The 230,092-nt window shown below is 71.6% G+C and carries 203 protein-coding genes and 1 pseudogene (2 of these 204 running past the window's edge); 91 read left to right on the top strand and 113 right to left on the bottom strand.

The genetic code is table 11. The features are described 5' to 3' along the window. On the top strand, positions 1-1,162 hold the 3' portion of the coding sequence (locus OG598_RS09055) for a ThuA domain-containing protein (protein WP_328653987.1). It extends 2,303 nt beyond the left edge of the window; the window shows 1,162 of its 3,465 coding nt (coding positions 2,304-3,465); the start codon falls outside the window, past its left edge; the stop codon is at positions 1,160-1,162. Between the two features lie 214 nt (positions 1,163-1,376). On the opposite strand, the gene OG598_RS09050 is transcribed toward OG598_RS09055, so the two are convergent. Further along, complete coding sequence (locus tag OG598_RS09050; RefSeq protein WP_328653986.1) at positions 1,377-1,844, bottom strand: nuclear transport factor 2 family protein; 468 nt, start codon at positions 1,842-1,844, stop codon at positions 1,377-1,379. Positions 1,845-2,039: 195 nt separating this feature from the next. On the opposite strand from OG598_RS09050, the gene OG598_RS09045 reads away from it, so the two are divergent. From OG598_RS09045 to OG598_RS09035, 3 genes are all read left to right on the top strand, one after another. Next, entirely contained in the window at positions 2,040-2,684 is a 645-nt protein-coding gene (locus OG598_RS09045) for an alpha/beta fold hydrolase (protein ID WP_328653985.1), read from the top strand. Positions 2,685-2,766: 82 nt separating this feature from the next. After that, the gene (pyrE, locus tag OG598_RS09040; RefSeq protein WP_328653984.1) at positions 2,767-3,291 is read left to right on the top strand and encodes an orotate phosphoribosyltransferase; all 525 of its coding nucleotides are present in this window, start codon (positions 2,767-2,769) and stop codon (positions 3,289-3,291) included. Between the two features lie 315 nt (positions 3,292-3,606). Next, entirely contained in the window at positions 3,607-4,380 is a 774-nt protein-coding gene (locus tag OG598_RS09035; RefSeq protein ID WP_328653983.1) for an SDR family NAD(P)-dependent oxidoreductase, read from the top strand. 75 nt (positions 4,381-4,455) lie between these two features. On the opposite strand, the gene OG598_RS09030 is transcribed toward OG598_RS09035, so the two are convergent. Together OG598_RS09030 and OG598_RS09025 are read right to left on the bottom strand one after the other, a co-directional pair. Next, complete coding sequence (locus OG598_RS09030; protein ID WP_328653982.1) at positions 4,456-7,527, bottom strand: S8 family serine peptidase; 3,072 nt, start codon at positions 7,525-7,527, stop codon at positions 4,456-4,458. A 242-nt stretch (positions 7,528-7,769) separates the two neighbouring features. Further along, on the bottom strand, positions 7,770-8,297 hold the full coding sequence (locus OG598_RS09025; protein ID WP_328653981.1) for a hypothetical protein: 528 nt from the start codon (positions 8,295-8,297) through the stop codon (positions 7,770-7,772). Between the two features lie 111 nt (positions 8,298-8,408). Here OG598_RS09025 and OG598_RS09020 point away from each other — a divergent pair, with 111 nt between their 5' ends. Next, positions 8,409-9,968: an acetolactate synthase large subunit gene (locus OG598_RS09020; protein ID WP_328653980.1), complete on the top strand. Its 1,560-nt coding sequence runs from the start codon at positions 8,409-8,411 to the stop codon at positions 9,966-9,968. Here the strand turns inward: OG598_RS09020 and OG598_RS09015 are convergent. The 9 genes from OG598_RS09015 to OG598_RS08975 form a co-directional block, all read right to left on the bottom strand. Then, the gene (locus OG598_RS09015) at positions 9,965-11,128 is read right to left on the bottom strand and encodes a hypothetical protein (protein ID WP_328653979.1); all 1,164 of its coding nucleotides are present in this window, start codon (positions 11,126-11,128) and stop codon (positions 9,965-9,967) included. The two genes, OG598_RS09020 and OG598_RS09015, sit on opposite strands and share 4 nt — an antisense overlap. After that, positions 11,121-11,924 carry a sugar phosphate isomerase/epimerase family protein gene (locus OG598_RS09010; protein ID WP_328653978.1) on the bottom strand — a complete coding sequence of 268 codons (804 nt, stop codon included), beginning with the start codon at positions 11,922-11,924 and terminating at the stop codon, positions 11,121-11,123. The genes OG598_RS09015 and OG598_RS09010 overlap by 8 nt, the downstream gene beginning before the upstream one ends. Continuing rightward, positions 11,921-13,072 (bottom strand): dihydrodipicolinate synthase family protein, encoded by a 1,152-nt coding sequence (locus OG598_RS09005; protein WP_328653977.1) that lies wholly within the window; start codon positions 13,070-13,072, stop codon positions 11,921-11,923. The genes OG598_RS09010 and OG598_RS09005 overlap by 4 nt, the downstream gene beginning before the upstream one ends. Further along, on the bottom strand, positions 13,069-14,220 hold the full coding sequence (locus OG598_RS09000; RefSeq protein WP_328653976.1) for a Gfo/Idh/MocA family protein: 1,152 nt from the start codon (positions 14,218-14,220) through the stop codon (positions 13,069-13,071). The genes OG598_RS09005 and OG598_RS09000 overlap by 4 nt, the downstream gene beginning before the upstream one ends. A 38-nt stretch (positions 14,221-14,258) precedes the next feature. After that, entirely contained in the window at positions 14,259-15,014 is a 756-nt protein-coding gene (locus tag OG598_RS08995; RefSeq protein ID WP_328655298.1) for an ABC transporter ATP-binding protein, read from the bottom strand. A 43-nt stretch (positions 15,015-15,057) separates the two neighbouring features. Continuing rightward, positions 15,058-16,062, bottom strand: coding sequence for an ABC transporter substrate-binding protein (locus OG598_RS08990; RefSeq protein ID WP_112672984.1), 1,005 nt, complete (start codon positions 16,060-16,062; stop codon positions 15,058-15,060). Positions 16,063-16,085: 23 nt separating this feature from the next. Continuing rightward, complete coding sequence (locus OG598_RS08985; protein ID WP_328653975.1) at positions 16,086-17,048, bottom strand: ABC transporter permease; 963 nt, start codon at positions 17,046-17,048, stop codon at positions 16,086-16,088. 166 nt (positions 17,049-17,214) lie between these two features. Further along, entirely contained in the window at positions 17,215-17,931 is a 717-nt protein-coding gene (locus OG598_RS08980) for a cupin domain-containing protein (protein WP_328653974.1), read from the bottom strand. After that, positions 17,924-18,268 carry a cupin domain-containing protein gene (locus tag OG598_RS08975; protein WP_091398731.1) on the bottom strand — a complete coding sequence of 115 codons (345 nt, stop codon included), beginning with the start codon at positions 18,266-18,268 and terminating at the stop codon, positions 17,924-17,926. Before OG598_RS08975 ends, OG598_RS08980 begins: the two co-directional genes overlap by 8 nt. Before the next feature lie 93 nt (positions 18,269-18,361). On the opposite strand from OG598_RS08975, the gene OG598_RS08970 reads away from it, so the two are divergent. Beyond that, positions 18,362-19,435 carry a LacI family DNA-binding transcriptional regulator gene (locus OG598_RS08970; RefSeq protein ID WP_328653973.1) on the top strand — a complete coding sequence of 358 codons (1,074 nt, stop codon included), beginning with the start codon at positions 18,362-18,364 and terminating at the stop codon, positions 19,433-19,435. After that, a complete protein-coding gene (locus OG598_RS08965; RefSeq protein ID WP_328653972.1) occupies positions 19,432-20,451 on the top strand; it encodes a phosphotransferase family protein in 1,020 nt (339 codons plus the stop codon). The genes OG598_RS08970 and OG598_RS08965 overlap by 4 nt, the downstream gene beginning before the upstream one ends. Positions 20,452-20,502: 51 nt before the next feature. Here OG598_RS08965 and OG598_RS08960 read toward each other — a convergent pair whose 3' ends face one another. Continuing rightward, positions 20,503-21,165, bottom strand: coding sequence for a fasciclin domain-containing protein (locus tag OG598_RS08960; RefSeq protein ID WP_328653971.1), 663 nt, complete (start codon positions 21,163-21,165; stop codon positions 20,503-20,505). 134 nt (positions 21,166-21,299) lie between these two features. On the opposite strand from OG598_RS08960, the gene OG598_RS08955 reads away from it, so the two are divergent. After that, a complete protein-coding gene (locus tag OG598_RS08955; RefSeq protein WP_328653970.1) occupies positions 21,300-21,785 on the top strand; it encodes a GNAT family N-acetyltransferase in 486 nt (161 codons plus the stop codon). Positions 21,786-22,050: 265 nt separating this feature from the next. Here OG598_RS08955 and OG598_RS08950 read toward each other — a convergent pair whose 3' ends face one another. Continuing rightward, a complete protein-coding gene (locus OG598_RS08950) occupies positions 22,051-23,331 on the bottom strand; it encodes an MFS transporter (protein WP_328653969.1) in 1,281 nt (426 codons plus the stop codon). A 125-nt stretch (positions 23,332-23,456) separates the two neighbouring features. On the opposite strand from OG598_RS08950, the gene OG598_RS08945 reads away from it, so the two are divergent. Beyond that, entirely contained in the window at positions 23,457-24,659 is a 1,203-nt protein-coding gene (locus OG598_RS08945) for an NAD(P)/FAD-dependent oxidoreductase (protein WP_328653968.1), read from the top strand. After that, positions 24,656-25,573 (top strand): RNA polymerase sigma-70 factor, encoded by a 918-nt coding sequence (locus OG598_RS08940; RefSeq protein WP_328653967.1) that lies wholly within the window; start codon positions 24,656-24,658, stop codon positions 25,571-25,573. The genes OG598_RS08945 and OG598_RS08940 overlap by 4 nt, the downstream gene beginning before the upstream one ends. 15 nt (positions 25,574-25,588) lie before the next feature. Here OG598_RS08940 and OG598_RS08935 read toward each other — a convergent pair whose 3' ends face one another. Next, on the bottom strand, positions 25,589-26,494 hold the full coding sequence (locus OG598_RS08935) for a LysR family transcriptional regulator (RefSeq protein WP_328653966.1): 906 nt from the start codon (positions 26,492-26,494) through the stop codon (positions 25,589-25,591). Positions 26,495-26,645: 151 nt separating this feature from the next. Between OG598_RS08935 and OG598_RS08930 the strand changes: the two genes are divergently transcribed. Next, the gene (locus OG598_RS08930) at positions 26,646-27,584 is read left to right on the top strand and encodes an SDR family NAD(P)-dependent oxidoreductase (protein ID WP_328653965.1); all 939 of its coding nucleotides are present in this window, start codon (positions 26,646-26,648) and stop codon (positions 27,582-27,584) included. A 74-nt stretch (positions 27,585-27,658) separates the two neighbouring features. Here the strand turns inward: OG598_RS08930 and OG598_RS08925 are convergent, their stop codons facing one another. Continuing rightward, a complete protein-coding gene (locus OG598_RS08925) occupies positions 27,659-28,219 on the bottom strand; it encodes an NADPH-dependent FMN reductase (protein WP_328653964.1) in 561 nt (186 codons plus the stop codon). 137 nt (positions 28,220-28,356) lie between these two features. Here OG598_RS08925 and OG598_RS08920 point away from each other — a divergent pair, with 137 nt between their 5' ends. Beyond that, positions 28,357-28,830, top strand: a complete 474-nt coding sequence (locus tag OG598_RS08920; protein ID WP_328653963.1) for a MarR family winged helix-turn-helix transcriptional regulator — start codon at positions 28,357-28,359, stop codon at positions 28,828-28,830. 38 nt (positions 28,831-28,868) lie between these two features. Here the strand turns inward: OG598_RS08920 and OG598_RS08915 are convergent, their stop codons facing one another. From OG598_RS08915 to OG598_RS08885, 7 genes are all read right to left on the bottom strand, one after another. Continuing rightward, positions 28,869-29,369, bottom strand: coding sequence for an anthrone oxygenase family protein (locus OG598_RS08915; RefSeq protein ID WP_328653962.1), 501 nt, complete (start codon positions 29,367-29,369; stop codon positions 28,869-28,871). Between the two features lie 48 nt (positions 29,370-29,417). Then, complete coding sequence (locus OG598_RS08910) at positions 29,418-31,265, bottom strand: IucA/IucC family protein (protein ID WP_328653961.1); 1,848 nt, start codon at positions 31,263-31,265, stop codon at positions 29,418-29,420. Then, positions 31,262-31,870 (bottom strand): GNAT family N-acetyltransferase, encoded by a 609-nt coding sequence (locus tag OG598_RS08905; RefSeq protein ID WP_328653960.1) that lies wholly within the window; start codon positions 31,868-31,870, stop codon positions 31,262-31,264. Before OG598_RS08905 ends, OG598_RS08910 begins: the two co-directional genes overlap by 4 nt. Further along, positions 31,867-33,144 (bottom strand): lysine N(6)-hydroxylase/L-ornithine N(5)-oxygenase family protein, encoded by a 1,278-nt coding sequence (locus OG598_RS08900; RefSeq protein ID WP_328655297.1) that lies wholly within the window; start codon positions 33,142-33,144, stop codon positions 31,867-31,869. The genes OG598_RS08905 and OG598_RS08900 overlap by 4 nt, the downstream gene beginning before the upstream one ends. Positions 33,145-33,206: 62 nt before the next feature. After that, positions 33,207-34,745, bottom strand: a complete 1,539-nt coding sequence (locus tag OG598_RS08895) for a pyridoxal phosphate-dependent decarboxylase family protein (protein ID WP_328653959.1) — start codon at positions 34,743-34,745, stop codon at positions 33,207-33,209. Between the two features lie 98 nt (positions 34,746-34,843). Further along, complete coding sequence (locus tag OG598_RS08890; RefSeq protein WP_328653958.1) at positions 34,844-35,701, bottom strand: siderophore-interacting protein; 858 nt, start codon at positions 35,699-35,701, stop codon at positions 34,844-34,846. Positions 35,702-35,705: 4 nt separating this feature from the next. Beyond that, complete coding sequence (locus OG598_RS08885) at positions 35,706-36,737, bottom strand: ABC transporter substrate-binding protein (protein ID WP_328653957.1); 1,032 nt, start codon at positions 36,735-36,737, stop codon at positions 35,706-35,708. Between the two features lie 73 nt (positions 36,738-36,810). Here OG598_RS08885 and OG598_RS08880 point away from each other — a divergent pair, with 73 nt between their 5' ends. The 4 genes from OG598_RS08880 to OG598_RS08865 all read left to right on the top strand — a co-directional run bounded on the left by OG598_RS08880 (position 36,811) and on the right by OG598_RS08865 (position 41,945). After that, a complete protein-coding gene (locus OG598_RS08880; protein WP_442931463.1) occupies positions 36,811-37,923 on the top strand; it encodes a FecCD family ABC transporter permease in 1,113 nt (370 codons plus the stop codon). A gap of 76 nt (positions 37,924-37,999) precedes the next feature. Further along, positions 38,000-39,025, top strand: coding sequence for a FecCD family ABC transporter permease (locus tag OG598_RS08875; RefSeq protein WP_328653956.1), 1,026 nt, complete (start codon positions 38,000-38,002; stop codon positions 39,023-39,025). A 29-nt stretch (positions 39,026-39,054) separates the two neighbouring features. Continuing rightward, positions 39,055-39,879, top strand: coding sequence for an ABC transporter ATP-binding protein (locus OG598_RS08870; protein ID WP_328653955.1), 825 nt, complete (start codon positions 39,055-39,057; stop codon positions 39,877-39,879). After that, a complete protein-coding gene (locus OG598_RS08865) occupies positions 39,876-41,945 on the top strand; it encodes a penicillin acylase family protein (RefSeq protein WP_328653954.1) in 2,070 nt (689 codons plus the stop codon). The genes OG598_RS08870 and OG598_RS08865 overlap by 4 nt, the downstream gene beginning before the upstream one ends. Positions 41,946-42,006: 61 nt before the next feature. Here the strand turns inward: OG598_RS08865 and OG598_RS08860 are convergent, their stop codons facing one another. From OG598_RS08860 to OG598_RS08845, 4 genes are all read right to left on the bottom strand, one after another. Next, positions 42,007-45,720 (bottom strand): S8 family serine peptidase, encoded by a 3,714-nt coding sequence (locus OG598_RS08860; RefSeq protein WP_328653953.1) that lies wholly within the window; start codon positions 45,718-45,720, stop codon positions 42,007-42,009. A 371-nt stretch (positions 45,721-46,091) separates the two neighbouring features. Beyond that, positions 46,092-46,700 carry a bifunctional 4-hydroxy-2-oxoglutarate aldolase/2-dehydro-3-deoxy-phosphogluconate aldolase gene (locus OG598_RS08855; RefSeq protein ID WP_196923371.1) on the bottom strand — a complete coding sequence of 203 codons (609 nt, stop codon included), beginning with the start codon at positions 46,698-46,700 and terminating at the stop codon, positions 46,092-46,094. Positions 46,701-46,767: 67 nt separating this feature from the next. Continuing rightward, positions 46,768-47,793, bottom strand: a complete 1,026-nt coding sequence (locus tag OG598_RS08850; RefSeq protein ID WP_328653952.1) for a sugar kinase — start codon at positions 47,791-47,793, stop codon at positions 46,768-46,770. Positions 47,794-47,887: 94 nt separating this feature from the next. Next, the gene (locus OG598_RS08845; protein WP_328653951.1) at positions 47,888-48,751 is read right to left on the bottom strand and encodes a S1 family peptidase; all 864 of its coding nucleotides are present in this window, start codon (positions 48,749-48,751) and stop codon (positions 47,888-47,890) included. Between the two features lie 173 nt (positions 48,752-48,924). Here OG598_RS08845 and OG598_RS08840 point away from each other — a divergent pair, with 173 nt between their 5' ends. Together OG598_RS08840 and OG598_RS08835 are read left to right on the top strand one after the other, a co-directional pair. Next, on the top strand, positions 48,925-50,106 hold the full coding sequence (locus tag OG598_RS08840; RefSeq protein ID WP_328653950.1) for a low temperature requirement protein A: 1,182 nt from the start codon (positions 48,925-48,927) through the stop codon (positions 50,104-50,106). Between the two features lie 120 nt (positions 50,107-50,226). After that, the gene (locus OG598_RS08835; RefSeq protein ID WP_328653949.1) at positions 50,227-51,405 is read left to right on the top strand and encodes a low temperature requirement protein A; all 1,179 of its coding nucleotides are present in this window, start codon (positions 50,227-50,229) and stop codon (positions 51,403-51,405) included. A 10-nt stretch (positions 51,406-51,415) separates the two neighbouring features. Here OG598_RS08835 and OG598_RS08830 read toward each other — a convergent pair whose 3' ends face one another. From OG598_RS08830 to OG598_RS08815, 4 genes are all read right to left on the bottom strand, one after another. After that, positions 51,416-51,988, bottom strand: a complete 573-nt coding sequence (locus OG598_RS08830; RefSeq protein ID WP_328653948.1) for a nucleosidase — start codon at positions 51,986-51,988, stop codon at positions 51,416-51,418. A gap of 37 nt (positions 51,989-52,025) precedes the next feature. Then, complete coding sequence (locus tag OG598_RS08825) at positions 52,026-54,716, bottom strand: Hsp70 family protein (protein WP_328653947.1); 2,691 nt, start codon at positions 54,714-54,716, stop codon at positions 52,026-52,028. Between the two features lie 101 nt (positions 54,717-54,817). Beyond that, positions 54,818-55,276 carry a GNAT family N-acetyltransferase gene (locus tag OG598_RS08820; protein ID WP_328653946.1) on the bottom strand — a complete coding sequence of 153 codons (459 nt, stop codon included), beginning with the start codon at positions 55,274-55,276 and terminating at the stop codon, positions 54,818-54,820. A gap of 10 nt (positions 55,277-55,286) precedes the next feature. Further along, positions 55,287-56,099: a TetR/AcrR family transcriptional regulator gene (locus OG598_RS08815; RefSeq protein ID WP_328653945.1), complete on the bottom strand. Its 813-nt coding sequence runs from the start codon at positions 56,097-56,099 to the stop codon at positions 55,287-55,289. Positions 56,100-56,179: 80 nt separating this feature from the next. Between OG598_RS08815 and OG598_RS08810 the strand changes: the two genes are divergently transcribed. Then, the gene (locus tag OG598_RS08810; RefSeq protein ID WP_328653944.1) at positions 56,180-57,706 is read left to right on the top strand and encodes an FAD-binding oxidoreductase; all 1,527 of its coding nucleotides are present in this window, start codon (positions 56,180-56,182) and stop codon (positions 57,704-57,706) included. Positions 57,707-57,734: 28 nt separating this feature from the next. Here OG598_RS08810 and OG598_RS08805 read toward each other — a convergent pair whose 3' ends face one another. The 8 genes from OG598_RS08805 to OG598_RS08770 all read right to left on the bottom strand — a co-directional run bounded on the left by OG598_RS08805 (position 57,735) and on the right by OG598_RS08770 (position 64,216). Further along, positions 57,735-58,286, bottom strand: a complete 552-nt coding sequence (locus OG598_RS08805) for a DinB family protein (RefSeq protein WP_328653943.1) — start codon at positions 58,284-58,286, stop codon at positions 57,735-57,737. Positions 58,287-58,469: 183 nt separating this feature from the next. Next, positions 58,470-59,213, bottom strand: a complete 744-nt coding sequence (locus OG598_RS08800) for a RibD family protein (protein WP_328653942.1) — start codon at positions 59,211-59,213, stop codon at positions 58,470-58,472. Then, complete coding sequence (locus OG598_RS08795; RefSeq protein ID WP_328653941.1) at positions 59,210-59,911, bottom strand: GTP cyclohydrolase II; 702 nt, start codon at positions 59,909-59,911, stop codon at positions 59,210-59,212. The genes OG598_RS08800 and OG598_RS08795 overlap by 4 nt, the downstream gene beginning before the upstream one ends. A gap of 58 nt (positions 59,912-59,969) precedes the next feature. Next, positions 59,970-60,908 (bottom strand): lysylphosphatidylglycerol synthase transmembrane domain-containing protein, encoded by a 939-nt coding sequence (locus OG598_RS08790; RefSeq protein WP_328653940.1) that lies wholly within the window; start codon positions 60,906-60,908, stop codon positions 59,970-59,972. Positions 60,909-60,973: 65 nt separating this feature from the next. After that, positions 60,974-61,792: a class I SAM-dependent methyltransferase gene (locus tag OG598_RS08785; RefSeq protein ID WP_328653939.1), complete on the bottom strand. Its 819-nt coding sequence runs from the start codon at positions 61,790-61,792 to the stop codon at positions 60,974-60,976. After that, positions 61,789-62,835, bottom strand: a complete 1,047-nt coding sequence (locus OG598_RS08780; protein WP_328653938.1) for a glycosyltransferase family 4 protein — start codon at positions 62,833-62,835, stop codon at positions 61,789-61,791. Before OG598_RS08780 ends, OG598_RS08785 begins: the two co-directional genes overlap by 4 nt. Then, positions 62,832-63,230: a 6-pyruvoyl trahydropterin synthase family protein gene (locus OG598_RS08775; protein WP_112590267.1), complete on the bottom strand. Its 399-nt coding sequence runs from the start codon at positions 63,228-63,230 to the stop codon at positions 62,832-62,834. The genes OG598_RS08780 and OG598_RS08775 overlap by 4 nt, the downstream gene beginning before the upstream one ends. Positions 63,231-63,232: 2 nt before the next feature. After that, positions 63,233-64,216 carry a zinc-dependent alcohol dehydrogenase gene (locus OG598_RS08770; RefSeq protein ID WP_238682389.1) on the bottom strand — a complete coding sequence of 328 codons (984 nt, stop codon included), beginning with the start codon at positions 64,214-64,216 and terminating at the stop codon, positions 63,233-63,235. A 201-nt stretch (positions 64,217-64,417) separates the two neighbouring features. Here OG598_RS08770 and OG598_RS08765 point away from each other — a divergent pair. The 3 genes and pseudogenes from OG598_RS08765 to OG598_RS08755 all read left to right on the top strand — a co-directional run. Then, positions 64,418-65,788 (top strand): annotated as a pseudogene (locus OG598_RS08765) (choice-of-anchor A family protein); the annotation flags it as partial. A gap of 93 nt (positions 65,789-65,881) precedes the next feature. Then, positions 65,882-68,203, top strand: a complete 2,322-nt coding sequence (locus OG598_RS08760) for a DUF7507 domain-containing protein (RefSeq protein ID WP_442931497.1) — start codon at positions 65,882-65,884, stop codon at positions 68,201-68,203. Positions 68,204-68,749: 546 nt separating this feature from the next. Next, positions 68,750-70,573 carry a hypothetical protein gene (locus OG598_RS08755; protein WP_328653937.1) on the top strand — a complete coding sequence of 608 codons (1,824 nt, stop codon included), beginning with the start codon at positions 68,750-68,752 and terminating at the stop codon, positions 70,571-70,573. Between the two features lie 238 nt (positions 70,574-70,811). Here OG598_RS08755 and OG598_RS08750 read toward each other — a convergent pair whose 3' ends face one another. Beyond that, complete coding sequence (locus tag OG598_RS08750) at positions 70,812-71,408, bottom strand: helix-turn-helix domain-containing protein (RefSeq protein WP_328653936.1); 597 nt, start codon at positions 71,406-71,408, stop codon at positions 70,812-70,814. A 76-nt stretch (positions 71,409-71,484) separates the two neighbouring features. Between OG598_RS08750 and OG598_RS08745 the strand changes: the two genes are divergently transcribed. The 3 genes from OG598_RS08745 (at position 71,485) to OG598_RS08735 (ending at position 76,651) form a co-directional block, all read left to right on the top strand. After that, the gene (locus OG598_RS08745; protein WP_328653935.1) at positions 71,485-73,059 is read left to right on the top strand and encodes a bifunctional NAD(P)/FAD-dependent oxidoreductase/class I SAM-dependent methyltransferase; all 1,575 of its coding nucleotides are present in this window, start codon (positions 71,485-71,487) and stop codon (positions 73,057-73,059) included. 247 nt (positions 73,060-73,306) lie between these two features. Beyond that, positions 73,307-75,019, top strand: a complete 1,713-nt coding sequence (locus OG598_RS08740) for a hypothetical protein (protein WP_328653934.1) — start codon at positions 73,307-73,309, stop codon at positions 75,017-75,019. 237 nt (positions 75,020-75,256) lie between these two features. Then, complete coding sequence (locus OG598_RS08735) at positions 75,257-76,651, top strand: dihydrolipoyl dehydrogenase family protein (protein ID WP_328653933.1); 1,395 nt, start codon at positions 75,257-75,259, stop codon at positions 76,649-76,651. 27 nt (positions 76,652-76,678) lie between these two features. On the opposite strand, the gene OG598_RS08730 is transcribed toward OG598_RS08735, so the two are convergent. The 3 genes from OG598_RS08730 to OG598_RS08720 are packed head-to-tail and all read right to left on the bottom strand — an operon-like array spanning position 76,679 to position 79,305. After that, positions 76,679-77,446 (bottom strand): nucleotidyltransferase domain-containing protein, encoded by a 768-nt coding sequence (locus OG598_RS08730; RefSeq protein WP_328653932.1) that lies wholly within the window; start codon positions 77,444-77,446, stop codon positions 76,679-76,681. A 36-nt stretch (positions 77,447-77,482) separates the two neighbouring features. Next, positions 77,483-78,823: a hypothetical protein gene (locus OG598_RS08725; RefSeq protein ID WP_328653931.1), complete on the bottom strand. Its 1,341-nt coding sequence runs from the start codon at positions 78,821-78,823 to the stop codon at positions 77,483-77,485. Positions 78,824-78,828: 5 nt separating this feature from the next. Beyond that, entirely contained in the window at positions 78,829-79,305 is a 477-nt protein-coding gene (locus tag OG598_RS08720; RefSeq protein WP_328653930.1) for a hypothetical protein, read from the bottom strand. 103 nt (positions 79,306-79,408) lie between these two features. Here OG598_RS08720 and OG598_RS08715 point away from each other — a divergent pair, with 103 nt between their 5' ends. Together OG598_RS08715 and OG598_RS08710 are read left to right on the top strand one after the other, a co-directional pair. Continuing rightward, complete coding sequence (locus OG598_RS08715) at positions 79,409-80,275, top strand: copper resistance CopC family protein (RefSeq protein WP_328653929.1); 867 nt, start codon at positions 79,409-79,411, stop codon at positions 80,273-80,275. A gap of 248 nt (positions 80,276-80,523) precedes the next feature. After that, a complete protein-coding gene (locus OG598_RS08710) occupies positions 80,524-82,929 on the top strand; it encodes a ricin-type beta-trefoil lectin domain protein (RefSeq protein WP_328653928.1) in 2,406 nt (801 codons plus the stop codon). Positions 82,930-83,002: 73 nt separating this feature from the next. On the opposite strand, the gene OG598_RS08705 is transcribed toward OG598_RS08710, so the two are convergent. Both OG598_RS08705 and OG598_RS08700 read right to left on the bottom strand, forming a co-directional pair. Then, positions 83,003-83,962, bottom strand: a complete 960-nt coding sequence (locus tag OG598_RS08705; RefSeq protein ID WP_328655294.1) for a hypothetical protein — start codon at positions 83,960-83,962, stop codon at positions 83,003-83,005. A gap of 174 nt (positions 83,963-84,136) precedes the next feature. Next, positions 84,137-84,523 (bottom strand): DUF2267 domain-containing protein, encoded by a 387-nt coding sequence (locus OG598_RS08700; RefSeq protein ID WP_328653927.1) that lies wholly within the window; start codon positions 84,521-84,523, stop codon positions 84,137-84,139. Positions 84,524-84,704: 181 nt separating this feature from the next. Between OG598_RS08700 and OG598_RS08695 the strand changes: the two genes are divergently transcribed. The 3 genes from OG598_RS08695 (at position 84,705) to OG598_RS08685 (ending at position 86,169) form a co-directional block, all read left to right on the top strand. Beyond that, positions 84,705-85,037 carry a nuclear transport factor 2 family protein gene (locus OG598_RS08695; RefSeq protein ID WP_328653926.1) on the top strand — a complete coding sequence of 111 codons (333 nt, stop codon included), beginning with the start codon at positions 84,705-84,707 and terminating at the stop codon, positions 85,035-85,037. 229 nt (positions 85,038-85,266) lie between these two features. Further along, positions 85,267-85,686: an ATP-binding protein gene (locus tag OG598_RS08690; RefSeq protein WP_124858214.1), complete on the top strand. Its 420-nt coding sequence runs from the start codon at positions 85,267-85,269 to the stop codon at positions 85,684-85,686. Between the two features lie 105 nt (positions 85,687-85,791). After that, entirely contained in the window at positions 85,792-86,169 is a 378-nt protein-coding gene (locus tag OG598_RS08685; RefSeq protein ID WP_328653925.1) for a nuclear transport factor 2 family protein, read from the top strand. A 1-nt stretch (position 86,170) separates the two neighbouring features. Here the strand turns inward: OG598_RS08685 and OG598_RS08680 are convergent, their stop codons facing one another. The 6 genes from OG598_RS08680 to OG598_RS08655 all read right to left on the bottom strand — a co-directional run bounded on the left by OG598_RS08680 (position 86,171) and on the right by OG598_RS08655 (position 92,040). Beyond that, the gene (locus OG598_RS08680; protein ID WP_328653924.1) at positions 86,171-86,698 is read right to left on the bottom strand and encodes a hypothetical protein; all 528 of its coding nucleotides are present in this window, start codon (positions 86,696-86,698) and stop codon (positions 86,171-86,173) included. Between the two features lie 109 nt (positions 86,699-86,807). Then, positions 86,808-87,566, bottom strand: coding sequence for a nucleotidyltransferase domain-containing protein (locus OG598_RS08675; protein WP_328655293.1), 759 nt, complete (start codon positions 87,564-87,566; stop codon positions 86,808-86,810). Positions 87,567-87,586: 20 nt separating this feature from the next. After that, positions 87,587-88,285, bottom strand: a complete 699-nt coding sequence (locus OG598_RS08670) for a nucleotidyltransferase domain-containing protein (protein ID WP_328653923.1) — start codon at positions 88,283-88,285, stop codon at positions 87,587-87,589. 96 nt (positions 88,286-88,381) lie between these two features. Beyond that, positions 88,382-88,852 carry a molybdenum cofactor biosysynthesis protein gene (locus tag OG598_RS08665; RefSeq protein WP_112589888.1) on the bottom strand — a complete coding sequence of 157 codons (471 nt, stop codon included), beginning with the start codon at positions 88,850-88,852 and terminating at the stop codon, positions 88,382-88,384. 101 nt (positions 88,853-88,953) lie between these two features. Next, on the bottom strand, positions 88,954-91,056 hold the full coding sequence (locus OG598_RS08660; RefSeq protein ID WP_328653922.1) for a PQQ-dependent sugar dehydrogenase: 2,103 nt from the start codon (positions 91,054-91,056) through the stop codon (positions 88,954-88,956). 36 nt (positions 91,057-91,092) lie between these two features. Then, positions 91,093-92,040: a LamG-like jellyroll fold domain-containing protein gene (locus OG598_RS08655; RefSeq protein ID WP_328653921.1), complete on the bottom strand. Its 948-nt coding sequence runs from the start codon at positions 92,038-92,040 to the stop codon at positions 91,093-91,095. Between the two features lie 133 nt (positions 92,041-92,173). On the opposite strand from OG598_RS08655, the gene OG598_RS08650 reads away from it, so the two are divergent. Continuing rightward, on the top strand, positions 92,174-93,208 hold the full coding sequence (locus OG598_RS08650; RefSeq protein WP_328653920.1) for a LacI family DNA-binding transcriptional regulator: 1,035 nt from the start codon (positions 92,174-92,176) through the stop codon (positions 93,206-93,208). A gap of 15 nt (positions 93,209-93,223) precedes the next feature. Here the strand turns inward: OG598_RS08650 and urtE are convergent, their stop codons facing one another. From urtE to OG598_RS08620, 6 genes are all read right to left on the bottom strand, one after another. Then, positions 93,224-93,916, bottom strand: a complete 693-nt coding sequence (gene urtE / locus OG598_RS08645; protein WP_328653919.1) for an urea ABC transporter ATP-binding subunit UrtE — start codon at positions 93,914-93,916, stop codon at positions 93,224-93,226. Next, positions 93,916-94,692, bottom strand: coding sequence for an urea ABC transporter ATP-binding protein UrtD (urtD, locus tag OG598_RS08640; protein ID WP_328653918.1), 777 nt, complete (start codon positions 94,690-94,692; stop codon positions 93,916-93,918). The genes urtE and urtD overlap by 1 nt, the downstream gene beginning before the upstream one ends. Continuing rightward, the gene (gene urtC / locus OG598_RS08635; protein ID WP_328653917.1) at positions 94,689-95,876 is read right to left on the bottom strand and encodes an urea ABC transporter permease subunit UrtC; all 1,188 of its coding nucleotides are present in this window, start codon (positions 95,874-95,876) and stop codon (positions 94,689-94,691) included. The genes urtD and urtC overlap by 4 nt, the downstream gene beginning before the upstream one ends. After that, on the bottom strand, positions 95,873-96,760 hold the full coding sequence (urtB, locus tag OG598_RS08630; protein WP_112605839.1) for an urea ABC transporter permease subunit UrtB: 888 nt from the start codon (positions 96,758-96,760) through the stop codon (positions 95,873-95,875). The genes urtC and urtB overlap by 4 nt, the downstream gene beginning before the upstream one ends. A gap of 75 nt (positions 96,761-96,835) precedes the next feature. Next, the gene (urtA, locus tag OG598_RS08625) at positions 96,836-98,080 is read right to left on the bottom strand and encodes an urea ABC transporter substrate-binding protein (protein WP_328653916.1); all 1,245 of its coding nucleotides are present in this window, start codon (positions 98,078-98,080) and stop codon (positions 96,836-96,838) included. 420 nt (positions 98,081-98,500) lie between these two features. Beyond that, a complete protein-coding gene (locus tag OG598_RS08620) occupies positions 98,501-99,583 on the bottom strand; it encodes a substrate-binding domain-containing protein (protein ID WP_328653915.1) in 1,083 nt (360 codons plus the stop codon). A gap of 96 nt (positions 99,584-99,679) precedes the next feature. Here OG598_RS08620 and OG598_RS08615 point away from each other — a divergent pair, with 96 nt between their 5' ends. Beyond that, complete coding sequence (locus tag OG598_RS08615; RefSeq protein ID WP_328653914.1) at positions 99,680-100,213, top strand: MarR family winged helix-turn-helix transcriptional regulator; 534 nt, start codon at positions 99,680-99,682, stop codon at positions 100,211-100,213. A gap of 645 nt (positions 100,214-100,858) precedes the next feature. Here the strand turns inward: OG598_RS08615 and OG598_RS08610 are convergent. From OG598_RS08610 to OG598_RS08585, 6 genes are read right to left on the bottom strand one after another with little or no spacing between them, the layout of a single operon-like run. Next, a complete protein-coding gene (locus tag OG598_RS08610) occupies positions 100,859-101,575 on the bottom strand; it encodes an urease accessory protein UreD (protein ID WP_328653913.1) in 717 nt (238 codons plus the stop codon). Next, positions 101,575-102,375: an urease accessory protein UreG gene (ureG, locus tag OG598_RS08605; RefSeq protein WP_328653912.1), complete on the bottom strand. Its 801-nt coding sequence runs from the start codon at positions 102,373-102,375 to the stop codon at positions 101,575-101,577. Before ureG ends, OG598_RS08610 begins: the two co-directional genes overlap by 1 nt. Beyond that, positions 102,365-103,141: an urease accessory protein UreF gene (locus OG598_RS08600; protein ID WP_328653911.1), complete on the bottom strand. Its 777-nt coding sequence runs from the start codon at positions 103,139-103,141 to the stop codon at positions 102,365-102,367. The genes ureG and OG598_RS08600 overlap by 11 nt, the downstream gene beginning before the upstream one ends. Beyond that, positions 103,141-104,844, bottom strand: coding sequence for an urease subunit alpha (locus tag OG598_RS08595; protein ID WP_328653910.1), 1,704 nt, complete (start codon positions 104,842-104,844; stop codon positions 103,141-103,143). The genes OG598_RS08600 and OG598_RS08595 overlap by 1 nt, the downstream gene beginning before the upstream one ends. Beyond that, on the bottom strand, positions 104,841-105,188 hold the full coding sequence (locus OG598_RS08590; RefSeq protein WP_328653909.1) for an urease subunit beta: 348 nt from the start codon (positions 105,186-105,188) through the stop codon (positions 104,841-104,843). The genes OG598_RS08595 and OG598_RS08590 overlap by 4 nt, the downstream gene beginning before the upstream one ends. Continuing rightward, a complete protein-coding gene (locus OG598_RS08585) occupies positions 105,185-105,487 on the bottom strand; it encodes an urease subunit gamma (protein WP_328653908.1) in 303 nt (100 codons plus the stop codon). Before OG598_RS08585 ends, OG598_RS08590 begins: the two co-directional genes overlap by 4 nt. Positions 105,488-105,868: 381 nt before the next feature. On the opposite strand from OG598_RS08585, the gene OG598_RS08580 reads away from it, so the two are divergent. Genes OG598_RS08580 through OG598_RS08570 form a run of 3 tightly spaced genes read left to right on the top strand, consistent with a single transcriptional unit; the run spans position 105,869 to position 107,726 of the window. Further along, positions 105,869-106,675 (top strand): hypothetical protein, encoded by an 807-nt coding sequence (locus tag OG598_RS08580; RefSeq protein ID WP_328653907.1) that lies wholly within the window; start codon positions 105,869-105,871, stop codon positions 106,673-106,675. A gap of 55 nt (positions 106,676-106,730) precedes the next feature. After that, on the top strand, positions 106,731-107,135 hold the full coding sequence (locus tag OG598_RS08575) for a hypothetical protein (RefSeq protein WP_328653906.1): 405 nt from the start codon (positions 106,731-106,733) through the stop codon (positions 107,133-107,135). Between the two features lie 45 nt (positions 107,136-107,180). After that, the gene (locus OG598_RS08570; RefSeq protein ID WP_328653905.1) at positions 107,181-107,726 is read left to right on the top strand and encodes a GNAT family N-acetyltransferase; all 546 of its coding nucleotides are present in this window, start codon (positions 107,181-107,183) and stop codon (positions 107,724-107,726) included. A gap of 34 nt (positions 107,727-107,760) precedes the next feature. Here the strand turns inward: OG598_RS08570 and OG598_RS08565 are convergent, their stop codons facing one another. Further along, entirely contained in the window at positions 107,761-108,936 is a 1,176-nt protein-coding gene (locus OG598_RS08565) for an LLM class flavin-dependent oxidoreductase (protein ID WP_328653904.1), read from the bottom strand. A gap of 178 nt (positions 108,937-109,114) precedes the next feature. On the opposite strand from OG598_RS08565, the gene OG598_RS08560 reads away from it, so the two are divergent. The 6 genes from OG598_RS08560 to OG598_RS08535 are packed head-to-tail and all read left to right on the top strand — an operon-like array spanning position 109,115 to position 114,732. Beyond that, complete coding sequence (locus tag OG598_RS08560; RefSeq protein WP_328653903.1) at positions 109,115-110,092, top strand: aliphatic sulfonate ABC transporter substrate-binding protein; 978 nt, start codon at positions 109,115-109,117, stop codon at positions 110,090-110,092. Beyond that, positions 110,089-110,922: an ABC transporter permease gene (locus OG598_RS08555; protein ID WP_328653902.1), complete on the top strand. Its 834-nt coding sequence runs from the start codon at positions 110,089-110,091 to the stop codon at positions 110,920-110,922. The genes OG598_RS08560 and OG598_RS08555 overlap by 4 nt, the downstream gene beginning before the upstream one ends. Then, positions 110,895-111,626 (top strand): ABC transporter ATP-binding protein, encoded by a 732-nt coding sequence (locus tag OG598_RS08550; protein WP_328653901.1) that lies wholly within the window; start codon positions 110,895-110,897, stop codon positions 111,624-111,626. The genes OG598_RS08555 and OG598_RS08550 overlap by 28 nt, the downstream gene beginning before the upstream one ends. A gap of 14 nt (positions 111,627-111,640) precedes the next feature. Next, entirely contained in the window at positions 111,641-113,047 is a 1,407-nt protein-coding gene (locus OG598_RS08545; protein WP_328653900.1) for a selenium-binding family protein, read from the top strand. Then, positions 113,044-113,673 (top strand): hypothetical protein, encoded by a 630-nt coding sequence (locus OG598_RS08540; protein WP_328653899.1) that lies wholly within the window; start codon positions 113,044-113,046, stop codon positions 113,671-113,673. The genes OG598_RS08545 and OG598_RS08540 overlap by 4 nt, the downstream gene beginning before the upstream one ends. Positions 113,674-113,715: 42 nt before the next feature. Beyond that, positions 113,716-114,732: a methyltransferase gene (locus tag OG598_RS08535; protein ID WP_328653898.1), complete on the top strand. Its 1,017-nt coding sequence runs from the start codon at positions 113,716-113,718 to the stop codon at positions 114,730-114,732. 89 nt (positions 114,733-114,821) lie between these two features. Here the strand turns inward: OG598_RS08535 and OG598_RS08530 are convergent, their stop codons facing one another. Then, complete coding sequence (locus tag OG598_RS08530) at positions 114,822-115,673, bottom strand: alpha/beta fold hydrolase (RefSeq protein WP_328653897.1); 852 nt, start codon at positions 115,671-115,673, stop codon at positions 114,822-114,824. Between the two features lie 180 nt (positions 115,674-115,853). On the opposite strand from OG598_RS08530, the gene OG598_RS08525 reads away from it, so the two are divergent. From OG598_RS08525 to OG598_RS08515, 3 genes are read left to right on the top strand one after another with little or no spacing between them, the layout of a single operon-like run. Then, positions 115,854-116,174 carry a hypothetical protein gene (locus tag OG598_RS08525; protein WP_089158254.1) on the top strand — a complete coding sequence of 107 codons (321 nt, stop codon included), beginning with the start codon at positions 115,854-115,856 and terminating at the stop codon, positions 116,172-116,174. Further along, positions 116,168-116,455 (top strand): hypothetical protein, encoded by a 288-nt coding sequence (locus tag OG598_RS08520; RefSeq protein ID WP_328653896.1) that lies wholly within the window; start codon positions 116,168-116,170, stop codon positions 116,453-116,455. Before OG598_RS08525 ends, OG598_RS08520 begins: the two co-directional genes overlap by 7 nt. Positions 116,456-116,515: 60 nt before the next feature. After that, positions 116,516-117,382, top strand: coding sequence for a metallophosphoesterase family protein (locus OG598_RS08515; RefSeq protein WP_328653895.1), 867 nt, complete (start codon positions 116,516-116,518; stop codon positions 117,380-117,382). Between the two features lie 5 nt (positions 117,383-117,387). Here the strand turns inward: OG598_RS08515 and OG598_RS08510 are convergent, their stop codons facing one another. Beyond that, a complete protein-coding gene (locus OG598_RS08510; protein WP_328653894.1) occupies positions 117,388-118,584 on the bottom strand; it encodes an epoxide hydrolase family protein in 1,197 nt (398 codons plus the stop codon). Positions 118,585-118,730: 146 nt separating this feature from the next. Between OG598_RS08510 and OG598_RS08505 the strand changes: the two genes are divergently transcribed. Together OG598_RS08505 and OG598_RS08500 are read left to right on the top strand one after the other, a co-directional pair. After that, positions 118,731-119,180 (top strand): hypothetical protein, encoded by a 450-nt coding sequence (locus OG598_RS08505; RefSeq protein WP_328653893.1) that lies wholly within the window; start codon positions 118,731-118,733, stop codon positions 119,178-119,180. Between the two features lie 183 nt (positions 119,181-119,363). Next, on the top strand, positions 119,364-119,888 hold the full coding sequence (locus tag OG598_RS08500; protein WP_328653892.1) for an NUDIX hydrolase: 525 nt from the start codon (positions 119,364-119,366) through the stop codon (positions 119,886-119,888). Positions 119,889-120,075: 187 nt separating this feature from the next. Here the strand turns inward: OG598_RS08500 and OG598_RS08495 are convergent, their stop codons facing one another. The 6 genes from OG598_RS08495 to OG598_RS08470 all read right to left on the bottom strand — a co-directional run bounded on the left by OG598_RS08495 (position 120,076) and on the right by OG598_RS08470 (position 127,912). Continuing rightward, entirely contained in the window at positions 120,076-121,032 is a 957-nt protein-coding gene (locus OG598_RS08495; protein ID WP_328653891.1) for a tetratricopeptide repeat protein, read from the bottom strand. A 58-nt stretch (positions 121,033-121,090) separates the two neighbouring features. After that, positions 121,091-121,537 (bottom strand): hypothetical protein, encoded by a 447-nt coding sequence (locus tag OG598_RS08490; protein WP_328653890.1) that lies wholly within the window; start codon positions 121,535-121,537, stop codon positions 121,091-121,093. Next, positions 121,534-122,610 carry a tetratricopeptide repeat-containing protein gene (locus OG598_RS08485; protein ID WP_328653889.1) on the bottom strand — a complete coding sequence of 359 codons (1,077 nt, stop codon included), beginning with the start codon at positions 122,608-122,610 and terminating at the stop codon, positions 121,534-121,536. Before OG598_RS08485 ends, OG598_RS08490 begins: the two co-directional genes overlap by 4 nt. A gap of 10 nt (positions 122,611-122,620) precedes the next feature. After that, positions 122,621-124,159, bottom strand: a complete 1,539-nt coding sequence (fxsT, locus tag OG598_RS08480; protein ID WP_328653888.1) for an FxSxx-COOH system tetratricopeptide repeat protein — start codon at positions 124,157-124,159, stop codon at positions 122,621-122,623. Positions 124,160-124,347: 188 nt separating this feature from the next. Then, positions 124,348-126,735, bottom strand: coding sequence for a galactose-binding domain-containing protein (locus OG598_RS08475; protein ID WP_328653887.1), 2,388 nt, complete (start codon positions 126,733-126,735; stop codon positions 124,348-124,350). 124 nt (positions 126,736-126,859) lie between these two features. Continuing rightward, positions 126,860-127,912 (bottom strand): GDP-mannose 4,6-dehydratase, encoded by a 1,053-nt coding sequence (locus tag OG598_RS08470; RefSeq protein ID WP_328653886.1) that lies wholly within the window; start codon positions 127,910-127,912, stop codon positions 126,860-126,862. A gap of 292 nt (positions 127,913-128,204) precedes the next feature. Here OG598_RS08470 and OG598_RS08465 point away from each other — a divergent pair, with 292 nt between their 5' ends. The 11 genes from OG598_RS08465 to OG598_RS08415 all read left to right on the top strand — a co-directional run bounded on the left by OG598_RS08465 (position 128,205) and on the right by OG598_RS08415 (position 141,404). After that, positions 128,205-129,242: a sugar transferase gene (locus OG598_RS08465; protein ID WP_328653885.1), complete on the top strand. Its 1,038-nt coding sequence runs from the start codon at positions 128,205-128,207 to the stop codon at positions 129,240-129,242. Continuing rightward, positions 129,235-130,800 (top strand): lipopolysaccharide biosynthesis protein, encoded by a 1,566-nt coding sequence (locus OG598_RS08460; RefSeq protein WP_328653884.1) that lies wholly within the window; start codon positions 129,235-129,237, stop codon positions 130,798-130,800. Before OG598_RS08465 ends, OG598_RS08460 begins: the two co-directional genes overlap by 8 nt. Next, positions 130,797-131,645 carry a class I SAM-dependent methyltransferase gene (locus tag OG598_RS08455; RefSeq protein ID WP_328653883.1) on the top strand — a complete coding sequence of 283 codons (849 nt, stop codon included), beginning with the start codon at positions 130,797-130,799 and terminating at the stop codon, positions 131,643-131,645. Before OG598_RS08460 ends, OG598_RS08455 begins: the two co-directional genes overlap by 4 nt. Next, positions 131,645-132,496, top strand: a complete 852-nt coding sequence (locus OG598_RS08450) for a class I SAM-dependent methyltransferase (protein WP_328653882.1) — start codon at positions 131,645-131,647, stop codon at positions 132,494-132,496. The genes OG598_RS08455 and OG598_RS08450 overlap by 1 nt, the downstream gene beginning before the upstream one ends. Continuing rightward, positions 132,496-133,803 (top strand): glycosyltransferase family 2 protein, encoded by a 1,308-nt coding sequence (locus tag OG598_RS08445; RefSeq protein ID WP_328653881.1) that lies wholly within the window; start codon positions 132,496-132,498, stop codon positions 133,801-133,803. Before OG598_RS08450 ends, OG598_RS08445 begins: the two co-directional genes overlap by 1 nt. After that, positions 133,796-134,959 (top strand): glycosyltransferase, encoded by a 1,164-nt coding sequence (locus OG598_RS08440; RefSeq protein WP_328653880.1) that lies wholly within the window; start codon positions 133,796-133,798, stop codon positions 134,957-134,959. The genes OG598_RS08445 and OG598_RS08440 overlap by 8 nt, the downstream gene beginning before the upstream one ends. Continuing rightward, positions 134,956-136,272, top strand: coding sequence for an O-antigen ligase family protein (locus OG598_RS08435; RefSeq protein WP_328653879.1), 1,317 nt, complete (start codon positions 134,956-134,958; stop codon positions 136,270-136,272). The genes OG598_RS08440 and OG598_RS08435 overlap by 4 nt, the downstream gene beginning before the upstream one ends. Continuing rightward, positions 136,269-137,216 (top strand): glycosyltransferase family 2 protein, encoded by a 948-nt coding sequence (locus OG598_RS08430; RefSeq protein ID WP_328653878.1) that lies wholly within the window; start codon positions 136,269-136,271, stop codon positions 137,214-137,216. The genes OG598_RS08435 and OG598_RS08430 overlap by 4 nt, the downstream gene beginning before the upstream one ends. Continuing rightward, positions 137,216-138,415 carry a glycosyltransferase family 4 protein gene (locus OG598_RS08425; RefSeq protein ID WP_328653877.1) on the top strand — a complete coding sequence of 400 codons (1,200 nt, stop codon included), beginning with the start codon at positions 137,216-137,218 and terminating at the stop codon, positions 138,413-138,415. Before OG598_RS08430 ends, OG598_RS08425 begins: the two co-directional genes overlap by 1 nt. Continuing rightward, the gene (locus OG598_RS08420) at positions 138,415-140,454 is read left to right on the top strand and encodes a hypothetical protein (RefSeq protein ID WP_328653876.1); all 2,040 of its coding nucleotides are present in this window, start codon (positions 138,415-138,417) and stop codon (positions 140,452-140,454) included. The genes OG598_RS08425 and OG598_RS08420 overlap by 1 nt, the downstream gene beginning before the upstream one ends. Before the next feature lie 86 nt (positions 140,455-140,540). Further along, positions 140,541-141,404, top strand: a complete 864-nt coding sequence (locus tag OG598_RS08415; protein WP_328653875.1) for a TylF/MycF family methyltransferase — start codon at positions 140,541-140,543, stop codon at positions 141,402-141,404. 68 nt (positions 141,405-141,472) lie between these two features. On the opposite strand, the gene OG598_RS08410 is transcribed toward OG598_RS08415, so the two are convergent. Further along, a complete protein-coding gene (locus tag OG598_RS08410) occupies positions 141,473-142,519 on the bottom strand; it encodes an LCP family protein (RefSeq protein WP_328653874.1) in 1,047 nt (348 codons plus the stop codon). 188 nt (positions 142,520-142,707) lie between these two features. On the opposite strand from OG598_RS08410, the gene OG598_RS08405 reads away from it, so the two are divergent. The 6 genes from OG598_RS08405 (at position 142,708) to OG598_RS08380 (ending at position 148,592) form a co-directional block, all read left to right on the top strand. Next, positions 142,708-142,857, top strand: a complete 150-nt coding sequence (locus OG598_RS08405) for a peptidase (protein ID WP_088989215.1) — start codon at positions 142,708-142,710, stop codon at positions 142,855-142,857. Next, a complete protein-coding gene (locus OG598_RS08400) occupies positions 142,854-143,396 on the top strand; it encodes a hypothetical protein (RefSeq protein WP_328653873.1) in 543 nt (180 codons plus the stop codon). Before OG598_RS08405 ends, OG598_RS08400 begins: the two co-directional genes overlap by 4 nt. Next, a complete protein-coding gene (locus tag OG598_RS08395; protein WP_328653872.1) occupies positions 143,386-144,942 on the top strand; it encodes a glycosyltransferase in 1,557 nt (518 codons plus the stop codon). The genes OG598_RS08400 and OG598_RS08395 overlap by 11 nt, the downstream gene beginning before the upstream one ends. Before the next feature lie 6 nt (positions 144,943-144,948). Beyond that, positions 144,949-145,812 (top strand): choice-of-anchor P family protein, encoded by an 864-nt coding sequence (locus OG598_RS08390; RefSeq protein WP_328653871.1) that lies wholly within the window; start codon positions 144,949-144,951, stop codon positions 145,810-145,812. A gap of 6 nt (positions 145,813-145,818) precedes the next feature. Beyond that, complete coding sequence (wecB, locus tag OG598_RS08385) at positions 145,819-146,979, top strand: non-hydrolyzing UDP-N-acetylglucosamine 2-epimerase (RefSeq protein ID WP_328653870.1); 1,161 nt, start codon at positions 145,819-145,821, stop codon at positions 146,977-146,979. A 128-nt stretch (positions 146,980-147,107) separates the two neighbouring features. Beyond that, positions 147,108-148,592 (top strand): acyltransferase family protein, encoded by a 1,485-nt coding sequence (locus OG598_RS08380; protein ID WP_328653869.1) that lies wholly within the window; start codon positions 147,108-147,110, stop codon positions 148,590-148,592. Positions 148,593-148,657: 65 nt separating this feature from the next. Here the strand turns inward: OG598_RS08380 and OG598_RS08375 are convergent, their stop codons facing one another. The 3 genes from OG598_RS08375 to OG598_RS08365 all read right to left on the bottom strand — a co-directional run bounded on the left by OG598_RS08375 (position 148,658) and on the right by OG598_RS08365 (position 152,267). Then, positions 148,658-149,878 carry a YeiH family protein gene (locus OG598_RS08375; RefSeq protein ID WP_328653868.1) on the bottom strand — a complete coding sequence of 407 codons (1,221 nt, stop codon included), beginning with the start codon at positions 149,876-149,878 and terminating at the stop codon, positions 148,658-148,660. After that, positions 149,878-150,024, bottom strand: a complete 147-nt coding sequence (locus OG598_RS08370; protein ID WP_181548476.1) for a hypothetical protein — start codon at positions 150,022-150,024, stop codon at positions 149,878-149,880. Before OG598_RS08370 ends, OG598_RS08375 begins: the two co-directional genes overlap by 1 nt. A gap of 368 nt (positions 150,025-150,392) precedes the next feature. Then, entirely contained in the window at positions 150,393-152,267 is a 1,875-nt protein-coding gene (locus OG598_RS08365) for an adenylyl cyclase (RefSeq protein ID WP_328653867.1), read from the bottom strand. Between the two features lie 236 nt (positions 152,268-152,503). Between OG598_RS08365 and OG598_RS08360 the strand changes: the two genes are divergently transcribed. Continuing rightward, the gene (locus tag OG598_RS08360; RefSeq protein WP_328653866.1) at positions 152,504-153,451 is read left to right on the top strand and encodes a hypothetical protein; all 948 of its coding nucleotides are present in this window, start codon (positions 152,504-152,506) and stop codon (positions 153,449-153,451) included. 42 nt (positions 153,452-153,493) lie between these two features. Further along, positions 153,494-154,048, top strand: a complete 555-nt coding sequence (locus OG598_RS08355) for a hypothetical protein (protein ID WP_328653865.1) — start codon at positions 153,494-153,496, stop codon at positions 154,046-154,048. Positions 154,049-154,095: 47 nt separating this feature from the next. On the opposite strand, the gene OG598_RS08350 is transcribed toward OG598_RS08355, so the two are convergent. After that, positions 154,096-154,830, bottom strand: a complete 735-nt coding sequence (locus OG598_RS08350; protein ID WP_328655292.1) for an AfsR/SARP family transcriptional regulator — start codon at positions 154,828-154,830, stop codon at positions 154,096-154,098. Positions 154,831-155,013: 183 nt separating this feature from the next. On the opposite strand from OG598_RS08350, the gene OG598_RS08345 reads away from it, so the two are divergent. Together OG598_RS08345 and OG598_RS08340 are read left to right on the top strand one after the other, a co-directional pair. Further along, positions 155,014-158,097 carry an AfsR/SARP family transcriptional regulator gene (locus OG598_RS08345; protein ID WP_328653864.1) on the top strand — a complete coding sequence of 1,028 codons (3,084 nt, stop codon included), beginning with the start codon at positions 155,014-155,016 and terminating at the stop codon, positions 158,095-158,097. Between the two features lie 59 nt (positions 158,098-158,156). Beyond that, a complete protein-coding gene (locus OG598_RS08340) occupies positions 158,157-161,189 on the top strand; it encodes a BTAD domain-containing putative transcriptional regulator (RefSeq protein WP_328653863.1) in 3,033 nt (1,010 codons plus the stop codon). A 7-nt stretch (positions 161,190-161,196) separates the two neighbouring features. Here OG598_RS08340 and OG598_RS08335 read toward each other — a convergent pair whose 3' ends face one another. The 6 genes from OG598_RS08335 to OG598_RS08310 all read right to left on the bottom strand — a co-directional run bounded on the left by OG598_RS08335 (position 161,197) and on the right by OG598_RS08310 (position 169,487). Then, the gene (locus tag OG598_RS08335; protein WP_328653862.1) at positions 161,197-161,751 is read right to left on the bottom strand and encodes a dihydrofolate reductase family protein; all 555 of its coding nucleotides are present in this window, start codon (positions 161,749-161,751) and stop codon (positions 161,197-161,199) included. 73 nt (positions 161,752-161,824) lie between these two features. Next, on the bottom strand, positions 161,825-162,391 hold the full coding sequence (locus tag OG598_RS08330) for a hypothetical protein (RefSeq protein WP_328653861.1): 567 nt from the start codon (positions 162,389-162,391) through the stop codon (positions 161,825-161,827). Between the two features lie 17 nt (positions 162,392-162,408). Next, entirely contained in the window at positions 162,409-164,253 is a 1,845-nt protein-coding gene (locus tag OG598_RS08325; RefSeq protein ID WP_328653860.1) for a S9 family peptidase, read from the bottom strand. Further along, positions 164,254-166,032, bottom strand: coding sequence for an N-acetylglutaminylglutamine amidotransferase (locus tag OG598_RS08320; RefSeq protein ID WP_328653859.1), 1,779 nt, complete (start codon positions 166,030-166,032; stop codon positions 164,254-164,256). Positions 166,033-166,131: 99 nt separating this feature from the next. Then, a complete protein-coding gene (locus OG598_RS08315; protein WP_328653858.1) occupies positions 166,132-168,801 on the bottom strand; it encodes a carboxylate--amine ligase/circularly permuted type 2 ATP-grasp protein in 2,670 nt (889 codons plus the stop codon). A 113-nt stretch (positions 168,802-168,914) separates the two neighbouring features. After that, positions 168,915-169,487 carry a DJ-1/PfpI family protein gene (locus OG598_RS08310; RefSeq protein WP_328653857.1) on the bottom strand — a complete coding sequence of 191 codons (573 nt, stop codon included), beginning with the start codon at positions 169,485-169,487 and terminating at the stop codon, positions 168,915-168,917. A 53-nt stretch (positions 169,488-169,540) separates the two neighbouring features. On the opposite strand from OG598_RS08310, the gene OG598_RS08305 reads away from it, so the two are divergent. Continuing rightward, positions 169,541-170,485 carry a GlxA family transcriptional regulator gene (locus tag OG598_RS08305; RefSeq protein WP_328653856.1) on the top strand — a complete coding sequence of 315 codons (945 nt, stop codon included), beginning with the start codon at positions 169,541-169,543 and terminating at the stop codon, positions 170,483-170,485. A gap of 124 nt (positions 170,486-170,609) precedes the next feature. Here OG598_RS08305 and OG598_RS08300 read toward each other — a convergent pair whose 3' ends face one another. The 5 genes from OG598_RS08300 to OG598_RS08280 form a co-directional block, all read right to left on the bottom strand. Beyond that, a complete protein-coding gene (locus tag OG598_RS08300; protein WP_328653855.1) occupies positions 170,610-171,962 on the bottom strand; it encodes a cellulase family glycosylhydrolase in 1,353 nt (450 codons plus the stop codon). A gap of 111 nt (positions 171,963-172,073) precedes the next feature. After that, entirely contained in the window at positions 172,074-172,676 is a 603-nt protein-coding gene (locus tag OG598_RS08295; protein ID WP_328653854.1) for a dihydrofolate reductase family protein, read from the bottom strand. 135 nt (positions 172,677-172,811) lie between these two features. Continuing rightward, entirely contained in the window at positions 172,812-173,378 is a 567-nt protein-coding gene (locus tag OG598_RS08290; protein WP_328653853.1) for a TetR/AcrR family transcriptional regulator, read from the bottom strand. Between the two features lie 4 nt (positions 173,379-173,382). Next, on the bottom strand, positions 173,383-173,943 hold the full coding sequence (locus tag OG598_RS08285; RefSeq protein ID WP_328653852.1) for a carboxymuconolactone decarboxylase family protein: 561 nt from the start codon (positions 173,941-173,943) through the stop codon (positions 173,383-173,385). Positions 173,944-173,976: 33 nt separating this feature from the next. Beyond that, the gene (locus OG598_RS08280; RefSeq protein WP_328653851.1) at positions 173,977-174,336 is read right to left on the bottom strand and encodes a hypothetical protein; all 360 of its coding nucleotides are present in this window, start codon (positions 174,334-174,336) and stop codon (positions 173,977-173,979) included. 170 nt (positions 174,337-174,506) lie between these two features. Here OG598_RS08280 and OG598_RS08275 point away from each other — a divergent pair, with 170 nt between their 5' ends. Continuing rightward, positions 174,507-175,484: an aldo/keto reductase gene (locus tag OG598_RS08275; protein WP_328653850.1), complete on the top strand. Its 978-nt coding sequence runs from the start codon at positions 174,507-174,509 to the stop codon at positions 175,482-175,484. Here OG598_RS08275 and OG598_RS08270 read toward each other — a convergent pair. From OG598_RS08270 to OG598_RS08260, 3 genes are read right to left on the bottom strand one after another with little or no spacing between them, the layout of a single operon-like run. After that, a complete protein-coding gene (locus OG598_RS08270) occupies positions 175,478-176,242 on the bottom strand; it encodes a YqjF family protein (RefSeq protein ID WP_328653849.1) in 765 nt (254 codons plus the stop codon). The two genes, OG598_RS08275 and OG598_RS08270, sit on opposite strands and share 7 nt — an antisense overlap. A gap of 37 nt (positions 176,243-176,279) precedes the next feature. After that, the gene (locus OG598_RS08265; protein ID WP_328653848.1) at positions 176,280-177,449 is read right to left on the bottom strand and encodes a winged helix DNA-binding domain-containing protein; all 1,170 of its coding nucleotides are present in this window, start codon (positions 177,447-177,449) and stop codon (positions 176,280-176,282) included. Further along, on the bottom strand, positions 177,446-178,579 hold the full coding sequence (locus OG598_RS08260; protein ID WP_328653847.1) for an epoxide hydrolase family protein: 1,134 nt from the start codon (positions 178,577-178,579) through the stop codon (positions 177,446-177,448). The genes OG598_RS08265 and OG598_RS08260 overlap by 4 nt, the downstream gene beginning before the upstream one ends. 62 nt (positions 178,580-178,641) lie before the next feature. On the opposite strand from OG598_RS08260, the gene OG598_RS08255 reads away from it, so the two are divergent. The 4 genes from OG598_RS08255 to OG598_RS08240 all read left to right on the top strand — a co-directional run bounded on the left by OG598_RS08255 (position 178,642) and on the right by OG598_RS08240 (position 182,210). Beyond that, positions 178,642-179,610: a helix-turn-helix transcriptional regulator gene (locus tag OG598_RS08255; protein WP_328653846.1), complete on the top strand. Its 969-nt coding sequence runs from the start codon at positions 178,642-178,644 to the stop codon at positions 179,608-179,610. 95 nt (positions 179,611-179,705) lie between these two features. Beyond that, positions 179,706-180,629 (top strand): RNA polymerase sigma factor, encoded by a 924-nt coding sequence (locus OG598_RS08250; RefSeq protein WP_328653845.1) that lies wholly within the window; start codon positions 179,706-179,708, stop codon positions 180,627-180,629. A 113-nt stretch (positions 180,630-180,742) separates the two neighbouring features. Beyond that, complete coding sequence (locus tag OG598_RS08245) at positions 180,743-181,627, top strand: alpha/beta fold hydrolase (RefSeq protein WP_328653844.1); 885 nt, start codon at positions 180,743-180,745, stop codon at positions 181,625-181,627. 121 nt (positions 181,628-181,748) lie between these two features. Then, entirely contained in the window at positions 181,749-182,210 is a 462-nt protein-coding gene (locus tag OG598_RS08240; protein WP_328653843.1) for a DUF5709 domain-containing protein, read from the top strand. Positions 182,211-182,264: 54 nt separating this feature from the next. Here the strand turns inward: OG598_RS08240 and OG598_RS08235 are convergent, their stop codons facing one another. The 5 genes from OG598_RS08235 to OG598_RS08215 form a co-directional block, all read right to left on the bottom strand. Continuing rightward, positions 182,265-183,845: a DHA2 family efflux MFS transporter permease subunit gene (locus OG598_RS08235; protein WP_328653842.1), complete on the bottom strand. Its 1,581-nt coding sequence runs from the start codon at positions 183,843-183,845 to the stop codon at positions 182,265-182,267. Between the two features lie 804 nt (positions 183,846-184,649). After that, positions 184,650-185,900 (bottom strand): HNH endonuclease signature motif containing protein, encoded by a 1,251-nt coding sequence (locus OG598_RS08230; protein ID WP_328653841.1) that lies wholly within the window; start codon positions 185,898-185,900, stop codon positions 184,650-184,652. A gap of 210 nt (positions 185,901-186,110) precedes the next feature. Continuing rightward, positions 186,111-186,686, bottom strand: a complete 576-nt coding sequence (locus OG598_RS08225) for a DinB family protein (RefSeq protein WP_328653840.1) — start codon at positions 186,684-186,686, stop codon at positions 186,111-186,113. 76 nt (positions 186,687-186,762) lie between these two features. Continuing rightward, positions 186,763-187,566, bottom strand: a complete 804-nt coding sequence (locus OG598_RS08220) for an IclR family transcriptional regulator domain-containing protein (protein WP_328653839.1) — start codon at positions 187,564-187,566, stop codon at positions 186,763-186,765. 4 nt (positions 187,567-187,570) lie between these two features. Next, the gene (locus tag OG598_RS08215; RefSeq protein ID WP_328653838.1) at positions 187,571-189,007 is read right to left on the bottom strand and encodes an amidohydrolase family protein; all 1,437 of its coding nucleotides are present in this window, start codon (positions 189,005-189,007) and stop codon (positions 187,571-187,573) included. 196 nt (positions 189,008-189,203) lie between these two features. Between OG598_RS08215 and OG598_RS08210 the strand changes: the two genes are divergently transcribed. The 7 genes from OG598_RS08210 to OG598_RS08180 all read left to right on the top strand — a co-directional run bounded on the left by OG598_RS08210 (position 189,204) and on the right by OG598_RS08180 (position 195,775). Then, positions 189,204-190,340 (top strand): CaiB/BaiF CoA transferase family protein, encoded by a 1,137-nt coding sequence (locus OG598_RS08210; RefSeq protein ID WP_328653837.1) that lies wholly within the window; start codon positions 189,204-189,206, stop codon positions 190,338-190,340. Beyond that, complete coding sequence (locus tag OG598_RS08205) at positions 190,325-191,095, top strand: citryl-CoA lyase (RefSeq protein ID WP_328653836.1); 771 nt, start codon at positions 190,325-190,327, stop codon at positions 191,093-191,095. The genes OG598_RS08210 and OG598_RS08205 overlap by 16 nt, the downstream gene beginning before the upstream one ends. Positions 191,096-191,125: 30 nt before the next feature. Further along, the gene (locus OG598_RS08200) at positions 191,126-191,992 is read left to right on the top strand and encodes an extradiol ring-cleavage dioxygenase (protein ID WP_328653835.1); all 867 of its coding nucleotides are present in this window, start codon (positions 191,126-191,128) and stop codon (positions 191,990-191,992) included. Next, positions 191,989-192,351: a hypothetical protein gene (locus OG598_RS08195; RefSeq protein ID WP_328653834.1), complete on the top strand. Its 363-nt coding sequence runs from the start codon at positions 191,989-191,991 to the stop codon at positions 192,349-192,351. The genes OG598_RS08200 and OG598_RS08195 overlap by 4 nt, the downstream gene beginning before the upstream one ends. After that, the gene (locus OG598_RS08190) at positions 192,348-193,313 is read left to right on the top strand and encodes a quinone oxidoreductase family protein (RefSeq protein ID WP_328653833.1); all 966 of its coding nucleotides are present in this window, start codon (positions 192,348-192,350) and stop codon (positions 193,311-193,313) included. Before OG598_RS08195 ends, OG598_RS08190 begins: the two co-directional genes overlap by 4 nt. 84 nt (positions 193,314-193,397) lie before the next feature. Next, positions 193,398-194,822, top strand: coding sequence for an aldehyde dehydrogenase family protein (locus tag OG598_RS08185; RefSeq protein WP_328653832.1), 1,425 nt, complete (start codon positions 193,398-193,400; stop codon positions 194,820-194,822). Between the two features lie 119 nt (positions 194,823-194,941). Further along, the gene (locus OG598_RS08180) at positions 194,942-195,775 is read left to right on the top strand and encodes a helix-turn-helix transcriptional regulator (RefSeq protein WP_328655291.1); all 834 of its coding nucleotides are present in this window, start codon (positions 194,942-194,944) and stop codon (positions 195,773-195,775) included. Positions 195,776-195,781: 6 nt separating this feature from the next. Here the strand turns inward: OG598_RS08180 and OG598_RS08175 are convergent, their stop codons facing one another. Further along, positions 195,782-196,585 (bottom strand): helix-turn-helix transcriptional regulator, encoded by an 804-nt coding sequence (locus tag OG598_RS08175; RefSeq protein ID WP_328653831.1) that lies wholly within the window; start codon positions 196,583-196,585, stop codon positions 195,782-195,784. A gap of 50 nt (positions 196,586-196,635) precedes the next feature. Here OG598_RS08175 and OG598_RS08170 point away from each other — a divergent pair, with 50 nt between their 5' ends. Together OG598_RS08170 and OG598_RS08165 are read left to right on the top strand one after the other, a co-directional pair. Further along, positions 196,636-197,058 (top strand): DUF2000 domain-containing protein, encoded by a 423-nt coding sequence (locus OG598_RS08170; protein WP_328653830.1) that lies wholly within the window; start codon positions 196,636-196,638, stop codon positions 197,056-197,058. Positions 197,059-197,154: 96 nt separating this feature from the next. Next, the gene (locus OG598_RS08165) at positions 197,155-198,768 is read left to right on the top strand and encodes a ricin-type beta-trefoil lectin domain protein (RefSeq protein WP_328653829.1); all 1,614 of its coding nucleotides are present in this window, start codon (positions 197,155-197,157) and stop codon (positions 198,766-198,768) included. A gap of 52 nt (positions 198,769-198,820) precedes the next feature. Here OG598_RS08165 and OG598_RS08160 read toward each other — a convergent pair whose 3' ends face one another. Together OG598_RS08160 and OG598_RS08155 are read right to left on the bottom strand one after the other, a co-directional pair. Beyond that, positions 198,821-201,352, bottom strand: coding sequence for an ABC transporter permease (locus OG598_RS08160; protein ID WP_328653828.1), 2,532 nt, complete (start codon positions 201,350-201,352; stop codon positions 198,821-198,823). After that, entirely contained in the window at positions 201,349-202,107 is a 759-nt protein-coding gene (locus OG598_RS08155; RefSeq protein ID WP_328653827.1) for an ABC transporter ATP-binding protein, read from the bottom strand. Before OG598_RS08155 ends, OG598_RS08160 begins: the two co-directional genes overlap by 4 nt. Positions 202,108-202,253: 146 nt before the next feature. On the opposite strand from OG598_RS08155, the gene OG598_RS08150 reads away from it, so the two are divergent. From OG598_RS08150 to sthA, 4 genes are all read left to right on the top strand, one after another. Continuing rightward, entirely contained in the window at positions 202,254-203,456 is a 1,203-nt protein-coding gene (locus OG598_RS08150; protein ID WP_328653826.1) for a sensor histidine kinase, read from the top strand. Continuing rightward, on the top strand, positions 203,453-204,091 hold the full coding sequence (locus OG598_RS08145) for a response regulator (protein WP_091399091.1): 639 nt from the start codon (positions 203,453-203,455) through the stop codon (positions 204,089-204,091). The genes OG598_RS08150 and OG598_RS08145 overlap by 4 nt, the downstream gene beginning before the upstream one ends. A gap of 294 nt (positions 204,092-204,385) precedes the next feature. Beyond that, positions 204,386-205,408, top strand: coding sequence for a fibronectin type III domain-containing protein (locus tag OG598_RS08140; RefSeq protein WP_328653825.1), 1,023 nt, complete (start codon positions 204,386-204,388; stop codon positions 205,406-205,408). Between the two features lie 53 nt (positions 205,409-205,461). Further along, positions 205,462-206,865 carry a Si-specific NAD(P)(+) transhydrogenase gene (sthA, locus tag OG598_RS08135; RefSeq protein WP_328653824.1) on the top strand — a complete coding sequence of 468 codons (1,404 nt, stop codon included), beginning with the start codon at positions 205,462-205,464 and terminating at the stop codon, positions 206,863-206,865. Here the strand turns inward: sthA and OG598_RS08130 are convergent. Beyond that, entirely contained in the window at positions 206,862-207,269 is a 408-nt protein-coding gene (locus OG598_RS08130; protein WP_328653823.1) for a MerR family transcriptional regulator, read from the bottom strand. The two genes, sthA and OG598_RS08130, sit on opposite strands and share 4 nt — an antisense overlap. Positions 207,270-207,297: 28 nt before the next feature. Between OG598_RS08130 and OG598_RS08125 the strand changes: the two genes are divergently transcribed. Together OG598_RS08125 and OG598_RS08120 are read left to right on the top strand one after the other, a co-directional pair. Next, positions 207,298-207,993, top strand: coding sequence for a methyltransferase domain-containing protein (locus tag OG598_RS08125; protein WP_328653822.1), 696 nt, complete (start codon positions 207,298-207,300; stop codon positions 207,991-207,993). A gap of 115 nt (positions 207,994-208,108) precedes the next feature. After that, entirely contained in the window at positions 208,109-208,552 is a 444-nt protein-coding gene (locus tag OG598_RS08120; RefSeq protein ID WP_328653821.1) for a hypothetical protein, read from the top strand. A gap of 174 nt (positions 208,553-208,726) precedes the next feature. On the opposite strand, the gene OG598_RS08115 is transcribed toward OG598_RS08120, so the two are convergent. The 8 genes from OG598_RS08115 to OG598_RS08080 all read right to left on the bottom strand — a co-directional run bounded on the left by OG598_RS08115 (position 208,727) and on the right by OG598_RS08080 (position 220,336). After that, positions 208,727-210,109 carry an endo-1,4-beta-xylanase gene (locus OG598_RS08115; RefSeq protein WP_328653820.1) on the bottom strand — a complete coding sequence of 461 codons (1,383 nt, stop codon included), beginning with the start codon at positions 210,107-210,109 and terminating at the stop codon, positions 208,727-208,729. A gap of 41 nt (positions 210,110-210,150) precedes the next feature. Further along, positions 210,151-211,491: an extracellular catalytic domain type 1 short-chain-length polyhydroxyalkanoate depolymerase gene (locus OG598_RS08110; RefSeq protein WP_328653819.1), complete on the bottom strand. Its 1,341-nt coding sequence runs from the start codon at positions 211,489-211,491 to the stop codon at positions 210,151-210,153. Positions 211,492-211,800: 309 nt separating this feature from the next. Continuing rightward, positions 211,801-213,939 carry an alpha-glucuronidase gene (locus tag OG598_RS08105; RefSeq protein WP_328653818.1) on the bottom strand — a complete coding sequence of 713 codons (2,139 nt, stop codon included), beginning with the start codon at positions 213,937-213,939 and terminating at the stop codon, positions 211,801-211,803. Next, positions 213,936-215,969, bottom strand: a complete 2,034-nt coding sequence (locus OG598_RS08100; RefSeq protein WP_328653817.1) for a beta-galactosidase — start codon at positions 215,967-215,969, stop codon at positions 213,936-213,938. Before OG598_RS08100 ends, OG598_RS08105 begins: the two co-directional genes overlap by 4 nt. Further along, positions 215,966-216,655: a DUF624 domain-containing protein gene (locus OG598_RS08095; protein ID WP_328653816.1), complete on the bottom strand. Its 690-nt coding sequence runs from the start codon at positions 216,653-216,655 to the stop codon at positions 215,966-215,968. Before OG598_RS08095 ends, OG598_RS08100 begins: the two co-directional genes overlap by 4 nt. A 90-nt stretch (positions 216,656-216,745) precedes the next feature. Continuing rightward, positions 216,746-218,383 (bottom strand): ABC transporter substrate-binding protein, encoded by a 1,638-nt coding sequence (locus OG598_RS08090; protein ID WP_328653815.1) that lies wholly within the window; start codon positions 218,381-218,383, stop codon positions 216,746-216,748. A gap of 55 nt (positions 218,384-218,438) precedes the next feature. After that, complete coding sequence (locus tag OG598_RS08085; RefSeq protein ID WP_328653814.1) at positions 218,439-219,350, bottom strand: carbohydrate ABC transporter permease; 912 nt, start codon at positions 219,348-219,350, stop codon at positions 218,439-218,441. Beyond that, complete coding sequence (locus OG598_RS08080) at positions 219,347-220,336, bottom strand: ABC transporter permease (protein WP_328653813.1); 990 nt, start codon at positions 220,334-220,336, stop codon at positions 219,347-219,349. Before OG598_RS08080 ends, OG598_RS08085 begins: the two co-directional genes overlap by 4 nt. Positions 220,337-220,713: 377 nt before the next feature. Here OG598_RS08080 and OG598_RS08075 point away from each other — a divergent pair, with 377 nt between their 5' ends. The 3 genes from OG598_RS08075 to OG598_RS08065 all read left to right on the top strand — a co-directional run bounded on the left by OG598_RS08075 (position 220,714) and on the right by OG598_RS08065 (position 224,144). After that, entirely contained in the window at positions 220,714-221,751 is a 1,038-nt protein-coding gene (locus OG598_RS08075; protein ID WP_328653812.1) for a LacI family DNA-binding transcriptional regulator, read from the top strand. A gap of 21 nt (positions 221,752-221,772) precedes the next feature. Beyond that, positions 221,773-222,771, top strand: a complete 999-nt coding sequence (locus tag OG598_RS08070; RefSeq protein WP_328653811.1) for an acetylxylan esterase — start codon at positions 221,773-221,775, stop codon at positions 222,769-222,771. 233 nt (positions 222,772-223,004) lie between these two features. Then, positions 223,005-224,144 carry a cellulose binding domain-containing protein gene (locus OG598_RS08065; protein WP_328653810.1) on the top strand — a complete coding sequence of 380 codons (1,140 nt, stop codon included), beginning with the start codon at positions 223,005-223,007 and terminating at the stop codon, positions 224,142-224,144. A 109-nt stretch (positions 224,145-224,253) separates the two neighbouring features. Here the strand turns inward: OG598_RS08065 and OG598_RS08060 are convergent, their stop codons facing one another. The 5 genes from OG598_RS08060 to OG598_RS08040 all read right to left on the bottom strand — a co-directional run. Beyond that, positions 224,254-224,718: a MaoC family dehydratase gene (locus OG598_RS08060; protein WP_328653809.1), complete on the bottom strand. Its 465-nt coding sequence runs from the start codon at positions 224,716-224,718 to the stop codon at positions 224,254-224,256. A 17-nt stretch (positions 224,719-224,735) separates the two neighbouring features. Further along, positions 224,736-225,884, bottom strand: coding sequence for an acyl-CoA dehydrogenase family protein (locus OG598_RS08055; protein WP_328653808.1), 1,149 nt, complete (start codon positions 225,882-225,884; stop codon positions 224,736-224,738). A 46-nt stretch (positions 225,885-225,930) separates the two neighbouring features. Beyond that, positions 225,931-228,756, bottom strand: a complete 2,826-nt coding sequence (locus tag OG598_RS08050) for an AAA family ATPase (protein WP_328653807.1) — start codon at positions 228,754-228,756, stop codon at positions 225,931-225,933. 63 nt (positions 228,757-228,819) lie between these two features. Beyond that, complete coding sequence (locus OG598_RS08045; protein ID WP_328653806.1) at positions 228,820-229,431, bottom strand: TetR/AcrR family transcriptional regulator; 612 nt, start codon at positions 229,429-229,431, stop codon at positions 228,820-228,822. A 94-nt stretch (positions 229,432-229,525) separates the two neighbouring features. Continuing rightward, positions 229,526-230,092, bottom strand: partial view of an SDR family oxidoreductase gene (locus tag OG598_RS08040; protein ID WP_328653805.1) — the 3' portion only. The gene runs 201 nt beyond the window's last position; only the last 567 of its 768 coding nucleotides appear in the window; its start codon lies beyond the right edge, outside the window; its stop codon occupies positions 229,526-229,528.

Genomic DNA, 230,092 nt, shown 5'->3' with positions numbered 1-230,092 from the left:
CACAAACGACGGCAGCACCGACTCCACCGCCGCCAACCCGAGCCACACCTACTCGACGGCCGGGAAGCACACCGCCCGGCTGACGGTACGCAACAGCGGCAACGGGTTGACCGCCACAGCGGTCACCGACGTGGTGGTCGGCAACACCCGACCGACGGTGACCATCACGGTGCCCGACGGCGGGTTCTTCGACTTCGGTGACAAGATCCCGTACACGGTGACGGTCACCGACCCGGAGGAGACCACCATCGACTGCGCCAAGGTGACGGTGCAGACGCAGCTCGGCCACGACTCGCACGCCCACCCGCTGGACGTCTACACCGGCTGCTCCGGGCTGCTCGCCACCGAGGCGGACGCCGGTGACGGCCACGGGCCCGGGCAGAACCTCTACACCCTGATCACCGCGCAGTACACCGACGGTGGCGCGGCCGGCGGCGTACCGGCGCTGACCGGCTCGACCCGCGTGCAGTTGCAGCCCAAGAGCAAGGAGGCCGAGCACTTCAGCGCCCAGTCCGGCGTCACCGTCAACGACCGGGCCACCGCCCGCGCCGGCAAGCGGCTCGGCGAGGTCGACCACAACGACTGGGTGGCGTTCGGGCCGGCGGACCTGCGCAACATCGGCTCGGTGACGCTCGGGGTGACAAACGGCGGGCTCGGCGGCACCATCGAACTGCGCACCGGCTCGCCCACCGGCACGCTGATCGGCACGGCCGCCATCGGCTCCACCGGCGGGTGGGACAACCTGGTCTCCCCCACTGTCACGCTGACCAACAAGCCCACCGGCACGACCACCCTGTACGCGAAGTTCGTCAACGCCGCCCAGGTCAATGGGACCCCGGACCTGCTCGCCCTGGACTGGCTGCGGTTCAACGGCGCCGGGGTCAAACAGGAGCCGGGCGGGACGCTGGCCCTTGCCGCCAACCCGACCGGCGGCGCCGCGCCGCTGACCACCACGCTCACCGCCACGGCGACGGCGCCGTCCGGGCAGAGCATCACCGACTACGCGTGGGACTTCGGCGACAACAGCGCTATCACACACGGGGCGACGCTACGGTCGACGGCGCACAGCTACCCCCGCAAGGGGACCTACACCGCCCGGGTGACGGTCACCTACACCAGCGGGGAGACCCGCTCGCTCAACCTCACCATCACTGTCACCTGACCCCGGTCGCCGGCGGGCGGGAGCGTCCCGCCCGCCGGCGCTACCAAGCCGATCACCCAGGTCCCGGAGTGGCCCGGCACCGTTATCAGTCGCCAAGAAGCGCGTCACCGCGCCGCGTCCGGGCGTAGAAGACCAGATCACGAGGCCAGGTCGGCCGTGGGCGTGTCGCTGTGCACCAACACTCGCTGTGGCAAATGCGTGCGCAGGGCGCGAATCACTGTCGGGCTGTGCCCTCGATGGAGGTGCTTTCTTGCGGACGGAGTGCGGTCAGGAGGCTGTCGAGTTGACCCCAGGCCCGCGCGCTCGCGATGGGGTCGATGTAATCTCTGGACTCGATGATGAGCCCATTGCGGATACGCATCACGAAGACGCAGGGCACCGTGAATGCCTCACCGGTCTCGGCTACCCGCCCCTGATAGGCAAACTCGGCGACGATCACCTCCGGGTCCACGGTCTCATGAATCGTCACGTCGACTGGCTTACGGACCAGCGTCCGGGCGACCGGAGGCGACGCGGTGAAGTGCTCGTGCAGTTCGTTGCGGCTACGCAGCGGCGGCGGGTTGAGCGGGTGGAACGGATGTGTGACATGGGTCTGTTCGGCGTACAGGTCGGCCAAGTCCTCGTACGGACCGTCGCAAACACCGTTCACCAGTCGGAGGAACGTTTCGCGTGGGCTGCTCATGCCGGGCTTCCTTCGGAATCGGTGGCTGTCACCTGAGCCACGCCGAGGACTACCTCGGGGTGGCCGGTACCCCATCGGCGGCACCCTACTGGCCTCAACCTCGATGTGGCTGTCCCGAAGCGCTTTCATCGTCCGTATCCAGAGCATCGTCATCGACAGAAGCGCGTGTCACACCAGTGTGTGAGGCTTCGGGGCATGGCGACTTTCGTTCTGATCCACGGCGGCGGGGGCAGTGCCTGGGACTGGCATCTCCTTGTCCCCGAGCTGACCAGCCGCGGCCACGACGTGGTGGTGCCGGAACTGCCGATCGAGGACAGATCCGCAGGGTTCACCGAGTTCTGCCAGACGGTCGTCGACGCGATCGGCGACCGGAGAGATCTCGTGGTCGTCGGGCACTCGTACGGAGCGTTCACCGCGCCGCTCATTGCCGACAAGCTGCCGGTGCGGTTGCTCGTCCTGCTCACACCGATGGTCCCCAAGCCCGGTGAAAGGCCAGGTGACTGGTGGGCAAACACCGGTTACCGCAGCGCCGAAGGGCTCAGTGAGGAGCAGCAGTTCTACAACGGTGTCCCGGCCGAGATCATCGCGGAGGCAGCATCACACAGCCGGGACCAGGTCAGCGCGGAGGGCGACGAGCCGTGGCCCCTGGACGCCTGGCCGGACGTGCCGACGAGGGTGCTCCTCGCCCGCGAGGACCGGTTCTTCCCGGCGGACTTCCAGCGCCGGGTTGCCGCCGACCGGCTCGGCGTCGTCCCGGACGAGATTGACGGCGGCCACTGCGTGTCACTCAGCCACCCGAAGCAACTCGCCGACCGTCTCACCGCGTATCCGCTGCCCTGAACGCGGGACCACGGCCGTCACGATCCGAACCTCCGGCTATGGGCACGATTCGTTGATCCAGGCGAGATGCGAGGCTGAGCAGGTGACCCACCCACTCGCGCGCCGCGTCTCCGACACCTGCCACCTCACCGGACGATTCCGTCTGCGGTCTGGGCAGGTCAGCGAGGAGTACTTCGACAAGTACCTGTTCGAAGGGCAACCGGATCTGTTGCGCGAGGTCGCCGAAGCGATGGTGGCCATGTTGCCGGAGTGCGATGTGCTGGCGGGGATGGAGATGGGCGGCATCCCTCTCGCCACGGTGATGTCACAGCTGACGGGGCTGCCCACAGTCTTCGTGCGAAAGCACGCCAAGGAGTACGGCACCAACAAGGCCGCCGAGGGCGGTCCGGTGCACGGGCGGCGTGTCGTGCTGATCGAGGACGTCGTCACCACGGGAGGCGCACTACTGGCATCGTGCGGGCAACTACGGTCCATCGGCGCCCAGGTGGAGACAGTGGTCTGCGCCATCGACCGCGAGCAGGGGTGTCGTGAGAATCTGGCCGCCGAGGCGTTAGAACTCCGCGCTGCCCTCACCCGCCGCGACCTGGAAGCGTCCCTGACGGCGTGACAGCTCAGGTGCCGCTCGACCCACGGCAGAAGCATGCGCAGACCACTGCTGTTCAGGTCTAATCTCGCTGACTTGACGGCCCGAGCCCGGCAGCCCAAGTCCTCGCGCGGCCTTGTCCGCCTCAACTCGATCAATATCGCAACGAATCGTCCCACCGTTGCACCAGGCTCGGCCGAGGGGCGCCGACAGGCGAGGCCCTCGGTTGCGGGGATCGTCGGCACCGATTCTGGACTTGCGGGTCCATTATCTGCGAGTCACAGTCCGATACGGCGCCGAGCACCGGCCCGGCCGTTTCGGAAGTGACAGGGGAAGATCATGGATCTGCAGCTTGCCGGCAAGCGCGCTCTGGTGACCGGCGCGAGCAGCGGTCTCGGCGCGGAGATCGCCTCGGTACTGGCCGCCGAAGGCGTTGCCGTGGTCGTTCATGGTCGAGACCAAACCCGCACCGCGCAGACCGCCCAGGAGATAGGCGGTCAGGCGGTGATCGGAGACCTCACCACCGATGTTGGTGCCGAGGCCGTGGCCGACCAGGCCGGTGAGGTGGACATCCTGGTGAACAACGCCGGCGCCTACGATCCCGAATCAGGGTGGTCCGACCTGAACGCGGACGCGTGGGCCGACATGTACAACCTCAACGTGCTCAGCTCGGTCCGCCTGATCCGACACCTGGTCCCGGCGATGCGGGCCAAGGGGTGGGGGCGTGTCATCCAGATCGGCAGCGTGACCGGTGAGACGCCGTCGGCGGGGCAACCGCACTACGCAGCCAGCAACGCCGCCCGGCTCAACCTCGCCCGGTCCCTGTCCCGTGACCTCAAGCACACGGGAGTGACCTCGAACGCTATCGCGGCCGGCACCATCCTGGTTCCCACTACCCGCAAGTACCTCATGGAACTCGGCCGCGAGAACGGGTGGGGTGAGACGTGGGAGGAGGTCGAGCGCAACGCTGCCCCGATTCGCGCTGGCACCGACGTCGGCCGCATCGGGAAGCCCCGCGAGTACGCCGACCTCGTCGCCTATCTCGCCAGCCCGATCTCCGGCTACCTGACCGGCGCCACCCTCCGGATGGACGGTGGAAGGTACGACCGGTAGTCGCCGCGATGCCGTCGGTGGCGAAGCGACGGTGGGGCGGTGCACGTCGGCACCGCCCCACGCTCGGTTGAACGGTTACTGCCAGGAACTCTGCTGGGTGTAGACGAGGTTGCCGGGGACCACGGTGCCGTTGGTGCGGTACTCGGTGTACGCCCAGAAGTCACCCTCGGCCAGCGGCTTGTCCGGCTTCAGCGTGAAGTTGAAGCCCTGACCACGCTCCGAGGTGGAGGGCAGCGTGAGGGTGGCACCCGAATACTTGGCGTTACGGCCGATGATGGCGTGGCCCAGCTCGAAGTCGACGACGGGACCGCCGGGGTATTGTGCGAACACGTACGCGGTGTAGCGCCCCGGCTCGGGCAGGAACTTGTACGCCTGCTCGGCGCTGGTCCAGAACCTGTCACTGCTGTAGACGAGGGTGTCGCCCTTGTACAGGTAGAGATCAAGGTTCGTGTTCGGATCGGCGGTGTTGGCCTCGACGACAATGCCGGCGGTGTTCGCCGGCACCGTGAAGTCGACAGTCTTCACTCCGGTGGCGCTCGGGTCGAACACGCCCCCGTAGACGCCGGCCGGCATCGAGTACGACGTGCGCCGCATCGGCGTGTAGCCGGTGCTGCGACCGACGAGCGGGCCGGTGAAGCCCGGCTGGACCATGCCGAAGGCGCCGTTGGCCATCCGGGCGAACTCCTCGCCGTCGTCCGCGTACGGCCGGGCCGAGATGCCCCACGGACGGGCGGCGACCGGGATCCGGGCGCTGTGCGCCTTACCCTGCCAGGTGATCGACCCGGTCACGTACCGGTCCCAGGGCGCGCTGCCCCGACGCAGCGTGATGGTGACCGTCGCTGACTTGCCGGGCGCCAGGGTTACCGATGCCGGCGACACGGTGACCTTCATGCCGGGCAGTCCGGACACCGACGAACGGTAGGTCTCCCGCGCCTTGCCCACGTTGGTCAGGGTGCGGGTGAGGGTCACCGGGCGGGTCCCGTCGTACTCGCGCAACGAGATGGCCGGCAGGTTGAGTGCCTTGCCGTCGGGTTCGGCCGTCTCGCTGAACTCGATCAGCTCCGCCGCCGTGGGCTCGATGACCAGTCCCGGGTCGGTGGCCCGGGGCAGATTGATGAAGCCGCTGCCCTGGTCCAGGGGGTTGCTGGTGCCGACGGTGTCGGTGGCGGTGGTGCGCAGCGCGGAGGCGACCGCGCCGGGTGACCAGTCCGGGTGGGTGGCGCGCAGGACCGCCGCCGCCCCGGCCACGTACGGCGAGGCCATCGAGGTGCCGGAGTACGCGTCGTACTGTCGCCCGAAGTTGCCCGCTGGTGAGACCGCGGCGATGATGTTCGACCCGGGCGCGACCAGGTCCGGCTTGAAGACGCCGAGGGTCACCTTGTCCGGGCCGGTGGAGGAGAAGTCCGCGACGCTCGGTATGCCCGGGACGCTGGAGCCGTCACCGCCGGTGCGCAACGACACTGTCGCGTCGGTGGGGTGGCGCATCAGGTAGTTGAACAGTGTGCCGGCCTGCTTTTCGGTCGGCAGGTAGACCACCGGGAAGTTGAAGATGGAGTTGATCCGGTAGTTGCCGACCGGCTCGAACACCACCATCGCCGCCCCGCCCTTGGCCTTGATCTCGGCGGCGGAGCCGAACATGTCGGACAGCGCGCAGGCGACCACCTTGCCCTTGATCTTGGCGGGGTCCAGGCTGCCGGGCTCGCAGTAGACCGCGCCCAGATCCGGCGAGCCGGCCTGGTCACCGAAGACCAGCGGCAGTGCGCCACCGCCGGGAAGGGCGTCCAGCGAGCCGCCGACCAGCTTCGTGCCGTCGCCCAGCTTGGCGGTGGCCTCGTCGAGCTTGGTCACCGCCGCGCCGACAGTGGTCACCCAGGGCGCCGCGTTGCTGATCGCTCCACTCACGATGCCGGTGTTGCCGGCCGACGCCGCGACGAAGACCCCGGCCAGCGAGGCGTTGAGGAACGCCACGCCGATGGGGGTGTTGGCCTCCCAGTCGCCGAGCTGCGAGCCGATCGAGAAGTTCAGCACCTGCACGCCGTCGGCGACGGCGGCGTCGATGCCGGCGATGATGTCGGCGTCGTAGCCCATGCCACCCCAGAGCACCTTGTAGACGGCGATCTGAGCATCGGGCGCCACCCCGGAGACGGGGCCGAAGCGGCGACCGTCGATAGTGACGTTCGAGATCGGCAGGCCGGCCGCCGTGGAGGCGGTGTGGGTGCCGTGCCCGGCGGCGTCGCGGGGGGACAGGAACTCACCCTCGGGCACCGAGCCACCGCCGGCGAGCCACGAGTCGGCGAAGTACCGGGCACCGACGATCTTGCCGTTGCAGTGCTCGGCCACGAAGGCCACACCGGTCTGGCAGGTGCCGTGCCAGTTCGCGGGAGCGGGCATCTTCTTGGCGAACGACGCGCTCTCGGGCCAGATGCCGGTGTCCAGGACGCCGATCACCATGCCCGCGCCCGTGCCGGGGCCGGGCTTGGCCGGCCGGCCGGAGCGGTCCGTCGGCGCCGACTGGCCTGCGCCACTGGAGGTGGCGGGCGTCGGGTTGGCGGCGGTCGCCGTGGTAGCGGTGGGCGGCGCCGAGGGGGTGCCGAGGGCCCGCGAGGCGGTGACGGCGCGCACGCGCTTGTCCGCCCGCAAGGTGCTCACCTGCTGGGTGGTCAGCTTTGCCGAGAACCCGTTGAAGGCGGTGGTGTAGACGGCGTTGACAGTGACCCCGGCCGCGGCGGCGACGGCGCCCCGCTGCGTGTCGAGGTGCCGGCGGTACGCCTGCGACGGCGTCGACGTCACGTCCAGCCGGTTACCCGCCGCCGGGCGGGTCCGGACCAGACCCGACACCCCATCGGTGTACGTGGTCAACGGGTCTTCGGCCAACTCGACGACGTACATGCCGGTGCCGGTCTCGTCGACGGCTGCCTTCGGCGTGGCCGCACGGTTGCCGCCGGGTCGGCGGTCGCCCCCGTCGGTCAGGGTGACCTTCCGGTCGGACCCGGCGGTGAAGTAGCCGGCGCCACTGCCGTTACCCGACGACCCCGCGGGTGCCGCCGACGCCGTTCCCGCGACCCCGGTGGTACCGGTGATCAGGGCGACGACCAGCGTAGGTATTGCCAGTCTTCGCAGCCTGTTTCCGCTCGTGCCTGTAGCCACGAGGCTCCTTTCGGTTGCTCCCTTGTGGAGCTTTTCATCGATCGCGACCCGCCTATGGGAGCGCTCCCCCACCTAAGCCGCCGATGGTTAATCGATGGTTTGCGCGGTGTTACGGATCGCCGGTGCGTATAAGATCACGTTCTGCCGGCCGCGCCTAGATCACTTTTTCAGACGACGCCAGAGCAGGGCGTACACCCCGGCCAGGGCCAGCCCGAGCAGCGGTATTGCCGCGAACCACTGCCCTAGTCGGACAGGCCCGCCGGCACGGGCACCTCGAGGTGCGCCAGGAGGGCGGCGACCTCGCTGTCGAGTTCCAGGCCCACCTCGTGGATCGCGTCCACTCCGAAGGAGCCGAACGCGTGGCTGGGCTGCTCGATGATGAACCGCGCTCCGCCGTCGGGTCCGTCGCAGATCACCGTCCGCAGCGGCGTGTACAGCATGACCGCCGGGTCGTGGCGGAACATGCGCTCAGCCGTGGTGTGGTTGCCCATCAGGTATTCGACGCAGTGCCTGGGGTCGCCCGCGAGGTTCATCATCGGTCGCAGGTCGCCGCTGCTCCAGTAGATGAGGAAGGCGTGCGGCGCGCTGTCGCGCATGAGGGCGAGGACATCGCCCCAGGATGCGTTGCGGGCTACCAGCGCGTTGAACGCCGCCGCGTCGTAGGCCGGGACGGCCTGCTCGTACTGCCGCCGGAAGTCGTCGAAGGAGCGATCGATGCTGATGTCCAGGCAGCGGGCCTGGTAGCCGCGTTCGGCCCATCCCCGTTCCATCGGATCCCCTCCTCACCTACCGGGCTATTTACCGGAACCTAGCAGTAGTGGTCCGAAATGCGAGCTTAGTATTGAATCACTGCTGATCCGACCGGCGATGGGGTGACGTGTGTGAACGGCGCGGAAGCACTGCTGCGGACGCTTGTCGACGGCGGAGTCGAGGTGCTCTTCACCAACCCCGGCACCACCGAACTGCACCTGGTCGGAGCGCTCGAGGCGGTTCCCGAGCTGCACGGCGTACTCGCCCTCTTCGAGGGCGTGGTCAGCGGCGCGGCCGACGGTTACGCCCGGATCGCGGGCAAGCCCGCCGCGACGCTGCTGCATCTCGGGCCCGGCCTCGCGTACGGCCTGACGAACCTGCACAACAGCCGCCGCGCCAACTCGCCGGTGGTGAACATCGTCGGGGACCACGCGACGTTCCACACCGCGTTCGACCCACCGTTGAACTCCGACATCGTCGCCCTCGCCGGATGGCTGCGCGGCCCCGTCCGCCGCCCCGAGGACGCCGCCGGCGCCGGCCCGGACGCCGCTGCCGCACTCGCCGCCGTCCTGGAGCCGCCCGGACAGATCGCCACCGTGATCATGCCGGCGGACGTGTCCTGGTCCGACGGAGGCGCGGCCGGCGCACCCGTGCGGCCCCGGCCGGCACCGACAGTCGACCAGGGAACGATCACGCAGGTCGCCGAGGCGCTTCGCAGCGGCGAGACGACGGCACTGGTGATCGGCGGAACGACTCTGCGGGAGGCGGGTCTGCTGGCAGCGGGCCGCATCGCCGCGGCGACCGGTGCACGCGTCTTCCAGGAGCTCTATTCCAACCGGGTCGAACGAGGAGCGGGCCTACCGGCGTTCCCCCGACTCGGCTTCTACCCCGATCAGGTGCTCGACCAACTGCACGGGGCACGGCACGTCATCGTCGCGGGCACCAAGGCACCCGTCTCGTTCTTCGCCTACCCCGACCAGCCGAGCCTCCTCGTGCCCGAGGGTGCCCAGACGCACGTCCTGGCCGAGGTCGGCCAGGACGCCGTCGACGCGCTGGTCCGGCTCGCCGACCTGGTGGCACCGGACGCGTCGGCCCAGGTCACCGACCCGCACCGACCGGCACTACCCACTGGCGCACTGACAGTGCAGAACTGGGCCGACGTCATCGCGGCGCTCCTACCCGAGCGGGCCATCATCATCGACGAGTCCGTGAGTTCGGGCCTCGCCCTCGCCACCGCCACCGCTGGCGCTCCCCGACACGACGTGCTGATGCAGACCGGTGGCGCCATGGGCGACGGCCTGCCCCTGGCCGTCGGCGCCGCCGTCGCCGCACCCGACCGACCGGTGGTGGCGCTGGTGGCCGACGGCTGCGTCATGTACACCGCCACCGCGCTCTGGACGCAGGTACGCGAGCGGTTGAACATCACCAACGTGATCCTCAACAACCACGGGTACGCGATCCTGCGCCAGGAGTGGGGTTACTTCAGCAAGCAGCCGGGCTCGGTCAACCCCGACGCCAATCCGCTGTTCGACCTGACCAACCCTCAGATCGACTTCGTCGGGCTGGCGAACGCGTTCGGGATGCCCGCCACCCGCGCCACCACCGCCGAGCAACTCGCGGAGCAGTTCTCCGCGGCACTGAACCAGCCGGGCCCGCACCTCATCGACGCCACCATCCCCGCCGCCGCCTAGGCGACGTCTCCTCGTCGCCGCCAGAGCACCGTGAACGCCGCGGCCAGGGCCAGCCCGAGCAGCGGGGCGACACCCACCCCGGCGAGCGTGCAGGCCACGGCGAGCAGCGCCGGCGGCATCCAGCACCAGGCGGGGACGGTACGCGGGACACGACCGCGCCGACGGGCCGCGGCTTCCACTGCCATCGGCACCACCAGCACCGGCAGCGCGGCGGCCAACAGGGTCAGCCAGGGCAGCACCAGACGGTCGAACCGCGCCACCGCCAGCATCCCGCCGAGCACCGCGACGAGCAGCATTGCCGCCCGCGCCGGCAGGCGGGGAGCCAGACCACGCAACGCCAGGGAACCGGAGTACGTGGTGGTCAGCGCGGCCGCGAAGACCGCCACCGCGACGAACAGATTCGCGTACGCGGCCAGCCCCGAGCCGGCGGCGAGCAGCGCGACCACGTCGGCCGAGCCGGTCCGCAGCCACAGGCCGGCCCCGGCGAGCACCCCGAGCAGCGCCGGCCCGATCAGCAGCCCCACGCACCAGGCCAGGTCCCGCCTTCGGGAAAGGCCCACGCTGAAGTCCGGTGCGCGCAGCGCGAACACGGCCGCGTACCCGATCAGCGCGGCGGCGTCGGCGAGCCCGCCGCCGGCGAGGCGGACCGGCGCGCCGGGCGGTGGAAGCACCGTCAGGCACCAGCCGACCAGCACCACCGCGCTGAGCGTGGTGACCACCGCGACCCGGTTGCCGAGCCGGGCCGGCGCCCAGGAGACGGCGACGACCGCCACCTCCAGCAGCACCGGCCCGGCCCAGCCCGGCAGGTGGGTCAGCGCGGCCAACGAGGCCCCGCCGAGCCCGACGTTGAAGCCGTTCCAACCGACCATCGACACGGCCAGCACCGCCGCCAGCAGCAGCCGCGAGGTGTCCCCCAGGTACGCGGGCAGCACGGCGGTCAACGTCCCGCCGTCGCCGAGCGGCCGACGCAGCCCGATCCGGCCCTGCCCCCAGAGCAGGGCCGCCATCAGCGCCCCGCCGACCAGCAGCCCGGCCACCGGCACCGCGCCCCCGTGTCGGGCGGCCATCGCCGCGCCGAGCACCAGCGTGGCGGGTGCGGTGCCGATGCCCAGCCAGGCGCCGACCGCCGCCGGCCACCGCCGCTCGGAGACGTCAGGCAACGTGGCGCAGATAGCCGGCGATCGCCGCGTCGAGCACCTCCGCGCCCGGACGCGCCCACACCTCGGCGGAGAAGACCTCCACCTCGATCGGGCCGACGTAGCCGGCCGCGTCCACCGCCTCACGCAGCCGACGCAGCTCGATGCAGCCGTCGCCGGGCAGCGCCCGACCGAGCAGCACCCCCTCCGGCAGCGGGGTCACCCAGTCGCAGACCTGGAACGCGGCGATCCGGGCGGCGGCCCGCGCGATCTGCGCGTACACCGTGTCGTCCCACCAGACGTGGTACGCGTCGACGACCACGCCGACCACCGCCGGGTCGAACCGCTCGGCGATGTCCAGCGCCTGGCCGAGGGTGGCGATGACGCACCGGTCGGCCGCGAACATGGGGTGCAGCGGCTCGATGGCCAGCCGTACCCCGGCGGCCTCGGCGTGCGGGGCCAGCTCGCCGATCGCGTCGGCGACCCGACGCCGCGCGCCGTCGACGTCCCGGCTGCCGGCCGGCAGCCCACCGGAGACCAACACCAGCTCCGGGGCGCCGAGGGTGGCGGCCTCCTCGATGGCGCGCAGGTTCTCCGCGCGCCAGTCGTCGGCGGAGAAGAACCCGCCCCGGCACAGCGACGTGACGGCGAGGCCGGCGTCGCGGACCAGTTTCGCCGAGCGGGCCAACCCGTACTCGGCAACCGGCTCCCGCCACAGGCCGATGCCCGGTACACCGGCCGCCACGCACCCGGCCACCACCTCGGGCAGCGGCCAGCGCTGGGCGGTGGCCTGGTTGAACGAGAACCGCGCAAGGCTCACTGCTCCACCCCCGCCACAGTGAAGAAGGCCCGGGCACGCACTGCGGCCAGGTCGGCGTCGGGCAGCAGCCCGGCCGCGTCGGCCAGGGTGAGCAGGGTGGCCAGGTGCGCCGGAGACCGGCCGGACTGCGCCCCACCGACCATCGTGAAATGGTTCTGGTGCCCCGCCAACCAGGCCAGGAACACGATCCCCGTCTTGTAGTGCCAGGTCGGCGCCGCGAACAGGTGCCGGGCCAGCGGCACTGTGGGCCCGAAGATCTCGTCGTACGCCGTCAGGTCCCCCCGGTCCAGGGCGGCCAGTGCGGCGGCGGCGGCCGGCGCGATGGCCGCGAACACTCCGAGCAGCGCGTCGGAGTGCCCCACCTCGTCACCCCGGATCAGCTCCGGGTAGTGGAAGTCGTCACCGGTGTAGAGGCGTACCCCGGCCGGCAGGCGGCGGCGCAACGCGACCTCCCGGTCGGCGTCCAACAGCGACACCTTGATGCCGTCCACCTTCGACTGGTGCGCCTTGATCAGCTCGACCACCGTGTCGGCGGCCAGGTCCAGGTCGACAGCACCCCAGTAGCCGGTCAACGCCGGGTCGAACATCGGACCCAGCCAGTGCAGCACCACCGGTTCGTCGGCGGCGCTCAGCAGCTCGTCGTACACCCGCAGGTAGTCCTCCGGGCCGCGTGCGGCGGCGGCCAGGTGCCGGCTGCACATCAGCACCGGCCGGGCGCCGGCGGCGCGGACGTCGTCGAGCTGCTCGGCGTACGCGGCGGTGACCGCCGCCAGTGTGGCCGGGCCGACCGGTAGCTGGTCGGTGCCGACCCCGGCGACGATCCGCCCGCCCACAGCGCGGGCCTCGGCGGCGCTGCGCCGGATCAGCTCCCGGGTGGCCGGATAGTCCAGCCCCATCCCCCGCTGGGCGGTGTCCATCGCCTCGGCGACCCCCAGCCCGTACGACCAGAGATGCCGCCGGAAGGCGAGGGTGGTGTCCCAGTCCACCGCCGCCGGGGCGCCCGGCACGTTCTCCGCGCCCGGATCGGCGACCACGTGTGCTGCGGCGTACGCGATCCGGCTGGTCGCCGGCGCGTCCGGTCGGGCGAAGCCGCTCCCCCCGGCGAGCCGGTGCCGCCGTCCACCGGGCAGCACCACCTCGGCGGTCATGAGCGCAGCTCCGGCACCTCGATGCGGCCACCCTCGCGGGCGGAGCGCAGCCCCAGCTCGGCGAGCTGCACGCCGCGAGCGCCGGCCATGAAGTCCCACCGGAACGGCTCGCCGGCCACCACGTGCCGCAGGTACGCCTCCCACTGCACCTTGAAGCCGTTGTCGAACTCCTCGTTGTCGGGCACCTCGGCCCACTGGGCGCGGAAGTCCTCGGTGGCCGGCAGGTCCGGGTTCCACACCGGCTTCGGGGTGACCGCCCGGTGCTGCACACGGCAGTTGCGCAGGCCGGCGATCGCGCTGCCCTCGGTGCCGTCGACCTGGAACTCCACCAGTTCGTCGCGGTAGACCCGCACGGCCCAGGAGGAGTTGATCTGCGCGATCACCCCGCCGTCGAGTTCGAAGGTGGCGTACGCGGCGTCGTCGGCGGTGGCGGCATACGGGTGACCGGCCTCGTCGACCCGTTCGGGCACGTGGGTGGCTGTCACGCAGGAGACGGCAGTGACCCGGCCGAACAGTTCCTCCAGCACGTAGTGCCAGTGCGGGAACATGTCGACGACGATGCCGCCGCCGTCCTCGCTCCGGTAGTTCCACGACGGCCGCTGAGCGGGCTGCCAGTCGCCCTCGAAGACCCAGTACCCGAACTCGCCGCGCACCGACAGGATCCGGCCGAAGAAGCCGCCGTCGATGAGGCGCTTGAGCTTGCGCAGACCGGGCAGGAAGAGCTTGTCCTGCACGACACCGGTGCGGACGCCGGCCGCGTCCGCCGCCCGGGCCAGGTCGAGGGCCGCCGCGGTGTCCTCGGCCAGCGGCTTCTCCGTGTAGATGTGCTTGCCGGCCTCGATGGCCTGCCGGATCGCCTTCTCCCGTTGCTGGGTGACCTGCGCGTCGAAGTAGATGTCGACGTCGTCGCGGGCCAGCGCCGAGGTCAGGTCGGTGGTCCAGTCGGTCAGCCCGTGCCGCTCGGCGAGTTCCCGGAGCTTCGTCTCGTTGCGCCCGACCAGGACCGGTTCCGGCCAGATGGTCGTGCCGTCGGCAAGCGCCACACCACCGGATTCGCGGATGGCCAGCAGCGACCGGACGAGGTGCTGCCGGTAGCCCATCCGTCCGGTCACGCCGTTGACGATGATGCCGATCGACCTGCGGGTCATGGTGTTCCTTCCGTCGTGCTGGTCGTGCCGATCCGCGCTCAGTGGTTGGCGGCCGCGCTGCCGAGCAACCCACGCAGGTCGGTGGCGAGCCGGTCGAAGCGGGGATCCGACATCACCTGCGCGTAGTCGCGGTGCGCCGGCAGCTCGACCGGGAAGGTGCGGATGATCCGGCCGGGCCGGGGACTCATCACCACGACCCGGGTGCCGAGGAAGACCGCCTCGGCGATGGAGTGGGTGACCAGCACCACTGTGGTCCCGGTCTCCCGCCAGATCCGGTGCAGTTCGGCGTTCATCTGCTCGCGGGTCAGCGCGTCCAGGGCGCCGAACGGTTCGTCCATCAGCAGCACCGGCGGGGAGTGCAGCAGCGCGCGGCAGAGCGCCACCCGCTGCTGCATGCCGCCGGACAGCTCGTGTGGCAACGCCTTCTCGAAGCCGGTCAGGCCGGTCATCTCGATCAGCTCGTCGGCGCGGCGGGCCGCCTGCGCCCGGTCCATGCCGCGCATCTCGGCCTGGAGCAGGATGTTGGCCCGCGCGCCGCGCCACTCCAGCAACGCTGCCTTCTGGAAGACGAAGCCGATCTCCTTCTGCGGGCCGCGCACCGGGCGCTCCAGCAGCGACACGTCGCCGCTGGTCGGCTTGACCAACCCCGCGACGATCTTCAGGAGGGTGGACTTGCCGCAGCCGGACGGGCCGACGATCGTGACGAACTCGCCCGGCTCGATGTCCAGCGACACGTCGTCCAACGCTGTGGTCTGCGACCGTCGGGTGGTGAACCGGACGGTCAGCCGGGACATCCCGATGGCGGTGCCGGTGGCTGCCGGCGCGGCGGTCACCGGGTCACCCCTGCGCCGCGTACGAGGAGTCCCAGTACGCGCTGGGCGCTCCCGGGTCCTTCAGTTCGGCGTAGCGGGACATCAGGTCGATGGTCTCGGACCACTGGGCCTCGGTGTTCACCCCGGGCGGGCCGTCCGCGCCGATCAGTGGCATGTTGAGCGTGAGCTGCTTGGTGAGCACCTCGGGCGCCGGCTCGTTCTCGGCCAGAGCCGTCATCGCGCTCACCGCGCCGGCCGGGTCCCGGGCGGCGTCGGCCCAGGACTTCTGGGTGGCCCGGACGAACTTGCGGACCAGCTCCGGGTCCTTCTGCAGGGTCTGGGTGTTGGCGATCAGGCCGGTGCCGAGCAGGTTCATCCCGTAGTCGGCGAAGAGCAGCACGTCGACCTTCTTGCCGGTCTTGCTCTCGATGGTGGGCGCCTGGTCGTGGAAGAAGCCCATGATGGCGTCGACCTTGCCCTCGGCCAGTGCGGCGATCTTGCCGGCGGCGTCGACGTTGACCACCTTGACGTCGTCCTTCTTGAGGCCGTTCTTCTCCAGCCAGGCCGGGAAGGTCGCGTAGAGGGCGTCGCCGGGGGTGCCGCCGACGGTCTTGCCCTTGAGGTCGGCCGGGGTCTTGATGTTCTCCTCGGTGAAGAACTCCACCGAGGAGGGACCCTTCTCCAGGTACGCGCCGAGGCTGCGCACCGGCATGCCGCTGGCCACCGACTTGAGCAGCACCGGGCTGTCCGCCCAACCGAAGTCGGTCTGCTTCTGGGCTACCTGCTTGACGGTGTTGCCCGAGCCGTTGCCGGGCAGGATCTTCAGGTCGATGCCCTCGGCGGAGTAGTAACCCTTCTGCAGGCCGTAGTAGAAGGGCGCGTGCTCGCCGTAGGGCACCCAGTTGAGGGTGAGGGTGACCTGCTTGCTGCCGTCGGCGTTGGTGCTGCCGGCGGGGTCGTCCCCACCGCAGCCGGTGGCGGCGAGGAGCAGGGCGGCGGTGGCCAGGATGGTGGTGGCGGTGCGTTTCATCGGTGCCTCCGTGATGGGGTCGGTCAGGAGGTGGTGAGGGACACGCCGGCCCGGCGGCTGGCGTGCCACGGAATGAGCAGTGCCTCGGCGATCTCGACCAGGACGAACAGGACGATGCCGATGGCCGACATCAGGATCAGGTCGGCGAACAGCAGTGGGGCGTCGAGGTTGCCGTTGGCCAGCAACAGGACGTAGCCGAGCCCCTCGCTGGCGCCGACGAACTCACCGACCACGGCACCGACCACGGCGAGGGTCACGGCCACCTTCAGGCCGGCCATCAGGTGCGGCAACGCGTTCGGGAAGCGGATCTTGCGGAAGGTGCGCCACGGCCCGGCGCCCATCGTGGCGGCGAGGTCGAGCAGCTCCGGGTCGGTGGAGCGCAGCCCGGCCACGCCGGAGATGACCACCGGGAAGAACGCGATGAGCACCGCCAGGATGATCTTCGGGGTGAGGCCGAGGCCGAACCAGACCACCAGCAGCGGCGCGATGGCGATCTTCGGGATGACCTGTGCGAACAGGACGATCGGGTAGAGCGCCTTGTCCAGGGTGCGGGAGTAGGCGATGGCGACGGCGGTGACCAGACCCAACGCGGCGGCCAGCACGAAGCCGAGCACCGTCTCGTAGAGGGTCACCAGTGTGTGCCGGGCCAGCTCGGACCACTGGGTGGTCATCGTCTCCCAGACCTGGCCGGGGGTGGGCACCAGGTAGTTCGGGACGTACTCGCGGGCCGCCACGAACCACCAGGCGGCGAAGAAGACCGCGAGCACCAGCGCCGGGCGCCAGAGCGAGTCGGCGAAGGTCACCGCCCGGCGACCGAGCGTGGGCCGGGGCGGACGCCCTCCGCCGGGTGGCGTTCTCACCACCGTGGACAGATCCCCGCCGTCGACGGCACGGGGGGCACCGGGGGTGGAAGCGGCTGCCTGCGCACCGCTCGCCTCGTCGGCGGCGGCCTGCCGGCCCGCCGTGTCCAAAGAGTTCTCGGTCACGCGGAACCTCCTCGGGGCCCGGCACGACGCCCATGGACCGGGCCGGTCGGCGGATCAGGCAAACGCTTTCCTGGAGCGTAGGCGGCACCCTCACGCCGGGCAAGGCCTTTCCTCGATCTGTTTCCACCGATGCCTGGCGACCCCGACGGCCGTCCCGAAGGGACGGTCAGCCGGCTGCCGGGTAGGTGTCGAGGAGGCCACACATGCCCAGCCGACCCCGCTCGACCGGCTCGTCCACCGCGTACACCCCGGCGTCGCCCAGGTGGCCGGGATCCCCCCGCTCCAGGGCGTCGAGCTGCGCGGCGGTGTCGGCGGCGGCGCGGCCCGCGCCGGCCTCCCACCGCCGCCGCCAGCGCGTCAACAACGGCTGCCGCAGGGCGATCGCGGCGCCGTGGAAGGCGGCCAGCGCCGCCGGACCACCGGACCGCAGCGCCTGGAAGCCGGCCACCGCCAGATCCCGACGGCGGTACGCCGCGTGCACGTCCGCGCCGGGCGCTCCCCCGTCGGGCAACGCCGCCGCCTCGGCGTACGCGGCCGGGTCGGCCAGCACCTCGGGTGGGAAGGTCAGCACCGCGTCGCCGGCCTCGGGCAGGCCGCTGTTCTGCATCAGCACCACGATGCTGAGCCCGCCGGTGTTGACCAGGCGGTGCACGGTGCCCGGCTCGAACCAGACCACCACCCCCGGCCGCAGCGGCGTCTCCCGGTAGCCGGCAGTGGTCAGGGTCTGCACCGCGCCCTCGCCGTCGGTCACCACGTACCCCTCGGTGCAGCACAGGTGCACGTGCGGGGTGCCGCCGACCAGGCCGTCCGGGGCCGCGGTGTCATAGACGCGCAGCCGGGACACCCCGACCCCGCCGGGCAGCGGCGCCGGCCGATCACGCATCGAAGTACTCGTCGGTGTCGTCCGCGGCCGGCAGGGACACCAGCAGCACCGTGAGGTCGCCGATGGCCCGGTGTCGGCAGCCCGGCTTGATCAGGAACGCGGACATCGGCCGAGCCGGGTGACGGACGCCGTCCAGCTCGATCTCGCCCTCACCGGCGAGCACGACGTAGTACTCGGTGGCGATCCGGTGGTGGTGGGTCACCGCGTCCTGCACCTGGAGCAGATGCACGCTGGCCTGGCCCTCGCTCTCGGCGATGAAACCCCGGCGGGTGGTCCCACACGAGCAGCGTCGGGCGGGAAGGTCGTCAAGTTGAAGTACCGCGAAGCGATCGGACACGGCCGGGCCTCCCTGCGGGAAAGGGCTTTCTCTGCGGTACGGTGACGCTAGCCGGCACGACGAAACGCCGTCAACAGATCGAGGGGGCGGGCCATGGCGACCCTGTCCGATGTGGCCCGCCGAGCGGGCGTCTCGCCCGCCACCGCCTCCCGCGTCATCAACGGCAGCAGCAAGCCGGTCACCGACGAGCTGCGCGAACGGGTGCTCGCCGCCGTCGCCGAGTTGCAGTACGTGCCGAACGCGCACGCCCAACTGCTGGCCCGCTCGCACCGCAGCGCTGTCGGCGTGATCGTGCACGACGTCTCCGACCCGTACTTCGCCGAGATCACCCGGGGGCTGCAACGGGTCGCCACCGACCAGGGCCGGCTGCTGATGATCTGCAACAGCTACCGGGACCCGGACCGTGAGTTGGAGTACGTGGAGCTGCTGCGCGGCCACCAGGTGGCGGCGCTGATCCTGGCCGGCTCGGGCTACCACGACGAGGCGTTCACCCGGCAGCTCAACGAGAAGCTCGCCGCGTACGAGGCCACCGGCGGGCGGGTGGCGGTGATCGGCCGGCACGAGCACTCCGGCGACGCGGTGATGCCGGACAACCGGACCGGCGGATACCTCGCCGGGCGGGAGCTGTGCGGGCTGGGGCACCGGGCGATCGGCGTGGTCGCCGGCCCGCGCATCCTGACCACCACCACCGACCGGCTCGCCGGCCTCCGGCAGGCCCTCAGCGAGCAGGGCCGTGAGCTGCCTGAACGGCGCATCCGGTACGCGGAGTTCGACCGCGACGGTGGGGCCGAGGCCACCGCCCGACTGCTCGACGCCGACCCGGAGCTGACCGCGATCGTGGCGCTCAACGACTCGATGGCCATCGGGGCGCTCGCCACCCTGCGCGCGCGGGGGTTGGCAGTGCCGCAGCAGATCTCGGTGCTGGGTTTCGACGACATGCCTATCGCCCGGGACGTCACCCCGGCGCTGACGACAGTGCGGCTGCCCCTTGTCGACATGGGTGTGCGGGCGATGTCCCTGGTGCTCGGCGTCGGGGCCCCGACGCCCCGGGTCGAGGTGCTCCCCGCCGAGTTGGTCCGCCGCGACACCGCCGGTCCCGTACCACTGTCCACCCGCGCCACAGCGGGTTCCGCGCCACGGGCACGGCGAGGTGACAGCACGTCGTGACCGGTGCCAGCCCGACCCAGCGGCCCCTCACGCGAGCCGATGTGGCGTACCTGGTCGGTGCGTCGTTCGGGCCACACACCCGGGTCCGGGACGCCGGTCCGTTGGCCGGTGGCGGGTACGCGACGGTCTGGTGGGCGCTGCTCGACGACGACCGTCGGGTGGTGCTGAAGCTGGCTCCGCCGGCCGGAACGCCGTTGCTGCGCTACGAGCGCGGGCTCTGCGCCGCCGAGGAGCGGTACTTTCGGCTCGTCGCGCAGCGGGCGCCGCAGGTGCCCGTCCCCCCGGTGCTCCGGCGCGGCGCCGACCCGGCGTACGGCGAGTGGTTGATCACCGCGATGCTGCCCGGCCGGTCGCTGTCCGACCTGGCCGAGGCCGGTGTCGCTGTCGACGACGGCCCGGCGCGCTATGACCTCGGGGTGGCTCTCGCCGCGTTGCACCGGGTGACCGGTGAGCGGTTCGGGTACGACGACGACCGGGCCGGCGGGCCGACCTGGCGGGCGGCGTTCACGGCGATGCTCGACGCGCTCCTGGCCGACGCGGCCGACTGGGAGGTCCGACTGCCGGTCACCCCGGAGCAGCTGCGCGCGCTGGTGGGGCGGCACGCCGACGTGCTCGACGAGGTACGCCGCCCGGCGCTGCTGCACTTCGACTGCTGGGACGGCAACGTGCTGGCCGCACCCGACGGGGACGGCCGGTTGCGGCTGCGCGGCCTGGTGGACGGCGAGCGGTTCCTCTACGGCGACCCACTGCTGGACCTGGTCTCGCCGCTGCTCTTCCGGCGCGTCGAGGACGAGCCGGAGCACCCCCTGCTGCGCGGCTACCAGGCCGGCGCAGCCGAACCGTTGGTGCTGAACGCTTCGGCACGCCGCCGGCTCGGTCTCTACCGGATGCACCTGTACCTGCTGATGACCGTGGAGATGCCCAGCCGTGGGATGACAGCGCGCAGCCATCCCGGGCGGTCCGCCCGGCTGGCGGCAGTGCTCGACGAGGAGCTGGCCGCGCTCGCCTCGGGTTGACGGCCCGGCGCGGGTGGCGCCCGGCGCGTGGTCGGACGCCCCCGCACGCGGTCAGGGCAGGTCGATCGGGCGCAGCACCCGGTCCACGGCGTGCGCGATCTGCCGGTTGCCCTTGTTCACGTCGTAGGAGACGACCCGCGCGTCACGGTCGTCGGTGTCGGCGTCGACCAGCCGCACCTGGCGGAAGAAGTACAGGTAGGTGCGCACGTCGACCTCGACGGTCGAGCCGAGCGCGGTGGTCAGGTCCGAGCCGTCGGCCCGGACCGCCGTCTTACGATCGATGGTGGCCCCCGGGACCACGTGGTAGAGCAGCACCGACTCGACGGTGTCGATGCCCAGCCCGGCAACGGCGGTGAAGGCGGCGCTCTCACTCGGCAGCTTCCGGGCCTGCGTGATCTCGCGGACCAACTGCTGGAAGGCGGCGTCGGTGGGGATGAACGCGGTCAGCGCCACGGTGCCGTCGGTGAGCACCTTGACCGGAGAGTTCGGCTTGGCCTCCAGCACGGCCAGCACGGCCGCCGTCAGCACGTCGAAGTCCCGCGAGTTGCGGTCGAAGCCGCTGCTGTCCCGGGTGAGCACCTGGGCGAGTGACGTCGTGCCGAGCGGCTTGGGCTTGCTGGTGGCCTGAGCGGCCGGTACGGCGACAGCGGTGGTGGCCAGCGCGGTGGCCACGGCACCCACCGCCATCCGGGCGGCGATTCGTGCGATCTTCATCAGCGGGCCTTTCGTCGAAGCGACCGGATCCGTGACGTCTCGTCACGATCAATGCTTCGCACCGGGTGGGCCGCGCAGATGCACCAGCGGATAACGGATTGTCCGATGCTCCTGCCCCGGCCTAACCTCCCCGGGTGCTGATTCGGGAGTTCGTCGACCGGGACTGGTCGCAGGTGTGGCCGATCATCGAGGAGGTGATCCGGGCACAGGAGACGTTCCCCTACGACCCGGCGATGACCGTCGAGCAGTCGTACGGCATGTGGGTCGAGGCGGCGCCGGGGCGGACCGTCGTGGCGGTCGACGGCGAGCGGGTGCTCGGCACCGCCAAGATGGGCGCCAACCGGCCCGGGCCAGGCGCGCACGTGTCCACCGCCAGCTTCATGGTCGCCGCCGACGCGCGGGGCCGGGGCGTGGGCACCGCGCTGTGCCGCGACGCCCTGACCTGGGCCCGCCGGCAGGGGTACGCCGGCATGCAGTTCAACGCCGTGGCGGAGAGCAACAGTTCGGCGGTGCGGCTGTACCGGCGGGAGGGCTTCGAGGTGGTCGGCACCGTGCCGGGCGCGTTCCGTCACCCCACCCTCGGCCGGGTCGGCCTGCACGTGATGTACCAGGAGTTCTGACCGCGCCCGCTCCGCTCGCTCAGGAGGCCACAGTGGTGGTCGGCGCCTTTGGAGCTGATGTCACAAACGAATCGGCCGCTGGCCGGGCCGTCCGGATCTTCTCCACCGCCTGGAGCGCCCCCACCGCCTGAATCGTTTAGGACATCAGCTCCATAGCGTCTCCACCAACGGTGCCGCCGTCTCCACCAACGGTGCCGCCGTCTCCACCAACGGTGCCGCCGTCTCAGCCAACGGTGCCGCCGTCTCAGCCAACGGTGCCGCCGTCTCAGCCAACGGTGCCGCCGGCCGGGGCCGGGCGCAGTTCGGGCTGCCCGGCGGCCGGCTCCGCGCCGGCTCGGCGGATCGGGGTGAAGAGGCCGCCGATCGCGACCAGCAGGCACCCCGCTCCCGCCGCGAGAGTGACCGCTGGCGCGCCGAAGCGGCCGGCGGCCCAGGTCAGCACGACAGCGCCGGCCGGACCGAGGGCGTAGTGCGTGCTCCAGAACGCCGACGTGACCCGGCCCAGCAGGTGATCGGGGGTGATCTCCTGGCGCAGGGACATCGAACAGATCCCGCCTACGCTGAGACAGCAGAGGTACACCGCGGTCAGCGTGGTGACGGCGGGAACCGTGGTGGCGATGCCTACCCCCGCCACGGCGAAACCGCAGATCGCGTGCGCGCCGATCCAGGTGGGGCCGAAGCCGCGACGGCGGCGCAGCGGCGCCACCAGCAGTGCGCCGGCGACAGTGCCCAACGCCGCCAGGCCGAGCACCGTGCCGACGGTGCCCTCGGAGCCGCCGAGGTCGTGCGTGACGTGGTAGATCAGCACGTCGACGAAGCCGTAGGTGAGGAAGATGAAGACCGACAACAGGACGGTCAGCGCGCGCAGCACGGGCTGTCGCCACAGGAACCGCGCCCCGGCCAGGAACTCGGCCAGCGGGCGTTGCCGGGCCACCCCCTCGCCCGTCTGGACGGGGCGCAGTCGGATCAGCCACAGGCCGGCCGCCGAGAGCGCGAAGCTCGCCGCGTTGACGGCGATGGCGGTGGCCGGGCCGAAGCGGGCCGCCACCACACCGGCGAGCAGTGGCCCGAGGACGGCCGCCGCCGCGTACGTCGCCTGCAACCGGCCGTTGGCCTCGGTGATCCGGTCGGAGTCGACGAGGTTGCGGACCGCTGTCACCGCGGCGACCTGGAACAGCATGCCGGCCGCCTCGCAGATGGGCAGCACGACGAAGAGCAGCCAGACCTGCGGGCCGGCGAGCCACGCCAGTGGCACCACTGCGTAGAGCACCAGCCGAGTCAGGTCCGCCACGATCATCAGCGTGCGGCGGTCGTACCGGTCGACCAGCACCCCACCGAAGATCCCGGCGACGACGGACGCCGCGCCCGCGACGGCGGTGAGCAGGCCCATCCGCGCCACCGACCCGGTCGCCTGGAGTACCAGCAGCGGCACCGCCAGGTAGGCGAACGAGTCGCCGGCCGCCGAGAGCGACTGGGCCACCCAGTACGTGCCGAAGGTCCGGTCCCGCCACAGCGGAGCCCGACCGGCGGCGGCGGTTCGGCTCATCGCGCCAAGGGTAGTGAACGCGCCCCTCCGACGCCGGCCGTGGCGGGCGTCACATCGCTGCCATGTCACGAACCGACGAGCGGCACGCATCTCGTGGTCGTCAGTCCGATCAGAGAGGCGAAACAATGAGCACAGCGCATCGACAGGTCCCGGCGGGCACACACCGCGTGCTGATCCTGGGCGCGGGCTACGCGGGCATGGCCGCGGCGACCCAACTCGCGGCCCGGACCAGGCGGGCCGACGTGCGGGTGACAGTGGTCAACGCGCAGGAGCGGTTCACCGAGCGTCTCCGGCTGCACATGACGGCCACCGGCCAACGGCTCGCCGAGCTGGACATCCCGGAGCTGCTGGCGGGAACGGGCGCCCAGTTCGTGCGCGGCTGGGTGACGGCTGTGGACGCCCACGCGAAGACCGTCCGCGTCGACGACAGCCGGGTGCTGCGCTACGACACACTGGTCTACGCGTTGGGCAGCGTGACGGACACGGCGGCGGTCCCGGGCGTCGAGGAGCACGCGTACACACTGGACGGTCCGAGCGGCGCGATTACGCTGGCGGACCGGTTGGCACGGCTCGGCGCCGGCACTGTCGCCGTGGTCGGCAGCGGGTTGACCGGGGTCGAGGCCGCCGCGGAGATCGCGGAACGGCACCCGGAGCTCGGTGTGACCCTGGTGGGCCAGCAGGAGCCGGGAGCGAGCATGAACCCGAAGGCCCGGGAATACCTGCGGGGCGCACTGACCCGCCTCGGCGTTCAGGTGATCACCGGAGCGGCGGTCATCAGGGTCCGGCCCGACGCTGTCGAGCTGGCCGGCGCGGAGACGGTGGCGGCTGACGTCGTCCTCTGGACGGGTGGTACCCGGGTGGCGCCGCTGGCCGCCGCCGCCGGGCTGACCGTCGACGACCGCGGTCGCGTCGTCACCGATCGCGCGTTGCGGTCGGTGTCGCACCCCGAGGTGTACGCCATCGGCGACGCGGCAGCGATCCGGCAGGCTTACGGGGTGCTGCACGGCACCTGTCAGAGCGGCATGCCGACCGGCGTGCACGCGGCGGTGTCGATCGCCCGTGCGCTGCGGGGCAAGCAACCAAGGCCGTTCCGGTTCGGTTACTACCACACGCCGGTGAGCCTGGGTCGAAACGACGCGGTCGTGCAGTTCACCCGCCCCGACGACAGCCCACGCCGCGGGTGTCTGACCGGGCGGACGGCGGTCTGGTACAAGGAGACAGTGAGCGCTTCGCCCTGGCCGACCTACCGTCGCATGTCGCGGTTGCCCTCCTCCGGCGCGTTCTGGCCGCGCGGCGGCCGCTTCACCCGCCTGCGGGACGCGCGGTGACGCACCCGCCGGACGCCGACGAGCAGGTGTTCCACAGTCACCGCAATCTGCTGTTCTCGGTGGCCTACCGGATCCTCGGCAGCGCGGCCGATGCGGAGGACGCGGTGCAGGACGCCTGGATCAGCTGGTCCTCGGCGGACCGCTCCCAGGTCGCCGACCCCAAGGCGTACCTCGCCCGCATCGTGTCGAACCTGGCGTTGCAGCGCCTGCGCTCGGCCCGGCACCGCCGCGAGACCTATCCGGGGCCGTGGTTGCCCGAACCCGTCCTGACCGACGGGGACGCCGCCGACGCCGTCACCGACGCCGAGTCGGTGTCGATGGCGATGCTGGTGGTGCTGGAGACGCTCAGCCCGCTGGAGCGCGCCGTGTTCGTCCTGCGGGAGGTCTTCGACTTCAGCCACGCGGAGATCGCGGCGGCGGTGGAGCGCTCCGAGGCGGCGGTCCGCCAGACCGCTCACCGGGCTCGCGAGCACGTGCGAGGCCAGCGGCAACGTTTCACTGCGGACCGGTCGCAGCAGCGCGGGGTCACCGAGCGATTCCTCGCCGCCTCCACCGGTGGCGACATCAACACCCTGCTGGAGCTGCTGTCTCCGGACGTCACGTTGTGGACCGACGGTGGAGGTAAGGTCCGCCAGGCCCTGCGTCCGATCAGGGGCGCGGAAACGGTCGCCGCGTGGTTCGCGGCCATCGGCGCCGTCACCTACCAGGGCGTCGCGCCGCACGACATGCGCGCCGCAGTGGTCGAGATCAACGGGGGGCCGGGACTGCTGTTCAGCGGTGCGGGTCGGGTGGTCGCCACCGTCTCCTTCGACATCGACGCGGGCGGTCGCATCACCGCCATCCACAACGTCGCCAACCCCGACAAGCTTCGCGCGGTCGCCGACGGCACCACCCACGACCTCGCGACGCGCTGAGCCGGCCGCCCACCGTCAGCCGGTGCTGGTGAGGTCGGTCGTCGCCGCGAGCTCCGTGACCACGTCCAGGAACCGGTGCAGCGCGGGTGCGGTGTTGGCCGCCAACCACACCATCTCGGTGTACGTGTCGGCGCCGGCCAGCGGAACGAACACGACGCCGGTGCGGCGGAGGCTGGCCGCCGAGCAGGCGAGCCGGGTGACGCCGATCCCGGCGGCGACCAGGCCGAGGAGGCTCTGCACGCCGGCCTCCTCCTGGACGACTGTCGGCACGAAGCCCGCCTCCCGGAACTGGTCCTCGTAGACGCGGTGCCAGGGCTCCCAGGAGCTGCGCGGCGTCATGACCCACGGTTCGTTCGCCAGGTCGGCGAGGGTCAACTCGTCGCGCCCGGCGAGCGGATGACCCGCGGGCAGCACCGCGCAGACCGGTTCGGTCGTCAGTCTCCTGGCCTCCAGGCCGGGAACGAGCGGGGTCCGGGTGAAGGCCACGTCGAACCGCCCGTCGAGGACGCCCTGCACCAGGGGCGCGATGCTGGTCGTCTCGGTGGCCAGGTGCAGGTCGGGGAGGTGGTGGCGGACTGCCCGGACCACCGGGGGCAGCAGGTGGTTGGCGACGGTGGTCAGGAACGCGAGCCGGAGGGTGCCCACCTCACCCCGCAGGGCCCGTCGCACGACGGTGACGGCCTGCTCGGCGCGGTCGGTCACGGCGCGCGCCTCGGGCACGAACAGGGCGCCGACGTCGGTGAGGGTGGTGCCGCGGCTGTCACGGTCGAACAGCTTCGCCCCGACGGCGCGTTCCAGGGCGGTGATCTGCTGCGACAGCGACTGCTGGGCGATCATCAGGCGGGCGGCGGCCCGGGTGAAGCTCAGCTCCTCCGCGAGGACCAGGAAGTACCGCAGTTGTCGCAGCTCAGGCGTGGCCACAGGAACAGACTGTAGCCACGCCAGGAAGAGCGTGTTGGCCGTCCGCGCAGACCTCCGCGCACGATCGGTGCGAAGGGCGACGCCGGCACACCGCACGCCGATGCGGCGAGCCGGCACGGCCACGTGAGGACACCCACCGAAGGAAATGATCATGTCGGAAACACGCGTCAGCACGCCGTTCGACGCCCGATCCACCGCCGCCGACGTCGTGGCCGGTGTCGACCTGACCGGGCGACGCGCCATCGTCACCGGTGCCTCGTCGGGCATCGGGGTGGAGACCGCCCGGGCGCTCGCCATGGCGGGCGCCGAGGTGACACTGGCGGTACGGGACGTGCGGGCCGGAGAGGAGACCGCGCGGGAGATCGGCGCCGGGACCGCGAACCGGCTGCTCCGGGTCGCGCCGTTGGACCTGTCCGACCAGCGGTCGGTCGCCGCGTTCGTGGCCGCCTGGGACGGGCCCCTGCACATCCTGGTCAACAACGCCGGGGTGTCGGCGATCCCCGAGATGCGCACGGCGGAGGGTTGGGAGTTGCAGTTGGCCACCAACCACCTCGGCCACTTCGCACTCGCCAACGGGCTGCACCAGGCGCTCGCCGAGGCCGGTCGGGCCCGCGTGGTGTCGCTGAGTTCCATCGCCCACGTTCGGGCCCCGATGGTCTTCGACGACGTCAACTTCCGGCAACGCCCCTATGACCGTTTCCTCGCCTACGGCGAGTCGAAGACCGCCACCGCGCTGTTCGCTGTCGAGGCGAACCGGCGCTGGGCCGGCGACGGCATCACCGTCAACGCGGCCAACCCGGGTGCCGTCACCACCAACCTGGGACGGCACCTCACCGAGGAGGACTACGCGAACCTTCCGGCGTACGACTTCAAGACCCCGCAGCAGGGGGCCGCGACCTCCGTGCTGCTCGCCGCGGGGCCGCAGGTGGAGGGCATCGGCGGGCGGTATTTCGAGGACTGTGGGCAGGCGGTGCGCCACGACCCGGCGGACCCGCTGCGCGGCGTCGCCGACCACGCGATCGACCCGGAGGCGGCGGCGCGACTGTGGCAGCTGTCGCTGGACCTGCTCGCCGACGCTCGGCGCGTCTGACGAGCACAGAGTGCCTGAACGCCCGGAAACGGCCGTGGGCTCCCCCACGGCCGTTTCCGGACGACGCGAAACGCTCAGGCCTTGCGCAGCGGAGCGAGCGCCGTGCTCCAGGCGACCACCTGGTCGAGCGTGGCGGTCAGCGAGTCCTGGTGGAACTGGTTGGGCTTGAAGACGCTGAAGTTCTCGAAGTCGGTGAAGAGCGACAGGGCGACCTGCGAGCGCACGTCGGCCATCTGGAGCTCACCGGAGATCAGACGCAGGTGCTCCACGGCGCGCGTCCCGCCGACCGAGCCGTAGCTGACGAAGCCGACGGCCTTGTTGTTCCACTCGGCGTAGAGGAAGTCGATCGCGTTCTTCAGGGCGCCCGAGGTCGAGTGGTTGTACTCGGGGGTAACCATGATGAAGCCGTCGAACGACGCGATCGTCTCGGCCCACCGCTTGGTGTGCGGCTGGGTGTACTGGCCCATCGAGGGCGGGTACGCCTCGTCGAGGTGCGGCAGCTGGTAGTCGAGCAGGTCGATCAGCTCGTACTCCGCGTCGGTGCGCTGCTTGGCGACGTCGAGCACCCAGCGGGCGACGGCCTCGCCGTTACGCCCCGGGCGGGTGCTTCCGAGGATGATCCCGATCCTGGTCATGTGTGGCGCCTTTCAGAGGTCCTTGCCTGACGCCGGGAACGCTAACCGGTGCTTGATTGGTCAAGCAAACATCTGGCCTATGGGCGTGATCACACGGAGGGTGAGCACTTGCTCAGTCAAACAAGTATGATAGGAGGATGCCCAACCCCTCCGCAGCGACTCCGCAGCCCCTCACCCCAGACGAGGAATCCCTGGTCCGCGCCCTGGGCCAGGTGATGCACGTCCTGCCCCGCGCGATCGACGCGGACATGGTCGGTGACCGTCAGCTACCGCTCACCGAGTACACAGCGCTGATGAACCTCTCCGAGACACCGGACCGGCGGATGCGCATGAACGAACTCGCCGCGCTCTGCTACCTCTCGCTGAGCGGCATGACCCGCACGATCATCCGGCTGGAGACGCAGGGCCTGGTCCGGCGAGAGAGGTGCGAGGAGGACGCGCGCGGCTGGAACGCCGTCCTCACCGACGCGGGCTACGCCCGCCTGCACGAAGCCTGGCCCAGTCACCTGGCCGCCGTACGCCGCCGGTTCCTTCAGCACTTCGAGGGCTTCGACCTCGCCCAGCTTGCCCGCGCGTTCCAGCAGGCCGGCACGGCAGAGCCGACCGACTGAGCCGACGCCGGCCCGGTCGGTCGGTCGCCCGTCCGGCCTCAGCCGAGCAGCCGGCCCTCGGCCACCAGCGCCCACGCCAGCAACCCGAAGGCGCCGGTCGACGCGACGGCGCGGACCACGTTGGCGCGTACCCAGGTCACCTCGAAGCGCGCCCGCAGCGCCGCGAGGCCGGCCGCGTCGTCGACGTCGCCGGCGCGGGCCAGCACGTTGTTGAGCGGCACGTTGACCACGGCGGTGACGCCGAGCACCACCACGTACAGCAGCAGCCCGGCGACGATCCACGGCAGCACCGCCCGACGCTCGGCCCCCAGGTGCAGCGCCGCCGCCAGCAGCGTGAACAGCAGCGCGCCGCCGAAGCACACAGCGAACCAGCCGTTGAGGATCGACTCGTTGATCCGCCGCATGGCGAGCACCAACGTCCGGTCGTCACTGCGGGCCAGACCCGGCATGACCGCGTACGCGAAGGCGGCGAACAGCCCGGCGGTCAGGCCGGTGGTGAGGGTGGCGGCGAACAGGCTCGCGGTACTCAGAACTCCCATCCGCCTATTGCACCCGTTGGCGTGCGCGCCGACCAAACGCGACAGCGGTCACCGGGCCGGAGCGTGGGCGGCGAGCGGGTTGGTGAGGGTGCCGACGAACTGGAGCGCCGCCGACGGGTCGGCCAGGTCGATCATCTGCTGGTTGTTGCGCAGTTGCAGCCGGTTGAGGCAGGACAGCGTGAACTCCGGGGCGAACAGGTCGTAGTGGCGGACCCGCTCGGCCAGGTGCGGCACCCGGTCGAAGTAGTCGGCGGCGCACGCCGCGACAGTGCGCCAGAAGTCGTCCTCGGCGAGCACACCGGCCTCGACCAGGACCGCGTTGAGGTGCCGCAGGAAGCAGTCCACCACGTCGGTGAAGATGGTCAGCAGCTTGGTATCGTCGGGCACCTCGACGCGGATCCGCTCCACCGCCGCCGGCAGCTCGACCGTGTCGCTCATCACCGCGATCTCCTCGGCGATGTCCTTGAAGATCACCCGCTGGACGGTGTCCTGCTCGTCGAGGACCAGGATGACGTTCTCACCGTGTGGCATGAAGGCCAGGTCGTGGGCGTAGAAGCTGTGCAGCAGCGGGGTCAGGTAGGCGTCCAGGTAGCGCCGCAGCCACACCTCGGGCGCCAGGCCGGACCGGGCGATCAACGCCGCCGCCAGTGAGCCGCCCTCGTCGTCGACGTGCAGCAGCGCGGCCATGGTGGACAGTCGCTGCCCCGGTGCCAGCTCGGGCACCGGGCTCTCCCGCCACAGGGCGGCCAACATCTTGCGGTACGGGGAGGTCCGCTCGGTGGCCGCCTCGTACTGTCGGTGCCGGTAACCCACGGCGGCCCGCTCCCGGATGACGGTCAGGCCGGTGCCGGTCAGCACCTCGTCGGCGGCGATCAGCTCGGCCAGCCAGTCGTTGATCGCCGGGGTGGCCTCCATGTACGCGGCCGACAACCCCCGCATGAAGCCCATGTTCAGCACCGACAGCGCGGTCTTGACGTAGTGCCGACCTGGCTCGCTGACGTTGAAGAAGGTGCGGATGGACTGCTGCGCGAGGTACACGTCCGGCCCGGGGCCGAGGTGCACCAGCCGCCGCTCGGCCAGCTCACCGGCGAAGGTGACCGCCAGCTTGTTCCACCACTGCCACGGGTGTGCCGGAATCAGGTGGTAGTCGGCGAGGTCCAGCCCGAGATCGGCCATCGTGGCCGCGAACCGGGCCCGGGTCTCGGCGTCCAGCTCGCTCTCGACGAGCGTGTCGTAGTCGAGGTCGGCGGCGCTGCTGAACGTCGAGTGGTCCCGGTGCGCGGCCAGCCACTCCAGCCGCACCGGCGCGGCCGCCTCCGGGGCGTACCTGTGGTACTCGTCGACGCCGAAGCCGAGCCGGCCGTTGTTCGCAACGAAGCAGGGGTGGCCCTCGGTCATCGAGGTCTCGATGGTCTGGAAGTCCGCCTCGGCCAGCTCGGCGGCGCTCGGCGCGGCCTGGGCCAGCTTGTACGCCGTACCCGCCAGCGTCGAGGTGATCTCCTCCAGGTAGACCGGGAGCACCCGCGCGGAGAGCCCGAGGGTGTCGCGCAGTTCGACGATGAGGTCCACCGCGTCCGGGGCCAGGGAGGTGCCGTCGCGGTGTCGGCTGATGCTGTCCGCGTCGATCTGCCAGTGCGCCAGGGCGAGCACCCGCGCCGCGAACCGGTAGGTGACGGTGCCGTCGTCGCTGCGGACCTCGTACCACTGCCGGTCGTCGGGACCGGCCACGGCCTCCGGGGTGAGCAGCCGCTCGTGGGTGAATTCGGCGAGCGCCTTGCGGACCAGCAGCCGGTTGGCCCGGGCCCAGCGCTGCGGGGTGAGGTGCCCGACCGGGTCGCCGGAGGCGTTGTGCGCGGCGGCGACGGGCGGGTGGGTGGGGACGGCGGTGGTGGTCACGCCGGGGCTCCTTCGGTTCGGGTGGCAGCGGCGCGGTCGGCGGTGGCGCGGTCGGCAGCGGCCTGGAACTGGGCTCGGGTGCAGACGCTGAGCAGCGCGTCCTTCTCGGGCTTGGCGATCGGGCCGACGACGGTGAAGCCGACGGCGGCGTTCAGCGCGTGCACTGCGGTGTTGCGCACGTCCGGTTCGACGACCACCCGTCGGGTCGTCGGGTCGTCGAAGAGCCACGCCATGACGGTGCCGATCACCGCCCGGGTGAAGCCGTGCACTGGCGCGTCGACCGGCGCGCAGAGGAAGTGCATGCCCACGTCACCGGGCTGGTGGTCGTACAGGCCGACCAGCTCGACGTGGGCCGGGTCGTAGCGCTCCGCCAGGAAGGCGGGACTCCCCCGCCACAGACCGAGGTAGGCGTCGTGGTGCGGGTGCTCGGCGATGCGCCGGTACTCCTCGGTGACCTGGGCCAGGTCGGCGTCCTGCATCATCCAGAACGCCGCCTTCGGGTGCGTCACCCAGGCGTGCAGCAGCGCCGCGTCGGCGTCCGGATCGAGCGGCCGCAGCGCGAACTCACCGAGCCTCTCGTCGACGCGGGTGAAGACGCTGGTCACGACGACACCCCGAACTCCTGGAAGGTGATGCTCTTCTCGATCGGGTAGTGCTCCCGGCCGAGCAGCTCGCTGATGATCCAGGAGTTGCGGTAGGCGCCCATGCCCAGGTCCGGTGAGGTGATGCTGTGCGTGTGGGTGCCCGCGTTCTGCAGGAAGATGCCCCGCCCGCTGTGGTCGATGCTGTAGTTGCGGGCCACGTCGAAGCGGCCGTGCGCGTCCCAGCGGATCCGGTCTGACACCGGCGTGAGGAACTCCGGCACCCGGTAGTGGTAGCCGGTGGCCAGGACGAGGCCCTCGGTACGCAGGGCGAAGTCGCGTTCCTGCTCGACCTGACGCAACCCCAGCGTGTACTGCCCGTCCTGGTGCTCGGCGCTGACCAGCTCGGTGTTGGTGAGCAGGCGGGTGTTCACCGGCCCGTCCACGCTGTGCGCGTAGAGCAGGTCGAAGATGTCGTTGATCAGGTCGGCGTTGATCCCCTTGAACAGGCCCTTCTGCTCGGACTCCAGCCGGTAGCGGGTCGCCTCGGGCAGCGCGTGGAAGTAGTCCACGTAGTCCGGTGAGGTCATCTCCAGCGTCAGCTTGGTGTATTCGAGGGGGAAGAACCGCGGCGACCGGGTCACCCAGTTGAGCTGGTAGCCGTACCTGTCGATGTCGCCGAGCAGGTCGTGGTAGATCTCGGCGGCGCTCTGCCCGCTGCCCACCACAGTGATGCTGCGCTTGGTGCGCAGCGCCGAGCGGTGCTCCAGGTAGTGGGAGTTGTGCACGGCGTCGCCGGGCAGATCCGCCACGGCAGGGGGCAGGTGCGGCGGGGTGCCGGTGCCGAGCACCAGATGCCGGGCCCGGTACTCCAGTGTCGCCCCCGTGCCGGTGCTGGCCCGCACCACGTACCGCTCGTCGGCGGCGTCGTACTCCACAGTGGTCACGCTCTGACCGAAGCGCAGGTTCGGCAGTTTCGCCGCCGCCCACCGGCAGTACGCGTCGTACTCGCTGCGCAGCGGGTAGAAGCTCTCCCGGATGTAGAACGGGTAGAGCCGACCGATCTCCTTGAGGTAGTTGAGGAAGGAGTACGGCGACGTCGGGTCGGCGAGGCTGACCAGGTCGGCGATGAACGGGGTCTGCAACCGGGCCGACTCCAACAGCATGCCGGGGTGCCAGGCGAGGCTCGGCCGGGCCTCCAGGAACACCCCGTCGAGTTCGTCGATCGGCGCGGTGAGGCAGGCCAGGCCCAGGTTGTACGGGCCCAACCCGATGGCGATGAAGTCGTGGGTGGACATCGGGGTCTCCAGGCGCGGGTTCGTGGTCACCGGCGTCAGCCGACGGGGCAGGTTCATCGGCGTCAGCCGACGGGGCAGGTCAGGTCGACGTCGACGTGGTCGTGCACGTACTGGCCGGCGTGGGTGGCGATCAGGTCGAGCACGTACCCGACGTCGTCGACAGTGGTTTCCGGGTTGAGCAGTGTGAACTTCAGGAAGTGCCGGCCGTCCACCCGGGTCCCGGCGACCACGGCCAGACCGGACGCCGCGAGGGCCTCCCGGGCGTGCAGGTTGGCGGCGTCGGCCAGGTCCCGGCCGGGGCCGGTGGGCAGGTAACGGAACACCACGGTGCTCAGCTCCGAGCGGGTCACCACCTCGAAGCGCGGGTCCTCGCTGACCAGTCGCCAGGCGTCGGCGGCGCGGTCGACGACCTCGTCGAAGAGCCCGCCGAGCGCGTCCGGGCCCATCACCCGCAGGGTGAGCCAGAGCTTCAGCGCGTCGAAACGGCGGGTGGTCTGCAAGCTCTTGTCGACCTGGTTGGGGATGCGCTGCTCCACCATCCGGGCCGGGTTGAGGTAGTCGGCGTGGTAGGTGACGTGCCGCAGCGTCCGCCGGTCGCGGACCAGCAGCGCGCTGGAGCTGACCGGCTGGAAGAACGACTTGTGGAAGTCGACGGTCACCGAGTCGGCCCGCTCGATGCCGTCGAGCAGGTGCCGGCGCGTCGGCGAGACGAGCAGACCGCAGCCGTACGCGGCGTCCACGTGCAGCCACACGCCGGCTGCCGCGCAGATCCCGGCCAGGTCCGTGAGCGGGTCGATCGAGCCGAAGTCGGTGGTGCCGGCGGTGCCGACGACGGCCATCACCACCAGCCCGGCCTGCCGGCACCGGGCGATCTCCTCGCGGACGGCCGCCGCGCTGATCCGTCGCCGGGCGTCGGTGGCCACCGCGATCACCGCGTCCGGGGCGAGGCCGAGCAGCTTGGCCGACTTCTGCACGCTGAAGTGGCCTGCGGCGGAGGTGAGCACGCGCAGCCGGGGCAGCAGTTCGGCGCGTGCCGCCGGGCCGATGGCGTCGGCGCACGCCTCCTCCCGGGCCAGCAGCAGCGCCTGGAGGTTGGACTGGCTGCCGCCGCTGGTGAAGATGCCGTCGGCGAGGGGGCCGAGGCCGATCCGCTCGGCCGTCCAGTCGATCAGCCGGCGCTCGATGAGGGTGGCCCCGGCGCTCTGGTCCCAGGTGTCCAGCGAGGAGTTCACTGCGGTGAGCACCGCCTCACCGAGCAGTGCCGGGATGGCCACCGGGCAGTTGAGGTGGGCCAGGTAGCGGGGGTGGTGGAACCAGACGGCGTCGCGCAGGTAGACGTTCTCCAGCTCGTCGAGGGCCGCGCCGGCGTCGCCCAGCGGACGGTCCAGGTCCACCCGGTCGACCAGGGGGGCCAGCTCGGCCGGCGTGATTCCGGTGCCGGGCCGGTCCACTGTGGCCACCCGGCGGGCTACCCGGTCGACGCCGTCGGCGATCGTCCGGCGGTACTGCTCGACCGAGCCACCGTGCAGCAGCTGGGCCCGCGCGGCGGTTGACGCCGGTGGCGGCGTGGTGGTCTCGACGGGGTACGTCGGCACGGTCACGGAATGTCCTTCCACGTTCTCGACGAGGGGCAGCCGGAACCCTCCCCGGCGCGGCGGTGCGCCTCGGGGCAGTGCTGCCGATCGGTTGGGGTCGTCAGTCAGGCGGTGGCGCCGGCCAGCGCCTCGGCACGCAGGTCCTCTTCGGACAGTCCGCGTCGCCAGTAGCCGGCGAAGGTCACCCTCCGGCGGTCGAAGCCGCGCTCGTCGACGAGGTGCCGGCGCAGCGCCCGCACCACGCCGGACTCACCGGCGATCCAGGCGTACGGGGTGCCGCCGGTGGGGAGCCGGGCGGCGCGCACGGAGCTGACCAGCAGATCGCTGCCGGGCGGTGTGCTGCCCCGCACGATCCACCTGATCTCGGCGTCGGCAGCGGTGGGCAGGTCGGTGATGTCCGCGGCGTCGGGCACCTCGATCCAGGCGCGCACCCGGGTGCCGGCGGGCAGCCAGGCCAGGATGCCCTCGACGGCCGGCAGTGCGGTCTCGTCGGCGGCGAGCAGCACGAGGTCCGTGCCGTCCGGCGGGCGGAAGCAGACGCTGCGGTTGTCGGGCACCGCCGGGCCGAGCAGCAGCACCCGGTCGCCGGGGCCGGCCAGGGCCGCCCAGCGGGAGGCGGGGCCCGTGTCGCCGTGGCTGACGAAGTCGATGTCGACCTCATTGTCGGCTGGGCGGTGCTCCCGGATGGTGTACGAGCGCAGCACCGCGCGGACGTCCGCCGGCAGTGCCCGCCAGCCGCCGAACCAGTCCTCGCCCTGCTCGACCGGAACCACCGGGGCGTGCTGCCCGGGGTGCGGCAGGAACAGCGAGACGCTCTGGTCCCGGCCGCCGCCGGCGAAGTCGGCCAGCTCCGCGCCACCGAAGGTGACCCGGATCAGCGAGGCGCCGACCCGGTGGGCGCGGACGACGTGCGCGGCGTAGAAGCGGTACTGCGAGGCGATCGGTGCGGCGCTCGTACTCATGGCGTCAGCTGACCTTCTTGGCGTTGCGGATGGCGGTGGCGAGGTTCTCCAGCAGCGGCGCGGAGCCGGCGTACGAGAAGCGGGGTACCGCGTCCCACGGGCTCACCTGGTTGGCAGTGACCGCCGGCAGTTGCTGCCAGGTCGGCTTGGCGGTGAGGTCCTTGGCCTGCAAGGCGGTGCTGCGGTTGTCCAGCAGGATCAGGTCGGCCGGGAACTTGCCGGCGCTCTCCCAGCTCAGCGCCTCGAAGTAGTCGCCGGCTTCGAGCTTGGTGGGGACCACGATGTCGACCCCCAACTCGGCGAAGTACATCAGGTCGGTGCTGACCTTCGGGTTGGAGACGTAGAAGAGGTCGGGGCTGCCGGAGCAGGCCATCACCTTGATCCCGGGGTTGGCCTTGACCGCCTGACGGACCGCCTCGGCGGCGGCGTCGAAGCGGGCCTTTCCGTCGGTGACCTTCTTCGCGGACAGGTCCGCGCCGAGCGACTCGGCCAGCGCCGCGTACCGCTCGATGGGCTTGGTCATCGGCACCCGGGCGGTGGTGATGGCCACACTCGGCGCCAGCGGGAGGATCTTGGCCTTGCTCTCGTCCGGCACGTACCAGAGCGCGTCCGGGTCGTACATGTGGGTGACCAGCAGTTCGGGGCGCAGTGCCGCGTACTTCTCCAGGCTGAACTCGCCCCACACGTTGCCGAGGATCTCGACCCCCTCGACGTTCAGGTCGCCGGCCTGCGGCTCGGCCGTGCCGTCGGCGCGCTTGGTCTCACCGAACACGCCCACGATCTGCTTGTCGAGACCGAAATCGATCAGAGCCGCCGCCACGCCGGTGAAGGCCACCACGCGGGCCGGACGGGCCGCCGCCTCGACCTTCGTGCCGCGGTCGTCGGTGAACGACCAGGGGCCGCTTCCGTTGCCGGCGGCGGGTTTCGCGGCGTCGTCCTTGCCACAGGCGGCGAGCAGGGTGGCCAGCGTGGCAGCGCCACCGGCGGCCAGCAGGCCACGGCGGGAGAGGCGGCGGGCGGACAGGGCATCGGGCATGGTGTTGTCTTTCGATCAAGGGTTGGCCGGGGTCGACCAGGGCAGCGGGGTTAGGTTAGCCTAACCTCGGTCATTGTCAACAGCGGTACGCCGTGTCGCCACCACCCCGGAGCCCACACTGGACGCCACACCTACCGTCACCCGACCGGCACCGCCCGTGCCGGCCAGGGAAACGGCCGCACCCCCGCGCCGGCGTGGCCGTCGGGCGGCCCGCGCCGCTGGCCTGGTCACCGCCGTGGCACTGCTCGCGGTGATCGTGGTGCTCAGCATCGCGGTCGGCGCGAAGGCCATGCCGCTCGCCGACGTCTGGTCCGGGTTGCTGCACCGCGACGCCACCGAGTACGCAGTGGTGCACCGGATGCGCCTGCCCCGCACCCTGCTCGGGCTGCTCGCCGGCACCGCCCTCGGTGTGGCGGGCGCGGTCATGCAGGCCCTCACCCGCAACCCACTCGCCGATCCCGGTCTGCTCGGCATCAACGCCGGCGCGTCCGCGGCCGTCGCCACCGCCGCCGCGTTCCTGGGCGTCACCGCCGTCGGCGGGTACGTCTGGTTCGCGCTGCTCGGCGCGGCGGCGGTGACAGCGCTCGTCTACGCCGTCGGCGGCGGACGCGGTGCCACCCCGGCCCGACTCGCGCTGGCCGGGGCGGCGCTCAACGCCACCCTCTACTCCTACGTGAGCGCGGTGATGCTGCTGGACACCGCGTCGCTGGAGCGGCTGCGTTTCTGGACGGTCGGCTCACTGGCCAGCGCGGACTCCGCGACCGTCACCCGAGTGCTGCCGTTCATCCTCATCGGGCTGCTGGTCGCGCTCGGCGCCGCCCGTCCGCTGAACGCGCTGGCGCTCGGCGACGACGCGGCGCGAGCCCTCGGCGCTCGACCCGCGCTGATCCGTGCCGCCGTGATCGTCGCCGTCACCCTGCTCTGCGGCGCGGCGACCGCCGCGTGCGGCCCGATCGTCTTCGTCGGGTTGCTCGTGCCGCACCTCGTTCGCGCAGTGACCGGCCCGGACCTGCGTTGGCTGCTGCCGTACTGCGCGGTGCTCGCACCCGCGTTGCTGCTCGGCGCCGACGTGCTCGGCCGGGTGCTGGGCCGCCCCGGTGAACTCCAGGTCGGCATGGTGACCGCCGTACTGGGCGGCCCGCTCTTCCTGTGGCTGGTCACCCGTCGACCGGTGGCGCAACCGTGAGCGAGCGGAGCGAGCGAACCGGCAGGCTCAGGATTCTGGCGCGTCGCGCCAGCGCGCAGCGAAGCGGAGCGATGGCGTGACTGTTCTGCGTACTGGGGGGTTGTCGCTGCGGTTTCGGCCCCGCGCGTTGGGCGTCGGGGCCGGCGCGGCGGTGCTTGCCGCCGGGTTCGGTCTGGTGGCCCTGGGCAGTGGCGACTACCCGATGGGACCGGCGGACGTGCTGCGCACGCTGACCGGCGGTGGCACTGTGGCAGAGCAGTTCATCGTGCTCGAGCTGCGCCTGCCCCGGCTGGTCACCGCCCTGTTGGTCGGTGCGGCCCTGGCTCTCGCCGGCACTGTGTTCCAGTCACTGGTCCGCAACCCGTTGGGCAGCCCGGACATCCTGGGCTTCACCCAGGGCGCGTCGACCGGGGCACTGGTGGTGGTTGTCCTCGGCGGCAGCAGCCTGGCGTTGGCCGGCGCGGCGGTCGTCGGTGGTCTCGGCACCGGGCTGGTGATCTACGCGCTCGCCTGGCGGCGCGGGGTGCACGGCTTTCGGCTCATCCTGGTCGGCATCGGGGTGTCCGCGATCCTGACCGGTGTCAACGGCTACCTGCTGACCCGGGCGCCCCTGATGGAAGCCGCCCGCGCGGTGCTCTGGCTCACCGGCAGCCTGGACGGGCGGGGTTGGGCCAACGCCGGGCCGCTGCTCGCCGTCCTGGTCGTGTTGGCGCCGCTGGTGCTCGTCGGCTGCGCCCCGGCGTTGCGGATGATGGAGTTGGGCGACGACGCGGCCAGCGCCCTGGGCGTGCCGGTACGCCGGCTGCGCCTGGTGCTGCTCGCTGCCGCCGTGCTGCTGGTCTCGTTCGCGGCGGCAGCCGCCGGGCCGGTGTCCTTCGTGGCGCTCGTCGCCCCGCACGTGGCGAAACGACTGACCCGGGCCCCTGGCCCGAACCTGCTGCCGTCGATGGCCGTCGGCGCGGCGCTGCTGGTCGGGGCCGACCTGGTGGCGCAGCGCGCGTTCGCCGGGCACCAACTCCCGGTCGGCGTGGTGACCGGCGTGATCGGCGGCGGTTACCTGGTCTGGCTGCTGGCGATGGAACGTCGGGCGGGCCGGCTGTGAACACCAGTGACGCCCTCGAAGGAGCACCCATGCGACCCGGCGATTCCCGACTCGGCGGCACCGCGCTGACCCTCGCCTACGACCAGCGCACCATCGCCGAGAACCTGACAGTGGCGGTGCCCGACAGGTCCTTCACGGTGATCATCGGCCCGAACGCGTGCGGCAAGTCGACGCTGCTGCGCGCCCTGTCCCGAATGCTTCGCCCCAGCGCCGGTGCGGTGCTGCTGGACGGACGGGACATTCACGATCTGCCGGCCCGCACTGTGGCCCGTACGCTCGGGCTGCTGCCGCAGTCGTCGATCGCGCCGGACGGCATCAGCGTCGCCGAGCTGGTCGCCCGGGGTCGCTACCCCCATCAGGGGCTGCTGCGGCAGTGGTCCCGCGAGGACGAGCGGGTGGTCGAGGAGTCGATGGCCGCGACCGGTGTCGACGACCTCGCCGACCGGGCGGTGGACGAGCTGTCCGGCGGACAGCGCCAGCGGGTCTGGATCGCCATGGCGCTGGCCCAGCAGACGCCCCTGCTGCTGCTCGACGAGCCGACCACGTACCTCGACATCGCCCACCAGATCGAGATCCTGGATCTCTGCGCCCGGCTGCACGAGGAGCAGGGCCGCACCCTTGTCGCGGTGCTGCACGACCTGAACCACGCGGCCCGCTACGCCACCCACCTGATCGCCATGCGCGACGGGCGCGTGGTGGCCGCCGGGGAGCCGGCGTCGGTGGTCACCGCCGAGTTGGTGACGGAGGTGTTCGGGCTGCCCTGCCGGGTGATCGACGACCCGGAGACGGGCACCCCGCTGGTCGTCCCCGCAGCCCGACGCCGCGCCACCGCAGTGGCCCCGGAGCCGGCGTGAGCGAGCACAGCAAGCACAGCGGTGAGCAGCGTTTCCGTGACCCGTGGGGAGTGCCGCACCTGCGGGCCGACGACCCGATCGCGCTGGCGGTGGCGCAGGGCCGGGTGACCGCGTACGACCGGGCCTGGCAGATCGAGGTGGAACGGCACCGCGCCCAGGGCACCAGCGCCGCGTTCCTCGGCCCCGACGCGCTCGGCTGGGACCGGTTCGTCCGGCAGGTCCGGCTCGACGACACCGCACGCCGCTGCCACGCGGCACTGGACCCGGCGACCGCCGAGTGGGTGGGCGCCTACGTGGACGGCGTCAACGCCACTCTCGCCGTCGGGGCGGCCCGGTCACCGGAGTTCGCCGCCACCGGGCTGCGCCCGGGTCGGTGGGAGCCGTGGACACCGCTCGCGGTCTGGCTGGGTCACCACATCCTGTTCGCCGGGTTCCCCGGCAAGCTCTGGCGCGAACACGTGGCGCAGCGGCTCGGGCCGGACGCGGTCGACCTGTTCGCCACCGACGGGCCGGCCGTGGCCGGCAGCAACGGGTGGCTGCTCGCCGCCGAGCGCACCGGCACCGGGGCCGCGCTGCTCGCCGGTGATCCGCACCGGTTCATCGAGGATCCCGGCGTCTACCAGCAGATCCGGCTGGCCTGCCCGGAGTACGACGTGGTCGGGTTGGCGGTGCCGGGTGTGCCGGGCATCGCGCACTTCGGGCACACGGGTCCGGTGGCCTGGGCGATCACCAACGCGATGGCCGACTACCAGGACGTCTACGCGGAGCGGCTGCGCCGCGACGGCTCCCGGGTGCAGGCGCTCAGCCCGGACGGCTGGCGACCGGCGCACCGCCACGTGGAGACGATCGAGGTGGCCGGGGCCGACCCGGTCGAGGTCGAGGTGGTGGAGACCGATCGTGGTCCGGTGATCGCCGGTGGGCCGGACGACGAGACGGCCGTCAGCCTGCGCTACCCGCCCCGGGTCCGGGGTGATCTCGGTTTCGCGACGCTGCCGGAGCTGCTGCGCGCCCGCACGGTGGCCGATGTGGACCACGCGCTGCGGCACTGGGTGGAGCCGGTCAACGTGGTGCAGGCGGCGGACACCGCCGGAGGGCTGTTGCACCGGGTCGCCGGTGCGGTGCCGGTACGGCACCCGGAAAACGGCCGGCGGGTGGTCCCCGGATGGGACGCCGCGTACGCCTGGCAGGGCTGGCACGCGCCGATGCCCCGTGCCGAGGTGGTCGGTCGGTCGGTGATGGCCAACGAGCGCGGGCTGGCCGCGCCGCTCGGGGTGGAGTTCGCCGCAGGGCACCGGGCGCATCGCATCGCCGAGTTGCTCGACGCCCGTTCGGGCTGGACGGCCGACGAGATGGCCGCGGTGCACACCGACACGTACCTGGGCGCGGCCGGGCCGCTGCTGGCGGTCCTCGCCGAGTCGACGGGGCTCGGTCCGGCCGCCGCCGCGCTTCGGGAACGACTGCTGCGCTGGGATCGTCGGATGGCCGCCGACAGCACTGACGCGGCGGCCTACGCCATCCTGCGGGCGGCTGTCGTACGCCGGATCGCCGCCCACCCGGCGCTGGCCGCGCTGGCCGCGCTGCCCGCGTACCCCGAGGTGTTCGCGCCCTGGCTGGCCCTGACGCCGCGCGTCGGTCACGCGCTGGAGCACCTGCTCGGCGCGACCCCGCTGCCCGGTGTGGACATCGCCGCGCTGGTACGCGACGCGGCCGAGGAGGTCGCCGAGGCGGCGGCCGGGAAGGTGCCCTGGGGGGACCTGCACCGGCTGGCGCCGTGGCGGGCCCTGCCCGGCCCGGACACCGGGCCCGGCCCCCGGCTCGACGGTGACCACGACTGCGTGTTGGCCACCTCCAGCGTGCCCGGGGTCACCCACTGGTGCTTCCGGGGGCCGGCGGCGCGCTTCGTCTGGGACCTGGCCCGCCGCTCGGACAGCCGCTGGGTGGTCCCCCTGGGCGCCTGCGGGGTGACCGGCGACCCGCACCACGACGACCAGAGCGCAGCCTGGCTGGCCGGGGACCTGCTGCCGGTGGTGACGGACTGGGACCAGCTCACCGAGGAACTCCACTGACGGCACCGGCCGCCGCCCGGGGTGTCTCACGCACCCCGAGCGGCGGCCGGCCGCAGTGCTGTCAGCGCAGGCCGAACGCCCGGCTGATGCTCTGGCTCACCGTGTTGCCGGCGGTGTCCCGCGCCGTGGTGCGCAGGCTCACGAAGCCGGCCTTCGCCGGTGCGGCCAGCGAGGTACGCCAGCCGTCGCCGTGCCGGGTCAGACGCTGCTTCTGCCAGGTCGCCCCGTCGTCGTAGGACACCTCGACGGTCACCGCGCCGATCGTGCCGGTGACGTCGGGCAGGTGGGAGGCGACAACTGTCAGCGGTGCCCGCCGCGACGCCTTGCCGGCGGAGTCGATGGCCACCTGGTAGTCCAGCTGGATCATCGGCAGCACCTCGGCCGTCTCCTCCCCGGTGACCGCCGAGTGGAAGCCCCACTCGGTGCGGGTCTGCCGGGAGTACGGGTTGGTCCACGCGGCCCGGTCGTTCTCCACCACCAGCCGGTACGGCAGTCGCTGCCCCGCCAGCCCGGAGACCTGGAGGTACTCGGCGTTCCCCCAGTTCAGCTCCTTGTCGCCCTGGTAGAGGGTGGTCCGGTTGACCATGTCGTAGTTCGCGTACGCCTCACCGATGTGGCCGCCCCCGTCGCCCCAGCCCGGCGCGGGCAGGTAGACGGTGTCCAGGTAGCGGACCGGCACGTAGTTGCCGCCCATCCGGGGTCGCTGGATCGGCCCGAACCAGGTGACGGCGCTCGGCTTGCCGGCCGGGTAGGTGGCCACCGCCATCAGGTGCTGACCGGTTTCGCCGGCGATGAACGCGTCGTCGATCCACCGCTGGTCGGCGCTCACCCAGTCGGTGCGTCGGCCCTGCGCCGGGGCCGGCTCCTGGTTGCTCGACGCCCAGCCGCGCCAGACGTCGGTACGAAACTCCAACGCCTTGCCCTGCCGGTAGTTGCGGAACTCCACGTCGACCCGGGCCAACTGCCGCTTCGTGGGCCGGTAGGTGGGGTCGGCCGGCACCGTGCCGGTCCAGTGGTGCGCCACGTCGTACAGGTAGGTGGTCTCCGGGTGCGACTCGACGGTGAGCCGCACCGCGCCCCGCTCCAGCGCGGCGATGAGCTGCCCGCCCTCGTCGGCACCAAGGGTGGCCACTGTCACCGGGGCCGGGCTCTCCGGGCTCCACGGCGCCTCGTCCCACGGCTGGAGCCGACCGACGCCGTCGTTCACCACGAGCAGCAGCTTCGCTCCGGCCGCCGCGGCGGCCTGCGCCTGGGTGGCGATGTCCACACTGTCACTGCGGCGCACCACGACGGCCCGGTCCCGGACCGGACGCTTGGCCAGCTCCGTCGCCGACGCGTCGGCGACGTAGACCGCGTCCAGCTGGCGACGACCGGCCGGCAGCGCCGGGGTCGCCCGCTTCACCAACAGGTCGTCGTACGGGCGACCGCCCGCCGAAACGGTCAGGGCCGGCTGCTCCAGCCGCCACCGGGCGCCGAACTCGAACTCGCCGTCGGTCACCGGACGGCTCGTCGGCAACGCCCACATGCTGTCGTACGAGTCGTCGGGCAGCACCTGACTCTCGGTGAGACCGTTCTTGGTGGACCGGTGGATGTCCATCCGCAGCGCGCTGGCGGTGGCCTCCTGCGGCACCCGGGCCTGCACCTGCCGGGCGTCGCGCGCGTCCAGGGTGACGGTGCGGTCGCGGTCCAGGTTCACGTCGGTGAAGCTGAGCATCGCCATGCCCTTGGAGTGCGGTCCGTGCGCGCCGCGCACGTCCGCGGAGATCCAACCGTTCCAGCTTCCCACCGGCAGCCGCAGCGTGGCGGTGCCGCTCTCGGGCAGGTCCACGGCGGTGAACAGGGTGTCGGCGGTGAGGATGACCTTGCCGACGAGCGGCTTGCCGTCGCGGTCCTTGGCGACCAGCGTCAGGTTCTGCCGCTGCCCCTCCTTGCCGGCGCCGATCAGGGTGCGTCCGCGCACCGCACCGGTGTCGTCGGTGGCGACGATCATGCCGCTGACCTGCTTCTCCACCGGCAGCTTGTCGTAAGCGGCGGTCACCGTCACGGTGGCGGTGCCGCCCGCGGGCACTGTGACCCGGTCGGCGGAGAGCGCGAACAGTCCGGCCGGCGCGGTGGCCGCGTCGAGGGCCAGCTTCAGGTCGACCGACGCGCTGCCGAGGTTGGTGTAGGTGACCGTACGGTCGACGCTCGCGCCCGGCTGCTGCGGCCACGCCTGGAAGCCGGAGTAGGCGCTCGGGGTGGCGAAGACTGTGGCGTGTGCGGCGGCGACAGCATCCACCCGGCCGGCACCCGCCTGGTACGGGGTGTACTCGGGGGTGGCCTTGACCGTGCTGACCAGCGCCTCCTTGATCCGCTGACCGGTCCAGTCCGGGTGCGCGGCGGCGACCAGCGCGGCCGTGCCGGCCACGTGCGGGGTCGCCATCGACGTGCCGCTCATCAACGTGTAGTCGCCGGAGCCGCCCCGCACCAGGTGCGAGCGGGCCGCCAGGATGTCCACGCCGGGGGCGGTGATCTCGGGCTTGAGCCCGCCGTCGCCGGCGCGAGGCCCCTGGCTGGAGAAGTCGGCGAGGTGATCGGTGTTGTCGACGGCACCCACGGTGAGCGCGGAGTTGGCGGCACCCGGGCTGCCGATGGTGGCCGGGCCGCTGTTGCCGGCGGCGATCACGAAGAGGGCGCCGGTCTCGGCGCTGAGTCGCTCGACCGCCTGGCTCATCGGGTCGCTGCCGTCGGTGGCCTCACCGCCCAGGCTCATGCTGACCACCCGGGCCTTCTGCTCACGGGCCGCCCACTCCATGCCGGCGATGATCCACGAGTTCTGGCCGCTGCCCTCGCTGTTGAGCACCTTGCCGATGTGCAGACGGGCACCCGGGGCGACACCCCGCTCGGTGCCACCGGACGCGGCGCCGGTGCCGGCGATCGTCGAGGCGACGTGCGTGCCGTGGCCCTTGTAGTCGAGGATGTCGGGCTCCTCGGGCACGAAGCTGCTGGACTCGGCGATCTGACCGGCGAGATCCGGGTGTTCGGCGTCCGCACCCGAGTCGAGCACCGCGACGTCGACACCGGTGGCGGTGTTGCCCTCGGCCCACAGCTTCGGCGCGCCGATCTGCGCGGTGGACTCGGCCAGGTCCGCGTGCACCCGGCCGTCCAACCAGACCTTGGCGATGCCGTTGGCGAGGGTCGGGGCGCCACCCGTACGCCGGGTCGAACCGGCGGTCAGCGCGGTCCAGAACCGGTCGGCCGTGGCGCGCTGGCGGGTCAGCGCCGCGCCCTGCACGCTGTCCAACTGTCGAACCAGCTCGGCGCCGTCGACGGTGGGGCGGGTGCGGTTGCGGGCTGCCGCGTCGGTCATCGTGACGATCAGCGGAAGCGCGTCGGTGTGCGCGTCGTCGTAGCCGTCGGCGATGAGGTCGGTGACGTTGAACAGTTGCCGGTCCAGCACGCCGCTCGTCACATAGGACAGCGCGGCGTCCGGGTAGACGTAGGTGTCGCCGTCGCGCACGGTGCGGTGGAAGCTGGGGGTGCTGCCGTCCGGCCGGCGCACCGTCGACACCGTGCTGCCGTCCGCCGCGGTGGTGACGGTGACCGTGTCACCGGTGATCAGGGTGACGGTGGACGCGCGTCCGGCGGCGGCCGGGGGTTGACCCGCCGGGCGGTCGGGGTTGTTCGGCGGGGCGGCGGCCGCTCCCGCGCCGGGTGGGGTGAACCCGGCCGCCAGGGTGAGGGCGGCGCCGAGGGCGATCAGCCCGGATCGGCGGCGCCGGTGAGACAGAGCCACGATGACCTCTTTGTGTCGAGAAGTGGTACGCACCACAGCATCGACGCAGAGCCCACCCCAACCGCGCACCGCACCCCGACGCACTTACGCCATGGCGCAACCCCGCCACGCGTGCCCCACGTTGCGTCTCGCCACCCGCGTCGATCTTGCACTTACGGTCACCGATGTGCCCCGATTCGCGACCTTTGTCGGGACAGCAAGTGCAAGATCGCGGCTGGGTGGTCGGGGTGCAGGGCCCGGTCCGGCCCCGCCCCCGTCGATCAAGGAGTTGTGGTGCCCGGCAACAGGCTGAACACACCTTTCGCACCCCACCACAACTCCATGATCGACGGTGTGGAGGGCGGGGGCGGGGCCGGGGGGAAGACGGGGGGTTAGAGGGAGCTGCGGGTGAGCTTGGCTAGGGCGTCTAGTTGGGTGGGGTCGGAGAGGGCGGAGCCGACGGCCACCACGCGTACGCCTGCTTGCAGGAACGCGCCGGCGTTGCCGGCGTCGAGGCCGCCGGTGGCGACGAAGCGCAACTGCGGCAGCGGGCCGGCGACGGCCTTGAACCAGGCCGGGCCGAGGGAGATCGCGGGGAACGCCTTGAGCCAGGTGAGGCCGTGCCGTAGTGCCTGCTGGGCCTCGGTGGGGGTGGCCACACCGGGCAGGTGCGGCAGGCCACGCGCGGCGGCGGCGTCGGCGACCGCGAGGTCCAGGCCGGGCGCGACGGTGAACCGGGCGCCCGCGTCGGCCGCCGCGGCGACCTGTTCGACGTCGAGCACGGTGCCGGCGCCGACGATCCGGTCGCGCTCGGCCCCCGCCTCGACGGCGGCCCGCAGCGCCGGCACCGCGTCGGCGGTGGCCACCGGAACCTCCACCACGTCGATGCCGAGATCCCAGGCACGCTCGGCGAGCCGAACGGTTTCGGCGACCGGCAGGCCGCGCAGGATCGCCATCACCCGGGCGCCGCCGAAGATGTGGTCGAAGTCCGGTGTGGTCATGGTGCACTCCATCCGAGGTCGCGGTGGGACTGTCGCTGCTGGTCGGGTCGCAACCCGGCGGCCCGGCTCAGGTCGTCGCCCCCGGGGCGGTCAGGTCGAGCGGTGACCAGGCGTCGGCGGGGGCGTCGATGAGTTTCTCGAACCAGGCCCACGGCGGAACCGGGGCGTTGTCGCCGCTGCTGGTCAACGCCTGCGCCGCGACGAGGTGACCGAGGCGCAACCGCCGCACCGGGTCGAGGCCGCGTAGGAGCCCGGCCAGGTAGCCGGCGGCGAAGGCGTCTCCGGCGCCGACCGGCTCCACCACAGTCACCCGGGGCGCGGGCACGAAGACCGGCTCGGCGTCGCGGACCAGCGCGGTGGTGCCCACCGCGCCGTCCTTGACCACCACCGTCTCCGGATCGGGCAACAGCTCGCGTACGGCCGTCGGGTCGGTGGTGCCCCAGAGGGTCTCCGCCTCGTCCTGCCCGACGAAGACGAGGTCGCAGCGGTTGGCGAGGTCGCGCAGCACCGGCGCGGCCTGCTCGGCGGACCACAGCCGGGCCCGGTGGTTGACGTCGAAACTGACCAGCGACCCCACCAGCGGCCGGTCGGTCACCGCGTGCTCGACCAGCGCCCGGCAGGACGCGGACAGCGCCGGGGTGATTCCGGACAGGTGCAGCACCCGGGCACCGGCCAGCGCCGGGTCGGCCAGCGTGGCGGGGTCCATCCGGGCGGCCGCCGACCCGGCCCGGTAGTAGTGCACGGCGGTCCCCTCCGGGCCGGGGTCCTTGACGTACAGGCCGGTGGGCGCGGTCGGGTCCACGCACACCTGGTCGACGCGGACGCCGGCGGCGGCGACGTGTCGGACGACGGCCCGACCGAAGGGGTCGTCGCCGACCCGGCTCACCCAGGTCGTCAGGTGTCCCAGGCTCGCCAGGTAACCGGCCACGTTGGACTCGGCCCCACCGACCGAGACGGCGACCCGCTCGGCGTGCTCCAGCGGCTCACCCGGCGCGGGGCAGAGCACCACCATCGTCTCCCCCACGGCGGCCACCTCGATCGACGGATGGCCGGCCGGAACACTCGGCTGGTCAGGTCGGGGGGCGGTCGGCATCGGGCACACGTCCTCGCGGCGGGGGTGCTGGGCGTCGCCGAGCCTAGGTGTCCCGCGCGGGACGGGCAACCCGTCGCACGTCACACCTCGACGCTCAGGGCAACGTCAGCCCGTACGCGGCCAGCACCTCCGCGATCGGCTGGTAGTAGGTGGTGCCGCCGGCGGTGCAGTTGCCGGTGCCGCCGGAGAGGATGCCGAGGATCCTGCCGGTGGAGGCCACGTAGAGCGGTCCGCCGCTGTCCCCCGGCTCGGCGCAGATGTTGGTGCGGATCAGGCCGTAGATCACGCCGGTGGCGTAGTTGACGGTCTGGTTGAGACCGGTGACGGTGCCGCAGCGCACGCCGGTGGTGCTGCCGCTGCGGCACACCGCCTGACCGATGTACGCGTTGCCGGGGCCGTTGATGGTCAGCAGGCCGGGGTAGGTGTAGACGGCGCTCGGGTGGGCGATCTGGCCGGTGTAGCGGATCAGCCCGTAGTCGTTTGTGGGGTAGCTGGTGGCGGTGCGGGTGCCGAGCACTGTGGTCCGAGCGCTGTCGGCGTACCAGGTGGGGGCGGCGGTGGTGCAGTGCCCGGCGGTGATCACGTAGTAGGTGCTGCCGCTGCGCGCGTTCGCGCCGAGCGAGCAGCGCGCGCCACCGCCGCCGTAGATGCCCTGCCCGCCGGCGATCAGGGGGCGCAGCGTTCCGGGTTCGCGGCGCAGCAGCACGCCGGCCCGGTCGGTCACCGCCCGCAGCTCGGCCAGTTCGCTGGGGGCCACGGTGTCGTCGACGGTGAGGGTCATCCGGCCGGTGGCGGGGTCGAGACCCCAGGCGGTGCCCGCGGTGCGTACCCCGGTCAGCGTGGCCGTCGGGTCGGCGGCGGGCGCGGCGGCCCGGTCGGGGACGGCGGCCTGCGCCGCGCTGGGCGCGACGAGCAGCAGGGTGGTCAGGACGAGGGCGACCAGCGGGGAGCGGCGCATCCGAACCTCCGGCGAGATCGAGATTGATGGATGCAGTAAAGCATCGCCCGGCGTCCGACGCCGTGGCAACCTCCGGACGCCCTCTTCCCCGACCGGTGGGAATCGCCGATCCGGGCACGGCCCCTGTCGGGGCCGCCGATAATTCCTCGGGAGATCGCGGCGGGAGGCCAGGCATGACCACCAACGGGAATGCGGCGCTGGTACGCCGGCTGGACCAGTCGACCCGGGCAACGCTGCTGGAGTTGCTCTTCGACGTGGTCTTCGTGGCCGCCCTCGCGCTGACATCGAAACTGCTGTCCGAAGAGCTCTCCTGGTCTGGCGGCGCCAAGCTGCTGCTGATGCTGACCGCCATCTGGTGGACGTGGTCGGTCACCACGACCACCACCGAGTTCTACGATCCGCAGCAACGCCCGATCCAGGCCATCCTGATGATCGCCATGGTCGGCTCGGTGGGGATGGCGGCATCGCTGCCGATGGTCACCATCGGGCACCTGCTGCTCTTCGTGATCTCGTACGTCGGCACGCACGTGATTCGCTGCGTCATCCTGGTCACCGCCCTGCACCGGCAGGGGCACTTGACAGCCAGGGAGCGGGCCACCCGGTTTCTCTTCTGGTTCACGGCGTCCGGCGTCTTCTGGGTCCTCGGCGCACTGTCGGAGACTCCGAACTGGGGGCTCTGGACGATCGCCATAACGATCGACCTGGTCGGCGGGGCGACCCGCTACCCCACCCCCCGGCTGGGCCGGGTGCCGCTCGCCCAGTACGGGCGGACCACCGAGCACCTGGGCGAGCGGTACCAACAGTTCATCATCCTGGCCCTCGGCGACATCATCCTGTTGCCGACGCTGGAGGTCAGCCGGAGCCACCTCGATCCCCTCCGGCTCGCCTCCCTGCTCTGCGCCTTTGCCACAATGCTGCTGCTCTGGCAGATCTACGTCTTCCGCGCCGGCGAGTTGTTGGTGGCGGCCGGGTCCAAGGGGAGCCGGGCGACGCGACTGGCCCCGTTCACCCATCTGATCATGCTGGCCGGCGTGGCCGGCACTGCCGCCACCTTCGACCTGGTCGTCACCAGGCCGACCGGAACGACGCCGGTGCCGTGGCTCGTGCTGATCATCACCGGGCCGACGCTGTTCGTGGTCGGCCGCGTCATCTTCACCCTGGCGGTGTCGTGGGTCGTGCCGTGGCGTCGAGTTGCCTGGCAGCTCCTGCCACTGCTGGTGCTGCCGTGGGCCGGCGGTTGGCCGCCGGTGCTGGTAGCCACGGTCGTGGCGCTCGGGTTGGCCGGTCACATCCTGTTTCCCGGAGCGGCCCGGGAGACGACGCCGGGCCTGCGGCTGCGGCAACCCGAGAACTGACCCCTGCTCGTACGGCCGAAGCGCCGCCGCCCTTTCCCCGGCCGGCGGGAATCGTCCGATCCGGGGACGGAGGGCGCTCGCACCGCCGATAATCCTCGGAGACACTGCGGGAGGCCGGGCATGACCACCGGAGGCACCGCGGCACTGGTACGCCGGCCGGACGGTTCGACGCGGGCCACGCTGCTGGAGTTGCTCTTCGACGTGGTCTTCGTGGCCTCGCTCGCGCTGACCTCGACCCTGCTCGCGGGAGTCCACAGCTGGTCCGGCGCCGCGATGGTCCTGCTGATGCTGACGGCGATCTGGTGGACCTGGTCGGTCACCTCCACCACCACCGAGTTCTACGATCCGCAGCAACGCCCCATCCAGGCCATCCTGATGGTCGCCATGGTCGGGGCGGTGGGGATGGGCGCATCGCTGCCGAAGGTCACCAGCGGGCACGCGCTGGTCTTCGCCATCGCGTACGTCGGCACCCACGTCATTCGCGGCATCATCCTGATCACGAGCTTGCACCAGCAGCATCACCGCTCGGCCATGATCCGCGCCATCCGGTTCCTCTTCTGGTTCCTCGTCTCCAGCGTCTTCTGGATCACCGGTGCGCTGTCCGGCACTGTGAACTGGACCCTCTGGAGCATCGCCATCGCGATCGACCTGCTCTCCGCGGCGGCCCGCTACCCCACGCCCCGGCTGGGCCGGGTGCCCTTCGACCAGTACGAGCGGACCACAGCGCACCTGGGCGAGCGGTACCAGCAGTTCGTCATCCTGGCCCTCGGCGACATCATCCTGGTGCCCACGCTGCAGGTCAGCCGGGGCCCGCTGGCCGGGCTCCGGGTCGCCGCGCTGTTCTGCGCGTTCGCCATCATGCTGCTGCTCTGGCAGGTCTACGTGTTCCGGGCCGGCGAGCTGCTGGAGGCCGGGGCCAGGGCGGGCCGGCCGGCGCGGGTGGCTCCGTACACCCATCTGGTGATGCTGGCCGGGGTGGTCGCCACGGCGGCCTCGTTCGACCTGGTCGTCACCCACCCCACCGGCACCACGCCGGTGGGGTGGCTGTTACTGATCCTGGGCGGCCCGGCGCTGTTCGTGATCGGCCGCGTCCTGTTCACACTGCTGGTGTCCATGCTCGTGCCGTGGCGGCGAATGCTCTGCCTCCCCCTGCCACTGCTGACGCTGCCGTGGGCCGGCCGCTGGCCGCCACTGCTGGTCACCACGGTCGTGGCGCTCACGCTGGCGGCGCACATCCTGGTGCCCGGAGCGGCCCGGGAGACCACGCCGGGCCTGCGGCTGCGGCAACCCGACGACTGACTCGTCAGGCTCAGGCGACGTGTCGAGCGGCCCACTCGGCGAGGTCTCGGGCGCACGCGTCCACCGACTCCTGCCAGGTTCGGGCCGCGCCCTCCCCCGCCTCGTCGCTGACCTGCTTGACCAGCCGGCACGGCACGCCGGCCTGCGCGGCGGCCCAGGCCACCGCGTACCCCTCCATGTCGACCAGGTCGGCGCGCTGCGCCAACCGGTCCCGCTCCGCGTCGTCGGCAACGAAGGTGTCACCGGTCGCGAGCACCGCGCCCTCGGCGGCCAGCGACAGCGGCGCCCCGTAGGTCTCGCCGGTGAGCGTGCGCAGCAGCTCGGTGTCCAGGTCGTGCTGGAGCACCGTGGCGACCTCGTGGATGCCGGCCCAGCCAGGGCGCAACGCGCCCGCCGTACCCAGGTTGAGCAGCAGGGTGGGTCGCGGCCCGGCGGCCAGCACGGCGGCCACCGCGCTGGCGGCGTTCACCTTGCCCATGCCGGTGAGCAGGACCGGCAGCTCGGGCGGCAGGTAGCGGGCCTCCTCGCCCACGGCAAGGACCACCAGCGGACGATCGGCGCGGACCGTACCTCGAAGATTCACCGGAGCATCGTACGAGCCGACCGGTGAGCCGAAGACGTCAGTCGTCGGTGAAGCGGTACAGCACGAAGTCCTTGTCCGCGCCGCAGGCGATCACGTGGGTGTTCCACGAGCAGGACGAGCTGCGCACGTCCTTCAGCTCACCCAACTCGTCGACCTCCCCGGACTCGGCCCACACCCCGGCGAGCACCCGGTTGTCGGCGACCACGCTGGGCGCCTTGGCGAAGACCAGCAGGTTGCCCGCGTCCAGGCGGACCGCCACCCCGCCCCGGTCCCGCAGCACCGGCTTGCCGGCGGCGTCGAAGACGGTGACTGTCGGCTCCGGCAACTCCCGTTGGGCGAGCACCTGCTCACCCAACGGGACCAGGCCGGTCACGCCCGGCGCCGACCACTTGATCATGCCCTCGCCCTCGGTGGCCGCCACCACCTCGGTGCGCGCGACGTCATTGTTGGGCACCTGCAACAGGCAGGCCCGCCGCTCGCCGCAGGCCACCAGCTCCTTCGGGCGGTACTCGTCGTTGCCGGAGCGGTGCAGCACCACCGGCTCGGCGTCGGAACCCAGGTCGTACGCGAGCAGCTGGTAACCACCCTCGTTGGCGGCCACGTACAGGCGGTCCTCGTGGGCGACCACCAGGTCGTCGAGGTCGGCGACGCTGCCCCACTGGCGCAGCACCGCGCCGGAGGCCATGTCGAGCAGCCGCACCGACCGGTCCGCACCCACCTGGACCAGTCGCCGGCCCTTGCTCGTCCACGGGTTGCGGGGCGTGCCGTCGAGGAAGGCCGGCCCGCCGGCCGCCGCGTCGGTGCCGACCGGCCGGACCACGGTACGGCCACCGGCGTACTGGCCACGGGGGTTGGGCTGGGTCCACTTCGTCGAGCCGTTGGTCAGGCGCAGGCCGACCAGTGCGTCCGCGGCCCGGTCCACCAGCACCGCCGTGTCGTCGGTGAAGTAGACGTCGTCGTCACCACGCAGTACGCGCTGCCAGCGCTGCTCGCCGTTACGCCCGTCGAGGACGGCCAGCGGTCGGGGGGTGCTGTCGCCTGGCGCGTCGGCGAGGACCGCGACCGCCCCGGGGACGGCGATGATCCCCTCCCAGTCGTCGGCCCGCACGTCGGTCTGCTTCCGCCACAGCTGGTGGCCGTCTCCCGCGTCGACGGCCACCACCTCCAACCGGTCGTCCGGCAGCGGGAACGCCAGGTAGGCCCGATCGTCGAGCACCGCCGTCCACATGGCGACCGGCCGTTCGGCGCCGGCCGACGGCCGGGACAGCTCGCGCAGCGAGTCGAACGTCAGATCCGGGTAGCGGTCCCGGGTCAGGTAGAGCGTCGCCGCGGTGGCCACCCCGGCCAGGGCCAGCACCGCGCCGAGCACCACCCAGCGCGCCCGCCGCCAGCCTGTCGCGCCGCCCGGCGGGGTCGGGGTGGCGCCGGCCAGACCCGGGCCGGGGGGCGGGCCCGCCGGCGGGGTCGATCCCGGCCAGGGCTGCGACGGTACGACCGGGGCGCGCGCTCCGGCCGGGGCGGGCGGGCTCACCGGAGCAGGCGCGGGTGGTGCGAGCGGCGCTCCCGCGTACGCCGGGGCGGGTAGCGGCTTGCGCAGCGGCAGGTCGGTCAGGGCGCCCTCGGCCACCGGCAACTCGGGCTGGTCCAGCACCGTCGGCGCGATCCCCAGCTCGGCGTGCAGCATGCGGGCCACCAGCGGGATTCGGGACGACCCGCCCACGAGGAACAACCCGTCGAGCTGATCGGGGCGCAGCCCTGCGGCGGCGATGACCTCCCGGGCCCGCTGCACCGCCCGGCGCAGCAACGGCGTGGCCACCCGTTCGACGTCCGCCCGGGTCAGCTGGATCGTCTCGGCCACTCCCGGCACCGCGACCGGGGCGACAGCAGACCGGGACAGGGTCTCCTTCGCACCTCGTACCTCGTCGGTGAGCCGGACCTGGTCGCGGCGCTGCGCGGGATCCGCCGGTCGGGTGAGCCGGGCCCACTGCGCGGCGTGCCGCTCACCGACCAACTCGCCGACCCGCCGCACCAGCGCGGCGTCGAGGTCCAGACCGCCCAGGTCGGGCAGGCCACCGTCGGCGACCACGCTGAAGCCGGAGTCACCCCAGGGGTCGGCGCCCTCGTTGCGCAGCACCGCGACGTCGAGCGTCCCGCCACCGAAGTCGAACACCGCGATCGCCCCGCCGACCGGCACCGGACGGTGCAGCACCTGCGTGTAGTAGCGGGCGGCGGCCACCGGCTCCCGCAGCAGCCGGGTGCCGGGCGGTGTCGGCCCGGCGAGGGTGTGCTCGACCGCCTGCGGCCAACCCGCCAGCAGCAGCGCGTCGGCGAGGACCTGTCGCCGCGTCGCGTCCCAGGCGGCCGGGCAGGTCACCACGGCCGGCGGCAGGAACCCCACAGCACCCACCGCCGCCCGGCCGACCGCCGCCAGCACCGCGGCGAGCAGGTCGGCGGGCGGGTACGCGCGCTCGCCGAGCCGCACTGTCGGCTCGTCCACCCGACGCTTCGGGTTCGCCTCGAACCGAGCCGGGTCGGCCTGCGCCAACCGGCGGGCGTCCCAGCCGGTGTGCAGGGTGCCGTCCGGGTCGGCGTAGACGGCGGACGGACTGAGCGGTTGACCGTCCATCAGCAGCGGTCGGGTCCGCCCGTCCGGCCAGCGCAGCACCGCGACAGTGTTGGACGTGCCGAGGTCGATGCCGAGGGCGAAACCCTCGTGCTGGCCAGCCATTGCCCGATACCTCCGCCGCGACGAGGGGAACTCGACCCCGCATCGTACGCAGGCACCGCCGCACTGCTGATCACTCGGTCCGGGTGGTCCACTGCCTGCGGTCAGCGGGTGGTGTGGACGCCCACCACCTCGTCCTCGCTGGTCTCCCCGGTCAGCTGGAACCCGAGCTTCAGGTAGAACCGCTCCGGGCCGTCCGGCCCCGGCGTCCACGTCGTGTAGACGCGGTCGTGCCCACGTCGGCGGGCCTCGTCGCGGACGGCCTGCACCGCGAAGCGTCCGTACCCTCGACCCTGGTGCTCGGCGGCGATGTTCAGCCGCCACAGCCCCGAGCGCCTGTCGTCCGGTTGGGCCGGATCCCACACGATGTCGAAGAAGCCCATCAGGAAGCCGACGATCTCGTCATTCTCGACGATGAGACGCGGCCACGCGATCTCGGGCTGCGCGTACGCCTCGGCGAGGGACCAGGCGACCGGAGACGAGAACTTCTCCTGGTCGGGCCGCACGCTCACCCGGCACGCGGCCTCCACATTGTCTTTGGTGATCGTCTCCAGTCGCGGCACGCCGGCCACCCTACCGAGCGGGGCTGTGCAACAGGCCGTCGAGCAGCCCGCCCAGGCCGAACTGGAACCAGGTGTCCAGGTCGGCGTCGGGTCTGGTCTGCCCGGCCGCGGCCAGCCATGGTCGGCCCCGGGTACGGCCGGTCCGCTCCAGCCGGGTGACGGTCGCCGCCCACCAGGCGTGGTAGGTGGTGTCCTCGGGGTCACGTCGGATGAGCAGGGCCATGCCCTGGACGTAGCCGCTGAGCGCCAGGTAGGCGCGGAACGCCTCGGCCGGTTCGTATCCGGCGCTGGTGAATGCCGCCACCACCCGGTCGACCATGGCGAGTACCGCCGGCCCGGTCGGCGGCCGGTCGGTGGCGAGGATGGCCAGCAGCCAGGGATGGCGGCGATACATCGCCCATTCGTCCCCAGCCAGCCGTTCGAGCCGTTGGCGCGGGTCGCGCGGTAGTGGCGCGGTGCCGGGCGGGCGGGTCGCGGTGATCTGCTCGGCCATCGCGGCGAGGAGGTCGGCCCGGTTCCGGACGTGCCGGTACACGGCGTGGGCGGGCAGGCCGGCGCGTTGGGCGAGGACCCGCAGGGAGACGGCGTCCAGCCCGCCCGCGTCCGCCAGCTCGACAGCGAGGGCGACCAACCGGTGGCGCGGGTCGCCGCCGGTCGGCGCGGGCAGGTCCCGAATCCGACGCGGGCTGCTGGTGGGGCCGTGCTCACGACGCCTGCGGTACGCGCGGGCCTGGCAGCGCCGGGAGCAGTAGCGGCGTGGGCGCCCCCGGCCGGCGCCGACGGGCAGTTCCGCCTCGCACTCGACACACCGGACACTGAGCACGCCGCCTCCAGTTTCGTCACGGCACTCCGTGTGACGAAAGTACTGCACGTCGTCCACCCGGCGGCGACAGGATCGGGGCCATGAATCCGCCAAGCCGCAGAGATCTGCTCCGCGTCGGCGCTGTCGCCTCCGCCGCCGTCCTCTCTCCGTCCCCGGTCTCCGCCGCGCCACCGGCGGGGGGCGTGCCCCCACTCGGCCCGGTCCGGGTGCGGCCGGACGATCCCCGGTACGCGGACCTGGTCCGCCGCGGCAACCGACGGTTCGTGGGCACGCCGGACGAAGTGCGCGTGGTCGGCTCGACCGAGCAGGTCGTCGCGGCCGTGCAGGACGCCGTCCGCGCCGGCCGACGGGTGGCGGTGCGCGGCGGTGGGCACTGCTTCGAGGGGTTCGTGGACGACCCGGCGGTCCGGATGGTGATCGACCTGTCCGGGCTGACCGAGGTCTACCACGACCCCCGACGGTTCGGTTTCGCGGTCGAGGCGGGCGCCACGCTCGGTGAGGCGTACCGCCGGCTCTTTCTGGGCTGGGGGGTGACCCTCCCCGGTGGATCGTGCCCGGGAGTCGGCGTCGGCGGTCACATCGCGGGTGGCGGTTACGGTCGCCTCTCCCGCCTGCACGGACTCGTGGTGGACCACCTGTACGCGGTGGAGGTGGTAGTGGTCGACCGGCACGGCACCGCCAGTGCGGTGGTCGCCACCCGGGAGCCGACCGACCCGCACCGCGACCTGTGGTGGGCGCACACCGGTGGTGGCGGGGGCACCTTCGGCGTGGTCACGCGCTACTGGTTCCGCTCGCTTCCCACCCCACCCGCGCGGGTACTGGACGTCACCGTCACGTGGCCGTGGGCCGGCATGGACGAGCCGGGCTTCCACCGACTCGCCGGCAACTTCGGCCAATGGTGCGCCCGCAACGGCGCGCCCGACTCCCGGGGCAGGCACCTGTACGCCGAGCTGGTGCTGTCCCGCCCGCAGGCCGGCGGTCACACCCTCGCCGGTCAGGTCCCGCACGGCAGCCGACAGGTGCTCGACGAACTCGTCCGGGCGCTCGGCGACGGCGTCGGTGTCACGCCGGTCGTCTCGGCGGAGACACTGCCGTGGTTGACAGCGACCCTCGGCAGCCATGACGACGACGGCAAGAGCTGGCGGTTGAAGGTCAAGTCCGCCTTCCATCGCGTACCCCTGACCGAGCGGCAGTTGCACGTGGCCTACCGCCACCTCACCCGCGACAGCGACCTGCCGGCCGGCTCGTTGAGCCTCAACACCTACGGCGGGGCGATCAACGCCGTGGCATCGGGTGCCACCGCCTCCGTCCAGCGGGACGCGTCCATGCTGCTGTTCTACCTCGCCGGCTGGGGCGACCCGGCCGGGGACCCCCGACACCTGGCCTGGATACGCGAGTTCTACCGGGACATGTACGCCGACACCGGCGGTGTGCCCCCGGACGGCGCCTACATCAACTATCCCGACGTCGACCTCGTCACCGCGTCCCGACAGTGGCCGGAGGTCTACTTCGGGTCCGGTTACCGGCGGCTGCAACAGGTCAAGGCCCGCTGGGACCCCCGCAACGTCTTCCACCACGACCTGTCGGTACGACCACCCGGCCACTGACCGCACCCGGCGCCCTCGCCGCGTTGGCCTAGGGTCGCGCGGCCGGGCCGTCCCGATCGGTTCGTGCGGCGCGGAGCAGCCGGAGCTGACCGATCTCCGCGACGTTCTTCATCAGCTCCGAGTTGACCCAACCGATCGTGTGCGTGACGGTGTGGTCGGTCCCGTCCGGCCAGGGGAACGTCGCGACGCGGTCGAGGTCGCCGTCGCCGAGTTGGTCGAGCAGACCCAGCCATTCGGTGCGCAGGCCACGCAGCCAGGCGACACTCGGCTCGCCCGCGCCCGGCCAGACAACGGCCGTGCGCTGCCGCGCTGATCCACCCCGGAGATGGTCCATCGCCACTGTCCACCACCAGCCGACGTGCCAGGTGAGCCAGCCGATCGTCGGCACCGGGACCGGGTCGGGTTCGGTGTCGGCCCAGTCCGGGGTCCAGGTGCCGTCGGTGCTCTGCCGCACCGACCAGCAGTGGTCGGCCGGCTCCCAGAGGAAGTCCGTGGGTTCGAGTCGCTCAAGGTGGTACTCGAACAGCGACCACGTCAGGTCGAACTGCCAGCGCAGGAGGGCCAGGGGCGCTACGGACATCAGGAGATTCTGTCCGAACCCACCCCCACCGTCCACAAAATAACCCCACCCCACCCCACCCCGGCCCGGCCCACCCCGGCCCGGCCCGCCCGGCACGGCCCGGTCCGGTCCGGTCCGGTCCGGCCTGGGTGATCATGAGGTTGGCGGGGTCCGCGGAGATCGAATCGCCCGCCAACCCCATGATCAACGCGTAGGACCGGGAGGGGCGGCAGGGGCGGTGGGGTTGGTGGGGCAGCGGTCGGAGAGGGCGTAGCGGAGCAGGACCACGTCGCCGATCTGGCGGGCCTCGGCCAGGCGGGCGCGACGGCCCGGGTGCCAGGGGAAACGACCCTCGCCGACGAACCGGGGCGCGCTGCCGTCGCCGACGAAGAACGGCGCGACCACCAGGTGCAGTTCGTCGGCGAGACCGGCGGCGAGGAACTGGGCGTGCACCGTCCCGCCGCCCTCCACCATCAACCGCTGTACGCCCCGCGCGGCCAGGTCGGTCAGCAGCCACCCCGGGTCGACGGGCTCACCCGCGTCGATCACGGTGGCCAGTGCGCCGACCCGCTCCTCGGTCTTCTCCAGCGCGCCGGTGGCGCAGTAGACGAGCCGGGCCGAATCACCGGCGGTGAAGAAGCGGGCGGTCGGGTCGAGGTCGCCCTGGGCGGTCAGGGTGACCTTGGTGGGCGAGGCGGGCCGACCTGCCGCCACCCGCTCGGCCCGGCGGCTCGGGGAGCGCACCAGCAGCCGAGGGTCGTCTCGTCGGACGGTGCCGGCGCCGACCAGGATGGCGTCGCAGCTGGCCCGGACCGCGTCGACGCGGTCCAGGTCCTCCTCGTTGGACAGCAGTAACCGCTGCTCGGAGGCGTCGTCGATGTACCCGTCGATGGAGGCGGCGCAACTCAGCAGCACGTACGGCCGCGTCGGGCCCGGCCGCCAACTCATCGGGAGACGGGCCGCTCAGGAGCACGACCCGCGAGCACATCCGCCGCCTCGACCGCCTCGGCCGCCTCGACCTCCGCCGCCTTGGCCGCCTTCGCCGCCAGGTAGTCGGCGTTGGCGGGCGAGAGGAAGACGCTGGTGAGCACCCGTTCGGCCACGTCCACGCCCAGCCGGGTCAACTGCTCGGCCTTGTCCGGGTTGCTGCTCAGCAGTCGGACCCGCGGCACTCCCAACGTGGCCAGCATCTGCGCGGCGGCGGTGTAGTCCCGCTCGTCCTCGCCCCGGCCCAGCGCGACGTTGGCCTGGTAGGTGTCCAACCCGGCGTCCTGCAACGCGTACGCGTCGAGTTTGGCGTACAGGCCGATGCCACGGCCCTCCTGCCGGAGGTAGAGCAGGAAACCGCCGGTCTCGGCGATCCGCTGCACCGCCTCGCGCAGTTGCGGCCCGCAGTCGCAGCGTTGGCTGCCGAACACGTCGCCGGTCAGGCACTCGCTGTGTGGACGCACCAGCGGGGCCGCTCCCCCGGCGGCGAGCCGGTCCAGGGCGCCCGCCCAGTCGCCGAGGCCGAGGGCCAGGTGCTCCCGGCCGTCCACCAGGCCCTTGAAGGTGAACACTCGCGCGGTCGTCGTGTAGCCATCCGGAAACGCCAGCGGCACCGTGACCTGCGTGCGGATCGTGGCAACCGGCAATGCTTCGGGCATGGGACTCCTTTGTCCGGCGCCACCGCCGTCCGGCGACGCGTACCGTCTCACAACCGACTCAACATCCGCCGCCGGAGGCGGCTTCCCGAGCGGCGACCGGAATTCGACGCCGACGGGCCAGCAACACGGCGGCCCCGGGCAGGCTGGCCACCAACACCAGTGCGCCGTAGACGGTGGCGGTGGCGACGCCCTCGGCCGCGCTGAGGCCGGCCGCGCCGAAGACCCACGCCGCCACCCCTTCCCGCGGCCCGAACCCGGCCACGTTCAACGGCAGGCCCATGGCGAGCAGGGCGAGCAACGTCAACGGCAGCAGACGGGACAGCGGGGCGTCCGATCCAGCGGTACGCGCCGCCACCAGGAAGGTGGCCAGGTGACCGGCGACCATCACGGCCGAGGCGACCAGCACACCGAACCAGGTGCGCCGTGCCAGCAGACCCGACCGTACGTCCGCCACTGCGGTACGCAGCGCCGTCGACCAGCGCGACCCGCCACCGTTCGGAAGGACCCGGGCCACCAGCACGACGACCAGCCCGCCGGCGACGAGCAGCGCGGCGGCGACCGGCAGGTACGGCCGGACCGGGGACGGGAAGGCGGCGAGCACCACCAGCGCGACCCCGACCAGGACCACCTGCCCGGCGGCGCGCTCCCAGACCACCGCGCGGATGCCCCGGCTGACGTCACCGGCGTCGCGGCCGTGGCGTACCGCGCGGTGCACGTCGCCGAGCATCCCTCCGGGCAGTGTGGCGTTGAGGAAGACGGCCCGGTAGCAGTGCGCCACAGCGGTCGCCAACGGCAGGCGTACGCCGAGGCCGCCGGCGACCAGGCTCCACCGCCACGCCGCGCAGACGGTGGTGAGCACCCCGATGACCAGCGACGCAGCCAACGCTGACGCGTCGATCAGTCGTACCCCGGCGAGGAACGGGCCGCTGCCCACCTGCCACAGCAGGACGGCGAGCAGACCCACCCCGCCGACCACTCGTGCCCAGGCCCAGAACATCGGCGCCGGCCTCCCTTTGAAGATCGTCCACTTGCCCTAGTGCACGTACCCAGGGCGTGAACGGTTCATCCACCGGCGAGGAGGTCAGTGTGTTCGACAAGCACCGTGAGTCGGCCGGCCGCCGCGTCAGCCAACCGACGGCGGGCGTACGCCTGGGCGGGTCCGGCCAGGTCGGGGTGCTGCTCGCAGGCGGCCCCGAGCCACCCTCGGAACCATTCGGCGGTCAGGTCGGCCTGATCCGGGCCGAGACGCCACGGGCTGGGCCGTTCCCGCACGTCGACGCCGCGCCGGGCGAACGCGGCGGCGGTGGCGGCGACGGCATCCGGGCCGAGCAGCCGCCGGCCCTCGACGGTACGCCGCTGGTGGTCGTTGAACGCGGCCTCGACCGCCTCGTCGAGCGGGTCGGCCGGGGTGAACCGGACCCGCCCGGTCACCGAGATGGCGAACAGGGCTGGCCGGCCGACGCAGGCGGTCGCCACCCGTTCGATCTCCTCGGCGGTGAGCATGTCCAGCAGCGCGGACGCGGTGACCAGGGAACCGTCGGCCAGGTCGGCGGCGGTCAACCGGGTGAGGTCGCCGCAGCGGGTGTGGACGGTGACCGGGGCGCCGTCGGCGGCGGTCACCCCCCGCATGCCCTCGGCGGCCCGGGCCAGCAGGTCGGCGTCCCGGTCGTGCAGCACCCAGTGCTGTGGTCCGGGTAGCCGGGCGGCCAGCCAACGACTCATCGACCCGGTGCCGCTACCCAGGTCGTGGATCACCGTCGGGGCGTCGCCGGTCAGTCGGGCCCGGACGGCGTCCAGCAGGTCCTCGGCGCGCGCCGCCGCGTCGGCCGGCTCACGCAAGCGCAGCCAGTCGGCGAACGGCAGGGTCTCCTCGGCGGTCATTCCGCCACCTCCTTCAGCACGCCGGCCAGCAACGCGGTGGTCACCGGCCAGTCGGTCAGGGTGTCGCGCCGGGCGAGAGCGGCACGCCGCAGCCGGGCGCGCAGCGCGTCGTCGTCCAGCCAGCGGATCAGCGCGGCGGCCAGCGCCGCCGGGTCACCGGGTGGGACCAGCAGTCCCGGGCGCTCACCGCCGGGCGCGTGACCGAGCGCCTCCGGCAGCCCGCCCACCTCGGTGGTCACCACCGGCAGGCCGCGGGCCAGCGCCTCGGTGACCACCATGCCGTACGTCTCGCCTCTCGACGGCAACACCAGCAGGTCGGCGGCGGCGTACGCGTCGTCCAACGCCGCGCCGGTCAGCGGGCCGACCAGCCGCACCCGCTCGGTGAGGCCCGCTCCGGTCAAGCGGTCGCGCAGCCGGTGCACGAGATCCGGTTCCCGGGCCAGGGTGCCCGCACAGACCATCGTCCACGACCGGCCGGCCAGCGTGGCCAACGCGTCGACCAGCACGTCGTACCCCTTGTGGTGGGTGACCGCCGCGACGCAGAGCAACCGGTCGCCGGCCACCGAGCCGGCCGCGGGCGGCGCGGGCCGCACGCCGGGCGGCGCGGCCCGGACCCGGCCGGCGAGGGCCGGGTGGCGGGCCAGCAGGGCACGGCGGGTCGATTCGCTGGTAGTGACGACGGCCCGGGCGGTGGCCAGGGCGCAGGCCTCCGGCTCGTCGTCCAGCGGCAGGTGCACCAGGAGCACCAGGCGCAGCCGACGGGCGTGCGGGGCGAGCAGGTCCGGCACGGCCGAGGCGATCAGGCCGTCGACCAGCACCACGGCGTCGTCGGGCGCGGCGGCGAGCACCCCGCCCAGCGTCGCCCGGTCGGCCGGGTCGGGGTGCGGCCACGCGCCGGGCACCGGATGCTCGTGCACCGACCAGCCGCGCTCGCCCAGCCCCGCGCAGATCCGCCGGTCGTAGAAGTTGCCGCCGCTGGGCGTGGCCGGATCGTCGATGTCACCGGGCAGGACGACGTGCACCGCCCGGCCCGCATCGGTCACAACGACCGCTCGTAGCTCGCCCAGGCGATGTGCGACTCGTGCAGGGTGACAGTGATGCCGGTCAGGTCGCGCGCCCCCGCGCCCAGCTCGCCGGCGTGCACCCGCTCGACCAGCCGGTCCGCGACCGTACGGGCCAGCACCTCCGTGGTGGTGTTCACCCCGGCGAAGGCCGCCTCGTCGTCGAGGTTGCGGTAGGTCAGCTCGCTCAGCACGGCCCGCAGCTGCTCGGTGGCCAGGCCGATGTCCACCACGATCCCGTCGGCGTCCAGGTCGGGCCGGCGGAACGTCGCGTCCACGACGAACGTCGCGCCATGCAGCCGTTGGGCGGGCCCGAACACCTCGCCTCGGAAACTGTGGGCGATCATCATGTGGTCCCGAACTGTCACGCTGAACACTGTCACTCTCCGTCTTCGTAGGTGATGAGGTGGCAGAGCGCGGGCAGGTCGCCCGAGGTCAGCCTGGCGAGCACGTCGGGCAGCTCCGCGAAGCGCGACGCGCCGGTGATCAACGCGTCGAAGGCCGGGTCGTCGAGCAGGTCCAGGGCGAGCGCCAGTCGGTCGGCGTAACTGCGCCGTCCCCGTCTGGCGGGTGCCACCATGCCGACCTGGCTGCTGCGCACGCTGAGTCGACCGGAGTGGAACGCGCCGCCCAGTGACACCTGCACCGGGCGGTCGCCGTACCAGCTCAGCTCGATGACGGTGCCCTCCGGGGCGAGCAGGTCCAGCGACTGTTGCAGGCCGGCGGCGGTGGCGCTGGCGTGCACGACCAGGTCCCGGTCACCACTGGCGTCGGCCGGGTTGGCGAAGTCGACGCCGAGGGCCCCGGCAACGCCGGCCCTGCGCGCGTCGGTGTCGACCAACTCGACGTGGACGCCGGGGAACCGGGCCAGCAGCGCCGCGACGCAGCAGCCCACCATGCCCGCACCGATCACTGTGACCCGGTCGCCGACCAGCGGCGCCGCATCCCACAGCGCGTTGACGGCGGTCTCCACAGTGCCGGCGAGCACCGCCCGGGCGGCCGGCACCCCCTCCGGCACCGGCACCACAGCACTCACCGGCACGACGTACGCGCTCTGGTGCGGGTGCAGGCAGAACACCGTTCGCCCGAGCAGCTCCGGCGGGCCCTGCTCGACGACGCCGACGCTGAGGTAGCCGTACTTCACCGGGCCGGGGAACTCGCCCTCCTGAAACGGTGCGCGCATCGTGGCGTACTGGTCGGCGGGCACCCGGCCGGCGAAGACCAGCGTCTCGGTGCCCCGGCTGACCCCGGAGTAGCGGGTCCGGACCAGCACCTCGTCGGGGCCCGGGGCGGTCAGCGACACCGGCTGGATCTCGGCCACGCCGGGTTCGCGCACCCAGCAGGCGTACGCCTCGCGGATCACCGTCGCGCACCTCAGCTCTGCTCCGGGCCGAATCGATCGGCCATGTCGGATCCCCGGTCGGGGGTTGTCGATCATAAACACGGAAGTTCGGTGCGCACAGTTCGAAGCCCGTCCGGCAGAACCGCCATTCGGACAAAACCGGCATAAGCGTGTTTTCTCCCCTATAAGCTCCCCTGGCACATTCGAACCAACGGGGGCGTGATGAGAATTTCGTGGTGGGGTAGCCGCAGGTCACGGGCGACGGCGCTGGCCGCCGTCGCGGGCGTGCTGGCGGTCAACGGTCTGCTGGTGCCGGCGCCCGCCGCGCCCACCCCGATCAACCCGGTACTGGCCGCCGTCGACGAGGCCATCGGCCCGGTCGACCCGGTCGCCGAGGCGCTGAGCTTCGGCGTGATGACCGAGGGCAACGCCACTGTGAACAACGACGAGAACGAGGGAACCCTCGCTGTCGGCGGCGACCTCACCTTCGGCAACTACCAACTCGCCGGAGCGACCGCCGGGTCGTTCGTGGTTCCCGGCGACGCCAACCCCAGCGCCCTGGTCGTGGGCGGACGGGTCAACTTCGCCGGCAGCGTCGGCGGCAGCCGGCTCCAGGTGCTCTCGAACGGCTACGCCAAGGTCGGCAACCTGACCGGCACCTTCGTCCGTGACACCGACAACAACGGCGCCCAGGTCAACACCCGGATCCTGCCGGCGAACGACTACGACGCCTCACCCCGGGTGGAACTGGTCACCCGGCAGCCGGTTGCCAGCGTCGGGCCGACCTCGCCGATCAACTTCGCCGGGGCGTTCGCCGCCTTCCGGGACACCACGGCCGGCCTGGCCACCTGCGACAACACAGTGGTGCTGCGGACGCCGAACGGCGACGTGCTGCCCCGCCCGATCCCGCCGGGCAGCAACGCCGTCGTCACGTTGACCCCGGGCGTGACGAACGTGCTCAATCTGACCGCCGCCGACCTGGCCAACATCCAGATCCTGACCTTCGCGAGCCAGCCGACCGCCGCCACGCCACTGCTGGTCAACGTGGACACCAGCGGTGTGGGCAACACGTTCGCCTGGACCGCCCCGAACTTCGCCGGGATCGGCGGGTCGCAGGCGCGCTACGTCCTGTTCAACTTCCCGACCGCCACCGCGCTCACCCTCACCCCGAACGCCGCCACCGTCGAGGGCACCATCTACGCCCCCAACGCCAGCCTCACCGACCTCTCCTCCAGCAACACCGAGGGCAGCGTCATCACCCGCACGCTGGACCACCGCGGCGGTGAGATCCACTACTTCCCGTTCAGCACCACACTGTCCTGCGCGGGCGCCACCCCGGCCGACATCGCCCTGATCAAGTCGTCGACCACCACGCTGATCAACAGCGTCGGTCAGCAGGTGCCGTACTCGTTCCACGTGGTCAACACCGGCGGCGTCCCGCTGACAAACATCTCCGTCACCGACGTACAGACCCCGCCGTCGTCGAACGCCAACCTCGGCCCGATCACCTGCGCCGCCAACACCCTCGCGCCCGGCGCGCAGACCGCCTGCACGGCCACCTACACCGTCACCCAGGCCGACCTGGACTTCGGCTCGGTCCGGGACAGCGCGACCGCGCGGGGCACACCACCCGGCGGTAGGCCGCCCGTACAGTCGCCGCCGGCCACCCTGACGATCCCGAGCGACGTGGTCGTCCCCGGCATCTCAGTGGTGAAGTCGTCGACCACCACGTCGATCACGGCAGTCGGTCAGCAGGTGCCGTACCGGTTCCTGGTGGCCAACACCGGCGGCGTGACGCTCAACGACGTGAACGTGACCGACGTGCAGACACCGCCGTCGTCCAACGCCGACCTCGGCCCGATCACCTGCGCCGCCACCACCCTCGCCCCGGGCGCTAACACCACCTGCACCGCCACCTACACAGTCACCCAGGCCGACCTCGACAACGACGAGGTCACCGACGTCGCCACCGCGCACGGCACACCGGCCGGCAGCGACGACCCGATCGACTCGGCGCCCTCGACGCTGACCATTCCGGCGGCCGACCTGATCCAGTCGATCTCGCTGCTGAAGTCGTCCACCACCGTCTCGATCAACACGGTCGGTCAGCAGGTGCCGTACCGGTTCCTGGTGGCCAACACCGGCACCGTGACGCTGTCCTCGGTGAACGTGACCGACGTGCAGACACCGCCGTCGTCCAACGCCGACCTCGGCCCGATCACCTGCGCCGCCACCACCCTCGCCCCGGGCGCGAACACCACCTGCACCGCCACCTACACCGTCACCCAGGCCGACCTCGACAACAACGGCGTCACCGACGTCGCCACCGCACACGGCACACCGGCCGGCAGCGACGACCCGATCGACTCGACGCCGGCGACGCTCACCATTCCGGACGCGGGGATCATCGCCGCGATCCAGGTCGTGAAGACCTCCACGACGGTGGCGATCACCGCGGTCGGTCAGCAGGTCCCGTACCGGTTCCACGTGGTCAACACCGGTGGGCTCACGCTGACCAACGTCAACGTGACCGACGTGCAGACCCCGCCGTCGTCCAACGCCGACCTGGGACCGATCACCTGCGCCGCCACCACCCTCGCGCCCGGCGCGAGCACCACCTGCACCGCCACCTACACCGTCACCCAGGCCGACCTGGACAACAACGGCGTCACCGACGTCGCCACCGCGCACGGCACACCGCCGGGCGGGGGCGCTCCGGTCGACTCGCCGCCGTCGACACTGACCATCCCGGAGTCCGGCCTCGTCGCCGACATCGAGGTGATCAAGTCGACAACCACTGTGGCGATCGCCGCGCCGGGCCAGCAGGTGCCCTACACCTTCCTGGTCGTCAACACCGGCGGCTTCACCCTCACCAACGTGACAGTCAACGACACGGTGCTGCCGCCGTCCGAGCGCGGTGTGCTCGGGCCGATCACCTGCGGTCCGCAGAACATCCCGAACGGCGCTGTGACGTTGTCGCCGGGCGCCTCCATCCAATGCCGGACGACCTACACGGTGACCGCTGAGGACTTCACCGGCTCGTCGCTGCGCAACGTCGCCACGGCCACCGGTACGCCCACGTTCGGGCCACCGCCGGTCTCCCCACCGTCGCCGGTGGACATTCCGATCCCGCACCCGGCGATCGCCATCACCAAGTCGGTGACGCCCACAGTGGTGTCCGCGGCCGGTGACGTGGTCACGTACCGGTTCGTGGTGACCAACACCGGTACCACGGCGCTCAGCGCGGTGACTGTCGACGAGACCGACTTCTCCGGCACCGGAACGCCCGGGGCGATCACCTGCGGCACCCCGCCGGTCGCCAACGGCGCGGTCACCCTGGCCGTCGGGACGAGCACCACCTGCACGTCGACCTACGCGGTAACCGCTGCGGACATCGAAACCGGCCGGATCACCAACACGGCAGTCGCGGCCGGCACGCCACCGACCATCCCCGGCCAGGACCCACCCGCACCGGTACGCTCCGCGCCGGCCTCGGCCGAGGTCACGGCCACCCGCGGCGCGGCGATCACAGTGGTGAAGTCGAGCAGCACCGACAAGATCGTCCGACCGGGGCAGCACGTGCCGTTCCAGTTCGTGGTCACCAACACCGGTCAGGTGCCGCTGACCGGCGTGACGATCACCGACGCCCTGACCGCGCCGGCCTCGGCGGCCAACCTCGGCCCGATCACCTGCGGCCCGGGGCGGACCCCGAACGCCGCCGTCACCCTAGCGGCCGGCGCCGCCGTGACCTGCACGGCGACGTACACGGTCAGCAAGGCCGACTATCACCACGGGTCGCTGCGCAACACCGCGACGGCGACCGGCACCCCGCCGGACGGACCGGCGCCGGTCTCGCCCGAGTCCACCATCACCATCCCGGTGAAGGGCAAGCTCCCGGTGACCGGTACGTCGTTCCCGGCCGGGCTCTGGATGGGCGCCGGCGTGCTGGCGGTGCTCCTCGGCGCGGCGCTGCTGCTGGTCGTCCGGCAGCGCAGGATCCGCGCCTAGCGCGGACCTGATCGCGGGGGTCGGACCGGAGGGGAACCGGTCCGGCCCTCGCGGCACGTCACCGCCACCGCGCGGCAGGCGATCCACTCCAGCGCCCGGCGCTGATGTCGGCACGGCCGGGCCATAGCCAGTTGAGCGCGATTCGTGCTCGGCTATCGCCCGGGTCCGGGCGGCCCGAGGTCAGTTCGTGTGGCGGATGATCGAGTCGGCGATCCGCTCGGTGAGCCCTGGCGAGAAGGCTGAGGATTGTGGAACGTTCGGTGCTCGTGGGTCACGCCCGTATCCCCTGTCATGCTTGCCGTAGGCAGGCACCCGATCTCGACTGGTCGGATGCGCTCCCAACGATCGGCCGCCGTGCCGACCGCCGGCGTCATCTACCGCGACCCGGCCGCCGTCCACCGTCCACCGTCCACATGCTCAGCGATGAGGGCGGCACCAGGTACATCGTGCGCCCGGTCAGACTGAAGTAACCGCTGGCACGGGGGTCGGACGAAGAAACCGGCATTTCCGGAAAAACCACCGCATTAGGTGCGTAACGTGCCGGACATGGTCTCTCGCACATGGCGCAACCTGTTGCTCGCAGCGCTCGGGGTGGGCATGCTCGCCGGTGCCGGTCAACTCGGCATCGCGTTCAGCTTCGGCATCGTCCAGCTCAGCGGCGCCTCGACCGGCGCCGCCGTCAACCAGTGGCCTGCCCAGCTCGTCTGGGTGGGCTGGTTCGCGGCACACGCCGCCGTCGCCGGCACCGTCGTCGCGGCACGCCTGGCCCGCCAGTACGGGGGGCTGGGGAGCCGCAGATTGGTGGCCGTCGCCGCCGCCGCCGCGCTGGGCGCCACCGTCGTGGCACCGCTCTTCGTCCGTCCGGCCCAGGCCGCCGAGCGCTTCTCTGTGGACCCGATCTGGGCCGTCGGCATCTGCGCGACCCTCGGCGCGCTGGTTGGCGCGGGTGCCGCGATCGCCGTACTGGTGAAGCCGCCGCTGGGTTGGAACATGGCGGCAGTGGGTGGCGCGGTTTGGCTGCTGGCGCTCGTCTCGGTCGTCCCGTCGCTCGCAACCGCTGGGCCGGTGCCCGCCGTACGGCTCGGTGTGCTGGAGCCGGCCGGGCTCGACGCCGACGCGGCACACCGGCTGGCGATCCTGATTCTGCCGGCGGTGGCCCTGCTCATCGGCGCGGCGACCGGCGGGCTGGCCCGCTGGCGCGGGCATCCGCCGCTGGTCAACGGCGTGACCGGAGCGGGCGGCACGGTGCTGATCGCGTTCACCTATCTGGCCGCCGGTACCGGCGACGCCATCGACCGGTACCAGATCACGCCGTACTACGGGGCGCTGCTCGCCGTCGCCGCCGGTACGCTCGGTTCGGCCGCCGCCGCGTTGTTCCGCCGGCCGCTCCTGCCGCGCACCGCCGAAGCGCGGGTCGCCGAGCCAACCGACATTCTCCGTCCGCTGTCCGCCGGCCCAACCGTGCGGCAGGCCATGAGGCCGGCCGGTGGTGGTACGACCGACGAGCCGGAGCCCGTCGACCTGGCCGGCACGGAGCCGGTCGCCGGCGCGATCACAGCGAAGCTCCCGACCGCAGCCGAACCGCTGGGCTTCGGTGCACCGGCTGGGGACCGGGACGCCAGCGCCGCACCGGCTGTTATTGCCGCATCGGCCGCACCCGCCGACCTCGCCACACCGGCCGACCTCGATGACACCCCGGAGACATCGGAACCGGCCCCCGCGACGGCAACCTACCTTCCCACGGGACCTGCCGGGGACGGCTCCGGGACGGCGGAGGCCGAGGCCGACAACACCGAACCCGAAGGGATGCCGGCCGACGGGGCCCTCGTCGCTCCGGGGACCCTCCGGATGTACCAACCGCCGAAGACCAACCGGACGCCGGTTCAGGCAACCTGGCCGGTCGTTCCGGCGCGGCGGGTGCCGCCCTCGGCCGAGCCCGCTCCGGGTGCCGAGGCGACCCGGTCAGCCGGCACGCACGAGCGGCCCGAACCGGCGCCCCCACCTCGGCACCGGCCGCCCCTGCCCAACCTGAACCGGGCCGCGAACTGGGACGCCCTCGCGACCGCCCAGCGCGCCGGGCCCCCGCCCACGACCGATGCTGTGCCGGCCCGCACCGCCGGGACCGACCCGGCATCCGTGGTCGAGGCGGGACGGACCAGCGGGCGGCTGGGCCTGTTCCGGCGCAACAAGTCCCGGGCCGACGGGGACGCCGCGGGCACCCTGGCGGACGGCGAGCCGCTGCCGAGACAGGACGCGGAGTTCGTCGACTGGGTGACCCGGCTGGGCAATCCGGTGGCGGACAACGAGCCGGATCAGGAAGGCCGTCGCCGGTCACTCCGCTCCACCGGCAGCAACCACAGCGACCGTTAGGAGCTCTTCGCACTCCAGCCGTACCTGGTGGAGTTGGAGTCTTCGCTGGTAGTTCGCGGTACTGGTGTCGGCGCCGCCATCGCGACCATCGATGAATGTGATCGAAGGTCCGAACCCTGGCAGTTCTCCGTCCGTCCGGCCGTGCCCGAGTACTGGCGCTGCGCCCCGGCCGACTGCCGGTGAAGGCCCCGCAGGTGCAGGTGCTCGCCCGGTCCGGTGTCGACGATCTGATCGACCATTACCCCTTGTCCGGCGCGGCGGCGGGGCGGGCGCGCACGTGCAGCCGCTCCCCCTGCGGCCCGAAGAGACTGAGGGCTTCGGCGGTGCCGGGGCCGGGGTTGAAGAAGAGGTGCGGAATGCGGGTGTCGAACTCGGCCACCTCCCCCGGGGTCAGCGTCAGATCACGATCACCGAGCAGCAGGCGTAGTCGGCCGGAGAGCACGTAGAGCCACTCGTACCCCTCGTGGGCCTGTGGGATTCGGCCCCCGGCGGACGGGTCCGGCGGGAAGATCTGCTTGAACGCCTGGACACCGCCCGGTCGGCGGGTCAGCGGCAGATACGTCACGCCGTGGATGACGATCGGCTTGGGGCGTACCCGGGGGTCGCCGGTGGCGGGGGCGTCGACCAGTTCGTCAAGCGCCACCTGGTAGGCCCTCGCCAGCGGAAGCAGCAGTTCCAGGGTGGGCCGACGGCTACCGGACTCCAGCCGGGACAGGGTGCTCACCGAGATGCCGGTCAGGTCGGCGAGCTGGGTCAGCGTGGTCCCGCGTTGGTGACGCAGGGCACGCAGCCGGGGGCCGACGGCCGCCAGCGCGGCACTGTCCTCGTTTGCCATAACGGCAAGGATAGTTGCCACCCTGCCGGCGGCGACGGATGGTGGGCGCAGCCGACAGAGCAAGAGGGAGATACCGGTGGACGAGACATACGACGTGGTGGTGGTGGGTGGCGGCGCCGCAGGGCTCAGCGGAGCCCTGGCGCTGAGCCGGGCCCGACGGTCGGTGCTGGTGATCGACTCCGGTGAGCCGCGCAACGCGCCGGCCGACCGGATACACAACTACCTGGGCCGGGAGGGGACGCCGCCGGGGGAGCTGCTCGCGATCGGACGGGCCGAGGTGGCCGGGTACGGCGGGCAGTTCCGCACCGGACGGGTGCAGGCCGCGACCCGGGACGACGACGGGTTCCGGCTGAGTCTGGACGGCGGAGATTCGGTGCGGGCCCGCCGGCTGCTGGTGACCACGGGACTGACCGACGAACTGCCCGACGTGCCCGGCCTGGCCCAGCGGTGGGGTCGCGACGTGCTGCACTGCCCGTACTGCCACGGCTGGGAGGTTCGGGACCGCCGGATCGGCGTCCTGGCGACCAGCCCGCTGAGCGTGCACCAGGCCGAGATGTGGCGACAGTGGAGCCCCAGCGTGCTGCTCCTCCTGCACGACTCCCCGGCACCCGACGCGGAGACCGCCGAGCGGCTCGCCGCCCGCAGCATCGCCGTGGTGCCCGGCCCGGTCGCCGCCGTGGAGGTGACCGACGACGCGCTGACCGGTGTACGGCTCGCCGACGGCCGGGTGGTGGCCCTCGACGCGATAGTGGTGGCGACGCGGCTGACTCCCCGCGCCGACGTGCTGGTGGGGCTGGGTCTCGCCCCGGAGGAGGTGACGATGGGTGAGCACGTCATCGGCGCCCAGATCCCGACCGATGCCACCGGCGCGACGACCGTCCCGGGTGTCTGGGTGGCGGGCAACGTGGCCGACATCCGCGGTCAGGTGATCACGTCCGCCGGGGCCGGCCTGAACGCGGCGGCGGCGATCAACGCCGACCTCATCGCCGAGGAGACCCGCGACGCGGTGGCCGCGTACCGGCAGATGCTGGCAACGACGTTCGAGGAACCGGCGTGGGAGGAGCGCTACCAGTCCCGCCCTTCGGTCTGGAGTGGCCGGCCGAACCCGCAACTGGTCGCCGAGGTCACCGACCTGGCCCCGGGGCGCGCCCTGGACGTGGGCAGCGGCGAGGGCGCCGACGCGGTGTGGCTGGCCGAGCGCGGCTGGCAGGTGACGGCGGTGGACATCTCGACCACGGCGTTGAGCCGGGCCGCCGCGCACGCCGAGGCCGCCGGCGTGGGCGACCGGATCGAGTTCACCCACGCCGACCTACGGGACAAGCCGCCCACCGAGGAGGCGTACGACCTGGTGTCCGCGCAGTTCATGCACCTGCCACCGGCGGAGCGGCGGGAGTTGTTCGGCCGGCTGGCCGCTGCTGTGGCACCAGGCGGCGTCCTGCTGATCGTCGGGCACCACCCGTCGGATCTGTGGGGAGCAGCGCACCGGATGCACATGCCGGAGGCGATGTACACCGCGCAGGACGTGGCCGCCGAGTTGGAGCCGACCCACTGGGAGGTGTTGGCGGCTGAGGAACGCTCCCGCCTCGTCACCAACCAGAACGGCGAGGGCATCACCCACCACGACGCGGTCCTGGTCGCCCGCCGACGCTGACCTCGCACCGAGGTGACCTGCGTCGATCATGGAGTTGTGGTGGATGACAAAGGTGGTGGAGCACCACCTTTCCGGCACCACGAGTCCATGATCGGCGCGGGATCGGGGGGACGCGGGACGGCAACGTGAGAGGTGGTGGGGCAGGACTTCGCATGAGGTCCGCTCGGCGGTAGCGTTGCGCCACACTGACGGCCCGTGGGGCAGGCGACCGCCGACCCTGACGCCCCGATCGTACGGAGGATGGTGCATGTCCATCGGCGCTGAGCCGCACGCAGCACGCGACGATGCGGCCTCCCGGCCGAGCTTCGAGCTCGCCCTGCGCGGATACGACAAACGCCAGGTGGACAGACACCTGGAGCAGCTCGACGGCCAGATCGCGATGCTGAGCGGAGAGCACGGGCGTTCCGCCGTCCGCGTCCGTGAACTGACCGCCGAGGTGCAGCGGCTGCGCGCCGAACTGGCCGAGCTTCAGGAGCAACCCGTGCAGGTGGACCGCGCTTCGTTCCACGATCTGGGCCCGATGGTCGGCGAGATCATGGCGCTCGCCGAGAAGCAGGCTGGCATCATCACCGAGTCGGCCACCGATCGGGCCAACGAGCTGCGCAGCGAGTCCGAGCGGATCCTCGCCGACACCCGTGAGCGGGCCGCGCAGGCACGTCAGGATCTGGCCGAGGAGCTGGCCGCCCGGCGGGCCGAGCAGGAGCAGGCGCACGAGGAGCGGCGCACCCTGGCCGAGGCCGAACTGACAGCGATCCGCGAGCACGCCGAGCAGTTGCGGGCCGACGGTGAGGCCGCGCACGAGCGCGCCCAGCACGAGGCCAAGCGGATCACCGAGCAGAGCGCGCAGCAGCTCAACCAGACCCGGGTGGCCGCCGATGCGCTGATGAAGTCGGCCCGTACCCAGATCCAGCAGGAACTCCAGTCGACCCGCTCCAAGCACCAGCAGGAGATGGCCCAGTGGCAGGCCAGCGTGGAGCGAGAGGTCAACGAACGGCGTACCGCCGCCGAGCAGGACATCGCCGAACAGCAGGCCGCCGCCGAGCAGGAGTTGGCCGAGCAGCGCAGCGCGACCGAGCAGCAGATCGCCGCGCTGCTGGCCGAGGCACAGCAGCACGTGACCGAGCTGCGCAACCGCGCCGACGAACAGGCCGCCAGCCATCAGCAGCAGCTCGCCGCCCTGCAGAAGGAGCTCGAGGAGCGCCGGCAGGAAGCCGCCGAGCTGAACGCCGAGCTGGACACCGGCCGCCAGCAGCTCGCCGAGATCCGCCAGGAGGGCGAGACGCTGGAGAACGAGCTGTCCCGAATGCAGCAGCGACTCAGTGAGGTCCGTCGGGACCTGACCGCCGAAAGTGCCCGGTTGGACGAGGCCCGCCGGGCCGGGGACTCCGCCGAGCGGCACGCCAAGGAGGTCCGCGCCCGCGTACAGCGGGAGGCGAAGCGGGTGGCCGACCTCGCCGCCGCCGCTGTCATGGCCGCGGCAGCCGGCGGTACGGAGACCGCCGAGTACCCGATGGTGGGTTCCCGCTCCAGCGCCGACCGGCCCGCCCCCGAGCGGGTAGGCGTCGAGCGGCTCACCGTCGAGCGCGTCGGCGTCGACAGGTACTCCGCCGAGCGACCGACAGTGGACGATGCGGACGCCGATCGCGCCACTGCCGACCGCGCCCCGCTCAACGCCGCACCTGCCGACCGGAGCCGGGTCGAGAACGGCTACGCCGACCTGGCCCCGGTAGAACAGTCCACTGGCGGGCGGGCCCAGGCGGAGCAGGCGAACGACGAGGAGGCGGACGCACCGACGGTGGCGGACGATCCGACGACGTCCGAACCTACGGCGGCCCGGGAGGCTGGCGCCGACGACGCCGAGCGGATCTTCCCTCGGCACATCGGCACTGACGCACCGACGCCCGTACCGTTCCTGGCCTTCGGGCAGCCGGTCAGCGAGAACGGCGCCGCCCGGCACTGACCATCAGCAGTGGTTGCACCCGGGCCCGGGCCGAGCGCCCAGCGGTGATCAGGTGATGAAAAGTAGGTAGTGGATGGCCCGCAGACCTACTTCTCATCACCTGATCAAGGGACGGGGCGGCCCGGGCGGATTCTGCGCGGAACCGGGTCGCCGTGCCCGCTTGAGCTGGCAGGCTGGGCTGGCCGCCGCGCACCAGCGGTGGCCGCCGGCCTGGCCGGTGACCGAGAGGAGCGCCCGGTGACCGACCAACCGGAGGAGTTCGACCTGCTCGTCGTCGGTGGCGGCAAAGCCGGCAAGACGTTGAGCATGGACGTCGCCCGATCCGGTCAGCGGGTCGCCATGGTCGAGCGCGGCATGATCGGCGGCAGCTGCATCAACGTCGCGTGCATCCCGACGAAGGCGCTGGTGACCAGCGCGCGGGCGGCCCGTCAGCTGCGGGACGCGTCGGCGCTCGGCCTGGCGGTGGAGGGCGGTCGGGTCGACATCGACCTGTTGCGCGCGCACAAGCAGGACGTGGTCGAGGGGATGGTCGCCGCCAACCGGCAGCAGTTCCTCGACTCCGGCCTGCACCTGGTGATCGGCGAGGCCCAGTTCGTCGGCCCACGAACCGTACGGGTGGCACTCGCCGACGGCGGCGAGCGACTGCTGCGCGGCAGCGACGTGGTGATCAACACGGGCACCCGCCCCCACCTGCCGTCGGTGCCCGGGATGGCCGAGGCCGGGGTGCTCACCAGCGACGAGTTGCTGCACCTGGACCGGCTGCCGGCCCGGCTGGTGGTGCTCGGCGGCGGCACCGTCGGGGTGGAGTTCGCGCAGATGTTCGCGTTGTTCGGCAGCGCGGTGACACTGGTCGAGGGTGGTCCGCGGCTGCTCACCCGCGAGGACCCCGACGTCAGCGACGCGGTGATGCGCGTCTTCCTCGATGACGGCATCGACGTACGGGTGGGTGTGGCGGTCGCGCGGGTCGACCGGGAGGCCGACGGCTCGCTCCGGGTGACACTGGACGACGGCAGCGTGGTGATCGGGGACGACGTGCTGGTGGCGGCCGGGCGGGAACCGGTCACCGGCGGGCTCGGCCTGGACGTGGCCGGCGTACGGCTCAGCGAGCGGGGCTTCGTGGAGGTCGACGAGCACCTGCGCACCAGCGCCGAGCGCACCTGGGCGGCCGGAGACGTCGCCGGCAGCCCGCAGTTCACCCACGTCTCGTTGGACGACTACCGCATCATCCGGGCGAACCTCGCGGGAGGCCAGCGCAGCACCGCCGACCGGCTGATCCCGTACACCGTCTTCACCACCCCGGAGCTGGCGCGGATCGGGCTGACCGAGACCGAGGCGCGCCGCGCCGGGTACGACGTCCAGGTGGCCCACCTGCCGGTCGCCGCCATCCCCCGGGCACGCACCCTGCGCCAGACCCAGGGCATGTGGAAGGCGGTCGTCGACAGCGGCACCGACCGGATCCTCGGTGCGTCGTTGCTCGGCGCCGAGGCCGGTGAGGTGATCACCTCGGTGCAGCTGGCCATGCTCGCCGGAATGCCGTGGACCGCCCTGCGGGACGCGATCATCACCCACCCGACCATGACCGAGGGTCTCAACCTGCTCTTCGCCTCGCTGGAGTCCAGCCCGGTCCGCTGAGCGCCGCAGGACCCGCCCAGGCGACCGCTACCCGGCGATCTCGTCGCGTACCCGTTGTTGGAAGGCACGGGCCTGCGCCCCGGTGGGCGGCGGCCCGCCGTGCCGTGCGGCGACCGCCTGACGGATCACCTCGGCCCGGTCGCCGGCGTCGATCAGCCGCTGGCCGGCAGCCACCTTCGCCAGCCAGACACCGTCGCGGTGGCGCACCAGTGACCGGCAGGCGCCGAGTACGGCGTCCTCGGTGCCGGGCGCGGGTTGGTCGGCCGGCGGTGTGGGCAGGGCGAGCCACCAGGACAGCGCCTCGATGAGCAGCCGGCGCAGGTCGGCCGGGGCGAGGTCGGCGAAGGCCTCCCCCGCCGGCGGGCCGAGCAGTGGGAGTCCACTCTGGTGCAGGATGCTGCGATCGAGGCCGTACCAGAATCGGCCGTCGGCGGCCGGGCGGTCGGCGGGGTCGAGGGTGCGCCGGAACGGCATGCCGGCCCCGGTGTTGAGTTCGACCTCGAAGCCGGGCTCGGGGGTGCCGGAGGCGGCCACCGCCCGGTCGTAGACGACCAGTTCCAGTCCGCGTGCGGGGCAGGGCAGCGCCTCGTGCCGCAGCCGGGCGACCAACGTCCGCTTGGCGGTGTCGGTGAGCGGCCCGGCACTGAGCAGCGCCACGTCCACGTCGCTGCGGTCGGGCTGGTACGCCCCGAGCCCCACCGAGCCGGCCGCGTACGCGCCGACCAGGTCGGCGCCGAGCACGTCGCGGGCGGTGGTGACGAGGTCCTCGAGGTAGCGCTGAAGATCGGAGTCCACGGGCCATCATGGCGCACGGGCCAGCGCCGGGCGGGGCTACCCCGCGTAGAGCAGCAGCAGGCCGGCGACGGTGTAGGCGACCATCAGTGCCAGCAGGGGTAGTTGGCCGGCCACCGCCCGGGCCCGGGGGAACAGGTACAGGGCGCGGTCGTGGGCGAGCAGCGTGCCGAGCAGGTGCCCGAGGATGATGACGGTGATCTGGAGGGTCGCCACCCCCGAGGGCGTGATCAGCGCGGTCCGCGGCTCCCAGTCGGCGGTGCCGAGCCAGTTGGCACCGGTGCCCAGGGGGTCGGAGAGCAACGCGACAGTGCGCTGGCCCTCCAGGATCAGCAGCGAGTAGTAGTGCGCTACCACGTACCCCACAGCGATCGGCACGATGGAGTGGGCAATCTCGCCCGGCACTCCGCGGGTCTCGGCCGTACCGGCGCGACCGATGCGCGCCGCGGCACCGGTGGCGGCGAGGTACGCCACCGCGACAGCGGCGATGACGAGGCTCAGACCGGCGCTGCCGGTGACCGCCGGGTGCAGGCCGTTCTCCTGGCTGAATCGCAACCAGCCCGGCGCGTTGGAGAGGCTGTCGTACATTGTCGAGCCGAGCAGCACGATCACCACGGCGACCAGCCCGGGGCGGGGTCGCAGGCCGGCGATCCCGTCGAGCGGGTTGCGCCAGACCAGCACGCCATCGGCGGCCCGGCCGAGCGGGGCGAGGTGACCGATCACTGTGCTGTACGCCTCGAACGGGTCGGCGTGGTCGAACCAGCCGGCGCCGAACAGCACCGCGCCGGCCAGCAGGATCACCGCGTACCCGACCAGCCAGGCGGTGATGACCGGCAGGGTGGCCCGGTCGGGGGCGACCAGTTCCAGCCAGACGAACCCGAACAGCGTGGCGGCGGCCGGCCACCAGCCGACGCTGTCGGGCAGCTCACGAAGCCCCCGGTTCGGGTCGCGCCGCGCCGCCAGCGCCGCGAGCAGGTGCACGGTGCGCAGCGGGTTGACCGCCCGCCAGATCGGGCCGAGCAGCAGCGACAGCGGAGCCAGCCCGACCCAGAGCAGCACGTAGAGCGCGCCGGCTGTGGGGTTGTCAGCGGTGTCCGGGCCGCCCAGCAGACCGAGGCAGAACCAGGCGGCGGCGAGCAGGCCGAGCCCGCGCAGCGTCCACCGCAACGCGGGCGCGTCGACGAGTCGGGCGAGCCACCGCGGCGCCGGCCGACCGCCGGTGGCGTCCCGGTCGAGCCGAGGTTCGCGCCAGAGCAGGCCCAGCGCCACGAACGTGACGACGAGGGTGAGCGCGGCGGCGGCGACGAGCTGCGGCAGTGTGATCGGCAGGTCCTGGCGGCCACCGACGCCGTGTGCCAGCAGCGTGGGAGCGGCCGTCATGTCGTTCAGCGGACGACGAGCTGGAAGAGCACCAGCTCGGACTCGTGCGTCTCCACCTCGAACAGCCCGGTCTTGTCGGCGCGGAACTCCACCGAGCCGGGCGTGCCGGCCGGCAGTCGGGCGCCCAGGTCGTAGCCGTGCACGTGCAGTTCGTCGGCCACGTCGGAGGTGACGGTGATCCGGACCAGCTGGCCCTTACTGACGGTGACCCGTCCGGTGGGCGGATCGACCCGCTTCTTCGCGATGGTGACGGTGATCTGTTGGTCCACGGCGGTGGTGCTGGCGGAGGCGCTGGGCGTGCTGGTGGCCGTCGGGGTCGGCGCGGTGGGGGTGGCGCTCGACGGGGCGACGGACGTGGGCGTCGTCGAGGGGGTGGCCACCGAGGGGTCGTCGTCGTGCCCGCAACCGGCGAGGAGCAGGGCGGCGACGGTGGCGGTGGCGAGGGTGGCGGCGGTCCGGGCGGCGGGGGTACTGACGAACACGGGCGGACTCCGAACGACGCGAGGGGGACGGGTGTCGGGTTGATCGTCGGGGAGGAGAACTCTACGTCTTGTTCGGTGCCGGGGAAATGACCATGATGAACGAATGCGATCGAAGCTCGTCACTGTGCGTAAGGTCCTGAGTCGTGTCGCGGCGGCGCTGGCGGCGACGGTGGTGGTGTCGCTGCTGCTGCCGGTCACCCCGGCGTCCGCGCACGGCCAGCTGGCGACCTCCACCCCACTGAAGGGCACTGTCGTACGCGAGCCGCTGACCCGGTTGGCGTTGTACTTCACCGAGAAGCCCGCGTCCAACGCGCACTTCGCCATCAGCGGTCCGGACGGGTCGCGAGTGGACAACGGGTGGTCCTACGGTGAACCGAAGCGGCTGGACAAGCCGGTCACCGAGTACTTCATGGTCAACGGCGTGTTCGAGCCGAGGCTGTACCACACCGGCTTCCCGGCCATGGTTACCGTCGCGCACTGGCCGGCGAAGGGCCGCTACACCGCCAGTTACCTCTCGGTCGCCTCGGACGGTGAGGCGGTGCGGGGCGAGGTGGCCTTCGACTACCAGGGCCCGGGCACGCCGGCCCCGGCGGGCTGGTCGGCGCCCACGGCGGGGCCGGATCCGGCGCTGCTCGCCCAGGCCGAGGGCGAGGGATCGACCAGCTCCGGGACCACCGGCAGCCCGGTCGCCCCTACCGGCGCTGCGGCGAGCGCGCCGGCCGGTGCCACGCAGGAGCAACGCGGCGGCGGGTTTCCGGCCTGGCTGGTCCCGGCCCTGATCGTCGTCGTGGTCTCGGCGATCGTGCTGGTGGCGGCCCGTCGTCGGCCGGCGACGAGCCGAGCTTCCACTGTGGATAGGCGATCCGCCGGCGGCGCGGGCCGGGGCAGAGCCGCAACCCGTACGTCTACCAACCCGACTCGGAAGTCCGGCAATCGGACCGGCGGTCCGGCGCGGCGCGGACGGCGGTAGACAGTCGCAATAGCCGGGCATTCTTCGCGTACCGTCGTGAACTTTCGCACGGGCATTGGAAACTTTTGATGTATCGAGGCGAAGCCATGGACAGTCCAATCGAAACACCTTAATGTTCCGAGCCATCCACCCGGTGTTTCCGCAACGTCACTCGTCGGCGTCGAGGACGTTACGGAGCCGGGCCGACGGTCGTCCTCACCGCTGATCCACGCCGGCCGTCGGACACTCCACTGCCTCCTGGAGGAACGATGGGCACACGCCTGCTACGCCGACTCCACCATCCCGTCCTGGGTGCGCTGACACTCGTCCTCGCCGCCGGTCTCTGGGCCGTCCCCGCCAACGCCGCCCCCGCGCAGGAACCGGGCGTCACGCTGCGCGTCTTCGACGTGCAGGTGCCGCTGTCCGAGTTGTGCACGCTCAAGCCCGCCCAGACCCCGAACGTGGACAAGCTGATGTCCACAGTCAACTGGACCTCGGCGGCCGACTTCGGCTTCGAGGACAACTTCGTCTCGCAGGTGCTCGGCAACATCACCACCACCCAGGCCGGCAGCTACACCTTCCGGCTCAGCAGCGACGACGGCTCCAAGCTGTCGATCGACAACGCGGTGGTGATCAACCATGACGGCCTGCACGGCGCGACCCCGCCGAAGGAGGGCACCGTCACCCTCACCGCCGGCCTTCACCCGCTGCGTATCGACCACTTCGAGCGTGGGGGCGGGCAGCAGATCACCCTGGAGTGGAAGACTCCCGGTTCGTCGACCTTCGTGGTCGTACCGAACTCGGCGCTGAGCACCGACGCCGGCGTGGTCCGGGTGACCGCACCCGGACGCAAGGAGTGCGAGGGCGTCTCCGACACCCCCGGTGACGGCCTGCCGCTGACCGGCGTACACCCCGGCTACACACTGACCAACCTGCGGCCCAGCGGCTTCCAGCCGAAGGTCACCGGCATGGACTGGCTGGCCGACGGCCGACTGGTCATCAGCACCTGGGGCGGCAGCGACCAGTCCGGCACCTCCCAGGACGGCGAGGTCTGGATCCTCGGCAACACCGGCGGATCGACAGCCCCGGGCAACGTGACCACCAAGAAGATCGCCGGCGGCCTCAAGGAACCGATGGGGCTCAAGGTCGTCGACGGGGTGGTCTACGTGACCGAGAAGCAGCGGTTGACCCGGCTGGTGAACACCGGCGGTGACGAGGTGGCCGAGCGTCTGGAGACCGTCGCCACCTGGCCGTACGGCGGCAACTTCCACGAGTTCGCGTTCGGCCTGCTCTACCAGGACGGGTTCTTCTACCTGAACCTGTCGGTGTCGATCAACTCCGGCGGCGCCACCACCAACCCGCAGCCCGCTACCAACCGGGGCACCACCCTCAAGGTCAACAAGGACACCGGCGCGGTGAGCTACGTCGCCGGCGGCCTGCGTACGCCACACGGCATCGGCTGGGGCCCGGAGGGCGGCATCTTCGTCACCGACAACCAGGGCGGCTGGCTGCCCTCGTCGAAGCTGGTGCACGTCAAGCAGGGCCGGTTCTTCAACCACTTCACGAACCCGGCCGGCCCGTTCGACACCGCTGCTGTCACGCAGCCGGTGCTCTGGATGCCGCAGAACGAGATCGCCAACTCGCCCAGCACGCCGCTCTACCTGACCAGCGGTCGCTACGCCGGCCAGTTCGTCATCGGCGACGTGACCTACGGCGGCCTGCAACGGGCGAATGTGGAGAAGGTCAACGGCGAGTACCAGGGCGCGCTGTTCCGGCTCACCCAGGGCTTGGAGGCGGGCGTCTCCGAGGTCAACGTCGGCCCGGACGGCGCGATCTACGTCGGCGGGCTCGGCGCGGGCGGCAACTGGGGGCAGACCGGCAAGCTCTCGTACGGCCTGCAGAAGCTCACCCCGAACACCGCCACCACGTTCGAGATGCTCGCGATGCGCGCCACCACTACCGGCTTCGAGGTGGAGTACACCCAGCCCGTCTCGACGGCGACCGCCGCCGAGCTGGCCGCGCGCTACAAGCTCAAGCAGTGGAGGTACGTGGCGACGTCGAACTACGGCGGGCCGAAGATCGACGAGGAGACGCTGACCGTCACCTCGGCCACCGTCTCGGCGGACGGCAAGAAGGTCAGCCTCACGGTGCCTGGTCGCAAGGCCGGCCGGGTGGTGCACCTGCGCTCGCCGCGCCCGTTCACCTCCGCCAGCGGCGAGTCTCTGTGGAGCACCGAGGCGTGGTACACGCTCAACTCGATCCCGGGCAGTCCCCCGCCGCCGACCGGCGGCACCATCACCGGCGTCGGCGGCAAGTGCCTGGACGTCGACAACTCCGGTACCGCCGACGGCACGAAGATCCAGCTCTACACGTGCAACGGCACCGCCGCGCAGTCGTGGACGAAGGTCGGCGACACGTACCGGGTGCTGGGCAAGTGCCTGGACATCGACAACGCCGGCACCGCCAACGGCACGAAGATCCAGCTCTGGACCTGCAACGGCACCGGCGCGCAGGTCTGGCAGCCGCAGGCCGACGGGTCGATCCGCAACCCGCAGTCCGGCAAGGTCATGGAGGCCGCAGGCGGTAGCAGCGCCGACCGCACCCAGATCCAACTCGGCACGTACGCGGGCGGCGCACACCAGAAGTGGGTGGTCAGCAGCGGGGTAACCGGCTGACCTCGGACGAAGGGGCGCGGTCTGACCGGCGGGTCAGGCCGCGCCCGGCCGTTCGCGGCGCGACGATCTCCGCTCAGCGGAACAGCACCGGCCGGTTCCCCCGGGCGCCGACGAGGTGGCCCCGGATGTTGATGTCCTCGATCGAGTCGGTCTCCGACACGCCCCGGGCGGTCAGGTCGGTCATCACCCCGTTGCGCCAGAGGAACGGGCGCCACGCCGCTGTGGTGGTGCTCTGGCCCACCACCGCGCCCCGGTCGTTGATCGCGGTGGCGCGGCTCCAGTAGCCACCGAGCGTGCCGAGGTCGGTCAACGTCCCGTTCTGCCAGCGGAACGCCCGCCCGTTCGCCGCGCCCACCACCTGGCCCCGATTGTTGACCCCGATGGCCTCGCTGCCGATCTGGGTGAAGACGCCGTTGCGCAGGAGACCGCCGACGCAGGTGCACGGATAGTCCTGCGGCGGCACGTTGAACCCGCCCACCACGTCACCCGCGTTGTTGAAGTCGGCGGTGAACTCGTAGAAGTACTCCAGGCCCAGGTCGGTGAAGACACCGTTGCGCCACACGAAGCGGTGCGGCATCTCGCCGGCCGGTTCGCTGGTGCCGAGCACCTGCCGCCGGTCGTTGACGCCGATGGCCACGCTGTTCTCCCCGCCCAGGGTGCCCAGGTCGTGGAGCTGACCGTCGCGCCAGAGCACCGCACGGGTCAGGTAGTCCGAGCCGAACGAGGTGATCGCCACGTCACCGAACTCGTTGACGTCCACGGCGCTGGAATCCGTGTCGCCCGGCAGCACGCCCAGGTCGGTGATGACACCGTGGTGCCAGAGCACGGCGTGCCGGGCGCCGCTGGCGACGGTGCTCCAGCCGACGATGTCGCCGCGGTCGTTCATCGCCGTCGCAGCGCCGTCACCCCCGCTCAGGGTGCCGAGGTCGACGACCCGATAGCTGTGCGGTGACGCGGTGGCGGGAGCGGGAGCGAGGGTGATCAGCACGACGATGGTCGTCGCTGCGGTCAACAGGGGACGCGGGGACACCATGGACGCCAAGGGGGACGCTCCTCGGATCGGAGCGGCGACGACCCGGCGGACGGGCGCGGGACCACCACCACTGCGCGTTCGATCGGTAACGCACAGTAGATCCGGTGTCGTGGCGGCGCGCCAGGGACCGAACGGTCACCGACGCCCGAGGCGCGCGGCGGTTGGGGGCGTCGGTCAGGGGCCGTGCGGCAGCGGTTGCGCCAGTGCCCGCAGGTCCGCCGGGAGTTGGGCCAGGGCGTCCTCGAACTCCCGGTGCCCGACCACACGGTGCATCGTCTGGAGCACCGCGCGCGTGCCGCGCTCGGCGGCCGGCCGGTCGATCCCGGCGCGGTCGGCCACCCGGCGCAGGAACTCGTCGTAGCCGAACGTTTCCGGCGGCTCGGCGGCCTTGATCAGCAGCGGGCTCAGCTCGGCGGCCAGGTGGGGAGCCAACGCGCCCGCCTCCCCGCCGCTGAGCCGCTCGGTGAGGGTCCGCAGGACCGCCTCGGTGAGCGGGCGCGCCTGCTCCGGCGGGAGACCCGCCCGTGCCGCAACCTTGTCGACGAACGCCAGCTCGGCCATGCCCCCGCCCTTCGCTTTCGGAAACGCGTGGCTACCCGGGCCCACCGGCGGCAAACCCGGCGGCCGCAGCGGGGATGGTTCTGCTGGTTGCTCCGCGCGGTGCCGTCGGCTTCTCGTACGGTGAGGTCGGACCGGGAACCCGACGGCTGCCCGACGGCGGCCCGTGCCGCAGGAGGAGCAGATGGCCCTCGACCTGCCCGACGTGATCGACAGCTACTTCCGGGCCGTCAACGACCGGGACCTGGACGCGTTCGTCGCCTGCTTCGCGGACACCGCGAGTGTCGCCGACGAGGATCGGCTGTACGACGGGCGGGCCTCGATCCGCGCCTGGCGGCAGAAGACGATGGACGCCTACGCGTACACCGCGGAGCCGGTCCGGGTCACGTCGCAGGCCGGCGACTCGTACCTGGCCATCACCCGGGTGTCCGGTGACTTCCCCGGCAGCCCGATCGAGCTGCGGTACCGGTTCACGCTGCGCGACGGGCTGATCGGCGCCCTGGACATCCGTCCCTGACGGCGAGTCCCGCTGCCGGGGCCGCGAGGCTGGTCGGGCCCGCCCGTAGGTGATCAACCGCCGAACGGACGAGACAGCCAAGAGGGCAGCGGGTGACATGATGTGGCGACACCAGCTGTCGCTACGAGAAGGGTTCCGGCTGCCCGATGGCGCACTTCGAGGCTCGCACGCCCACGACACCCGCGCGGAACGCGGTGCCGCTGGCCGGGCAGCCGCACCGGGCGGGCTGATGCCCGGCGAGCGACGGGAGACCGTGGCCGAGCAGAGTGTCCCCACCCACGCAGCGGACACCATGGCGTATCAGGTCGCGACCGACATACGAGCGCTGCGCGCGTTCGTCAGCGCCGGGGCGCTGGCCCGTGGCCTGTCGGCCGAGCGGGTGGAGCTGTTGACGCTGGCGGTCAGCGAGCTGGCCACCAACACGTTGCAGCACACCACCGGCGGCGGCTGGGTACGGCTCTGGGCCGAGCCGGGTCAGCTGTTCTGCGACGTGGTCGACCAGGGGCCGACGCGGGCGTTCGGCCGGAGCATGCCGGCCGCCGACTCGGTACGGGGTCGCGGGCTGGCTATCGTGGAGCAGATCTGTGACGAGGTAGCGGTGCTCACCAGTCCCGGGGAGACCGTCGTACGGATTCGCCTGAGTCTGTGAACGTCGGCGGCGATCCATCCCCGCCCGGGCCAGGTTGGCTGCCACAATGCGGACAGCCCGGGCCGACGGTGGCACCGGGTCGGATCAGAACGGGAGGACGCCACGATGCCGGACAGCGCACGCGAGGCCGAGCTGCTCGACGCCGAGCGCACCCTGCAGGCCGCCCAACGGGCCGGTGACGTCGCCGCCCTCGATCAGCTGCTGGTCGACCAGCTGATCGCCATCGGCCCGGACGGGCGTACCCACAGCAAGCAGGATGACCTGGCCGCCCACCGGGACCGCCGCACGGTCGTCGAGGAGTTGGTGGAGGAGGAGCTGGACCTGCTCGTCGTCGGCAAGACGGGGGTGACGTTCTTCCTGGGCCGGGTGTCCGGCTCTTCCGAGGGGGCGCCGTTCGCGGCGCGGCTGCGCTACACCCGGACGTGGGTCCACGACGACCCGCACGGCTGGCGGGTTCTGGCCGCACACATCAGCCCGGTCTGACTCAACTGCCGTCCTCATCGTCCTCGTCGAGCAGGCCCTGCTCGTCGAGGAACGCGAACCACCGGTCGTCGGCGGGGGTCAGGTCGGCGTAGCCCGGCCCGAGCAGGTAGTAGTCCACGAAGGATTCCACGTCGGGGGCGAGCTCCTCGAACGCGTCGGACATGAACCACTCGGTGCCGGTGGGTGGGAAGTACCAGATCGCTCCCGTGCCACGATCCATGAAGATGGGCTCGTCGCTGCGGACGCCGACCACCAGCCAGCCCGCCCGGTCCTGCGGAATGGACGAGAAGTCCGGCGCGTAGTCCAGGTGGTACTGCACCCCCGCGAGGGTCGACGAGGACGCCAGCTCGACCCGACCCGCCCGCAGCCCGTCGGCCACCAGCAGGAGGTCCCGCAGGTCGGCCGGGAGCCCCGCCGGTACGGCGTCGATGGCCGCCCCCTCGCCGAACTCGGCGTAGGCCAGGCTGTCCGGCACATCGGCCAGCTCAGCCCGCAGCTCCTCGATGAGCTGCCGCAGCTCGAGGTTCAACGCACCACCTCTGTTTCGGATGAGGTCCCGTCCGGCATTGCCCCGGCTGCCCGGAGACCTGCGAGCCGATGCGCGGTTTGGTTCTACCACGCACCGGCGCGTCAGAGCGTCACCTCGCCGAATCCGCCAGCCTTGCCGTCACCACCAGATCGTCGAGCTGCGCCGATCCGGCGGGTTGCTCCGGCAGTCGGCTGTCGCGCTGCGCCTCGTCGAGCCGCGACGCCAGCTCGGCGAGATCCCGGCCGAGGACCGGGCCCGCGACCAGGCCGTCGAGCCCGCCGTGTTCGGCGGACCGCTTCGCCGCGATCAACTCCGGAAGGTACGCCGGCGCGGCCTCGGCGACCAGCAGGCTCGGCAGGTGCGCCAGCATCCGACCGGTGCGCATCAGATGGACGCCGGTGAGCAACGCCCGGAAGGCGTAGAGCAGCGGTTTCAGCTCGCCGGTCGTGTCGAACAGCCGCCGCTGGGTGGCGGCGAAGCCGCGGTAGTGGTGCGCGTGGTGCCGGGTCAGCACCAGCGGTGCCAGCTCGACCAACATGGTGTGCACCGCGGTGGTGCGCACCACCAGCGGCGACAGCAGCTGTTCGAGCACGTAGCCGTTGCGCCGCAGCATCAGCCGGACGAACTTGCGCAGGTCGTGGGTGACCAGGTCCAGCTCCACGCCCTCGCGGTCGGTCATGACCGTGTGGGTCTCGGTCGGCTGCGCCAGCCCGATCAGGTCCTCGACCGGAAGCAGGTGCGCGCCGCGCAGGTCGACGTCCGAGTCCGTGGACGGAAACCCGTACAGGTGGGCGCCGGAGACGGTGGCGAACACCAGCGGGTGCCGCTGCTCGGCGACGATGCCCGCGAGGTCGACGCCGGCCGGCAGCCCCGCGGCCTCCCAGGCCGTCACGCCGAGCACCGCACGGAGCGATCCCGGACGGAGATCAACCACTGTTCGACGGTGACCTCGTCGGGCTGGTCGGGTAGCGGGCTGGTGGCCAGGTCCGCCGTCATCCGGCTCACCAGCCGGTCCCGCCAGGCGACGATCTCGGCCCAGGGCACCTCACCGGCCTTGATCGCCAGCAGACGGTCCCGGTCGGCGCCCACGTCCAGCACCAGACGGCCGGTGCGGACCAGGTCACCCCCGGCCGTCAGCAGTCGGATCAGGTGCATCACGTGCCGCCACGCCGGAACGCCGGCGCGGGCGATCCCCCGCTCGGCCTTGCCGAACTGGGCGGTGGCGTACCGCAGGTAGGTGTCGGCCACCCGCCGGGACAAGAAGGCCGGCGTGAGCGCCCGCAGTTCCACGCCCAGCGGGGTGCACGTCTCGACCAGCGGGGAGTGCAGCACCTCCAGGACCGTGGGATTCGCCGCCAGCCCGAGCGTGCAGACCCGCTCCACCTCCCACCGCACCTGCTCGTCGAGAGGCCCGTCGTGATGGCGCGCGGGTTTCCGCAGCCCCCAGAACGCGGAGGCCGGCAGGGCGTACACCCCGCGTCGGTCGGTGTCCGAGGCCGCACCGGACAGCCCGAACGCGCGGGAACCGACGACCACCTGCAAGATCGTGTGGTCGTCGACCAGCTGATCCGTCAGTGCGTGCTCCACTGCCGCCGCCTCCCCCGAACGTTGCGCCGACCGCCGGGCGGCCGTTGTCCGGTGCACACCATGCCGGTCCGGGAGTGCTGACGTCGAGCCCTTTCCTCAGCTCACGACGGCGTCGATCGCGCCGACGCGCAGGGTGCCGTCGTTGAGGGGCGTGCAGCGGATGCCGCCGGTGGTGCGCAGCGCCTTCCACGTCCCCGGGCCGACGGTGACGTCCATCCAGGCGCACGGTCGGGCCGCCCGGTTGACCCGCAGGCTGACCGGGCCGTCGCCGGAGTCCAGCACCAGCACTCTGCCGATCAACTCGTCCACGGCGATCCCGGTGGTGAGGATGTTGCGCCGCACCTCGGCCAGGCCGATGCCGACCGGCAGCGACTCCTGGGCGATGACCGTGACGCTGGCGTCGCGGTGTGCCTGCTGGCCGAAGTACCGGTCGCCGACGATGCCGAGACCGGCCCGGATCCGGACGGCGTCGACCAACTCACCGGGCGGTGCCGGGGCCGGGCCGTCGGCGGGCCGGCCCAGGAAGCGGTGCACGGGCGAGGCCAGCAACTCGACGATCTCCGGCATGGCAGGAATTCTACGAACCGGACCGGGCCCGCCGGGGCAGGTCGACGGATGAGCCGGTGGGGACGGCGGCGTGAGCGTCGCCGTCCCCACCGCGCCCCGGTTCAGGCCGGCGTGCCGGTGACGGTCAGGTTGCGCAGTCGGCCCACGTTGTCGAACGAGCCGAAGCCGACCCGTCCCGAGCCGAACGTGGTGTCCTTCGCGGTCAGCAGCGGGTCCCGGTGCCCGTCGACGTAGACGGCGATCTCGCCGGTGGCCGGCAGGTGCACCACCCGGACGCGGTGCCACCTGGCGTCGGTGATCGCCGGGTTGGCGCCCCGGGAGCGGCCGTTCCACTGGTGGTCGATGCGTTCCCGGTCGGCGTTGTTCACCTTGAAGATGCCGTTGTGCGGATAGATCGTGTTGTCGGTGGAGAGGTGGGCGTAGTAGAACTCGGTGTCCGAGCGCCATCCGAACACGATGATCACGTCCCGGTTGGTGACCTCCACCGGCGTGTCGAGTCGTACCTGGGCGTCGACCTGCACCGACGACCACGCCGGGCCGTTGGTCAGCACTGCGTACTCGAAGGGTCGGCGCGGGCCCGGCCGGCTCTCCCCGGCCTCGGCCAGGATGACCTGGTCGCCGGTGAACTGCCACTTCGCCGGCGTCACCGGCGCCCAGTTCGCGGCTCCCGTGGTGCGGCGGACTGTGACGTCCCCGACGTCACCGCTGGCGAACTCCCGGGTACCGGTCACCTTCCAGACCTTTCCGTTGGCCTTCGCGACGACGTAGAGCTCACCGGCGGCGTCGGTGCCGAAGCGCAGGTCCACCCGGTTGGGGTCGCCCGGCGCGCCCGGTGCGGACAGGTCGCGCATCCGGACCGGGTTGCCCGCCGCGTCGAAGAGCGCGAGCTGGTGGATCGTGGCCAGGTCCCGGCCCCGGCGCATCTCGTTGGCCTCGGTGTAGAGCACCCGGCCGTCGACCAGGTCGCCGAAGACGTACTTGCCGCGCAGCGCGGGCAGCGCCCGCCCCCGGTAGACGAAGCCGCCGGCCACCGCGACACCGACGTCGTCGGTGCAGTTCCAACCGGCGGCAGGGTCGTGGTCGTACGCGGCGACCGGGTAGGTGTAGCCGTATGTGTCGTCGTCGGCGGGCAGCGGGAGCAGCCGATCGCAGGGGTTCGTGGCCGTCTTGTCGAAGACGAAGGAGCCCTCGCGCTCGCTCCAGCCGAAGTTGTCCCCGGCGCGGACCTCGTAGATGGCCTCGACGGCGTGTTCACCGATGTGCCCGAGGTACATCCGGCCGGTCGCCCGGTCCCAGCTGAACCGGTGCGGGTCCCGGAAACCCACTGCGTAGAGCTCGCCGAGCGCGCCGGCCCGGCCGACGAACGGGTTCCCGGCCGGGATGCCGTAGCGCCCGTTCGCGGAGTTGGTGCCCCGGGGCTCGATCCGCAGCAACTTGCCGTGGGGCAGGGCCAGGTTCTGTGGGTCGGTGTTGCGGGCGCCCTGGCCACCGTCGCCGACGGCCAGGTACAGCAGGCCGTAGTCGCGGTCGTGGCGCGTGGCAGTGGGGTTGAAGTTGATCTCCTGGATGCCGTGTACCTGGCCGCCGAAGCCGATGCGCAGCACCTCCCGGTGCGTGCCGGCGAAGGTGGCGGCGGCCGGATCGGTCGCCGTCCACTCGGTGATGACGCCGTGGAAGAGCGCGTTGGGCTGGGCGTAGTCCGGGGTGACAGTCGTCGTCGACGCCAACTCGGTGTGGATGGTGTAGAACCGCCCGTTGGCACCGAACTCGGGGTGGAACGCGACGTACCCGAAGCCCTGGCCGAGCCCTCGCCCGGAGAAGAACCGCGGCGCGAACGTCGCGGCCACGTCCAGGTAGACGTGCGGCACGCCGCCCTCGACGAGGTAGAGGCTGCCGTTGAGGTCGGGCACCGCCCGCCGGCCGGAGCCGTCGGGCACCTCCATGATGGTGTTGATCCGCGCGGTACGCATGAGCCGCGCGTCGGTCGGCGCCGGGGTGGGGTACGACTGCGGGAAGCTGGCGTACTCGCTGAGGACCAGCCCGAGTCGGGACTGGACCGGCATGTCAGGGATCGGGTCGTAAACCGCGTCGGCGGCCCGCGCGGGCGTGGCGACCAGTGTGGACAGGATCAGCACGAGGGCGGTGAGGCCGGCCCTCAGTGTGGGCCGGCGGCGTGTGCCGGCGCGGCGGTGCAGGGTGCGCACGCGTGTCTCCTTCTCGGTGGGACGGTGCCGAGGGTGTCAGCGGGCAAGGTGGCGGTACTGCCTCCGCACGTCGTTCGCGGAGACCACACTGTCGAGGAACATCAGGCCGTCCATCCGGCAGTCGCACGGGTTGCGTTCCAGGGTGTCCTGGGGGAAGCTGCCACCGATCTTGATGCCCCGGGGGTCGGACGCGGTGGTCACGTGAGGGCCCGGCCCGGACACCAGCCACGGGTCGTCTGCGCGGGTGTAGAAGCCGTCCACCGGTTCGCCGTCGCGATAGAGGGCGAGCGCGCCGGTGGTGAAGTCGAAGGTGGCGGCCAGGTGCACCCACTCCCCCACCGGCAGCAGCTCGCGCCAGTCCCGGGTGGCGGCGAAGGTCTGTGAGTTGCCGCCGTCGAGCCGCCGGCCGAGCGCGACGAGACGCAACTCCCCGTCGACGTCGATCAGCTCCAGCAGGGCGCGCACGCCGTGGCCGTCGGAGTCGCCGGTCAGTACTCCGGCCAGCCCGATCGCGTTGTACCTGTCGTCCGGGTCGGCGGTGGTGGAGTTGGGCAGCGGGCTGTCCATGTTCAGCTTGAACCAGCCCATGACCGTGGTGCCGGCGGTGGCGCTGAAGGGACGCAGTGTCCGCACCCCGCTGGCCGACCAGGTGCCGGCCTTCCAGTCGTCGTTGCCGGCGACGGTGGGACTGACCTGCCGGGTCTGCACCGCGTTGCGGCTGCCCCGGTAGGCGCGGTCCGGCACCCGCATGGCGGCACCGCCGTTGATCAGCTCGATCTCGGTGCCGGAACGCCCCTGGTCGCGTTCCAGGGCGGGGTCGCCGGGCACCGGGTGGTCGAAGTCGTACGCGGCGACCAGGTGCGCGCGCAGCGCCGGGTGGACGTCGGACGGGATGCTGCGATCCGCCTGCGCCGGTGGCGCGCTGGCGCCGGTCAGTGCGCCGATCGCCAGGAGGGAGACGGCCGCTCGTCGGGCCCTGGACATGGCTGTCACCTCGTTTCGCGGCATGCCGGATGCCGGTCACGTAAGCGCTTACGTAAGCGCTTACGTACCCTAGGCTTCGATCGATGCCGCTCGCAACAGATCGGGTGGCATGAATGTTTCCGGAGGATTGCGGATGCCCAGGGCCAGCCGGCGGCCGCGCCTCGTGGACGTCGCCGAACACGCCGCCGTCTCGCTGGCGACCGCCTCCCGAGCGCTCGCCGGCCGCGAAGGGGTCAGCGCCGAGGTTGCCGACCGGATCCGGCAGATCGCCCGTGAGCTGGGCTACGTGGCCAACCCGTACGCCCGCACCCTGGCCAGTGGGGCCACCTCCACGGTCGGGTTGATCGTCCACCAGGTCGACGACCCGTACTTCTCCGAGATCGCCGCCGGGGTCATCCAGCTCGCCGCCGAGCAGGGGCTGCTGGTGCAGATCTGCCAGTCCGGGCGCGACCCCGACTACGAGCTGCAACAGCTGCGCCACCTGATCGCCCAACGGGTCGGCATCGTCCTGATCAGCGGTTCCGGCTACGACGACCCCCGGATGGAGAGCGCGGCCCGCGCCGAGCTGGCCGCGTTCCAGGACCACGGCGGCCGGGCCGCGGCCATCGGACGACACGCGCTCGGCGTCGACGCCGTCCTGCCGGACAACGAGGCCGGTGGCCACGCGCTCGCCCAGCACCTGATGGATCTCGGCCACCGGCGGATCGCTGTCGCCGCGGGCAGCGCCGGCCTCACCACCGTCGCCGACCGGCTGGCCGGAGTGTCGTCGGCCCTGCGGCAGCGCGGTGGGTCTCCCGCCGACCTCGTCGTCGTGCACAGCGACTTCACCCGCAGCGGTGGACGCGCCGCCGCCGAGCAGATCCTCAACGAGCATCCCGAGACGACGGCGATCATCGCGCTCAACGACGTGATGGCCATGGGCGTGCTGTCGACGTTGCGGTCCCGCCGCGTGCCGGTGCCCGCGCGGATGTCAGTGGTCGGCTTCGACGACGTCTCCGTGGCGGCCGACCTGGCACCCAGCCTCACCACCATCCGCCTGCCGATGACCGAGATGGGCCGCACGGCACTCACCCTCGCGCTCAAGCCGCGCACGACACGTCCTCGCCGCCGCCCGACCGGGCACCTGCTGGTCGTCCGCGACTCGACCGGGCCCGCGCCGAGGACCTGACCGACGCCGCGCCGATCAGACCGCCAACGCCGCCCGGACGTCCCGCTCCGCCGTCACACCCCCGTCGCCGTGCGAGGTGACCCGACCGGACTCCAGCACGTGGTAACGGTCCGCCACCCGCAGCGCGAAGCCCAGGTGCTGCTCGACGAGCAGCACACTGAACCCGGACTGCCGGGTCAGCTCCACGATCCGCTCCTGGATCTCCGCGACCACCGACGGCTGGATGCCCTCGGTCGGCTCGTCGAGCATCAGCAGCCGGGGCCGGGTGATCAGGGCGCGGGCGATGGCCAGCTGCTGGCGCTGTCCGCCGGAGAGCAGCCCGGCCCGACGGCGCAGCAACGGGCGCAACGCCGGAAACAGGTCCAGCACCTCCGCGGTGGCCACCGCCCCGTCGCGCCGGCCGTCGGCGACCAGCCGCAGGTTCTCCGCCGCGGTCAGGTGCGGAAAGCACTGCTGACCCTGCGGGACGTACGCCATCCCCCGCGCCACCCGCTCGTGCGGCCCGGCGCGGGTGACGTCCTCGCCGTCCAGCTCGACGGTGCCGGCACTCGGGCGCAGCAGCCCGGCCGCGACCCGCAGCAGCGTGCTCTTGCCGGCCCCGTTGTGCCCGAGCACGGCGGCCACCCCGTCGGGCGGGACAGCCAGATCGACCCCGTGCAGCACCCGAGAACGCCCGTACCCGGCGTGCACCCCACGCAGCGTCAGCATCATGCCTCCAGGCCAGTGCGGGCCGACCCGGCGTCGACCGGGTGGCCAAGGTAGACCTCCTGCACGCGCGGGTCCGCCTGGACCTGCGCGACAGTGCCCTCGCTGAGCACCCGGCCGGCGTGCAGCACTGTGACGCTGCGCGCGAACCGACGCAGGAAGTCCATGTCGTGCTCGATCACGACGACGGTGCGATCCCGGCTCACCAACTCCAGCAGAGCGCCGGTGGCGTCGCGTTCCTCGTGGCTCATCCCGGCGACCGGCTCGTCCAGCAGCAGCAGCCGCGCGTCCTGCACCAGCAGCATGCCGATCTCCAGCCACTGCTTCTGGCCGTGCGCGAGCGTCCCGGCAAGGTCCGCGGCCCGCTCGGCCAGACCAATGGTCTCCAGCGCGGCGGCGATCTCGTCGGGCACACCCCGGCGACGGCGGGCCAGGGTCGCCCAGCTGCGCCGGGCGCCCGCCGCGATGTCGAGGTTCTGCAACACCGACAGCTCCTCGAAGACCGTCGAGGTCTGGAAGGTTCGCCCGATGCCGAGCCGACTGATCCGGTGCACCGGCCGGCCGAGCAGTTCCTCGTCACCGAACCGGACCGAGCCGGTGGCCTTGACCAGGCCGGTGATCGCGTCGACCAGTGTGGTCTTGCCGGCGCCGTTCGGCCCGATCAGGAACCGGATGTCGCCGGCGGGCACCTCCAACGAGACGCCGTCCACTGCGGTGAAACCGTCGAAGCTGACCCGCACGTCACGGACGGACAACCCGTCCAACCGCTCGCCGCTCATGCCGCCGGCACCTCCGTCCGTTCGGCGCGTCGTCGGCCCAGTGACAGCCACCCGCGCCGCAGCGGCTGCGCGGAGACGTCGCGGCGGCGGGCCAACGCCCACAGCGACGCCAGGCCGCCGGGAAGGAACGCCACCACGACCACGAAGAGCAACCCCTGCAGGTACGTCCAGGTGCCCGGGAAACGCTCGGAGAGGGCGGTACGCGCCCAGGCCACCGCCACCGCGCCGAGCACCGGCCCGAGCAGTGTCGCCCGGCCGCCCACCGCGACGCCGATGACGAACTCGATCGACGGGACGATGCCGATCAGCGCGGGCGAGATGATGCCCACCGCCGGCACGAACAGCGCCCCGGCCAGCCCGGCCATGCCCGCCGCCACCACGTACGCCACCAGCTTGACCGACGCCGGGTCGTAGCCCAGGAAGCGGACCCGTTCCTCACCGTCGCGGACCGCCACCAGCAACTCGCCGTAACGGCTGTGGATGAGCTGACGGGTCAGCGCGAGCAACGCCAGCAGCGTCCCGGCGATGATGAAGTACACCATCCGCTGGTTGACCGGGTCGTCCAGGTCGTAGCCGAAGAAGCCCTTGATGTCGGTGAGCCCGTTGGTGCCACCCGTGGTGCCCTGCTGGCCGATCAGCAGGATCACCATCGCGGCGGCGAGCGCCTGACTGAGGATGGCGAAGTACGCGCCGCGCACCCGGCGACGGAAGACCAGCGAGCCGAGCCCGAAGGCGACGATCATCGGCAGCAGCACCGTCGCGGGCAGCGCGAACCACGGGCTGGCGAACGGCCGCCACCACAGCGGCAGCTCGTCGAGTTGCCCGTACAGCTGCATGAAGTCGGGCATCCCACCTGGACCCGCGTCGGCGAGCTTGAGGTGCATGGCCATCGCGTAGCCGCCGAGGCCGAAGAAGACGCCCTGGCCGAGCGTGAGCATCCCACCCCGGCCCCAGGCGATCCCGATGCCGACCGCGACCATGGCGACGCAGAGGTACTTGGCGAGCAACGCCAGCCGGAAGTCCGACAACACCAGCGGGGCGACGGCGAACAGCAGCGCCGCGCCGAAGGCGAAGCCGGCCAGCGTCCGCATCCGTGAGCGGCCGGCGGGGCGGCCCGGTGGTACGGCGCCGGCAGGCGCCGGGCGGACGGCGGTGTCGGGTGGCGCGGGGGTGACGGCTGTCATGCGAGGCTCCTGGTCCGCAGGGTGAACAGGCCCTGTGGCCGCCACTGGAGGAACGCGACGATCGCCACGAACACGATCACCTTGGCGACGCTGAGGGTGGTCAGGTACTCCCCGGTGGCCTGGAGCACGCCGAGGGCGAAGGCGACGATCACACTGCCCTTGAGCTGGCCGATCCCGCCGACCACGACGACCAGGAAGGCGTCGATGATCAGGTTGGTGCCCATGGTCGGGCCGATCGGGCCGAGCAGGGTGAGGGCCACCCCGGCGAGCCCGGCCAGGCCGGAGCCGAGGAAGAAGGTCGTCCGGTCGACCCGGGAGGTGGCGATACCGGAAACGGCGGCGAGGTCGCGGTTCTGCACCACAGCGCGGATCCGACGCCCGAGCGGGGTGAGTCGCAGCGCCAGGGTGAGCGCCGCGACGGCGGCCAGCGCCAGGGCCAGGATGAACAGCCGGTTGTTGGCGATGGTCAGCCCGCCGGGCAGCGCCACGTTGCCGGTGAGCAGCTCGGGCGCGCGGGTCTGCACGTTCGGGCTGCCGAAGATGTCCCGGGCCAGTTGTTGCAGGATCAGTGACACACCCCAGGTGACCAGCAGGGTGTCCAGTGGCCGGGCGTAGAGCCGGCGGATGAGCAGCACCTCCAGCAGGACACCCATGGTGCCGGCGACCACGAACGCCACCGGCAGCGCGACCGCCAGCGACAGGCCCGCGCCGGTGATGCTCTGTTGCAGAACGTAGGTCGTGTACGCGCCGGCCATGATGAACTCACCGTGCGCCATGTTGATCACGTTCATCTGGCCGAAGGTCAGCGCGAGGCCGAGCGCGATGAGCAGCAGCACCGCGCCGATGCTGATGCCGGTGAAGAGTTGACCGAAGAGGACTGTCACGGTGGGTACTCCGAACTGCTGGTCGGGTGGCCCGGGCAGAGCGCGCGGCAACGCGTTCCGCCCGGGCCGGCGTCGTCAGCTCAGGCCGCTCGCCCACGGGTAGGTCTTGAGGTACGGGTCCGGTGCGACAGGCTTGCCCGAGTTCCACACCTCGGTGATCAGGCCGTCCGCGCCGATCTTGCCGATCCGGGCGGTCTTGGCGATGTGCTGGGTCTTGCCGTCGACGGTGACCAGACCCTCCGGCGCGTCGAAGGTGATCCCGTCCGAGGCGGAGCGGACCTTCTCCACGTCGAAGGCGCCGGCCTTCTCGACCATCGCCTTCCACAGGTGCACGCCGACGTACGCGGCCTCCATCGGGTCGCTGGTCGGCTTGTCCGCGCCGTACTTCGCCTTGTACGCGGCCACGAACTTCGAGTTCGCCGCACCCGGGGTGGTCTGGTAGTAGTTCCAGGCCGTCAGCTGGCCCTCCAGGTACTGGGTGCCGATGCCCTTGACCTCTTCCTCGGCGATCGACACCGACACCACCGGCATCGCGGCGGCGCTCAGACCCGCCGACTTGTACTCCTTGAAGAAGGCCACGTTGCTGTCACCGTTGAGCGTGTTGAACACCGCGTCCGCGCCGGACGATTTGACCTTGTTGACGATGGTGCCGAACTCGGTGGAGCCCAACGGCGCGTAATCCTCACCCAGCACCGTCATCCCGTTCGCGGCCGCGTACGCCTTGATGATTTTGTTGGCGGTCCGCGGAAAGACGTAGTCACTACCGACCAGATAGACCGACTTCGCGCCCTGCGACTTCAGGTAGTCCAGCCCGGGAACGATCTGCTGGTTGGTCGTCGCTCCGGTGTAGAAGATGTAGGGCGACTGCTCAAGTCCCTCGTACTGCACCGGGTAGAACAGCAACGCCTTGTTCTTCTCGAACACCGGCTTGACCGCTTTGCGGCTGGCCGACGTCCAACAGCCGAAGACGGCCGCCACCCGGTCCTCGGAGATGAGCTTCTCGGCCTTCTCCGCGAAGGTGGGCCAGTCGGAGGCGCCGTCCTCACCGACCGGCTGGATCTTCTTGCCGAGGACGCCGCCGGCCGCGTTGATCTCATCGACGGCGAGCATGATGGAGTCGCGGACGGTGACCTCGCTGATCGCCATGGTCCCGGAGAGCGAGTTGAGCAGGCCCACCTTGACGGTGTCGCCGGAGACGTCGGCGGTGACGCCGGCCGCGCCGCCCTCGTCGGTGGTCTTGCTGCCGCACGCGGTCAACGCGGCCGCGGCGACCAGGGTCATGGCACCCGCCAGGATGCGGCGGCCCCGGAATAATGACATCTACTCTCCCTGCGGTGCACTCAAGTGGCGAAAGGACGGTCGGTGCGGTCCGATGGAGCTGACGTGGGCGGTGCCAAGGTCGACGGGTGGACGCCGCGCAGGGCACCGGATCGGATATGGGCACCGAAAGCGTCGACCGGCATGATTGCGTGGGTGTTTCCCAGTCCTTAATTGACTGTTTCCGAGGGACCGCCGAGGCGCGCACGAAAAACGGCCGACACCGTTGGGGAGGAAACGGTGTCGGCCGTTCGGAAAGACGCAGAATAAGTGCCACCACAATGGTCGACGGACGAATCCGCCAACAGTGGGCACACAATGGCGAGATCTGACCCCGTGGCCAGATACTTCACGCAGGAAGCATCTTAGGACGGGATCGGGTGGCGCTGTCAAGGGTCGGGTGGGCCGACTGCCGTGCCCGCTTCAGAGCTGGGCGAGCACTGTGAAGTCGAGCCCGTCGGCCTCGGCCAGGTAGATGCGCTGCCGGACGTGCCGCTGACGCAGCCGCAACCGCCCACGTGGGCCCTGATAGGCGACCGTGTCGGCGGCCGTCTCGATGGCCCGCACGTCGAGGGTGCGGGCCTGGCCGATCAGCGCGGCGAGCAGCATGACGCCCTCGTAGCAGGACTCCCCCAGGCTGCCCAGCGGCGGCGCCTCCACCCCGAAACGCCGCGCGAACTCGCCGTGGAAGTCGAGATTCTCCTGGGTGACCAGCCCGGCGAAGAAACCCGCCGTGCTGTACAGCCTCCGGGTCGCGCCGGCGCCGCTGGCCAACAGCATGTTCTCGTCCATGAGGGTGCTCAGCCGCAGGCAGCGCTGGTCCAGACCGGATCGGGCGAACGCGCGGTTGAACCGCACCGCGTCGGCACCGACCAGCAGCATCAACACAGCGTCCGCGTCACTGTGCTCGATGCGGCGCAGCACCTCGGTGAAGTCGTGCGCGTCCAACGGCAGGAAGTGCCGGCCCACCACCTGCCCGCCGCCGCGCAGCGCGTACCGCTGCGCCGCCCGCGACGTACGGCGCGGCCACACGTAGTCGTTGCCGACCACGAACCAGCGGCGCACACCCTGTTCCCCGGCGAGCAGCCGCATCGCGGGCCACAACTGGGCATCCGGTGTCTCGCTGGTCAGGAAGACCCCTTCGGTGCGTTCGCCGCCCTCGTAGAGTGCGGTGTAGACGTACGGCACCCGGTGCGCGACGCGGGGCGCCAACGCCTGGCGCACCGAGGAGATGTGCCACCCCGTCACCCCCTGCACGGCCCCCACCGACACCAACGCCTCGACCTCGGCGGCCACCTCGGCCGGCGGTGCGCCACCGTCGACCAGCACCAGGCGGACCTCCCGGCCCAGCACACCACCGCACCGATTGATCTCCTCGACCGCGAGCTGCGCGCAGAGTTCACAGGTGGGGCCGAACATGCCGGCCGGCCCGCGCATCGGATAGACCAGCGCGATGCTGACCACGGCACGGTCGACGGTCAGCCACGGCGGTGCCGGCGCGGACATGAGCACATGATTGCCCGGCCTACGACGGAAGACCAGCGCTCACCACTGACCGGGACGACTCGCTACCATGACAGGGCCACCGGACCAGGGAGTTTCATGTCAAACGTGCCCGGGGCGCCAGCCGACCTGCTGCGCTCGCTCACCCGCGCCGAACGGCTGCTCTCCCGCCGGCTGGGCGCTGTTCTGGCCGACGACGCGATCAGCATCGAGGCGTGGAGGGTGCTCTGCCTGCTCGCCGACGGCCAGGGTCACCCGATGAGCGAGGTGTCCGCCGAGGCGTCGCTGCCGCCGGGCACCCTCACCAAGCTGGTCGACCAACTCGTCGACCGCAATCTCGTCTTCCGCCGGATCGATCCGATCGACCGCCGACGGATCCGGGCGTACCTGACGGCTCGGGGCCGCCGTGAGCACGCCCGCCTGGACGAGCGGGTCCGGGCCAGCATCGCCGAACTGGGCATCGCCGAACTGGGCATCACGGAGATGGGCATCACGGAGATGGGCGTCGCGGAGACCAGCGAGGCGGGCATGCCCCCGGCCGCCAACCTCGTACGCCAGCTCGACGACCTGATCGGCCGCCTCGATCCGGTCCGGCAGCGAGTGCACGCCGACGCGGCCGGCCCACACCGCTGACCCCCTTCCCCGCTCCCCCGCTCCCCCGCTCCGGGCTCCGAGCTCCCCGGTCCGGGCTCCGGGCTCCGAGGTCCGGGCTCCGGGCTCCGAGCTCCGGGCTCCGGGCTCCGGGCTCCGGGCTCCGGGCTCCGGGCTCCGGGCTCCGGGCTCCGAGCTCCGGGCTCCGGGCTCCGGGCTCCGGGCTCCTAGGTCCGAGCTCCGAGCTTCCGTGCGTTCAGGCGTTCGGGCGTTCGGGCGTTCAGCGTTCGGGCGTTCGGACGTTCGGGCGTTTGGACGTTCGGGCTTGCGGACATTCGGGCTTGCGGGGCGTTCGGCACGGCCTTGAGCGCGGCCCGACCACCCGCCCCACACGGCAGAGAGCGTGATGTCTGTGAGTCATCACGATGACTCACAGACATCAGGCTCTCTGGAATGTCCGCCGGCCGGCACCGTCGTGCTCTGCACCAACCTGGCCTCGGGAACGGTCTCGCCGAGGCCGATCACCCTCGGCCGCCGCGGGTGACACGGGCCATGGCGGCGCCGCGCAGGGCCAGGACGGCATCGCACCAAGACCGCCAGGACCAGCAACCGCCAGGACCAGCAACACCGCCAGGACCAGCAACCGCCAGGACCAGCAGGACCGACAGGCGGCCCGGTAGCGGCTCCTCAGACCGTTAGGTGGGCGCGCAGGGTGTGCGCGTCGGGAGCGGTGGCCGTCCACAGTGTTGCCGGGCCGCCGGCCAGCGGCAGCCGGGCGACACTGCCCTCGACCGTTGGAGGTTCGGCGGGTCGCGACGGATCGACCACCAGCAGCGATCCGGTGGCCGGTGCACCGCCGAGCACCGCCGGGCCGGCCCAGCCCGGCGCGTGCGGTCCCACCGCGAGGGACTGGCGCAGCAGCGGTCGACCCGCGTAGTCGACCTGGGTGTGTACGACGGCGCCGCCGGGTGCCTCGCCGTACCGGCCGCAGATCAGCTCGTCGCGCCACCGCAGGCTCGCGCCGGCGGCCAGCTCGATCCGGGACTCGGCGAGGTGCGCGCAGCCGGCCGCCGCGACCAACTGTTCCGGAAGCCAGTGCAGCGTGGCGCCGGCGTGCACCACCCCCCGAACCGCCATCCGGGAGACGGCACCCGCGCGACCCGGTAGGGCGATCGACGCAGCGACGCTGTGCACCCGGACGGCCGCGCCCGGCCCGACCTCGATCTCCAGGCGCAGATCGTCCCCGGCGAGCGGCCCGGCCGCCCCGCCGACGAGGTGCACAGTGGCGACACCACCGTCGGTCGGGGTCTGGCGCAGCAGCAGCGGCGTTTCGCCGTGCAACTCGACCAGGGCCGTACCGCCCCGGCCGTCCGCCCGGGCGACCAGTCGAGCGAGCGCTCGCATCAGGCCGGGCCGACCGGCACGGCCAGTGGGTGCAGGGCGGCGTGGTGGGCCAACTCGTGCCGGATCCAGTCCGCGACCGACGTTGCCGTGGGGTCTCCCACGATGGACAGGAAGAGGGTCGGCAGGTCGCCGCGCCGGGCCCGCGCGTCACGATCCATGACGGCGAGGTCGGCACCCACCATCGGCGCGAGGTCGGTCTTGTTGATCACCAGAAGGTCGGCGGCGGTGACCCCCGGCCCGCCCTTGCGGGGCACCTTGTCCCCGCCGGCCACGTCGACCACGAAGATCTGCCGGTCGACCAGCCCCCGACTGAAGGTCGCTGTCAGGTTGTCCCCACCGCTCTCCACCAGGACGAGGTCCAACGGGCCGACCGCCTCGGCCAGTTCGTCGACGGCGTCCAGGTTGGCGCCGATGTCGTCGCGGATCGCTGTGTGCGGGCAACAACCGGTCTCCACCGCGCGGATCCGGGCCGGGTCCAGCACGCCGGCCCGCCGGAGGAAGTCGGCGTCCTCGGTCGTGTAGATGTCGTTGGTCACCACGCCGAGCCGCAACTCGTCGGCGAAGGCACGGCAGAGCGCGGCCACCAGTGCCGTCTTGCCGGAACCGACCGGGCCGCCGATGCCGACCCGCAGCGCACGGCCGGCACGCGCCAACGGCGGATGGGGGTCCACCCCCGGCTCCGGGTGAGTGTGCGGAACGGTTTCGTCGTGGGGTGGCGTGGCCGGCGGCGGCGTGGCCGGCGGCGGCGTGATCGGTTCGACGGCGGGCACAGCGCTCGGCACAACGGTCTCAGGACGCAAAGAGACGCACCTCCCAGGTGGCATGGATTTCGGCATGGATGTCGGCGAGTGGAGCGGCGGCGGCCGGCAGCCGCTCCGGTGGGTCATCGGCGGCCCGCGCCGCGTCGGCGGCCGTGCCGTCGCAGGCATCGGCCAGGCCGACCAGCAGGGACTGGACCTGGTACGGGTCGAGGCCGAGCAGACGTACGCCGGCACTGGCCGCCCCGGTCAGCGTTCCGTACGCGGCGATCGTGGCGGTCTCCACGCGGGACAGCCCGGCCGCGGCGCAGAGCAGCCCGAGCACCAGCGGTTGGTGTACGCCACCGGGCCCCACGGGCAGGTCGGCGAACGGTGCGTCCGGCCAGATGGTCCGCCCGGCTCGTAGCAGCGCCCGGCCCTGCCGGCGCGAGACCGCCCGCAACGCCGGGGCGGCGGTACGCGCGTCCAGCTCCGCGTCGAGCCGAGCCAGCGCCCCCGACCGAGCGGTGGACCCGGCCGGTGCCCCAGCGCCGACGGCGGACCCGGCCGGCGCGTCCGATGGTCGGGCGGACCGGGCCGGGTGCGCCGAGCCGACCGTCTCGGGCATCGCCACCCGGTGTGCGGCCGCCGCGAACGCCGCGCCGACCAGACCGGCGGTGGCCAGCCGTCCGGCCAGGAACGCCTCCAACGAGGCCAGGTCGGTGACGCGGCCGGCGGCGACGGCCGCCTCCAGACCACCGGAGTGCGCGTGGGCCCCGGCCGGGAAGCGTCCGTCGGCCAACAACAACAGCAGGCTCGGCGTCGCCATCAGAACAGGAAGTACCGCTGGGCCATCGGCAGCCGGGTCACCGGGTCCGGTTCCACCACCTGCCCGTCGATCCGCACGGTGAAGGTGTCCGGGTCCACCTCGATGCGCGGCATCGCGTTGTTCTCCGGCAGGTCGGCCTTGCCCCGCGACCGTACGTCGCTCACCGGCACCACCCGGCGACGCACGTCCAGGCGGAGCCCGGCGTCCAGGGCCGCCGGGGCCACGAAGGCCAGGCTGGTGGCGGCGGCCGCGTTGCCGTACGCCCCGAACATCGGCCTCGGCAGCATCGGCTGCGGTGTCGGGATGGAGGCGTTGGCGTCGCCCATCTGGGCGTAGGCGATCATGCCGCCCTTGAGGACCAGGAGCGGTCGTACGCCGAAGAACGCCGGGTCCCAGAGCACCAGGTCGGCGAGCTTGCCCGGCTCGACCGAGCCGATCTCCTGTTCCAGCCCGTTGGCCATCGCCGCGCAGATGGTGTACTTCGCCACGTACCGTCGGGCCCGGTGGTTGTCGGCGGGCCCGTCGCCCGGCAGCGCGCCGACCCGGTCCTTCATCACGTGGGCGCTCTGCCAGGTCCGCATGATCACCTCGCCGACCCGACCCATCGCCTGCGAGTCGGAACCGATGATGGAGATGGCGCCGAGGTCGTGCAGCAGGTCCTCGGCGGCCATCGTGGACGGTCGGATCCGGCTTTCGGCGAAGGCCAGGTCCTCCGGCACTGACGGGTTGAGGTGGTGGCAGACCATCAACATGTCCAGGTGCTCGGCCAGGGTGTTCGCGGTGTACGGCCGGGTCGGGTTGGTCGACGACGGCAGCACGTTCGGTTCGCTGGCAACGGTGATGATGTCCGGCGCGTGCCCGCCACCGGCTCCCTCGGTGTGGTACGAATGGATCGCCCGGCCACCGATCGCCCGCAGGGTGTCGGCGACGAACCCGGCCTCGTTGAGCGTGTCGGTGTGGATCGACACCTGGACCCCGGACGCGTCCGCCACCCGCAGGCAGGCGTCGATCGCCGCCGGTGTGGTGCCCCAGTCCTCGTGCAGCTTGAAACCGCCCGCGCCGGCCCGCAACTGTTCCCACAGGGCCTCGCTGGAGACGGTGTTGCCCTTGCCGAGCAGCAGCACGTTGACCGGCATCGTGTCCAGCGCCTCGTGCATCCGGGCCAGGTGCCAGGCGTTCGGGGTGACGGTCGTCGCGCGGGTCCCCTCGGCCGGCCCGGTGCCGCCGCCGACCATCGTGGTGATGCCGCTGGCCAGCGCCTCGGTGACGATCTGCGGGCAGATGAAGTGCACGTGGGTGTCGACAGCGCCGGCGGTGAGGATCCGCCCGTTGCCCGCGATCACCTCGGTCGACGGGCCGATCACCAAATCGGGGTGGATACCGGGCATGGTGTCCGGGTTGCCGGCCCGGCCGAGCGCCACGATGCGCCCGTCGCGCAGCCCCACGTCGGCCTTGACCACGCCCCAGTGGTCGAGCACCACCGCGCCGGTGATGACGGTGTCCAGTGCCCCCTCGGCGCGGGTGGCACGGGACTGCCCCATCGACTCGCGGATCACCTTCCCGCCGCCGAAGACCGCCTCGTCGCCGCCCACGCAGTGGTCGGTCTCCACCTCGATCAGCAGGTTGGTGTCGGCCAGTCGGATCCGGTCGCCGGTCGTCGGCCCGTACAGGTCGATGTAGCGGTCGCGCCGCACGGCGCTCACCGCGGCGACCCGTCGGCCGTGACCGCGTGCGGCGCCGGGTCCAACGGTCCCGCGCACTCTGCGCGCAGGCCCGGCACGACGCGTGCGCCGCCGAGTGGTACGAGGTCGACGCTGCGGTTGATGCCCGGCTCGAACCGGACGGAGGTTCCGGCCGGAACGGCGAGCCGTTGCCCCCAGGCCGCGCCCCGGTCGAACGACAGCGCCGGGTTGGCTTCGGCGAAGTGGTAGTGCGAGCCGACCTGTACCGGGCGGTCGGCGGTGTTGACCACGAGCACCGTGGTCACCGGACGACCCACGTTGATCTCGACCGGGTCCGCCGCCGGCAGGATCTCCCCGGGGATCACGGGATCGGGTGGTGCACCGTCACGAGCTTGGTGCCGTCCAGGAAGGTCGCCTCCACCTGCACCTCCCTCAGCAGCTCGGGGATGCCGTCCTGGACGTCGTCGCGACCGAGCACCGTCCGGCCGGCCGACATCAGGTCGACCACCGACCGCCCGTCGCGGGCCCCTTCGAGGAGGAACGCGGTGATCACCGCGACGGCTTCGGGGTAGTTGAGGCGCAGGCCGCGTTCGCGGCGGGCGCGGGCGACATCGGCCGCGACGTGGATGAGCAGGCGGTCCTGCTCGTGCGGGCTGAGGAACACGGGCTCTCCCGGTGGGGTCGGCGTGCCCGGCTCGTCGTCGGCTCCGCACGGAGCCACGCCGGGCATCAGCGCCCGGGGACGAGCTGGGAGTCACACGACCGCCGGGTCACCGCCGACGGGGCGACCCGGGACTCCACCATCCCGGCCCGCACGACGGGCAACCGGCGGTGTCGGGTCGGATGCGGACCGCACCGCCCACCGCTGACCAGACCGTAGAGGATCACCACCGACCGAGGCAACAGTCCAACGCGGACGGCCCGCGTACCCGCGTGTCCTGATCCCCGGCAACGTGCGATCCGGTGAGAGCATGACCTGGGCGGGCTTTCCGTCGTCCCGGTCGGGCCTCGGCGCGATCGGCACCGACAACCGGGGAGGCACCTGATGCAGGAGTCAGCACCTGCGGCGAACGCTGACGGTGAACGCCGGCTGCGGACGCTAACAGTGGTCGGGGTGGCGGCCAACGTCCTCGGTGTGGTCACTGCGGTGGAGGGCGTGTTGCGCCGGGACGCGCTGCTGGTCGCCCTCGCCCTGACCGCGGTTCTGCTGCTCGGCGGATTCTGGTTCTGGTACCAACGCACCCGGCTGGCGATCGCGCTGCTCGCGCTCGGTTGTGTGCTGCTCGGCGGCGTCGTGGCGACGCAACTCGGCCGCGAGTCGACGCCGCCACCCGTCGCCGGCGGCACGTCGACGCCCACACCGTCGACATCGGGCGGCGCTTCCCCGCCGAGCACCGCCGTCACCCCGTCTCCGGCGCCAGCCACACCAACCGCCAACGGTGCGGGCGTGGTCGACCCGGACGCGCCACGCGTCCTCGTGGACCGCAGCGTGGTGCTGCCGCGCGGCGCGGCGATCGACGTCGATCGGCCGGATCAGCAGGTCGTCGCGAAACACACCGACGGGGCCACCGACGGGCTCGACCTGTACCACGACTGGGCGGACATCCGGTCGGACAACATCCAGGTGGCCAACCCGCCGAACGTGTACCAGTACTCCGGCGGCGACCCCCGAGAGGCGTACCCGGTCTGCGCCGTCGACGGCCTCGGGTCGGCGCGGGCGTCGTTCACGCCGGGGGCGGACTTCTGCTTTCGCACGTCGGAGGGGCGCGTCGGCTTCGCTACCATCGCCCCGCCCAACAAGGATCAGGTGTTCGTCGTCCACGTCGTGGTCTGGGACGCCACCGGCGCCTGAGGTCGGGGCGCGGGACGGCTGTTCCGGTGCGGGGCAGGCAGGGGATGATCACCGGATGACGGCGACGAGGGGTACCCGCGCACTGCTCGGTGTTCTGTTCCTGGCGGCGGCCACGGTTGGGGCGTGGATCCTCTGGCTGGGCTGGGACACCCGGTACACGGTCGACGCGCAGACCGGCGCGAGCAGTGGCCCGTACGAGCCGTGGCAGGTGATCGGTTGTGTGGTGACGCTCGTGCTGCTGGCCGCGCTCGCCGGGACGCGGCTCAGCCCGTGGCTGGTGGCGCCGGTGATGACTGTGGCGTTCACGGCGGTCTGGTCGTGGCGGGCCGCAGGGACCGACGACAGCGGATTGTGGGCGGTCGGGGCGGTTCTGGTGCTGGTCGGGATGGCGGTCGGCAGCGCCCTGGCGAGCCTCGTCGGGCGGCGGGTCGGCCAGCGGTTCGCCGGCCGATCCGTCTAGGGACGACCCATCGCCCTGTGAGCGCCGAAATGCTACGAAGGGGAGGTGCCTGACCTGACAAGCTCCCCTGGTGCCACGTCCCTGGAAACTCCGCGGCTGCTGTTGCGCCGCATGCGAAGCGACGATCTGGACGGGTTCGCCGCGGTCAACGCGCAGCCCGAGGTGATGCGCTACATCCATGACGGCCGCACCCTGGACCGGGCCGCGACCGCGGAGCGTCTGGCCACCTATCAGCGGCACTGGGACGAGCACGGCTTCGGCCTGTACGCGGTGGAGGTCAGAGAGACCGGCGAGTTGGCCGGTTTCACCGGACTGGCGGTGCCGACCTTCCTGCCCGAGATCATGCCGGCCGTGGAGATCGGCTGGCGGCTCGGCCGCGCGTACTGGGGTCGGGGCCTGGCCACCGAGGCTGCCCAGGCCGTTGTCGCCCACACTCGTGCCGCGCTCGACCTGCGGCGGCTGGTCAGCATCCACGTCGTCGGCAACGAGGCGTCCGCGCGGGTGATGGTCAAGATCGGCATGTCGCTGGAGCGCGAGACCGTGCAGCCGGACACCGGCCGCCAGGTCCGGGTCTACGCGATGGACCTGTAGGCGGCGGTGGCGTCGGTTGCCGCGGGTCGGCCAGTCAGCGGGCTCCGGCGGGCTGCGGCGTTGGCACGCCGGCGAACGGGACGTCGACGTGGTCGGCGGCCCCTGGCTGGCCGTCGGGGTGCCGCCACAGCCCACTGTCGCGCAGGATCGGCAGCACACCCTCACCGAACCAGTACGCCTCCTCCAGGTGCGGGTAGCCGGAGAGGATGAACTCGTCGATGCCGAGTGCGTGGTATTCCGCGATCCGGTCGGCGACCTCGGCGTGGCTGCCCACCAGCGCGGTGCCGGCCCCTCCCCGGACCAGCCCGACGCCGGCCCACAGGTTGGGCGAGACCTCCAGGCTGTCGCGGGAGCCGCCGTGCAGGTCGAGCATCCGGCGCTGCCCCTCGGACTCACTGCGGCGTAGCCCGTCCTGCACCGCCCGAACGTCGGCCTCGTCCACGCCGTTGAGCAGGCGGCGCGCCTGCGCCCACGCCTCGTCGGAGGTGTCGCGGGTGATGACGTGCAACCGGATGCCGAAGCGGAGTTCCCGCCCGGCGCGGGCGGCCAGCGCTCGGACCCGCTCCAGTTTTTCGGCGACCAGGGCCGGTGGCTCGCCCCAGGTGAGGTAGACGTCGCTGTGGCGTACCGCCACCGGGAGGGCGGCGGCGGAGGACCCACCGAAGTAGACGGGCGGCACCGGGTCGGGCAAGCGGTGCAGCCGTGCCTGTTCGACGCGGACGTGGGTGCCGTGGTGGTCGACGGTCTCGCCGCGCCACAGCGCACGCACCACGTGCAGGAACTCGTCGGCCCGCGCGTACCGGGCGTCCTTGTCCAGGAAGTCGCCGTAGGCCCGCTGCTCCTGCGACTCACCGCCGGTGACCACGTTGAGCAGCAGTCGGCCCCGGGACAACCGCTGGAAGGTCGAGGCCATCTGGGCGGCGAGCGTGGGGGCCAGCAGCCCGGGCCGGAAGGCGACCAGGAACTTGAGCCGCTCGGTGACCTCGGTGAGCATCGCGGTGCTGAGCCAGGCGTCCTCGCACCAGGCGCCGGTCGGGGTGAGCGCGCCGACGAAGCCGAGTTGCTCGGCGCTGCGGGCGATCTGCCCGAGGTACGCCACGCTCGCCGGGCGGGCGCCTCCGGCGGCGCCTGTCGGTACGCCGTGGCCGCCGCCGACGATGTCCCGGCTGTCGCCGTTGGTGGGCAGGAACCAGTGGAAGGTGAGGGTCATCGGGGCTCTTTCCTCCAGCGGGGGCGGTCGGCGCACGCGGCGAGGCGGGCACCTCCTGAGGGGTGGGACGATCCCGTCGACAGCCTACCCATAAAACCTATCGGGTTAGTAGGCTACTGCCGGCGCCGACACCTGTCGATGCGCCGCCGTCCGCCTGCCCCCGACCCGAGGAGCCGCCATGCCCACCCCGCCGACGAGCCGTCCCCCGCAACGCCGCCTCCTGACGGCCGTGCTCACCACAGTGGCGCTGCTCGCCACGGTCGCGGTGAGCGCGTGCGGCGGGTCCGCCGATGCGGGCGGCGCGAAGGACAAGCTCCGGATCGGCTACCAGCGCTTCGGCGGGTTGAGCCTGGTCAAGGCGCGCGGCGCCGCACCGGATGTGGAGTGGTCGCTGTTCGAGAGCGGCCCCGCGCTCACCGAGGCGCTCAAGGCCGGCTCCATCGACATCGGACAGGTCGGCGAGGCGCCGCCCGTCTTCGCCGCCGCCGGGAAGATCCCGTTCTCCGTCATCGGCACCTCGGCACCGATTCCGCAGGGCGAGGCCGTGCTGGTCAAGGCCGACCGGGGCTACCGCAGCTTCGCCGACCTCAAGGGCAGGACGGTGGCCCTCAACAAGGGGTCCAACGTGCACTGGCTGCTGGTGCGGCTGCTGGAGGCGAACAACATGACGTTGAAGGACATCCAGGTCAAGTACCTCAAGCCCGCCGAGGGGCGGCCCGCGTTCGACGGCGGCCAGATCGACGCCTGGGTGATCTGGGACCCGTACTTCGCCCTGGCCGAGCAACCGGGGGTCCAGGTGCTCGCCGACGCGACCGGCCTGGCCAGCAACCGCGAGTACGTCCTGGCGACGCCCCGGGCGCTCGACAAGCGGACTGACGACATCCGGGCATTCCTCCAGCGCTACCGCGAGGTGACCGACTGGGGCATCGCCCACCCCGAGGAGCGAGCCAGCACCCTCGCGCCGGAGCTGAAGATCCCGCAGGACGTCACCAGCCGCGCCCTGGCCCGCAGCGCCAAGCCCCTCGCCCCGGTCACCCCGGCCATCGGCGACGAACTTCAGGCCATCACCGACAGCTTCATCGCCCTGGAACTCATCCCGGGGCCGGTCGACCTCCGATCCCGGGTCGACGGCCGGTTCAACGAGGTGTTCCAGTGAGTCGTACCGGCCTCGTCGAGGCGCCCGACGAGGTCGCGGCGGCGGTGCCGGTCGTACCCCGTCGTCAGCGGCCGGCCCGGCGCTGGCGACGGGTACTGAGCCCGGTGGTGTTGGTCCTGGGGTGGGAGTTGGCCGCACGGACCGGGCTGCTGGCGGCCGAGAAGCTGCCCGCGCCCAGCGACGTCCTGGCCACCGGCTGGCGGCTGAGCCGGGACGGGACGCTCGGCATCCACCTGCTGGACTCCCTCACCCGGGCCGGGGCGGGTCTGCTGATCGGCGGTCTCCTGGCCCTGGTCCTGGGCACCGTGGCCGGGCTGCTGCGGCTCGGTGACGACCTGGTCGACCCGCCGGTGCAGATGGCCCGGATGCTGCCGCACCTCGGGCTGGTCCCGTTGCTGATCATCTGGGTCGGCATCGGTGAATCGCTCAAGATCAGCCTGGTGGCTCTGGGTGCGTTCTTCCCCATCTACTTCAACACCTACGCCGGCATCCGGGACATCGACGAGCGGCTGGTGGAGGCGGCCCGTACCTGTGGTCTGGGGCAGGCCGCCCGACTGCGCCACGTGGTGCTGCCCGGCGCGCTGCCGTCGCTCTTCCTCGGCCTACGGCTGGCGATCGGGGCGGCCTGGCTCAGCCTGGTGGTCGGCGAACAGGTCAATGCCCAGACCGGTATCGGCTTTCTGATGATGGAGGCCCGGGAGTTCAGCCAGACCGACGTTGTGGTGCTCGGCCTGCTCGTCTACGCACTGCTCGGGCTGATATCCGACAGTGCGCTGCGCGTCCTGGAGAGGAGGATGTTGACATGGCGTCGCGGACTGCGGGCCACCTGAACGGCACCGAGCCGGTGCTGACCGCCCACGCGGTGAGCCGGGCGTTCGGGCCGACGGTCGTGCTGGCCGGGGTCGACCTGACCATCGCCCGCGGTGAGGTGGTGGCCCTGCTGGGCGGCAGCGGTTCCGGCAAGAGCACGCTGCTGCGGATTCTCGCCGGGTTGGACGGCGAGGCCAGCGGGACGAGCGTCGTGCACGGCACCGCGGCCGTGGTCTTCCAGGAGCACCGGTTGCTGCCGTGGAAACGCGTGGCGGAGAACGTGGGGCTCGGCCTGTCCGGCGCGGACGGCCCGGGGCGGATCCGGCGGGCGCTGGCCGAGGTCGGTCTGGCCGAGCGGGATCGCGCCTGGCCGGCCGAGTTGTCCGGTGGGCAGGCGCAGCGGGTGGCAGTGGCGCGGGCCCTGGTCCGCGAACCGGACCTGCTGCTGCTCGACGAGCCGTTCGGCGCCCTGGACGCGCTGACCCGACTGCGGATGCAGATCCTGCTGCGCCGGTTGCGCGCCGAGCACGGCTTCGCCGCCCTGCTGGTCACCCACGACGTGGAGGAGGCGCTGCTGCTCGCCGACCGGATCCTGCTCCTCGACGACTGCCGCATCGCCGCGGAGCTGCCCGTCGACCTCGGCCCCACCCGTACGCCGGACGATCCGGCCTTCGGCGCGCTGCGCCGTCACCTGCTCGACCGACTGGGCGTTCCCACCACCTGACGAGCGGAGCTGTGATGACCCGCTGGACCCCCGACCCCACGTTCTACGCCTCGCCCCGGGAGGCGGTGACCGCACCGGCGGAGAAGCTCGCCTACGTGGCGGCCTTCGACCGGACAGCCAGTCGTCCGGACGCCATAGTGGTGCTGGACACCGACCCCGACTCCCCCGACTACGGCCGGGTAGTCGGCTGGACCGACCTGCCGTTCGTCGGTGACGAGCTGCACCACTTCGGCTGGAACGCATGCAGCAGCGCGCTCTGCCCGACCGCCCCGCACCCGCACGTCGAGCGGCGCTACCTGATCGTGCCCGGCCTGCGGTCGTCGCGCATCCACGTGCTCGACACCCAGCCCGATCCGCGCCAGCCGCAGATCGTCAAGGTGATCGGGGCGGAGGAGCTGGCGAAGCGGGCCGGCTACTCGCGGCCGCACACGGTGCACTGCGGCCCGGACGGCATCTACCTCTCGGCCCTCGGCGGCGCGGACGGCGCGGAGGGCCCGGGTGGCATCGCCATCCTCGACCACACCACGTTCGAGGTCCGCGGGGCGTGGGAGGCCGACCGGGGGCCGCAGTTCCTGGCGTACGACGTGTGGTGGCACCTGACCCAGGACGTGCTGGTCACCAGCGAGTGGGGCACCCCGTCGATGATCGAGGACGGCATCATCGGTGAGTTGCTGCTGGGTCGACGCTACGGGCACGCCATCCACTTCTGGGATCTCGCGAAACGCCGGCACGTCCAACGGGTCGACCTCGGTGACCAGTACCAGATGCCGCTGGAGCTGCGCCCGGCACACGATCCGACGAAGTCGTACGGGTTCGTCGGGGTGGTGATCAGCGTCGAGGACCTGTCCGCCTCGATCTGGCTGTGGCACCGTGACGGGGACGCCTGGGCGGTCACCAAGGTGATCGACATTCCGGCCGAGCCGGCCGATGCGGCAGACCTGCCCGACCTGCTCAAGCCGTTCGGGGCGGTGCCGCCGCTGGTGACCGACATCGACCTGTCGGTCGACGACAGGTTCCTCTACGTCTCCTGCTGGGGCACGGGTGAGCTCCGCCAGTACGACGTCACCGATCCGCTGCACCCGGTGCAGACGGGCTCGGTGCACCTCGGCGGGATCGTCCGCCGGACCGCGCACCCGTCCGCGCCGGACGAGGCGTTGGCCGGTGGCCCGCAGATGGTGGAGGTCAGCCGGGACGGCCGACGGGTCTACGTCAGCAACTCGCTCTACGGCGCGTGGGACGACCAGTTCTACCCCGACGGGGTGGGCGCCTGGCTGGCCAAGCTCGACGTCGACGTGGACGCCGGAGGGCTCACCCCGGATGAGCGGTTCTTTCCGCACGGGGACGAGTTCCGGGGCCTGCGGGTGCACCAGACCCGGTTGCAGGGCGGGGACGCCTCCTCCGACTCGTACTGCTATCCGTGACCGTCACCGCACTGGCGACGCTCGCCGCGCTCGGCGCGTTCCACGGTCTGAACCCGGCGATGGGTTGGTTGTTCGCTGTGGCCCGGGGCCTACAGGAGCGCAGCCGGTCGGCGTTGCTGCGCGCCCTGCCGCCGATCGCCGCGGGGCATCTCGCCTCGGTGGCCATCGTCGCCGCGTTGGTCGCCGCGACCCGGTCGGTGACGACGAGCAGCGCCCTCGCGGTGGTCGGTGGTGTGCTGCTGGTGGCCTTCGGGCTGTGGCGGCTGCTGTCCGAGCGGCACTTCCGTTGGGCGGGAATGCGGCTGTCAGCGGCGCAGCTCGCCGCCTGGTCGTTCCTGATGTCGTCGGCGCACGGCGCGGGGCTGATGCTGTTGCCGGTGCTGGTGGCCGAGCCGGTGCCCGGAGGTCACTCCGGGCACCTGGCCGCCGCGCCGGTGGGTGCGCTGTCCGGCCTCGCGGCGGCCGGGGTGCACACAGTCGCCATGCTCGGCGTCGCCCTCGCTGTGGCGCTGCTGGTCTACCAGGTGCTCGGGGTTGGTGTGCTGCGTCGGGCCTGGTTCAACGTGGACCGCCTCTGGGCCGGGGTGCTGGTGGCCGCGGGGTTGGTGACGCTGATCCGGGCGTGAGCGTCCATGTTGGAAACGTGTGATGTGTGATCTCATGTCGTGGTGATCACTCCGACTCCCCTCATGCGTCTGGTGGCCGGTGTGTGGGGGTTCAAGACCCTCGCAGTCGGCGTCGAACTCGGTCTGTTCACCCGGTTGGCCGGCGGGCGGACGATGACCGTCGAGCAGGCCGCCGCCGAGTTCGGGCTACCCGACCGGCCCGCGGACCTGTTGCTGGCCGCCAGTGCGTCGCTCGGCCTGTTGGAGAAGGCCGGCGACGGTTACCGCAACTCCGAGTTGGCCGAGCAGTTCCTGGTCGAGGGTCGCCCGTACTACTTCGGGGCGCAGGTCCGCTACTCGGACCTGCGCACCTACCTGCCCTGGCACCGCATCGGCGAGGCCCTGCGCACGGATCGACCGTTGACCTGGGACCCGGAGTCCCAGCAGTCGATGTTCGACACCGAGGACCCGCAGATGCTGGCGCAGTTCTGGGACGCGATGTTCTCCACGTCCAGCTTCACCGCCAGCGCGTTGGCCGACGCGTACGACTTCTCCGCGCATCGGCGGCTGCTCGACGTGGGCGGCGGTGCCGGCGCGTTCCCGATCGAGTTCTGCCGACGGCTGCCCGAGCTACGGGCCACCGTGCTGGACCTGCCGCACGTCTGCGTGCGGGCCCGGGAGCGGATCGCGGAGGCCGGCCTGACCGGGCGGATCGACGCGGTGGGCGGTGACTTCCTCGCCGACCCGGCGCTGCCGGACGGGCACGACGTCATCCTGCTCAGCATGATCCTGCACGACTGGGACGAGCCGACGAACCGGGAGTTGCTGGCCCGGTGCCACGCGGCGTTGCCGCCCGGCGGGGCGATCGTCGTCTGCGAGCTGCTGCTCAACGACGAACGCACCGGGCCGCCGGAGGCGGCCCTGATGGGGATGAACATGCTTGTCGAGACGGAGGGCGGCCGGAACTACTCGGGTGCCGAGTACGCGGCCTGGCTCACCGACGCCGGCTTCGTCGACGTGCGTACCGTGCCGTTCGACGCGCCCGGCGCCAACGGCGCAGTGGTCGCCCGCCGACCCTGACCGACGACGACACCCGGCCCCGGTGCGAACCGTGGGCCGGGTGTCGCGGCGCCTCACGGCGCTGGCGTCCGATCGGCTACCGGTACGGGTCAGGCGCGAGCCTTCGCCGGCTGCTTCATGAAGTCCATGATCGCCTTGTTGACCTCGTCGGCGTGGGTCCACGGGATACCGTGCGGCGCGCCCTTGAGCGTGATGAGCGTGCCGGTCGGCATCATCGGCCCGAGCCGCTGACCGGTCACCGGGTAGGGCAGCACCCGGTCCTGGTCACCCTGCACGATCAACACCGGAATGTTGATCTTCGGCAGGTCCTGGCGGAAGTCTTCCTGCCAGGCGTCCACGCTGTCGTGGGTGGCCTTACCGGAGGCCATCGCGCCGATCTGCCAGTGCGCCCGGTACGCCTCTTCGCTGACCCGCTTGCCCATGTTCTGGTCCGGGTTGAAGAACGCGTCGCAGAAGGACGTCAGGTAGGCGAACCGGTCCTTGATGATGGCATCCTGGAAGCCCTTGAAGAGGCTCCGGTCGACGCCCTCCGGGTTGTCGCTCGCCTTGGCCAGCATCGGCTGCAGCGGGCTGAGCACGACGGCCCGGCTCACTCGCTGCGAGCCGTAGTTGCCCAGGTAGCGAATGACCTCGCCGGTGCCCATCGAGTGACCGATCAGGGTCACCTCGTTCAGGTCCAGCTCGGTCATCAACACGTCCAGGTCGGCCGCGAACGTGTTGTAGTCGTACCCGAACGCCGGCTGGGCGGAGTTGCCGTAACCGCGGCGATCATAGGTGATCGTCCGGTATCCGGCGTTCTGCAGCGCCCGTGTCTCCTTCTCCCAGGTCGCACCGTTGAACGGGAAGCCGTGGATCAGCACCACCGGCTTACCGGAACCGTGATCCTCGTAATACAGGTCGATGGGCGCGGAGTTTTCCGTACCCACGGTGATGAAAGGCATGTTTGTCTCCTGCTCCGGTCTCGGGCTGTCGGACGCCCCGCGCTTTCCCGTCGGGTCGCCGGATATGCGGACCACCGAAGGCACCTCGGGAGCCGGCTCGACCACACACCTCCCCATCGACATTTATCAACCTCGTCGGTAGGGTCGCCGGTAGAAAGTTTCGGCGTACGGGAGGTGGGCATGCCCCGACGAAAGCGCGCGAGGGCCGCCGCGTTGGCCATCGGAGCGACCACTATCGCGCTGGGCGCCACGCCGGCCCAGGCCGACCCGGTGGTGCCACGGCACGCCATAGTGGTCTGCCAGAGCGCCAGCTTCTACGCCAACTACGACTCCGCAGGCGGGCCCACCGGCCTGAAGCGCACCCTCGGGTACGGCAACAAGATCGGCCACACGCCGGGGGCGCACCCGGTCTACAACGGGTGGGCGGCTTCCTTCGACTTCGGCCCGAACGACTGGGGTTACCTCCGCGCCGAGTGCATCGGTGGGTACGACTCATGGTGAGCAGACGTCGCGCCCTCGCCGGCCTGCTCGCCGCGATCGTCGCCGCCACCGTGACCCTGCCGTCCCCCGCGCAGGCCGCCAACGGCACCATCGGGGAACGGGAGACGGTGTGCGCCAGCGACCTGTTCGTCCGCACCCAGCCCGTCGGCGCCTGGATGGGCACCCTCTACCAGGGTCAGACGTTCCTGGTCGAAGGTCCTCGCAGCGGCGGCTACGTCTACGGGTTCGCCTACGGACACATCAACCGGCGCGGCTGGGTGCAGGACGGCTGGTTCTGCTGACCGTGCCCGATGGCGGGACAGGGGTGTCCTGATCGGGCCGTAACGGCCTAGCCTCGGGGGGTGAGCCTTCCGCCCCGGCTGCGGGCCGTCAGCGACCTGCACGTCGGGCACCCGCAGAACCGCGCGTTCGTGCAGGAGCTGCACCCGGACAACGACGGCGACTGGCTGCTCGTCGCCGGCGACGTCGCCGACCGGTTCGCCGACATCGAGTGGGCGCTCGGGCTACTGAGCAGCCGGTTCGCGCGGGTCATCTGGGCGCCGGGCAACCACGAGCTGTGGACGCCACCGCGGGACCCGGTCACGTTGCGCGGCGAGGAGCGCTACCGCGCACTGGTGCGGATGTGCCGGCGGCTGGGGGTGCTCACCCCGGAGGACCCGTACCCGGTGTGGGACGGCGACGGCGGCCCGGCCACCATCGCCCCGCTCTTCGTGCTCTACGACTACACGTTCCGGGTGCCCGAGGCACGCACCCAGGAGGAGTCGCTGGCCCTGGCGTACGCGGCCGGTGTGGTGTGCACGGACGAGGCCCTGCTGCACCCCGACCCGTACCCGAGCCGGGAGGCGTGGTGCGACGCTCGGGTCACCGAGACCGAACGCCGGCTGGCCGAACGCGACAGGGCGCTGCCGACGGTGCTGGTCAACCACTACCCGCTGGTGCGGGAACCCACCGACGTCCTGCGCTACCCGGTCTTCGCCCAGTGGTGCGGAACCGTCCGCACCAGCGACTGGCACCTACGCTTCGACGCCGCCACAGTGGTCTACGGACACCTACACATCCCCCGCACCACCTTCCACGACGGGGTGCGTTTCGAGGAGGTCTCCCTCGGCTACCCCCGCGAGTGGCAGCCTCGAGGACCGGTGCCAGACCCGGTCCGCACCATCCACCCGGCGGACGACGTGCGTCGGCGCTCGTCCGTCAGCGGGTGAGGCCGTCAGGTGCTGCGCAGCGGCCGGAACGCGGCCCGCACCTCGGCGGAAAAGAGTTCCGGCTCCTCCCACGCCGCGAAGTGCCCGCCGCGGTCAGCCTCGTTGAAGTACGCGATGCCGGGGTAGACCGCCTCGGCCCAGCTACGCGGAGCGGGCCAGAGCTCGCCGGGGAACGTGGTGAAGCCGACCGGAACGGTGACCGGCGGCGGAGCCTGACCGGCCGCCTGGGCCGCTGCTTGAAACCGCCCCTGCTCCCAGTACCACCGGGCGGACGAAGCACCGGTGCCCGTCAACCAGTACAGCGTGATGTTGTCGAGGATGCTGTCCCGGGTGAGACCGCCGGCCGGCTCACCGTCGAGGAACGCGCGGGAGATCTTGTAGTAGCTGTCCGTGTCGTGGTCGAGCATCCAGGCCGCCATCCCGACGGGCGAGTCCAGCAGCGAATAGCCGATCGTCTGCGGCCGGGTGGACTGCTCCAGGAAGTAGCCAAAACCGTCCATCGAGAACAGCGTGAGCGCGTCGAGCGCGGCGCGTTCCTGCTCGGAGTTCGCCGGCAACGTGTCCTTGATGCCGACCGCCCCGGCGAGCAGGTTGACGTGGATGCCGAGCAGCCCCTCGGGTGCTTGCCGCCCCATGGCGTCCGTGACGGCCGCGCCGACGTCGCCACCCTGTGCGACGTAGCGCGAATACCCGAGGCGGTCCATGAGTTTCGCCCACGCCTGCGCCATCCGCGCCGAATTCCAGCCAGGCTCGGTCGGCTCGCCGGAGAAGCCGTAGCCCGGCAACGACGGCAGCACCAGGTGGAACGCGTCCTCGGGCGTGCCGCCGTGCGCCGTCGGGTCGGTCAGCGGGCCGATGACCCCGAGCAGCTCGGCGACCGAGCCCGGCCAGCCGTGCGTCATGATCAGTGGCAGGGCGTTCTCATGCTGCGACCGTACGTGGATGAAGTGAATCTCGACGCCGTCGATGTTCGTCGTGTACTGCGGCAGCGAATTCAGCGTCGTCTCGCACGCACGCCAGTCGTAATCGGTGATCCAGTAGCGGGCCAACTCCTGGATCGTCGCCAGCTGCACCCCCTGGGAGCGATCGGTGACCAACTCGCGGGTGGGCCAGCGGGTAGCCGCGATCCGGCGACGCAGGTCGGCGATCGCGTCCTCAGATGTGTCGAGCCGGAAGGGACGAATCTCGTTGTCGTTGGGCATCTTCCCCACCTCGCCAAGTCGAGTCGGCCAGCTCCGATCCAATCACGTGCCGGCACTAACCCAGTCTCACAGCGGGCCGATGCCACCCGGGCCGAAACGCGAATCGCCGCCGCTCCTCGGCGTCACACCCATGGGATGATCAATCGGTGGGTGAACCGGACGAAGTCGACGACAACTGGCTGAACGGCGAGGACGTCACCTGTCCGGAGTGCCACGAACGCCTCTACCGCCTCGACCACTCGCCACTGCTGGACTGCTATTTCCTCTACTGCGACAGCTGCCCGATGCGGGTGGATATCAGTTACTACGACGGCACGTTCATCACCATCGCCGACGCGCTCCCTTCCCGGGACAGGACCTACCCCACGCTGATGGAGGCTCTTGAGGGACGGCTACGGCGATGCGACTGCGGCGGGCGGTTCCGTGACTCGGCGCCTCGGCGCTGCCACCGGTGCTCCACCGTCCTGACGACCATCAGCGAACCTTCCGGTGTCGACGTCTGGCCGGGTTGGTGGACAGATGAGACAGACACCGGCTCCCTGGAAGAGACGTTCACCGCCAGGTACTTCCGCACCGAGGACCTCTGGGAGCACTGACGCTGCCGTTACGCACCCGTCGACCCGGCCTACGACCTGCGGCGGCGCTCGTCCGTCAGCGGGTGAGGCCGACCACCGTGGCCAGCAACGGCCGGCACCGAACCTCAGCCGGCGCGATGCTGTCCGCGTCGACCAGGGCGCGAGCAGGTCACCCACCCGGACCAGTCCGCTAGCGTCACCAAGGTGATCTGGACGGAGCCCGCCACGTGGTACGCCAACCTGGCTTCCTTCTACGCCGCCGCCGCGGCCTTCATCACCGACCCGGCCGGCAACGTGCTGCTCGTCAAACCGACGTACCGCGACCACTGGGCCTTCCCCGGCGGCTACGTCGACGAGGGCGAATACCCACATGACGCCTGCGCCCGTGAGATCCGAGAGGAGCTGGGGATCTCTGTGGTGGTGGGTGACCTGCTCGTAGTGGACTGGGCACCGCCCGCCGGGAAGCGGCCACGTGCGATCGTCAGCTTCACGTTCGACTGCGGGTCCATCGCCAACCTCGATGGTCTCGATCTCCCAGGACAGGAGTTGGAGGACGCCGCCTTCTTCTCGCCCCGAGAGGCCGAGCAGCATCTTCCCGAGAACGTCGCCACTCGAGTTCATGCGGCGACGAGCGCTCGTGACCTACGCGCTCCGCTGTATCTTGCTGGCGGCTCGATCGTCCCAATGGAAGAAGAACAGGTAGCAGGGCCTCAGTCGCAGACTAGGTGAGCACGAAACAACATGCGCCCACTTGCAGGCTTCTCAGCACGACGGCAGGGCTGTCATCGTTGACGGCACTTGACGGAGCCTCGTGTCCCGACCTGCCGGGAGGGGTTCTTCGAATCTTGGCCTACGGCGTCCGCGAACTGTGGTTAGGGGATCGCACTTCCATTCATTTTTGTCAATCTATTGCGGCCTACTGGCGCGGATCTGGCAAACCGCTTCCTTTTGAGCCCGGTCCATGCACCGCCCCGTCGATGGCCAACGCCCGCTCAAGCAAGGGCCGAGCCGTCGTCACATCTCCCAGATCCCACAGGACCGCGCCGAGATTGCTCAGCCGGATCGCGACAACGGGGTGGTCCGGCCCGTACACCGCCTCAGTGATGGCCAACGCCCGCTCAGCCAACGGTCGAGCCGCCGTCGCCTCCCCCAGATCCCGCAGGACCCTGGCGAGATTGTTCAGCCCAGTCCCGACGACGGGGTGGTCCGGTCCGTACACCGCCTCGTCGATGGCCAACGCCCGCTCCACCAGCGGTCGAGCCGCCGCCGCATCCCCCAAATCCCACAGGACTGCGCCGAGATTGTTCAGCCGGATCGCGACGGCGGGGTGGTCCGCTCCGTACACCGCCTCGTCTATGGCCAAGGCCCGCTCAGCCAGCGGTCGAGCCGCCGCCGCGTCCCTCAAATCCTGCAAGACCGTGGCGAGATTGTTCAGCCCGGTCGCGACGTCAGGGTGGTCCGGCCCGTCCACCGCCTCAATGATGGCCAATGCCCGCTCAAGCAACGGTCGAGCCGCCGCCGGATCCCCCAAATCCTGCAGGACCAAGGCGAGATTGTTCAGCCCAACCGCAACGTCAGGGTGGTCCGGACCGTGCACCGCCTCAGCGATGACCAACGCCCGCTCAAGCAGCGGTGTGGCCTCGACGTATCGCCCGTGTGCCTGAAGGAAAGTCGCGGCGCGATCCAGTAGATAACTGCAATCCTGAGCCAACGCAAGATCTTCGCCGCCATCATCAGGCACATGAGCGGTGACCGTCAGAACATGAGGCAACAGAACCGACCACCGAGGCCATCCCTCAGGGGACTGCAGCACATCATCACCGGGCGCGTCGGCCCGCAACAAACCCAACGCCACCGCCAACGGATCTACCACCGGCATCCTTGATCAACCCATCCGTCCGATACATGACCGCGAGGCGTGAATCCGACACTCAAAGGAGCGTGGTAATAGTCAATCCCATTCCGTAGACTGCTATTCCGCAATGAAGTCCGGTCCACAGGCGATGTAAGCGTATTCGATGCAGGCGAGGGTGCTTGCGGTAGTGAGCTTCTCGGTATTGCCGAGTAAGATCGTCACCGCGCGCCAATAGGCTGTCCTCTTTAAGGACCTGAGTCAGGGCCCGAGCTTGCTGGAGATGATATTCGGCACGCTCGTGGTATTTTGCCGTCGCTAGGGCGCCGAATAGTCCAGACAGCGTGATTAGGATCGACAGCGGCAGAGTTGTGACGGCGAACTTCTGTTGCGCGATTAGTCCGCTCAGCGCAGCCGTGATGGCGAGCAGGTAGTTGGTGAGGACGGCGCGCTGGTTCTCCGATTGCCGCAACTGCTCACGGTGTTCGCCCCAGTAAGCAAGGGTGGCGGCGTCGGCCTGGCTCATGTCGGGGTCTCCTCTGAATACGGTTGACTAAGGGCCGTCGCCCCCTCACCAATCGCCGCCACTCGCTGAATCAGTGGCCGAGCCACCGCCGCATCCCCCAACTCCTGCAGGACCCTGGCGAGATTGCTCAGCCGGATCGCGACGACAGGGTGGTCCGGTCCATGCACCGCCTCGTCAATGGCCAACGCCCGCTCAAGCAGCGGCCGAGCCACGGCCAAGTCCCCCAAATCCCGCAGGACCATGGCGAGATTGCTCAGCCGGATCGCGACGTCAGGATGGTCCGGTCCATGCACCGCCTCGTCAATGGCCAACGCCCGCTCAAGCAGCGGCCGAGCCACGGCCAAGTCCCCCAAATCCCGCAGGATCACGGAGAGATTACTCAGCCCAATCGCGACGACAGGATGATCCGGCCCGCGCACCGCCTCACTGATGGCCAACCCCCGCTCAGCCAGCGGCCGAGCCGCCGATGGGTCCCCCAAATCCCGCAGGACCACGGAGAGATTACTCAGCCCAATCGCGACGTCGGGGTGGTCCGGCCCGCGCACCGCCTCAGTGATGGCCAACGCCCGCTCAAGCAGCGGCCGAGCCGCCGATGGGTCCTTCAAATCGCGCAGGACCGTGGCGAGATTGTTCAGCGCGATCGCGACAACACGATGGTCCGGGCCGTGCACCGCCTCACTGATGGCCAACCCCCGCTCAGCCAGCGGCCGAGCCGCCGCCGCGTTCCCCAGAGCCCGCAGGGCCACGGCTAGGTTGATCAGCCCAGTCGCGACGGCAGGATGGTCCGGCCCGTGCACCGCCTCATCGATGGCCAATGCCCGCTCAAGCAAAGGCTTGGCCTCGAGGTATCGCCCGTGAGCCTGAAGGAACCTCCCGGCGTAATCCAGTAGATAACTGCAATCCTGAGCCGCTACAAGAACTTCGCCGCCATCATCAGGCACGTGACTGGCGGCCGCCAGAACATGCGGCAACAGAACCGACCACCGAGGCCAGTCCTCAGGAGACCGCAACAAATCATCACCGGGGACGTCGGCACGCAACAAGCTCAACGCCACCGCCAAGGGGTTCGCCACCGACATCCCCTCAGCTGGTCATTCCGGAGGTGTCGGAGACAGCACTATCGTGCCGGCTCCTTAACGCGGCCTGCACCAAGCGGTGCAGCTGCAATCCTGATTCGGTGCGCCTTGCCAACGAATAGTCCACCACCGCCGCCACGGCGTCGCTGAAGCTCAGGGGATCCCGTGCGGCTGCCGCCAACGGCTCCGGCAGCCGATCATGGTGGGTGGTGAACAAGTCCAACGGTATTGGCTCCGGTGCCAAGTAGGCACAGACATCCAACAACTGAACAGAGGGTGGGCTGTCCGCCATCAGACGTTCAAGACTCAGTTCCCACACCGTGGCTATCGTTTCCTGTCGGTACGCAGACTGGCCGCGGCTGTATAACTCCCGGCCCCTTGTACGCAGCAAATGCAGATACTCGGTGGGCGGCATTTGGGTGCGATCGAGATAGGCGGCGGCCTGCTCCAACGCCAACGGCAACCGACCCAGCTCTTCGGCGATCTGCACTGCCACGACCTCAGGGAAAGCAGGCACCCGTGCTCGCATCAAGTCCACCGCCTCGCCAGATTCCACCACGTCCAAGTCATGCACCCGCCCTATGGCCGAGAACCCACCCCGGCGGGTAGTCACGAGCACATGGCCGGGGATCCCCGGCGGGAGCGGAACCGCTGGCAACCACGGGCGAACCTGCTCGACAGCATCGGCATTGTCAAACACGAGCAGCCATCCTGACACCTCCCGCAACGCCTCATGCACCGACACCCGCAGCGTGTCCGGATCGACGTCAGTCTCCACACCCAACCGCTGCGCCAGCCGCGCGAACTGGTCCGGAATCAACGCGGGCTTCTCGGCCGCCACCCACCACACCAGGTCGTAGGCACTCATGTGCCGGTTCGCATACTCGACCGCGAGCTGGGTCTTACCGACTCCTCCCAGCCCACGTATCGAATGCACCGTGAGCGGCAAGCCCGCCGTCAACCCCTCTGCCAACGCCTTCAGGTCCCGCTCCCGTCCCGTGAAGTGCGGGTTGCGGGCGGGCACGTTCCATACCGTCGGCAGAGCCCCCGGGAACCGCGTCTCTCGCGGCATCGCCCGGCTCTCCGGAAAGGCAGGCGGGCTGGATGGTTTGGCCCGCCCCGCAAGCGCTCGTGCCACCATCGACCGGACCCGGGCCTTCGCCTTCGCCTCGGGCACACCGAATATGTCGACACCCACCACGTTGGCCAACAGACCCGTTCGCTCACAGTCACTTACCCGCACAGTGAGCAGCTTGCGGAGACGACCGGCAGGATCTGCCGCCCAAGCAGCCTGCCACTCCGCACCGCCATACACAGACTTCAGATACTCCGGCGACAACACCGCAATCGTTCGCTCAGCGTGCTGCGTCCCATCCTGCATGCCCTGGATCCAGTGAGTACCCGGCACGAAATCCCACGCTTGAACCAATACCTGATGGCCGTCTTCCTCCAACAGCCACGCGATCCATTCCGCCCACGACCGATCGGCCTGCGTGTACGAAACGAAGAAGTCCCAACCCGTGGTCTCACTGTCACCATTGGTCACTCAGCCAGGCTGCCACACAAGCCACTCCACGCCAATCAACCTGCAAGCCGTCTCCCCTGCCATCCCGATGGCACCCATGGAGGTCCAAGCGGTGAGGGCTAGTCACGTCGGCGCGTGTGGCGGCGTGACCACACGGACGATGGGATGGGCGGCCGCCGGTCGACGTCCAGCGGCCGCCCCACGTCCGATCAGCTGGCGTAGACCTCCAGTGTCGACAACTGCCCGGCCGGCCAGCCGGTGTTGCCGGTGACGGTGATCCGCACGTAGCGCGCCTGCGCGGCGGTGAACGTCAGCGTCACCTGGTTACCGGTGGCCGGGTTGAAGGTCCGCCCCGCCGACCCAACAAGCGTGCCGAAGCTCCCCCCGTCAGTGCTGCCCTGCACCGAGAGAGTCTGCGTCCGGCTGCCCCACGCCGACGACGGCGGCAGCTTCAGCACCACCCGCCCGACAGTGCGCGAGGAACCCAGGTCGACCTGCACCCACTGCGGGAACGCGCTGTTGGCGCTCTCCCAGTAGCTGTTCGCGTCACCGTCCACAACGTTGCCCGACCCGTAGCTCTGGACGTGGCTGCTCTCCGACGTGGGTCGACCCCGTGCGAGGTCCGAGTTGGCCGCGGCGTCCGTGGTGACGGTGACCGCCGAGGACGCGCTGGAGGTGTTGCCGGCGGCGTCGCGGGCGACGACCGTGAAGGTGTACGCGGTGGACGGGTTGAGCCCGCTCACCGTCGCCGTGGTGCCCGTGACGGTGGCGACGACGGTGCCGCCCTGGCGTACCTGGTAGCCGGTCACCCCGGTGTCGTCGGTGGAGGCCGTCCACGCCAGGGACACGCTCGTCGACGTCTTGCCGGTGACCGTGAGGCCGCTCGGGGTGGTCGGCGGGTTGTCCGGGACGGTGCTGCCGGCGTACACCTCGACCTGGGCGAGTTGGGCGGCCTGCCAGCCGGTGTTGGCGCTGATGCTGAGGCGGACGTAGCGGGCCGTGGTGGTCGTCAGCGTGCGGGTGACGGTGTTGCCGGTCGCGGGGTCGAAGGCGAACGCGGAGGCCCCGGCGATGGAGGCGAAGGAGTTGCCGTCGACGCTGCCCTGCACGGTGATGCTCTGGGTGCGCGCGCCCCAGCCGGCGGGCAGCCGCACCACGAGTTTGTTGACCTGGTGGCTGGCGCCGAGGTCGACCTGCCACCAGTGCGGGAAGGAGCCGCCGCCGCTCTCCCAGTAGCTGCCGGCGTTCGAGTCCACTGCGTTCGACGCCGGGAACCCGCCGCCCTGGCTGCTGGCCGAGGTGGGTCGGCCGGCGGCCAGGTTGCCGGTGGCCGGTGGTGGGGTGCCGACCATCGGCGGGGTGGGGCGTACGGCGGTGAGCGCGAGCTGCCCCTTGAGCATCCGGCCGCCGTCGGCGGTGATCCGCAGGTAGTAGTCGGAGGAGCAGGCGACGCCGTCCTCGTCGAGGGCGCGGATGTTCGCGCCGGCCGGGGTGGTGGCCTGGGTCTCGGACGTCTTGGCGATCTGGTTGCCCTCGTTGTACTCGTCGAACATGGACACGTACAGGCCCTGGGAGCCGAGCCGGACCATGTTGTAGATGTGCCGCCAGTAGAAGTCGCCGTGCTTGCGGTGGCCCCCGGCGAGGTCGCCGGGCATCACGCAGGGCAGGTAGTCGATGCCGCGCGCCGCGCAGTCGGCCATGTCGCCGACGTTGACGTTGTTGTAGTAGGAGTCCAGCTCCTCCACGGTCCTGGCCCGGTAGACCATCCACGGGGAGATCGCGTGGAACGAGTGGTAGACGTCGAGGAAGCCGGGGCGGGAGTCCTCGATGCCCTGCCGCCACCAGGTGGGTACGCCACCGATGACGTAGCAGCCCTGGGCCTTGAACCAGTTGATGACCTCCAGGCAGGGCCCGGGGGTGAAGGGGCGGCTGGGCTCGCTGAAGCCGAAGCCCCAGATGCAGACGACCGGTTTGCCGTTCTGCCGGGCGTACGCGGAGGACGCGGTGTGCGCGGCCATCTTCGTCGTCCAGTCGGTCTTGATCTCCGATTGGAAGGTCAGCCAGTCGGTGACGTCGTACATAATGTAGAACTTGCGGTTGTGCCGCTCGGCGGCGGAGCGCACCTTCTGGGTCATCGCGTCGCGGGTGGGGCCCTCGTCGCCCATCGGGTTGAACCGTTGCAACGCGGCGGTGTCACAGCCGTTCTCCTGCATCCAGCGGAAGTGGGTGTCCACCGTCTGCTGGTCGTACGAGGAGAAGAGGGTGGCCGGCTGGCCGTTGCCCAGGTTGGGGTACGCGGTGGGATAGGTGCGGGTGTACTCGCGCATGTCCGGCCAGGACACGATCGTGGTGTTGGCGGGCGAGGGTGGCTGGAACCGGTCGCGGCCCCAGTGCCACCATCCGCCGATCGGCGCCCCGTCGCCGGGTGCGCTGAACCAGCCCTGGTAGCCGACCGTCACCTTGCCGACCACGTCCCCGGGAGGGCTGGCGGCCTGCGCGGGGCTGGACATGCTGGTGAGCAGCTCGGTGGTGGAGGCGGTGGCGAGGGCGGACCCGGCCAGCACCGATGTGACGAACCTGCGGCGGGAGACCGCCATGACGACCACTCCTTCGGGACGGAAGGCATTGACGGCCATCGTGGCAGCAGTGGATGCCGACCCGCAAGAGTTAGACTGATCGATGAAAATCCCGATCAGATGACGGGAATTACGCGCTGAGCCCTCAGCCGGTGACGGCGCGCTCCAGCGCCCGCACCGGGGACAGGATCTGGCTGCCGGCCTGGCGGCGGCGAGCATCGCGGACCGTCATCCGTACGCCCTCGGTGAAGCCGATCTTCGGGAACCACCCGAGCAGCTCGCGCGCCTTCCTGGTGTCCAGCGCCATGTTGCGCACCTCCCCCGGCCAAGGCAACGGCTCGTATCGGGCCGCGTTGCCGACGCCGGACGCCTCCCGGACCGTGTCGTACACCTCGTTCACGCTCGTCTGCCGACCCGAGGAGATGTTGACCATACCCACCCCGGGATGGTGACAGGCGACGGCGATCGCCTCGGCGACGTCGCTGACATGGATGAAGTCCCGGGTCTGGGTGCCGTCGTCGTAGATCACCACCTGCCGGCCCCCGAGCAGCGCGTCGGCCATCAGGGACACCACGCCGCAGTCGCTGCCCTCCTGCCGGGGCCCGTAGACGTTGCCGAACACCATCGAGGTGTACGGCAGGCCGTGCTGACGCCCGTACCAGTCGAGGTAGTGCACGCCGGCGGCCTTGCTGACGCCGTACGGGCTCACCGGGGCGATCGGGTAGTCCTCGCGGACCGGCAGGTCGTGGGCGGCGACGCTGCCGAAGATGGCGCTGCTTGACGCGTTGATCACCAGCCGTACGCCGCCACGGGCACAGGCGTCCAGCACGTTGACGGTGCCGAACACGTTCACGTCGGCGTCGTACAGGGGTGAACGGCGGGCCGCGGGAACGCTCGGCTGCGCGGCGAGGTGCACCACCACGTCCGGCTGCCACTGGTGGATGACCTCGACGCCCTCCGGCGTACGGATGTCACCCGAGACGACGTCCGCCTCGGTCAACCCGCCGTACGCGGCGTCGGCCAGGTTCTCGATGCGGCCGGTGGAGAAGTTGTCGAGCACCCGGACCTGGCTGCCCATCAGCATCAGCCGGGCGACCACGTGGCTGCCGATGAAGCCGGCGCCTCCGGTCACCAGCACGCGCCCGGGAATCAGGTCCGTCGGCTGGTCGACGCCGACGGCAACATCTGGCTGGTCCATGTGGAACTCCTTGGAACGACGGGGTTCTCGGCCCTCAGCGGCAACCGGACGACCGGGCACGACCGTATCCCACCAAATACCCACTAACGGTGCGTTTCACGCAACGGTCTGGGCCGATATGCGGCGTTCGGAGCAAGACGTCCCGTTTTTGCCTATCCGGGACTATTGGGGCATTTGTGACTAGTAGCTTACTCCCGGGGTGCTCGCCCGCATGCCCTCGAAGCACCTGACGGAGAAGGAGGTCGGCGCGTTGAGAAAGACCCCGGGACCCGTAACCGCGGACTCAGCTCCGATGTCGGTCAACGACAGCGCGACCTCCCACGACCCCGCCACGGCACCAAGGTTCGAGGAGCGACAGCGCCCGGAGATCCCGCTGCAGCTCCAGGAGTTGTTCGCCCACCAGGAGCAGGCCCGATCCGAACAGCACAGGCGGCGGGCCCGCGTGGTGGTGCTCGAGGCGAACGACGCGGTCACCACGCCCGACCGCCTCGACGAGGAGTTCGACGTCGCCGTCCGACTCCCGGTGCCGGCCTGCGCCGAGGAACTCGCGAGGGTGCTGGCCACCGTCCGCCCTCGCCTTCTGCTGCTCAAGCACTCCCTGGAGAGCGTCGACGACCGCATCATCACCAGTTGCATGAGTGCCGGCGTCGAGATCATGGTGCTGGCCCGCCCCGTCTACGGCCTGCTGCGGGCACCCGCTATGGCGCGCTTCGGTGGACTGCCGTGGATTCGGCTGGGATCGGGCGCCACCGGCCGACCCCGTGGGGAGCGGCTGAAGCGGTTCTTCGACCTCAGCGTGATCCTGCTCAGTGCCCTCGTGGTGATCCCGCTGATAGCGGTGATCGCCGCAGTGGTGTCGTTCACCGGCCCACCGTTCTACCTCCAGCAACGCGTCGGGACCGGTGGCCGGCTGTTCCGGGTGGTCAAGTTCCGGACCATGCGGGTCGGGGCGGAGCAGGCCACCGGCCCGGTCCTGGCCCTGCCGGACGACGTCCGGATCACCCGACTGGGGCGCTTGCTGCGACGGTCCCGGCTGGACGAGTTGCCCCAGCTCTGGAACGTGCTGCGCGGCGAGATGAGCCTCGTCGGGCCCCGCCCGGAACGACCGGAGTTCATCGCCGGCTTCGACCGGCTGCCCGACTACGACCTGCGGCACCTGGTCCGGCCGGGGCTGACGGGCATCGCGCAGCTCACCGGCGGATACGCGGCCACCGTCGAGGACAAGCTCCGGTGCGACCTGCTCTACCTCAACTGCCGCTCCATGCGAGTCGACCTCACCCTGCTCCTGCTGACAGTGGTCGAGCTGTTCCGGGGGTTCCCCCGTGGCTAGTACGGCCCACGCGGTCGAAACCCGGGTCACCCGCAACACGGCCAGCATGCTGGCCGCGCGGGTGATCATGGCGGTGTCCGGGCTGGTCTCGGTGCCGGTCGTCTACCAGCGGCTCGGGCCGCGAGAGTTCGGTATCTGGGTAGTGCTCGCCGGTCTGCTGGCGATGGCCGCCCTGATCGACCTCGGACTCGGCTCCGCACTGGTTCGTGAGGTGGCCCGAGCCGAGAGCGCGGCCGACCGGGACCTGGTACGTCGGCTGCTCGGGCTGGGGCTGGGCTGGGCCGTGCTGCTGGGCCTGCTCACCCTGGGGGCGCTCGGTGCCGGCTGGCCGTGGCTCGTCGGGCTGCTGCGCCTCGGTGACCTGGCCGACGAGGCGTGGCAGGCCACCCTCTGGCTGGTCGTCGGCCTGGTGGCCGGCGCCGTGGAGCTGCCGTGGCGGGCCGTGCTCGAAGGCGGCCAACGCTACGGGTCACTCGCCGCGATCAGCGCCGGCACGGCGATCCTCGCGGCCGCCCTCGCCATCCTGGTGGTACGCCTCGGCGGCGGCCTCGTGGCGTTGGCCGCCTCGGCCGCCGCGACCGGTGTGATCCGCACCCTCCTGCTCGCCGCGACGACCCACCGCCAGTGCCCGGACCTGTCCCCCCGATGGGGACGAACGAACCTGGCCGACATCCGCCGCATCGGCGGCTACGGCCTGCGGGTGCAGGTCTCCAGTGGCGCCGGCATGGTCAACGTGGAACTCGACCGCCTCGTCCTCGGCGGCGCCTTCGGCCCCGCCGTGGCCGGCGGTTTCGACCTGGGCAGTCGCCTGCTCAACCTGCTCCGCCTGCCCCCGGGCTTCGCCCTCATCGTGCTGTTCCCCGCAGCGGTCGCCCGCACGGTGTCCCGGGGCACCGGCTGGCTGGACCGGTTCTACCTGTCCACCACCCGGTACCTCGCGCTGTTCCTGGCCCCGGCCACCGCCGCGCTGATGGTCAGCGCCGATCCGCTGGTCCGGCTCTGGCTGGGCCACCAGGTTCCCTGGGCCGCGGCGAACATCATGATCCTCGCACCCGCGTACGCCCTCAACCTGATCACCGGGGCGGCGACGATCGCCGCTCGCGCCGAGGGCCGGCCCGGGTTGGAGACGCGGTACGTGCTGCTCTCCGTCGTCCTCAACCTGGTCCTCACCGTGCCGATGCTGCTGCTGTGCGGGCCACTCGGCGTACCGCTGTCGACGGCGCTGGCGGTGGTGCTCAGCACCGGATACTTCCTGGTCTACTTCCACAGCGCCACGGCCCGGCCGCTGGCCCCGCTGGCGCGGGCGATCTGGCCGCCGCTCGCCGCGGCCGTCGCGGCCGGGTTGGTCACGGCGGCGGCCAGCCAGTTCCTGCCGGACGGTCCGGGACGCCTCGACGCCGCCCTCGCGGTGTCCTCCCGGGCGGGTCTGGCCCTGCTCGTCGCCGGCACGCTGCTGATCGCCGGCGGACACCTGGGCGCGAGCGACCGGATGCGACTGCACCGGCTGCTGCGCGCGCCGACAGCCGTGCTGTCGCCGAGCACTGGCGTTCCGCGATGAGCGTCGGCCACCGCACCGCGCAGTGCGTGCTGTGCGGGCCACGGCAGGCCCACCTGCCCCGACTCGGCGGGCTGCTGCGCCGCTGCGAAGGCTGCGGCTTCAGCTGGACCGCGCAGGAGCAGGCCACCGAGGACGGGCGCTACGACGAGGACTACTTCGCCGGGGGCGGTTACGACGACTACTTCCGGGCCGCGCCCCGCCGGTTCGAGGCGCGGCGGCGGCTGCGTTGGCTGCTCTCCACCGTCCGCCCCACGGTGCTGCTCGAAGCTGGTCCCGCCGGCGGCTACTTCCTCGAAGCCGCCCAGCGCGCCGGCATCACGGCCAGCGGCATCGAAGTCAGCCACGCCGCCGCCGCCTTCGCCCGCGACCACCTCCACATGCCCGTACGCCAGGGCTACTTCGAAACCATCGCACCCACACTCACCGCCGACGTCGTCTGCGCCTTCCACGTCCTCGAACACGTCGAAGACCCCCGCGCCTTCCTGCACGCCGCACACAACGCCCTCACCCCAGGCGGATGGCTCGCCCTCGAGGTACCCAACATCGCCTCCGCCGCCGCCCACCGACTCGGCACCGACTGGCCGGGCCTGCAACCGCGCTACCACCGCTGGCACTTCACCCCCGACACCCTGGTCCGGCTGGTGACCGACCTCGGCTTCGAGGTGGTCCGGCAGGACACCACTGTCTTCCGCTACTACATGCCGCTCGCCTACCGACTGCGGCACGCACGGCATCTACTCCCCGCCGACGTGCTCGGGCTCCGCTCACCGCGGTTGACCCACCCACGCCTCGGCGACCTACTCCGGGTGATCGCCCGGGCGCCACGAACCGGACGGAGCACCTGATGAAACTCGATGGGATCGAGCTGGTCCGCTGCCAGCTCTGCGGCCGCGCCGGTGGGCACTCGCCGACCCTCGGCGAGCTGCTGTGGAGCTGCCCGGACTGCGGCTTCGTCTGGACCGCTGGCAGCGCCCCGGCCCCCGAGGACCTGTACGACGAGGCCTACTACACGACGGACGGGTACCAGGACTACTTCGCCTCCGCCGGCCAGCGCCGGTTCGAGGCGAGCCGACGGCTGCGCTGGCTGCTGTCCGGCGTCCACCCCACGGTCCTGCTCGAAGCCGGCTGCGCCGGCGGTTACTTCCTCGAAGCCGCCCACCAGGCCGGCATCACCGCCAGCGGCATCGAGGTCAGCCACGCCGCCGCCGCCTTCGCCCGCGACCACCTCCACATGCCCGTACGCCAGGGCTACTTCGAAACCATCGCACCCACACTCACCGCCGACGTCGTCTGCGCCTTCCACGTCCTCGAACACGTCGAAGACCCCCGCGCCTTCCTCCGCGCCGCGCACACCGCCCTCGCCCCCGGCGGATGGCTCGCCCTCGAGGTACCCAACATCGCCTCCGCCGCCGCCAACCGGCTCGGCACCGACTGGCCCGCCATCGCTCCCACGTACCACCGCTGGCACTTCACCCCCGACACCCTGAGTCGGATGCTTGTGGAGTCCGGGTTCCGGGTGATCTCCCACGACACGGTCTTCTCCCGGTTCTACTGGCAACCGGCGGCACGGCTGCGCAACGCCCGCAATCTGCTGGTCGCCGACGTCGCCGCCAGCCGGTCGCCCCGGGTGACGCACCCACGACTCGGCGACCTGCTGCGGATCTTCGCCCGCCGCGACGACCGGGCGGTGTCCTGATGGGCGCCCCGCTGCTGTCGGTGCTGCTGGTCAGCTGGAACACCCGCGAGCAGACCCGGCAGTGCCTGGAGTCGCTGGCGTCGACAGTCGACCCCGACCTGGACTACGAGGTGGTGGCCGTCGACAACGGCTCGTCCGACGGCTCGGCCGACCTGCTCGCCGACCAGCCCCGGGTCCGGCTGATCCGCAACAACCACAACACCGGCTTCGCCGCCGCCGTGAACCAGGCGTACCGCCGGGCGAACGGGCAGCTGATCCTGCTGCTCAACAGCGACATCCGGTTCCACCCGGGCGCGCTGTCGCGGATGGTCGAGCACCTGCGGGAGCGGCCGGACGTGGCCGGGGTCAGCCCGCTGTACCTCAACCCGGACGGCACCTTCCAGCAGCACTACGTCCAACAGCCCAGCTTCGCCGCCACCATCGCGCTGGTGACCGCGCTGCGCCGGCTTCCCGGGTTCCGCCAGGCGTTGCACCGGTTCCAGATGCGCGGCGAGGACTTCAGCCGTCCCCGGCAACTCGCCTCGGGCAGCTGCATGCTGGTGCGCCGCGCGGTGCTCGGACAACAGACCATCTTCGACGAGGCGTTCCCCGTCTACTGGAACGACGCGGTCCTCGCGCGGCAGCTCGACCAGGCCGGGCACCAGTTGTGGATGCTCCCGGACGCCGTGGTGACGCACAGCCGGGGCGCATCCTGCCGGCTGCTCGGGCCGACCATCCGCTTCCGACACCTGCTGGGCAGCCTGGTCGGGTATCTACGGCTGACCCAGCCCCGGTACCGGTTGCCGGTGTTCCGGGCCGCGCTGATCGCCGACCACCTGGTCAAGCGGCTCTTCGGTCGATCCGTACAGCTGGGTCTGGGCGACCTGCTCGCCGCGCTGCGCGGCGACGTCGGCCCGCTGCCCGACGGCGACACCCGCGACTGGGTGGTGCTGTTCAGCCGTAACCGGTGGTCCGTCGACGGGCATTCGACGGTGCTGGGGCAGTTGGCGCCCGGGCAACGGTTGCTCATCGTCGACCCGCCGGGACACCGGCCGCGCTGGCGGTGCGAGGTGACCCCGATCGGTTCGGCGGCCTGGCACGCCGTCGCGCCGACCGCGCTGCCGCTGGGTGACGCGGTGCCGCTGGTCAATTGGATCAACCGGCGGATCGCGGCCGGTGCGCTGCGTGGCTGGCTGGACCGGCACGCAGGCGCCCGCCTGCTGCGACTCGACGACGAGCGGGCCCGCCCGGTGCTCGGCCGCCTCGGCGAGGACGAGTTGCTGCCCGCCGGAGCGCCACGGCCGATGGAACGGTCGGGCCGTGGCTGAGCACACCACCGCCCTGCAACCGGCGGCCGCGGCGGTCGTGTCGCCCGCCGACGACAGCGACTGGGTGGTCATCTTCAGCGGCACGCCGTGGGCGAACGGCGCCCACCGACAGCACGCGCTGGCCCGCGAGCTGACCGTCGACCACCGGGTGCTCTTCGTCGACCCGGCCGGGCACCTCCCGCGCTGGCGGGTCCAGGTTCGGCAGGTGGCAGACGGTCTGTGGCAGTGCGCCGCGCCGGCGCTGCTGCCGTTCGGCCGGCACCTTCCCCCGGTCAACCGGGTCAACCGCTGGCTCGCCGCGCGCGTGCTGCGCCGGTGGTTCCAGCGGCGGGCGGCATCCGTACGACTGCTCTGGCTGGACGAGGACCTGGCCGCGCCGGTGGCCGCCCGGCTGGACGCGTCCGCCGTCGTCTACGACGCCACCGACCTGGACTGGACGTTCACCCGACCCTGGAACCGTTGGCACCTGCGCCGCGCGCTGCGCTCCGCCGTCGGCGCCGCCGACCTCGTCCTCGCCTCCTCCAGCGCGCTACCCGACCGGATGCCCGCCTCCGACCCGGCACCGGTGGTGCTGGCCAACGGATGCGACCCGGACCGCTTCTCGCCGGAGGGCCCGGTCGCGCCGTGGTTACTCAGCCTGCGCCGACCACTGATCGGCTACAGCGGGGCGGTCGATACCCGGGCCTTCGACGCGGACCTGGTCGCCGCTGTGGCGCGCGCCCACCCGGAGTGGACGTTCGTGCTGATCGGCCCGTCCACCCGGGCCGGCCGTGCCCCGCTCGCCGGCCTGTCCAACGTGGAGCTTGTCGACGCCGTCCGCTTCACGGACGTGCCGGGCATCCTGCGGGCCTGCGACGTCACGATCATCCCCTACCGGGTGGGTGGGCTGATCGACTACGTGCACCCGAAGAAGTGCTACGAGTACCTGGCCCTCGGCAAGCCTGTCGTCGCGACGCCGCTGCCGGCGCTGCGGGCACTGGGCGACACCATCGCCCTCGCCGCCGACCCGGCGAGTTTCGCCGCGGCGCTGGCCGACGCGCTGGACCGCGCCGGCGCGCCCGACGACGCCGCCAGACGCCGGGAGGTCGCCACCCGCAACAGCTGGTCGGTACGGGGCGTCCAGCTGCGTTCCCTGTTGGCGGGGTTGCCGCGATGAGAGTGCCGATCGTCGCGCCCGGTGTGGTGCTCTCCGGCGCCGCGCTGGGCGGTGTGGTGACAGTGGTGACCCTGCTGCCCGGGCCGGTCGGCGTGGCCGCCGCCGTCGGAGTGCTGTGTTTCGGCGCGTTCCTGCTCTGGCCCTGGGCCGTGCTGCCGGTCGGCATCATCGGCGGCGCCGTGGTCGGTGCCCTGCTCAGCGGCGGCGACGTGCGCGGCTACATCGCGGTGAAGGTGCTGCTGCTGGCCGCCGGCGGCGCCGCGCTGGCCGCCCGCCACTGGCTCGGAGCGGAGCGGGGCATCCGGCGCACCGCCGCCGACGTGGGGATGCTGGTCCTGGTCGGGTTGACAGTGGTGGCGGCCACCTATGGTCTGGCCGTCGGCAACCTCCCGACGGAGGTGCTGGTCGCCGCGTACCAGGTGGCCACGATCCCGGTGTACTTCTTCGTCGCCACCCACACCCTCACCACGCCCCGTCGGATCCTGGCCGCCGGCATCCTGTACGTGGTGCTGGCGGGGGTCTTCACCGCCATCTCGGTGGCGGCACCGGGGCGGCACGGCGGGCTCATCACCCTCATGGCCATCCCCGCGCTGATCTGGATCGCCGGTCGGGTGCGGGGTTGGCGTCGGGCCGGCGCCCTCCTGCTCGGCGGGTTCTTCGCCGTCGACGTGCTCCTCGCGTCGTACCGGGGGATCTGGCTCGCCGCGGCGCTGACCGGGCTGATCATGCTGCTTCGCGGCGGCCGCACGGTCCGCGCCGGCCTGGCCGCCACCGCCGCGGCGGCGGTCGCGGTGGCCGCGATCCTCGCCCTGCAACCAGGGGTACGGGAGCGGGCCACGGAGATCACCAAGGGCTTCGGGCAGTCCGCCGGTTACCGGGGGGTGGAGTCCGAGGTGGGTCTGGGCGTCTTCGCCGACCAGCCGCTGGTCGGGGCCGGCCTCGGACAGACCACGCCGGACATCTACCTGTCCGGCTTCACCTTCACCGACGTCGGGCCGGTGTACCACGCCTTCTACGTCACGGTTCTTGCCAACCTCGGGCTGGTCGGCCTCCTGCTGGTCCTCTGGCCGATCCTGCGCAGCATCCGCGTCGGCCTGCGCAGCCGGGACGGGATCGCGCTGCCGTTCGCGGCGCTGTCCTGCGGTTTCCTGGCCGCCGCCCTCTTCGCGGCGCCGACCGACGGGCACTGGGAGCTGGGCCTGCTGCCGGCGCTGACCCTCCTCACGGCACACCACGAGGGTGCGCGGTTGCGGCGACCCGCCCGGCCGCCGCTGCTGCGCGGCGCCCTGACCGGAACGGGTGTGGCGGCATGAGCGCGGCCGACGCCACAGCAGTGGTGGTCACCCACAACTCGGCGGGACAGATCGTCGCCGCCCTGACCGCGCTGCGGCAGGCGCAGGTGCCGGTGCGGTTGGTGGACAACGCCTCCACCGACGGCACCGTCGACCTCGTCCGAAGCCGCTTCCCGGAGGTGACGGTCTTCGCCAGCCCCACGAACACCGGGTTCGCCACCGCCGTGAACCGGGCCGCGGCCGGGGTCGACACCGACGTCGTGCTCCTGGTCAACCCGGACTGCGTGGTCAGCCCCGGCGCGGTGGCGGAACTGGTGCGCGTGCTGCGCGACCGACCGTCGGTGGGCATCGCGGGGCCACGGCTCACCGACGCGCACGGCCGGGTCGCGATCAGCGCCCACCGGTTCGAATCCCTCGGCACGGTGCTGGCCAGCCGGTTCGGTGGGTCGCTGGTGCCGGTGTCGCTGCGGCGGCTGCTCAGCGGTCGGCAGCGCCGCGCCGCGTACGACGCCTGTGTGCGCGGGGCGCAGCCGGTGGCAGTGGACTGGCTCTCCGGTGCCTGCCTGGCGGTGCGCCGCGAGCTGTTCGTGGCGATCGGCGGCCTCGACGAGGGCTACTTCCTGTACTACGAGGACGAGGAGTTGTGCCTCCAGGCGGCCCGGCGCGGCGCCGAGGTTTTGTACGTGCCCTCGGTGACCGCCGTGCACACCGGCGGGGCGAGCAGCTCCGACCCGGCCTGGATCTGGCCCCACCTGTACCGCAGCATGCTGCGGTTCTTCGCCCGCCACCGCGCCGGCACGCTGCGCGCGGTACGCGGCGTGGTGCTGCTGCGCGCACTGATCGGTATCGGACTGGCCGGAGCGCGGATGCCAGTGCAACCCCGGGCCGGGACGGCTCGGCTGCGGGCCTGGACCCGTGTCGGTCGAATCGCGGTCGCCCGACCTGAAACGAGAGGAGGAGCGTGATGCACGTCCTGACAACTGTCGTCGGCAAGCGCACCGAACACTGGACGGACCTGTTCGACGTTCTGTGCGAACAGCCGGACGTCACCCTCACCGTGCTCGCCGCGGACGTGTCCCCGACGACCCGACGCGAACTCGCCCGGCTGGCCCGTCGACACCACCGGCTGCGGTACCACGTCGTTCCGCACCTGCTCGGCGAGTCGTTGACCGGGCACATGGCCTCGGTGCTGTTCCGGCTGTCCGGCCAGCACGACGTGACGACCGCCCGCCCGGACATCCTGCACGTCATCGGCGAGGCCGCGTACCTCACCACCTGGCAGGCGCTGCGGCTGCGTCAACGCTGCTGGGCCGGGGTGCCCACCACGTTGTACGCCGCGCAGAACGTGGTCACCCGCTTTCCGGTGCCGTTCCCCCGGATCGAGCGACAGTCCTACCTGTCCGTCGACCACGCCTTCCCGATCACACCCGCGGCGCTGAACGTGCTGCGGATCAAGGGCTACCGGGGCCCGGCCACTATCGTGCCGCTCGGCGTGGACACCCGGATGTTCCGGCCACTGCCCACCGATCCGACCGCGCGCCCGTTCACTGTCGGGTTCGTCGGGCGGTTCGAGCCGCACAAGGGCGTGGCCGACCTGCTGCGCGCCGCCGAGCTGATCGACTGCGACGTGTCGCTGGTCGGGGACGGCAGCCTCGGTGCCGAGATCGAGCGGGCCGCCGCGCGCCGACCGGGCCGGGTGCACCGGCACGGCTGGGCCGGGCACGCCGAGCTGCCCACGCTGCTGAACGACATGGACGTGTTGGCGATGCCGTCGGTCGAGGTGGTGCAGCGCAACACCCTGCCGTGGATCGGCATCCCGCTGCGTGAGCAGTTCGGCCGGGTGCTGGTCGAGGCGATGGCGTGTGGCGTACCCGTCGTGGGCAGCGACGTCGGCGAGATCCCCTACGTGGTGGGCGACGCCGGTCTCGTCTTTGCGGCCGGCGACGTCTACGCGCTCGCCGCCCGCCTCGCGCGGCTGCGCGACGACCCGGCGCTCGCCGGGCAGTTGGCCAACAGTGGGTTGGCCCGCGCCGGCGCCGAGTTCGGCTGGGACCGGATCGCCGAAACCCTCTGCACGACCTGGCGCGGACTGCGGTCCCCGGCCCGGTCCCTCCGCACATCGCCCGCCGAGGCCGGGCACCCAACCAGAGAGGCGATCGCCTGATGAGCGCGTCGATAGATGTCAAAGGTCTGCTCGGTGCCTCCTGGCGCCGGGTGGGCGTACCACTGCTCGGCCTGTGCGCGGGCCTGGCCGCCGCGCAGGGAGTGACCCAGCTCCTCCCGGCGCGCTACGAGGCGGAGGCCTCCGTGCTGGTCAGCGCCGAGCAGACCGACGCGGACCGACCGGTGGATCTGGCCCTCGCGCAGAATCTCACGCCCACCATCGCCCGACTGGTCGGGTCCCGGGAGGTCGCGCTGGAAGCGGCGCGTTCGCTGCAACTGCCCGAGCGGGCGGTGCTCGGTCACGTCAGCGGCGAGTACGAACTCGGCCTTCAGATCATCACCGTGCACGCGAGCGCCGGCACCGGTACGCAGGCCGCCGCGATCGCGAACGCCGCCTCCCGCGCCGTCAGTCAGCAGTTGGGCCGGCTGGACATGGGCGGTTCCACGAGCATCAACGCCCGGGTTCTCGACACCGCCAGCCCGCCGGCCCGACCGGCCTTCCCGAAGCCGCTGCTCAACGGCGTACTCGGGGCCCTGGCCGGGCTGCTGGCCGGTTGGGGCGCGACCATCCTGCGCGACCGGTTCGACAGCCGGCTGCGCGACGTCGGCCAGATCGAGGCGCGCCTCGGCCTGCCGGTGATCGGGGTGCTGCCGAAGCTGCCGCGCCGCTTCGCCCGCCATCACGCCGCCGCGCTGTACGCCCGCACCAACGTCGCCGACGCGGTACGCGCCACGATCTCGACGCTCAGCGTGCTCACCGCTCCCCTGCCCCGTCGGCGGCTGCTGGTCACCAGCGCACACGACGACGACGGCAAGGCGTTGGTGACCGCCCTGCTCGGTCTCGGCATGGCCGACGAGCACTGTCGGGCCACGCTGGTGGACGGGGCGGTACGGGACCCGGTGCTGTCGGGCCACTTCCCGGATGCGCCGCACACCTGGCAGCAGGTGCTGGCCCAGAAGTGCCCGCCGGTGCGCCTGGTCGACTTCCCCACCCTGACCGTGCTGCCGGCCGAGCCCCGCGAGGGCGCCGACACGGAGGCCCTGCACGAGCTGGGCGGGCTGCTCAACGCGCTGGGCGAGGACGAGGACTGCGTGATCGTCCACGCGCCGCCGATCCTGGCCGGACGGGAGATCTCGGCGTTCGCCCAGCACGCGGACGGCGTCCTGCTGGTCGTCCGCGCCGGCCGGACGAACCTGGACGACAGCACCCGGGCGGCCCGGCTCGTGCAACAGCTCGGGCTTCCGCTGGCCGGTGTCGTGGTGATCGGGGCGGCGCCTCGCACGGACCACCGGCCGAGCAGCGAGCAACCGGCCCTGGCGCCGGGCGCGGCCCAGGATGCCCTGGCGCTGCCGGTGACGAAGGCGGGCGCCCAGGGCGCGGTCATCCGTGAGCTGGTCAGCGCCCTGGTCGAGGACAAGTCGGGGCCACCCGGACGGCACCGCCGACAGAGCTCGGGTGAGTCGGCCCCGGCCGGCAGGACCGTCGAGGGTAGGACGGTCGAGGGCACGACGGTCGACCGCAAGCCCGTCGACCACAAGCCGGTCGACAGCAGGCCGGTCGACAGGGCGACGGCCGAGAGCACGACGGCCGAGCGTCAGCCGGTCGAGAGCACGACGGCCGGGCGCACCCCGTACGGGACCGGGGCGCCCTCGGAGGCGCCGGCCGGGCCGACCCGGATCGAGGACGCCATCACCCAGCCAAATCCGGTGGTGACGGATGTCCCGGACCGGCCCGAGCAGGTGCCGACGCCCACCGCCCAGCCTGAGCCCGCGGCTCCGTCCTGGGGCGGCGGTCCCGCCGTGGCGGGTGTTCTCGGCCGACCGTTGGCCCGACCCGAGACGGTCTGGCGGTCGCCGGTGGCGGAGGCACCGCTGCCGGAGCCGTCCGCGGACACTCCGGTGGCCGACCTGACGGACCGCTGGCCGGTCTTCGGGCAGGAGTTGCTGGCCGCCGGGCGGCCGAGTGCGGAACAACCCTCCACCGAGCCCATCGTGCTGCGACGGGCTGTAGCCGTCGGCGACGCCGAACGCCGGGGCTGACGACGGCCGGAGCAACGGTCGGCGACCCGCCCACGGCAGGCGGCCGCCCAGCTGGCCACAAACGACACTGACAAGGAGACAGGCCGATGAGCGAGATGTTGATACCCACACAGGCGTCCGAGCCGTCGCTGGACGACCCCCGCGCCCTCTACTGCGACCTGCTCAAGAAGGCGTTGACCCGGTACGTCTTCCGCGAGACGTGGATGCCCTACCAGCCACGCCAAGGGTCCCTGCACGGCCGGATCCTCCAGCGCGGCCGGCACCTGCTGCGACGTAAGGGCCTGGAGCTGGTGCTCCAGTTCCCCTTCGACGCCGAGGCGCGGGCCACCGGGCGGGACTGGCCGCCGGAGGCCGAGACCATGATCGGGCTACGGCGGTTGGACAACCTGGAACGATGCGTCAAGGACGTGTTGGAGCGGGGCGTACCCGGTGACCTGATCGAGACAGGTGTGTGGCGGGGCGGGGCGGTCATCTTCATGCGCGGGATGCTGCGCGCCTACGGCGACCGGGACCGGACGGTGTGGGTCGCTGACTCGTTCCGCGGCCTGCCGAAGCCGGCTCCCCATCGGGTCGAGGACGTCGAGGACGCGCTGTGGCAGGTGCCCTTCCTGGCGGTGTCGTTGGAGCAGGTGAAGGCGAACTTCGAGCGGTACGGGCTGCTCGACGACCAGGTCCGGTTCCTCAAGGGCTGGTTCTCGGACACCCTGCCGACCGCGCCGGTGGAGCAGATCTCGGTGATGCGTCTCGACGGGGACCTCTACGACTCGACGATGGTGGCGCTGCGCTCGCTCTACCCGAAGCTCTCCGTCGGAGGCTACGTGATCATCGACGACTACCACGCGGTACGCGGCTGCAAGCAGGCCGTCGACGACTTCCGCGGCGAGCACGGTATCGAGGACGAGCTGCACCAGGTGGACTGGACCTGCCGCTACTGGCGGCGGTCGCGCTAGACCTGGGCCGTCAGTGACGGCGGGTGGGAGGTCCCCGGACCTCCCACCCGCCGTCTTCGTACCCGTGCTCAGTTGGCCGGTGGCGTCTGCGGGTTGGCCGCGACCCACTGCGCCACCCGGTCCTCGCGCAGGGCGGCGAAGAGCGCCGGGGCCTGGACCTCGTCCAGCCGCACGGCAGACCCGGCCGGGGTCTGCAGGTTCGCGTCGCTGAACGGGACGGTGACGAACTGGACCGTCTCCGGCTTCACCTTGCGCAGCACGAGGGCGAGGTCGGTGAGGTTCAGGTCGCGGTCGACGACAAGCGATTCGGCAGCGGTGGTGAGCACCCGGTCGAGGCGGGTCGGGCTGGTGAGCAGATTCGTCGCGGTGACCCGCTCGGCCAGGGCGCGTACCACGAGCTGCTGGTCGTAGATGCGGCCGAAGTCTCCGCCGGGCACGCCGTGCCGCTGCCGCATCAGGTCGTCGGCCGCCTTGCCGTCCAGGTCGTGGCACCCGGCGGGCCAGGTGGCGCCGGTGTCCGAGGACTTGACGGTGTACGGCAGGCACACGTTGATGCCCTCCACCGCGTCCACCAGCTTGCGGACGGCGGCGAAGTTGGCCACCAGCACCCCGTCGAGTGGTAGCCCGGTGAGCTTGGCGACCGTCTCGGCGGCCAGCGCGGCCCCGCCGAACGCGAACGCGGCATTGATCTTGTTGGGGCCACCGGCCCAGGTCTGCCCCGCCGCGGGCACGTCGACGTAGCTGTCCCGGGGGATGGAGACGACGGTGGCCGCCTCTCGGGCGGCGTTGACGTGCACCAGCATGATCGTGTCCGACCGTTGCCCGGGGTAGAGAGCCTGGTCCGGCTCGCCGTCGCGGGAGTCCGACCCGAGCAGCAGGAGATTGAGCGGCCCCGACTCCCACCGGCGCTCGTCGTGGGTGCCCTGACCGAGGATGTCCTCGCGCTGCACCCGGCTCTCGTACCGGTGCTTCAGGCCGAAGCCGACGGTGACGAGGCCCGCGCAGAGCACGCCGAACATCAGGACCAGGGCGAGGCCCGCCTTCTTCCAGCCGACCATCGCCCGCCACCTCGACGGCGCCGGCGTGACCGTGCGGCCGGGGATACCGGTCACCATCTTGACCACCTCTGCACGAACTCTCGGGACGCTGAACCTGTTGCGGGGCAAGGGATGCAGCCGTTCGGGTCACCCGCCTGCCACACTCATGAAGCATTTAATCACTCTTTAGGGTTTCTATGCCGCTTTATCCTCTTTGCCCGATTCTGCGATGCCATTCTGGCCTTCGAGTTACGGAGGGAGTTGGCATGTACGGAGTACCCACCAAGGGGCCACACATCGGAGGTGGCCTTGCCGCCACCGGGGTTGCTGTTCAGTCCTGGTTGCTGGTCGGCGTCGGGCTGGTAGTGCTGGGTCTGGCACTGTGGCTCGTCGCCATGTTGGGCCGCGAGCGATGACAGGTCCCCGACGCGGGTCGTGGCTGCGCGCCAGCGCGGGTGGCCTGATCGGAGTCGCCGCCGCCGTCGCCATGCTCTGGCGGTGGCACGACATCGCCAGCGCGGAGGCGTGGCTGAACGCTCATCTCGTCAACGCCGTCGGGTTGGCGGACACCAAATCCATCGGCGCGGCCGTGATCTTCCCACTGGACGAGCGCTGGGTCGGCTTCATGGTCTCCAGCGGCTGCTCGGTCGCCATGTTGCTGATCCCGCCGATCGTGCTCGCGTCGACGTTGGTCGGGTTCCGCCGCATCTCACTGACGCGGGGACTCAACGCCCTGGCGATGGCCGTCGTGTTGCTGGTCACCGTGAACCAGGTCCGACTCGGCGCGGTGGTGGTCTCGATGCAGACCTGGGGCTTCAAACTGGGCTACGAACGCAGCCACGTGCTGATCGGCTCGGTGATCACGACCGCCGGTCTGATCGCCGTCACGATCCTCTTCGTGGTCCTGGTCAGCCGGACCAAGCGGATCTCCGGGACGGTCGCCGGTGTCCACTGAGACGCAGTCGCTCGCCCTGCTCAACACCGCGGCGTTCCTGCTGTGCGTCAGCTTCTGCGCGTACGTGCTGAGCATCCTGGTGTTCCACCTGAAGAGCGGACGTAGTCGGGGCGGCAGCCCGGACGGCTTCGACTGGCACATCATCGTGCCGTGCCGCAACGAGGCGTCGGTCATCCGCGACACAGTGCGGCGTCTGCTCTGCGACTTTCCGCAGGCGACCGTCTGGTGCGTCGACGACGCCTCCGAGGACGGCACGCTGGCCGAACTGGCCGCGTTCACCGACCAACCGCGGGTGCACGTGGTCCAGCGTCAACTGCCGGACGCGCGACAGGGCAAGGGCGCCGCGCTCAACGCCGCCTGGCGACGCATCGAGCAGTCGTTGCCCGCCAACGCGGACCGTACCCGGGTGATCGTCGGGGTCCTGGACGCGGACAGCCGACTCGACCCCCAGGGCCCGGTCGCCCTCTCCGGCCGTCAGTACTTCGGTTCGGAGCAGGTCGGCGCGGTACAGGTGGAGGTGCGGATGCTCCAGTGCGCGCCGCGCCGGTACGCGCAGCCGACCGAGGTCGGCGCCTGGGGACGGCTGCTGATCCGGCTGCAGGACATGGAGTTCCGCGCCCCGATCGCCGCCATGCAATCGCTGCGGCGACGCACCGGCAGCGTGGCGATGGGCGGCAACGGGCAGTTCACCCGGCTGTCCCTGCTCAACGAGATCGCCGACCAGCACGGCACACCGTGGCACGGCGCCCTCCTGGAGGACTTCGAGCTGGGCCTGCACATCCTGCTGGCCGGCGGTCGCACCGAGTACTGCCCGGAGAGCTGGGTGGCCCAGGAGGCGCTGACCCGGATCCGCCCGCTGGTGCGGCAGCGCACCCGCTGGGCCCAGGGGTCGATGCAGTGTGGCCGCTACCTCGGCAGGGTGCTGCGCTCGCCGCGAATCCGCAACTCGGCCACACTGGAGATCGCCCACTTCCTGGCCGCACCGTGGACCCAACTGCTCGGCACACCGATCTACGTCGCCTGCCTGGTGGTGATGTCCTACTACATCGACAACACCATGGGTGGACTGCGCGGCTGGTGGAACAGCGGCGGCTGGGGCGTACCCCCGCTGGTGCTCGTCTTCGGCATCGGACCCTTCGCCCTGTGGGGCATCGTCTACCGGATTCGTTGTGAGCCGCAGCTCTCGATACCCAAGGCCCTGCTGCTCGGCGTCTGCCACTGGCTCTACAGCTACGCCCAGTCACTGGCGGTCTGGCTGGCCTTCGCCCGCATGGTGACGGCCCGCACGGACTGGCAGAAAACCGCCCGTGCCGCCGATCCGCAGCCCCAACCGGCCCCGGCTCGGGCCGTGGGTCGAGTGGCCGTCGGCCAGGCGGCCGTGGGTCGGGCCGCCGTGCCGGCCCAGCCGCGCCGGGCCCAACCGGCACGCCGGTCGGGTCGCAACGACGGGCCACGGTCGATCCGACCGCCCCGGCACCTCAGCCACCTCTCGCACCTCACCACCCCCACCACAGACCGCCCCGCAATCGCCCACACCAGAAAGTAGACATCTATGCCACGAGTTAGATCCGGTCTCGCCCGCACCGCCGCGGTGCTGGCTGGTGGTCTCGCCATGGTCGTCCTGGCGGCCTCTCCGGCGATGGCCGACACCTCCCAGTCCTCCGCCTCGGCGCTTCAGATCAGCCTGTTCGGTGGTGGCCTCGCCAGCTCCGGCACGGCGTCGGCCACCAACGACGGCACCACCGAGTCGATCTCCGGTAACCAGAATCCCCCGCTGGCCGTGCTCGGCGGGCAGACCGTCATCACTGCGGGCGTGCTGGGCCAGAACGTCCGGGCGTTCAACGACGGCACGTCGGCGGCCTGCGCCGGTGTGCTCGGCACCGGCGGCTCGATCACCATCGGTCCCGGCGGGTCGTGCCTCGTCACGCCGGGTGCCGGGGTGACGCTGACCCTCGGCACCAGCGGCCTCGCCTCGATCTCACTCGTCGCCGACGCCATCTACTCGTCGTGCCAGGCCACCAGCAGCCCCTCTGCGACGGGCACCGCGAGTCTGGTCAACGCCCGGATCGTCTCGACGATCCTGGGCGTCGACACGACCCTGCTCGCCCTGCCGGTCAACCCGGCGCCGAACACCGGCCTGAGCATCCCGGGTCTGATCGACCTGACCCTCAATGGCCAGACCACCTCCGGCGTGGGTCAGCTCACCGTCACGGCGCTGAACCTGACGGCGCTCGGCGGCGCGTTGGCGGGAGTGACCATCGGCACGTCGAGCTGCGGGGCCAACGCGGTCGCGCCCCCCATTCCGGTGATCCCGCTCGCCGGGGCGCCGCTCGCGCTCGGTCTCGGCGCGCTCGTGGCCGGCACCACCGGCGGGTTCTCGCTCTACCGGCGTCGCCGCGCGGCTGCCAGGAGCTGACCCGACATGTGTGCGAGCAGCTCGACACCGCGAGAGGTCCTGATCCTCGCCGGCACCAGGCCGGAAGGAGTGAAGACCGCGCCTCTGATCCGCCGTCTCCTCGATGATCCGAGGTTCACGGTACGGGTGGCGGACACCGGTCAACAGCCGGGACGCGTCGCCGAGGCACTCGCCCCGTTCGGTCTCCGCCCGGAGGTGAGCCTGCGCCCGCAACGGCGTAGCGGCTCGCTCGCCGAACTGGCGGCGGCACTGATCACGGGCATCGACGAGTTGCTCACACACCACCGTCCAGCGGCGGTCGTGGTGCAAGGGGACACCACGACCGCCCTGGCCGGCGGGACGGCCGCGTTCTGGCGGCACGTCCCGGTCATCCACCTGGAGGCCGGACTGCGGACCAACGACCTGGACCGGCCGTTCCCGGAGGAGGCCAACCGGGCCATGCTCGCCCGGATCGCCGCGCTGCACCTGGCGCCGACCCAGGCGGCCCGGGCGAACCTCATCGGTGAGGGCATCAGCTCCAGCGCGATCGTGGTGACCGGCAACACCGTCGTGGACGCCCTTCACGACCTGGTCGCGCGCGGCATGGCCCAGGCGCCGGACTGGGTCGACCCGGCCCGCAAGCTGGTGGTGGCCACAGTGCACCGACGGGAGAACTGGGGCCACGGGGTGGCTGCCACTGTCGACGGGCTCCGTCGCCTGGCGCGAGCGTGCCCCGACACCCAGATCGTGATGGTCACCCACCCGAACCCGCAACTCAGCGCGGAGGTCACCACGGGCCTCGCGGGCGTCGCCAACGCCCGGGTCACGCCACCGCTGCCCTATCCACAGATGGTCGGGCTGCTGCGGGCGGCCGACCTGGTCGTCACCGACTCGGGCGGGCTCCAGGAGGAGGCCGCCACCCTGGGGGTGCCGTTGTTGGTCACCAGGGACACCACGGAACGTCCGGAGGCCCTGACGCCGGGCCGCGGCGAGCTGGTGGGCACCGATCCCGAACTGCTCCTGTCGGCCGGGCTCCGCCACCTTGCCAGCGGGCGGACCGCCGTCGTGGGTTCGCCGTTCGGCGACGGGCGGGCGAGTGACCGCTCGGTCGTTGCCCTGGCAGGGCTGCTGAACGTACCGGCCCGTCGGGTGGTGCAGCGTCGCCGCACCGCCGCCGCCATCGGCTGACGTCCGCCAATCTGGACAATCATCCAAATTTCCGGACAAATCTCCTTTACCCACTGATAATTGGCACATCGATCGGCAGCGCTCCGATCCGTCGGTCCAAACAGTTCAGTGATCAGAGGAGTTTCCAGGTGCAGGCGAAGTTGAACGGGCAGCGTTCCGCGACGCTGCAGGGCAGATACTCCGCCCAGCACAACGCCTTCGGCGTCCTTCGCCTGGCGATGGCGTGTGGCGTGATCGTCGCGCACGCCGGGCCGCTCGGCTTCGGCCAGCACAACCTCGGCGCGGGCACCTTCGGCCGACAGAGCGACCTCGGCACCCTCTGCCTGTACGGATTCTTCCTGATCTCGGGATTCCTCATCACCGACAGCGCGCTGCGCTCCACGCTGCGCCAGTACGTCCGCGCCCGCCTGCTGCGGGTCTTCCCCGGGCTGTGGGCCTGCCTGCTGGTCACCGCGTTCGTCTTCGCGCCGCTGGTCGCGCTGCACGAGAACGGCAACCTCGACGGGTTCTGGGGGCACCCTGAGGGGCCCATCGACTACGTCACGACGAACGTCCTCGCCTCGATGGAACAGTTCCCCATCTCCGGGTTGCTGGCCGACACCCCGTACGGCCAGATCGTCGGCGGGCCGAGCGCGTTCGACGGTTCACTGTGGACCCTCCGATACGACCTGGCGTTCTATGGGATCGTCGGCATCCTCGTGGTGACCTCGGTGCTGCACCGGGCACCTCGCGCGGTGCTCGTCCTCACCGCCGTCTGTTACGCCCTGGTCCTGCGGGACTTCTTCACGGCGCCGACCTGGAGCTCCCGCCCGCCGCAACACGGCGCGATCGGACCGTTCCCGCTGCTCGGCGCTTTCGCCGCCGACTGGATGCTGATGCTCGGCTTCCTGTTCCTGCTCGGCGCCGCCGCCCGCCTGTACGCGCACCGGATTCCGGTGACCAGAGAGCTGGGAGTGCTGGCCGGCGTCGCCTTGGTCGGCTCGCTGTGGCTGGGCGGGTTCTTCGCTGTGGGTGTGCCGGCGTTCGCCTACCTGGTGCTCTTCGCCGCCGTCGCGCTGCCGAAGCGGCTGTCCGGTATCAGCCGCCGGCACGACTACACGTACGGCATCTACATCTACGGCTTCCCGGTGCAGCAGATGATCGCCCTGCTCGGCGGGGCCCGATTCGGGATGCTCGGCTACATCGTGCTGAGCCTGCTCGGTGCCCTCCTGTGCGCCGTGCTCTCCTGGCACCTGGTGGAACGGCCCGCCCTCGGGTTCAAGACCGGCAGCGGACGCGCACGGCACCGACGCGCGGGCCGCACCGCCAGCCCTCGCCCCGTACTGATACCCAGCCCGGTGACCGTGGCGGGAGCCGAGGCGCGCACCGGCACCACCGGCACCGGCCGGCACAAGGCCGGTGGCCGGCACAGCTGGTCGACGAAGAGCACCCCGGCCACGGCAGCCACGCCGCGCCGCGCCAAGCGGCCCACCGAGACGGCGGCGTCGTTCCTGGCGGTGCCCGAACGGACCAGGAAGGACCTTCCGTTCGACCCGGTGAAGACGCCCACCTCGCACTCCCGCTCGGGTCGGTCACACCGTGCGCCGACCACCTCGACGACACCACCCCGCTGATCGCGATGGGGCCGGAGCCAGCCTGGCTCCGGCCCCATCACCGTCCCCAGGGGCGGCCGGCCGACTCAGGCCGAGAAGTTGCGGAACAGCAGGGACGCCAGGGCGAGCGCCAACGCCAGGTTGAACACCGTGGCACTGGCGAACACCGCCACCGGTCGCCAACCCGCCTCCCGCAGCGACGCGACCCGGACCTCCAGGCCGATGCTGACGAAGGCCAGGATCAGGAACCACACGCGCAGGTCGTTGACGACGGCGATGGTGGCCTTGCCGTCCGCGCCAGCCGCGTCGAGGTACCAGGTGGCGATGATCGAGGCCGCCATGAAGCCGAGGACGAACTTCGGAAACCGCGTCCACAGCTCACCAAGGCCCGGTCGGGCCGCGCCCGGCCGTCTTTCCACCCGCAGGGTGAAGTACGCGGTGAGCGCGACCGCCACCACACCCATCAGGGCGTTCTGGGTGACCTTGACGATGCTGGCGATCTGGAGCGCCTCCTCACCGGCGAGCGCTCCCGCCGCGGTGACCGCTGCTGTGGTGTCGATGTTGCCACCGATCCAGGCGCCGGCCACCGCGTCGGAGAGCCCGAACACGTCGGCCAACCAGGGCAGGATGAAGATGGACGGCAACGCGAAGACGATGACCAGACTCGCCGTGTAGGCCAACTGCTCGCGGCGCGCCCGCACGGCGCCTGCGGCGGCGATCGCCGCGCTGACCCCGCAGATCGACACCGCCGACGCGAGCAGCGCGCGCAGCTTGTCGTCGAGGCCGAACCTGCCGGCCAACCACCAGGTGAACAGGAACACCCCGCTGATCAGCAGAATCGCCTGGGCGATCGCCGGGCCGGCGGCGCTGGCGATGACGGCCAGGTTGATCGACGCCCCCAGCAGCACCAGACCGGTCTTGATGAAGAACTCGGTCCGGAACGCGGCGGCGATCCGGTCCCGCCACCCGAGCAGCGTGACGGCGACGTTGCCGAGCAGGCCGAGCAGGATCGCGTAGACCGGGTACTCGATCGCCGCGCCGACGTCCTCGACGGCGCTGCCCTCGGCCCAGGCCGGGACGTTCTGCTCCAGGTAGCGGGTGAGCGCGGCGAGACCGACCACGATCAGCAGGCCGAGCGCCGTCCAGGCCCAGAAAGCCCCGTCGCGCGCCACACTGGTCGGCTCGACGGGATCGGCGGTGGTCGACGACGTGTCGCGCTCGACCACCTTGTCGGTGGGCGGTTCGTCGGCGGCGATGGCGTCGGCGGTGGCGGGCTCGGTGCCCGTGCGGGTCGCGTCGGCGGTCATCAGGGCACCAGCCCGGCGGGGATGGCACCCAGCAGGACCAGGGCGAGCAGGGCCAGGCCGAGGATGGTCGCCGCCCAATCCTCGTTGAACGCGAGCCGGGACGCGCCGGCCGTCGGCGGGGTGGGCGGTGGCTGGTCCGATGTCATGGCGTACCTCCATGGTGGCGAACCGATCCGGCCGTGCCGGATCGGTCAGAAGCGCGGTGACGAGCGTGCGGAGCCGCGCCGGGTCACGAGTCGACGCGTGAGCCGGCGGTGCGGCCGGAAGAGGGGTGCGGTGCTGCGGTGCTCAGTCGGTGCCCGGTGCGCCCGGACAGAGCTCGCTGGCGGTTCGCATCAGGTCGACGACCCGACGCGAGGTGAGGAGCGGACCAACCGGCATTCACGTATTTTCCTACCGACTCGATAGGAATTCAAGACCGTCGACGCGGAATCTCTCAGCCGACGCCCCCGCCATTGAACGACGGGGCCGGAGCCATTGCCGGCTCCGGCCCCGTCGGTACGCCCGATCCCCGCTACGGGGTCGGATACCGGGTCAGGTAGACCGGAGCGCCGACCTTGGTCATGTCGGCAGCGTCCCCGACGCCGTTGACCACATGGTCGATCGTGCCGGCGCTGAGGTTGACGGTCATGATGTGGTGCAGTCGCACCCCGGGCCGGTTCGGGACCTCGAAGCCGTTCTCGGTGTGGATCGACGGGTTGTTCTGGTTGAACACGTACACCCCGCCGCCGTACAGGGTGTGGTGACGCACCCGGTCACCAACCTTGTACCCGGCCCAGCCCTCGACCGGGCCGTTCATCCAGTCGGCCTGTGTCGGCGGGTCGTACGGTAGCTCGTTCTGGTAGAGGATCGTGGTGCCGTGCTCGCCGTTCCAGACCGTGTTGTAGCGCTGGAAGTGCTCGACGAACAGGCCTGTCGCGGTCACGTGGTCGCCGTTGATGACGGCCCCGTAGCGACCGGTGTTTGTGCGCCAGCGGTCGGTGTCACCGTTGACGCCCTCGGTGAAGCCCTCGACGCCGTGATCACCGCGCCACACCCAGGTGTGGTCGATGAGCACGTTGTCGCTGTTGACCTCCAGGGCGGTGTTCGTCCGGCCGATGTGTGGGCCGCCGACCCGGAAGTACACGTCGGAGAGCGTGGTCGGGTTGTGCGGGCTGCTCGCGTCGTGGCCGTGCTGGCGGCCAACCCGCAGCAGGACCGGCGACTCGACGAGGCCGGCGTCGATGGTGACACCGGCGACGATCACCCCGGGCACACCAGCCACGTCCAGCGGGATCGCGCCGTTCACGGCGGTGAGGGTGGCGTGCCCGATCCCGAGCACCACCGTGTTCGGACGCCGGACCTCGATGCTGCGCGCGATGTCGTACGTGCCGGGCGTGAGCAGCAGGTGCTTGCCGCGCGCGAGCTGGCTGTTGATGACCCGCACCGGGTCGGACGGCTTGGCGATGAAGAAGTCGTCGATCCCGATGGTGCGCCCCGGCGTGATGCCGTCGGCCCAGGAGACGCCCCTGCTTTCGCGCTGCGCGGCGGGCACCCGCACCTGGTAGCGACCCTTGCCGTCGATGAAGAGGTAGGGCTTCTCCCGGCTGATCGGGGTGGTCTCCAGTGTGGTGTACGGCGGGTCGGGGAACGTGGCGTCGTCCGGCGCGCCCTCGACGCCCGCGAACACCTGGTTCCACACCGCGTTGGACCAGCTACCGACCTCGCTGTTGCGGGTCAGCCACTGCTGCTGCGAACCGTTCGTCGTGGCCGGCAGCCGGGAGTCGGCGATGAACCCGCCGCTGGCGTACTGCGGGCCGGCGGTGCAGTAGTCCATCAGCGACAGACCGCCGCCGCCGATGTTCAGTCGGCGCATCGACACCGCCTGGGAGACCGCCCAGAAGTTCGCCGACGACCGGCAGTCGTCCTGGCCGGCCGCGTTGATGGTGAGCGAGAGGTTGGACAGGGTGCGCCAGAAGTTGACCAGCGCGAGGCAGTTGCCGGTGCCGCCGTCGGCGAGGCAGCGGTTGTAGACCTCCAGCTTGCCGTTGATGGTGACGTCGGTGGGCGAGGCGCCCAGGCCGGACACCTCGGTGTAGTAGCCGACCTTTGCCTGCAACGGCTGCGCGGTCGTGCCGTACCTGCCCGGCTTGAACAGGTAGGCGTGCCGCTCGGTGCCCATCTCGTTGTCGACCTGCCGGGCGTGCGCGGCGTCGAGGGTCTGCTGGATCTCGCCGACCGGCATGGACGGGTCGAAGATCGTCACGTTCGGGCCGAAGTCGGGTGCGCCGTGCGTCGGGCGGCCGGCGCTGGCGGCGGTGCTGGTCACCGCGACGGCGGTGATCACCAGCACAGCAAGAAGGAGGGTACGACCGGAGGTCCGGCGAACCCGTCGGGACGGGGCTGTCATGTGGTTCGTCCTCTCCGCTGGCCGGGCGTGATTCCGGCGCAGCTGGGGGCGGTGAGAGCGCTCTCTGGCCCCTCCGGCCGAGGATCCGGTCGGGACACAGGGGTTGACATGTTTCTACCCGTTGGATCGACCGCACGCCATCAGCCGTGCACCGCGAATGTCGAATCTGGACGGGGGCCGTCCTCGCGGTACGCCGATGGTACGGAGAAGGAACGCCGCGCTGGTCTGCTCGACTCATGCGGATACGGAGGACATCCAGACCGGTCGGGCCCCGAGGGCGGGCGGTCGTCGCGGTCATCGCCGTCGTCGCCGTCGCACTGCCACTTGTCGCGTCGTCGATGGCCGGAGCCTGGCCCGGCGCGGCCCCGACCGGACCGGCGGCGGCCGGCACACCCTCGTTCGACCCGGCGCCCGCCGGCCCCGTCACCGCCGAGGAACGACAGGTTCTGAGCCGCGCCGAGTCACTGCTCACCCGCGACTGCATGACCCGCGCCGGTTTCGAGATGTGGCTGGGCACGTCGCCACCGGCAGACGGGCTGCTCTCCTTCCCGTACGTCGTCGACGACATCGCGTGGGCGCGGAAACACGGTTTCGGCTCGGACCTGGTGGAGGCGGTCGACGCCCGTCGGCACGCCGACCCCAACCAGCGCTACGTCAGCGGCCTGTCCCCCGAGCGCCGGGAGGCTTACCTGGCCGCACTCAACGGCGCCCGCCCGCAGGGACTGGAGGCGCGGCTCCCCTCCGGCGGGGTGATGCGGCGCAGCGCCGAGGGATGCACGTCCGAGGCGCAGCGCCGGCTCTACGGCGACCTGGCCGAGTGGTACCGCTCCAGCAAGGTGGTCGCCGACCTGACGTACCTGCGGCAGCGCCGGGTCCTCGCCGATCCCGCGTGGACGGCAGCGCTGCGGCCGTGGGCGCGGTGCCTGCGACAGCAGGGATTCACCGTGGACACCCCCGAGCAGCTGCGGCAGAGCGTCGGCACCCGTGGGCGGGCGGACGAGATCGCCGCGGCGGTCGCCGAGGCGCGGTGCGCCCGGGACGGCCTCGCCGCGACGACCCGGGCCCTGGACGTCCGCCTCGGCGACGAGCTGACGGCGGCGTACCACCAGGACGTGGCGGCGAAGAAGCGGCTGGAGCGCGGGGCGGTCCCCCGGGCCCGGGCCGTGGTCGCCGCCGAGCACTGACGAACGCCGAGGCGACGGTCGCCCGGCGAGAAGGAGGATGAAATGAGACGTATCCACCTGGTCCTAGCGGGGGGCGCGATGCTCGCCACGCTGCTGGCCGGCGCACCGGCGGCCGCATCCCCCGCGCAACCGGGCGCGGTCGGGTCGGCCAGCCAGGCCGCGCCGACCGATCGCGACGGCCGGGCCGAGCGGGTCGACCTGCCCCGGAGAACCCCGCTCGACGGCGCACGGGCCGCGGCAGCGGGCGACGGCTACTTCTACGCCTACGAGCACGCCTGGTGGGGTGGCCGATGGTGCGCCTGGGCGGGCAACGCGAACAACTGGGTCAACCCGGGCGGCGCCGCCACCACCGGCCAGTGGGACTGCGGCGGCGACTACAGCTTCGACAACATCGCCACGTCGGTCTGGAACAACGGGATCGCGCACGAGTACGACTCGGTACGGATGCGCACCGGGACGTTCCTCACCGGTGGCAGCATGTGCCTGTCGCGCGGCGACTACTGGGCCGACTTCACCCTCGGCTACCAGGCGTTCAGCGACGGCACCCCCGCCGACAACCAGATCAGCTCGCACCACTGGTGGGTCACCTGCGTATGACGGCCAGCCGGGGGGGGGCATCCAGCCCCCCCCCGGCACCACCACGCTCAGCAGGAAACATCCCCGCCGAGCAGCGCACGGTGCAGATCACGGAGCTCCCGCCCCGGCTCGATGGCGAGCTGTGCCGACAGCTCCGCCCGCCAGTCCCGGTAGACACCCAGGCCGTCGGCGGTCCGCCCACTGTGGTGCAGGGCCAGCATCAGCTGCCCACGCAACCGCTCCCGGAACGGATGCCGCCGGACCAACGCGATCAGCTCGCCGACCACGTGCGGGTGGTGGCCCAGGTCCAGTCGCACGGCCATCCGCTGCTCGATCGCGGCGAGCCGCGCCTCCTCCAGTTGCGGCGCCTCCGAATCGGTCAGCTCGTCGGTGCCGTCGGCCAACGCCGGCCCGCGCCACCAGCCGAGAGCCGTGCTCAACGCGGCTGACGCCTCCGCCGGCCGGCCCGCGTGGCGCAGCACAGCGGCCCGCCGCACCTCGTCGAGGAACCGGTCGAGGTCCAGCTCACCCGCCTCCAGCCGGACCGCGTAACCGTCGCGCCAGGAACGGATGCGATCGGCGCCGAGCGCCCCGCGCAGCTCGGAGACCCGCTTGCGCAGTTGGGTACGCACGGTCGCCGGCGGCCGCTCGGCCCAGAGCAGGCGTACCAGCCGATCCACCGACACCATCCGGCCGCGCGCCAGCAGCAGCGCGGCCAGCACCGAGCGCTGCTGTGGACCGGCCAGCCGCACCGGCCGACCGGCCCGAACGGCCTCGATCGGCCCCAGAATGCGGAACTCCATCTGCGTCACCTGCTCCTCCTCGTCGCCGATGGAACTGTCGCAGCGGGCGTCGCCGAAGCACTGTCATCGCGCTGTCACGAGGCCCGTACCGGGGCGGTCACAGTGGGTCGCGACCGACCGGCCTTGTCGGACAGTCGTGTTACCGTCGCTCTCGGTCGGCGCGTGAGATGTGTGGTCGGCCCGATGCTGGGGGCTTTCGTGGAGTGGGATTTCGCCGTGCTCGGCACGCTGCGCGTCTCCCGCCACGACCGCACGATCCCCGTCCCGGCCAACCGCCAGCGGGCGTTGCTGGCCACGCTGCTGCTCAACCGGGGCGAGACGGTGAGTGTGGCCGCGCTCGTCGACCGGGTCTGGGGCACCGGTGCGCCCGCCCATGCGCGGGCCGCACTGCACTCGCTGGTGCGGCGGCTGCGCAGCACCCTGACCATCGAGGGGCCCCCGGGTGGGCTGATCGCGACGCGCGCCAGTGGTTACCTCCTCGATCTGCCCCCGGCCGGCCTCGACCTCTCCCGCTTCGACGCGCTCGTGGCGGCCGGCCGCAACGCCGAGCCGCAACGCCGAGCCGACCTGCTCCGGGAGGCCCTGGCGCTGTGGCGCGGCGACCCGTTGGGCGACGTCGACTCCGAGGTGCTGCACCGGGAGGACGTTCCGGCGCTGACCGAGCGGTGGGCGAGCGCCAGTGAGGTCTACTTCGACACCGAGCTGACCCTCGGCCGGCACACCGAGGTCGTCGCCGAGCTGCGGCAGGCGACCCGCCGCAGCCCGCTGCGCGAAGGGCTGTGGGCGCAGCTGATGCTCGCGCTGTATCGCGACGGGCGCCAGGCCGAGGCCCTCGACGCCTTTCATCGGCTCGCCACGATCCTCGCCGAGGAGCTGGGCGTCGACCCGGGGCCGGCGGTGCGGGAGCTGCGCGACCGCGTGCTGCGCGCCGACTCCGCGCTGAGCTGGCGACCACCTTCTGCGGCGGCCACGGCCACCCCCGCGGCGCCACCGATGTCGTTGCTTCCGGCCGACATCGGCGTGCTGCACGGTCGAGTCGCGACAGTCGAGGCCATCCGGCGCTCCATCGTCACCGCCGCCACTGAGGGACGCCTGCCCCTGGTGTCGGTGTCGGGTGCTCCCGGCATCGGAAAGACCGCCCTCGCCGTCCACCTGGGTCACCAACTCGCCGACGAGTTCCCCGACGGCCAGTGGTACGTGCGGCTGCGCGGCCAACACAAGAATCAGGCTCGCCCCTTCGACCTCCTGTCCGAGCTGCTCACCTACTCGGGCGTGCCTCCAGCGGCCCAACCTGCCACCGCCGACGCCCGGGCCGCCGCGTTACGGGCGGCGCTCGCCGGTCGCCGCGTCCTCATCGTCCTGGACGACGCCGCCTCGGCGGAGCAGGTCGAGCCGCTGCTGCCGGGCGCCGGCGGTTGCGCGGTGATCGTGACCAGCCGCAGCACGCTCGGCGCGCTGGTGGCGCTGCACGGTGGGCGGGCCGTCGGTCTGGACCCGCTCAGCCCGGACGCCGCGGCCGACCTGCTCATCGCTGTGTTCCAGGATCACGGGTTCACTGTGGCGCCGGATGTCGTCCAGGACCTTGCCGCGCTCTGCGGAAACCTTCCGCTGGCGTTGCGGATCGTGGCGGCAAACCTGACCACTACCGGCCCGGACGACGCCCGTGCGTACGTGCGGCGACTTCGGGACGGAGACCGACTCGGTGGCCTCTCCGTGCCCGGCGACCCCCGAGTGGCGCTGCGCGCCGCGATCACACCGTCCTATCAACGGCTCGGCGGCGCCGAGCGGCGGGCGCTGCGACTGCTCGGTTCGACCCCCACCGACTGTTTCACCACCGAGGACCTCGCGGCGCTGGCGGACGTCGACTGGTCCACGGCGGACGCCATGCTGCGCACCCTGACCAGCAGCCACCTGGTCCGCCCCGCCCGGGACGGCCGGTTCGTGACCCACGACCTCATCCGCCTGTACGCGGCGGAGCAGTCCCAGCACGAGGACACCGCCGACCAGCGCGCCGAAGCCCTGGGGCGGCTGTTCCACGGGTACCTGGCCATCGCCGACGCGCTGGCACGGCGCAACTACCCCCGGATGGCGTTCCTCCCCCGACCCGCCGACTCGGTCCGGCGCACGGCGGTGGCCGCGCAACCCGAGACGCCGAGCTGGTTCCACGCCGAGTACGCCAATCTGCTCAGCGCGATCCGGCACGTGGCGCAGCACGGCCCACGTGAGATCTCCTGGCACCTCGCCGACCGGATGCGCGGCTACCTCCAGGAGACCGGGGCGCACGGCGAATGGCGCGAGGTCGTCGAGCTGGGCCTGGCTCAGGCCCAACGTGAGGGCGACGACCCGGGGGTGGCCGCGATGCAGTCGAGCCTGGCGACACTGAGCGCCAGTCGGGCCGACTACGCCGACGCGCGGCGGCGGTTCCAGACGGCTCTGACCATCCAACTGCGTCTGGGCAACGGTGCCGGTCAGGCATCCATTCTCAACAACCTCGGCATCGTGCACCGGGAGGAGGGCCAACTGACCGAGGCGGGCGAGTGCTACGCGCAGGCGCTGCGGCTCTACCGCGAGGTGGGCAACCGGCACGCCGAGTGGAGCTGCCTGGGCAACCTCGGCGTCGTGCAGTTGGAGCTGGGCCAGGTGCACGACGCGGTCCGGGCCCAGCAGTCGGCGCTGGAGGGTTACACGTCCCTCGGCGTCGCCGAGCAGCCGCTCAACGACATCGCCAACGTTCTGCACAACCTCGCCGTCGGTGTGCGCGCGCTCGGCCGGCCCAGCCTGGCGGTGCTGCACCTCACCCGGGCCGTGGTGCTGCGTCGACAGGTGGGCAACCGCTACGGCGTCGCGACCGATCTCGACCAGCTCGCCGCCGCGTACGTCGACCTCGGGTACCATGCCAAGGCGCAGGGCCTCGCCCAGGAGTGTCTGAGCATCGCCCGCGCGGTCGGTCGACGCCGGGTCGAGGCGGAGGCCCTCTCCACACTCGGCACCGCCACGCTCGGCCTGCACGGCCCGGCACCGGCGCTCGAGTTGCTGCACCAGGCGTTGCGGCTGGGCCGGGAGATCGGTTACCGCCGAGGCGAGGTCAACGCACACCTCGGCCTGGCGGGTGCGTACCGGGCGGCCGGCCGGCCCCAGGAGGCGGCGCGGCACGCCCTGATGGGCGAACAACTCGCCCTCGCGGCCCAGCACCACCTGCTGGCCCGGCAGGCCCGGGCGCTTCTCGGCGACGCCGAGCCCGAGCCGCTGCTGCGGCCGGCCTGCTGAGCGCCAGAGCGTGCGGCGGTCACGCTCCAGGTCAGCTCAGCGCGACTAGGATCATCGCCGTGCAGTTCGGGGTGCTCGGGCCGCTCGCCGTGACCACGGACGCCGGCGAGCCGGTGGTGGTGCCCGGCACCAAGGTGCGGGCGTTGCTGGCCGACCTTTTGGCCAACCGCAACCAGGTGGTCTCGGCGGACCGCCTCATCGACGACCTGTGGGGTGACGACGCCCCCGCCAATCCGGCCGGAGCCCTCCAGGTGCGGGTGTCGCAGCTGCGCAAGGCGCTCAACGACGCCGAGCCCGGTGCCCGCGATCTGGTCGAGTCCCGGCCACCCGGCTACCTGCTGCGGGTCGACGCGGTCGACGTCGACCGCTTCGACGAGCTGGCCCGCTGCGCGGACGTCGAACGGCTGACCGAGGCCCTCGCGTTGTGGCGCGGCGAGGCGTACGCCGACGTGGCCGACGCCGAGTTCGTGCGGGCCGAGGCGACCCGCCTCGCCGAGCAGCGCCTCGTCGTTCAGGAGCGGTTGGCGCAGGCCCGGCTGGCCCGGGGTGAGCATGACCTGGTGGCCGCGGACCTGGCCGAGTTGGTCGCCAGACATCCGCTGCGCGAAGGCCTGCGGGCGGTGCAGTTGCGCGCGTTGTACGCGGCCGGCCGCCAGTCCGAGGCGTTGGAGAGCTACGCCGAGCTGCGGGACCGGCTCGCCGAGGAGCTGGGCCTCGACCCCGGCCCAGAGCTGGTCGCCCTGCACCGCAGGATCCTCGAACAGGACGCCGGCCTGAACGCCACGCCGAAGGCAGCGATCATCCGGAACAACCTGCCGGCCCCGCTCGACGAGTTGATCGGGCGGGACGAGGCGCTGGCCGAGCTGCGGGCGCTGCTGCCCCGGCAGCGGCTCGTCACGCTGGTCGGGCCCGGCGGCGTCGGCAAGACCCGGCTGGCCACCGAGACAGCCCGCGCGACGTCCTACCCGGACGGTGTCCGACTGGTCGAGCTGGCCCCACTCCAGGCCGGTGACGCCCGCGTCGCCGAACAGGTGCTCGGCGCCCTGGGCGCCCACGAGGCCGCCGGTACGACCCAGTCGCCGGCCGACCGGGTGGTCACGGCACTGCGGCACCGGCAGTTGCTGCTCGTGCTGGACAACTGCGAACACGTCGTCGAACCGGTCGCCGAGCTGGTCGCCCGTCTGCTGCGCGACGTGTCCGGGGTGAGCGTGCTGGCCACCAGCAGAGAGCCGCTCGGGCTGACCGGTGAGCTGCTCTGGGAGGTACCCCCACTGCCGGTGCCGGACGACGGTGACCTGGACGCGGTCCGGCGCTCGGCGGCGGCCCGGCTGTTCGTGGCTCGCGCCGCCGCGCAGCAGCGCGGTTTCCGCCTCGACGGGCAGACCGCGACGGCGGTGGCCCAGCTCTGCCGCCGCCTCGACGGTCTGCCGCTGGCGTTGGAGCTGGCCGCGACCCGGGTCCGCGCGCTGGGCGTACGCGGGGTGGTGGACCGGCTCGACGACCGGTTCCGGTTGCTCACCACCACACAGCGGGACGTGCCGCCCCGACAGCGGACGCTGACCGCGGTGATCGGCTGGAGCTGGGACCTCCTGGACGAGTCCGACCAGGTGGTGCTCGCCGACCTGGCGGTGTTCCCGGACGGCTGCACCCCGGAGGCCGCCGAACAGGTCTGCCGAACCGACCTGGACGCCCTGGCCCGGCTGGTGGACCGGTCGCTGGTGGTGCTCGACGACTCCGGCGCGGCCCCCCGCTACCGGCTGCTCGAATCGGTGGCCGCGTTCTGCCTGGAACGCCTCACCGACGCCGACGAGGTACGCGGGCGGCACGCCACCTACTACACCGAGCTGGCCGAACGCGCCGACCCCGGGCTGCGCGGGGCCGACCAACGACGGTGGCTGGCGCTGCTCGACACCGAGCTGGCGAACCTACGGTCGGCGCTGGCGCACGGGGGCGGGCTACGCCTGGCTGTCGCACTGAGCTGGTACTGGTTCCTGCGCGGCCGGCTCACCGAGGCACGGCGGGCGCTGGCCGTGCCCGGCGACCCGGAGCAGGAGGCCCGCGCGGCGCCCTGGCGGGTCGGTTTCGCCCTGTCGCAGGGTGAGGTGATCGCCCCGGACGACGTACGCGCCGCAGTGGCCGCCGACCCGGACAGCCACGCCGCGTGGTTCGCGGCCAACGCGTTGATCGAACACGGCGACCTGGCCCTGGTGTCGGAGCTGCTACCCACCGCCGCCACCGACCCGTGGACGGAGGCCGCGGTGCTGACCTCCCTGGCCCACATCGCCCACGCCAACGGTGACCAGGCCACCCTGGAGCGCACCGCGACCCGCAGCGCCGCGCTGTTCGCCGACCTCGGCGACCGGTGGGGTCGGCTCCGGGCGACCGAGTGGGTGGGTGGGCTGGCCGACATGCGCGGCGAGCACGAGCGCGCCGCCGCGCTGCACCGGGAGGGGCTGCGCTGGGCCGAGGAGTTGGCGCTGTGGCCGCAGGTCTGCGCCGAGCTGTCCTGGCTGGCCTGGCTGGCCGTGCAGACCCGCGACTACGCCCAGGGTCGGGAACTGGCCGAACGCGCCTATGACCTGGCGGTGGAGCAGGGCTCGCCCGGCGCGCTGATCTTCGCGGAGATGAGCCTCGGGCTGGCCGCCCGCCGCGACGGCAAGCTCGACCTGGCCGTCACCCACCTCAGCCACCTCGCCGACCTGGGCCGGGGAGAGAGCCAACCCGCGCTCTACCTGCCGATGGTGCTGGTGGAGCTGGGCTACGCGGTCGAGCAGGGCGGCGATCCGGACGCCGCGTTGGCCCTGCACGTCGAGGCGTTCGAGGTCGCCGAGGCGATGGCGACGATGCGGGACGCGATCAACCCACTGGAGGGGATGGCGGCGGCGGTGCAATCCCCCGAGGTCGCCGCCCGGCTGCTGGGCGCCGCGGCCGCCGCCCGGCTCGCCACGCGGTCCCCCGCCGCGCCGGCCGAACGCGACGACACCGACCGGGTGACGGCACGACTGCGGGCCGAACTCGGGCCGGAACGCTTCGACGCGTTGCTCGCCGAGGGCGCGCGGCTGAGCCCGGGCGAGGCCCGGGCCCAGCTCTGACCGGTGCTCAGGAGGTCACCTTCGGCTGGTACGAGGCGACGATCACGCCGCTCTTGTGCACCCGGGTGTCGATCAGGTCGAACGACGCCTTGACGTCGGTCAGCGCCGCGGTGAGGCTGGGGCCGCCCTCCAGCACCGGGTGGATCCAGAACCGGACCTCGTCCACCAGGCCCGCCCGGATCAGCTGGGCGGTGACCGAGCCGAAGCCGTACTGGATGATGTTCTTGCCCGGCTGGGCCTTGAGCGCGGTGACCGCCTCGACCAGATCGCCCTGGAGCACCTCCGTGTTGTTCCAGGTGGGGTTGGTCAGCGTAGTCGAGGCGACGTACTTCTTGACGTTGTTGAAGTACGCGGCGCCAGTGGTCGGGTCGCTCTCGTCCATGTTCGGCCAGACGGAGGAAAAGCCGTCGTAGGTGGCCCGGCCCATCAGCATCACGTCGGCCGCCTCGGTCTGCGCCCCGGCGAGGCTGGCGGCCTCCTCGTCGAAGTACGGCATGGTCCACATCGGGTTGTCGATGACGCCGTCGAGGGTGATGTAGGTCGAGTTGACGAGCTTGCGCATCGGGATCTCCTGGGTGTTTGTCGTGTTCTCCGGTGACACCCAGAACTCTGCCGGAGCCCGCTTACGATTCGCTTCAGGTGCTCTTACCCGCGTCGTCGACCGGGCCCTGCGCCGGATCGGTCAACGGGATCGGCAGCGCCTGCGGGGTCACAGTGCCGCCGCCGGTCGAGTGGACCGGGGCGGGGCGGTCACCGCCGCGGCTGTGCAGCCGTCCGCGCCCGGCCGGACCGGCCCGCCGGGTCACCTCGACTGTCACCATCCGCACCGGCGGTGGCGGCGCGGTGAAACGCCCGACGCCCCACCGCACCCAGATGGGGATCCGGCCGGCGTCCGCCTCCGCGCGCAGCTTCTGCACCGTACGGGCCCGGTCGGTGTGGTCGACCTCCACCACGACGGGCGGACCGTCCGGACGGGCACACGCCACGTCGAGCACCGAGTGCCGCTGCTCCAGCGGCGGTGGCAACGGCATCACGCTGGGCGCGCGTCGGTAGACCCGCCAGCCCTGGGCCTCGGCCCACCGCACCACCGAGTCGATCACCCGCGCGGTGACCTCGTCGGTGTCCAGGTCGACGAAGGTCACCTGGGCCAGCCAGCGACCCAGGTCCGCGGCCAACCGCTCGTCCTGCGCCGCGACCTCCACCGGCGCAGGATAACGCCTCAGCCGACGACGGTCGTCCTCGCGGCGAGGTGCCGGGTCAGCCAGCCGGTGGTGGCCGTACGGGCCGCCTCGGCGTTGGTCCGCGACAGGAAGTCGTGCCCCTCCCCGGCGAGCACCAGGTGGCCGTGCGGCACCCCCCGGTCGGCGAGGGCCTGGGCGACCTGCGCCGACTCGCCCGCCGGCACGTTGGTGTCGTTGGCGCCGTGGATCAGCAGCACCGGCACGTCCAACCGGTCGATGTGGGTCAGCGGGGAGAGGTCGCGCAGCAGGTCGGCGTCCCGCTGGGGATCGCCGTACTTGCTGACGGCGGCGGCGGCGATCCACGGCTCGGTGCCGGCGAAGAAGGTCCGGAAGTCGGAGATGCCGCACTCGGCGACCCCGGCGGCGAACAGGCCGGGGAAGTTCACCAGCACCGCGAGGACCAGGTAACCGCCGTAGGAGCGCCCCAGAACGCCGAGCTGGCCGGGCCGGGCGACGCCGGAATCGACGAGGAAGTCGGCGCAGGCCGCCACGTCGGCGATCGCGCCGTAGCGGCCGGCGAGGTTGTCGGCGGCGACGAACGAGCGGCCGAACCCGGACGACCCACGGACGTTGGGCGCGAAGACAGCGATGCCCTGCGCCACCAGGGCCTGGAACAGTGGGTTGTAGCCGGGGCGCTCCTGCGCCTCCGGGCCCCCGTGCAGGCTGATCGCCGTCGGCCAGGGGCCCGGCCCGGCCGGGCGGTAGAGCCAGCCGGAGAGCGGTAGCCCGTCGCGGGCACGCAGGTCGACCAGTTGCGGCGCGACACCGGCATCGTCGGTGCGCGGGCCGGTGTCCGGCCGCAGCGGGCGCGGCGCCCCGGTCGACGGGTCGACCAGCCAGACCTCCCGTGGTTGCACCGGCCCCTGCGCGGTGAGGCAGAGCAGGCCACCGTCGGCTGCGAAGACGGCGTCGCCGAGCACCTCGCCGGGTGCGGTGACGGAACGCTGCACACCGCTGGCGAAGTCGAGCAGGCTCAGCTCGCTGCGCCCGCCGTAGGTGTTCCACAGCAACGCGCCGCGCTGCCCGTCCGCGCTGGGCGTGACGTGTTCCAGCTCGGCGTCCGGTCGCCCGGCCAGCCGGGTCGGCGGCTGCTCCGGTCGGGTCAGGTCGACCCGTACCAGCGCGGCGAGTTCGGAGTACGCGTCGGTGCGGGCCAGCACGCTCGTCCCGTCCGGGCCGAACCAACCCTGGTCGGTGCTGCCCCGCCCGGTGTCCGGGAGGAGGCGCCGCCGAACGCCGGTGGCCACGTCGAGCACCTCCAGCCAGCGGGCGTTACGGGGGCCGCGGCGCAGCAGCGCGGTGCCGGCGTCCGCTGTCACGTCCAGGAGGGTGAGCAGGTCGCCCTGGGCGAGCACCCGCCGGTGCCCGGTGGCCGCGTCGACAAGCACTGCCTGCCCGTGCTCGTCGGTCTCGGTGACCGCCAGCACCGCGCCGTGAGGCAGCCAGCCAGCCAGCGCGGCGCTGCGACGGCCGAACCCGGCGACCTGGTGGCGTCGCGTGCCGTCCGGGCGCAGCACCCACAGCTCGGTGCGGGGCGCGCCACCGGGGGCGACGACACAGGCCAACCACTGGCCGTCCGGGGACCAGCTCAGCGCGAGGACCGGCTCGTCGCCGACGGGCAGCGCGACGGGCGCGCCCGCGTCGACCTGGCAGACCCAGACGCCGGGCGTGCCAGCCCGGTCGGAGAGGAACGCCACCCGGCGGCCGTCGGGGGACGGCGCGGGGGCGAAGTCCTCGCTGATCGGCACCGGCGGCGACACCGGCCGGTGGCTGGCGGGTCGGGGCCGCCGGGTGGTGCGGGGCGGCTCAATCCGTACGCTCATCTAAACCCCGATCCGCTGCAACCAGAGCTCCAGCAGCCCGAGCTGCCAGAGCGCGTTGGAGCCCAGCGTGGTCCGCCGGGCGTTCGGCGCGTCCAGCAACTCCTCCAGGTAGTCCTTGCGGAACAGGCCCCGCTCGCGCGCCGGTCGGGCGGTCAGCGCGTCCCGCACGTCGTCGAGCAGTGGGCCGGAGAGGTGCCGGATGGCGGGCACCGGGAAGTAGCCCTTCGGCCGGTCGATCACCTCGTCCGGGACGATGCCCCGGCTCGCCGCCTTCAGCACCCCCTTGCCGCCCTGCGCCAGCTTCATGCCGGGTGGGCAGGCGGCGGCCAGTTCGACCACCTCGTGGTCGAGGAACGGCACCCGTGCCTCCAACCCCCAGGCCATCGTCATGTTGTCGACCCGCTTGACCGGGTCGTCGACAAGCATCACCAGGCTGTCCAGGCGCAGCGCCGCGTCCAGCGCGGTGTCCGCGCCGGGGGCCCCGAAGTGCGCGGCGACGAACTCCAGGCTGGCGTCGTGGTCGAGCATCCACTCGGGCGCCAGGTGCCCGCCGAGCGCGTCGTGGCGACGATCGAAGAACACCCTGGCGTACGCCTCGACGGCGTCCGCGCGGGCCACGTTGGCCATCGGCGGGTACCAGTCGTAGCCGGCGAGGATCTCGTCGGCGCCCTGCCCGGACTGCACCACCGTGATGCGCTGCGAGACCTCCTCGGAGAGCAGGTGGAACGCGACGCAGTCGTGGCTGACCATCGGCTCGCTCATCGCCGCGATGGCCTGGTGCACGGCGGGGACGAACCGCTTCGCGCCGATGCGGATCTGCTGGTGGTCGGTGTCGAAGTGGCGGGCCATCAGGTCGGAGTAGTGGAACTCGTCGCCGCTCTCCCCCGCCGCCGCCTCGAAGCCGATGCTGAAGGTGGCCAGGCCGGTCTGGCCCTGCTCGGCCAGCAGGGCGACGATCAGGCTGGAGTCGAGACCGCCGGAGAGCAGTACGCCTACCGGCACGTCGGCGACCATCCGCCGTCGTACGGCGGTGCGCAACGCCGCCATGAGCCGTTCCTGCCACTCGTCGGCGGACATCGCGGGGACGGCGGCCCGGTTGAACTCCGGCCGCCAGTAGGTGGTGTCGGTGCTCCGGCCGTCCGCGGTGATCACCCGCACGGTAGCCGGCGGCAGCTTGCGGACCCCGGCGAGGATCGTGCGCGGCGGCGGCACCACCGAGTGGAAGCTCATGTAGTGGTGCAGCGCCACCGGGTCGAGGTCGGTGTCCACGTCACCGGCGGCGAGCAACGCCGGCAGGGTCGAGGCGAAACGCACCCGGCCCGGCCCCTCGGCCAGGTAGAGCGGTTTGATGCCGAGCCGGTCGCGGGCCAGCACCAGGGTGTGCGTGGCCAGTTCGACCAGGGCGAACGCGAACATCCCGTAGAACCGCTCGACGCAGGCCGTCCCCCACCGGTGGTACGCCTTGAGGATCACCTCGGTGTCCGAGGTGGACCGGAAGGAGTAGCCGGCGGCGGTCAGCTCGTCGCGCAGCTCCCGGTAGTTGTAGATGCAACCGTTGAAGACCATGGCCAGACCCAGCTCGGTGTCGACCATCGGCTGGGCGCCCGCGTCGGACAGGTCGATGATGCGCAGCCGGCGGTGCACCAGGGCCACCGGCCCCTGCTGCCACCGACCCTCGCCGTCCGGGCCCCGGGAGGCCAGGGCGGGGAGCATCCGCTCGACGGCGGCCAGGTCCGGTGGCGCCCCGTCGAGGCGGAACTCGCCTCCGATACCGCACATGGCACACACCTCTCATCGGCTGGATCCGCTGGGGGCCGCTGACCGGTCCAGGCTTGGCGGACCGGGTTGCGTCCCGATGACGGGTGGGTCAAGGGTGGGTTACACCGACGGTTCGTCGGCTCCACCGAGCAGCCAGGTGTCCTTCGACCCGCCGCCGCGCGACGAGTTGACGATCATGCTGCCGGCCGGTGCCACCCGGGTCAGCGCCACGGGCGCGACCTCGGCGGTGTCGCCGAGGAACACGAACGCCCGCAGGTCGACGTGGCGGGGGGCGAGGGCCGTGCCGTCGAAGACCGGGTGGGTGGTCAACGCGATCATCTCCTGGGCGATCCACCGGTGCGGGGCCGCGAGGATCTGCTCCCGGACGGCGTCCAACTCCTCCGCCTCGGCGCGGGGGCCGATCACCACCCGGTCACCGCCGTACCCGTCGACCGGCTTGAGCACCAGCTCGTCGAGCCGGCCCAGCACCTCGGCCCGCTGCTCGGGCAGTCCACACAGGTACGTCGGCACGTCCCCGAGCAGCGGCTTCTCGCCCAGGTAGTACTCGATCAGCCGGGGCACGTACGCGTAGAGCGCCTTGTCGTCACCGACACCGTTACCCAGCGCGTTGGCCAGTGTGAGCCGCCCGGCGTGCACGGCGGCAAGCAGCGGCCAGCCCAGCGGCACCCCGTCCGCGCCGGGCGCGTGCAGCAGCGCCTCCTCGTCCATCCGCAGGTAGATCACGTCGACCTCGCGGCGGCAGCCCTCGCGGACCAGCCGGACCCGGCCCTCCTCCACCAACAGGTCGCTGGTCTCGGTCAGCGGAACCCCCATCTCGTCGGCGAGCAGCCGATGCTCGAACCACGCCGGATCACCGGGGCCGCCGCTGAGCACCACCACGGCGGGGTCGTCGGCCGCGGCGGGCGCGGCGGCGACCAGCGCTCGGTACAGCATCGCCGGCGTCTCGTCGGCGGGCAGCAGATCCTCCGGCACCGGCAGCTCCGGCAACACCGCCTGGGTCAGCCGACGGTTCTGCACCGCGTAGCCGATCCCGGAGGGCACCCGCAGGTTGTCCTCCAGCACGTACCAGCCGCCGTCCGGGTCCCGGACGAGGTCGGTGCCGGACACCTGGGCGCGGGTGCCCCGCCGGCCCATCAGCGCCCCGGTCGGGCGCAGCCCGGGCGAGGACTCCACCACCCACGCCGGCACCACGCCGTCGGCCACCACGGCCCGGTCGGCGTAGACGTCACGCAGGAACGCGTCGAGGGCGCGGGCGCGTTGCACCAGGCCGGTACGCAGGGTCCGCCAGTCGGCGGCGGGCACCACCCGGGGAACCAGGTCGACCGGGAAGAGCCGGGTGCTCGCCTCGCCGGCCACGCTGAACGTCACGCCCCGGGCCCGCTGCTCCTCGTCCCGGTCGTGTTCGCGTTGACGCAGGACCCCGGCGCCGAGTTGGCGCAGGGCCGCGAGCATCGGGGCGTACGCCGGTTGCGGCCCGGCCGGTCCGAAGACCTCGTCGCCGGCGTCGGCGTACGTGGGCAGCACCGGCGGTGTCGGCGCACCCGGCAGCGGACCGCGGACCCGACCCCGGGTCTCGTCGAGCAGCAGGTCGACCACGTCGGCCAACCGGCCCCGTCGCTCGTACGCCCGCCGCTGCCGGGCGGCGGAGCTGCCGCGTTCCAGCGCGTACCGGGTCAGCTCGCTGACCTGCTCCCAGTCCCCGGTCGCCTCCAACTGTGGGCGCAGGTCGGTCACCAGGCGGCGGACCGCCTGGGCGGCCGGCACCGGTCGGGCCGACCGGGGCAGGTCGAGCAGGTCACCTTCCAACCCGGAGCGGGCGGCCCGCCACACGGCGGCGCGCAGCACCGGTGGTCGTACGGCAGTGCGCTCCACCCCGGCGCGCAGGGCGGCGACCTCCCGTCGGACGAGCGCCCGGAACAGGCCGGTGAGCAGGACGATGGTCTCCACGTCGGCGTTGGCGTCGGTGACCCGCAGCTCCACTGTGGGCACGTGCGCCGACGGCCGGACGTCGAAATAGATCATGGCGGGGTCGGTGATGGTCTCGGAGGAGATCAGCTCGGCGACCAGCGCCTCGTGGTCCGCGGCGCTGGTCACCTCGCCCGGGTCACCGGCGGTGGGCCAGCGCTGCCAGACCAGGGACCGGACACTCGCGTAGCCGCTGTCCTGGCCCATCCAGTACGGCGAACTGGTGGAGAGGGCGAGCAGCACCGGCAGCCACGGCTGGACCCGGCGGGTGACCGCCACCGCCAGGTCCCGGTCGGTGACGCCGACGTGCACCTGCGCGCCGCAGATCAACTGCTCCCGGGCGAGCATCTGATACTCGTCGAGCATCCGCCGGTAGCGGGAGGTGGGGGTGACGCTGGGGTCGCCGTCGGCGCGCAGCGGCACCGTACCGGCCGCCACGATGCCCAGACCGGCCCGGTCGGCGACCTGGACGGCCGCCTGACGCAGCCCTGTCAGCTCCGCACGGATCTCGTCCAGGGTGCGGCAGACCGCGGTGTTGGTCTCCACCACGCTGCGGTGCAGCTCGGCGGTGAACGAGGCCGCCGGCAACCGGTCGAGCAACTCCCCGGCGCGGGGCACCAACTCCCGGGTGTGCAGGTCGACGACGTGGAACTCCTCCTCCACCCCGATCGTGGCCAGGTCCGCCGGGTCGCCGTCGTCCAGCGACAGGACCGGATTCGTACGGGGGGTGGGCACCGTCCGGCCGTTGCCGGACCGGCCCACCGGCTCGTCGTACGTCGGCGCGTTCGTGGTGTTGTCGGCCATGGTCACCCCGGTTCGCGTGTCGGTGGTCTCGACTGTCCGACGAGCGTTCCCAGGGTTGGTACCGGGGGTGTTTCCGGCGCGTTAAGGTGACGCGCCCGTTCTGTCCGCCCTGCTCAGCGGGTGCGGGTCTGCGGCCGGTACTCGATGGTCGCGGCGACCCGGTCGGCGGTGGCGGCGCCGAGTTCCCGTTCCGTGAGCCACAGCCCCAGGTCGAGGCCGGCCGACAGCGCGCCGGCGGTGACCCGGTCACCGTCGTCGACCACCCGCTCGTCGAGGACCGTGACGCCGTGGGCGCGCAACTCGTCGTACGCGTTGCGGTTGGTGGTCGCCCGCCGGCCGGTCAGCAGGCCGGCGGCGGCGAGGAGCAGCGCACCGGTGCACACCGACGCCATCCACCGCGCCGATGGTGCCAATGCGGCCAGCTTCGCCGGCAGCACACCGCGCTGCGCCTGCGCCCAGGCACCCTCCGGGGCCCGGTTCAGCCATCCGCCACCTGGGACGATCACACCGTCGGCCTGACCCAGCACCTCGGGCACCTGGAGTTGGACACCACGCATGCTGGTGACCAGCCCCGATCGTTCGACGGCGACCAACGCCACGTCGAAGCCTGCCATCGACAACACCTCGAACGGCCCGAAGACGTCCAGTTCGTCGAAGCCGTCGAACACCACGATCTCGATCCGCATACGGCCCAGGATCTCCTGCCGCCCGGGCGGCGGCGAGTGGCATCCTTGCCACCATGCGTAAGAAACCCGCCACGCATCGGGTCGCCGTCCTCGCCCTGCCCACTGTCGTCGCCTTCGATCTGACCATCGCGACGCAGGTCTTCGGCCACGAGGGCCACGGCCGGTACGCGATGACGGTGTGCACACTGGACGGTGGTTCGGTCTCCACCACCACCGCTGGTCTGGAGCTGACCGTCGCCGCGACGCTCGACGCGCTCGACGATGCCGACACGGTGATAGTGCCCGGGTTCCGCCGTGGCCCGGCACCGCCGCGTGCTCTCGAGGCGCTGCGGCAGGCACACCGTCGTGGCGCCCGCATCGCGTCGATCTGCACCGGCGCCTTCGCGCTGGCCCAGGCCGGGCTGCTCGACGGCCGCCGCGCGACGACCCACTGGGCGCACGCCGACGCCCTCGCCCATGAGCATCCACTGGTGGTCGTGGACGCGAGTGCGCTGTACGTCGACGAAGGCCAGGTGATCACCAGCGCCGGACTCGCCGCCGGTCTGGACATGTGCCTCTACCTCGTCGGCCGCGACCACGGGCAGGCTGCCGCCATCCAACGGGCCCGCCACATGGTCACACCGCTGCACCGCGCCGGCGGTCAGGCCCAGTTCATCCCGGTCGGCGTTCCGGGTGAGGGCGACGAGTTGGCCGGGGTCATCACGTGGGCGAGCAGCAACCTGCACCTCCCGATCACCGTCGCGGACCTTGCCCGGCAGGGTGTGATGTCCAGCCGTACGCTGCACCGCACGTTCCAGAGCCGGTTCCGGATGAGCCCACGAGCGTGGCTGATCCAGCAACGGCTGCGCGCCGCCTGCACCCTGCTCGAGAACGGCGGGATCACCATCGACGAGGTCGCACGGCGCACCGGCCTGGGCACGGCGACCAACCTCCGTGCGCACTTCCAGCGGGCCTTCGCCACCACCCCCACCGCGTACCGGCGGGCTTTCACGCAGTGACCCTTCGACGGTGGCCGTGGCGCGGTCGTGGTGGCGGTCGGTGATGTCGGGGTGTCCCGCCGGCCTGGACACCCCGACATCAGCAGTCTCGATTCGATCAATCCCGGTCAAGCAGGGGCCGGGATCACCTCATGTTCGTTACCACGAACGGCGCGTGGCCGTGCAGGTAGTTGGTCCACCCACCGGTCACCGGCGCCCCCGGGCTGAGCAGGTTCGTGGTGTCGGTGCCGACGTCGAGCTTCCAGGCCGTCCAGGAGATGCCGTTCGCCTTCATCCAGTCGATCCAGGACTGTGCCTCCGGCAGGCAGGCCCGGCCGTCGAGGCCGCCATCGGCGTTACTGGCGCCCCACTCGGTGACGAACAGCGCCAGACCCGCGCGGATCGCGGCGTCGCCCTTGGCGCGCAGCGACGCCCCGTGCGTGCAGGAGTAGAAGTGCAGGGTGTACATCAGGTTGGTGCCGGTGACCGGGCTGGCCGCAGCGACGTCCACGTCCTGTGACCAGGTCGGGGTGCCGAGCACGACGATGTTGTCCGGGTCGGCGGCGCGGATCGCGGACACCACCGCCTGGTGGTACGGCTTGATGACGGTGGTCCAGCTGACCTGGAGCGGCTCGTTGTAGGGCTCCCAGATGACGTTGGGCAGGTGGCCGTACCGACGGGCCAGGTCACCGAAGAACGCCACCGCCTGGGACTGGTTGTTCTGCGCCTCGTGCGCGTGCCAGTCGACGATCACGTAGACCCCGGCGGTGACCGCGTTGTTGATGATGGTCTCCACCTGCGCGCGCGCCTTGGCCGGGTCACTGAGGTACGCCCCCGCCGGCTCCACGCCCATGGCCGCGCGGATCACCTGGAGGTTCCAGTTGTCGCGCATCCAGGTCAACGCGGAGAGGTTCTCGGCGTACGGGGCGGTCTCCCAGTTGAGCCACATGCTGCTGATGCCCCGTAGCTGCACCCGCGCGCCGGACCTGTCGCACATCGTGGTGCCGCAGACCCGTAGTTGCCCGTGCCGCTCGACCGGCGTGCCGGTGGTCGGCGGCGGCGTGGTCGGCGGCGGGGTCGTGGGCGGCGGGGTGGTCGGGGGCGGGCCGCCGGCGCAGGACGCGCCGTTCACTGTGCAGTTGACCGGGGTGCCGGTGCCGTTGACGAGGAAGCCGAACGAGGTGGAGGCGCCGGCGGCGAGGGTGCCGTTCCAGGACACGTTGGCGAAGGTGTAGTGGCTGCCCGAGGTCGTCTGCTGCGCGTTCCACGACTGGCTGACGGTCGAGGAGGACGGCAGGTCGAACTCGACCCGCCAGCTGGTGATCGGTGCGGAGGTGTCGTTGGTGACGGTGACCTGCCCCTGGTAGCCGTTGCCCCAGTTGTTCGTCACGGAGAACACGGCGGTCGCCGCGCTGGCCGGTGTGGCGGCGACCACTGCCATCCCACCGGCGAGCAGGCCGGCGACGGCCAGGGTCGTGACAAGTCTCAGTGTGCGCATGCGGAACCCGCTTCGGATCGACGGTGGTGGTCTGAGGCGGGGCGGCGCCTGCGCGCACAATATCGATCAATGCCGATGGGGGCAAGGTGGGGGCGCTGGTCACCGCGGCGCTCAGGCCGCTGGGCGTACCCGGTAGGCCAGGTGGGTGACGCCGTCGCCCTCGACGACGCTGAACGGGCCGTCCAGCTGAAGTGGCGCGATCTTCAGGTCGGCGAAGAGCGGGATGCCGGCGCCGAGCAGAACCGGGACGAGCTCGACGTGCACCTCGTCGAGCAGGCCGGCCTCCACGACCTGGGTGGCGATGGTGCCGCCGTTGACGCCGACCTCCTTGTCGCCGGCGATCGCCTTCGCCCGGGAGATGGCGCTCTCGATGCCGTCGGTGACGAAGACGAAGGAGTCGTTCTCGGGTGCCCAACCCTCCGGCACGCTGTGCGTGACAACCACGACGGGCACGTCCAACGGATGCCGGCCACCCCACCCGCCGGTGATGTCGAAGAGCCGCCGGCCGACGACGAGCGCGCCGGTCCGCTCGGTGAGGGCCCGCAAATGCCGCGCGCTCGTGGCGGAGGTCCGAAAGGTCAGCTCGGGGTCGGCCGTCGGCGTCTCGACGTCACCGTTCTCGTACCACTGGAAGAGGTACTCGAAGCCGCCGTGGGACGCGTCCGCGATGTAGCCGTCCAACGACATCGTCGCCCAGGTCGTCACCTTCGTCATCGATCCACTCCTCGGTCCGTGCCGTGTCGGCTCGTCGGTGAGACCGGCTGCCTCCGGCCCTCAACCCATAGTCGAAGCCGCGCGACAGTCCTCGACACGTCGGCCGAGCTTTCTCCCCAGTGTCAGCCTTGGCCGTCACTGGCGCAGCGCGTTGAGCACGAGGTCGGCGTACCGGCGCCACACCGCCGGGTCGCGCTCGTCGAGCACGATGAGCTGCCGGACCGTTCCGCAGAGGATGACACGGATGTCCAGCTCGCCGGCGTCCGGACGGATCTTGCCGGACGCCCGGGCCGCCGCCACCAGCTGCCCGATCAGGCCCAGGATGCGCGCGGCGGGCACCAGCCTGCCCTCGAAGAACGCGTCGGCGAGGACCCGGTCGCGGGCGAGGCGTCCGAACAGGTCGGGCACGAAGGAACACCACTCCCGGTACGCGTCGACGCCGTCGAGCGCCGCGCGGATGCGCTGCTCCAGCTCCTGGAACTGCCGCTGAACGACCGCGACGATCAGGTCTTCCTTGCTGGGGTAGCTGCGGTACACCGTCGCACGGCCCACCCCGGCCCGCTCCGCCACCTGCGGCACGGTCACCTGGAGACCCTGCTCGCTGAAGAGCTCCCGGGCGGCGGCGATGACCCGCTCCTGGTTACGACGGGCGTCCAGACGCCGATGGGAAGCATCCGGGTTGCTCGGCGTCGGTGGGGTCATGGAGTCAGTCTGCCCGCTCGGTCTCGTCGGTCAGCAGCGGCTCGTCGCCGTACACGGTGGTGAGTTCGACGTCGAGCATGGTGGCCACCCGGCCGAACGACCAGTAGTAGCCGATCACCTGGAGCACCTCGACGATCTCGCGCTCGCTGAGGATGTGCCGCACCTGGTCGAAGAGGTCGTCGGGGACGCGCGGTGACCGCACCACCTCGGCGGCGAACCGGATGAGCGTGCGGTCATGACCGGAGAGGTGCGGGTTGTCGACGTCCCGGCTGCTGATGATCTCGCGGGTGCGCTCGTCGACGCCGGCCGCCTCGGACATCGGAGCGTGCTGGGCCGCCACGAACTCGCACCCGGCGTACTCGGCCACTGTGAGGATGACCAGTTCCCGCGAGCGGGCGGGCAGCTCCAACGAGGTGAACTGCGCCCTCGCGAGCTGGATGAAGAGGTTCACCGTGCCGACCGAGTGGGTCAGCATCTTGACCATCGGGTCGGGCGGCAGCGCGGACAGGACGTCGCGGACGTCGGCCGGAATCGCGTTCGGGTCGGGGTCGGCAAGGCGGGGCATGGCTCTCTTTCCTGCGTTGGTCGTCGAGACGGTTCAGGCGGGCAGGTCGAAACCCGTCTCGCTGAGGTGGCGGAAGCGGCCGTCCTCGGCGTACGTCCCGAAGATGGCGATCTCCCGCCGGGCTGTCGACCCATCGGCCAGGGTGATCTCGTAGACGTGTCGTTCGGCGTAGCGGAGACCGTCGCGCAGCTCGTCGAGGACCCGCACGGTGCCGCTGACGACCTGGGCGCGTACCCGGGTCACCATCGCGACGAATTCGGCCCGGTCGAGGGTCTCGCCGTCGCTGCGGTGGGTGTAGTCGGGTGCGTAGAACTCGTCGAGCGCCTCGGTCAGGTCGCGCGTCGGCTCGAAGACCACGGCGCGCAGGGCGTCGCTGATCCGTACCGGGGTCACGGGGCTCCTCGTGGGTCACCGTCGGGCATATCCGGACTCGTAGGTCCGCTTAGCGCCCACCGTACCGGACTCACGAGTCCACTTCTGGTGAGAGTCGTCACGTACCCGGGGAGCAGCTGTGCCCGCCACGGCGGGTGCGGGCCGGCCGGTCCGGTCGTAGCGTGGGGCGCATGCGAACCACCACGCTGGGCAGCACCGGACCCGAGGTCGGCGTCATCGGCCTCGGCTGCATGGGCATGAGCCACGGCTACGACATCACCGGCCCTCGCGACGACGACACGTCGATCTCCGTCATACGACAGGCACTGGACCTGGGCGCGACGCTGATCGACACGTCGGACGTGTACGGGCCGTACACCAACGAGGAGCTGGTCGGGCGGGCGCTGGCCGGCGGGCACCGGGAGCGGGCCGTGCTGGCCACGAAGGTCGGCCTGGTGGCCACCTCCCCCACCGGTGGCCCCGGCAACTCACCGAAGATCGGCAACAACGGCCGCCCGGAGCACATCCGCGCGGCGATCGACGAGAGCCTGCGGCGGCTCGGCACCGACCACGTCGACCTCTACCAGCTGCACCGGGTCGACCCGGAGGTGCCCATCGAGGAGTCCTGGGGCGCGATGGCCGAGGTCGTCGCGGCGGGCAAGGCCCGGCAGCTCGGCCTGTCCGAGGTGACTGTCGCGCAGATCGCGCGGGCCCAGGCGGTGCACCCGGTGGCGTCGGTGCAGTCCGAGTTGTCACTGTGGACGCGCGACCCGTTGACCGAGGTGTTGCCGTACTGCGCCGAGCAGGGCATCGCCTTCCTGCCGTTCTCCCCGCTCGGTCGCGGCTTCCTCGCCGGCCGGTTCACCTCGTTCGACGACCTGCCCGCCGACGACTTCCGGCGTGGCCTGCCGCGCTTCCAGCAGGACGCGCTGCGCGCCAACCTCGCCATCGTCGCCCGGGTCCGGGAGATCGCCGACCGGGCCGGCTTCAGCCCCGCGCAGGTCGCCCTCGCGTGGGTGGTGGCCCAGGGCGACCAGGTCATCCCGATCCCCGGTACCAAGACCCCGAAGTACCTGGTGGACAACTGCTCGGCCGCTGACGTGCGGCTCAGCGCCGAGGACCTGGCCGACCTGGACGCGCTGCCCGCACCCGAGGGTGGCCGCTACTGAGGCTCCGGCGGCCCGGCACCGCGTGGCCGGGCCGCCGTCGGCGGGCCGAACCTGACCCCGACACCTGGCGAGTAGAGCACGCTCACCGGTGGGCCGACCGGTGCCGGCAGCCCGGCGGCGACGACCAGCTCGTCATCCAGGTGCAGCACCTCGGCCCGGTGCAGCGGCCAGCTCGGATGCCAGTTCGGCAGGTGCAGCGTGCGCCCGTACGCCCGGGTGTGCAGCCCCCAGCGGGCGGTGACGAAGTGTTCGAGCGGGGTCGGCTCGACGATCCGCTCCCCCACCCGCACCACCATCCGGCTCGTCGTACCCGCAGGCCCCGGCCAGCGTCGACGGCAGCGGTAGGTACGGCGGTCGCCGTCGCGATCCAACCGCATCGACGACCAGAGGTACGGCAGGCGCAGCGTCGCCCGCGCCACCAGCACCGGCAGCAGGCGCGACGCGTCGAGCGACCGGAACACGACAGCTCGTCGGCCGGCCTCGTCGACGGAGTAGAGCCGGACGTTGGTCTCCCAGAAGGTGCCGAAGTACGGCACCCCCGGGCCCCGGCCGAAGCCCAGCCCGACCATCCGGAAACCGATCAGGCCCACGTAGCTGACCCCCCGCAGCGTGTCCGGACGAGTGCCGGCGGGCAGCAACGGCGCGACCACCTCCGGAGCGACGGCCCAGTGCAGGAAGGTGAGGTCCTCCCAGCGCTGGCGCAGGAGCGCCCAGGGGAACGCCTGCCGGGGCGCGTGGTCGACCGGTTCGGGGTGCACGCTCCCATCGTGGCCCAAGCGGTGGGCCGGCGTGGCCTCAGGCGTGCGGACCGACACTGACGGTGCCGATGGTCAGCGACGCCTTGCCCTCCAGAATGTCGCCGACCCGTTCGGCCTCCTCCCCCAACGCCCGCTGCTGGGCGGCACCGAGCGTCCGCAACGGCTCGACGGTGACCCGGATCGAGCGGCCGGAGCGGCGTTGATGCCACACGCCGGCGACCACCCCGTCGACCAGCAGCACCGGATAGTTGCCGGCCTGGCCACCGGCGAGCGCCCGCTCGGCGGCGGCATCGGGGAAGAGCCGTTCGCGGGGATGGCAGCCGACCGCGTACGCGTCGAAGTACGGCAGCAGCCGCAACCCGGACGGCCGGTCGTCGGGGAATTCGGTGTCGTCGGCGGTCACCCAGGCCCGGGTGCCCTCCACCGTCACCTCGGTCAGGTCCAGCGAGTCGAACAGCAACGTCGCCCACCCCGGGGGCACTCCCAGCCACCGGGCGAACTGCGCCGGGGTGGCCGGCCCGTACGCGTGCAAATAGCTGCGGACGAGGGCGGCCAGGGCGGCGGGGCCGGCCATCGGCGCGAAGTCGGGCAGCCACCGGGTCGGGCTGGTGTACGTGCTGGCCCGACCGCGATTCGGGCCGAAGCAGACCACTCCGCCACGGGTGGCGGCGGTCATCGCGGCGACCCACCGCGGCCATTTGTCCTGGAACGCCTCCATGACCAGGTCACCCGCCCACGGGCCGGTACGGGCGACGACCTCCTCGGTCAGCTCGGCGGTGGTCAGGTCGGCCTCGGCGACCGCGTCGGCGATGGCCGCGATGACCTGCTCGGTCTGCCGGGGCGTCAGCAGGACCACACTGCGCTCCCAGGACGGCGCCGGCAACGCGGTCAGCGCGCCGACCCACATCGGCAGGTCGGCCGCGGCGAGCAGGTGCACGGTCCCGCGTGGCCCACGGGTCTTGACCAGGGTGCGGTCGGTCCACAGTGCCCGGCGCACCAGAGCGCGGGTCGCGCCCGGCACCCGCAGCCCGATGGACAGCTCGGCGGCCGACGCGATCTGGGCGTGCGCGCCACTGATCGCCGACACCACGTCGGCGACGCGTGCGGCGTCCGGTGCGGCGTCCGGTGCGGCGACCGCCGCCGGCGCGCACAGCCGGTGCCGCTGTAGTCGTCGGGCGGACACCTGCGCCCAGCTCAGCTCGGTCAACGCAGGGCCTCGAAGAACGCGCGGATGTCCGCCGCGTGCGCCAGCGGCTCGTCCATCGCCACGAAGTGGCTGCCCGGGTTGCCCTGCGGCCAGTGGACGATGGTGTTGTCTCGCTCGGCGAGGCGGCGCATCAGCGCGGAGCCGCCGCCGTACACACCGGACGGCACTCGCCGCTGGCCCGTGGGCCAGGCGAAACCGCCGTCGTCGGCGACGGTGAGTCGCTCGTACATGGGCCACGACGACGTTCCCGACGTGCCGGTGAACCAGTAGAGGCTCACATTGGTGAGCAGGTGGTCCCGGTCGATGGCCTGCTCCGGTGTCGATACCGTCATGGTGAACTCCTTGAACTTCTGCATCATCCAGGCCAGCAACCCGACCGGCGAGTCGTTCCAGGCGTACGAGAAGGTTTGCGGCGCCGCCCGCAGCAGCGCGTGATGGTCGACGCCACCGCTCATCCACTGCTGCATCTGCTCCCACTCGGCGCGTTCCGCCACGCTCATGTCCGGCACGTCGGCGGCCGTCGGGAAGCCGAACCCACCATCGATGTGCACGCCGACGACGTGCTCCGGCGCCACAGCGGCCACCCGTGGCGCGATGTACGCGCCGAGGTCGCCGCCCTGGGTGCCGTAACGGTGGTAGCCGAGGCGGGCCATCAGCTCGACCCACATCCGGGCGAGCCGGTCGATAGTGAACCCGGCCGGCGGCGCCTGCGAGAAACCGTAACCGGGCACCGACGGCACCACCACGTGAAACGCCTGCGCGGGATCCCCGCCATGAGCGCGTGGGTCGGACAGCGGGCCGATCAGCTCGGTGAACTCGACGACGGAGTTCGGCCAGCCGTGTGTCAGCAACAACGGCAACGCGTCCGCCTCCGGCGAGCGGACGTGCAGCAGGTGCACATCCAGGCCGTCGATCTCGGTGACGAGCTGGGGGAAGTCGTTCAGACGCGCCTCGTGGGCCCGCCAGTCGTAACCATTCGCCCAGTACTCGGTCAGCTCGCGCAGGTACTGCAGCGGCACCCCACGGCTCCAGCCGGTGCCGGGCAACGAGCGGGGCCACCGGGTTCGGGAGAGCCGGTCACGCAGGTCGTCGAGGTCCACCTGCGGGATGTCGATGCGAAATGGCGTCATGCCGGAAAAGCTACGGCCCATATAGGACAGGTTCTGGCACACATCGCTGGCATTCTGGGATCATGTCCGACACCCCCGCCCGACTGCTGGGCCTGCTGTCTCTGTTGCAGACGCCCCGCGAGTGGCCCGGCAGCGAACTTGCCACCCGGCTCGGCGTCAGCCTGCGCACCATCCGGCGTGACGTGGAGCGACTGCGCGACCTCGGCTACCCGGTGCAGGCGACGATGGGCGCGATCGGCGGATACCGCCTGGTCGCCGGCAAGGCGATGCCGCCGCTGCTGCTCGACGACGACGAGGCGGTGGCGATCGCTGTCGGTCTGCGCACGGCCGCCGGTCACGCGGTGGCCGGCATCGAGGAGGCCTCGGTACGGGCGCTGGCGAAGCTCGAACAGGTGCTGCCGTCCCGGCTACGGCGCCGCGTCAGCGCGCTGGGTGCGGCCACCGAACCGCTGCTCACCTGGGTCCAACCGACTGTCGACCCGGAGCACCTGAGCGCGCTGGCCGCCGCCGTCAACAACCGTGAGCAACTGCGGTTCACCTACCGCCGTCGCGACGGCGTGGACACCGAACGGCTCGTCGAGCCGTACAAGCTGGTGTCGGCGGGCCGGCGCTGGTATCTGGTGGGCTACGACAACGACCGCGACGACTGGCGGATCTTCCGGGTCGACCGGATCACCGACCTGCGGCCCACGCGGACCCGGGTCGCCGCCCGGCAACTGCCGGCGTCCGACGCCGCCTCGTTCATGACGGAGAAGCTGCTCGAGCTGACGCCCGTCTACCGGGCGGTGGTGACGCTGCACGCGCCGATCGAGCGAATGGCGGGCCCGCTCGGTGGCGCCGGCGTCGATCTGGAGCCGATCGACGCGACCTCGTGCCGGTTACGCAGCAACGCCGACACTCTGGAGTGGCTGGCGTGGCGCCTGCTGACTCTCGGTTGCGAGATGGAGGTGCACGAGCCTCCGGAGTTGATCGCGCACCTGCGGCAGATCGGCACCCGGGCGACCCGCGCCGCCAGCCCGTCCGCAGCGTAGGACGGCCGACCGGCCCGGGGCATCGGCACGCCGGTCCGCCGTACGCTTGATGCAGCACAAGCGTTCAGAACAGGTGTTTCGGGGAGGAACTGGGCGTGACGCAGAGCGACGGGGAGTTGGTCGTGCTCGCGCAGGCGGGAGACGCGGCTGCGCTGGGGGCGCTGCTGGCCCGGCACGAGGCCGGGATGCGGGCCGTCGCGCTGAGCGTCCTCGGTTACGGGCCGGACGCCGAGGACGCGGTGCAGGACACGATGGTCGTCGCCCTGCGTCGCATCGGCGAGGTCCGCGACCCGAACGCCGTCGGCCCCTGGCTGCGGGCCATCGTCCGCAACAACAGCCGGATGGCGTTGCGCGGGCCCAGAGCCGTCCCGGTCGCCGAACCCGAGTGGTTCGCCCGCCCCGCCGACACACCCACCCCGGAGGAGGCGCTGGACCGGGGCGCGATGCGCGACTGGGTGTGGCACTCCATCGGGCAACTGTCCGAAACTGACCGGCTCGTCACCCTGCTGCGGTACTTCAGCGACGCGTCCTCGTACGAGCAGATCGCGGCCGTGTGTGGCGTGCCGGTCGGCACCGTCCGCAGCCGCCTCAGCCACGCCCGCCGGGCGCTCGCCGGCGGGCTGCGGACGGCGGCGGACGCGGCGCACACGGACGTCGCCGCCTCGAACGACTCGCGGTGGCGGGAGGGCCGCGACATGATCACCACGGCGATGGGCGGCGACTTCGAGCGGGTGGTCCGCGAGAGCTGGTGGCCGGACGCCGAGATGATCGTGCCGGGCGGCCCGCGTGGTGGCCGTGACCTGGCGATCAGCGGCATGAACCGCGACCTGACCGCCGGGGTACGTCAGCGGCTGCGCAACGTGGTGGCCAGCGGCGACGTGCTGATCTGGGAAACCGACCTGATCAGCCCACCCGACGACCCGGAACACTGCCCACCGGCGGCGCTGTGGTTGCAGGTGCTGCGCGAGGGCCGGGTGCGCCAACTCACCCTCTTCCACCCCGTCCCCGCGCTGGTCTGAAAGAACTTCTCCGACCGAGCGAACTTTCCTGTCGACCCGCGCATCTGGTCTGCGTCATGCACCAGTCGCCGTGTCGGCGGACGCCGCGCGGGTCTCGGATCGGGAGATAGTTCATGGGTTTCACCAGCCACGACGTCAGCGCCCTCACACCCGGTGCCCACACGTTCACAGTGGATGGCGTTCGGCAGGTCTACCACGTCGCCGGCACCGGTCCGGTCTGCGTGGCGCACTCCGGGGGGCCGGGCATCGAGTGGGCGTACCTGCGGACGCCCAGCCTTGAGACGCACTTCACGATGGTCTACGTCGAGCCGGTGGGCACTGGCGCGTCGGGGCAGCTCGACAACCCCGAGGACTACCGTCTCGACACGTATGTCCGGTTCCTGCACGCCGTCGTCGAGCACCTCGGCGAACCCCGGGTGTACCTCCTCGGGCACTCGCACGGCGGTTTCGTCGTCCAGCGGTACGCGCTCGCCCACCCGGACCGGATCTCCGGCCTCGCCCTGTACGACACCTCGCCCGTCACCGGCGCCGAGTTCTGGGGCGAGGCCATGGCCGGCCTCGCCGCCTACCCGCAGCGGCACCCGGACCGGCCGGAGGCGGCGGCGGTCCCGGCTGCCTTCGCGCAGATCGGCGGCGCGACGGACGACGAGTCGTTGGGGGCCGCTCTGCGCGCCGCCCTGCCGGTGTACTTCGCGGACTTCTGGGGCCGACAGGACGAGTTCGCGCCGTTTCAGGCGGCCGTCCGGATCTGGGCGACGCCGGCCGGCGCGCAGGACCCCACGCCCTTCGACGTGCGGGAGAACCTCGCTGAGATCACCGTGCCCGTCGTGGTGATCGTCGGGGCGTACGACTTCATCTGTGGCCCTCGCTGGGCCGAGCAGTTGCACGCGGGGCTTCCGGACTCGCGGCTGGTGACGCTGGAACGAAGCGGACACTTCGCGCACATCGAGCAGCCGGTGGAGTTCACCGACGCCGTGGCGGAGCTGCTGAAGCGTTGACCCACAGCGGCGCCGCCCGCCCCGAGGTCCGTTCGTCACAGCGGGCAGGCCTCGGGGTGCGGGCGCGTTGCACGGTCATAGGCTGAGCGCTTTGCTGCACCGTGACGAAGAGGAGACCGCCGTGAGCCAGACCGAACGGATGGATTCCGTCGACGAGTGGAACGTGGCCGAGGACGACGGGGTCCTGGACGCCTCCGACACCCTCGACGACGACCGGGTCGGCGACCCCCTCGACACCGGCATCGTCGCCGAGGACCACTGGACGGCGGCAAACCGGTTCGGCACCACGCCGGCCGAGGAACGGGCGGGCGAGTCCCTGGCGCAACACCTCGCCCAGGAGGTGCCGGATGTCGACCCGTACGCCGAGGGTGGCGACGACGAGGACGAGCTGACCCGCCGGGGGTACGAGGCGGAGGCGCGCGCCGGCCGTCTCGTCGCCTACGACGACGGCGTCCGCGAGGACGACGAGGCCGAGTCGGTGGCGTGGGACGCCGGCATCGACGCGGGTGCCGCCAGCGCGGAGGAAGCGGCGATCCACCTGGTCGAGGACCCGGACGGGCCTGGCGACGGTCCGTTGCGCTGACGCCGTACCCGCCGCGCTCGGCACCTCACCGGGTGCCGAGCGCGGCGGGGTCGGTCAGTGGATGACGACGGGCGTCCTGACCTGCTCGCCCTGCGGGTCGTCGAGCTGCGCCGGCTGACGTCGGCGCGGCAGGAACGCCGCCGGGATGATCGTGAGCACGACCAGCGCGAACGCGACCCAGAACGTGCTCGCGAACGACTTGGCGGCGAAGTCCAGCCCACGCTCGATGATCGACGGGTCGACCGGCATCTGCTGAAGCAGCTCCGGCCGCTGCTGGGCGGCGATGGCCAGCCCGGCCTCGGTGACCGGCTTGCCGCTCTCGTCCACCAGGCCGGGGATCGGCCGGGAGCCGTTCAGCTCGTTGGTGAGGATCACCGACATCACGGCGGCGCCGACCGAGCCGCCGATCTGCTGAAGGATGTTGACCAGCGTCGAGCCGCGAGCCACGTCGTTTGCCGACAACGTCCGCAGCGCCGACGTCATGATCGGCATCATCGTGCCGCCCATGCCCAGGCCCATCACGAACAGCGACCCGCCGAGCAGCCAGTACGACGTCTGCGGGTCGACCTGGGTGAAACCGAAGAACCCGACGACGATGAGACCCAGCGCGAACGGGACGGTACGCCCGATCGGCACCCGGTCAGCCAGCGTGCCGGCGATCGGCATGGTGATCATCGCCCCGATGCCCTGCGGGGCCATCAGCAGGCCGGCGGCCAGCGTCGACTCACCGCGCACCTGCAGGAAGTAGCTCGGGAACAGCAGGCCGGCGCCCATGAACGCGATGATGAACACGAACATCGTCACCGAGGCGATGGTCAGGCTGCGGTTGCGGAACAGCCGCAGGTCGAGCAGCGGGTGCCGGGGCTTGAACGAGTAGAGCACGAACGCCACGACCAGCGCGCCGCCGACAAGCATCGGGGCCCAGACCTTGGCCTCGGCGAAGGTGCCCGCCTCCGGCAGGGACGACACGCCGTAGAGGAACAGGGCGAGGCCCGGCGAGAGCATGAGCATGCCGACGAAGTCGAACGACTCGGACGGCTCGGGCGCGTCCTTCGGAAGCGCGACCTGCGCGTAGATCAGGGCGATCAGGCCGATCGGCAGGTTGATCAGGAAGATCCAGTGCCAGCTCGCGGTGTCGATCAGCCAACCACCGAGGATCGGGCCGCCGATCGGCCCCAGCAGCATCGGGATGCCGAGGACGGCCATCAACCGGCCGATCCGGTGCGGCCCGGCCGCCCGGGTCATGATGGTCATGCCCAGCGGCATGAGCATGCCGCCACCGAGGCCCTGCAGGACCCGGTAGCCGATCAGCTCGCCGATCGTGTCGGCCATGGCGCAGAGCCCCGACCCGATCGTGAACAGGGTCAGCGCCACCATGTAGAGCCGTTTGGTGCCGAACCGGTCCGCCGCCCACCCGCTGAGCGGGATCACTGTGGCGAGGGCGAGGGTGTAGGCGGTCATGGTCCAGGCCACGCGGGCGTAGGACGCGTCGAACTCGCTCTGGAATTTGGGCAGCGCCACGCTGACCACAGTCACGTCGAGGATCGACATGATCGCGCCAAGGACGACGACGCCCGCCACCTTGAGCACCGCGCCGTCGAGTTTGTCCGATGTCGCGAGGGATTGCTGTGTCACTAACTCTCCTGAAGTCGATTGAGCCGGCCGACGGTGGGCGGTGGCGGCGATGCCGCGCCAACCGGGCGCGGGGCGCGACGTGCCAGGACGACGACGCGCGCAGGAAGACTAACCGCCCTCTGTGACGATTCGCCGCCGGTTTTCGTGACCGCCGGGCCGCGTATCCGATCGGCCGTGTGACTGTGGCCGGACGTCGGGGTGGCAATCAGCCGGCAGACCCGCGAGCTAGGTGTCCTGCCCAGTGGGGCCCGGGGGTCGGCGGTGCGGCGGTGCGGCGGCCAAGCGATCACCGTCGTGAGCGTTGGCGCGTCCACCCACGGCACAACGGCGAGGTCGACTCGAGAATCGCGCTGGCCCCCGGCACGAACAAGGGAATCGGGTACGAGATCGCGGCGGCGCTGCATGCCGGGCCCTGGTCGCGCGCCTCCCTCCGCGTCGGCGGCCGCGCGGGAGTGGGACGTGCCGGGCCCTGGTCGCGCGCCTCCCTCCGCGTCGGCGGCCGCGCGGGAGTGGGACGTGCCGGGCCCTGGTCGCGCGCCTCCCTCCGCGTCGGCGGCCGCGCGGGAGTGGGACGTGCCGGGCCCTGGTCGCGCGCCTCCCTCCGCGTCGGCGGCCGCGCGGGAGTGGGACGTGCCGGGCCCTGGTCGCGCGCCTCCCTCCGCGTCGGCGGCCGCGCGGGAGTGGGACGTGCCGGGCCCTGGTCGCGCGCCTCCCTCCGCGTCGGTGCCATGCGGGAGTGGGGCGTGCTGGGCTGGTCACTCGATCGGCCTGCTGACCGGGGTGATCGTTGGGTGCTGGTGATGCTCACGTTCGTCGGTGGTAGTGGTTGCGGCGGGGAACCTGTTCGGGGTCGAGCCAGGCCGGTGGCACGAACTCGGGGTGGCCGTCGCCTGCCAATCGCACGGCCCAGTCGCTGTGGTGCAGGTGCCGGTGGTGGTGGCCGCAGAGCAGGACGGCGTTGGTGAGGCTGGTGTCGCCGTCGTCGGCCCAGTGCTTGATGTGGTGGGCGTCGCACCAGCGCGGTGGCCGGTCGCAGCCCGGGAAGGCGCAGCCCCCGTCCCGTAGCACCAGAGCTCGGCGGAGCGAGCCGGTGATGAGGCGACGTTGTCGACCGAGGTCGAGTGGTTGGCCGGCTCCGCTGAGGACCGCGGGGAGGATGGCGGCGTCGCAGGCGAGGCGGCGCACGGCCTCGGCGGTGAGGTGTAGGCCGGTGTCGAGGGTGCCGCCGCCCAGTTGCCGGGTCAGCCCGTCGTAGCTGGTGGTGACGACGATCTGGGCGGAATCGCCGCCGTGCTCGGGCAAGTCGCCGGTGCGCAGGGCGAGGCGGCACACGTCACCGAGAGCGTCGTGCCGGCGCTGGCCGGGAGAGCGTTGATCGTCAGGGCCCGAGGGTGCGCTGAGTGGGTCGATGGCGGCACGGAGCAGCCCGGCGGTCTCGGTGTCGAGGCTGCCGGTGAGTCGCAGGCGGCCGTCGGTGAGGGTGGAGAGGGTGAGGTGGCGGTCGCGGGTGGCGCGGCGAGCTTCGGCGTCCAGTGCGGCTTTGGCGGCAGCGTCGGCGATGTCGGGTGCGACGTGGTCGAGGATGCGGGTGCTGAGTTTGCGTAAGAGGGTGGGATCGAATTGCCCGGCCCACTCGACGAGCACTCCGAGGGCCTTGTCGGCGGCCTCGGGACCGGCGGCGGTCTGCACGCTGTCGACCGTGTCGGCGATGACCCTGGCCTGGTCGACGGTGATGTGACCGTCGCCCAGTGCGTGGCGTACCCCGGGGTTGCCGGTGTCCAGGACGCCGGCGAGGTCGACGAGGCGGCGGGCGGCCGAGATGGTGAGGCGTAATCGTTCGCGGAGCCAGACCGCGGTCGAGGAGGCGCCGTGCGTGGTGGCGGCGCCTCGGCCGTCGAGCTCACGGATCAGGGCCAGCTTCACCGCCGCGAGCCGCTGCTCGATGCGGTGCGCGGTGTCGAGCGCGGTGATCAGCTCGTCCTCGCGCAGTGCCCAGGTGGCCGTGTCGGCGCAGGCCGCGATGCCGTCCTCTGCCTGCGTCAACTCTTCGACCATGACCCGAGACTAGAACAGGTGTACGACACTTTCAGTCATCATGATCGATTCGCGGCAGGCCGGCCCAGGCGGCAGGCCGGCCCAGGCGGCAGGCCGGCCCAGGCGGCAGGCCGGCCCAGGCGGCAGGCCGGCCCAGGCGGCAGGCCGGCCCAGGCGGCAGGCCGGCCCAGGCGGCAGGCCGGCGATTTGGCTGCCGTGACCGACGGAGAACTAGTTGCTGCGCTTGCTGGCGTCGAAGGCGGCCTGCTCCACCCGCTGGCGGTAGTCCAGCCACCATGACTCGTCCACGGGGGGCAGGTTGTCGTTCCTGGGCAGCAGCCCGGCCGCGCCGTCGATGAGTTCGCGCACGATGTCGGCGTGGCCGGCGTGCCGTTGGGTTTCCGCGACGACGTGAACCAGGACGTGGTGCAACGTGACCGCCGCGTCGCCCCACCACGGCACGTGGCCCACCTCATGCAGGGCAAGGGCATCGATTGTGGTGTCGGCGTGGGCGATCGCGCGACGATACAGTGCGACGATCTCCTCGCGGGTCTCATCCGCGCTCGCCCACATGTCGGCATTGGCCTCCGCCCCGTCGCCGACATTGGGCAACTCCTGCTCGAACGGTCGGCCGAACACGACGCCGAAGTAGAGGATCTCCATGGCCGCCGAGTGCTTCACCAGACCGAGCAAGTTGGTCGCGGTCGGGGTCAACGGACGTCGAATGTCATATTCGCCGAGCCCGTCGAGCTTCCACAGAAGCGACTCGCGGCCGCCCTTCAGGTAACTGTGCAGGTCCGCCTTCATCGCGGCACTATGGCATCCGATCGGGTGTCGGCGTTGCCCCGAACGATCTGCTGGCCCCGACCAACCCGAAGCTCGGCTAGGCCGTGACCACCGGCACGGCGGCGGTGAGCGCCCAGTCGTGCCCGATGTCGGCGGCCGCGCGCAGCAACCTCGGGAGGTGCTCCTCGCGCAGTGTCTCCAGCGAGGTCTCGGCGGCGTGCACTGTCACGTTGATGGCGGCGACGACCCGCCCGTCGCCGTCGCGTACGCCGGTGGCGACGGACCGGATTCCCGGCGCCAGGTCCTGGTCGGCGAGCGCCCAGCCCTTCGCCCGGACCTCGCGCAGCACTGGGTCGAGGTCGCCCGGCGCGGGCTGCCAGCGCGGCGTGATGCCGGAGCGGCTGGGCTCGGCGAGGACGGTCGCCAGCGTGTCGGGTGGGAGGGCCGCGAGCAGCACCTTGCCCATCGACGTCGCGGGTGCCGGGAAGCGGGTGCCGATGGTGACGCCAAGCGTGACGATCTTGGGGACGGCCACCCGGGCGACGTAGACGATGTCGCTGCCGTCGAGCTGGGCCATCGAGGTCGACTCGTTGGTCTGCGCCACGAGCTTCTCCATGTGCGGCCGGGCGACGTCCCACATGTTCAGCGCGTTGACGTACGCCATCCCCAGCTCCAGGACGCGCGGGGTGAGGGTGTGGCCGCGGCCGGCCGCGCGGACGTAGCCCAGCGATTCGAGCGTGATGAGGATGCGCCGGACGGTGGGGCGGGCCAGGCCGGTGGCGGCGGCGAGCTCGCTGAGCGTCATCGAGGGGCAGGCGGGACGGAAGGAGCGCAGGACGTCGAGGCCACGGGCGAGAGCCTCGATGAAGTCGGGCCCGGCGCCCCTTCCGTTGTCACTCATGTCCTTAATGCTTCCATTGCGCCGACCCGGCGTCCCACTCGGTGTACTGGTACGGGTTCTCCAGGATCGCGGTCTCGGGGACGTCCGGGTTCATTCCCCGCTGCCACGCCTCCTCCCCCATCGTCTCGCGCAGGTGGTCGATGGTCGCGGCCACCCTGGCCCGCGCGGCGGCGAGGTCGACGCCGACGAGACGGCCGTCCCGCTTCACGACCCGGCCACCCACCAACACTGTGTGCACGTCGGCACGCTGGGCCTGGAAGACGACGTGACCGTGCGGGTTCAGGATCGGGAACATCGCCGGCGAGGCGTCGTTCTTGATCAGGACGACGTCGGCCTGGCGGCCGGGGGCGAGCGCGCCGATCGTGGCGTCCATGCCGAGCGCACGGGCGCCGCCTCGGGTGGCCCACTCGACGACCTGCTCGGCGCGCAGGTGGCAGTGGGTGATGGTCTCCTGCTTGGCGTGCGCCTCCAGGTGCTCCCGGGAGCGGTCCGCGCCGAGCGTGCTGCGCATCGCAGAGAAGAGGTCGCCGCTCCACCACACGCTGGTGTCCATCGACAATGACACCGGGATGTCGTGGTGGCGCAACTGCCAGGTGGGTGGGTAACCCTGGCCGGCGCTCTGCTCACTCTCGGTCGAGACGGAGACCGAGCCGCCGGTCGCGGCGATCCGGTTGTACGAGTCCTGGGTGAGCGTCGCCGCGTGCACGTACACGGTCGACGGGTTCATGAACCCGTTCTCGTGCATGAGCCGGATGCCGTCGTCGTTGGTGGCGCCCCACACGCCCGCGTGGGTGGTCACCGCGACGCCCAACTCCCGGGCCACCTCGAACGCGGCCCTTTCCGGGAAGGCGGGGTCACCGGTGACGTCGAACGCCAACTGGAAGCCGGCCAGCTTGCCACCGTCGATACGGCGGCGGTGGAAGTCGCGGAACTCCGGCGAGGTGGCCCACTCCCACGGCCCCTGCTGGATGTTGCCGTAGGCGAGCACGAACCGCCCGTCGACCGCCTCCAGGGCGTCCACGGCGGCGTCGGCGTGCTCGGGTGTCTGCAACCCGTGCGACCAGTCGACAGTGGTGGTGACGCCGGCGTCGATCGCCTCGATGGCACCGAGCAGGTTGCCGGCGTAGACGTCCTCGGGCCGGAACAGCTTGCCCGACTCGAGGTAGTACCAGACGAAGTACTGGGTGAGGGTCCAGTCGGCGCCGTACCCGCGCATCGCGGTCTGCCACAGGTGCCGGTGGGTGTCGACCATGCCGGGCATGACGATGCCGTCGGTGGCGTCGATCTCCAGGGCGTCGTCGGGTGCGGTGAGACCGACGCCGACCTGCGCGATCCGGCCGCCGACGACCAGCACGTCGGCGCCGGGCAGCACCGTGCGCGCGCCGTCCATGGTGAGAACCAGGCCGTTACGGAAGACCACCGGCCGGTCGGTTGCGCTCATTCGCCACCCTCCTTTCGGAGTACGAGGGAAATCCGGACCGTTGTCCGCTCTGCGGCCAGCCCGAGTGGCGCAAGTGTGGTCCCGGTCACGATGCGTGTCAAGAGAGCGATCCCGTTTGATAAACGCACCGTTGACACGCCCCGTGAGGTATCGCAAGCTGTCTCGGCGGACAGGTGTCCGTAGAACGGGCGGAAACATGGTGCAGCATTCGACAGGCCCACTGGCCGGCCTGCTCGTCGCGGACTTCTCCCGGATCCTCGCCGGGCCGTACGCGACGATGCTCCTGGCCGACCTGGGCGCCCAGGTGATCAAAGTGGAGGGCCCCGGTGGCGACGACACCCGCACCTGGATGCCGCCCACCCGCGACGGGGTCTCGACGTACTACCTCGGCATCAACCGCAACAAGCGGTCGGTCGTACTCGACCTGAAGAAACCCGACGACCTGGCCGCCGCGCAGGAGTTGGCCCGCCGCGCCGACGTGCTGATCGAGAACTTCCGGCCCGGCGGCCTCGCCCGGTTCGGCCTCGACTACGACACCGTCACCGCGACCAACGACACGATCGTGTACGCGAGCATCAGCGGCTTCGGCACCGGCGCCGGTAAGGACTTCCCCGGCTACGACCTCATGGTGCAGGCCATCTCGGGCCTGATGAGCCTCACCGGCGACCCGGACGGCTCGCCGTACCGGGCCGGCATCTCGGTCTTCGACGTGATGGCCGGGTTGCACGCCAGCATCGGCATCCTCGCCGCGCTGCACCACCGTGGCGAGACCGGACGAGGCCAGCACGTCGAGGTCAGCCTGCTCAGCTCCGCCCTGTCCGGGTTGGTCAACCACTCCAGCGGCTACGTGGCCGGCGGCACCGTCCCGTTCCGGATGGGCAACGCCCACCCCAGCCTCTTTCCGTACGAGCCACTGCCCACCGCCGACGGCGAGCTGATCGTCATCGCCGGCAACGACGGGCAGTTCCGCAAGCTCTGCCAGGTGCTCGACCTGCCCGGCCTGCCGGACGACAGGCGCTTCGGCCGCAACCAGGACCGCACTGCCAACCGCGAACAGTTGCGGCCCCTGCTTGTCGAACGCCTCGCCAGGCGGACCACTGACGAGTGGTTCCGGGACCTGCTCGCCGCCGGCGTCCCGTGCGCGCCGATCAACACCATCGACGGTGGTGTGGCGCTCGCCGAGGAGCTGGGGCTCGACCCGGTCGTCACCGTCGGCGACGTGCCCGGTGTCCGCAACCCCATCACCTTCTCCGACACCCCGGCCCGGTACGAGCTGCCGCCGCCAGGGCTCGACGAACACGGCGAGGAGATCCGCGCGTGGCTGAAGAACTGAGCTTCCCCACCGGGATCGGCACTTCCGACCCGACCACCATCTCGCTGCTCGGGCAGGACCTGGCCGCCGACCTGATGGGCACTGTGGGCTTCGGCGAGCTGGCGTACTGGCTGGTCGCCGGCCGCCGTCCCACCAAGGGTGAGGTACGGGTCTTCGAGGCGGTGCTGGTGGCCCTCGCCGACCACGGTTTCACCCCGACGGCGATCGCCGCCCGGCTGACGTACCTGTCCGCGCCCGAGTCGTTGCAGGGCGCGCTCGCCGCCGGCCTGCTCGGCGGCGGCTCCCGCTTCCTCGGTGTCACCGAGGACTGTGGACGCTTCCTCGCCGACACGCTCGCCCAGGCCGGCGAGGTGACCGACTACGACGCGGTGGCGCTCGACGCGGTCACCCGGGCCAAGCGGGAGCGTCGACTGGTCCCCGGGCTCGGGCACCCAGTGCACAAGGAGCAGGACCCGCGCACACCCGTGCTGATCAGGATCGCCACCGAGGAGGGTCTGCACGGCCCGCACCTGCGGCTGTTCGAGGCGATCGGACGCGTACACCCGCAGGTGCTCGGCCGCACCCTGCCGCTCAACGGCGCCGGAGTCTGCGGGGCGGCCCTCGCCGACCTCGGGCTCCCGGTCGAGATGTTGCGCGGTTTCGCCCTGCTGGCCCGCGCGGCGGGGCTGCTCGGGCACCTCGCCGAGGAGCGCCGACGACCGCTCGGGATGGACATCTACCGCACCGTCGACCGCAACGCCGTGTACGAACCCTGATTTCCTCCTCCACCCCCGAAAGGAGCGGGAATGGCCTCCATCGTCGCGGTCATCGCCTCCACCCACCACCCCTTCTACTTCCGGGCCAGCACCGCCACGGGCGAGGATCGGCCACCGTTCGCCGACGAGTGGACCCGCAAGATCCTGGCGTTCCGGGAGACGTTGACGCGGGCCCGGCCCGACGTGCTGGTGATGGTCGGCTCCGACCACTTCCACCAGCTCTGGCTGGACAACATGCCGCAGTTCCTGGTCGGCAAGGCGCCCCACTACGACGCCAACTGGTACAACGAGGAGCGCGAGTTCGGGCTGCCCCGGATGCTGCTCAAGGGCCAGGAGGACCTGTCCGGGCACATCCTGCGGGCCGGGCTCGACGCCGGCTTCGACCTCGCGTTCAGCAACGAGCTGCGCATCGACCACAGCATCACCTGCCCGATCATCACGCTGCGCCCCGAGGCCGACCTGCCGATCGTGCCGATCTACACAAACATCTTCGCGCCGCCGCTGCCACAGCCGAAGCGCTTCGTCCAGCTCGGCCAGAGCATCCGCGACATCGTCGAGTCGTGGCCGTCGCACCTGCGGGTGGCAGTCATCGGCACCGGCCACCTCTCGTTGGAGCTGGGCGGCCCTCGGCAGTTCGGCCCGCACGGCCCGGACCCGGAGTTCGACCAGCGGGCCGTCGAGTGGATCGCCAACGGCGACCTGGACGAGTGCCTGCGCGAGGTCACCCTGGACAGCCTGCACTCACCGGGCAACGCCACCCACGGCTTCATGGACTTCATGCTGATGATGGGCGTGGCCGGTGCCGGCGTGAAGGCCGACTACGTGGACACCCTCGATCTGTTCCACACCATGGAGGCGTACTTCACCTGGTACCCGAACGGAGCGCCGACGGCATGAGCAAGTATCTGCTGAACAAGTTCCTCTTCATGGTCGATCGGGACCCGGAGCTGGTCGAGCGCTACCGCAGCGAGCCGCGCGAGTTGGTCGCCTGGTGGGAGGCCGAGTGCGCCAACACGGTGCTGAACTGCCACACCGGCGAGGCGAGCACCTGGCTGCGCTTCGACGACGTGGAACGCGAGGCGTTGGCCGCCCACGACCACGTGAAGCTCTTCGAGCTGGGCGCGCACCCGTTCCTCACCCTGACCCTCTTCATCGCCCTCTTCGAGCGGGACAACACCGAGCCGCTGGAATACCAGAAGTCCTACGGCGCGCGGCTGGCCCACTTCTCGATGCCCTACCCGGACATCGCGACGTGATCCGCGCGGCAGTGCTCACCACCTGCGGCGCCGCACCGACGATCGCCGAGCGGCCGGCGCCCGTACCGGCCGACGGCGCGGTGGCGGTCACCGTCGAGGCCGTGCCGATCACTCCGCTGGACGTGCTCTGCGCCAGCGGCACCAGCTACTTCGGTCCGCCGAGCACCCCGTACGTGCCGGGTGTGCAGGGGGTCGGTCGGCTCGCCGACGGCACAGCGGTCTGGTTCGGCACGTCGGCCGGGATGCGCTCCGGTGTCGACGGCAGCATGGCGACCACCGTCACAGTGCCGACCGTCGACGTGGTGGCGCTGCCGGCCGGCGTACCACTGACCCTGCTCGCGGCCCTCGGCCTCTCCGCTGTCGCCGCGCACGCGGCGCTGACCCACGCCGGCGGCCTGGCGGCCGGCGACCAGGTCATCGTGCTCGGCGCCGGGGGTGTGGTCGGGCAGGCCGCCGTCCAGCTCGCCCTGCTCGGTGGCGCCCGCCGGGTCGTCGCCGTGGCCCGCTCGGCCGCGGCGCGAGCCCGCGCCGAGGAGCTCGGTGCCGCCGTCGCGGTCCCGCTGCTCCCCGACGACGATGTCGCCTCGATGACCGACCGGCTGCGCCACGCCGCCGACGGGCCGGTCGACCTCGTCCTCGACCCGGTATTCGGTGTCCCGGCAGCGGCGTCGCTGCGCGTGCTGCGCCCGGGTGGGCGGCTGGTCAACCTGGGCAGCGCGGCCGGCGCGACAGCACCCATCGAGTCCGCCGTTTTGCGCAGCGGCGAACTGCGGATGATCGGCTACACGAACAACGGGTTGTCGACCGCCGAGCGGGCCGCGGCGCTGACCGTGGTGGCCGGGCACGCGGCGGCCGGCCGGCTCACCGTCGACCACGAGACAGTGCCGTTCGACGCCATCGCCGAGGCCTGGGCCCGACAGGAAGCGGGCACCATCGCCGGCCGGATCGTCCTCGCGCTCTGAGGGGGCCGGGCCCCAGCCAGGGATCGCGGAACCCTGGATAAACCGCACCTGGTTGGGGTTCGGCAGCGGTGCGACGGTCGGTCCATGACACCTTCCACCTACACCGTCGCCGGCCACTGGATCGGTGGCGAGACCGTCACCGGCTCCGCCGGCACCCTTCCCGTCGTGAACCCGGCCACCGGCGAGGTCGTCGCCGAGACCCCGGCCGGCACCGCCGCCGACGTCGACAGCGCCGTCGCCGCCGCCCGAGCCGCCTTCCCGCCCTGGTCGGCGACCACCCCGCAGCACCGGGCGGACGTGCTGCGCCGCCTCGGCGCCGGCCTCGCCGCCCGCACGGAGGAGATCGCCCAGGCGATCACCGCCGAGATGGGCTCTCCGATCGGTATGTCCCGGACCGCCCAGGTCGCCTTCCCGGCCGCTGTGGTCGAGTCCATCGCCGGCCTGGCCGACGACTTCGCCTGGACCGAGGAGGTCGGCAACTCGCTGATCGTCCGCGAGCCGATCGGCGTGGTCGGCGCGATCACGCCGTGGAACTTCCCGCTCCAGCAGATCGTCTCCAAGCTGGCGCCGGCCCTGCTCGCCGGCAACACGATGGTCTTCAAGCCGTCCGAGAACGCGCCGCTGACCGCTCGCGTCCTCGCCGAGGTCGCCGCCGAGGCCGGCGTACCGGCGGGTGTCTTCAATGTCGTCTACGGCACCGGCGCGACAGTCGGCGAGGCGATCTCCGCCCACCCGGACATCGACATGATCTCGTTCACCGGGTCCACCCGTGCCGGGCAGCGCATCTCCTCGGTGGCCGCGGCGACCGTCAAGCGGGTCGCACTGGAGCTGGGCGGCAAGGGCGCGAACATCATCCTCGACGACGCCGACCTGCCCGCCGCGGTCGAGCGGGGTCTCATGATGGCGTTCTCCAACGGCGGTCAGGTCTGCGGCGCGTGGCCGCGGATGCTGGTGCCCGCCTCCCGTCAGGACGAGGTCGTGGCGTTGGCCGTCGAGGCCGCGAAGCAGTACACCGTCGGCGACCCGGGCGACGAGGCCACCCGGATCGGCCCGATGGCGTCCGAGACCCACCGGCAGAAGGTCGTCGGCTACATCGAGCGGGGCATCGCCGACGGCGCCCGGCTCGTGTTCGGCGGCCCGCAGCGGCCCGAGGGGCTGCCCGTCGGGGCCTACGTCCAGCCGACGATCTTCGCCGACGTCGACCCGGCCTCCGCGATCGCCCAGGAGGAGATCTTCGGCCCGGTGCTGACGATCATCGGATACGCCGACGAGGAGGAGGCCGTGGCCATCGCCAACGGCACGCTGTACGGCCTGACCAGCGGCGTCTTCGGTGAGCCGGAACACGCGCTGTCGATCGCCCGGCGGCTGCGCGTGGGCCAGGTCGACGTGAACGCCGGCCACTGGAACCCGCTCGCCCCGTTCGGCGGCTACAAGCAGTCGGGCAACGGCCGCGAGTTCGGCCGCTTCGGGCTGGAGGAGTTCCTGGAGACCAAGTCCATCCAGCGCTGAGCGCACGGGACGACCCGCCCGCCCCGTTTTCCTCGGGGTCGGGCGGAACACCGTCCCCGGGCTCGTCTGTTGCACTCGATGCGCCGGTCGACAGCCGGCACACAGTGATCGGAGACACCGTGGACCGCGCCCAACTCGCCAGCTTCCTGCGCACCCGCCGCGAGGCGCTCCAGCCCGAGGACGTCGGGTTGCCCCGGGGCCCCCGTCGGCGCACCGGAGGGCTACGGCGCGAGGAAGTCGCCACGTTGAGCGGTATGTCCACCGACTACTACAGCCGGTTGGAGCAGCAGCGCGGGCCGCACCCCTCGGAGCAGATGCTCGCCGCCCTGGCCCGGGGCCTGCGACTCTCCCTCGCCGAACGGGACCACCTGTTCCAACTCGCCGGTCACGCCGTTCCGCGCCGCGCGGTGCGGGCCGACCACGTGAATCCGGGAATGATGCGGATCCTCGACCGGATGCACGACACCCCGGCCCAGGTGGTGAACCACCTCGGCGAGACCCTGGCGCAGACCGCGCCGGCCGTCGCCCTGCTCGGTGACGAGACCCGGTACACCGGGTTCGCGCGCAGCGCGCACCACCGCTGGTTCACCGACCCGACGGCACGGCAGCTACACCCGGCGCAGGATCACCAGACCCAGAGTCGCCTGCTCGTGGCGCACCTGCACGCGGCGTACACCCGCGACGGGCGCGGCTCGCGGGCCGCCGCGCTCGTCGACGACCTGCTGGCCAGGAGCCCGGAGTTCGCGCAGCTGTGGCGGGAACACCCGGTGCCCGCCGGCTACTGCCCACCCAAGCACTTCGTGCACCCGGAGGTCGGGGCATTGGAGCTGCACTGCCAGACGCTGGTGGATCCCGACCAGTCACAGACACTGTTGGTCTTCACCGCCGTACCCGGGTCGCCGAGCGACGAGAAGCTGCGCCTGCTCGCCGTCATCGGCGGCCAACTCGTCTGACCGCGATCAGCTCGGGCGGGGGTAGCGGGCCGGGCTGACGCCCAGGTAGCGCCGGAAGTGGCGGGTCAGGTGCGCCTGGTCGAAGAACCCGGCCGCGACGGCGGTCTCGACGGGTCGCTGCCCGGCGAGGAGCAGGCGACGTGCCAGTTCGACCCGACGACCGGTCAGGTACGTGTGCGGCGGCACGCCGTGCACCTGGGTGAACGTCCGGACCAGGTGGGTCGGGTGGGCGTGCAGCAGCTCCGCGGCCTCCCCCAGCGTGACGCCCTCGACCGTCCGGGCGTCGAGCAGCTCCCGTAGTCGCACCGCGAGGCCGCGTCCGGGGGGCTGGCCACCGGCCGGGGAGCGTTGGCGGAGCTGGCGGCGTAGCCGGTCCAGGATGAACGCGAGCCGGCTCTCGGCCTCGAACTCGTCGCCGGGTGTGGCGAGCACCTGGTGCAGGTGGTGGACCCGGTCGCGCAGGTGCGGATCGGCCAGGTCCGGCTCGTCGACGGCCCGCCCGACCAGCTCGGCGTCGAGCGCCGAGGTGTCGAGATACAGGACCCGCTTGCGGAAGCCGTCCGGTGTGGCGGAGCTGCCGTCGTGCGGCACGTACGGCGGCAGCAGGGTGACCGACGTGCGCAGCGCGCCGTGCCGGTGCCGGTCCAGGTCGAAGCGGACCGCGCCGTCGTCGACGATCAACAGCGTCCACACCTCGTGGATGTGCCGGGGGTAGGCGTGGTCGACGAAATGGGCGTGGAAGACCTCGGCGACCCCGGCTACCGCGGGTCGCCACGCGCTGACGTGCGAGCCCGCCGGGCGGGTGGCCACGCTAAGAACGTACAAGACCGGTAGGCGTCGGGGCGGGCAGGCTCGACGGCATGACCGAACCGATCCGCTTTCCCACCAAGATCGCCGTACTGCTCCGCAACGACCTGGCGAGCTGGCAACGGTTGAACGTCACGGCCTTCCTGGTCAGCGGCATCGCGAGCACGCTGCCGGAGCTGGTCGGCGAGGAGTACCGCGACGCGGACGGCACCAGCTACCTGCCGATGTTCGGCCAGCCGGTGCTGGTCTTCGCCGGGGATCGGGCAACGTTGGTCGGCGCGCACTCGCGCGCCCTCGCCCGTGGCCTGCGGCTGACGATCTTCACCTCCGAGCTGTTCGCCACCGGCAACGACCGGGACAACCGCGCTGCGGTCCAGGCGGTCGGACGGGAGAAGCTCGACCTGGTGGGCCTGGCGTTGCACGCGCCGCGCAACGTGGTGGACAAGGTGCTCAAGGGTGCGTCCATGCACCCGTAACGGCATCCGTGGCGACGAAGACATTGATATCGGTGTGTATGACTGTAATGATTAACACACTTTACAGTTGTTTCGCCGCCCCGGAAGGACCCCCACATGGCGCGACGATCGGCCGGGCTCCTGCCCCGCCGCCCCCGCATCAGACTGACCTCCGCGCTCGCCGCGGCCCTGCTCGCCGTACCGACCGGCCTCGTCGTCGGCGCATCGCCCGCCATGGCGGCCGCGACGGGCGCCATCACCGGGTACGGCGGCAAGTGCGTCGACGTGGCCACCGCGAACCCGGCCAACAACACGCCGGTGCAGCTCTTCACCTGCAACGGCTCCACCGCGCAACAGTGGACGGTGGCCGACGACGGAACGATCCGGGCGCTGGGCAAGTGCCTGGACATCGCCGCCGCCAGCACCGCCAACGGTGCCCGGGTGCAGATCTACGACTGCAACGGCACCGGAGCGCAGCAGTGGTCGCCCAGTGCCGGGCAACTGGTCAACCCGACCTCGGGCAAGTGCCTCGACGCGACCGGCCCCAGCTCGGCCGACGGCACCCCGCTGCAGATCTGGAGCTGCACCGGCACCGCCAACCAGACCTGGGCGCTGCCCGCCGGCGGCGGCACCACACCACCGCCCTCGGGTGGTTTCACCCACCCCGGCGTGCTGGTCAGTCGGGGCCAGCTCGACTTCGTCCGCGGCCGGGTGCAGGCCGGCGCGCAGCCGTGGGCGGCGGCCCACAACCAGATGATGAGCAGCCGGTACGCCTCCCTGTCGCGCACCCCGGCGCCCCGTTCGGTGGTCGAGTGCGGCTCCTACTCCAACCCGAACAACGGCTGCACCGACGAGCGGGAGGACGCGATCGCCGCGTACACCGACGCGCTCGCCTGGTACGTCACCGGTGACGCCCGGTACGCGCAGAAGTCGATCCAGATCATGGACGCGTGGTCGGCCACCATCACCGCCCACACCGGCAGCAACGCCCCGCTGCAGACCGGCTGGGCCGCCTCGGTCTGGCCCCGGGCGGCCGAGATCATCAAGTACACGTACACGAGTTGGCCCAACGCCAACCGCTTCGCCACCATGCTGCGCAACGTCTACCTGCCGATGGTGCGCAACGGCTCGAACAGCAACGGCAACTGGGAACTGACGATGATGGAGGCCACCGTCGGCATCGCGGTGTTCCTGGAGGACCGGGCGGCGTACGACGCGGCGACCACCCGCTTCCTCAACCGCGCCCGGGCCTTCGTCTACCTCCCCAGCGACGGCGCGTTGCCGTACACGATGCCCGGCAGCGGCCTGGACACCAGCGCGGAGATCATCGGCTACTGGCAGGGCCAGTCCACCTTCGTCGCCGGCCTCGCCCAGGAGACCTGCCGCGACTTCGTCCACACCGGGTACGGGATCTCCGCCATCTCGCACGTCGCGGAGACCTCCCGGATCCAGGGACGGGACCTGTACCCGCAGGTCGGTGAGCGGCTGCGTCAGGCGCTGGGATTCCACTCGCGCTACCAGCTCGGCGAGGCGCCACCCTCCTGGCTCTGCGGTGGCAGCCTCACCCGGGGCCTCGGGCCGATCACCGAGGTCGGCTTCAACGCGATGAGCACCCGGCTGGGCAACGTCATGACCAACACCCAGACCCTCACGCTGCAACAACGTCCGGCCGGAACCAACAACCTCTTCGTCGCCTGGGAGACGCTGACCCACGCCAACAACCCCAACTGACCAGGCCGTCGTGGGGTGGCGCCGAAGGCGCGGCACCACCCCACGACGGTGCTCAGTTGTCGGCCCCCAGCGCCACCACCGGGCTGACCCGCGACGCCCGACGGGCCGGCAGCACCCCGGCCAGCGCGGTCAGCCCGACCAGCACCACGAAGAGCCCGGCCAGCGGCAGCAGCGGCGCGGTCAGCGGTGCCTCGATCCCGAGGGTCTGGACCGCCAACCAGGCGTACGGAATGCCGAGCACCAGGCCGATTGTCGCGCCGATCACCCCGTACAGACCGGACTCGACGGTGAGCATGGTGCGCAGGCCGGTCCGGGACAGCCCGATCGCCCGGAGCAACCCGGACTCGCGTACCCGCTCCACCACCGACAGAGCGGTCGTGGAGCCCACGCCGACCACAGCGATCAGCACGGTCAGGCTGACCAGACCGACAGCGATCCAGACCAGCGTGCGCACCAACGCGTCGTTGCGGTCCCGTTCGTCGGCGAGCACCGCGAGGCCCACCCCGTCGCTGCCACCGATCGCCTGCCGCAGCGCCCGCACGCCGGCGGTGCGACCGTCCTCGCCGGCGCCGGCCGCGTCGGCCAGCAGACCGGTGTACGCGGCCGGCACACCGAGCCGGTCCAGGTCGGCCGGATCGGCGAGGATGCCCGCCTGCAGCGGCCCGTCACCGGGCAGGACCGCTGCCACCCGCACGTCGACCCGGCCGGTGGCGGCGGCGAGCGTGACAGTGTCGCCGGCCCGCAGACCCGCGTCCCGCGCGACCCAGCTGTTGAGCACGATCCGGCCGGGCCCACGATCGGTCAGGGTGCCCTGGGCCACGTCCAGGGCGCCGGTGCTCGGCAACGCAGCCAGGTCCAGGTCGCTGGTCGGATAACCGTCCTCGACGTCGCCGAGCTTGTCCGCGCCGCGCAGCAGCGTGGCGTCACCGACCATCCGGTACGGCACCACCCTCGCCAGCGCGCCGCGCGCCGCCTCGGCCCGGGTCACGACGGCCGGCGGGAGCGTCCCACCGTTGCTGGTGACCTCGAAGTCGGTCGGGGCCGAGAGCGCCATCTCGCGGTCGGCGAGGATCTGCAACGACGCGCCGCCGATGACCACCCCGGAGATCAGGGTCACGCCGAGGGCGACCACGACGGAGACGGCAGCGGCCCGACGCGGTGCCCCGCCGATCCCGCCGACCGACATCCGCCCGAGCGGCCCGAGCTGGCGCAGCGGCCAACCCACCACGGCCAGCACCGGGCGCACCAGCAGCGGGCCGAGGGTAACCAGCGCGAAGAACGCCAACGCGCCGGACCCGACCAGCAGGAGCAGCGGCATCGACGGGTCGTAGTCCGACTGCTCCGGCTTCGGCAACTGGCTGATCGTCCCGACCGCCGCCAGGATCGCGCCGACGGCCAGGAGCAGCCCGAAGACCAGACGCAGCACGCCAATGCCGCGGCGGCCGGCGGTGGTGCTCGCCGCCCGCAGTGCCTCCAGCGGGGAGACCCGGGCGGCGGAGAGCGCCGGTGCCAGCACGGCCAGCACGGTGATCACGACGGCGCCGATCACCACGGCGACCGCCTCCGCCAGTGGCAGGCCCGGCGAGGAGACCGCGTGGCCGGTGGCGCGCAAAATCGCCGGCAGCGCGTACCCGAGGGTGATGGCGCTGGCGACCCCGACGACACCGGCGACCAGCCCGGTCAGGGCGCCCTCGGCGGTCAGGGCCCCCACCAGGGTGGCCCGACTCGCGCCGACCGCCCGCAGCAGCGCGAGCTGCCGCATCCGCTGCGCGAAGACGATGCGGAAGGTCGAGGTGACCACCAGCGCGGCAGCGACGACAGCGATGGAGACGAACATGCCGACCAGGATGAAGAGTTTCCCTACCTGTTGGGCCGCCGCCTGTGCCTCGGCCTCGCGCACCTCGGCGCCGGAGCGGATCGGCTGGCCGGCGACCGCCGCGGTCACCCGTTGGCGGACCGCGTCGGTCGAGGTGCCGGGGGCCACCCGCACGTCGACGCGCTCCACAGTCGTCAGGCGCGCCCAGGCGATCACGGCGCTGTCCGGGGCGTACGCGTCGTAGCCGGCGTCGGCGCTGCTCTCCACCAGGCCGGTCACTGTGAGTGGGGCGGGCGTGGTGAGTTCACCGCCCGTGCCGCTGGTGGTGGTGCCGACCGACAGCCCGAGCCGTTCGGCGGTACGCGGCGTGATCGCGATCTCGCCGGGCTGATCCGGGTAGCTGCCCTCGATCACCCGGACCGTGGTCAGCGGGCCGGTGCCGGGATCGGACTGGAGGTTGAGGTACCCCTCGCCGATGGAGACCCCGGTCGAGACCCGGGCCACCGCCTCGGCCACCCCGGGCACGGCTCGGACCTGCCGCACGTCGGTCACTGTGGGTGGCGGCACGTCGACGCTGCCGATCACCAGATCGGTGACGGCCGGGGTGCCGCTGAGGTTGTCCCGCACGGTCCGTTCGGTGATCTGTTGCACCAGCACGGTGCCGAAGACGACGAACGACGCGACCAGGATCGCCAGGCCGGTCAGGATCAGCCGGCCGGGCCGCCGGGCCGCGGCGGTCGTCTGGGTACGCAGCACCGTCGCCCTCATCGGCTGGTCGCCAGGTCACGCAGGGCGTCGGTGACCGACACCTGGTTCGGCTTGTCGATCTCGCCGGCCAGCCGACCGTCGGCGAGCAGCACCACCCGGTCGGCGTACGCGGCGGCGATCGGGTCGTGGGTGACCATGACGACGGTCTGGCCGAGGTCGCGTACCGAGTCGCGCAGGATGGTGAGCACCTCCGCGCCGGAGCGGGAGTCGAGGTTGCCGGTCGGCTCGTCGGCGAAGACCACCTCCGGCCGTGCCACCAGCGCCCGGGCCAGCGCCACCCGCTGCTGCTGGCCGCCGGACAGCTCGCTGGGCCGGTGGTTCAGGCGGTCGCCGAGGCCCAGCACCCGCACCAGGTGCGCGAGGAGTTCCGCGTCGGGCTGCCGACCGGCGAGGTCCAGCGGCAGCGTGATGTTCTGCGCGGCGGTGAGCTGCGGCAACAGGTTGAAGGACTGGAAGACGAATCCGATCCGCTCTCGGCGTACCCGGGTCAGCGTCCGGTCCGACTGGCCGGTCAGCTCCGTGCCGCCGAGCAGGACGCGACCGGAGGTGGCCGTGTCGAGGCCGGCGAGGCAGTGCATCAGTGTCGACTTGCCGGACCCGGACGAGCCCATGATCGCGGTGAACTCGGCCCGGCCGAAGCCGACCGAGACCCCGTCCAGGGCACGGACGGCGGTGTCGCCGCTGCCGTACACCTTCACCAGGTCGACCGCGGCGACCGCGGCGTGGCTGGTCTCCGGCGGGGCGTGGGTTGTCATCGTTCCTCCAGTGGCTGCGTGGTGACCCGGAAAGCGTCGCCGTCACCGGCGGGTGGGCGCATCGGTCCGGGGCCAGGTATCGCCGGTGCCGGGTCTGCCTTTTGGCCGATCCGCCACCTCCAGCCGGCTGGCTACGCTGGGTCACCATGAGCACGCCGGATCTTCGACGTCTGTGGGTACGCCTGGCCCAAGCGGCCGGGCTGGTGGCCTTCGGCCTGCTCGCCCTCTTCGACTTTGCGGCCAGCACGGCGGATGACACCGGCATCGGTACTCTTCTGCTCCTGCTGGTGCCCATGGGGTTGGCGGTGGCGACGGTGCCGCTGTGGCTGCCGGTGCACCGGCTGGGTTCCCGCCGGCTGCCGCTGGCCGCGCTGGCACTCGCCACCGCCTCACTGGCCGTGACCGCAGGGATGGTGCTTCTCTCCGGAGGCGGCGGCATCATGCTCGCCCGCACCTGGGGGCTCGCCGAGTCGGCCGGGCTGATCGGCGTGGTCTTCGTGGTGGCCCGCTGGGGCGCGCCGCGGCTCGCCCCGTGGGCGGCGGTGGCCGCCGGGCTCGCCGTCGCCGCGATGCCGCTGCGCGTCGGCACCGAGAACCTGCTGGTGATCTTCGGTCTGCTCCAGGTGCTAGCCGCGGCCGGCGCCGCCGGGGTGGGGCTCTACCTGCGCGTCATGGCCGCCGGCCGGGAGCGGGCCATTGCGCTGGTCCGGGCCGAGCAGCGTGCCGAGTTCGCCCGGGACCTGCACGACTTCATCGCCCACCACGTCACCGGCATCGTGGTGCAGGCGCAGGGTGCCCGGTTCGTCGCCGAGCAGGACCCGCAACGGGTGATCGTCGCCCTGGAGCAGATCGAGCGGGCCGGCGCGGAGACGATGGCCTCGATGCGGCGGATGGTCGGCATCCTGCGCAACCCGGACGCCCCGCCGGACGCGCCGCTGGCGCCACTGGCCGGGGTGACCGAGCTGGAGCCGCTGCTGACCGGGTTCAACGGCGCGGCGAACGCGCCGGCTCGACTGCACGTCGACGGCGACCTGAACGGACTGCCGGTGGAGGTGTCGACGTCGGCGTACCGGGTGGTGATGGAGGGGCTGACCAACACCCGCCAGCACGCGCCGGACGCGCGGTCCGTGGACGTGGCGGTGCGGCGTACCCCGGACTGGTTGCTGATCCGGGTCGCCGACGACGGCGCGTCGCCGCGGACCGCGCCGGCCCGGGGGCACGGCTTCGGCCTGATCGGCCTCACCGAGCGGGTACGCGCCCTCGGCGGCACGATCACCGCCGGGCCCGGCGTCGCCGGGGGCTGGGTGCTCGACGCGGCGTTCCCGCTCCAGGTGGCGGTGACGCGGTGATCCGGGTCCTGATCGCCGACGACCAGGCCATGGTCCGGACCGGCTTCGGCATGATCATTGGCGCCCAGTCGGACATGGAGGTGGTCGGCGAGGCCGCCGACGGCGTCCAGGCCGTCGAACTGGCTCGACGCCTGCGCCCGGACGTGGTGCTGCTGGACATCCGGATGCCCCGCCTCGACGGTCTTGAGGCGCTGCGGCTGCTCGCGGGGCCGGGCGTCGCCGACCCGATCCGGGTGGTCGTCGTGACGACCTTCGACCTCGACGAGTACGTGCACACCGCGCTCTCCAACGGCGCGTGCGGCTTCCTGCTCAAGGACTCCGGCCCGGCCCTGCTGGTGGAGGCGGTCCGCGCGGCAGTGTCCGGCGACGCGCTGATCAGCCCCTCGATCACGGTACGGCTGTTGGAGCACCTCAGCTCGCCGGCCCCGGCGCGCGACGACGGTGGCCTGTCGCCACGGGAACTCGACGTGGTGAAGCTCGTCGCCCGGGGCCTGACCAACGCCGAGATCGCCACCCAGCTCTTCATCGCCGTGGGCACTGTCAAGACCCACCTGGCGAGCGTGCAGATGAAACTCAAGGCCCGCAACCGCGTCGAGATCGCCGCCTGGGCCTGGGAACGCCGCCTCGTCGGCTAGGTCGTGCTCTGGTGGGCGGCGGCTCGCGGGCGGGGCTCGCGGGCGGGTTGGTGTCTTGTTCGTTGCCTTTGGAGCTGATGTCGTCAACGAATCAGCGGCACCGGTGGCCACCGATGTCGTAGACGATTCAGCTCCAAAGGCAACGAGCGGCACACCATCCACCAGCCCTGGGGCGACTGCGCGTCGAGGTCGGCGGCCGAGCCCGGCGGGGCAGCCTGCCGAACCACAGTGACCTAGTATCGACGGTAGTGGATTGGTGGAAGCGGTGGGCGGCCGGATCCGGGGGTATTCATCGTGCGCGAACGTCGAAGTCGAGGAATCCGGTCGAAGGCCGCCGCGCTGGTCGCGTGCGCACTGACGGCAACCCTCGTCGCCGCCGGCGCGACACCGGCGTACGCCGCCGACGACACCGAACGGCCCACCGCACCCGGCCCGATCACCGTCGTCGCCATCGACACCACCTCGGTCGAGCTGACCTGGGCGGCCTCGACCGACAACGTGGGCGTGGTCCGCTACCCGGTCGGCGCGCGATTCGAGGATTCCGGCGCCCAGTATTCGACGGACACCAACAGCATCCGGATCACCAACCTGCGGCCGTCGCGCACGTACACCTTCTCGGTGTGGGCTCTGGACGCGGCCGGCAACAGCTCGGTGTCCAACCCGTCCCTGCGGCTGACCATGCCACCGGGGGACGATCAACCGCCGAGCGCGCCGGGTCAACCGGTGGCGTACGACGTCGCCGCCACACAGGTGTGGCTGCGGTGGGCTCACTCGGTGGAGAACGTCGCGCTCGACCGGTACGAGGTGTTCCGGGTCGACGCCGGCGGCACACTCACCCGGGTCCGTGAGGTCTACCAGTACCCGCCCGTGAACAGTGCCCAGATCGGCGGGTTGACGCCGAACACCACGTACACCTTCGTGGTGCAGGCCCGCGACGAGGTCGGACACCTGTCCCCCCTGTCCGCGCCGGTCACGGTTACCACCCTGGCGCCACCGCCGAGCTGCGTGGTCCGGTCCGACGTGCGGCAGTGGTCGGACGGCTTCGTGGCGCACCTCGTCGTCGAGAACACCGGTGCCACGGCGGTCGACGGGTGGACGATGACGTGGCGGTTCTGGGCCAGCCAGCAGGTCCACGGCATCTGGGGCGCGAAGGTCGTCGACCGTGTCAACAACAGCTACCTGCGGGTGCGCGACACCGCTCGCAACGCGGTGATCCCGCCCGGCGGCACGGTCTCGCTGGGGCTCGTCGCCTCCGGCACGCAACTGCCGGAGGAGATCACGCTGAACGGCGGCCTCTGCACCATGGCAGACGAATAACGCTCGACTCCGGGGTCTGGCGCCGGCCGCGACATCTTGCGACGCTAACGCCTGTGTATGACTACGACCTGTTGGTGCTGGGCTCCGGACCCGGCGGTCAGAAGGCCGCGATCGCCGCCGCCAAGCTCGGCAGGCGCGTCGGCATCGTGGACCGCCGCGACATGATCGGTGGGGTGTGCATCAACACCGGCACCGTGCCCTCCAAGACGCTGCGGGAGGCAGTGCTCTACCTGACCGGCCTGAGTCAGCGGGACCTGTACGGCAGCAGCTACCGGGTCAAGGACGAGATCACGGTCAGCGACCTGGCGGCCCGGACCCAGCACGTGATCACCAGGCAGACCGACGTCATCCGCAATCAACTGGCCCGCAACCGGGTCGCGATGATCACCGGCACCGGGCGTTTCGCCGACGCGCACTCGATATGGGTCGATGGCGGCTCCGGCCGCGAGTCCAAGGTGACCTTCGACAAGATCGTCATTGCCGCGGGCACCCGCCCGGCCCGCCCGGACAGCGTCGACTTCGACGACCGGACGATCGTGGACTCCGACGGGGTCATCAACCTTCAGGCCGTACCCCGCAGCATGGTCGTGGTCGGCGCCGGCGTGATCGGCATGGAGTACGCCTCGATGTTCGCCGCGCTCGGCACCAAGGTGACGGTGGTGGAACGCCGCGAGCGGATGTTGGATTTCTGCGACGACGAGGTCGTCGAGTCTCTCAAGTACCACCTGCGCGACCTGTCCGTGGCGTTCCGCTTCGGCGAGGAGGTCGCCGCAGTGGAGAAGCACCAGACGGCGGCGCTGTGCATCCTCAAGAGCGGCAAGAAGATCGTCGCCGACACGGTGATGTACTCGGCCGGGCGGCAGGGTCAGACCGACGACCTGGCGTTGGAGGCGGCCGGGCTGGAGGCGGACCGACGCGGCCGGATCACTGTGGACGCCAACTACCGCACCGCGGTGGAGAACATCTACGCCGTCGGCGACGTGATCGGCTTTCCCGCGCTCGCGTCCACCTCGATGGAGCAGGGCCGGCTGGCCGCGCAGCACGCGTGCGGCGAGCCGATCCGGGAGATGCACGGCCTGCAACCGATCGGCATCTACACGATCCCGGAGATCAGCTTCGTCGGGCAGACCGAGGCGCAGCTCACCGAAAGCTCGACACCGTTCGAGGTGGGCATCGCCCGTTACCGCGAACTGGCCCGGGGTCAGATCGTGGGCGACTCGTACGGCATGCTGAAGCTGCTCGTCTCCCCCGACGACGGCCGACTGCTCGGGGTGCACGTGTTCGGCACCGCCGCCACCGAGATCGTCCACATCGGGCAGGCGGTGATGGGCTGCGGCGGCACTATCGACTACCTGGTCGACGCGGTGTTCAACTACCCGACGCTGGCCGAGGCGTACAAGGTCGCCGCCCTGGACGCGTCCAACAAGATCCGCAACATCGTCCGCATCGACGGCTAGTCACCACCTCCGACCTCCACCAGCTCCGCCAACTGACTGCGGTAGTTCGGGCAGGTCGAGACGTCCTCGTGTGAGCAGTTCAGCCCGGCCTCCAACAGATCGAGCGCCGACCGCAGCGCCGCCATCCTGGCCAGCAGCGCGCTGTGGTTGCGGCGCAGCACGTCCTTGCGGCCGGCGGGGTCGCCTGCGGCGAGGAACGCCCGGATGTCCGGCAGCGACAGGCCGGCCTGCTTCGCGCGCAGGATCGAGGCCACCCGGAACAGGTCGTCGCGGGTGAAGCGGCGACGACCGCCGGTGACCCGGGCGGGGCAGAGCAGGCCCACCGACTCCCAGTGCCGCAGTACGTGCGCCGGCAGGCCGAAGTGGTCGGCCACTTCGCCGATCGTCATCGTGCTTGACTTCATGTCGACATTAAGTCCGAGCATGGCGGGCATGTCCAGTCTTCTAGCTGTCCTCGATGCCATCGAGAGCGAGCCTGCGGCCGTCGAACTGCGCGCCCGCTCCTACGAGTTGCTCGGCGACCTCACTGGCCGAACCGTCGTCGACGCTGGCTGTGGCAGTGGCCGCGCTGTCGTCGAACTGGCCAACCGCGCAGCCCACGCGGTCGGCGTCGACCTCGATCCCGAGATGATCGCCGTCGCCCGCAAGCGCTGGCCGGCCGGCGAGTTCCATGTCGGCGACGTCACCGAGCTGCCGCTGGAGACCGGGTCGGTCACCTACTACCGGGCGGACAAGGTGTTGCACGTACTCGACGACCCCACGCGAGCCGTGGCCGAGGCCCGGCGGGTGCTCGCACCGGGCGGCCGAGCCGTGCTGCTCGGCCAGGACTGGGACCTGATCGCCATTGACTCGGACGACCCGGCAACCACCCGTCGACTGGTCCACGAGAAGGCGGACACGCTGCCGTCGCCGCGCGTTGCCCGTAGGTATCGCAACCTGCTGCTCGACGCCGGGTTCACCGACCCGATCGTCGAGGTGCACACGGCTGTGTTCACCGACGACACCGCGCTCGGCGTGTTGAAACGGATCACCGACGAGGAGACCTGGCTCTCCGAGCAGACCGAGCGCGCCCGCTCGAACCGGATCCTCGTCGCCGTGCCGATGTTCCTCGTCGCCGCCCAGGCTTAGATCGAGGCGGCGAAGCGGGTTCGGCACGATGACGCCGCGCGCACGCGTCGGTCGCGATGTCGGTGCTGCCCGCTACCGTGCCGGCACTGTTGACACGTTGAGGAAAGAGGCAGTGGTGGGCGCATCCGGGTGGAGCTACTTCGTCGCGTATCAGCCAGACCTGGACGCGGCGTTGGACGCGCTGCGGGACAAGGTCTTCGCCGAGGGTAACTACTGGTGGGCCCGCGGTGAGACACCGAACTCGGCGAGCGACTATCCCAACCGTCCCGCCACGATGAAAGAGTTGTTCGACGACGAATGGGTGCAGGAATCGGGCACCCATTCCATCCTCGACGTCTACCGAGTCCTCGACGAGGGCGAACGGCCCGAATTCGGCACTGTCGAGCCGGTGAGCGCCGCCGAGGCACTGCGCCATGCCGGCACCGAGCGGCTGACCCGCGAGCACCTGGCCGCGATCGAGGGGCTGGCCGAGCAGAGGTGGTTCGGCCGCTGCGCGGTAGTGCACGACGCCGAGGGCAAGCCCGAGGAAATCTACTTCTGGGGCTTCTCCGGCGACTGACCCTCTCCCCTCCCCTCCCCTGTCCCCCCGCCCACCCCGGTGATCAAGAGGTTTGCGTCATGACAGGCCAGGCAGGATGACGCAAACCTCTTGATCACCAAGGGCTGGGGCTGGAGGGGGCTGGGGTGGGCCGGTGCGGGGGCGGGAGCCGCCTCCGCACCGGCCGGTGGGGCTTCAGCTTGCTGAGCAGGTGGGGCTCAGGGTGCCGGCGGTGCCGTTGGCCTGGAAGCCGTACTCGGTGGATTGTCCGGCGCCGACGCGGCCGTTGTACGCCACGTTCGTCCAGTTGGTAGTGCCGGTGTTACCGCTGCGGTTGACGTTCCACGCGTTGGTGACCGTCGCCCCGGACGGGAGACCGATGCCGACCGTCCAGCCGCTGATGGCCGACGAACCGGCGGTCACCTTCACCGTGGCCACGAAGCCACCCGTCCACTGGTTCACCGACACCGTCGCCGTGCAGCCACCCGGGCCCGGAGGCGGAGTCGTGGGCGGATCGGTCGGCGGATCGGTCGGCGGATCGGTGGGCGGGTCCGTGGGCGTGGTGCCGTTGTTCAGCGCGGCGAGAACCGCGTCGTACGCGGGCTTCTTCGAGCCGTTGCTGTTGAACAGCAGCGGGGTCTGCGAGGCTCGCCAGGAGTCACTGTCGCGGATGCCCCACACGGTGATGCCGTTGCAGCGGGCCACGGCCAGGCAGTCCTCGACGACGCTGCGGTACGTGTTCGCCGAAGCGCCCTGGATGTCCAACTCGGTGATCTGCACGTCCACACCGAGCGCCGCGAAGCTCGACAGCGTGGTGCGGTAGTTGCTCACGTACGGGGATTCGTTGTTGAAGTGCGACTGGAAGCCCACGCAGTCGATCGGCACGCCACGGGCCTTGAAGTCGCGCACCATGTTGTAGACGCCCTGGGTCTTGGCGTGCGTCCAGTTGTCGGTGTTGTAGTCGTTGTAGCAGAGTTTCGCGCCCGGATCCGCGGCACGTGCCGCCCGGAACGCCGCCTCGATCCAGTCGTTGCCGGTGCGCTGGAGGTTGGAGTCGCGACGGCCTCCGGAGCTGCCGTCGGCGAACGCCTCGTTCACCACGTCCCACGCCACGACCTGACCGCGGAAGTGGGTGGCCACCTGCGTGACGTGGTTGAGCATCGCCTGCCGCAGCGCGGTGCCGCTCATGCTCTCCATCCAGCCGGGCTGCTGCGAGTGCCACGCCAGGGTGTGGCCCCGCACGCTCATCCCGCGGCTGCGCGCGTGGTTGACGATCTGGTCCGCCGCCCCGTAGCTGAACTGATTCTGCTGCGGCTCGGTGGCGTTCATCTTCATTTCGTTCTCGGCGGTCACCATGTTGAACTCACGGTTCAAAATCGTGGTGTACGCACTGTCGGAAAGCTTGAACCCGGCCACCGCCGTGCCGAAGTACCGACCCTTCTCGGCGGCGGACGCGCCGAGCGTCGTACCGGCGGAGGCGGGTGCCGTCACAAAGAGCGCCATGCCGGCGGCAAGGGCGCCCGCGCCGGCCAGCGCGATGGCGGCTCTGGACGCCGCCTTCCATCTCGTACTTCTCATCGTGTGACTCCTTCTGAGGGTGGTGGGGTGGGTAGGGAAGATCAGGACACCGAACAGGCGGCACCGTTGAGGGCGAACGACGTGGGCCTGCCGGTGCCGCCCTCGTGGGTGGCCTGGAAGCCGATCTCGACCGACGCGTTCGGGGCGATGGTGTTGTTGTAGGAGACGTTGCGGGCGGTCACCGCACCGCTCGCCGGGGTGTACTGGGCGTTCCAGCCGCTGGTGATGCGCTGCCCGGTGGGCAGCGTGAAGGTCAGCGCCCAGCCGTTCACGGCGGTGGCACCGGTGTTGGTGATGGCGACGCTCGCGGTGAGGCCGCTGTTCCAGGCGTTGACCGTGTAGCCGACCCGGCAGGCGCCCTCGGTCGGCGGCGGCGTGGTCGGCGGCGGAGTCGTCGGGGGCGGCGTCGTCGGGGGCGGCGTCGTCGGGGGCGGAGTCGTCGGGGGCGGAGTGGTCGGCGGTGGGGTGCCGTCCAGCCCGAAGAAGCGGATCACCTGCGCGGCGTCGACCGGCAGGTTGTGCGTGACACCCTGCATGCTGATCGCCTCGACCGGCGCCATCGGGCCGCTGCTGCCGTACCGGGTGCGCGTGTAGCCGGACTGCGGGGAGTCGGTGTACGTCGGCGTCTGACTCAGCCCGTGCACGTTGGTCCACTGCTTGACCTGCTCGCCGAAGTTCGGGTAGCGCAGCGTCTCGTCGTTGGTGCCGTGCCAGATCTGCATCCGGGGTCGCGTGCCGGTGTAGCCGGGGTACGCCTCCCGGACCAGGTCACCCCACTGCTGCGCGGTACGGATGAGTTGCCCGTTGGCGCACTGGCTGTTCCACTCCGAGGTGCCGCCGGTGGCGAAGCAGGCGAACGGCACCCCGGCGAACGAGGCGCCCGCCGCGAACACGTCCGGGTAGACGCCCAGCATGACGTTGGTCATCATCGCGCCGGAAGAGGTGCCGGTGGCGAAGATCCGCGCGGGGTCGGCGGAGTAGCGCTGCCGCACGTAGTCGACCATCGACATGAGCCCGACCGGGTCGCTGCCGCCGCCACGGCGTAACGCCTGCGGCGAGTAGACGTCCCAGCACTTGCTGCTGCGGGTGGCCGACGGGTAGATCACGATGAACCCGTACCGGTCCGCGAGGGAGGCGTACTGGGTGCCCGAGTGGAACGCGGGGCCCGTCCCGGTGCAGTAGTGCATGGCCAGGAGGATCGCCGGTCGGGTCGCCACCCGGTCCGGGACGTACAGGTGCATTTGCAGGTTGGTGGGGTTGGTGCCGAAGTTGGTCACCTGCGTGAGCGTCGCCGCCGACGCGGGAGTGGCGAACGTCAACGCGGCGGCGGCCAGTGTCACGGCCGCCATGACGACGCCAAGCATTCTCGTCTTCAGTGTCATCGTCGCGATCCCTTGCGAAAAAGGCGCGTGGAAGGGGACTTAAGTCGAGGACTGCCCTTCGCCCGACCTTGACCGCGGCTCGCGTGACCATGTCAGCTTCGATCGAGCACACTCGATTGTCAAGACTTCCGGAAACCTTTCGCCACAAGGGTTCTGGCGGTCACCTGCGCAGCAATAGGCATCGACGGGCATGATCAGGGGCAATGGGTGGCGATAAATTATCGGGACGTTTTCGAAACCTGCCAGGCCGGCCGGGGCGCGGCACGAGGGCGGCCCGACCGGGTGGCCAGGCCGCGCCTCACCCGCCGCTCAGTAGATGTCCCGCCCTCGCTCGTCCGGCACCCCGGACTTGCGGAAGAAATACGTGTTGATCTGGTCGCGCCACTCGGTGGCGCAGCGCACCTGCTCGTCGAGGCGTTCGGCGACCCGCTCGTACACGCTCGGGTCGATCATGCCGGTCAACGTCTGCCACTTCCGACGCATCACCGTCACCTCCTCGACCCCCGCGAAGTGGGTGTCGTAGATGTGCTGGATGACTGTCGAGCCGCTGTGCAGCACATGGCCGTACGGCACGTGGTGGAAGAACAGCAACAGCTCGTCGGGGCAGGTCTCGGGTGACTCGTACACGTCCGCCCAGTGCGGCGGGTACTGGCCGGCGAAGCCGGTGCCCGACGCGCGGCTGCGGTCCACGCCGACGCCGTCGCGGTCGGCGAAGTGGTAGGTGCCCCACCGCGTGTACTCGTACCCGTCGACGCCGGGACCGTAGTGGTCGCCGGGGTTGACCATGAAGCCGACGCCCAGCGGGGCGGTGTAGCGCTCGTACGTGCGCCACGAGTCGTCCATGATCTCGTGCAGGGTCCGCCGCACCAGCTCCGCGTCGGCGGTCGCCGACGGCGGAAAGGTCAGCGTGATCCACTCGTCGAGGATCGCCGTCGGGTCCCGCCGGGGGTCCCAGGCGAGCCGGCCGAACGTGTACAGGTTGGCCTGTGCCAACGGATGCCCGGTCCAGAAGAGGTCGTCGCCGACGTTGGCGACGGCGACCATCCCGCCGCCCGCCGCCGACCCCCCGGTGACCACGTCGGCGATCGTCCGTCCGCCCGGCCCCCAGGGGGCGAAGCCGAGCACCTCACTCCACCACGGGCCGAGGTGGCAGACGTGCCGCTGTTGGCCCGTGTACTCCTGGGTGACCTGCAACTCCACCGCCAGCCGGGTCGCTGGCATCGCGGCGAGCACCGGTGAGACCGGCTCGCGGGTCTGGAAGTCCACCGGGCCGAACTTCACCTGCACGACCACGTTGGTGCGGAACCGCCCGTCGAGCGGGGCGAAGTGGTCGTACGCGGCCCGGGCCCGATCGGTGGACCGGTCCCGCCAGTCCTGGTGATGGTTGTAGACGAACGCCCTCCAGTGCACCACTCCCCCGTGCGGGGCGAGGGCCTCGGCCAGCAGGTTCGCCCCGTCGGCGTGGTCGCGGCCGTACGTGAAGGGGCCGGGTTGCCCCTCCGAGTCGGCCTTCACCAGGTAACCGCCGAAGTCCGGGATCCGGTCGTACACCCGCCGGGTGGTAGCGGCCCACCAGACCCGCACCGCCTCGTCCAGGGGGTCGGCGGTCGGCAGGCCACCGAGGGCCACCGGCGCGGCGAAGCTGACCGACAGGTGCACCCGGATGCCGTACGGGCGCAGCGCGTCTGCGATCTCGGCCACGTCGCCGAGCCGTTCGGTGAGCAGCAGCGCCTCGGTGCGGGCCACGTTGACGTTGTTCACCGAGATCGCGTTGACCCCGCAGGAGGCCAGCAGCCGCCCGTACTCCCGTACCCGGGCCAGGTCGCCGCGCGGACGGCCGTCCTGCCAGAAGATCGAGCCGCCCGCGTACCCCCGTTCGACCTGGCCCATCACCGGGTGCACGGCCACGTTGTCCCAGTGGTTCAGCATTCGTCGGCGCAGCGCCGGCCGGTGCCGCTCCGGCGGTCGGGCCGGGTCGAAGGCCGCCGCGCAGAGCCGGACCACGTGGAAGAGCCCGTACAGCAGGCCGGCGGGCGCGTCGGCCAGCACCGCTGTGACGTCGCCGGCCCGCGCCAACACGAAGCCCTCGTCGCCGAGCGTGCCGCCGTCGCCCAGCTCGACCAGCGCCGCCTCGCCGGCTGCGCGCGCCGCCTCCACCGCCGGGTTGGGCAGCTCACCGCCGTCGCGCAGGGCGAGCACGAGGTCGACGTCGACGTCCCAGGACGGGGAGTGCCACACCCGCCCGCCGTAACGGGCGCAGGCGCGTGAAACCTCGTTGAGGACGGTGTCGACGAGCAACCCCTCCCCGTGCAGCAGGACGCGGCGCGCGCCGAGCGAACGGAACGCCTCCGGAGGCAGCCAGGCCGGGTGGACGCGCGGCTCGTCACCGTCCATCGGCTCCTCGACGAACATCAGCTGCTCCAACTCCACCGACTCTTCGGCGTTCACCGGTCCTCCTTCAGCACGACAACCCCGTACGCCGGCAGCCGCAGGGCACCGCCGGGCGCCGTACGGTCGCCGGTGAGCAGGTCGACGCCGCCGGTCCGGGCGGTCACCTCGACCGGCTCGGCGCGGTGGTTGAGCAGAAACAGCAGCCGCGACCCGTCCGCCGCGACCCGCACGGCGGATTCCAGGTCCGGCACGTCCGGGTAGGGCCCGAGCAGGTCGTGGCGGGCGAGCACCAGCCGCACCACCCAGGACACCCCGGCCTGGTCCAGTCCGGCGGCCACGTACCAGGCGTCGCCGGCGCCGAAGGAGTTGCGGGTCACCGCCGGGGTGCCCGCGTAGAAGTCGGCCTGGTAGATGCCGATGACCTGGGCGCCCTGCGGAATCACCAGCTCGAACAGCAGCCGCGCGTCGACGTCGAGCTGATCGGCGCCGTCGCCGAGGCGGACCCTGTTGACCACCTCCGGGCCGCGGGCGTCCCACTCGTCGACCCGGACGCCCATGAGCTGCCCGAGCGGGCCCGGCACGTCCATCAGGAACGCCTGGTCGTTCTCGTCCACCCGGCCGGACAGGTAGGTGGTCAGCACCGACCCGCCGCGCGTCGCCACCGCCTCCAGCCGCTGCGGCAGGTCACCCTTGAGCAGGTGCAGGGCCGGGGCCACGACCACGTCGTAGCGGGACAGGTCGGCGGTCACCGCGACGACGTCCAGGTCCACACCGGCGTCCCAGAGCGCCCGGTGGTACGCGAGCACGACCTGCTGGTAGCGGACCAGCCGGGACGGGCCGTCGGACAGCTCCAACGCCCACCAGCTGTCCCAGTCGAACAGCAGCGCCACCCGGGCCGGGGTCCGCGCGCCCAGTGACGCCGGGCCGAGCCGTTCCAGTTCGGCGCCCAGCTCGGCGACCTCCCGGAACACCCGGGTGTCGGAGCGACCGGCGTGCCCGATGACCGCACCGTGGTACTTCTCGCTGGCCCCACGGGAGGCACGCAGTTGGAAGAAGAGCACAGCGTCGGCGCCGTGCGCCACGGCCTGCCAACTCCACAGCCGCATCAGACCGGGGCGCTTCAACGGGTTGACGTCGCGGCACGCGGTGCAGCTCGGGGTCTGTTCCATCAGCCAGAACGGCTGGCCGTCCTTGAGCCCGCGCATCAGGTCGTGGGTCAGCGCCATCCGGGCCGCCGACCCGTCGTCGGGCGGGTAGTTGTCCCAGGAGACGAAGTCCAGATGAGGGGCCCAGCGGTGGTAGTCGATCGGCCGGTACATGCCCATGAAGTTCGTGGTCACCGGCAGCGTCGGGCTGGACTCCCGGATGGCCGCCTTCTCGTCGCGGAAGTTGGTCAGCATCGCGTCGGAGGTGAACCGCAGGTAGTCCAGTGTGATGCCCGGGAACGCGGTGTGGTCCGGGCCGTGCCAGTGCTCGGTCAGCGCCGACGGCGGCTCGATCTCGTCCCAGTCGGTGAAGGTGTGCGACCAGAAGGTGGTGTACCAGGCGTCGTTGAGCTCGTCGAGGGTGCCGTAGCGGTGGCGCAGCCAGTTCCGGAAGCCGGCCGCGCACAGCGCGCAGTAGCAGGCGCCGCCGTACTCGTTGCCGACGTGCCAGGCGAGCACCGCCGGGGTGTCGGCGTAGCGGCGGGCGACCCGGCGGGCCAGCTCCGTGGAGAGCCGGCGGAAGACCGGCGAGCTGGGGCAGGAGTTGTGTCGCTGACCGAAGCGGTGCTTGCGGCCCTCGAAGTCGGTCCGGGTCACCTCGGGGTACGCCTTCGCCAACCACGGTGGGTGGGCACCGGTGCCGGTGGCCAGGCAGATCCCGCGTCCCTCGGCACTGGCCCGCTCGACGATCCTGTCCAGCAGCGCGAAGTCGTAGGTGTCCTCGGCGGGCTGGGTGAGCGCCCAGTCGAACACCCCGAGGGTGACCAGGTCGATCCGTGCGCTGTCGAAGAGGCGGTAGTCCTGCTTCCACACGTCCTCGGGCCACTGTTCCGGGTTGTAGTCGCCCCCGAAGGGCACCTTGGCGCTGAGGGGCAGGCTCATGCGGTGAACTCCTTCCGGATCAGGTGGATCATCGGGTCGCTGATGCGCACGTACGCCAGGACCGCGATCGACGCCAGCAGCATCAACACCGCCTCGGAGAAGACCGCGGTGATCCCGGCCGCCGCGGCCAGCAGCAGGGCGTTGCCCACGGCCACACCGGGGGTACGGACGAGGAAGTGCACGGCCAGCCGGAGCACGTCGCGGGTGCGGAAGTCGAACAGCGAGGTGATCACCAGGGCGTTGGCCGCGCAGAGCGTCACGCCCACACCGATCAGCAGCAGCGGCACCGCCCACCAGCTCGACAGGCCGACCGCGCCGCGGTAGGCGAGGTTCACGGCGAGCACTGTCAGCCACAGCAGCGTCGGCACCCAGACGCGCAGCACGCCGAGCGCGTTGGCTCGGTAGCCACGCCAGAACAGGGCGGCCGGGCGCAGGTCGGTCAGGTCGGTTCGCTGGTGGCGCAGGGCGTACAGGGCGGCGGAGATCGCCGGGGCGACCGGTACCAGGAGGAGCGCGGCCAGCGGCAGGTTGCTCGGATCGTGGCCCAGCACCAGCAGCGGGAGCAGGGCGGGCAACGTGGTGAGCAGCAGGAGCAACTCGACCACGAGCAGGATGTAGACGCGCGAGGTGATCCGCGACAGTGGTCCGTCGCCGAACTGTCGCCGGGTCTGAGTCGCGCCACTCACGCTCGCTCCCTCCGGTCGACTCAGGCTGATCCATGGTCGCCGGGGGGTCCGGTCGGGCCGCGACAGGCCGCCCGACCGGACCCCCGTCGATCAGCCGTTGTTCTTCTGGAACCGCTCATACGCCTTGTTGACCAGGTCGATGTACTGGTCGGAGTTCTTGGCCTTCAGCTCGGCCACGTACGCGTCCCACTCGCTGAGCGGACGCTGCCCCAGGGCGAACTTCAGCGTGTTCTGGGTGACGAAGTCCTTCAGCGGGGTCTCCCAGAGCGACACCTGCTCGCGCTCCTCGTCGGTCAACGGGCGCGGCGGAGGGACCTCCCTCGGCTTGCGAGCGTCCATCACCTTCTGGAACTCCAACTCCTCGGGGGAGAAGAATCCACGGACCAGGTCCGGGGTGCCGCCGTACGTGAAGACGCCGTTGTAGAAGCCGAAATCCTTCTGGAGGTGCTTGGTGGCCTTCGGGTTGAGCCCGAGGACGTCGACCTCCGGGGTGACCGAGCGCTTGCCGGAGGCGTCCTTGGTGAAGGTGGTGCCCTCGACGCCCCAGCGGGCGAACTCCATGCCGGCGTCCGAATACCACAGCCAGTCGATGAACTGCATCATGGCGACGAAGTTCTTGCTCTCCCGGGCCTTCGAGGAGATCATGATGCCGTTTTCCAGCCGGGGGAACGGGTTGATCTCCCCGGCCGGGCCGATCGGCAGCGGGATCTTGGCCATCTTGGCGTTCGGCAGGGTCTTGGCCAGGTCGGGCCGGTGGTTGTTGACGAGCGTCTGCGCGTTGCCGGTGACCATGAAGGACTTGCCGTTGGCGAGCTTCTGGCGGGCCTGGTCGTCGGTCTGGGTGAAGCTCTCCGGGTCGAGCAGGCCCTCGGCGACGAGCTTGTGCAGGTAGGTGACCATCTGCTTGTACTGCTCGGACGCGCCGGTGTAGACGAACTTCTTCGCCGCCGGGTCCCAGGTGGCGTGCTGGTAGTCCCAACCCGCCTGGGTGCCGTGGGCCGAGCCGAGGATGTTCAGCAGAGCGCCGGTCGGATTGGGCTTGCTGAACAGGTCGGAGTACGGGTAGACGTTCGGGTACTTCGCCTTCATCGCCTTCATCACGGTGTACAGGTCGTCCCAGGTCTTCGGGACGGGGAGGTTGAGCTCCTGCATGATGTCGGTGCGCACCAGGACCGTGTAGTCCTGCGTGGGCTTCTCGTGCATGCCGGGCAGCAGGTAGAACTTACCGTCGGACTGCCGCAGGTTGTCGATCTCCGGCTTGAGGTTCCACTTGGTGATCTTTTCCTTGAGGTTGGGCATCAGATCCAGGTAGTCGCTCACCGGGAGGATCGCCCCGGAGGACACGAACGCGTCCTCCTGCGGGTGGTACGTCTTCGGGATGATCAGCGGAGCGTCTCCGGCGCCGATCAGCAGGCTGCGCTTCTGCTCGTAGTCGCTCAGCGGCACGGCCACCGGATCGATCTTGACATTGGTCCGCTTGGTGAGCTCCGACCAGAACAGCCAGTCTTCCTTGAGTGGATAGAACGTGTGGTTGTTGTAGAGGGTGGAGAACGAGAGCGCCTCGGTGGCCTTGAACTGGTCACCGACGCCGTAGTTGGCCATCGCGCCGACCCGGTTCTCGGAGAGGTCGGTCGACTCACCGGGGTCCTCGGAACAGGCGGTGGTGAGGCTGAGCGCGAGCACACCCGCGGTGGCTATCGCCACCCGGCGCCACGTCTTGTGGAGCATGGCTCGTCCTTTCGGTGGTGGGGGTAACGGAGGTGATGCGATGCAGCGCCCGGCGTCATCCCTTGACCGCGCCGAGCATCACGCCGGAGACGAAGTACCTCTGGACGAAGGGGTAGACCGCCAGGATGGGCAGTGTGGTGAGCACGATCGTCACGGCCTGGAGCGTGGCCGCGGCCTGCACGACGTCGGCGTCGGCGGCGCCGGACTGCTGTGCGTCGGTGGCACCCGCGATGAGGTTGCGCAGATACACGGTGACCGGCAGCAGATCCTGCCGGTCCATGTAGAGGAACGCGGTGAACCACGAGTTCCAGAACGAGACCGCGTAGAAGAGCACCATCGTCGCGATGATCGCCTTCGACAGCGGCAGCACGATCCGCAGCAGGATGCCGTAGGTGTTCAACCCGTCGACCGCCGCAGCCTCCTCCAACTCGGTCGGCAGGCTCTCGAAGAACGCCTTCATGACCAGCAGGTTGAAGACGCTGATGGCGTTGGGGATCACCACGGCCCAGATGGTGTTCTTCATTCCCAGGCTGGTGACCAGCACGTAGTTGGGGATCAGGCCCCCGGAGAAGAACATGGTGAACAGCGCGATGCCGACGAGGACCCCGCGGCCCTTGAGCTGCGGCTTGGACAGCACGTACGCGTAGCACGTGGTCAGCACGATCGAGATGAGCGTGGCGACCACCGTGTACACCAGCGTGTTGCGATAGTTCGTCCAGAACAGCGAGTCGGACATCACCAGCTTGTACGCGGTCACGTCGAACCCACGCGGGACGATGGTCACCTTGCCGGCGATGATGTACGCCTCTTCGCTGAGCGAGCGGGCCACGATGTTGAGGAACGGATACAACGTCACGACCACGACCCCGAGCAGGACGATCGCGTTGACCACCCGGAAGATCCGGTAACCGCGACTGTCCACCGGCCCGCGCGTCTTCGGGGCGTCGATCTTCGTACCGAGGGTCACCACAGGCTCGTCCCCACAGTGCGACGGGAGATGACGTTCGCCGACAGGACGAGGATCAGCCCGATCGCCGCCTCGAAGAGGCCGATGGCGGCCGCGTAGCTGAAGTTGCTCGACTGGAAGCCCATCCGGAACAGATAGGTGGAGACCACGTCGGCTGTCGGATACGTCAACGGGTTGTAGAGCAGCAGGATCTTCTCGAACCCGACGGCCAGGAAGCTGCCGATGTTGAGGATCAGCAGGGTCACCATCGTCGGACGGATGCCGGGCAACGTGACGTGCCAGGTCTGCCGCAGCCGGCCGGCGCCGTCGATCCGGGCGGCCTCGTACAGGTCCTCGTCGACGGTGGTGAGGGCGGCGAGGTAGAGGATCGTGCCCCACCCGACGGTCTGCCAGACCTCGGACGAGACATAGATGGTGCGGAACCACTCGGGCTTCTGCAGGAACGCCACCGGGTCGCCACCGAACAGGCCGACGATCTGGTTGGCCGTGCCGTCGATCGAGGTCAACTGCATGACCATCGCCGCCACGATCACGATCGACAGGAAGTGCGGCAGGTACGACACTGACTGGACGAACCGCTTGAAGCGGCGGGCCCGGACCTCGTTGAGCAGCAGCGCCAGCACGATCGGCAGCGGGAAACAGAACAGCAGGGTCAGCGTCCCGAGCACCAGGGTGTTGGTGAACACCTCCCAGAACGTCGGGTCGTTGAGAAACATCCGGAAGTAGCGCAGCCCGACCCAGTACTCACCGAAGATGCTGCCGCCCGGCTTGAACCGACGGAACGCGATGATGTTGCCGATCATCGGCAGGTACCGGAAGACCAGGAAGAACAACAGCGGCAGGATGGCGAGGGAGTAGAGCTGCCAGTCCCGGCGCAGCGCCTGGCGCCAACTGCGACGGCGTCGTGGCGAGCGCGGGGCAGGGCTCTGCGCCAGCTGCGGAGAGCTCGGCGGCGCCGGAGGCGGTGGCCGCAGGGTGGATGTCATCAGTGGCCTCGATCACGCCACGGCGCGGCGCCGCCGTCCTCGAGCGACGGACTTCTCATGCCATGACCCCTTAGCTCCGGCCACATCCCCGTGCCCTCGTGAACCAGCTCGGTGGCGGACGTTTCTCACGATCCGAAACTTTCCGGAAACCTGCGTAACCTTTTCGGCAACCTAAGTGCCCCATCGATGCCTGTCAAGAGTCTCAATCGGACTACCAGGGAGTGTTTCCTGCACACGGTGACCCCACGATCGGCGCTCCGTCGTCGACAAGCCGCGCAATGTCCCGCGAATGCGTAGCCCGACTGCGGCACCCACTGGCGTGAATGTCTCATCATGTTAAGGTCGCCCGAAACTTTCGGATGTTGTATGAGGCCGCGATGACAGAGCACCGCCCGCTCGACCCACCCGCCTCCACCACCATCGCGACCATCGCCAATGATGTCGGCGTCTCGGTCGCGACCGTGTCCAAGGTCCTCAACGGACGCGGCGACGTCGCCCCCGGCACCAGAGCCCGGGTGGAGGCGAGCCTCGACCGCCACCAGTACCAGCGCCGCGTCCGGCGACACACGACCAGCGGCGGCAGGGTGGACCTCGTGTTCCACGAGTTCGACACGGGCTGGGCGATGGAGATCCTGCGGGGCGTCGAGGCGGTGACCTCCGCAGCCGGCATCGGGCTGTCGATCGCCCAGCTCGACGGCGCGCACCGCCCGCCGGCACGATGGCTGGAGGCGTTGCTCGCCGACCGCCCCCTGGGCGTGGTGTTCGTCCTCTCCCACCTGGCCGAGGCCCAACAGCAGCACCTGCGCCGGCAGGGCATCCCGTTCGTCGTCGTCGACACCGACAGCGCCACCTCGGCCTCCGTGCCGACCGTCGGGTCGAACAACTGGAACGGCGGTCTGCTCGCCGCCCGGCACCTGCTGGAGCTGGGGCACCGACGGATCGCCATCATCTCCGGGCCACCCGACGTGCTGTGCAGCCGCGCCCGCGCCGCCGGCTTCCAGTCCGCCCACGACGAAGCCGAGATTGTGGTCGACCGCGAGCTGATCCGCTACGGCAGTTTCTCCGCCGGAGCCGGGCACACCCACGGGCTGCAACTGCTCCAGCGGCCGGACCGACCCACGGCGATCTTCGCCGGGTCGGACATCCAGGCCATGGGGGTGCTCCGGGCCGCCCGTCAGTGCGGCCTGCGAGTGCCCGAGGACCTCTCGGTGATCGGGTACGACAACCTACCGGTCTCCGCCTGGACCGACCCGGCGCTCACCACGATCAACCAGCCGTTGCGCGACATGGCCGGCATCGCCACCCAGATGTTGCTCGACCTGACCCGGGGGAACGAGCCGGCGACCAGCCGGATCGACCTGGTGACCGAGCTGGTCGTCCGGGAGAGCACCGCGCCCCCCGCCCACCCGCACTGACCCCGGCCCCTGCGAGGACCCGTGCCCCACTCCGCCTCCACCTTCGACGACCTCCAGCGGTACGCACCCGAGGTCGCCGAACCCGACGACTTCGACGAGTTCTGGCGGGGCACGCTCGCCGAGGCGGCCGCCGTACCGGTGCTCGTCGACGTCCGCCCCGAACCCACCGACCTGCGGCTGCTCGACACCTGGGACGTCACGTTCGCCGGCTTCGGTGGTGACCCGGTCCGCGCCTGGTACACCCGCCCGGCCGGGGTTCGAGAGCCCCTGCCGGCCGTGGTCGAGTACGCCGGCTACGGTCGCGGGCGCGGCCTGCCCCACGAACGGCCGACCTGGGCGGTGGCCGGGTACGCGCACCTGCTGATGGACAACCGGGGCCAGGCGGGGCAGCACGGCGCCGGGGACACCCCCGACCCGCACGGCGCGCCCGGCGGGCCCTGGCCGGTCACCTGGGGGATCCTCGATCCGCGCACCTACCACTACCGCCGCCTAATCGCCGACGCGGTGCGGGCGGTCGAGGCGGTCCGCGCGCTGCCGGGGGTCGAAGGTGACCGCGTCACGGTGGTCGGAAACAGCCAGGGCGGCGGCATCGCCCTGGCGGTGGCGGGTCTCGTCGCGGATCTCAGCGCGGTGCTGACCACCGCTCCGTTCCTGTGCGACATGCGCCGGGCCGTCGCGCTCACCGACCTCGCGCCGTACGGCGAGATCGCCCGGTACCTGGCGGTGCACCGGGAGGCCGAGGAGGCCGTGTGGCGCACGTTGTCCTATGTCGACGGGGTGAGCTTCGCGCGTCGGGCGACGGCTCCGGCGCACTTCGGGGTCGGCGGGCGTGACACCGTCTGTCCGCCGCGAACCGCCTTCGCCGCCTACAACCACTACGGCGCCGCGAACGGCAGGCCCGTCCCGCCCGAGCGGGAGATACACGTCTACCCGTTCAACGGCCATGAGGGCGGGGAAGCCGTGCACGTCCGGCGTCAGCTGCGCTGGCTGGGCTCGGTGCTCCACCCAGCACGGGTCTGAGCGGCCCGCCTCCAAGGCATCGTCGAACAGCGATGCGTTGCCGGTGTTAGCGATAACACGCTATGGTGCGTCAGGCGAGGTGCAGGGCACACCTCCGCCGCGGCACTTCGGTCCGTCCCCGCCAGATACTCGACGGTCGGTACCCGCTCCACACCGCCACGACCACCAGTGCAGACGTCCGGGTTCTTGGTCGTGCCGCGCTGATGTCGCGCACCCCCACCAGAGGAAGTCCCATGCGCAGTACAACGCCCTTCCAACCCGCCCCTCTCGCACCGACCAGCAGCGCACCGACGTCGAGGCCCCGGCGGGCCCGCCGATGGTGGACCGCCCTGGCCGCCGTCGCCGCCATGGTCGCCGCCGTACCGATCGCGACGACTCCCGCGAGCGCGGAGTCCAACGGCGGGGTACGCGTGATGCCGCTCGGCGACTCGATCACCGACGGGTTCAACGTCCCCGGCGGTTACCGGATCGAGCTGTGGCAGCGTTTCACGGCCGGTGGTTACCGGATCGACTTCGTCGGCTCCCAGTTCAACGGGCCAGCCAGCCTCGGCGACCACGACCACCAGGGCCACTCCGGCTGGACGATCGCCCAGATCGACGCCAACGTGGTGAACTGGTTGCGGGCCACGAACCCGCGCACCGTGCTGCTGCACATCGGCACCAACGACATGTACGGCGACACGTCCGGGGCCCCGTCCCGGCTGGCCACGCTCGTCGACCGGATCACCAACACCGCCCCGAACGCGGACGTGTTCGTCGCGACGATCATCCCGAAGTCCGGCGCGGACAACCAGGTCCGGGGCTACAACGCCGCGATCCCCGGGATCGTGCAGAGCCGGGCCGCCGCCGGCAAACGCGTACACCTGGTCGACATGTACCGCGCCCTGACGCTCAGCGACCTGGCCGACGGGGTGCATCCGAACGCCACGGGCTACCGCAAGATGGCCGCCGCCTGGTACGACGCTCTCCGTACGGTGCCCGGCAGCATCGGGGGCGACACGCCCCCGACCACTCCCCCGCCCACCACGCCCCCGCCCACCACGCCCCCGCCGTCCGGTGACTGCCGTGTCGCGTACACGGTCAACGCCTGGAACAGCGGTCTCACCGCGTCGGTCTCGGTGACCAACACGAGCAGCACGCCGGTCGACGGTTGGGCCCTGGGCTTCACACTGCCTACTGGGCAGAGCATCACCAGCGGTTGGAACGCCACCTACTCCCCGTCCAGCGGAGCGGTGACCGCCCGCAACGTCTCCTACAACGCGACGATCGCGCCGAACACCTCTGTCGACATCGGCTTCCAGGCGACCCACACGGGTGGCACCGGTCGGCCGTCCGCGTTCACCCTCAACGGCACCGCCTGCACGCTCGCCTGACCCCACCGGTCGCGGTGCCGGGCCCAGCGGCCCGGCACCGCCCCGGCATCCGCACGTCGACCGGACCTCGCGTCGCGCATCGACGCCGGAACGTTCGCCGAGCTGGCGGTCACTGCTCCACGGCGCGGTAGAGCCGGCTCACGGTTTCGGCCACGCAGACGGGCTTGCCGCCGCTGTCGCTCTCCACGGTGACCGTCACGACCAACTGCACACCGCCGCTGACCGGCGACACGTCGGCGATGGTGGCGGTGGCGCGTACGGCGGCGCCGACCCGCAGCGGCGCGGGGAAGCGCACCCGGTTCAGCCCGTAGTTGACGCCCATCGCCACCCCCTCGACCCGATAGAGCCCGCCGGCCAACGCCGGCAACAGCGACAGGGTGAGGTACCCGTGGGCGATCGTCCCGCCGAACGGCCCCGCCGCGGCGCGGACCGGGTCGAGATGGATCCACTGGTGGTCGTCGGTGGCGTCGGCGAAGAGGTCGACGCGGCTCTGCTCGACGCGCTGCCACGGACCGGGCCCGACGCTCTCGCCGGCCGCGGCGGCCAACTCCTCGAACGAGGTGAAGACTCTCATGCCGGATCTCCCTGCAGCTAGAAGGCGTTGACGCCGGTGAGCGCGCGGCCGATGAGGAGTTGCTGAATCTGACTGGTGCCCTCGTAGAGAGTGGCCACCCGGGCATCGCGCAGATACTTGCCGACCGGATACTCGTCGATGTAGCCGTACCCGCCGAAGACCTGGACCGCGTTGTTGGCCGCGCGGACGGCGGCCTCACTGGCGAAGAGCTTGGCCGTCGACGCCTCGGTGGCGAACGGCTGGTCGCGGTCGATCAGGTCGGCCACCTGCCACACCAGCAGCCGGGCGGCGGCGGTGTCGACAGCGATGGCGGCGAGCAGTTGTTGGACGAGCTGGTGCCCGGCGATCGGCTTGCCGAACTGGGTGCGCTGCCCGGCGTAACCGACGGCCGCGTCGAGGCAGCCCTGGGCGATGCCGACGCACCCGGCGGCCACCGACATCCGGCCCTTGGCGAGGGTGGCCAGGGCCAGCCGGAATCCGGCGCCCTCGGCGCCGAGGCGGGCGGTGTCGGGCACGCGCACCTCGTCGAAGCCCAGCTCGCCGGTGGCCTGGCCGCGCAGGCCGAGCTTGCCGTGGATCTCCCGCCGGGTCAGGCCCGGGCTGTCGGTGGGCACCAGGAACGCGGTGATTCCTCGGTGCCCGGGGCCGCCGGTGCGGGCGAAGACCAGCGCGACGTCGGCGGTGGTGCCGTTGGTGATGAACATCTTCGTGCCGGTGAGCAGCCAGTCGGTGCCGTCGCGGACCGCACGGGTGCGCAGTGCCGCCGCGTCGGAGCCGCTGTCCGGCTCGGTCAGCGCGAAGCAGCCGAGTGCGCTGCCGGAGCAGAGCCTCGGTAACCACTCGGCCCGCTGTTGCGCGCTCCCGTGCGCGGCGATCGACTTCGCGACCAGGCCGAGGGAGACCGAGACGATGCCGCGCACCGCCGAGTCGCCCCGGCCCAGTTCCTCCAGGACCAGGCAGTACGCGAGGTGGTCGCCGCCGGAACCGCCGTCGGTCTCGGCGATGGTCAGCCCCAGGAAGCCGAGGTCACCGAGCATGCCGACGATGGCGGGGTCGACCGATTCGCGGCGGTCCCAGGCGGCCGCGTGTGGCAGCAGCTCGCGGTCGGCGAACTCGGCGGCCAGCTGGCGGACCGCCGCCTGCTCGGCGGAGAGGGTGAGGTCCATGACGCTCAAACTAGCGGTGATAGTTAAACGCGTCCAGACCGGACGTTCACCGGTCGGAGGCCAGACCGACGTGCCGCTCGGCGGTGAACGCGCGGGCCAGCTCGGTCCGCGAACGGATGCCCAGCCTGTGGAACACGTTGCGCAGGTGGTGGTCGACCGTACGGGTGGAGAGGAACATCCGGGCGGCGATCTCCCGGTTGGTGGCACCCTCGGCGACCAGCTCGGCGATCCGTAGTTGCTGGCCGGTCAACAACCGCGCCGCGGGCAGGTCAGGCGGACCGATCGACTCCCCGGCCGCCCGTAGCTCCGTGGTGGCCTGCTCGGCCCAGCACTCCACCCCGAGCAGGCTGAACATCTCGCGGGCCTGGTGCAGGTGCGTCCGCGCGTCGCGAGGGCGTCGGCTGCGGCGCAACTCCTGGCCGAAGATCAGTTCGGTGCGGGCCCGCTCGAACGTGCCGGCCTCGGTCGGGTGCAGACGCAGCGCCGCCTGGAAGTCCCGTTCCGCCTCGGCGCCGCCCCGGGGGGCGAGCAGTGCGTGGCACCGCGCGGACAGGGCCCTGCGCAACGGGCTCGCGGTGCTGCTGGCCCACCTGTCGAACGCGGCGAGGGCGGCCGTCGCCGCCGGCCGGTGCGCCAGGTGCGCCGCCGCCTCCACCAGGTACGGGGTGGCCATCACCTGCACGAGGACCTGACCTCGGCGCGTGCCGAGCCGAGCCAGCGACGCCAACCGCTCCGCTGCCTCGGCGTGCCGGCCGTCGATCAGGTCGAGCACCGCCAGGGCCCACGCGGCGAGCGCGTGCGGGCGACTGCCCGGCGTCGGCGACTCGCCGATCTCGCGGATCCGCCGCAGGCTGGTGTCCCGATCGGCCCGGATCGCGGCGAGGACGGCGAGCATGCCCAGATGGACGTTGGCGCAGTTGACCTGCCCGGTGGCCCGGGCGACGCGTAGCCCGTCGCGGGAGGTCTCCGCCGCCGCCTCGTGTCGACCCAGCCAGTACTCGGCGACCGCCCGCAGCTCCAACGCCCGCGACAGCATGGACAGCTCACCCCGTTCCCGGGCCAGCTCGACGGCGCGTTCGGCGAGCCGGTGGGCCGCGCCGTCCACGGCCACCAGCAGTCCGGCCGCCGCGGCGCAGCTGAGCGCGGTGGGGGTCAACGCCCAACCGGTCAGCCGGTCGCCCAGCACCACGGCGCGGCGCAGCGCGGGCCCGGCTCGCTCGTGGTCGCCCCGCAGGGTCGCCGCCACCCCGGCGATCAGACAGCCCATGACCTCCAGGGCCGGCGGGTCGTTCGGGCGCCGCAACGGCAGCGCCCGCCGGCCGACCTCGGCGTACCGGTACTGGTCGCCGGTGAAGCAGACCGCCTCGCCGGCCCGCACCAGCCCGGTCAGCGCCAGGGCACGGTCGGTGCCGTCCACCGCCGCGGCGGAGGCCAGCAGCGTGGCCGACGCACTCGACGCGGTGCCGCAGCGCAGCTCCAGCTCACCGCGGAGCAGGTCGGCGCGGCCTCGAACGACCGGGTCGACGCAGACCGCGCGGAGGCGGTCGAGCAGTAGCCGGGCCTCGTCGGGTTGCCCCCCGGCCCAGGCGTACCGGGCTGCGGTCAGCAGCCGAGTGGCGGTCAGCCCCGGACTGTCGCTCAGTTCGGCGGCCCACCGCAGCGCCACCGAGGCGGCGGCCCAGCCGTCGGACCCGCCGACCGCCGCCTGTTCCAGCTCGGCGGCGAGGACCGGATCGGCACCCGCCGTCGCGGCGGCGAGGTGCATCGCCCGGCGGAGCCGCTGCCCGTCCGCGACCAGCACCTCGGCGAGCAGTCGGTGCGCCGCGCGACGCTCGGCGAGCGGCGCGCTGGCCGCGATCATCGTGCGCACCAGCGGCTGTGGAAACGTGACACCTCGTTGCTCGACACGGACCAGCCCGGCGACCTCCGCCGGGGCGAGCGCCTCGACCTCGGCGCCAGCGGCCGCCGCGGCCCGGATCACCGTGCCCGGCTCGCCGTCCTCGTCGAGCGCGGCGAGCAACAGCACCCGTCGGGTCTCCGGGGGCAGCCGGTCCAGCCGGGCGCGGTACGCACGACCCAGTGCTCCGTCCGCCGGTGGCGCGGCGGGCAGCGACTCCTCGCCCCGCCACTGCCCAGCGGTGAGCACCTCGGCCAGGTCCACCAGGGCCTGCGGATTGCCGCCGCCGATCGTGGCCAACGCGGTCAGGGCCGACGCGGCTGGTCGGTCGGGAAGCCGGTCGACGCCCTCGCGGACGGTCAGCCGATCGAGTCGATCGGTGAGGACGGCGCTGCTCTCGTGCTCGGTCAGCGCGCGCAGTCGGTGTGCCGGTATCCCGTCGAGATTGGCGGTGACGTCCGCGGTGAGCAGGACGGCGAGCGGCAGGTGCCGCAGTCGGCGGGCCACGAACGCCAGCACCTGCGCGGTCTGCGGGTCACCTCGGTCGATGTCGTCCATTGTGGCGAGCAACGGCCGGCCCCGGGCGGCGGCGGCGAGCAGCCCGAGCACCGCCATCGACAGGGTCAACTGCCGGTCGGCCGGGCAGCTCTCCCCGGCCAGCGCGCGCCGCAGCAGGTGGCGCTGCTCACCGGGGAGCGCGGCGGCCCGGTCGAGCACCGGGTCGACCAGACGTTGCAGGCCGGCGTACGGCAGGGCGGCCTCCTCGGCGAGCCCGCTGCCGGCGAGCACTGTGCAGCCACCCTCGGCATGGCGATGGGCGTAGCCGAGAAGCGCCGTCCGGCCCGATCCGGGCTCTCCGCGCAACAGCAGGGCACCGCCGGCGTCGGTCATGCCGTCGAGCAGGCTCCGGACAGCCCGGCACTCGTCGTCCCGGCCACGCAGCACGGTTAGTTGCACTCTTGATGCAGTAACCATGCCTGCCAGTGTTACCCATCGGAAACCGAATGGAAAGAGGGGGCGATATCGGCCGGGCCGGAGTCAGTCGGGCGCGACCTCGGCCAGCAGGGCGCCCACGGTCCGGGCCATCACCGCGCGGGCCTGGTCCACGCCGAGACCGAGCCCGTAGCGCAGCATCGACCAGGCCTGCCAGGTGCTCGCCGCCACCAGGGCGTTGAGCAACTGCTCCCGCCCCGCCCCGGCCTCGGCCAGCTCGACGGCGAAGAGCTCCTCGACCTCGTCGCGGACCCGTTCGATGTGCTTGAGACGGTTGCGGTGCAGCTGTTCGGAGACCGGCTCACGCATCTGGGCGGCCCGCGCCGACGACGCGATGAGCTGGAGCAGTCGAGCCCGCTGCCGGCAGTACGCGTCGACCCGCTTCGCCAACGGCAGCCCCGGTGAGATCGGCCGGTAGGCGGCGTCCTGCTGGCGGAGCACCTCCGCGCCGCTGGCCTCGAAGAGCGTCTCCATGTCCTTGAAGTTGGTCCAGAGGGTGCGCAGCGAGATGCCGGCCCGCTCGGCGATGCGTTCTCCGGTCGGGCGGAGGTCGCCCTCGGAGATGAGCGCTAGGTGCGCCTCGACGATGGCGGCGCGGGTCCGCTCGGCGCGGGCGGTACGCCCGTCGACCCGGCCCGCCACATCGACCCCGTCCATCCGCCCTCGCCCCCTCACCGCCACGGCGTCCCCCGACGCACCGCCGAGTCTAGACAGCCGTTGATCAGCGGCTCCGGACGCTCCGCCGACGCCGTCATCCGGCCCGGCCGGTCAGCGAGACGCCGCCGTCGCAGACGATGGTCTGCCCGGTGATCCAACTGGCGTCGTCTGAGGCCAGGAAGGCGACAGCGCCCGCCACGTCCGACGGCAGACCGAGGCGCCCGAGCGGGTACCGCGCGGCGACCTCGGCCTCCCGCCCGTCGTAGAGGGCGGCGGCGAAGCGGGTCTTCACCACGCCGGGGGCGACAGCGTTGACCCGGACCGTCGGCCCCAACTCCACGGCGAGGCTGGCGGTGAGGTGGTTGAGCGCGGCCTTGCTGACCCCGTAGCAGGCGATGCCGGGCGACGGGCCGAGCCCGGCGATCGACGAGACGTTGACGACGCAGCCGCCGCGCTCGCTCATGCCGGCGGCGCAGACCTCCTGCACCCAGCCGAGCGCGGCGACCACGTTCACGTCGAGGATCTTGCGGGCCGCGGCCAGGTCCAGCTCGACCAGCGGGCCGTGCACCGGGTTGATGCCGGTGTTGTTTACCAGCAGATCCACCGGCCCGAACGCTGCGCTCACCTGGCTCACCGCGGCGGCCCGATGCTCGGGATCGTC

The sequence above is a fragment of the Micromonospora sp. NBC_00330 genome (assembly GCF_036136635.1).
GTDB lineage: Bacteria > Actinomycetota > Actinomycetes > Mycobacteriales > Micromonosporaceae > Micromonospora > Micromonospora salmantinae.
Note: the sequence above shows the minus strand (reverse complement) of the source record. Positions and strands in the feature narration are given on the sequence as shown.

What these genes read in the sequence shown, in the direction of transcription:
- urtD (WP_328653918.1), bottom strand. Translation starts at nt 94,692, where the DNA reads ATGAGCGGCGAGCGGTTGGACGGGTTGTCCGTCCGTGACGTGCGGGTC.
- OG598_RS08490 (WP_328653890.1), bottom strand. Translation starts at nt 121,537, where the DNA reads ATGAGCCAGGCCGACGCCGCCACCCTTGCTTACTGGGGCGAACACCGT.
- OG598_RS08655 (WP_328653921.1), bottom strand. Translation starts at nt 92,040, where the DNA reads ATGTCCAGGGCCCGACGAGCGGCCGTCTCCCTCCTGGCGATCGGCGCA.
- OG598_RS08060 (WP_328653809.1), bottom strand. Translation starts at nt 224,718, where the DNA reads ATGAGAGTCTTCACCTCGTTCGAGGAGTTGGCCGCCGCGGCCGGCGAG.
- OG598_RS08185 (WP_328653832.1), top strand. Translation starts at nt 193,398, where the DNA reads ATGACACCTTCCACCTACACCGTCGCCGGCCACTGGATCGGTGGCGAG.
- OG598_RS08810 (WP_328653944.1), top strand. Translation starts at nt 56,180, where the DNA reads ATGAATCCGCCAAGCCGCAGAGATCTGCTCCGCGTCGGCGCTGTCGCC.
- OG598_RS08455 (WP_328653883.1), top strand. Translation starts at nt 130,797, where the DNA reads ATGAGCGTCGGCCACCGCACCGCGCAGTGCGTGCTGTGCGGGCCACGG.
- OG598_RS08450 (WP_328653882.1), top strand. Translation starts at nt 131,645, where the DNA reads ATGAAACTCGATGGGATCGAGCTGGTCCGCTGCCAGCTCTGCGGCCGC.
- OG598_RS08575 (WP_328653906.1), top strand. Translation starts at nt 106,731, where the DNA reads ATGACGGCGACGAGGGGTACCCGCGCACTGCTCGGTGTTCTGTTCCTG.
- OG598_RS08885 (WP_328653957.1), bottom strand. Translation starts at nt 36,737, where the DNA reads ATGCCCGATGCCCTGTCCGCCCGCCGCCTCTCCCGCCGTGGCCTGCTG.
- OG598_RS08855 (WP_196923371.1), bottom strand. Translation starts at nt 46,700, where the DNA reads ATGACCACACCGGACTTCGACCACATCTTCGGCGGCGCCCGGGTGATG.
- OG598_RS08930 (WP_328653965.1), top strand. Translation starts at nt 26,646, where the DNA reads ATGTCGGAAACACGCGTCAGCACGCCGTTCGACGCCCGATCCACCGCC.
- OG598_RS08130 (WP_328653823.1), bottom strand. Translation starts at nt 207,269, where the DNA reads ATGAAGTCAAGCACGATGACGATCGGCGAAGTGGCCGACCACTTCGGC.
- OG598_RS08300 (WP_328653855.1), bottom strand. Translation starts at nt 171,962, where the DNA reads ATGCGCACACTGAGACTTGTCACGACCCTGGCCGTCGCCGGCCTGCTC.
- OG598_RS08350 (WP_328655292.1), bottom strand. Translation starts at nt 154,830, where the DNA reads ATGGAGTTCCGCATTCTGGGGCCGATCGAGGCCGTTCGGGCCGGTCGG.
- OG598_RS08920 (WP_328653963.1), top strand. Translation starts at nt 28,357, where the DNA reads ATGCCCAACCCCTCCGCAGCGACTCCGCAGCCCCTCACCCCAGACGAG.
- OG598_RS08650 (WP_328653920.1), top strand. Translation starts at nt 92,174, where the DNA reads ATGCCCAGGGCCAGCCGGCGGCCGCGCCTCGTGGACGTCGCCGAACAC.
- OG598_RS08320 (WP_328653859.1), bottom strand. Translation starts at nt 166,032, where the DNA reads ATGTGCGGTATCGGAGGCGAGTTCCGCCTCGACGGGGCGCCACCGGAC.
- OG598_RS08215 (WP_328653838.1), bottom strand. Translation starts at nt 189,007, where the DNA reads ATGAGCGCAACCGACCGGCCGGTGGTCTTCCGTAACGGCCTGGTTCTC.
- OG598_RS08260 (WP_328653847.1), bottom strand. Translation starts at nt 178,579, where the DNA reads ATGACGCCATTTCGCATCGACATCCCGCAGGTGGACCTCGACGACCTG.
- OG598_RS08435 (WP_328653879.1), top strand. Translation starts at nt 134,956, where the DNA reads ATGAGAGTGCCGATCGTCGCGCCCGGTGTGGTGCTCTCCGGCGCCGCG.
- OG598_RS08050 (WP_328653807.1), bottom strand. Translation starts at nt 228,756, where the DNA reads ATGGTTACTGCATCAAGAGTGCAACTAACCGTGCTGCGTGGCCGGGAC.
- OG598_RS08415 (WP_328653875.1), top strand. Translation starts at nt 140,541, where the DNA reads ATGAGCGAGATGTTGATACCCACACAGGCGTCCGAGCCGTCGCTGGAC.
- OG598_RS08715 (WP_328653929.1), top strand. Translation starts at nt 79,409, where the DNA reads ATGCGATCGAAGCTCGTCACTGTGCGTAAGGTCCTGAGTCGTGTCGCG.
- OG598_RS08370 (WP_181548476.1), bottom strand. Translation starts at nt 150,024, where the DNA reads ATGACATCGGACCAGCCACCGCCCACCCCGCCGACGGCCGGCGCGTCC.
- OG598_RS08615 (WP_328653914.1), top strand. Translation starts at nt 99,680, where the DNA reads ATGTCAAACGTGCCCGGGGCGCCAGCCGACCTGCTGCGCTCGCTCACC.
- OG598_RS08365 (WP_328653867.1), bottom strand. Translation starts at nt 152,267, where the DNA reads ATGACAGCCCCGTCCCGACGGGTTCGCCGGACCTCCGGTCGTACCCTC.
- OG598_RS08390 (WP_328653871.1), top strand. Translation starts at nt 144,949, where the DNA reads ATGCCACGAGTTAGATCCGGTCTCGCCCGCACCGCCGCGGTGCTGGCT.
- OG598_RS08705 (WP_328655294.1), bottom strand. Translation starts at nt 83,962, where the DNA reads ATGGTGTCCCCGCGTCCCCTGTTGACCGCAGCGACGACCATCGTCGTG.
- OG598_RS08695 (WP_328653926.1), top strand. Translation starts at nt 84,705, where the DNA reads ATGGCCCTCGACCTGCCCGACGTGATCGACAGCTACTTCCGGGCCGTC.
- OG598_RS08080 (WP_328653813.1), bottom strand. Translation starts at nt 220,336, where the DNA reads ATGACATCCACCCTGCGGCCACCGCCTCCGGCGCCGCCGAGCTCTCCG.
- OG598_RS08200 (WP_328653835.1), top strand. Translation starts at nt 191,126, where the DNA reads ATGGCCTCCATCGTCGCGGTCATCGCCTCCACCCACCACCCCTTCTAC.
- OG598_RS09035 (WP_328653983.1), top strand. Translation starts at nt 3,607, where the DNA reads ATGGATCTGCAGCTTGCCGGCAAGCGCGCTCTGGTGACCGGCGCGAGC.
- OG598_RS08400 (WP_328653873.1), top strand. Translation starts at nt 142,854, where the DNA reads ATGACAGGTCCCCGACGCGGGTCGTGGCTGCGCGCCAGCGCGGGTGGC.
- OG598_RS08685 (WP_328653925.1), top strand. Translation starts at nt 85,792, where the DNA reads ATGCCGGACAGCGCACGCGAGGCCGAGCTGCTCGACGCCGAGCGCACC.
- OG598_RS08545 (WP_328653900.1), top strand. Translation starts at nt 111,641, where the DNA reads ATGACCCGCTGGACCCCCGACCCCACGTTCTACGCCTCGCCCCGGGAG.
- OG598_RS08750 (WP_328653936.1), bottom strand. Translation starts at nt 71,408, where the DNA reads ATGGCAAACGAGGACAGTGCCGCGCTGGCGGCCGTCGGCCCCCGGCTG.
- OG598_RS08470 (WP_328653886.1), bottom strand. Translation starts at nt 127,912, where the DNA reads ATGGACCAGCCAGATGTTGCCGTCGGCGTCGACCAGCCGACGGACCTG.
- urtA (WP_328653916.1), bottom strand. Translation starts at nt 98,080, where the DNA reads ATGTCATTATTCCGGGGCCGCCGCATCCTGGCGGGTGCCATGACCCTG.
- OG598_RS08405 (WP_088989215.1), top strand. Translation starts at nt 142,708, where the DNA reads ATGTACGGAGTACCCACCAAGGGGCCACACATCGGAGGTGGCCTTGCC.
- OG598_RS09005 (WP_328653977.1), bottom strand. Translation starts at nt 13,072, where the DNA reads ATGACCGCCGAGGTGGTGCTGCCCGGTGGACGGCGGCACCGGCTCGCC.
- OG598_RS08345 (WP_328653864.1), top strand. Translation starts at nt 155,014, where the DNA reads ATGCTGGGGGCTTTCGTGGAGTGGGATTTCGCCGTGCTCGGCACGCTG.
- OG598_RS08255 (WP_328653846.1), top strand. Translation starts at nt 178,642, where the DNA reads ATGTCCGACACCCCCGCCCGACTGCTGGGCCTGCTGTCTCTGTTGCAG.
- OG598_RS08325 (WP_328653860.1), bottom strand. Translation starts at nt 164,253, where the DNA reads ATGAGCGTACGGATTGAGCCGCCCCGCACCACCCGGCGGCCCCGACCC.
- OG598_RS08915 (WP_328653962.1), bottom strand. Translation starts at nt 29,369, where the DNA reads ATGGGAGTTCTGAGTACCGCGAGCCTGTTCGCCGCCACCCTCACCACC.
- OG598_RS08360 (WP_328653866.1), top strand. Translation starts at nt 152,504, where the DNA reads ATGCGGATACGGAGGACATCCAGACCGGTCGGGCCCCGAGGGCGGGCG.
- OG598_RS08900 (WP_328655297.1), bottom strand. Translation starts at nt 33,144, where the DNA reads ATGTCCACCCACGACTTCATCGCCATCGGGTTGGGCCCGTACAACCTG.
- OG598_RS08995 (WP_328655298.1), bottom strand. Translation starts at nt 15,014, where the DNA reads ATGTCCCGGCTGACCGTCCGGTTCACCACCCGACGGTCGCAGACCACA.
- OG598_RS08125 (WP_328653822.1), top strand. Translation starts at nt 207,298, where the DNA reads ATGTCCAGTCTTCTAGCTGTCCTCGATGCCATCGAGAGCGAGCCTGCG.
- OG598_RS08210 (WP_328653837.1), top strand. Translation starts at nt 189,204, where the DNA reads ATGGTGCAGCATTCGACAGGCCCACTGGCCGGCCTGCTCGTCGCGGAC.
- OG598_RS08170 (WP_328653830.1), top strand. Translation starts at nt 196,636, where the DNA reads ATGACCGAACCGATCCGCTTTCCCACCAAGATCGCCGTACTGCTCCGC.
- OG598_RS08960 (WP_328653971.1), bottom strand. Translation starts at nt 21,165, where the DNA reads ATGAAGATCGCACGAATCGCCGCCCGGATGGCGGTGGGTGCCGTGGCC.
- OG598_RS08785 (WP_328653939.1), bottom strand. Translation starts at nt 61,792, where the DNA reads ATGACCGCCGAGGAGACCCTGCCGTTCGCCGACTGGCTGCGCTTGCGT.
- OG598_RS08310 (WP_328653857.1), bottom strand. Translation starts at nt 169,487, where the DNA reads ATGCGGATCGAGATCGTGGTGTTCGACGGCTTCGACGAACTGGACGTC.
- OG598_RS08445 (WP_328653881.1), top strand. Translation starts at nt 132,496, where the DNA reads ATGGGCGCCCCGCTGCTGTCGGTGCTGCTGGTCAGCTGGAACACCCGC.
- OG598_RS08755 (WP_328653937.1), top strand. Translation starts at nt 68,750, where the DNA reads ATGGTCTCTCGCACATGGCGCAACCTGTTGCTCGCAGCGCTCGGGGTG.
- OG598_RS08970 (WP_328653973.1), top strand. Translation starts at nt 18,362, where the DNA reads ATGGCGACCCTGTCCGATGTGGCCCGCCGAGCGGGCGTCTCGCCCGCC.
- OG598_RS08665 (WP_112589888.1), bottom strand. Translation starts at nt 88,852, where the DNA reads ATGCCGGAGATCGTCGAGTTGCTGGCCTCGCCCGTGCACCGCTTCCTG.
- OG598_RS08950 (WP_328653969.1), bottom strand. Translation starts at nt 23,331, where the DNA reads ATGAGCCGAACCGCCGCCGCCGGTCGGGCTCCGCTGTGGCGGGACCGG.
- OG598_RS08600 (WP_328653911.1), bottom strand. Translation starts at nt 103,141, where the DNA reads ATGGCGACGCCGAGCCTGCTGTTGTTGTTGGCCGACGGACGCTTCCCG.
- OG598_RS08690 (WP_124858214.1), top strand. Translation starts at nt 85,267, where the DNA reads ATGCCCGGCGAGCGACGGGAGACCGTGGCCGAGCAGAGTGTCCCCACC.
- OG598_RS08305 (WP_328653856.1), top strand. Translation starts at nt 169,541, where the DNA reads ATGCGTAAGAAACCCGCCACGCATCGGGTCGCCGTCCTCGCCCTGCCC.
- OG598_RS09000 (WP_328653976.1), bottom strand. Translation starts at nt 14,220, where the DNA reads ATGACCCGCAGGTCGATCGGCATCATCGTCAACGGCGTGACCGGACGG.
- OG598_RS08335 (WP_328653862.1), bottom strand. Translation starts at nt 161,751, where the DNA reads ATGCGCAAGCTCGTCAACTCGACCTACATCACCCTCGACGGCGTCATC.
- urtE (WP_328653919.1), bottom strand. Translation starts at nt 93,916, where the DNA reads ATGCTGACGCTGCGTGGGGTGCACGCCGGGTACGGGCGTTCTCGGGTG.
- OG598_RS08150 (WP_328653826.1), top strand. Translation starts at nt 202,254, where the DNA reads ATGAGCACGCCGGATCTTCGACGTCTGTGGGTACGCCTGGCCCAAGCG.
- OG598_RS08840 (WP_328653950.1), top strand. Translation starts at nt 48,925, where the DNA reads ATGACCACCAACGGGAATGCGGCGCTGGTACGCCGGCTGGACCAGTCG.
- OG598_RS08285 (WP_328653852.1), bottom strand. Translation starts at nt 173,943, where the DNA reads ATGCCCCGCCTTGCCGACCCCGACCCGAACGCGATTCCGGCCGACGTC.
- OG598_RS08055 (WP_328653808.1), bottom strand. Translation starts at nt 225,884, where the DNA reads ATGGACCTCACCCTCTCCGCCGAGCAGGCGGCGGTCCGCCAGCTGGCC.
- OG598_RS08375 (WP_328653868.1), bottom strand. Translation starts at nt 149,878, where the DNA reads ATGACCGCCGACGCGACCCGCACGGGCACCGAGCCCGCCACCGCCGAC.
- OG598_RS08890 (WP_328653958.1), bottom strand. Translation starts at nt 35,701, where the DNA reads ATGAGTACGAGCGCCGCACCGATCGCCTCGCAGTACCGCTTCTACGCC.
- OG598_RS08160 (WP_328653828.1), bottom strand. Translation starts at nt 201,352, where the DNA reads ATGAGGGCGACGGTGCTGCGTACCCAGACGACCGCCGCGGCCCGGCGG.
- OG598_RS08290 (WP_328653853.1), bottom strand. Translation starts at nt 173,378, where the DNA reads ATGACCCCACCGACGCCGAGCAACCCGGATGCTTCCCATCGGCGTCTG.
- OG598_RS08740 (WP_328653934.1), top strand. Translation starts at nt 73,307, where the DNA reads ATGTCCATCGGCGCTGAGCCGCACGCAGCACGCGACGATGCGGCCTCC.
- OG598_RS08355 (WP_328653865.1), top strand. Translation starts at nt 153,494, where the DNA reads ATGAGACGTATCCACCTGGTCCTAGCGGGGGGCGCGATGCTCGCCACG.
- OG598_RS08525 (WP_089158254.1), top strand. Translation starts at nt 115,854, where the DNA reads ATGCCCCGACGAAAGCGCGCGAGGGCCGCCGCGTTGGCCATCGGAGCG.
- OG598_RS08165 (WP_328653829.1), top strand. Translation starts at nt 197,155, where the DNA reads ATGGCGCGACGATCGGCCGGGCTCCTGCCCCGCCGCCCCCGCATCAGA.
- OG598_RS08075 (WP_328653812.1), top strand. Translation starts at nt 220,714, where the DNA reads ATGACAGAGCACCGCCCGCTCGACCCACCCGCCTCCACCACCATCGCG.
- OG598_RS08990 (WP_112672984.1), bottom strand. Translation starts at nt 16,062, where the DNA reads ATGAAACGCACCGCCACCACCATCCTGGCCACCGCCGCCCTGCTCCTC.
- OG598_RS08295 (WP_328653854.1), bottom strand. Translation starts at nt 172,676, where the DNA reads ATGACGAAGGTGACGACCTGGGCGACGATGTCGTTGGACGGCTACATC.
- OG598_RS08700 (WP_328653927.1), bottom strand. Translation starts at nt 84,523, where the DNA reads ATGGCCGAGCTGGCGTTCGTCGACAAGGTTGCGGCACGGGCGGGTCTC.
- OG598_RS08430 (WP_328653878.1), top strand. Translation starts at nt 136,269, where the DNA reads ATGAGCGCGGCCGACGCCACAGCAGTGGTGGTCACCCACAACTCGGCG.
- OG598_RS08710 (WP_328653928.1), top strand. Translation starts at nt 80,524, where the DNA reads ATGGGCACACGCCTGCTACGCCGACTCCACCATCCCGTCCTGGGTGCG.
- OG598_RS08850 (WP_328653952.1), bottom strand. Translation starts at nt 47,793, where the DNA reads ATGCCGACCGCCCCCCGACCTGACCAGCCGAGTGTTCCGGCCGGCCAT.
- OG598_RS08580 (WP_328653907.1), top strand. Translation starts at nt 105,869, where the DNA reads ATGCAGGAGTCAGCACCTGCGGCGAACGCTGACGGTGAACGCCGGCTG.
- OG598_RS08045 (WP_328653806.1), bottom strand. Translation starts at nt 229,431, where the DNA reads ATGGACGGGGTCGATGTGGCGGGCCGGGTCGACGGGCGTACCGCCCGC.
- OG598_RS08110 (WP_328653819.1), bottom strand. Translation starts at nt 211,491, where the DNA reads ATGACACTGAAGACGAGAATGCTTGGCGTCGTCATGGCGGCCGTGACA.
- OG598_RS08530 (WP_328653897.1), bottom strand. Translation starts at nt 115,673, where the DNA reads ATGCCTTTCATCACCGTGGGTACGGAAAACTCCGCGCCCATCGACCTG.
- OG598_RS08565 (WP_328653904.1), bottom strand. Translation starts at nt 108,936, where the DNA reads ATGACCCTCACCTTCCACTGGTTCCTGCCCACCAACGGCGACAGCCGG.
- OG598_RS08230 (WP_328653841.1), bottom strand. Translation starts at nt 185,900, where the DNA reads ATGGTCGAAGAGTTGACGCAGGCAGAGGACGGCATCGCGGCCTGCGCC.
- OG598_RS08805 (WP_328653943.1), bottom strand. Translation starts at nt 58,286, where the DNA reads ATGTCCGTAGCGCCCCTGGCCCTCCTGCGCTGGCAGTTCGACCTGACG.
- OG598_RS08620 (WP_328653915.1), bottom strand. Translation starts at nt 99,583, where the DNA reads ATGTCCGCGCCGGCACCGCCGTGGCTGACCGTCGACCGTGCCGTGGTC.
- OG598_RS08245 (WP_328653844.1), top strand. Translation starts at nt 180,743, where the DNA reads ATGGGTTTCACCAGCCACGACGTCAGCGCCCTCACACCCGGTGCCCAC.
- OG598_RS08790 (WP_328653940.1), bottom strand. Translation starts at nt 60,908, where the DNA reads ATGTTCTGGGCCTGGGCACGAGTGGTCGGCGGGGTGGGTCTGCTCGCC.
- OG598_RS08425 (WP_328653877.1), top strand. Translation starts at nt 137,216, where the DNA reads ATGCACGTCCTGACAACTGTCGTCGGCAAGCGCACCGAACACTGGACG.
- OG598_RS08825 (WP_328653947.1), bottom strand. Translation starts at nt 54,716, where the DNA reads ATGGCTGGCCAGCACGAGGGTTTCGCCCTCGGCATCGACCTCGGCACG.
- OG598_RS08465 (WP_328653885.1), top strand. Translation starts at nt 128,205, where the DNA reads ATGTCGGTCAACGACAGCGCGACCTCCCACGACCCCGCCACGGCACCA.
- OG598_RS08195 (WP_328653834.1), top strand. Translation starts at nt 191,989, where the DNA reads ATGAGCAAGTATCTGCTGAACAAGTTCCTCTTCATGGTCGATCGGGAC.
- OG598_RS08550 (WP_328653901.1), top strand. Translation starts at nt 110,895, where the DNA reads ATGGCGTCGCGGACTGCGGGCCACCTGAACGGCACCGAGCCGGTGCTG.
- OG598_RS08090 (WP_328653815.1), bottom strand. Translation starts at nt 218,383, where the DNA reads ATGCTCCACAAGACGTGGCGCCGGGTGGCGATAGCCACCGCGGGTGTG.
- OG598_RS08980 (WP_328653974.1), bottom strand. Translation starts at nt 17,931, where the DNA reads ATGCGTGATCGGCCGGCGCCGCTGCCCGGCGGGGTCGGGGTGTCCCGG.
- urtC (WP_328653917.1), bottom strand. Translation starts at nt 95,876, where the DNA reads ATGACAGCCGTCACCCCCGCGCCACCCGACACCGCCGTCCGCCCGGCG.
- OG598_RS08155 (WP_328653827.1), bottom strand. Translation starts at nt 202,107, where the DNA reads ATGACAACCCACGCCCCGCCGGAGACCAGCCACGCCGCGGTCGCCGCG.
- OG598_RS08925 (WP_328653964.1), bottom strand. Translation starts at nt 28,219, where the DNA reads ATGACCAGGATCGGGATCATCCTCGGAAGCACCCGCCCGGGGCGTAAC.
- OG598_RS08610 (WP_328653913.1), bottom strand. Translation starts at nt 101,575, where the DNA reads ATGCGAGCGCTCGCTCGACTGGTCGCCCGGGCGGACGGCCGGGGCGGT.
- OG598_RS08100 (WP_328653817.1), bottom strand. Translation starts at nt 215,969, where the DNA reads ATGAGCCTGCCCCTCAGCGCCAAGGTGCCCTTCGGGGGCGACTACAAC.
- OG598_RS08410 (WP_328653874.1), bottom strand. Translation starts at nt 142,519, where the DNA reads ATGGTGACCGGTATCCCCGGCCGCACGGTCACGCCGGCGCCGTCGAGG.
- OG598_RS09045 (WP_328653985.1), top strand. Translation starts at nt 2,040, where the DNA reads ATGGCGACTTTCGTTCTGATCCACGGCGGCGGGGGCAGTGCCTGGGAC.
- OG598_RS08315 (WP_328653858.1), bottom strand. Translation starts at nt 168,801, where the DNA reads ATGGCCGACAACACCACGAACGCGCCGACGTACGACGAGCCGGTGGGC.
- OG598_RS08275 (WP_328653850.1), top strand. Translation starts at nt 174,507, where the DNA reads ATGCGAACCACCACGCTGGGCAGCACCGGACCCGAGGTCGGCGTCATC.
- OG598_RS08800 (WP_328653942.1), bottom strand. Translation starts at nt 59,213, where the DNA reads ATGAGTTGGCGGCCGGGCCCGACGCGGCCGTACGTGCTGCTGAGTTGC.
- OG598_RS08870 (WP_328653955.1), top strand. Translation starts at nt 39,055, where the DNA reads ATGCGACCCGGCGATTCCCGACTCGGCGGCACCGCGCTGACCCTCGCC.
- OG598_RS08115 (WP_328653820.1), bottom strand. Translation starts at nt 210,109, where the DNA reads ATGAGAAGTACGAGATGGAAGGCGGCGTCCAGAGCCGCCATCGCGCTG.
- OG598_RS08560 (WP_328653903.1), top strand. Translation starts at nt 109,115, where the DNA reads ATGCCCACCCCGCCGACGAGCCGTCCCCCGCAACGCCGCCTCCTGACG.
- OG598_RS08795 (WP_328653941.1), bottom strand. Translation starts at nt 59,911, where the DNA reads ATGCCCGAAGCATTGCCGGTTGCCACGATCCGCACGCAGGTCACGGTG.
- OG598_RS08520 (WP_328653896.1), top strand. Translation starts at nt 116,168, where the DNA reads ATGGTGAGCAGACGTCGCGCCCTCGCCGGCCTGCTCGCCGCGATCGTC.
- wecB (WP_328653870.1), top strand. Translation starts at nt 145,819, where the DNA reads ATGTGTGCGAGCAGCTCGACACCGCGAGAGGTCCTGATCCTCGCCGGC.
- OG598_RS08510 (WP_328653894.1), bottom strand. Translation starts at nt 118,584, where the DNA reads ATGCCCAACGACAACGAGATTCGTCCCTTCCGGCTCGACACATCTGAG.
- OG598_RS08225 (WP_328653840.1), bottom strand. Translation starts at nt 186,686, where the DNA reads ATGAAGGCGGACCTGCACAGTTACCTGAAGGGCGGCCGCGAGTCGCTT.
- OG598_RS08220 (WP_328653839.1), bottom strand. Translation starts at nt 187,566, where the DNA reads ATGAGTGACAACGGAAGGGGCGCCGGGCCCGACTTCATCGAGGCTCTC.
- OG598_RS08420 (WP_328653876.1), top strand. Translation starts at nt 138,415, where the DNA reads ATGAGCGCGTCGATAGATGTCAAAGGTCTGCTCGGTGCCTCCTGGCGC.
- OG598_RS09050 (WP_328653986.1), bottom strand. Translation starts at nt 1,844, where the DNA reads ATGAGCAGCCCACGCGAAACGTTCCTCCGACTGGTGAACGGTGTTTGC.
- OG598_RS08065 (WP_328653810.1), top strand. Translation starts at nt 223,005, where the DNA reads ATGCGCAGTACAACGCCCTTCCAACCCGCCCCTCTCGCACCGACCAGC.
- OG598_RS08845 (WP_328653951.1), bottom strand. Translation starts at nt 48,751, where the DNA reads ATGCGCCGCTCCCCGCTGGTCGCCCTCGTCCTGACCACCCTGCTGCTC.
- OG598_RS09025 (WP_328653981.1), bottom strand. Translation starts at nt 8,297, where the DNA reads ATGGAACGGGGATGGGCCGAACGCGGCTACCAGGCCCGCTGCCTGGAC.
- OG598_RS08835 (WP_328653949.1), top strand. Translation starts at nt 50,227, where the DNA reads ATGACCACCGGAGGCACCGCGGCACTGGTACGCCGGCCGGACGGTTCG.
- OG598_RS08945 (WP_328653968.1), top strand. Translation starts at nt 23,457, where the DNA reads ATGAGCACAGCGCATCGACAGGTCCCGGCGGGCACACACCGCGTGCTG.
- OG598_RS08475 (WP_328653887.1), bottom strand. Translation starts at nt 126,735, where the DNA reads ATGGCGGTCTCCCGCCGCAGGTTCGTCACATCGGTGCTGGCCGGGTCC.
- OG598_RS08725 (WP_328653931.1), bottom strand. Translation starts at nt 78,823, where the DNA reads ATGACGGCCGCTCCCACGCTGCTGGCACACGGCGTCGGTGGCCGCCAG.